163 protein-coding genes and 2 pseudogenes (2 of these 165 only partly in view) are annotated in these 230,686 nt (G+C 74.5%); 75 read left to right on the top strand and 90 right to left on the bottom strand.

Annotated elements, in window-relative coordinates; all coding sequences use genetic code 11:
- The 3 genes from ACZ34W_RS08825 to ACZ34W_RS08815 all read left to right on the top strand — a co-directional run.
- On the top strand, positions 1 to 1,208 hold the 3' end of the coding sequence (locus tag ACZ34W_RS08825; RefSeq protein ID WP_465602757.1) for a type 2 lanthipeptide synthetase LanM family protein. The gene continues 1,906 nt to the left of window position 1, outside the view; the window shows 1,208 of its 3,114 coding nt (coding positions 1,907-3,114); its start codon lies off the left edge, out of view; its stop codon occupies positions 1,206 to 1,208.
- Positions 1,209 to 1,321: 113 nt separating this feature from the next.
- Positions 1,322 to 1,513, top strand: a complete 192-nt coding sequence (locus ACZ34W_RS08820) for a hypothetical protein (RefSeq protein ID WP_465602755.1) — start codon at positions 1,322 to 1,324, stop codon at positions 1,511 to 1,513.
- Positions 1,514 to 1,809: 296 nt separating this feature from the next.
- On the top strand, positions 1,810 to 4,836 hold the full coding sequence (locus tag ACZ34W_RS08815; RefSeq protein ID WP_465602753.1) for a helix-turn-helix transcriptional regulator: 3,027 nt from the start codon (positions 1,810 to 1,812) through the stop codon (positions 4,834 to 4,836).
- 94 nt (positions 4,837 to 4,930) lie between these two features.
- Here ACZ34W_RS08815 and ACZ34W_RS08810 read toward each other — a convergent pair whose 3' ends face one another.
- Entirely contained in the window at positions 4,931 to 5,815 is an 885-nt protein-coding gene (locus ACZ34W_RS08810; RefSeq protein ID WP_465602752.1) for a Vgb family protein, read from the bottom strand.
- A gap of 90 nt (positions 5,816 to 5,905) precedes the next feature.
- Here ACZ34W_RS08810 and ACZ34W_RS08805 point away from each other — a divergent pair, with 90 nt between their 5' ends.
- Positions 5,906 to 6,478: a hypothetical protein gene (locus ACZ34W_RS08805; RefSeq protein WP_352292307.1), complete on the top strand. Its 573-nt coding sequence runs from the start codon at positions 5,906 to 5,908 to the stop codon at positions 6,476 to 6,478.
- Here ACZ34W_RS08805 and ACZ34W_RS08800 read toward each other — a convergent pair.
- From ACZ34W_RS08800 to ACZ34W_RS08775, 6 genes are all read right to left on the bottom strand, one after another.
- Positions 6,469 to 7,650 (bottom strand): AI-2E family transporter, encoded by a 1,182-nt coding sequence (locus ACZ34W_RS08800; protein ID WP_465602750.1) that lies wholly within the window; start codon positions 7,648 to 7,650, stop codon positions 6,469 to 6,471. The two genes, ACZ34W_RS08805 and ACZ34W_RS08800, sit on opposite strands and share 10 nt — an antisense overlap.
- Positions 7,651 to 7,908: 258 nt before the next feature.
- Positions 7,909 to 9,015, bottom strand: a complete 1,107-nt coding sequence (locus ACZ34W_RS08795) for a winged helix DNA-binding domain-containing protein (RefSeq protein WP_465602748.1) — start codon at positions 9,013 to 9,015, stop codon at positions 7,909 to 7,911.
- Positions 9,012 to 9,737: a glycerophosphodiester phosphodiesterase gene (locus ACZ34W_RS08790; protein WP_465602747.1), complete on the bottom strand. Its 726-nt coding sequence runs from the start codon at positions 9,735 to 9,737 to the stop codon at positions 9,012 to 9,014. The genes ACZ34W_RS08795 and ACZ34W_RS08790 overlap by 4 nt, the downstream gene beginning before the upstream one ends.
- Positions 9,738 to 9,745: 8 nt before the next feature.
- A complete protein-coding gene (locus tag ACZ34W_RS08785) occupies positions 9,746 to 10,192 on the bottom strand; it encodes a hypothetical protein (RefSeq protein ID WP_465602745.1) in 447 nt (148 codons plus the stop codon).
- Between the two features lie 66 nt (positions 10,193 to 10,258).
- Positions 10,259 to 10,675 carry a TOBE domain-containing protein gene (locus tag ACZ34W_RS08780; RefSeq protein ID WP_465602743.1) on the bottom strand — a complete coding sequence of 139 codons (417 nt, stop codon included), beginning with the start codon at positions 10,673 to 10,675 and terminating at the stop codon, positions 10,259 to 10,261.
- 194 nt (positions 10,676 to 10,869) lie between these two features.
- Entirely contained in the window at positions 10,870 to 12,063 is a 1,194-nt protein-coding gene (locus ACZ34W_RS08775; protein ID WP_465602741.1) for an ROK family transcriptional regulator, read from the bottom strand.
- 157 nt (positions 12,064 to 12,220) lie between these two features.
- Here ACZ34W_RS08775 and ACZ34W_RS08770 point away from each other — a divergent pair, with 157 nt between their 5' ends.
- From ACZ34W_RS08770 to ACZ34W_RS08725, 10 genes are all read left to right on the top strand, one after another.
- Entirely contained in the window at positions 12,221 to 13,495 is a 1,275-nt protein-coding gene (locus tag ACZ34W_RS08770; protein WP_465602739.1) for an MFS transporter, read from the top strand.
- Positions 13,496 to 13,617: 122 nt separating this feature from the next.
- Positions 13,618 to 14,403 carry a dienelactone hydrolase family protein gene (locus ACZ34W_RS08765; RefSeq protein WP_465602737.1) on the top strand — a complete coding sequence of 262 codons (786 nt, stop codon included), beginning with the start codon at positions 13,618 to 13,620 and terminating at the stop codon, positions 14,401 to 14,403.
- 40 nt (positions 14,404 to 14,443) lie between these two features.
- Positions 14,444 to 14,992 (top strand): RICIN domain-containing protein, encoded by a 549-nt coding sequence (locus ACZ34W_RS08760; protein ID WP_465602735.1) that lies wholly within the window; start codon positions 14,444 to 14,446, stop codon positions 14,990 to 14,992.
- A gap of 85 nt (positions 14,993 to 15,077) precedes the next feature.
- Entirely contained in the window at positions 15,078 to 15,620 is a 543-nt protein-coding gene (locus ACZ34W_RS08755) for an RICIN domain-containing protein (protein WP_329486135.1), read from the top strand.
- A gap of 43 nt (positions 15,621 to 15,663) precedes the next feature.
- Positions 15,664 to 16,233: an RICIN domain-containing protein gene (locus ACZ34W_RS08750; protein ID WP_465602732.1), complete on the top strand. Its 570-nt coding sequence runs from the start codon at positions 15,664 to 15,666 to the stop codon at positions 16,231 to 16,233.
- Between the two features lie 118 nt (positions 16,234 to 16,351).
- A complete protein-coding gene (locus ACZ34W_RS08745) occupies positions 16,352 to 17,086 on the top strand; it encodes a TVP38/TMEM64 family protein (protein WP_359836927.1) in 735 nt (244 codons plus the stop codon).
- Between the two features lie 83 nt (positions 17,087 to 17,169).
- Positions 17,170 to 17,700, top strand: coding sequence for a DinB family protein (locus tag ACZ34W_RS08740; protein ID WP_465602730.1), 531 nt, complete (start codon positions 17,170 to 17,172; stop codon positions 17,698 to 17,700).
- Positions 17,701 to 17,968: 268 nt separating this feature from the next.
- Positions 17,969 to 18,361: a cell division protein SepF gene (locus tag ACZ34W_RS08735; RefSeq protein WP_329486140.1), complete on the top strand. Its 393-nt coding sequence runs from the start codon at positions 17,969 to 17,971 to the stop codon at positions 18,359 to 18,361.
- A 239-nt stretch (positions 18,362 to 18,600) separates the two neighbouring features.
- Positions 18,601 to 19,155, top strand: coding sequence for a TetR/AcrR family transcriptional regulator (locus ACZ34W_RS08730; RefSeq protein ID WP_465602728.1), 555 nt, complete (start codon positions 18,601 to 18,603; stop codon positions 19,153 to 19,155).
- Positions 19,156 to 19,220: 65 nt separating this feature from the next.
- A complete protein-coding gene (locus ACZ34W_RS08725; protein WP_465602726.1) occupies positions 19,221 to 20,792 on the top strand; it encodes an MFS transporter in 1,572 nt (523 codons plus the stop codon).
- Positions 20,793 to 20,867: 75 nt separating this feature from the next.
- Here the strand turns inward: ACZ34W_RS08725 and ACZ34W_RS08720 are convergent, their stop codons facing one another.
- The 9 genes from ACZ34W_RS08720 to ACZ34W_RS08680 all read right to left on the bottom strand — a co-directional run bounded on the left by ACZ34W_RS08720 (position 20,868) and on the right by ACZ34W_RS08680 (position 36,036).
- The gene (locus tag ACZ34W_RS08720; RefSeq protein ID WP_329486143.1) at positions 20,868 to 23,333 is read right to left on the bottom strand and encodes a SpoIIE family protein phosphatase; all 2,466 of its coding nucleotides are present in this window, start codon (positions 23,331 to 23,333) and stop codon (positions 20,868 to 20,870) included.
- A gap of 150 nt (positions 23,334 to 23,483) precedes the next feature.
- Positions 23,484 to 24,104, bottom strand: a complete 621-nt coding sequence (locus ACZ34W_RS08715) for a TetR/AcrR family transcriptional regulator (RefSeq protein WP_329486144.1) — start codon at positions 24,102 to 24,104, stop codon at positions 23,484 to 23,486.
- Positions 24,105 to 24,171: 67 nt separating this feature from the next.
- Positions 24,172 to 25,758, bottom strand: a complete 1,587-nt coding sequence (locus tag ACZ34W_RS08710; RefSeq protein WP_329486145.1) for a 4-coumarate--CoA ligase family protein — start codon at positions 25,756 to 25,758, stop codon at positions 24,172 to 24,174.
- Positions 25,759 to 26,113: 355 nt separating this feature from the next.
- Entirely contained in the window at positions 26,114 to 27,301 is a 1,188-nt protein-coding gene (locus tag ACZ34W_RS08705; RefSeq protein ID WP_359836918.1) for an acyl-CoA dehydrogenase family protein, read from the bottom strand.
- Positions 27,302 to 27,412: 111 nt separating this feature from the next.
- Positions 27,413 to 29,350 (bottom strand): acetyl/propionyl/methylcrotonyl-CoA carboxylase subunit alpha, encoded by a 1,938-nt coding sequence (locus tag ACZ34W_RS08700; RefSeq protein WP_329486147.1) that lies wholly within the window; start codon positions 29,348 to 29,350, stop codon positions 27,413 to 27,415.
- A gap of 22 nt (positions 29,351 to 29,372) precedes the next feature.
- The gene (locus ACZ34W_RS08695; protein WP_465602722.1) at positions 29,373 to 30,971 is read right to left on the bottom strand and encodes an acyl-CoA carboxylase subunit beta; all 1,599 of its coding nucleotides are present in this window, start codon (positions 30,969 to 30,971) and stop codon (positions 29,373 to 29,375) included.
- Positions 30,968 to 32,689 carry an acyclic terpene utilization AtuA family protein gene (locus ACZ34W_RS08690; protein ID WP_465602720.1) on the bottom strand — a complete coding sequence of 574 codons (1,722 nt, stop codon included), beginning with the start codon at positions 32,687 to 32,689 and terminating at the stop codon, positions 30,968 to 30,970. Before ACZ34W_RS08690 ends, ACZ34W_RS08695 begins: the two co-directional genes overlap by 4 nt.
- A gap of 234 nt (positions 32,690 to 32,923) precedes the next feature.
- Entirely contained in the window at positions 32,924 to 34,216 is a 1,293-nt protein-coding gene (locus tag ACZ34W_RS08685; protein WP_465602718.1) for an MFS transporter, read from the bottom strand.
- A 140-nt stretch (positions 34,217 to 34,356) separates the two neighbouring features.
- A complete protein-coding gene (locus ACZ34W_RS08680; RefSeq protein ID WP_465602716.1) occupies positions 34,357 to 36,036 on the bottom strand; it encodes a carbohydrate binding domain-containing protein in 1,680 nt (559 codons plus the stop codon).
- 427 nt (positions 36,037 to 36,463) lie between these two features.
- Between ACZ34W_RS08680 and ACZ34W_RS08675 the strand changes: the two genes are divergently transcribed.
- The 5 genes from ACZ34W_RS08675 to ACZ34W_RS08655 all read left to right on the top strand — a co-directional run bounded on the left by ACZ34W_RS08675 (position 36,464) and on the right by ACZ34W_RS08655 (position 43,664).
- Positions 36,464 to 38,185 (top strand): sensor histidine kinase, encoded by a 1,722-nt coding sequence (locus ACZ34W_RS08675; protein ID WP_465602714.1) that lies wholly within the window; start codon positions 36,464 to 36,466, stop codon positions 38,183 to 38,185.
- Positions 38,182 to 38,880, top strand: coding sequence for a response regulator transcription factor (locus ACZ34W_RS08670; protein WP_329486154.1), 699 nt, complete (start codon positions 38,182 to 38,184; stop codon positions 38,878 to 38,880). Before ACZ34W_RS08675 ends, ACZ34W_RS08670 begins: the two co-directional genes overlap by 4 nt.
- A gap of 185 nt (positions 38,881 to 39,065) precedes the next feature.
- Entirely contained in the window at positions 39,066 to 39,845 is a 780-nt protein-coding gene (locus ACZ34W_RS08665) for an ABC transporter ATP-binding protein (protein ID WP_465602712.1), read from the top strand.
- Between the two features lie 55 nt (positions 39,846 to 39,900).
- Positions 39,901 to 42,474, top strand: coding sequence for an ABC transporter permease (locus tag ACZ34W_RS08660; protein ID WP_465602710.1), 2,574 nt, complete (start codon positions 39,901 to 39,903; stop codon positions 42,472 to 42,474).
- Between the two features lie 266 nt (positions 42,475 to 42,740).
- Positions 42,741 to 43,664 (top strand): LLM class flavin-dependent oxidoreductase, encoded by a 924-nt coding sequence (locus tag ACZ34W_RS08655; protein WP_465602708.1) that lies wholly within the window; start codon positions 42,741 to 42,743, stop codon positions 43,662 to 43,664.
- A gap of 19 nt (positions 43,665 to 43,683) precedes the next feature.
- Here ACZ34W_RS08655 and ACZ34W_RS08650 read toward each other — a convergent pair whose 3' ends face one another.
- The 3 genes from ACZ34W_RS08650 to ACZ34W_RS08640 form a co-directional block, all read right to left on the bottom strand.
- Positions 43,684 to 45,180, bottom strand: a complete 1,497-nt coding sequence (locus ACZ34W_RS08650) for an aminopeptidase P family protein (protein WP_465602706.1) — start codon at positions 45,178 to 45,180, stop codon at positions 43,684 to 43,686.
- Between the two features lie 88 nt (positions 45,181 to 45,268).
- Complete coding sequence (locus ACZ34W_RS08645; protein WP_465602704.1) at positions 45,269 to 46,882, bottom strand: MFS transporter; 1,614 nt, start codon at positions 46,880 to 46,882, stop codon at positions 45,269 to 45,271.
- Positions 46,883 to 46,981: 99 nt separating this feature from the next.
- Positions 46,982 to 47,434, bottom strand: a complete 453-nt coding sequence (locus tag ACZ34W_RS08640; protein WP_442906765.1) for a DUF7144 family membrane protein — start codon at positions 47,432 to 47,434, stop codon at positions 46,982 to 46,984.
- A 359-nt stretch (positions 47,435 to 47,793) separates the two neighbouring features.
- Here ACZ34W_RS08640 and ACZ34W_RS08635 point away from each other — a divergent pair, with 359 nt between their 5' ends.
- From ACZ34W_RS08635 to ACZ34W_RS08615, 5 genes are all read left to right on the top strand, one after another.
- On the top strand, positions 47,794 to 49,170 hold the full coding sequence (locus ACZ34W_RS08635; protein WP_465602702.1) for a hypothetical protein: 1,377 nt from the start codon (positions 47,794 to 47,796) through the stop codon (positions 49,168 to 49,170).
- Between the two features lie 163 nt (positions 49,171 to 49,333).
- Positions 49,334 to 49,801: a DUF6325 family protein gene (locus ACZ34W_RS08630; RefSeq protein ID WP_465602700.1), complete on the top strand. Its 468-nt coding sequence runs from the start codon at positions 49,334 to 49,336 to the stop codon at positions 49,799 to 49,801.
- 52 nt (positions 49,802 to 49,853) lie between these two features.
- Positions 49,854 to 50,159 (top strand): SHOCT domain-containing protein, encoded by a 306-nt coding sequence (locus tag ACZ34W_RS08625; RefSeq protein WP_465602698.1) that lies wholly within the window; start codon positions 49,854 to 49,856, stop codon positions 50,157 to 50,159.
- A gap of 115 nt (positions 50,160 to 50,274) precedes the next feature.
- Complete coding sequence (locus tag ACZ34W_RS08620; RefSeq protein ID WP_329486162.1) at positions 50,275 to 50,604, top strand: hypothetical protein; 330 nt, start codon at positions 50,275 to 50,277, stop codon at positions 50,602 to 50,604.
- Positions 50,605 to 50,721: 117 nt separating this feature from the next.
- Entirely contained in the window at positions 50,722 to 51,717 is a 996-nt protein-coding gene (locus tag ACZ34W_RS08615) for an aldo/keto reductase (protein WP_465602696.1), read from the top strand.
- 46 nt (positions 51,718 to 51,763) lie between these two features.
- Here the strand turns inward: ACZ34W_RS08615 and ACZ34W_RS08610 are convergent, their stop codons facing one another.
- Positions 51,764 to 53,035, bottom strand: a complete 1,272-nt coding sequence (locus tag ACZ34W_RS08610; protein WP_465602694.1) for a serine hydrolase domain-containing protein — start codon at positions 53,033 to 53,035, stop codon at positions 51,764 to 51,766.
- 615 nt (positions 53,036 to 53,650) lie between these two features.
- Between ACZ34W_RS08610 and ACZ34W_RS08605 the strand changes: the two genes are divergently transcribed.
- Together ACZ34W_RS08605 and ACZ34W_RS08600 are read left to right on the top strand one after the other, a co-directional pair.
- Positions 53,651 to 53,728 (top strand): tryptorubin family RiPP precursor, encoded by a 78-nt coding sequence (locus ACZ34W_RS08605; RefSeq protein WP_350540985.1) that lies wholly within the window; start codon positions 53,651 to 53,653, stop codon positions 53,726 to 53,728.
- Positions 53,729 to 53,809: 81 nt separating this feature from the next.
- Complete coding sequence (locus tag ACZ34W_RS08600) at positions 53,810 to 54,856, top strand: cytochrome P450 (protein ID WP_465602692.1); 1,047 nt, start codon at positions 53,810 to 53,812, stop codon at positions 54,854 to 54,856.
- A 55-nt stretch (positions 54,857 to 54,911) separates the two neighbouring features.
- On the opposite strand, the gene ACZ34W_RS08595 is transcribed toward ACZ34W_RS08600, so the two are convergent.
- Positions 54,912 to 55,748, bottom strand: a complete 837-nt coding sequence (locus ACZ34W_RS08595) for an ATP-grasp domain-containing protein (protein WP_465602690.1) — start codon at positions 55,746 to 55,748, stop codon at positions 54,912 to 54,914.
- A gap of 185 nt (positions 55,749 to 55,933) precedes the next feature.
- On the opposite strand from ACZ34W_RS08595, the gene ACZ34W_RS08590 reads away from it, so the two are divergent.
- Both ACZ34W_RS08590 and ACZ34W_RS08585 read left to right on the top strand, forming a co-directional pair.
- Complete coding sequence (locus ACZ34W_RS08590; RefSeq protein WP_465602688.1) at positions 55,934 to 57,283, top strand: M14 family metallopeptidase; 1,350 nt, start codon at positions 55,934 to 55,936, stop codon at positions 57,281 to 57,283.
- A gap of 243 nt (positions 57,284 to 57,526) precedes the next feature.
- The gene (locus ACZ34W_RS08585; RefSeq protein ID WP_465602686.1) at positions 57,527 to 57,982 is read left to right on the top strand and encodes a hypothetical protein; all 456 of its coding nucleotides are present in this window, start codon (positions 57,527 to 57,529) and stop codon (positions 57,980 to 57,982) included.
- 111 nt (positions 57,983 to 58,093) lie between these two features.
- Here the strand turns inward: ACZ34W_RS08585 and hypE are convergent, their stop codons facing one another.
- The 22 genes from hypE to ACZ34W_RS08475 form a co-directional block, all read right to left on the bottom strand.
- A complete protein-coding gene (hypE, locus tag ACZ34W_RS08580; protein WP_442906934.1) occupies positions 58,094 to 59,167 on the bottom strand; it encodes a hydrogenase expression/formation protein HypE in 1,074 nt (357 codons plus the stop codon).
- Positions 59,168 to 59,207: 40 nt separating this feature from the next.
- Positions 59,208 to 60,332 carry a hydrogenase formation protein HypD gene (gene hypD, locus ACZ34W_RS08575; protein WP_329486173.1) on the bottom strand — a complete coding sequence of 375 codons (1,125 nt, stop codon included), beginning with the start codon at positions 60,330 to 60,332 and terminating at the stop codon, positions 59,208 to 59,210.
- Entirely contained in the window at positions 60,329 to 60,616 is a 288-nt protein-coding gene (locus ACZ34W_RS08570; RefSeq protein WP_352292380.1) for a HypC/HybG/HupF family hydrogenase formation chaperone, read from the bottom strand. Before ACZ34W_RS08570 ends, hypD begins: the two co-directional genes overlap by 4 nt.
- 14 nt (positions 60,617 to 60,630) lie before the next feature.
- On the bottom strand, positions 60,631 to 62,952 hold the full coding sequence (hypF, locus tag ACZ34W_RS08565; protein WP_465602683.1) for a carbamoyltransferase HypF: 2,322 nt from the start codon (positions 62,950 to 62,952) through the stop codon (positions 60,631 to 60,633).
- Positions 62,949 to 63,752 (bottom strand): hydrogenase nickel incorporation protein HypB, encoded by an 804-nt coding sequence (gene hypB / locus ACZ34W_RS08560; RefSeq protein WP_329486176.1) that lies wholly within the window; start codon positions 63,750 to 63,752, stop codon positions 62,949 to 62,951. Before hypB ends, hypF begins: the two co-directional genes overlap by 4 nt.
- A gap of 5 nt (positions 63,753 to 63,757) precedes the next feature.
- Entirely contained in the window at positions 63,758 to 64,138 is a 381-nt protein-coding gene (hypA, locus tag ACZ34W_RS08555; RefSeq protein ID WP_329486177.1) for a hydrogenase maturation nickel metallochaperone HypA, read from the bottom strand.
- A 119-nt stretch (positions 64,139 to 64,257) separates the two neighbouring features.
- Positions 64,258 to 64,362, bottom strand: a complete 105-nt coding sequence (locus ACZ34W_RS08550) for a DUF6893 family small protein (RefSeq protein ID WP_396486495.1) — start codon at positions 64,360 to 64,362, stop codon at positions 64,258 to 64,260.
- Positions 64,356 to 64,862: a hydrogenase maturation protease gene (locus ACZ34W_RS08545; protein WP_329486178.1), complete on the bottom strand. Its 507-nt coding sequence runs from the start codon at positions 64,860 to 64,862 to the stop codon at positions 64,356 to 64,358. Before ACZ34W_RS08545 ends, ACZ34W_RS08550 begins: the two co-directional genes overlap by 7 nt.
- Positions 64,859 to 66,229, bottom strand: a complete 1,371-nt coding sequence (locus tag ACZ34W_RS08540; protein ID WP_465602679.1) for a hypothetical protein — start codon at positions 66,227 to 66,229, stop codon at positions 64,859 to 64,861. Before ACZ34W_RS08540 ends, ACZ34W_RS08545 begins: the two co-directional genes overlap by 4 nt.
- Positions 66,226 to 66,870 carry a DUF6084 family protein gene (locus ACZ34W_RS08535; RefSeq protein WP_465602677.1) on the bottom strand — a complete coding sequence of 215 codons (645 nt, stop codon included), beginning with the start codon at positions 66,868 to 66,870 and terminating at the stop codon, positions 66,226 to 66,228. Before ACZ34W_RS08535 ends, ACZ34W_RS08540 begins: the two co-directional genes overlap by 4 nt.
- Complete coding sequence (locus ACZ34W_RS08530) at positions 66,867 to 67,517, bottom strand: DUF5947 family protein (RefSeq protein ID WP_329486181.1); 651 nt, start codon at positions 67,515 to 67,517, stop codon at positions 66,867 to 66,869. Before ACZ34W_RS08530 ends, ACZ34W_RS08535 begins: the two co-directional genes overlap by 4 nt.
- The gene (locus ACZ34W_RS08525) at positions 67,514 to 67,981 is read right to left on the bottom strand and encodes a thioredoxin (RefSeq protein ID WP_329486182.1); all 468 of its coding nucleotides are present in this window, start codon (positions 67,979 to 67,981) and stop codon (positions 67,514 to 67,516) included. The genes ACZ34W_RS08530 and ACZ34W_RS08525 overlap by 4 nt, the downstream gene beginning before the upstream one ends.
- The gene (locus tag ACZ34W_RS08520; protein WP_465602675.1) at positions 67,978 to 69,762 is read right to left on the bottom strand and encodes a nickel-dependent hydrogenase large subunit; all 1,785 of its coding nucleotides are present in this window, start codon (positions 69,760 to 69,762) and stop codon (positions 67,978 to 67,980) included. Before ACZ34W_RS08520 ends, ACZ34W_RS08525 begins: the two co-directional genes overlap by 4 nt.
- 81 nt (positions 69,763 to 69,843) lie before the next feature.
- Positions 69,844 to 70,899: an NADH-quinone oxidoreductase subunit B family protein gene (locus tag ACZ34W_RS08515; protein ID WP_352294821.1), complete on the bottom strand. Its 1,056-nt coding sequence runs from the start codon at positions 70,897 to 70,899 to the stop codon at positions 69,844 to 69,846.
- Positions 70,900 to 71,530: 631 nt separating this feature from the next.
- Positions 71,531 to 72,442: a glutathione S-transferase C-terminal domain-containing protein gene (locus ACZ34W_RS08510; RefSeq protein WP_396486497.1), complete on the bottom strand. Its 912-nt coding sequence runs from the start codon at positions 72,440 to 72,442 to the stop codon at positions 71,531 to 71,533.
- 85 nt (positions 72,443 to 72,527) lie between these two features.
- Positions 72,528 to 73,271 carry a GNAT family N-acetyltransferase gene (locus ACZ34W_RS08505; protein ID WP_465602672.1) on the bottom strand — a complete coding sequence of 248 codons (744 nt, stop codon included), beginning with the start codon at positions 73,269 to 73,271 and terminating at the stop codon, positions 72,528 to 72,530.
- A gap of 178 nt (positions 73,272 to 73,449) precedes the next feature.
- Entirely contained in the window at positions 73,450 to 73,647 is a 198-nt protein-coding gene (locus ACZ34W_RS08500) for a hypothetical protein (RefSeq protein ID WP_329486187.1), read from the bottom strand.
- A gap of 136 nt (positions 73,648 to 73,783) precedes the next feature.
- Complete coding sequence (locus ACZ34W_RS08495; protein WP_465602670.1) at positions 73,784 to 74,482, bottom strand: hypothetical protein; 699 nt, start codon at positions 74,480 to 74,482, stop codon at positions 73,784 to 73,786.
- Between the two features lie 70 nt (positions 74,483 to 74,552).
- Positions 74,553 to 75,500: a Gfo/Idh/MocA family protein gene (locus ACZ34W_RS08490; protein ID WP_329486190.1), complete on the bottom strand. Its 948-nt coding sequence runs from the start codon at positions 75,498 to 75,500 to the stop codon at positions 74,553 to 74,555.
- Positions 75,501 to 75,656: 156 nt separating this feature from the next.
- The gene (locus tag ACZ34W_RS08485) at positions 75,657 to 75,929 is read right to left on the bottom strand and encodes a hypothetical protein (protein ID WP_465602668.1); all 273 of its coding nucleotides are present in this window, start codon (positions 75,927 to 75,929) and stop codon (positions 75,657 to 75,659) included.
- 26 nt (positions 75,930 to 75,955) lie between these two features.
- The gene (locus ACZ34W_RS08480) at positions 75,956 to 76,663 is read right to left on the bottom strand and encodes an alpha/beta fold hydrolase (RefSeq protein WP_465602666.1); all 708 of its coding nucleotides are present in this window, start codon (positions 76,661 to 76,663) and stop codon (positions 75,956 to 75,958) included.
- Between the two features lie 88 nt (positions 76,664 to 76,751).
- Positions 76,752 to 77,153 carry a hypothetical protein gene (locus ACZ34W_RS08475; protein WP_465602664.1) on the bottom strand — a complete coding sequence of 134 codons (402 nt, stop codon included), beginning with the start codon at positions 77,151 to 77,153 and terminating at the stop codon, positions 76,752 to 76,754.
- 98 nt (positions 77,154 to 77,251) lie between these two features.
- Here ACZ34W_RS08475 and ACZ34W_RS08470 point away from each other — a divergent pair, with 98 nt between their 5' ends.
- Positions 77,252 to 77,806 (top strand): GNAT family N-acetyltransferase, encoded by a 555-nt coding sequence (locus tag ACZ34W_RS08470; protein WP_329486195.1) that lies wholly within the window; start codon positions 77,252 to 77,254, stop codon positions 77,804 to 77,806.
- Between the two features lie 204 nt (positions 77,807 to 78,010).
- Here ACZ34W_RS08470 and ACZ34W_RS08465 read toward each other — a convergent pair whose 3' ends face one another.
- Positions 78,011 to 78,238 carry a hypothetical protein gene (locus ACZ34W_RS08465; RefSeq protein ID WP_329486196.1) on the bottom strand — a complete coding sequence of 76 codons (228 nt, stop codon included), beginning with the start codon at positions 78,236 to 78,238 and terminating at the stop codon, positions 78,011 to 78,013.
- 514 nt (positions 78,239 to 78,752) lie between these two features.
- Here ACZ34W_RS08465 and ACZ34W_RS08460 point away from each other — a divergent pair.
- The 3 genes from ACZ34W_RS08460 (at position 78,753) to ACZ34W_RS08450 (ending at position 81,467) form a co-directional block, all read left to right on the top strand.
- Positions 78,753 to 78,956: a cold-shock protein gene (locus tag ACZ34W_RS08460; RefSeq protein ID WP_030918248.1), complete on the top strand. Its 204-nt coding sequence runs from the start codon at positions 78,753 to 78,755 to the stop codon at positions 78,954 to 78,956.
- A gap of 359 nt (positions 78,957 to 79,315) precedes the next feature.
- Positions 79,316 to 80,926: a DEAD/DEAH box helicase gene (locus ACZ34W_RS08455; RefSeq protein WP_465602662.1), complete on the top strand. Its 1,611-nt coding sequence runs from the start codon at positions 79,316 to 79,318 to the stop codon at positions 80,924 to 80,926.
- Between the two features lie 145 nt (positions 80,927 to 81,071).
- Positions 81,072 to 81,467 (top strand): CBS domain-containing protein, encoded by a 396-nt coding sequence (locus tag ACZ34W_RS08450; RefSeq protein WP_329486198.1) that lies wholly within the window; start codon positions 81,072 to 81,074, stop codon positions 81,465 to 81,467.
- A gap of 83 nt (positions 81,468 to 81,550) precedes the next feature.
- Here the strand turns inward: ACZ34W_RS08450 and ACZ34W_RS08445 are convergent, their stop codons facing one another.
- The 3 genes from ACZ34W_RS08445 to tdh form a co-directional block, all read right to left on the bottom strand.
- On the bottom strand, positions 81,551 to 82,462 hold the full coding sequence (locus tag ACZ34W_RS08445) for a LysR family transcriptional regulator (protein ID WP_465602659.1): 912 nt from the start codon (positions 82,460 to 82,462) through the stop codon (positions 81,551 to 81,553).
- 302 nt (positions 82,463 to 82,764) lie between these two features.
- Positions 82,765 to 83,958, bottom strand: a complete 1,194-nt coding sequence (locus ACZ34W_RS08440; protein WP_329486200.1) for a glycine C-acetyltransferase — start codon at positions 83,956 to 83,958, stop codon at positions 82,765 to 82,767.
- Positions 83,959 to 83,987: 29 nt separating this feature from the next.
- A complete protein-coding gene (tdh, locus tag ACZ34W_RS08435; RefSeq protein ID WP_329486201.1) occupies positions 83,988 to 85,016 on the bottom strand; it encodes an L-threonine 3-dehydrogenase in 1,029 nt (342 codons plus the stop codon).
- A gap of 475 nt (positions 85,017 to 85,491) precedes the next feature.
- Between tdh and ACZ34W_RS08430 the strand changes: the two genes are divergently transcribed.
- Positions 85,492 to 86,877 (top strand): serine hydrolase domain-containing protein, encoded by a 1,386-nt coding sequence (locus tag ACZ34W_RS08430; RefSeq protein ID WP_465602657.1) that lies wholly within the window; start codon positions 85,492 to 85,494, stop codon positions 86,875 to 86,877.
- Positions 86,878 to 86,930: 53 nt separating this feature from the next.
- On the opposite strand, the gene ACZ34W_RS08425 is transcribed toward ACZ34W_RS08430, so the two are convergent.
- Complete coding sequence (locus tag ACZ34W_RS08425) at positions 86,931 to 87,992, bottom strand: ATP-dependent DNA ligase (RefSeq protein WP_465602655.1); 1,062 nt, start codon at positions 87,990 to 87,992, stop codon at positions 86,931 to 86,933.
- 66 nt (positions 87,993 to 88,058) lie between these two features.
- Between ACZ34W_RS08425 and ligD the strand changes: the two genes are divergently transcribed.
- The 3 genes from ligD (at position 88,059) to ACZ34W_RS08410 (ending at position 90,742) form a co-directional block, all read left to right on the top strand.
- A complete protein-coding gene (gene ligD / locus ACZ34W_RS08420) occupies positions 88,059 to 89,066 on the top strand; it encodes a non-homologous end-joining DNA ligase (RefSeq protein WP_329486204.1) in 1,008 nt (335 codons plus the stop codon).
- Positions 89,067 to 89,165: 99 nt separating this feature from the next.
- Positions 89,166 to 89,789 carry a GNAT family N-acetyltransferase gene (locus ACZ34W_RS08415; protein WP_329492027.1) on the top strand — a complete coding sequence of 208 codons (624 nt, stop codon included), beginning with the start codon at positions 89,166 to 89,168 and terminating at the stop codon, positions 89,787 to 89,789.
- 86 nt (positions 89,790 to 89,875) lie between these two features.
- A complete protein-coding gene (locus tag ACZ34W_RS08410; RefSeq protein ID WP_465602653.1) occupies positions 89,876 to 90,742 on the top strand; it encodes an aminoglycoside phosphotransferase family protein in 867 nt (288 codons plus the stop codon).
- 103 nt (positions 90,743 to 90,845) lie between these two features.
- Here the strand turns inward: ACZ34W_RS08410 and ACZ34W_RS08405 are convergent, their stop codons facing one another.
- The 3 genes from ACZ34W_RS08405 to ACZ34W_RS08395 form a co-directional block, all read right to left on the bottom strand.
- Positions 90,846 to 91,376 (bottom strand): hypothetical protein, encoded by a 531-nt coding sequence (locus ACZ34W_RS08405; protein WP_465602652.1) that lies wholly within the window; start codon positions 91,374 to 91,376, stop codon positions 90,846 to 90,848.
- A gap of 92 nt (positions 91,377 to 91,468) precedes the next feature.
- Positions 91,469 to 91,645 (bottom strand): hypothetical protein, encoded by a 177-nt coding sequence (locus ACZ34W_RS08400; RefSeq protein ID WP_465602650.1) that lies wholly within the window; start codon positions 91,643 to 91,645, stop codon positions 91,469 to 91,471.
- A gap of 439 nt (positions 91,646 to 92,084) precedes the next feature.
- Complete coding sequence (locus ACZ34W_RS08395) at positions 92,085 to 93,299, bottom strand: 8-amino-7-oxononanoate synthase (RefSeq protein ID WP_465602648.1); 1,215 nt, start codon at positions 93,297 to 93,299, stop codon at positions 92,085 to 92,087.
- A 318-nt stretch (positions 93,300 to 93,617) separates the two neighbouring features.
- On the opposite strand from ACZ34W_RS08395, the gene ACZ34W_RS08390 reads away from it, so the two are divergent.
- Positions 93,618 to 96,110 carry a DEAD/DEAH box helicase gene (locus tag ACZ34W_RS08390; protein WP_465602790.1) on the top strand — a complete coding sequence of 831 codons (2,493 nt, stop codon included), beginning with the start codon at positions 93,618 to 93,620 and terminating at the stop codon, positions 96,108 to 96,110.
- Positions 96,111 to 96,157: 47 nt separating this feature from the next.
- Here the strand turns inward: ACZ34W_RS08390 and ACZ34W_RS08385 are convergent, their stop codons facing one another.
- The gene (locus ACZ34W_RS08385) at positions 96,158 to 96,985 is read right to left on the bottom strand and encodes a hypothetical protein (protein WP_329486210.1); all 828 of its coding nucleotides are present in this window, start codon (positions 96,983 to 96,985) and stop codon (positions 96,158 to 96,160) included.
- Positions 96,986 to 97,200: 215 nt separating this feature from the next.
- Between ACZ34W_RS08385 and bioB the strand changes: the two genes are divergently transcribed.
- The 3 genes from bioB to bioD are packed head-to-tail and all read left to right on the top strand — an operon-like array spanning position 97,201 to position 100,582.
- The gene (gene bioB, locus ACZ34W_RS08380; protein WP_465602646.1) at positions 97,201 to 98,493 is read left to right on the top strand and encodes a biotin synthase BioB; all 1,293 of its coding nucleotides are present in this window, start codon (positions 97,201 to 97,203) and stop codon (positions 98,491 to 98,493) included.
- Between the two features lie 23 nt (positions 98,494 to 98,516).
- Positions 98,517 to 99,818, top strand: a complete 1,302-nt coding sequence (locus tag ACZ34W_RS08375) for an adenosylmethionine--8-amino-7-oxononanoate transaminase (protein WP_465602644.1) — start codon at positions 98,517 to 98,519, stop codon at positions 99,816 to 99,818.
- Positions 99,815 to 100,582 carry a dethiobiotin synthase gene (bioD, locus tag ACZ34W_RS08370; protein ID WP_329486214.1) on the top strand — a complete coding sequence of 256 codons (768 nt, stop codon included), beginning with the start codon at positions 99,815 to 99,817 and terminating at the stop codon, positions 100,580 to 100,582. The genes ACZ34W_RS08375 and bioD overlap by 4 nt, the downstream gene beginning before the upstream one ends.
- Before the next feature lie 74 nt (positions 100,583 to 100,656).
- Here bioD and ACZ34W_RS08365 read toward each other — a convergent pair whose 3' ends face one another.
- The 10 genes and pseudogenes from ACZ34W_RS08365 to ACZ34W_RS08320 all read right to left on the bottom strand — a co-directional run bounded on the left by ACZ34W_RS08365 (position 100,657) and on the right by ACZ34W_RS08320 (position 149,979).
- Positions 100,657 to 101,769, bottom strand: coding sequence for an NAD(P)-dependent alcohol dehydrogenase (locus tag ACZ34W_RS08365; RefSeq protein ID WP_329486215.1), 1,113 nt, complete (start codon positions 101,767 to 101,769; stop codon positions 100,657 to 100,659).
- 42 nt (positions 101,770 to 101,811) lie between these two features.
- Complete coding sequence (locus tag ACZ34W_RS08360; RefSeq protein ID WP_465602641.1) at positions 101,812 to 102,753, bottom strand: SDR family NAD(P)-dependent oxidoreductase; 942 nt, start codon at positions 102,751 to 102,753, stop codon at positions 101,812 to 101,814.
- 9 nt (positions 102,754 to 102,762) lie between these two features.
- Entirely contained in the window at positions 102,763 to 103,164 is a 402-nt protein-coding gene (locus tag ACZ34W_RS08355) for an allene oxide cyclase barrel-like domain-containing protein (protein ID WP_329486217.1), read from the bottom strand.
- A gap of 92 nt (positions 103,165 to 103,256) precedes the next feature.
- Complete coding sequence (locus ACZ34W_RS08350) at positions 103,257 to 103,643, bottom strand: nuclear transport factor 2 family protein (RefSeq protein WP_359810883.1); 387 nt, start codon at positions 103,641 to 103,643, stop codon at positions 103,257 to 103,259.
- A gap of 125 nt (positions 103,644 to 103,768) precedes the next feature.
- Positions 103,769 to 105,007, bottom strand: a complete 1,239-nt coding sequence (locus ACZ34W_RS08345; RefSeq protein ID WP_465602638.1) for a cytochrome P450 family protein — start codon at positions 105,005 to 105,007, stop codon at positions 103,769 to 103,771.
- Positions 105,004 to 113,874, bottom strand: a pseudogene (locus ACZ34W_RS08340) (type I polyketide synthase); the annotation flags it as partial. The pseudogene ACZ34W_RS08340 and the gene ACZ34W_RS08345, both read right to left, overlap by 4 nt.
- A 212-nt stretch (positions 113,875 to 114,086) precedes the next feature.
- Positions 114,087 to 124,769 carry a type I polyketide synthase gene (locus tag ACZ34W_RS08335; protein WP_465602788.1) on the bottom strand — a complete coding sequence of 3,561 codons (10,683 nt, stop codon included), beginning with the start codon at positions 124,767 to 124,769 and terminating at the stop codon, positions 114,087 to 114,089.
- 57 nt (positions 124,770 to 124,826) lie between these two features.
- Positions 124,827 to 134,399, bottom strand: coding sequence for an SDR family NAD(P)-dependent oxidoreductase (locus ACZ34W_RS08330; RefSeq protein WP_465602636.1), 9,573 nt, complete (start codon positions 134,397 to 134,399; stop codon positions 124,827 to 124,829).
- 101 nt (positions 134,400 to 134,500) lie between these two features.
- Positions 134,501 to 148,678 (bottom strand): SDR family NAD(P)-dependent oxidoreductase, encoded by a 14,178-nt coding sequence (locus ACZ34W_RS08325; protein WP_465602634.1) that lies wholly within the window; start codon positions 148,676 to 148,678, stop codon positions 134,501 to 134,503.
- A 317-nt stretch (positions 148,679 to 148,995) separates the two neighbouring features.
- Positions 148,996 to 149,979, bottom strand: coding sequence for a quinone oxidoreductase family protein (locus ACZ34W_RS08320; protein WP_329486224.1), 984 nt, complete (start codon positions 149,977 to 149,979; stop codon positions 148,996 to 148,998).
- 111 nt (positions 149,980 to 150,090) lie between these two features.
- Here ACZ34W_RS08320 and ACZ34W_RS08315 point away from each other — a divergent pair, with 111 nt between their 5' ends.
- Positions 150,091 to 150,660, top strand: coding sequence for a TetR/AcrR family transcriptional regulator (locus tag ACZ34W_RS08315; RefSeq protein WP_329486225.1), 570 nt, complete (start codon positions 150,091 to 150,093; stop codon positions 150,658 to 150,660).
- Positions 150,661 to 150,692: 32 nt separating this feature from the next.
- On the opposite strand, the gene ACZ34W_RS08310 is transcribed toward ACZ34W_RS08315, so the two are convergent.
- Positions 150,693 to 151,394, bottom strand: a complete 702-nt coding sequence (locus ACZ34W_RS08310; RefSeq protein ID WP_465602631.1) for an SDR family NAD(P)-dependent oxidoreductase — start codon at positions 151,392 to 151,394, stop codon at positions 150,693 to 150,695.
- A 243-nt stretch (positions 151,395 to 151,637) separates the two neighbouring features.
- Between ACZ34W_RS08310 and ACZ34W_RS08305 the strand changes: the two genes are divergently transcribed.
- Positions 151,638 to 152,681 carry a ketoacyl-ACP synthase III family protein gene (locus ACZ34W_RS08305; protein ID WP_329486227.1) on the top strand — a complete coding sequence of 348 codons (1,044 nt, stop codon included), beginning with the start codon at positions 151,638 to 151,640 and terminating at the stop codon, positions 152,679 to 152,681.
- A gap of 84 nt (positions 152,682 to 152,765) precedes the next feature.
- Here the strand turns inward: ACZ34W_RS08305 and ACZ34W_RS08300 are convergent, their stop codons facing one another.
- The gene (locus ACZ34W_RS08300; RefSeq protein WP_465602629.1) at positions 152,766 to 154,097 is read right to left on the bottom strand and encodes a LuxR C-terminal-related transcriptional regulator; all 1,332 of its coding nucleotides are present in this window, start codon (positions 154,095 to 154,097) and stop codon (positions 152,766 to 152,768) included.
- 899 nt (positions 154,098 to 154,996) lie between these two features.
- On the opposite strand from ACZ34W_RS08300, the gene ACZ34W_RS08295 reads away from it, so the two are divergent.
- Positions 154,997 to 158,281 carry an AfsR/SARP family transcriptional regulator gene (locus ACZ34W_RS08295; RefSeq protein WP_465602627.1) on the top strand — a complete coding sequence of 1,095 codons (3,285 nt, stop codon included), beginning with the start codon at positions 154,997 to 154,999 and terminating at the stop codon, positions 158,279 to 158,281.
- 136 nt (positions 158,282 to 158,417) lie between these two features.
- Here the strand turns inward: ACZ34W_RS08295 and ACZ34W_RS08290 are convergent, their stop codons facing one another.
- Positions 158,418 to 160,088 carry an FAD-binding oxidoreductase gene (locus tag ACZ34W_RS08290; RefSeq protein ID WP_465602625.1) on the bottom strand — a complete coding sequence of 557 codons (1,671 nt, stop codon included), beginning with the start codon at positions 160,086 to 160,088 and terminating at the stop codon, positions 158,418 to 158,420.
- Positions 160,089 to 160,309: 221 nt separating this feature from the next.
- Between ACZ34W_RS08290 and ACZ34W_RS08285 the strand changes: the two genes are divergently transcribed.
- Entirely contained in the window at positions 160,310 to 160,651 is a 342-nt protein-coding gene (locus tag ACZ34W_RS08285; RefSeq protein WP_329486231.1) for a hypothetical protein, read from the top strand.
- A 430-nt stretch (positions 160,652 to 161,081) separates the two neighbouring features.
- Complete coding sequence (locus ACZ34W_RS08280; RefSeq protein WP_465602623.1) at positions 161,082 to 161,903, top strand: AfsR/SARP family transcriptional regulator; 822 nt, start codon at positions 161,082 to 161,084, stop codon at positions 161,901 to 161,903.
- Between the two features lie 29 nt (positions 161,904 to 161,932).
- Here the strand turns inward: ACZ34W_RS08280 and ACZ34W_RS08275 are convergent, their stop codons facing one another.
- From ACZ34W_RS08275 to ACZ34W_RS08245, 7 genes are all read right to left on the bottom strand, one after another.
- Complete coding sequence (locus tag ACZ34W_RS08275; RefSeq protein ID WP_465602621.1) at positions 161,933 to 162,868, bottom strand: class I SAM-dependent methyltransferase; 936 nt, start codon at positions 162,866 to 162,868, stop codon at positions 161,933 to 161,935.
- Positions 162,869 to 162,879: 11 nt separating this feature from the next.
- Positions 162,880 to 165,099 (bottom strand): glycosyltransferase, encoded by a 2,220-nt coding sequence (locus ACZ34W_RS08270; RefSeq protein ID WP_465602619.1) that lies wholly within the window; start codon positions 165,097 to 165,099, stop codon positions 162,880 to 162,882.
- Between the two features lie 77 nt (positions 165,100 to 165,176).
- Positions 165,177 to 166,073 (bottom strand): UbiA prenyltransferase family protein, encoded by an 897-nt coding sequence (locus tag ACZ34W_RS08265; protein WP_465602617.1) that lies wholly within the window; start codon positions 166,071 to 166,073, stop codon positions 165,177 to 165,179.
- An 11-nt stretch (positions 166,074 to 166,084) separates the two neighbouring features.
- Positions 166,085 to 167,107 (bottom strand): NAD-dependent epimerase/dehydratase family protein, encoded by a 1,023-nt coding sequence (locus ACZ34W_RS08260; RefSeq protein ID WP_329486236.1) that lies wholly within the window; start codon positions 167,105 to 167,107, stop codon positions 166,085 to 166,087.
- Complete coding sequence (locus tag ACZ34W_RS08255) at positions 167,101 to 168,501, bottom strand: aspartate aminotransferase family protein (RefSeq protein ID WP_329486237.1); 1,401 nt, start codon at positions 168,499 to 168,501, stop codon at positions 167,101 to 167,103. The genes ACZ34W_RS08260 and ACZ34W_RS08255 overlap by 7 nt, the downstream gene beginning before the upstream one ends.
- The gene (locus ACZ34W_RS08250) at positions 168,488 to 169,411 is read right to left on the bottom strand and encodes a lysylphosphatidylglycerol synthase domain-containing protein (RefSeq protein ID WP_380391484.1); all 924 of its coding nucleotides are present in this window, start codon (positions 169,409 to 169,411) and stop codon (positions 168,488 to 168,490) included. Before ACZ34W_RS08250 ends, ACZ34W_RS08255 begins: the two co-directional genes overlap by 14 nt.
- Positions 169,411 to 170,466, bottom strand: coding sequence for a glycosyltransferase family 2 protein (locus ACZ34W_RS08245; RefSeq protein WP_465602614.1), 1,056 nt, complete (start codon positions 170,464 to 170,466; stop codon positions 169,411 to 169,413). The genes ACZ34W_RS08250 and ACZ34W_RS08245 overlap by 1 nt, the downstream gene beginning before the upstream one ends.
- Before the next feature lie 102 nt (positions 170,467 to 170,568).
- Here ACZ34W_RS08245 and ACZ34W_RS08240 point away from each other — a divergent pair, with 102 nt between their 5' ends.
- Complete coding sequence (locus ACZ34W_RS08240) at positions 170,569 to 171,627, top strand: endonuclease/exonuclease/phosphatase family protein (RefSeq protein WP_465602612.1); 1,059 nt, start codon at positions 170,569 to 170,571, stop codon at positions 171,625 to 171,627.
- Positions 171,628 to 171,657: 30 nt separating this feature from the next.
- Here the strand turns inward: ACZ34W_RS08240 and ACZ34W_RS08235 are convergent, their stop codons facing one another.
- Entirely contained in the window at positions 171,658 to 172,233 is a 576-nt protein-coding gene (locus ACZ34W_RS08235; protein ID WP_329486241.1) for a hypothetical protein, read from the bottom strand.
- Between the two features lie 227 nt (positions 172,234 to 172,460).
- Between ACZ34W_RS08235 and ACZ34W_RS08230 the strand changes: the two genes are divergently transcribed.
- Entirely contained in the window at positions 172,461 to 173,702 is a 1,242-nt protein-coding gene (locus ACZ34W_RS08230; RefSeq protein ID WP_465602609.1) for a GNAT family N-acetyltransferase, read from the top strand.
- A 145-nt stretch (positions 173,703 to 173,847) separates the two neighbouring features.
- On the opposite strand, the gene ACZ34W_RS08225 is transcribed toward ACZ34W_RS08230, so the two are convergent.
- From ACZ34W_RS08225 to ACZ34W_RS08215, 3 genes are all read right to left on the bottom strand, one after another.
- Positions 173,848 to 174,786 (bottom strand): aldo/keto reductase, encoded by a 939-nt coding sequence (locus ACZ34W_RS08225; protein WP_329486244.1) that lies wholly within the window; start codon positions 174,784 to 174,786, stop codon positions 173,848 to 173,850.
- A gap of 152 nt (positions 174,787 to 174,938) precedes the next feature.
- Complete coding sequence (locus ACZ34W_RS08220; protein WP_359804015.1) at positions 174,939 to 175,376, bottom strand: GNAT family N-acetyltransferase; 438 nt, start codon at positions 175,374 to 175,376, stop codon at positions 174,939 to 174,941.
- 73 nt (positions 175,377 to 175,449) lie between these two features.
- Entirely contained in the window at positions 175,450 to 176,145 is a 696-nt protein-coding gene (locus tag ACZ34W_RS08215) for a class I SAM-dependent methyltransferase (RefSeq protein ID WP_329486246.1), read from the bottom strand.
- Between the two features lie 360 nt (positions 176,146 to 176,505).
- Between ACZ34W_RS08215 and ACZ34W_RS08210 the strand changes: the two genes are divergently transcribed.
- The gene (locus ACZ34W_RS08210) at positions 176,506 to 177,684 is read left to right on the top strand and encodes an ROK family protein (protein WP_329486247.1); all 1,179 of its coding nucleotides are present in this window, start codon (positions 176,506 to 176,508) and stop codon (positions 177,682 to 177,684) included.
- A 138-nt stretch (positions 177,685 to 177,822) separates the two neighbouring features.
- Here the strand turns inward: ACZ34W_RS08210 and ACZ34W_RS08205 are convergent, their stop codons facing one another.
- The gene (locus ACZ34W_RS08205) at positions 177,823 to 178,596 is read right to left on the bottom strand and encodes a GntR family transcriptional regulator (RefSeq protein ID WP_329486249.1); all 774 of its coding nucleotides are present in this window, start codon (positions 178,594 to 178,596) and stop codon (positions 177,823 to 177,825) included.
- A gap of 293 nt (positions 178,597 to 178,889) precedes the next feature.
- On the opposite strand from ACZ34W_RS08205, the gene ACZ34W_RS08200 reads away from it, so the two are divergent.
- Complete coding sequence (locus ACZ34W_RS08200; protein WP_465602786.1) at positions 178,890 to 179,687, top strand: exodeoxyribonuclease III; 798 nt, start codon at positions 178,890 to 178,892, stop codon at positions 179,685 to 179,687.
- Between the two features lie 73 nt (positions 179,688 to 179,760).
- On the opposite strand, the gene ACZ34W_RS08195 is transcribed toward ACZ34W_RS08200, so the two are convergent.
- The 5 genes from ACZ34W_RS08195 to ACZ34W_RS08175 all read right to left on the bottom strand — a co-directional run bounded on the left by ACZ34W_RS08195 (position 179,761) and on the right by ACZ34W_RS08175 (position 184,623).
- Entirely contained in the window at positions 179,761 to 180,768 is a 1,008-nt protein-coding gene (locus ACZ34W_RS08195) for an ArsR/SmtB family transcription factor (RefSeq protein WP_465602605.1), read from the bottom strand.
- Positions 180,769 to 180,825: 57 nt separating this feature from the next.
- Complete coding sequence (locus tag ACZ34W_RS08190; protein WP_329486254.1) at positions 180,826 to 181,770, bottom strand: chlorinating enzyme; 945 nt, start codon at positions 181,768 to 181,770, stop codon at positions 180,826 to 180,828.
- A 20-nt stretch (positions 181,771 to 181,790) separates the two neighbouring features.
- Complete coding sequence (locus ACZ34W_RS08185; protein ID WP_396486531.1) at positions 181,791 to 182,060, bottom strand: hypothetical protein; 270 nt, start codon at positions 182,058 to 182,060, stop codon at positions 181,791 to 181,793.
- A 68-nt stretch (positions 182,061 to 182,128) separates the two neighbouring features.
- Positions 182,129 to 184,054, bottom strand: a complete 1,926-nt coding sequence (locus ACZ34W_RS08180) for a B12-binding domain-containing radical SAM protein (RefSeq protein WP_465602602.1) — start codon at positions 184,052 to 184,054, stop codon at positions 182,129 to 182,131.
- Positions 184,055 to 184,152: 98 nt separating this feature from the next.
- Positions 184,153 to 184,623, bottom strand: a complete 471-nt coding sequence (locus ACZ34W_RS08175; protein ID WP_465602600.1) for a phosphopantetheine-binding protein — start codon at positions 184,621 to 184,623, stop codon at positions 184,153 to 184,155.
- A gap of 481 nt (positions 184,624 to 185,104) precedes the next feature.
- Between ACZ34W_RS08175 and ACZ34W_RS08170 the strand changes: the two genes are divergently transcribed.
- Complete coding sequence (locus tag ACZ34W_RS08170; protein ID WP_465602598.1) at positions 185,105 to 186,352, top strand: MFS transporter; 1,248 nt, start codon at positions 185,105 to 185,107, stop codon at positions 186,350 to 186,352.
- A 155-nt stretch (positions 186,353 to 186,507) separates the two neighbouring features.
- Here ACZ34W_RS08170 and ACZ34W_RS08165 read toward each other — a convergent pair whose 3' ends face one another.
- Entirely contained in the window at positions 186,508 to 187,413 is a 906-nt protein-coding gene (locus ACZ34W_RS08165; RefSeq protein ID WP_329486259.1) for a phytanoyl-CoA dioxygenase family protein, read from the bottom strand.
- Between the two features lie 753 nt (positions 187,414 to 188,166).
- Here ACZ34W_RS08165 and ACZ34W_RS08160 point away from each other — a divergent pair.
- From ACZ34W_RS08160 to ACZ34W_RS08115, 10 genes and pseudogenes are all read left to right on the top strand, one after another.
- A complete protein-coding gene (locus ACZ34W_RS08160; RefSeq protein WP_465602596.1) occupies positions 188,167 to 191,343 on the top strand; it encodes a non-ribosomal peptide synthetase in 3,177 nt (1,058 codons plus the stop codon).
- 299 nt (positions 191,344 to 191,642) lie between these two features.
- Complete coding sequence (locus tag ACZ34W_RS08155; RefSeq protein WP_465602594.1) at positions 191,643 to 192,806, top strand: cytochrome P450; 1,164 nt, start codon at positions 191,643 to 191,645, stop codon at positions 192,804 to 192,806.
- Between the two features lie 148 nt (positions 192,807 to 192,954).
- Positions 192,955 to 194,175, top strand: a complete 1,221-nt coding sequence (locus tag ACZ34W_RS08150; protein ID WP_329486262.1) for an ATP-grasp domain-containing protein — start codon at positions 192,955 to 192,957, stop codon at positions 194,173 to 194,175.
- A 182-nt stretch (positions 194,176 to 194,357) separates the two neighbouring features.
- Positions 194,358 to 195,629, top strand: coding sequence for an LLM class flavin-dependent oxidoreductase (locus ACZ34W_RS08145; protein ID WP_465602589.1), 1,272 nt, complete (start codon positions 194,358 to 194,360; stop codon positions 195,627 to 195,629).
- Complete coding sequence (locus tag ACZ34W_RS08140; protein WP_465602587.1) at positions 195,622 to 197,361, top strand: alpha/beta fold hydrolase; 1,740 nt, start codon at positions 195,622 to 195,624, stop codon at positions 197,359 to 197,361. The genes ACZ34W_RS08145 and ACZ34W_RS08140 overlap by 8 nt, the downstream gene beginning before the upstream one ends.
- Positions 197,358 to 198,749, top strand: coding sequence for an amino acid adenylation domain-containing protein (locus ACZ34W_RS08135; RefSeq protein ID WP_465602585.1), 1,392 nt, complete (start codon positions 197,358 to 197,360; stop codon positions 198,747 to 198,749). The genes ACZ34W_RS08140 and ACZ34W_RS08135 overlap by 4 nt, the downstream gene beginning before the upstream one ends.
- A 295-nt stretch (positions 198,750 to 199,044) precedes the next feature.
- Positions 199,045 to 200,549 (top strand): annotated as a pseudogene (locus tag ACZ34W_RS08130) (DUF8189 domain-containing protein).
- A 212-nt stretch (positions 200,550 to 200,761) separates the two neighbouring features.
- On the top strand, positions 200,762 to 201,529 hold the full coding sequence (locus ACZ34W_RS08125) for an FHA domain-containing protein (RefSeq protein ID WP_329486267.1): 768 nt from the start codon (positions 200,762 to 200,764) through the stop codon (positions 201,527 to 201,529).
- Between the two features lie 11 nt (positions 201,530 to 201,540).
- Positions 201,541 to 202,911 carry a serine/threonine-protein kinase gene (locus ACZ34W_RS08120; RefSeq protein WP_465602583.1) on the top strand — a complete coding sequence of 457 codons (1,371 nt, stop codon included), beginning with the start codon at positions 201,541 to 201,543 and terminating at the stop codon, positions 202,909 to 202,911.
- 182 nt (positions 202,912 to 203,093) lie between these two features.
- Complete coding sequence (locus tag ACZ34W_RS08115) at positions 203,094 to 204,158, top strand: BTAD domain-containing putative transcriptional regulator (RefSeq protein ID WP_465602581.1); 1,065 nt, start codon at positions 203,094 to 203,096, stop codon at positions 204,156 to 204,158.
- A gap of 82 nt (positions 204,159 to 204,240) precedes the next feature.
- Here ACZ34W_RS08115 and ACZ34W_RS08110 read toward each other — a convergent pair whose 3' ends face one another.
- A complete protein-coding gene (locus ACZ34W_RS08110; protein ID WP_329486270.1) occupies positions 204,241 to 204,909 on the bottom strand; it encodes a cutinase family protein in 669 nt (222 codons plus the stop codon).
- Between the two features lie 548 nt (positions 204,910 to 205,457).
- On the opposite strand from ACZ34W_RS08110, the gene ACZ34W_RS08105 reads away from it, so the two are divergent.
- Positions 205,458 to 206,261 carry a maleylpyruvate isomerase N-terminal domain-containing protein gene (locus ACZ34W_RS08105; protein ID WP_465602578.1) on the top strand — a complete coding sequence of 268 codons (804 nt, stop codon included), beginning with the start codon at positions 205,458 to 205,460 and terminating at the stop codon, positions 206,259 to 206,261.
- Positions 206,262 to 206,480: 219 nt separating this feature from the next.
- On the opposite strand, the gene ACZ34W_RS08100 is transcribed toward ACZ34W_RS08105, so the two are convergent.
- From ACZ34W_RS08100 to ACZ34W_RS08085, 4 genes are all read right to left on the bottom strand, one after another.
- Positions 206,481 to 207,515, bottom strand: coding sequence for a LacI family DNA-binding transcriptional regulator (locus ACZ34W_RS08100; protein WP_465602576.1), 1,035 nt, complete (start codon positions 207,513 to 207,515; stop codon positions 206,481 to 206,483).
- A 279-nt stretch (positions 207,516 to 207,794) separates the two neighbouring features.
- The gene (locus ACZ34W_RS08095; RefSeq protein WP_465602574.1) at positions 207,795 to 209,765 is read right to left on the bottom strand and encodes a glycoside hydrolase family 5 protein; all 1,971 of its coding nucleotides are present in this window, start codon (positions 209,763 to 209,765) and stop codon (positions 207,795 to 207,797) included.
- Between the two features lie 623 nt (positions 209,766 to 210,388).
- A complete protein-coding gene (locus ACZ34W_RS08090) occupies positions 210,389 to 210,547 on the bottom strand; it encodes an acyl carrier protein (protein WP_329486275.1) in 159 nt (52 codons plus the stop codon).
- Between the two features lie 52 nt (positions 210,548 to 210,599).
- Positions 210,600 to 212,240, bottom strand: a complete 1,641-nt coding sequence (locus ACZ34W_RS08085) for an ATP-binding cassette domain-containing protein (RefSeq protein ID WP_465602572.1) — start codon at positions 212,238 to 212,240, stop codon at positions 210,600 to 210,602.
- Between the two features lie 321 nt (positions 212,241 to 212,561).
- Here ACZ34W_RS08085 and ACZ34W_RS08080 point away from each other — a divergent pair, with 321 nt between their 5' ends.
- The 11 genes from ACZ34W_RS08080 (at position 212,562) to ACZ34W_RS08030 (ending at position 226,043) form a co-directional block, all read left to right on the top strand.
- Positions 212,562 to 213,818 (top strand): hydroxymethylcytosylglucuronate/cytosylglucuronate synthase, encoded by a 1,257-nt coding sequence (locus tag ACZ34W_RS08080; RefSeq protein ID WP_465602569.1) that lies wholly within the window; start codon positions 212,562 to 212,564, stop codon positions 213,816 to 213,818.
- Between the two features lie 74 nt (positions 213,819 to 213,892).
- On the top strand, positions 213,893 to 214,882 hold the full coding sequence (gene blsE, locus ACZ34W_RS08075; protein ID WP_329486278.1) for a cytosylglucuronate decarboxylase: 990 nt from the start codon (positions 213,893 to 213,895) through the stop codon (positions 214,880 to 214,882).
- The gene (blsF, locus tag ACZ34W_RS08070; RefSeq protein ID WP_465602567.1) at positions 214,870 to 215,946 is read left to right on the top strand and encodes a CGA synthase-related protein; all 1,077 of its coding nucleotides are present in this window, start codon (positions 214,870 to 214,872) and stop codon (positions 215,944 to 215,946) included. Before blsE ends, blsF begins: the two co-directional genes overlap by 13 nt.
- A gap of 174 nt (positions 215,947 to 216,120) precedes the next feature.
- Positions 216,121 to 217,287, top strand: coding sequence for an arginine 2,3-aminomutase (gene blsG / locus ACZ34W_RS08065; RefSeq protein WP_465602565.1), 1,167 nt, complete (start codon positions 216,121 to 216,123; stop codon positions 217,285 to 217,287).
- A complete protein-coding gene (locus ACZ34W_RS08060) occupies positions 217,284 to 218,465 on the top strand; it encodes a DegT/DnrJ/EryC1/StrS family aminotransferase (protein WP_329486281.1) in 1,182 nt (393 codons plus the stop codon). Before blsG ends, ACZ34W_RS08060 begins: the two co-directional genes overlap by 4 nt.
- Positions 218,462 to 219,703, top strand: coding sequence for an ATP-grasp domain-containing protein (locus tag ACZ34W_RS08055; RefSeq protein ID WP_465602563.1), 1,242 nt, complete (start codon positions 218,462 to 218,464; stop codon positions 219,701 to 219,703). Before ACZ34W_RS08060 ends, ACZ34W_RS08055 begins: the two co-directional genes overlap by 4 nt.
- An 81-nt stretch (positions 219,704 to 219,784) precedes the next feature.
- Positions 219,785 to 221,164 carry an MFS transporter gene (locus tag ACZ34W_RS08050; protein ID WP_465602561.1) on the top strand — a complete coding sequence of 460 codons (1,380 nt, stop codon included), beginning with the start codon at positions 219,785 to 219,787 and terminating at the stop codon, positions 221,162 to 221,164.
- Between the two features lie 138 nt (positions 221,165 to 221,302).
- Entirely contained in the window at positions 221,303 to 223,195 is a 1,893-nt protein-coding gene (locus ACZ34W_RS08045) for a hypothetical protein (protein ID WP_465602559.1), read from the top strand.
- Between the two features lie 25 nt (positions 223,196 to 223,220).
- Positions 223,221 to 223,841 (top strand): class I SAM-dependent methyltransferase, encoded by a 621-nt coding sequence (locus ACZ34W_RS08040; RefSeq protein ID WP_359803989.1) that lies wholly within the window; start codon positions 223,221 to 223,223, stop codon positions 223,839 to 223,841.
- Positions 223,842 to 223,941: 100 nt separating this feature from the next.
- Complete coding sequence (locus tag ACZ34W_RS08035; protein WP_329486286.1) at positions 223,942 to 224,460, top strand: nucleoside 2-deoxyribosyltransferase; 519 nt, start codon at positions 223,942 to 223,944, stop codon at positions 224,458 to 224,460.
- A gap of 125 nt (positions 224,461 to 224,585) precedes the next feature.
- Positions 224,586 to 226,043, top strand: a complete 1,458-nt coding sequence (locus ACZ34W_RS08030; protein ID WP_465602556.1) for a M1 family metallopeptidase — start codon at positions 224,586 to 224,588, stop codon at positions 226,041 to 226,043.
- A 90-nt stretch (positions 226,044 to 226,133) separates the two neighbouring features.
- Here ACZ34W_RS08030 and ACZ34W_RS08025 read toward each other — a convergent pair whose 3' ends face one another.
- Positions 226,134 to 227,765 carry an ADP-ribosyltransferase domain-containing protein gene (locus tag ACZ34W_RS08025; RefSeq protein ID WP_465602554.1) on the bottom strand — a complete coding sequence of 544 codons (1,632 nt, stop codon included), beginning with the start codon at positions 227,763 to 227,765 and terminating at the stop codon, positions 226,134 to 226,136.
- Between the two features lie 271 nt (positions 227,766 to 228,036).
- Between ACZ34W_RS08025 and ACZ34W_RS08020 the strand changes: the two genes are divergently transcribed.
- The 3 genes from ACZ34W_RS08020 (at position 228,037) to ACZ34W_RS08010 (ending at position 230,650) form a co-directional block, all read left to right on the top strand.
- Positions 228,037 to 228,714 carry a macro domain-containing protein gene (locus tag ACZ34W_RS08020; protein WP_465602552.1) on the top strand — a complete coding sequence of 226 codons (678 nt, stop codon included), beginning with the start codon at positions 228,037 to 228,039 and terminating at the stop codon, positions 228,712 to 228,714.
- A gap of 155 nt (positions 228,715 to 228,869) precedes the next feature.
- Positions 228,870 to 229,307, top strand: a complete 438-nt coding sequence (locus ACZ34W_RS08015; protein WP_329486290.1) for a hypothetical protein — start codon at positions 228,870 to 228,872, stop codon at positions 229,305 to 229,307.
- A 257-nt stretch (positions 229,308 to 229,564) separates the two neighbouring features.
- Entirely contained in the window at positions 229,565 to 230,650 is a 1,086-nt protein-coding gene (locus tag ACZ34W_RS08010) for a restriction endonuclease (protein ID WP_465602549.1), read from the top strand.
- A 31-nt stretch (positions 230,651 to 230,681) separates the two neighbouring features.
- Here the strand turns inward: ACZ34W_RS08010 and ACZ34W_RS08005 are convergent, their stop codons facing one another.
- A protein-coding gene (locus ACZ34W_RS08005; RefSeq protein ID WP_465602547.1) for a DUF6234 family protein crosses the window boundary here: on the bottom strand, positions 230,682 to 230,686 show its 3' end. It continues 352 nt past the right edge of the window; only the last 5 of its 357 coding nucleotides appear in the window; the start codon falls outside the window, past its right edge — the gene reads right to left on this strand; its stop codon occupies positions 230,682 to 230,684.

Below are 230,686 nucleotides of genomic sequence, written 5' to 3'. Positions count from 1 at the left end.
CGATGGCCGGCGCCGCCCCGACCCCCGCGCACCGGCCCGGCCGGCCGGCGCCGGAGAACGTCTGGGCCACCGCGCCCGAGCCCGAGCAGCTCCTCGCCGCCGCCCGGGGCGTGGGCGACCAGCTGGTCGCGGCCGCCTACCAGGGGCGGTCCCGCACCAACTGGCTCGGCCTGGAGCTGCTCGCCGACCGCTACTGGCGGGTCCGCCCGCTCGGCGCCGACCTGGCCGGCGGGTACACCGGCACCGCGCTGTTCCTCGCACAACTGGCCGCCCTCACCGGCTCCGACCGCTACGCCGAGGTGGCTCGCCGGACCCTCGCACCCGTTCCCGGCCTGCTCGACACCCTCGGCGCGCACCCCGACCGGCCGGCCGCCGTCGGCTCGGGCGGCTTCGCCGGGCTCGGCGGCATCGCCTACGCACTCACCGAGATCGGCCGCACCCTGGACGACCCGCTGATCCGGCAGTGGACCGGCCCGGCGGTCGCGCTCACCGCGGCCGCCGCCGCCCGCGAGACGGACCCCGGGGTGCACAGCGGCACCGCCGGCGGCCTGGCCGCGCTGCTCGCCGTGCACACCGCCACCGGCCGGCCCGGGGCGCTGGCCGCCGCGACGGACTGCGCCGACCGGCTCGCCGCCCTGCCGGTGCCCGCCGCCGCCGGCTTCGCCCACGGTTCGGCGGGCACCGGCTGGGCGCTGCTGCGGTACGCGGACACCGTCGGCGAACCCGCCGACGGACCGCACCACCAGGCGGGCCTGGCGGCCCTGCACGCCGCCACGGCCGCGCGCGCCCGGGAGTCCTCCTGGTGCCGAGGCCGCCCCGGGATCGCCCTCGCGGTGGCCGACAGCCCGTCCGCCCGCGCGGACCGGCGGCTCGCCGAGTGGGTCCAGCGCGCCGTCCGCAACACCGCGCGGGCCGCCCCGACGGCCGATCAGAGCCTGTGCCACGGCGAGTCGGGCGTACTGGAGCTGCTCGGCCGAGGCGGCCCGGCCACCGGGCGGACGCCGTGGGTGCGCCGGGCGGCCTCGCTGCTGGCCGGCGTCGACCAGGACGGCCCGCGCTGCGGCACCCCCGGGTCCGTACCGCACCCGGGCCTGCTCACCGGCCTGGCCGGGATCGGCCACGGGCTGCTCCGGCTGGGCTTCCCCGAGCGGGTGCCGCCCGCCCTGCTGCTGCGCCCCCGCCCCCCGGCCGAAGGGCCGGCCCCCTGACCGCACGCCGTGTACCGTCCACGACGACCGAAGCGGCGCGGCGGGCGAGCACCGCTCGCCCGGGCCGAACCCGGCCCCACGCGCTCCACCGACGAACGGGAGTACCGCACCGCATGAACGACACCGACCTGGCACAGACCTGGAACCAGCCGGAGGCCCGGCCCGAGGAGGCGGTGGACCATCCCGCCGGGGACATCCGGCTGCGGGCCGGCGGCGGGCTGGGCCTGCGCTCGCAGCTCCTGTCCGCCGCCGGCGGCTCCGTCTCCCCGCCCTTCGAGTTCCCCACCATGACCGTCCCGATCTGACCGGACCGATCCGAGCGGCCAGGGGCACCGGGCAACGCCCGTGACACCCCGACAGCGATCGCCACGTCCCGGCCGTGAACGGCCCGGCGAGCGGGCCGCACCACACCGACGCCGGACCGTGCGCCCCTGAGGGCGCGGCGGCCGCCACCGGGGACCGGGCAGCGCCCCGGTGGCGGACCGGAGCGGCGTCTCGCCGATGTGGCCGTACGGTGACCGGCCCGTGCCGGACAGGTGTTCGCTTCGTGGCCGATTCACCACTCTACAGATCGGAGAGGCCGTCAAGTAGCCTGCGGGCCATGCGGACCACTTCGTCGATCACCGTCGGCCGGGCAGCCGAGCTCGGACGGCTCGGCAGCGCGCTCGCCGCCGCCCGGCAGCGGTCCGGACGGGCGGTCTTCCTGCTCGGCGAGGCCGGGATCGGCAAGTCGCGGCTGGCCGGCGAGTGCGCCTACCAGGCCTACGGGCTGGGCCTGCCGGTCCTGCGCGGGCGCGGCAGCTCCACCGGGACGGTCACCCCGTTCCGGCCGCTGATCGAGGCGCTCTCCTCCCGCTTCCGGGCCGCCGGCCCGCCCACCGACCCCGAACTCGACCCGTACCGGCCCGCCCTGGCCCGGCTGGTGCCCGAATGGCGCGGGGCGGCGGCCTCGGCGGCCGGGGCCGGCGCGTACCCCGAGACGGTGGTCGAGCTCGCCGAGGCACTGCTGCGCCTGCTCGCGGTGCTCGGCCGGGACGCGGGCTGCGTGCTGCTCCTGGAGGACCTGCACGACACCGACGCGGAGACGGTCGCCGTCCTGGAGTACCTGGTCGACAACCTGGCCGGCCTGCCCGTCCTGCTGGTCGGCACCCTGCGGGCCGAGCCGGGCCCGGCGCTGGACCTGGTCCGGGCCGCCGAACGCCGCCGTGCCGCCGCCGTCACCGAACTGCGCCCGCTGCCGCCCGCCGACGTCCGGGCGATGGCCGCCGCCGTCCTGGAGAGCGACGCCGCCGACGTCCCGGCGGCCGTCCTGGAGACGCTGGCCGACCGCGCCGACGGCTCGCCCTACCTGATCGAGGAACTGCTCGCGGACATGCTGGCCGGCGGCGCGCTGCACCGGGCCGGCGGCCGCTGGGAGGTGGCCGGGGGCCTGCGCACCGGCGTGCCGAGCACCATCGTCCGCAGCTGGGGCCGGCGGATCGACCAGCTGGACCCGCCCGTGCGCGACCTGCTGCTCACCGCCGCCACCCTGGGCAGCCGGTTCTCGGTGGCCACCGTCCAACTGATCACCGGGTACGACGACCGGACGCTCTTCAGCCACCTGCGGTCGGCCTCCGAGGCCGACGTCATCGTGCCCGACGGCGCCGCCCCGGACCGCTACGCCTTCCGCCACACCCTCACCGCCGCCGCCGTCACCGCCGCCCTGGCCCCGGCCGAGCGGGCCGCCGTGGCCCGCCGGGCGGCCCGGGCGATCCTCCGCGCCGATCCTGAACTCGCGGACGAACGACGCCAGTTGGTCGCCTCCCTGCTGCTGGCCGGTGGGGACCGGACGGGCGCCGCCGTGCACTTCGCCGAGGCCGGCCGACGCGTGCTGGAGGCCGGCGCCGCCGGCTCGGCGGTGGTGCTGCTGGAGCGGGCGCACGAACTCGCCGGGGACGCCGAACGGGCCGCCGTGACCGAGCAGTTGCTGCCGGCCCTGGCCGAGGCGGGCCAGCTGGACCGGGCCTTCGAGCTGGTCCGCACGCTGCCCCCGGTCCGGCCGGAGCCGGCGGCGGCCCGCCCCGCGGCGGTCCGCGGCCCGGCCACCGACCGCCGGATCGACCTGCACACCCGGCTCGCCTGGGCGGCCGTGATGGCCGAACGGGCCGCCGAGGCCGCCGCCCAGGTCGCCGCCGCCCGCGCCCTCTCGGGTGCGCACCCGCGCCCCGAGCAGGACGCCGCACTCGTCGTGGTCGAGGGCCACCTGGCGCTCCTGCCCGACCACGCGCCCACCACGCCCACCGCGCCCGAGGGTGACGCGACCGCCGCCGGGGCCCCGGGCGACGAGCACCCCGGACGGGCCCGGCTGGCCCGCACCGAGGCCCTGGCCCGCCGGGCCGCCGAGGTGGCCGAGCGCTGCGGACTGCCGGTGGTCGCCTGCCAGGCCTGGCAGTTGCTCGCCCTGCTGGCCCGCGAACGCGGCTTCGACGACGCCGACACGTGCCTGGAGCGGATGCTCGCGGTGGCCGAGGCCCACGCCCTGCCCGTCTGGCGGGTGGAGGCGCTGCTGCGGCTGGGCGCCAACGCCTTCATGCGCACCGGCGACGGCGCCCGCCTCGAACGCGCCCGGGAGGCCGCCGCCGGCCTCGGCGCGATCGTGCTCACCCAGACCCTGGACGGCCTGCTCGCCATGAACGCCGTCCTGCGCGGCGAATGGCGGACCGCCCGCGAGATCGTCGATCGCTGCCTGGACGCCACCGCCCGGCTGAACAACGTCCCCGCGCACCGCTACCTGCTGCTCGGCTCGGCGACCCTGGCCGCCCACCGCGGCCGGGGCCGGGAGATGGAGCGCGAACTGGTCCGGTTCCGCCAGGCCGGCGGCGAGGAGTCCTTCCTGATGCCCCTGCGGCACGGCCTCTGCCGCGCCATCGGCGCGCTGCTCGCCGAGGACCGCGCCGGGGCCCGGGCCGAACTGGCGGCCGGCCTCGCCTGGGAGCAGGAGCACCCCAACGTCTTCTACCTGGCCGGCCGGCACGGGCTGCACCCGCTGCTGGAGGTCGCCGAGGGCCACTGGCAGCGCCCCGACCTGACCCGGGCCACGGCCGCGCCCGCCACCGAACTCGCCTGGAACCGCCAGTTCCTGGGCTTCGCCGAGGCCGTGCTGCTCGGCCGTGAGGGCCGGCCGCGGGACGCCGCCCGCGCGGTCGACGAGGCCCGCGCGGCGGCGGCGCCCTTCCCGCTCGCCCACCACCTGGCGCTGCGGCTGACCGCCGAAGCCGCCCTCGCCGACGGCTGGGGCGATCCGGTGGGCTGGCTGCGCACCGCCGAGGAGTACTTCCACGAGGCCGGCGTCCAGCCGGTGGCGGCCGCCTGCCGGGCCCTGCTGCGCCGGGCGGGCGCCAGCGTCGCCCAGCACCGCGGCGGCCGCGACGCCGTCCCCGCCGGGCTGCGCAGCTGCGGCGTGACGCTGCGCGAGTACGAGGTCCTCGCCCTGCTCACCGACCGCCCCGGCAACCAGCAGCTGGCCCGGACGCTCTCCATCTCCCCCCGCACGGTGGAGAAGCACGTGGCCAACCTGCTCGCCAAGACCGGCCGCCCGGACCGCGCGGCCCTCTGCGACCTCGCCGCGGAGCTCTGCGCCGGACCGTGACGGGCCGGCCGCCCCGCCGGTCCCGCCCCGCGGACCGCGCGGCTCTCCACGGCCTCGCCGCCGGACCGTGACGGCTCCGGCACCGGCCCCCGGCTCAGGAAGTGAGCCGGACGATCTCGCCGAGTTCCAGGGCCGCGTACACCGCGCCGTCCGGAGCCACCGCGATGCCGTGCGGTTCGGCGGCCGGCACCGGCAGCTCGTACCCGGCGTAGTGGCCGTCGGCGGTGAGCGAGCCGAGCCGGTTGCCGGCCCACTCGGTGAACCAGAGCCGGCCGTCGGGGGCGGCCGCGACGGCGTGCGGCCGGGCGGCCCGGTCGGGCAGCGGATGCTCCGTCACCCGGCCGTCCACCGTGATCCGGCCGACCTGGCCGGCGCCGATCTCGGCGAACCAGAGCGCACCGTCGCCACCGGCGGCGATGCCGACGGGCGCGGCCCCCTCGGTCGGCAGCGGGTGGACGGTGATCTCGCCGTCGACGGTGATCCGGCCGACGGCCCCGGCCTGGTTGAGGGTGAACCAGAGCGCGCCGTCCGCCCCGGCCGTGATCATCGACGGGAAGGCGCCGGTCACCGGCAGCGGGTACTCCGTCACCCGGCCGTCCACGGTGATCCGTCCGATCCGGTCCGCGTTCAGCTCGGTGAACCAGAGCGCGCCGTCCGGGCCGGCCGCGATCCCGTACGGCCCGGCGGCCTCGGTCGGCAGCCCGAACGACCGCTCCCGGCCGTCGGTGCCGATCCGTCCGATCCGGTGGTCCCGCATCCGCGCGTACCAGAGCGCGCCGTCCGGCCCGGTCGTGATCACCGACGGTCCGGACCCCGCGGAGCCCGTCCCGAACCGCCGCACCGACCCGTCCGCCGCCAGCCGCCCGATCTCCCCGGCGTGCACCAGCGTGAACCAGACACCGCCGTCCGGCCCCACCGTGATGCCGTACGGACCGGCCTTCCCGTCCGCCACCCGGAACCGCTCGAACTCCCCGCGCATCCCCGCTCCTCGACTGTCGCGACGTGATCGTCTCCATGCTGTCACGCCGTCACCAGCCGTTGTCGGTGGCGTCGTCTACCGTCCTGGGCCATGGGGATCTACTTGGTGAGCGTGGCCGCCGACGACTGGCGCGACGAGGAGGTGCTCGGGCCGGTGGCCGGGGCGGTCGACGCCGAGCTGGGCCGGCGCGGCCTGGCGCCGTTCGTCTGTCCGGAGCCCGTCCGGGCCGGGCGGCGCCCCGGCACCCGGTTCGAGGAGAAGCTCCACCGTCCGATCGGCAGCTTCGACCGGCTCTGCCGGGCACGGTCCGACGACACCCACGAGGCGCTGCTCGGCTGGGAGGTGCTACTGCCGGTCGACCTCGCCGACTCCGTGGTCCTGCCGGCGCGGTCGGAGGACGACGACCCGACGACGGTCGGCGGCGCCCGGCGGGCGCTCGCCGCCGCCCGGCGCCTCGCCGACCGGCTCGCGCTGCCCGCCGGGATACCCGAGCACTGCGACGGCCTCGACCTGGGCCGCTGGTTCGACGGCCCGGCGGCCGTCGCGGCCGCCACCGCCCCCGGCCCCTGGAGCGAGGACCTGGACGCCGCCTACTACGCCGCGGTCTACCTGCGGGCGGCCGAGCACGCGCTCCGGCGCGGCTGCCCGGTGGCCTACTCCTGACCCGGCTCCCCGCCGGCGTCACCGTCCTCGCGGTCGTCCCCGCCCGCGCCGGCCGGAGCCGCCCCGCGTAGGCCGCGGCCGACGGGGTCCGCGGTGCCGCGCAGGACGGAGACCACGCCCACCCCGGCGGCGCAGATCGGGACGGCCAGCAGCGCCCCCAGGATGCCCGCGATTCCGGCACCCGCCACCACGGCGACCATGATGGTGGCCGGGTGCAGCTCGACGGTGCGGCTCTGGATCACGGGCTGGAGGATGTTCCCCTCGACGACCTGGACGGCGAGGACGATGCCGAGCGCCCAGAGCGCCGTCCCCAGCCCCCCGTCGGCCAGCGCGACCAGGACGGCGACCGTCCCGGAGAGGGAGGCTCCGACGAACGGGATGTACGCGCCCATGAACACCAGCGCGCCGAGCCCGGGCGCCCCGGGGATGTCGAGCACGAGCAGGCCGACGGTGATGAAGAAGGCGTCGATCAGGGCGATCAGGGTGGTGCCCCGCATGAAGCCGGCCATCGCCTCGAACGCCCGGTCCGCGCAGGCGACGACCGTCTCGGCGCCGCCGCCCGGGAGGTGCGCGCGGAGCGCCTCCGGGGTGCGGTGACCGTCGCGGAGGAAGAAGAAGACCAGGGCGAGCGCCAGCACCGCGCCGGTGAGGATCTGGGTGGCGAGGCCGAGGCCGGAGAGCACGCCGTTGGTCACCGTGGAGATCAGCGAGCTGGTCTCGCCCGAGGCGTTGTCCAGCGCGTGGCGGATCTTCTCGCCGACCGGTCCGAGCCAGTCGGCGAGCCGGTCCCCGGCCTCCTGGAGCGACTCGGCGATCTGCGGGGCGCTGTGCACCAGCGAGTTGACCAGCAGGGCGATCACCCCGCCGACGGCGGCGACCAGGAGGGCGCAGGTCAGCCCGGCGGCGGCGCCGCGGCCGAGCCCGCGGCGGACCAGCCACGGCATCACGGGGTAGAGCAGCGAGGTGCCGAGCAGCGCCAGGATGACCGGCACGGTCGCCGCGCGCAGTTCGACCAGGGCGAAGACGACCAGCGAGGCGACGGTGATCAGGAGGATGACCGCGACCGACCAGGCGGCCGCCGCCCGGACCGGGGGCGGCAGCATCAGATAGGGCCTGCGGTGGTCCGCCCACCGCTCGCCGGGAGCCCTGTCGGGCGGAAGCTGCCCCACCATGACCACCTCCGCCTGGCTCGACCGGTCCAATTTCCCCATCTCAGCAGATGATCTGACCGATCGCCCGTTATGTCCGACCCCTGGCGTGCCCGGCGCGACCGCGCGGCGGGATCGGGCTTCCGGACGTCCACGCCCGTCGCCGACCACCGGCAGAGCCGATTCAACCGGCCCCGGCCCGGCCGGGCCCGGAGGAATCGCGGAGCCTCACCCCATCGGGAACGGCGCCTCGCACCCCTGTGGCCCGGTCGAACGCCGGACCTACCCGGCCTCCTCGAAGCGGACCGCCCCGCCCCCGCCGGCGAAGGCCAGCACCCGCCCGGCCTCCGCCTCCGCCTCCCGCCGGTCATCCCGGCCGAGCGCCGCGAACGGACGGACCGCCACCGCCCGCTCACCGGCCGGGCCCTCGGTCAGCTGCCAGCTCCCGGCGACCAGGCCGTCGACCAGCACCGTCCCGAGCACGATGCCGTTCTGCGTCATCACCCGCGGCCGGTACTCCTCGGGCAGCACCCGGGTGCGGTCGGCGTGCGAGAGCAGCAGGTTGTCGAAGGGGGCCAGCAACCGGACGGGCGCCGGGACGGCCGGGTCGGGCCGGGGCGCCCCCGGCAGGTCGTACAGCAGCCGGCCGTACTCGTCGCGGAAGGTGACCAGCTCCGGCGCGAGCCGCTTCAGCACCGCGCCCAGCCGGCTGAGCCCGCACCACTTCTGCAGGTCGGCGACGGTCGCCGGCCCGAAGGCGGCGAGGTAGCGCAGGGCCAGCGCGTCCAGCGAGGGCGCCCGGTCCAAGGGCCGGCCCAGCCAGGACTCGGCGGTGGTGTGCGCCGCCGCCCCGCTCCGGCCCCAGAGGCCGCGCGGCGGCACCTGGACGAGCGGCAGCAGGCAGCGCGCGGCCTGGGCCAGGGCGGCGGGGTCGCGGTCGGGCCGGCCGGCGGCGAGCACCCCGCCGAGCTGCTGGAAGGTCAGCGGCCGCTCCTCCAGCAGCACCCGCGCCTCGTCGGCGAGCGCGGTGAGGTCCAGCCCGGCGAGCCGCTTGCCGTAGGCGGAGCGCAGGCCCTGGTCGAGCACCGGCTGGACGAGCGGGCGCAGCGTCCGGCAGTCGTCCGCCGTCACCAGGTGGATGGTGCCGCGGTGGAGGGCGATCCTGACCACCTCGCGCCGCTGGAACAGGTCGTCGAGCAGGTCGGGCGTGAAGCCCTCCAGCCGGCTGAGCAGCCCCAGGTAGGGCGGCTGCGGCACGGCCTGGGCCTGCAGCCCGCCGAGGTGGCCGACCATCGCGGCCGGCGTCATGGCGCTGCGGGCGAGCAGGTGCTGACGGGCCAGCAGGGCGCGGCCGAGCGCGCGGGTCCCGAGGACGGGCGGTCCGGTCACCGGCGGCCGTCCAGCACGTCGCGCAGCACGCCGATCCGGTTGCTGGTGATCGAGTCCACCCCGGCGGCACGCAGCCGGCGCATGGTGCGGCGCAGGTCCGCGGTCCAGGTGGAGACGGCGAGGCCGGCGCCGTGGGCGGCGGCGGTGAACTCGGCGGTGGCCAGGCCGAACGGCGGGTTGAGGTAGCGCGGGCGCAGGTCGTCCAGCAGGGCGCGGGCGGGCAGTCGCGGCTGCTTCCAGGTCAGCGCGATCTCGGCGTCGGGGGCGAGCGAGCGGACGGCGAGCATCGCGGTGGCGGGGCCGCAGAAGCCGACCCGGTGCTCGGCGCCGAGTCCGGTGACGGCCTCCCAGGCGGCGGCGACGGGGTGCGGGTCGTCCAGGTCGATCAGCAGCCGGGCGGCCGGGGAGGCGGCCGCGGCCTTGAGCGCCTCGGCGAGCGTGGGCACGGCGAGGTCTCCGTCGCGCAGCTCGTCGAGCTGGTCGAGGGTGACCCGGCGGAGGGAGCGGGGATCGCCCCAGAGCCGTTCGAGGGTCGCGTCGTGCAGCAGGACGGGCACGCCGTCGCGGGTGAGCCGGACGTCGACCTCCACCGCGTCGGCGCCGGCGGCCAGCGCGGACTCGACGGAGGGCAGGGTGTTCTCGCGGTACCGGTACGGGTCGCCCCGGTGGGCGACGGCGAGCACCGGGCGACGGGTGGCGTTGGAGGCGGCGGTGGGGTTCATCGGGGCCCTCATCGGATCAGCCCCGCGAGCCACGGGGACAGGTACTGGTGGGTGACGGACTCGCGGTAGCTCGGCTCGCCCGGCACGGTGACGATCAGCGTGCAGGAGGGCGGGAAGGTCCGCTGCTTCACGTGGACCAGCCCGCTCCAGACCGCGTGGAGGAAGGCGGGCACGCTGTCGCGCGGTACGTCGAAGGCGATGTCCTCGACGGTGACGACCGCCTCGTCGTGGACGAAGAGCCGGACGGTGAGCCCGGGGCGGCCGGTGATCTCCAGCAGGGCCTCGTGCGGGATCGCGTCGAGTCCTTCGGCGCGGTCGTGGCCGCCGACCAGTCCGGCGAAGGTCTGGTCGCGCCCGATGTCGTGGGAGGCGCGCACCTCGCGGCCGTGCCGGGCGGCCATCGCCTCGACCGCGAACACGGCGCTCTGGGTGGACGGCAGCGGCGGGTGGGGCATCGAGTGGCGGTCCTCTCGTCGGCGGGGGTTCGGCTGTGCGCTCGCCCGGCTCTCCCGGGCGGGTGGTCAGCGCAGTTCGACCATCACATTGGTCGACTTGATGACCGCCGTCGCGGGCGCTCCGGGCACCAGCCGGAGCTCCTCCGCCGACTCCCGGCTGATCAGCGAGACCACCCGGAACGGCCCGGCCTGGATCTCGACCTGCGCGGCCACGTCACCGAGCACCACGTCGGTGACGATGCCGGGGAACCGGTTGCGGGCCGAGGACGGCCGCCCCTCGGCCTCGGCGTTCTCGGGCCGGGCGAGCTCCCGGGCGAAGGCGGCCAACTGGGCGCCGGGGATGATCCGGTGGCCGTGCTCGTCCCGCTCGGCGGCGACCCGGCCGGCGTCCACCCAGCGCCGCATGGTGTCCGAGCTCACGCCGAGCATCGCCGCGGCCTCGCCGATCCGGTACGGGTTGACCGGCGCGTCGGGCTGGCCCATGTGCGACTCCTGACGGTGGTTCGGTAGCACGTCCGGTGGCGCGTGCGGTGTCACGTGTGACACCCCGTCCGGCTTCCCGGCGGGGCGGCGGCGCGGTCCGGCCGCCCCCGCCATCCTGCCGTACCGTCCGCCCGCCCGGCCAAGCGGAGCACCGTACGCCCGCCGGGGCCGCCCCCGCGCCCGGTCCGGTGCGCCTAGGGCTCGCCGAAGAGGTCGCGCCGGACGGCGTCGCCGGCGGTGAGGACGGCGCCGGCGAGCACCGCGCCGCCGCCCGCCGTACCGGCCCGGACCTCGGTGCGCAGCGGGGAGAGCCCGGCCAGGCGGCGTTCGACCCGGCCGGCGAGTTCGGCCCCGCCGGCCCGGCCGACCTCGCCGCCGAGGACGACACAGCCCGGGTCGAGGACGACGCAGACCGCCGAGGCGCCGACCGCGATCCGCTCGGCCAGCTCGTCCAGGAACGGCCCGCCCGGCTCGCCCTCGCCGCACGCGCCGAGCGCCGTCCGGACGGCGGCCTCGGCGGCCGCGGCGTCGTCGGCCGGGCCGGCGGGCAGGCCGTGGGCGCGGGCGAGGCCGCAGACCGCCGCGCTGCCGACCAGGCCGTGGAACCCGCCCTCGCACCCGGCGGCGCTGGGCAGGCCCGCGGTGCCGGGGACGGGCAGGAAGCAGATCTCGCCGGTGCCGCCGGAGGCGCCGCGGCGCAGCCTCCCGTCGAGGATCACCGCGGCACCGACGCTGTGGCCGAGCCAGATCAGGACGAAGGTCTGCTGCCCCCGGGCGACGCCGATCCGGTACTCGGCGCGGCCGGCCAGGTTGACCTCGTTCTCCAGGATCACCTCGGTGCCGGGCAGTGCCTCCAGGGCGGTGAGCAGTTCGGCGTGCCAGCTCGGCAGCGCACCGGTGCTGTAGAGCCGGCCGGTGGCGGGGGCGACCAGTCCGGGGGCGCCGACGGCGACGGTGTGCAGCCGGTCCACCCCGGCCCGGCCCGCGGTCTCGCGCAGGGTGCGGACGATCCGTTCCGCCGTACCGGCGTCGCCCCGGCCCTCGACCGGCAGCTCGGCGGAGGCCAGGGTGTGCCCGGTCAGGTCGGCGACGACCAGGCTGACCCCGCCCGCCCGGACGTCGATCGCGGCGAGGTGGGCGCGCGAGGCGACCAGCGCGTACAGCCGGGCGTTGGGGCCGCGCCGCTGCTCGCCGCGCTCGCCGACCACGGCGACCAGGCCGGTCCGCTGCAGTCGTTCCAGCAGGTCGGCGACGGTGGGGCGGGAGAGCCCGGTGAGGTCGCGGAGCTCGGTGGCGGTCAGTGGCCCCTGGTCGAGCAGCAGGTTGAGCGCCAGCCGGTCGTTGATCGCCCGGGCGGTGCTCGGCGTGGCCGTACGCACGGTGGTCATGGGCGTCATCCTTCCAGAGTGTTTCTATCAGGGTCCCTTCCTGATAATTTATCGGACGACGCCACCCGCGCACGGACCACGCGATGGCGGGCATCACTCAACAGGAACCACCCACAGGGCACCGTCGCGCCACGGCGCGGCCGGGAGGGAACACCGGATGACCGACAGCCTGACCACAGGACCACCCCACGGCCGGCCGGCCGCCGGGCCCCTGGCGCACCCGCGCCGCGCCAGGGCGAGCATCGCGCTGGTCTTCGCCGTGCACGGCGCGGTCGGCGGCACCTTCGTCACCCGCATCCCCTGGCTCCAGGACCGGCTGGACCTCTCCCCCGGCCAGCTCGGGCTCGCCCTGGTCATGCCGGCCATCGGCTCCTCCCTCGCGATGCCGCTGGCCGGCCGGTTCGTCCACCGCTACGGGGGCCGGGCCGCGGTGCGCGGGCTGCTGTCGATCTGGTGCCTGGCGCTCATCCTCCCCGCCCTCGCCCCCTCGCTGCCGCTGCTCTGCCTGTTCCTGCTCGCCTACGGTGCGACGGCGGGCATGGCGGACGTGGCGATGAACGCCCAGGGCGTGGAGGTCGAACAGCGGCTGGGCCGCTCGATCATGTCCGGACTGCACGGGATGTGGAGCGCGGGCGGGCTGGTGGCCTCGGCCTTCGGCATCCTCGCCGCCCACCAGGACCTCGACGCCCGGCTCCAGCTGGCCGTCACCGCCGTGGTGCTCCTCTGCCTGGCCCAGCCCGTCTGCCGGGGCCTGCCCGACCTGCGGGCGGCCGAGGAGGACGAGGCCCCGCCGCGCTTCGCCCTGCCGCCGCGCAGCTCGCTCGTGATCGGCCTGGTGGGCTTCTGCGCGGTGTTCGCCGAGGGCGCCTCGATGGACTGGAGCGGCGTCTACCTCAAGGACGTCACCGGCGCCTCGGCCACCGTCGCGGCCGCCTCGTACACCGCGTTCGCGCTCACCATGGCCGCCAGCCGGCTGGCGGGCGACGCGGCGATCCGCCGCCTGGGCGCCGTGCGGGCGACCAGGATCAGCGGCGCGGTCGCCACCACGGGCGGCGTCCTGGTGGTCCTCGCCGACAGCCCGGCCCCGGCCATCGCGGGGTTCGCGCTGATCGGCATCGGCATCGCCGTCGTCGTCCCGCTCGCCTTCGCGGCCGCCGGCCGGATCGGCACCAACCCGAGCCAGGCCATCGCCGGCGTCGCGACGGTCACCTACACCTCGGGCCTGGTGGCGCCGGCCATCATCGGGGCGCTCGCCCAGGCCACCTCGCTCACCGTCTCCTTCGGCGTGGTCGCGGCGCTCGCCTTCGCCCTGCTGCTGGGCGCCGGCGCCCTGCGCCGGGCCCAGCCGGGCGCCGGGGCGGCGGCCACCGACGACCCGCCGACCGCCGGGAAGCGGGCCACCGAAAATGTGATCGCACCGTTCTCGAAATAGCCTTACCAAGGTAATTCTCGGGCGATACAGTGGCCCCGCACAATTGAATTCTTCGCTAATATCGCCGACTGTCGGATGCATAGAGCATCCGGCAGTTCCGCGACCAGTGGAGGAATTCTCCCGTGTGCTACGACGCCGACTCCGCGCCCCCCGCCTTCACCCCCGCCGGCAGCGCCCTGGCCGAATCCGCCGATCTCACCCTCGTCTCGGGCGACGGCACGGAATTCGCCGCCTTCCTGGCCCGGCCGGTCCGGCCGACCGGCCGCGGCGTACTCGTCCTGCCGGACAACCGTGGCCTTTCCGATTTCTACCGAGGGACCGCCGTCCGGCTCGCCGAACAGGGCCACCCGGCACTCGCCGTCGATTACTACGGGCGCACCGCCGGCGCCGGGCCGCGGGAGCGCGGGCCGGAATTCGGCGAGCTCCCGCACCTGCTGCCGCACCTGCTCGCCCTCACCCCGGACGGCCTCGACGCCGACCTCACCGCGGGCATCGGCCGGCTGCGCGCGACCGGCGTCACCGAGGTCGTCGCCCTGGGCTTCTGCTTCGGCGGCCGCCAGGCGTTCCGGGCCGCCGCCCCCCGGTTCGGCCTCGCCGGCGTGATCGGCTACTACGGCTACCCCGACGCCATCAACGGCGCCCCCGGCCCCATCCAGCTCGCCCCCGGGCTGACCGCCCCCGTGCTCGCCTTCTGGGGCGGCGCCGACGAGCACATCCCCGCCGAGACGGTCGCCGCCTTCGACGCGGCCCTCACGGCAGCCGGCTGTTCACACGAGTTCATGACTTTTCCTCAGGCGCCGCACAACTTTTTCGAACTGGGCGCCGTCGAACACACCGACGCGGCCAGGGAGTCCTGGCTGCGCCTGCTGGCCTTCGCCGCCGCCCCGGGCCCGTCCGGAGCGGCCTGACCCGGCCGGCGACCGTCACGTCCACAGCACAGGGGGACTCATGACCGGCCGAACCAGCAGCACGCGACGCGTCGGCTCCGCCGCCGCCGTCGTCACCCTCGCCCTCGGCGGCGCCCTGGCGGCCGCCGCGCCCGCCTCGGCGGCGGGCATGAACTACAAGCCGATCAGCACCGCCACCGACGTCGAGGTCCGGGTGCAGTCGAGCGGCAAGTGCCTGGAGGTCGCCGACTGGCGCACCGACGACGGCGCCCCGGTCCGCCAGTGGACCTGCACCGGCGGCGACAACCAGAAGTGGCGGTTCACCGACGGCTACGCCGTCAACGTCCACAGCGGCAAGTGCCTGGAGATCCCCGGCTACTCCACCGCCCCGGCCGCCCGGGCCGACCAGTGGACCTGCGACAAGGGCGCCAACCAGCGCTGGGGGGTCGTCAACGACAGCCAGGGCTCGCTGGCCGTCGTCAACTTCCACAGCGACCTCGTGCTCGACGTCAACAGCGGGACCGCCGCCGACGGTGCCCCGGTGATCCAGTGGTACCCGACCGGCGTGTCCAACCAGCGCTGGTACTTCAACCCGTCCGTGGTGCTGTAGAGCCGGCCCCGCCCCGGCGGGGAGCACCGCCACGCCGCCGGGCACCCCGGCAGACCCGAGCACCGCACCGACCCAGGGGGACCAGATGACCGACCGCTCCACCACGGGGCGACGCCTCGTCCCGACCGTCACCGCCCTCGCCCTCGCCACCGGCCTGGCCGTCGCCGCACCGGCCGGCCCGGCCCGGGCGGCGACCTCCGCCCCCTTCCAGATCGGGAACCTCGCCACCTACAAGTGCCTGGAGGCGGCCGACTGGCGCACCGACGACGGCGCCCCGGTCCGCCAGTGGACCTGCACCGGCGGCGACAACCAGAAGTGGGTCTGGACCGACGCCGACCAGCTCGTCAACGTCCACAGCGGCAAGTGCCTGGAGATCCCGGGGTACAGCGGCGACCCCGGCACCGCGGTCGGCCAGTGGACCTGCAACGGCGGCGCGAACCAGGTCTGGAGCGACGCGAGCCGGCTGCACAGCGGGCTCCGCCACCTCGTCAACGCCCACAGCGGCCGCTACCTCGACGTGGCCGGTGGCAGCACCGCCGACGGCGCGCCGGTGATCCAGTGGGGCCTCAACGGGGCGGACAACCAGGTCTGGTACTACTCCCCGTTCCCGCCCGGACCGCACCACTGACCATGCCGAAGCCCGCCCGACCACCCGACACCAGGGGGATCCGATGACCGCGCTCCGCACCGCTCAGCTCCGCACCTCTCCGTTCCACCGCCTCGGCGCGGCCACCGCGGCGCTCGCCGCGGCCGGCGTGCTCACCGCCGCCGTCCCGACCACGGCGCAGGCCTCCGTCCCTGTCGTCGTGACCAGCCCGACCGAGGTCCGCAACGCCATCACCAACAAGTGCCTGGAGGTCACCGACTGGCGCACCGACGACGGCGCCCCGATCCGCCAGTGGACCTGCACCGGCGGCGACAACCAGAAGTGGGCCTGGACCGACGCGAACCAGCTCGTCAACGTCCACAGCGGCAAGTGCCTGGAGATCCCCGGCTTCAGCACCGCCTGGGGCGTCCAGGCCGACCAGTGGGACTGCAACGGCGGGCTCAACCAGATCTGGTCGGAGACCGTCGTCCACCACAGCGGCATCCGCTCGCTGACCAACCGCAGCAGCGGCCTCGTGCTGGACCTCCCCGGGACCAACCCCGCCGACGGCACACCGATCATCCAGTGGGAGCGCAACTACGGCTTCAACCAGGCCTGGATCTACTCCCCCGCCCAGCACGGCACGCACAGCTGACCGGCGGCCGCGTCAGAAGCCGCCGCCTCAGGGCCGCCCGGTGACCGGCCGGTCGCCGGGGGGTCACGGGGGTGAACCCACCGCCCGGAGCACCGGGCCGCCCGGTTAGGCTCGGGCGGTGCCCGCACCCGCACCCGCACCCGCATCGCCCGCGCCCCCGCCGACGCCCGACCCGACGCCGCCCCGGCCCGCGTCGCGGCTGCGCGCGCCCTGGCCGCGGTTCGCCCTGCTGGTGGTGATCCTCGCCGCGGCGGCCGGCTCGCTGCTGCTCTGGAGCCCGTCGACGCTGCTCTCCGACGGGCTCCCGGCCGGGGTGCCGGGGTACTGGCTGGCACCCGCCTTCACCGCGGTCTACGCGGTCGGCACGCTGGCCTTCGTACCCCGCCCGGCGCTCAACGCGGCGGCGGGGCTGCTGCTCGGCATCCAGCAGGGCATCCTGCTGGCCGTGCTCGGCACCACCCTGGGCGCGGCGGCGGCCTTCGCCCTGGGCCGGCTGCTCGGCCGCGACGCCCTCCGCCCCTATCTGCGCGGGCGCCTGCTGACCGCGCTGGACCGCCGGTTCACCGAGCAGGGGTTCCGCAGCGTGCTGCTGCTGCGCCTGCTGCCCGGCCTGCCGTTCCAGGCCGGCAACTACGGCGCCGCGTTCTCCGGCGTGCGGTTCCTGCCGTTCCTGACCGCCACCGCGATCGGCGTGGTACCGACCACGGCGGTGTACGTCACGGCCGCGGCCAGCGCCGGGGAGCCGGGTTCGGCCGCCTTCCTGCTGTCGGCCGGCGCGATCGCCGTCCTGGCCGTCGGCAGCCTGGTGTCGGTGTGGCGGGCCGCCGCCCGCCGCCGCGTCCCGCAGGCCTGAGCCGGACAGCCCGGCCGGCGGCCCGGCGCGCCCGGCGACTATTCGGTCGCCCCGGCCCCACCGGGTGCGCCAGGATGGCCGCCATGACCAACGACCCGATCCCCGCCGTCGACCGGCCCGAGCCCCCGTTCGCGGCGGACGAGACGGCGATGCTCACCGCGTGGCTGGAGTTCCACCGCGCCACCCTCGCCCGCAAGTGCGAGGGGCTGGGCGCCGACCAACTGCGGCTGCGCGCCGTCCCGCCGTCCTCGCTCTCGCTGCTCGGCCTGGTCCGGCACATGGCGGAGGTCGAGCGCTACTGGTTCCGGATCATCCTGCTCGGCGAGGAGCCCGGCACCGAGGGCCTCTACTGGACCGAGCAGCACCCGGACGGCGACTTCGACTTCGTCGACTCCGCCGACGCCGCGGAGGACTTCGCCACCTGGCAGGGGCAGATCACGGCCGCCCGGGCCGCCTGCGAGGGCCTGCCGCCGGAGACGGTCGGCAAGCGACCGCGCCAGGGACGGGAGGTGACGCTCCGCTGGATCCTGGTCCACATGATCGAGGAGTACGCCCGGCACAACGGTCACGCGGATCTGCTGCGCGAATTGGTCGACGGCGTCACCGGCGAGTGAAATCGTTCCCACATCGTTGACAGAAGGTCAATTCGGCGGTGACCACGACCGATATGGTCTACGCGCGCAACCGTCCGCCGTTCCGCTGCGTCGCAACTGTTGCCCGGGTTCGCCCGGGTTTCCGGCGCGGCACGACTCGTACGGGGGTCGCGAGCGGGCACGGGACCGGTGATCAGTGCGATACTCGGACAGTTCCGACGAGTGGATGACGTGTCAAAAGGACACGCGCACCGGGGGACCTGTACGGAACGAGGCAGGGAGGCGCGGCATGGGAGCACTTCGCGACGAGCACCACAACGGGTGGCTGATGCCCTCCGGGAACTACCCGGCCGCGGTGTACGACGACGAGTGGATCGAGCAGGAGACGGTACCGTCCTCCCCGGCTCCCACGAAGATCGTCTCCCTGCGGCCGACGGGCTTCGAGGCCGCGCGAACGGTCGGCGAGCACATCCGGGCGAGCATCCCGGTGGTCATGGACCTCACCGAGATGGACGAGGCCGAGGCCAAGCGCATGGTCGACTTCGCCTCCGGGCTGATCTTCGGCACCTGCGGCGGGATCGAGCGGATCGCCCGCCGGGTCTTCCTGCTCACGCCGGCGGACGTCGAGGTGATGGTCATCGACCGACCGCTGGACGAGACCGGGTTCTACAACCAGAGCTGACCGGCAACGGTCGCCGACACCAGACCCGCGACCGGGGACGGCCACCGCCGTCCCCGGTTTTGCATGCCCGGACGCCCACCGGGCCCGGCCCCACTGGCTCCGCGCCCCACCAGCCCCACCGGCCCACCGGCCCACCAGCCCCACCGGCCCCACGGACCCCGCCACGACACCGGGGCCTCGAATGAGGCATTCAAGAAAAGATTGAGACATGGACGTCTCACTTGGCGTAGACTCGCCCCATGGCCACCGACCGCGACTCCGTCCTCGAAGCCGCCGTGGGCGTGCTCTCCCGCCGCCCGACCGCCCATCTGGACGAGATCGCCCGGGCCGCGGGCATCAGCCGCGCCACGCTGCACCGGCTCTTCCCCGGCCGCGAGGCGCTGATCCGCGAGGTCGGCCTGCTCGGCCTGCGCACCTTCGGCGCCGCCCTGGACGCGGCCGCCGTCGAGGACGGCGACGCGCACGCCGCGCTGCGCCGCCTGGTCGACCTGATCGTGCCGGATGCCGCGCTCTGCGCCTTCCTGGCCGGCGAGAACCAGCTGTACGACGACGAGGACATCAACGAGCTCTGGGACGCCCAGATCAGCCGGCTGCAGGCGCTCTTCCTGCGCGGCCAGCAGCAGGGCGTGTTCCGCGTCGAGCTCTCCGCCGGCTGGCTCAGCGAGGCCTTCTTCGACCTGGCGGCCGGCGTCGGCTGGGCCGTCCAGGACGGCCGGCTCGCCCCCCGGGACGGCGCCTTCTCGCTCGCCGAGCTCTTCCTCGGCGGCGCGCTGCGACCGCCGCGGCCGCACTGAGCCCTCCACCCCACCCACAGCACCTCGGACCACAGGCCCGCACCAGCGGCCGGAAACCGATACCCATGAGCAGCACCGTCCTCACCCGCCCCCGCCAGCGCTGGATCGGCCTCGCCGTCCTCGTCCTGGCCGTGACCCTGGTCGCCGTCGACGCGACCGTCCTGTCCCTCGCGATACCGTCGATCAGCGAAACGCTGCGCCCCAGCGGCACGCAGCTGCTCTGGATCGGCGACGCCTACTCCTTCGTGCTGGCCGGCCTGCTGGTCAGCATGGGTTCGCTGAGCGACCGGATCGGCCGCAAGAAGCTGCTGCTGGCCGGCTCCACCGCGTTCGGCGCCGCCTCGCTGCTGGCCGCCTACGCGCCCGGCGCCGGCTGGCTGATCCTGGCCCGCGCGCTGCTCGGCGTGGCCGGGGCGACCATCATGCCGTCCACCCTGTCGCTGATCCGCAGCCTCTTCCCGGACGACCGCGAGCGGGCCACCGCGATCGGCATCTGGGGCGCGGCCGCCACCGCCGGCGCCGCGCTCGGACCGGTGGTCGGCGGGGTGCTGCTGGAGCACTTCTGGTGGGGCTCGGTGTTCCTGCTGAACATCCCCGTCCTGGTGCTGCTGCTGGTCTTCGGGGCCTGGCTGCTGCCGGAGTCCAAGGACCCGAAGCCGGGCCGCTGGGACGTGCTGTCCGTGGTGCTCTCGCTGACCGGGGTGATCGCCGCCGTCTACGCGATCAAGGAGGCCGCCGCCCACGGCGTGGCGCGCTGGGACGTCCCGGTCGCGGCCGTGCTGGGCGCCGCCGCACTGACCGTCTTCGTCCGCCGCCAGCTGCGCCTGGCCACCCCGCTGCTGGACGTCCGGCTCTTCTCGGACCGGCGCTTCACCGCGGCGGTGCTGGCCTCGCTCACCGCGCTGGTCGGGCTCTCCGGCGTGGTCTTCGTGACCTCGCAGTACCTGCAGCTGGTGCGCGGCTACGAGCCGCTCAAGGCCGGTCTGGCCGAGCTGCCGGCCTTCGCCGGAGCCGTGGTCGGCGGTCTGCTGACCGCTCGGCTGGCGCGGCGGGCGGGAGCCCGGGCCACCCTGACGCTGGGCCTGCTGGCCATGGGCACCGGCATCGGCCTGCTCGGCTGGGTGCAGCAGGACTCCACCTACCTGGTGCTCGCCGCTGCCTTCCTGATCGTCGGCACCGCCGAGGGCGTGGTCTACACGCTCGGCGCCGACCTGGTGCTGGGCGCCGCGCCGGCCGACAAGTCCGGCGCCGCCTCGGCGGTCTCCGAGACGGCCTACGAGCTGGGGACGGCGCTCGGCATCGCCCTGGTGGGCTCGGTGGTCGGCTCGCTCTACGCGAGCGGGCTGACCGTGCCGGCCGGGGCGGGCCAGGCCGCCGCCACCCAGGCCGGCGAGTCGCTCGGCGGCGCGGTCGAGGTGGCGCACGGTCTGCCGCAGACGCTGGCCGGTCCGCTGCTGGACAGCGCCCGCGACTCCTTCGTGCACGGCATGAACATCGCCGCGATCCTGGCCGGCGGGCTGCTGCTGGCCGCCTCGGCGCTCGCCTGGCGCCTGCTGCGGGGCCTGCCGAAGGCCGCCGACCAGGACCGGGCCGAGGCGGCGGCGCGGCAGCCCGACCGTGAGAAGGCGGCGCTCTGACCCCGGCCTGCCCCCGGGCCGCGCGCGGGACCTCGCATCCCTCCCCGGGGTGCGAGGTCCCGCGCGTCGGTGCGCTCAGCCGGTGCCGAACGGCAGCTCCAGCTCCGCCCAGACCACCTTGCCGTCCCTGGTCAGGCGGCTGCCCCAGCGCTGGGCCAGCTCGTTGACCAGGAACATCCCGCGGCCGCCCTCGTCCTGCTCGGCGAAGGGGCGCAGCTGCGGCGTCTGGCCGCCGGAGTCGGCGACCTCCAGGGTGAGCACCCGGTCGCGGAAGAGCCGGAGCCGGCGCGGGGTGTCGGAGTACAGCAGGGCGTTCGTGACCAGCTCGCTGACCAGCAGCTCGGCGTAGTCGGAGAGCGCGGACAGGCCCCAGCCGTCCAGGGTCGCGCGGGTGAAGCGGCGGGCCGTGCCGGGCAGCCGGCCGCCGCCGGTGAGCGAGAGGGTGGCGATCCGGTCCGAGGGCAGCGGCAGCACCCGGGCCATGATCATCGCGATGTCGTCGTCGGTGCCGTCGGTGACCAGCGCGCCGAGGACGGCGTCGCAGTTCTCCTCCAGGGTGCGGCCGGGGCCGGAGAGCGTGCGGGCGAGCAGGTCGATGCCGTCGTCGAGGTCCTGGCCGCGCCGCTCGACCAGGCCGTCGGTGTAGAGGGCCAGCAGGCCGCCCTCGGGGAGGGTGAAGCCGATCGACTCGAAGGCCACGCCGCCGACCCCGAGCGGGGCGCCGGGCGGCACGTCGATCCGGCGGGCGGTGCCGTCCGGCGCGACCGAGACAGGGGGCAGATGGCCCGCCGAGGCCACCTGCACCGTCCGCTCCAGCGGGTCGTAGACGGCGCAGATGCAGGTGGCGAACTGGCCCTCGCCGATCCCCGAGGCGGTCTCGTCCAGCCGGGTCAGCACCTGCTCGGGCGGCATGTCCAGGGTGGCCAGGGTCCGGGCGACGGTGCGCAGCTGGCCCATCGTGGCGGCGGCCCGGATGCCGTGGCCCATCACGTCGCCGACCACCAGCGCGACCCGGCCGCAGGAGAGCGGGACGACGTCGAACCAGTCGCCGCCGACCTCGCTGGTCATGCTGCTGGGCAGGTACCGGTAGGCGATCTCCAGGCCGAGCGTGCGGTGGATCTCCTGCGGCAGCAGGCTGCGCTGGAGGGTCAGCGCGGTCTCGCGCTCGCGCCGGTAGAGCCGGGCGTTGTCGATCGCGATCGCGGTGCGGGCGACCAGTTCCTCGGCGAGCGCGACATCGGCGTCGGTGAACGGCTCGGGGTTGCGCATCCGGATGAACTCGGAGCCGCCGAGCACCATGCCCCGGGCGGTCAGCGGCACCATCAGGTACGAGTGGATGCCGGCGCCGATGCCCGGTGCGACCCGCTCCTCGGTGGCGACCAGGCCGCGCAGCACGTCCTCGTCCACCTGGGCGCGCAGCAGTGGGCGGCCGCTGCGCAGGCACTGGGTGTAGCTGCGGTCGGGGGCGTACTCGGAGACGTCGCCGACGGTGTCGACGGCGTGGGCCAGGCCGGACTCGTAGGACTCGCCGACGGCCACGGCGCGCAGCTGGACGGAGCGGTCCTCGGGGATCGCGGCGGGCTCGGCGCCGCGCAGCACCGGCTCCAGCAGGTCGACGGTGGCGAAGTCGGCGAACCGGGGGACGACGGCCTCGATCAGCTCCTCCGCGGTGCGCTGGAGGTCGAGCGTGGTGCCGATCCGGGCGGTGGCCTCGGCGATGGTGGTGAGGCGTTCCTGCGCGCGGGCGGCGCGGGCCTCGGCCTGGAACCGCTCGGTGACGTCGATGATGGACGAACAGACGCCGAAGACCCGGCCGGTGGAGTCCTCCAGCCGGAAGTAGGAGGCGGACCAGGCCCGGTCGCGGCGCGGGTCGCCGGGGACGCGGCCGTGCGAGCGGGCGTCGACCACGGGACGGCCGGTGGTGAGCACCTGTCTCATGGTCTGTTCGATCTCGGCGCTGTTGATGCCGGGCAGGACGCCGCTGATCCGGCGTCCGAGGTGGTCCTCGACGGGGACGCCGTTCATCCGGGCCAGCGCCAGGTTGAGCCGGACGTAGCGCAGGTCGGTGTCGTAGACGGCCATGCCTATCGGGGACTGGCCGAAGATCCCGTCGAGGACGGCGAGGTCGGCCTCGACCCGGTGCAGGGCCTGGGTGTCCGAGGCGGTGGCGAGCAGCAGCAGGGTGCCGCCGGGGCCGGCTATCGGGTAGGTGCGGAACTCCAGCTCGACCACGTGGCCGTCGCGGTGGCGGACCGGGAAGACGCCGGACCAGCCCTTGCCGCTCATGATGCGCTCGAACAGGGCGAGCACCTCGGGGCGGTCGGTGCGGCCGGTGAGCAGCTGGGCGGCGTAGCTGCCGACGGCCTCCTCCGAGGAGAAGCCGAGCAGCGCCTCGGCGTCCTCGCTCCAGTGGAGGATGAGGCCGTCCTCCTGGAGCAGCGCGGTGGCGAGCGGGACGAGGCGATGGCCGTCCAGGCGTACGGAGGCTCCGCCCGGTGCGGGGCCGGCGGCGTCGGTCTCGTCCCATTCGTGTCCGTGCATGATCAGCCAGCACCCCGCGTTCGGCTCGTGTCCGGCCGGGCGGGGCCTCGTGGTCCGTGCCGGCCGGGGTTCTTCTCCAGACTGCACGGACATCGGCCGCCCGGCGACCCCTTGGTCAGAGGTTCCTCGGACGGACCTGTCGTACGGGCGTCATGGGCGTACCGGCCGCAGCGTACCCTCCAGAAGGCCCGCCCACTGCCGGATCACTCCGGATCGCCTGGCGCTGTCGTCGGAGAGCAGGTCGGCCAGTCCGAGACCGCGTGCCATGTCGAGGGTCGCCTGCACCGTCTCGCGCACTCCGGGGCGGCTTTCGTCGGCGTCCAGGAACTCGACGGCGGCCCGGTGGGCCTCGCGGCCGACCCTGCCCTCAAGTGCGACGATCCGCGCACGCAGCGGTTCGTCGGTGGCGGCGGCGACCCACAGGTGCAGGGCCGCGCGGAACAGCGGACCGGTGTAGAGGCGCACGATCATGTCGACCACGGCCACGGTGCGGTCCGGTCCGGCGGCCGGCAGCTCGTCCGCGTGGGCGCGGACGGCTGCCAGCCGCTCGGCGGTGACGTGCTCGACGGCCGCGGTGAAGAGGTCCTCGCGGGTCGGGAAGTGGTGCTGGGCGGCGCCGCGGGAGACTCCGGCCCGTTCGGCGACCACGGAGACGGTGGCGCCGTTCCAGCCGACCTCGGCCAGACAGTCGACGGCCGCCGCCAGCAGCCGCTGCCGGGTGGCGCGGCTGCGGTCCTGCTGGGGGGTACGGGCGGCGGGGTGGGCGGTCATCGGCGGCGACTGGTCCTGTCCGTGGGGGGTCCGGGCGGGGTCGATCCTCGCAGATCCGCCGCCCGCCTCAGCGGGCGGCCTCGCGGGCCCGCAGCTCCCGGCGCAGGATCTTGCCGGCGGCCGACTTGGGGACGGCGTCCAGGAACTCCACCGCCCGCACCTTCTTGTAGGGGGCGACCTCGGCCGCCACGAAGGAGGTGACGTCCTGCTCGGTGAGCGCGCTGCCGGGGGCGCGGACCACGAAGGCCTTGGGGTACTCGGTGCCGTCCGCGTCCACGACGCCGATCACCGCGGCGTCGGCGATCTGCGGGTGGCTGAGCAGCAGGGCCTCCAGCTCGGCGGGGGCGACCTGGTACCCCTTGTACTTGATCAGTTCCTTGACCCGGTCGACGACGTACAGGTAGCCGCGCCCGTCGACGTGGCCGACGTCGCCGGTGTGCAGCCAGCCGTCGGCGTCGATGGTGGCGGCGGTGTCGGAGGGCCGGCCGAAGTACCCCTTCATCACCTGCGGGCCGCGGAGCAGCAGCTCGCCCGGCTCGCCGGGGCCGAGGTCGGCTCCGCTGCCGTCCAGGGCGACCACCCGCAGTTCGGTCGAGGGCACCATCCGGCCGACCGAGCCCGGCGGGGGGTCGGTCTCGGTCGGGGAGACGACGTGCGAGACCGGGGACAGCTCGGTCATGCCGTAGCCCTGGAGGATGTGCGGCAGGCCGAGCCGCCGGGCGCAGGCGGCGGCCAGGTCCGGGTCCAGCGGGGCGGCCGCGCAGAGCAGGTACTCCACCGAGGAGAGGTCGAAGCGGTCGACCACCGGGTGCCTGGCCAGGGCGAGCGCGATCGGCGGTGCCACGATCAGGGCCTGGACGCGCTGCTCCTCGATGGTGCGGCAGAACTGCTCCAGCTCGAAGCGCGGCAGGACGACCACCGTGGCGCCGCACCGCAGCGGCTGGTTGAGCAGGGCGGCCAGGCCGTAGATGTGGAAGAAGGGGAGGACGGCGAGGATCCGCTCCCCCTCCCGCGGCCTGTACAGGGCGTCCGTCTGGGCGAGGTTGGTGGCGATCGAGCGGTGGGTGAGCATCACGCCCTTGGGCAGGCCGGTGGTGCCGCTGGAGTAGGGGAGGACGGCGAGGTCGCTGCCGGGGTCGATCGCCGGCTCGGGGTCGGGGCCGCCGGAGGCGAGCAGGTCGGCCAGCGAGCGGTGGCCCTCGGCGCCGTCCAGCACGATGATCTCGGCGAGCGCCCGGCCCTCGGCGGCGAGCTTCCCGGCGGCCTGCCGGGCGGTGTCCAGGAACGGCGAGACGGTGATCAGCCAGCGCGCGCCACTGTCGGCCAGCTGGCCGGCCAGCTCGCCCGGGGTGGCGAGGGAGGACACCGTGGTGACGGTGGCCCCGGCCCGGGTGGCGCCGTAGAAGGCCATCGGGTACGCGATCGTGTTGGGACTGAACAGTGCCACCACGTCGCCCCGGCGCACGCCGGCCTCGGCCAGCCCGGCGGCCGCCCGGCGGACGGCCGTGGCGAGCCGCGCGTGGCTGACCGACTCCCCCGTGATCCCGTCGATCAGGGCCGGCCGGTCGCCGTAGCGGGCGGCGGAGCCGAGCACCGCCTCGTGGATCGGCAGATCGACGATGCCGACGTCCGGGAACTCGCTGTGGAACACCAAGGCGTGCCTCCAAAGGGGTAGTTGACGCCCGGTCGAGGGGATCGGCGAGTGGTCCGGCCCGCCGGTCGGCCGAGCGCGCGCACAGGAGCATACGGACAGTGGCGGAGCGTTGCTCCATTGTGACGAAGGGCGGTGGGATCCCGTGCCGACCGGTCGCCGTGCCCGGCGCACCCGGTCCGCTCCGCTCGCCCGCTCCCGACCAGGGCACACGTCGCCGGGCGGCCCGCCGGGCCGGGGTGCCGGGCGGCGGGCGGCGGCGGGCCGCCGCCTCGCACAGACGGTGGCCCGCGCCGCCGGCGTCGCGCTGGAGTTCGGCGCCGGAGCGCCCCAGCCGGGCGCCCGTCCGGGCCCCGGGTCAGTACGACTTGGGCAGCCCGAGGGTGTGCTGGGCCACGAAGTTGAGCACCATCTCCCGGCTGACCGGGGCGACCCGGCCGACCCGGGTGGCGGCGAGCAGCGCGCCGAGCCCGTACTCCTGGGTCAGGCCGTTGCCGCCCAGGGTCTGGACGGCCTGGTCGACGGTGCGGGCGGCGGCCTCGCCGGCCGCGTACTTGGCCATGTTGGCGGCCTCGCCCGCCGCGAGGTCGTCGCCCCCGTCGTAGAGCAGCGCGGCCTTCTGCGTCATCAGCCGGGCGAGTTCGATCTCCACCGCGCACTGGGCGAGCGGGTGGGCCAGGCCCTGGTGGGCGCCGATCGGGGTCGACCAGACCGTCCGGGCCTTCGCGTACTCGACGGCCCGGCCGAGGGCCTGGCGGGCCAGGCCGAGCGAGAAGGCGGCGGTCATGATCCGCTCGGGGTTGAGGCCGGCGAAGAGTTGCAGCAGCCCGGCGCTCTCGTCGCCGACCAGGGCGTCGGCGGGCAGCCGGACGTCGTCCAGGAAGACCTGGAACTGCTTCTCCGGGGAGACGAGTTCCATCGGTATCGGGCGGTACTCGAACCCGGCCGTCTCGCGCGGGACGACGAAGAGCGCGGGCCGGAGCTTGCCGGTCCGGGCGTCCTCGGTGCGGGCGACGAACAGCACGGCGTCGCTGTGGTCGATGCCGGAGACGAACACCTTGCGGCCGGTGAGCAGCCAGTCCGCACCGTCGCGACGGGCGACGGTGGAGATCCGGTGGGAGTTGGAGCCGGCGTCCGGCTCGGTGATGCCGAAGGCCATCCGCCGGGTGCCGTCGGCGAGGCCGGGCAGCCACTGCCGCTTCTGCTGCTCGGTGCCGTAGCGGGCGATCACCGTGCCGCAGATCGCCGGGGACACGATCAGCATCAGCAACGGGCAGCCGGCGGTGCCGAGTTCCTCCAGGACGATGGAGAGGTCGGCGATGCCGCCGCCTCCGCCGCCGTACTCGGCGGGCAGGTTGACCCCGAGGTAGCCGGCCTTGCCGGCCTCGGCCCAGAGCTCGTCGGCGGGCAGGCCGGCCCGGGCCTTGCCCAGGTAGTACGCGGAGCCGTAGCGGCTGCCGAGGTCGGCCACGGCGCGGCGCAGGGCCTGGCGTTCGGGGCTCTCGATCAGCGGGCTGCCGGGGGTGGTGGTGCGCGGTGCGGACATGCGGTCGTCCTTCCGGGCGGATCGGGGCTGGCACGGGAATCGGGTGGGAGTCGGTGCTCTCCCGAGGGGGTCGGGGGTGCCTTCGCGGGGAGTCGGGCTCGGGAGGCTCCCTCAGGGCGCCGGCTGCACGACGGCGAGCAGGGCGCCGAGTTCGACCTGCTGGCCGGGGACGGCCCGGAGTTCGGTGAGCACGCCGTCGGCGGGGGCGGTGACCCGGTGCTCCATCTTCATCGCCTCCAGCCAGAGCAGCGGCTGGCCCGCGGTGACGGTGTCGCCGACCGCGACGGCGGTGCGCGCCACGGTGCCGGGCATCGGGGCGAGCAGGGCCCCCGGATCGACGTGGGCCGCCGGGTCGGGGAAGCGCTCCAGCGCGGTCAGCACGGTGGCGCCGGCCGGGGTGTCCAGGTGGACCCGGTCGCCGTGGCGCGCGATGTCGTAGCCGCTGCGGACGCCGTCGGTCTCCAGGACCACCCGGGTGGGCGTCGCCGAGACGAGCGTGGTGCCCGGGTGGTCCTCGGCGACCAGCCCGGCCCGGCCGAACCGGTAGCGGACCTCGTACACGGTGGCGTCGGCGGCGGCGTACCGCTTGCTCTGCGGCTGCGAGGGCAGGTTGCGCCAGCCGGAGGGCAGCGCCGAGCCGACGCGGCGTTCGGCGGCGTCGGCCAGCGCGGCGGCGAGGGCCGCCGCCGCGTCCCCGCCGGGGGCGGGGGCGAGACCGGCGGCGTGCTCGGCCAGGAAGGCGGTGTGCACCCGGCCGGCCAGGAAGGCGGGGTGGCGCAGCGCCGCGACGAGCAGGTCCCGGTTGGTGACCGGCCCGTGGATCCGGGCCCGGGTGAGCGCGTCGGCGAGCCGGCGGGCGGCGGCGGCCCTGGTCGGCGCCCAGGCGACGACCTTGGCGAGCATCGGGTCGTAGTGCGCGCCGATCACGCTGCCGGCCGCCACCCCGGAGTCCAGGCGCAGCCCGGTGTCACCGTCGGCGGTAGCGAACTCGACGGTGGTGCCGGGGAGTTCGAGACGGTGCAGGGTACCGGTCTGCGGCTGCCAGTCGCGCGCCGGGTCCTCGGCGTACAGGCGGGCCTCGATGGCGTGGCCGCGCGGGGCGGGCGGCGCCGGGGCGGGCAGCGGTTCGCCCTCGGCGACGCGCAGTTGGAGCGCGACCAGGTCGAGCCCGGTGACGCACTCGGTGACGGGGTGCTCGACCTGGAGGCGGGTGTTCATCTCCAGGAAGTGGAACCGGCCGTCGGGGGCGAGCAGGAACTCCGCCGTGCCGGCGCCGGTGTAGCCGATCGCCCGGGCGGCGGCGACGGCGGCCGCGTGCAGCGCGGTGCGCACCTCCTCGTCGAGGCCGGGGGCCGGGGCCTCCTCGATGACCTTCTGGTGGCGGCGCTGCAGCGAGCAGTCGCGTTCGCCGACCGCCCACACCGTGCCGTGCGTGTCGGCGAGCAGCTGGACCTCGACGTGCCGCCCGGTGGGCAGGTAGCGCTCGCAGAACACCTCGTCCGAGCCGAAGCTCCTGGCCGCCTCGGCGCGGGCCTCGGCCAGCCGGGGCGCGAGTTCGTCCAGCCGGTGGACCACCCGCATGCCGCGCCCGCCGCCGCCCGCGGCCGCCTTCACCAGCAGCGGCAGGTCGGCCTCGACGGGGTCGGTGAGGGCCTCCAGCACGGGCACGCCGGCGGCGGCCATCAGGCGCTTCGCGGCGGTCTTGGAGCCCATCGCGGCGATCGCGGCCGGGGGCGGGCCGATCCAGGTCAGGCCCGCGTCGAGCACCGCCTGCGCGAACTCCTCGTTCTCGGAGAGGAATCCGTAGCCGGGGTGGACGGCGTCGGCCCCGGCGGCCAGCGCGGCCTTGACGATCAGGTCGCCGCGCAGATACGTGTCGGCGGGTGCCGCGCCGGGGAGCCGGACGGCGGCGTCGGCCTCCCGGGTGTGCGGGGCGTCGGCGTCCGGGTCGGCGTAGACGGCGGTGGTGGCGATGCCGAGGCTCCGGCAGGTGCGGAACACCCGGCGGGCGATCTCGCCCCGGTTGGCGACCAGCAGGTTGGCGATCACGTCGGTCCCTCTCAGAGTCGGATCACATGCGGAAGACGCCGTAGCCGCGCGCGCCCTCGACGGGCGCGTTGTGGATCGCGGAGAGGCACAGGCCGAGGACGGTCCGGGTGTCGCGGGGATCGATCACCCCGTCGTCGTAGAGCCGGCCGGAGAGGAAGGCGGGTAGCGACTCCGCCTCGATCTGCTGCTCGACCATCGCCCGGATCGCGGCGTCCGCGTCCTCGTCGTAGGGCTGCCCCTTGGCCGCCGCGGACTGCCGGGCCACGATCGACAGCACCCCGGCGAGCTGCTGCGGTCCCATCACGGCCGACTTGGCGCTCGGCCAGGCGAACAGGAACCGCGGCTCGTAGGCCCGCCCGCACATGCCGTAGTGGCCGGCCCCGTAGGAGGCGCCCATCAGCACCGACAGGTGCGGCACCGTGGAGTTGGCGACGGCGTTGATCATCATCGCGCCGTGCTTGATGATGCCGCCCTGCTCGTAGTCCTTGCCGACCATGTAGCCGGTGGTGTTGTGCAGGAACACCAGCGGGATGTCGCGCTGGTTGGCCAACTGGATGAACTGGGCGGCCTTCTGCGACTCCGGGCTGAACAGCACGCCCTGGGCGTTGGCGAGGATGCCGACCGGGTAACCGTGCAGCCTGGCCCAGCCGGTGGCGAGACTGGTGCCGTAGAGCGGCTTGAACTCGTCGAAGTCCGATCCGTCGACGATCCGGGCGATCACCTCGCGCGGGTCGAACGGGATCTTGAGGTCGCCCGGGACGATGCCGAGCAGTTCCTCCTCGGCGTACTTAGGCGGCTCGGCGAGCGGGTCGGCGCCGGGGCCGTGCCGGCGGTGGTTCAGCCGGGCGACGATCCGCCGCGCCAGCCGCAGCGCGTCCGGTTCGTCCACCGCGAAGTGGTCGGCCAGGCCGGAGGTGCGGGCGTGCATCTCGGCGCCGCCGAGCGACTCGTCGTCGGACTCCTCGCCGGTGGCCATCCTGACCAGTGGCGGGCCGCCCAGGAAGACCTTGGCCCGCTCCTTCACCATCACGGTGTGGTCGGACATCCCCGGCACGTAGGCGCCGCCGGCCGTGGAGTTGCCGAACACCACGGCCACGGTGGGGATGCCCGCCGCGGAGAGCCGGGTGAGGTCGCGGAAGAGCGCGCCCCCGGGGATGAAGATCTCCTTCTGGCTGGGCAGGTCGGCGCCGCCGGACTCGACCAGGTTGACCACCGGGAGCCGGTTCCGCAGCGCGATCTCGTTGGCGCGCAGGGCCTTGCGCAGCGTCCAGGGGTTGCTGGCCCCGCCGCGTACGGTGGGGTCGTTGGCCGTGATGAGGCACTCGACGCCCTCGATCACGCCGATCCCGGTGACGAGCGCCGCGCCGACCGGGTAGTCGCTGCCCCAGGCGGCGAGCGGGGAGAGCTCCAGGAACGGCGAGTCCTGGTCGATCAGCAGCTCGATCCGCTCGCGCGGCAGCAACTTGCCCCGGCCGCGGTGGCGTTCGACGTACTTGGGGCCGCCGCCGGCCAGTGCCCTGGCGTGTTCGGCGTCCAGTTCGGTGAGCTTGGCGAGCATCGCGGCCCGGTGCTCGGCGTAGTCGGCGCCGGCCGGGTCGAGGCGGGTGGGCAGGACGGTCACAGCAGCGCCTCCGGGATGTCGAGGTGGCGGGAGCGCAGCCACTCCCCCAGCGCCTTGGCCTGCGGGTCGAAGCGGTGCTGGGCGGCGACGCCCTCGCCGAGCAGGCCGGTGATGGTGAAGTTGACCGCGCGAAGATGTGGGAGGAGCTGTCGGCTGATCGGCAACCCGGCCGTCTCCGGCAGGAGTTCGCGCAGCAGATCGACGGTGAGGGTGTGCGCGAGCCAGCGCCAGCCGTCCGCGCCGCGGGCCCAGACCCCGAGGTTGGCGTCACCGCCCTTGTCGCCGCTGCGGGCGCCGGCCACCCGGCCGAGCGGTGCCCGCACGGTCGGGCCGGGCGGCAGCGGCTCCGGCAGGTCCGGGCCCGGCTCCGACGGCCGGGTCGACGGCGCCGCCGGGGCGGTGACCGGCGCGGGCGGTACGGCGACCCGCCGCCCGTCCGGCAGGACCGCGGTGTGCTCCACCGCCTTGGCGTCGACGTACGCGGCGGTGAAGACCCCGTACGGCGATCCCGCCCCGGGCGGCGCGGTGAGATGGAAGCCGGGGTAACCGGACAGCCCCAACTCCACGGCCGCCTTGCCGAGTTCGCGCCCGACCTTGGCCGGATCGCGGTCCCGGGCGGTGAGCCGCAGCAGCGCCGAGGCGCTCTCCTCGGTGGCGGCGTCGGGGTGGTCGGTGCGGGCGAGCGTCCACCGGAGTTCGGCGGGGCGGGCGTCCGGCGGCAGGGCCTCGGCCAACTGCCGTTGGACCAGGGCGGCCTTGGCCTCGATGTCCAGGCCGGTCAGGACGAACACCACCTCGTTGCGGTGGCCGCCGAGCCGGTTCAGCCCGACCTTGAGGGTCGGCGGCGGCGCCTCGCCCCGCACGCCGTGGATCCGGACCCGGTCCGGCCCCTCCTCGGCGAGCCGCACGGTGTCCAGCCGGGCCGTGACGTCGGGGCCCAGGTAGCGCGCTCCGCCCGTCTCGTAGAGGAGTTGGGCGGTGACGGTACCGGTGGTGACGGCGCCGCCGGTGTCCGGATGCTTGGTGATGACGCTGGAGCCGTCCGCCGCCAGCTCGGCGATCGGGAAGCCGGGCCGGGTGACGTCGTGCTCGCGGAAGAACGCGTAGTTGCCGCCGGTCGCCTGCGCCCCGCACTCCAGCACGTGCCCGGCCACCACTGCGCCGGCCAGCTCGTCCAAGTCCCCGGGCCCCCAGCCGAACCGGGCGATCGCCGGGCCGACGACCAGCGCCGCGTCGGTGACCCGGCCGGTGACCACCAGGTCGGCCCCGGCGGTCAGGCACTCGGCGATCCCGAAGGCGCCGAGATAGGCGTTGGCGGCCAGCAGTCCTTCGGGAAGGCCGAGTTCGGCCCGCCGGGGCAGCAGGTCGTCCCCCTCGACATGGGCGACGGCGGGATCAAGCCCCTGACGCCGCGCCAGTTCACGGATCGCGTCCGCGAGTCGGGCCGGGTTGAGGCCACCGGCGTTGACCACGATCCGCACCCCGCGCTCCAGCGCCAGGCCGAGGCATTCCTCCAACTGCCGCAGGAACGTCCTCGCGTAGCCGAGCGAGGGGTCCTTCAGCCGGTCCCGGGCCAGGATGAGCATGGTGAGCTCGGCCAGGTAGTCCCCGGTCAGGACGTCCAGCGGCCCGCCCGTGAGCATCTCGCGCACCGCCGAGAAGCGGTCCCCGTAGAAGCCCGAGGCATTGCCGATCCGCAGTACCGCACGCGACCCCACAGGTGCGCCTCCCCTACCGGTGGCCCCGCACTCGCCACGCTTGCCGTCGGGCAGCAGCGTGGCACCGGCACGGAGAAAAAGCAATCATGCCTGCTTGTTTTTCGCCGACACCGCCGCCCGATGGCGCGGTGACTGCCGGCGGTAGCGGCCTCGTTCTCCCGGGTGCGTCCGGAGGGCCACGAGATGCCCGCCGGGGCACGCGCTCCCGGTCTGCGGCACGGTCTCGGCAGGGCGTCAGGCGGAGTCCGGGAGCGCGGCCTCCTCGGGCCGGTCCCGCGTCGCGTGGGCCGGGTCGGGAGCCGGGCGGCGGGTGCGTCCGGCCCAGGCCGCCACCGGCGGGCCTGCCGCGCCCAGGGCCGCGAAGAACACGCCGAGCAGCAGCCAGCCCGCGTGCCCGAGGCCGAGGACCGCGGTCGTCAGGACCAGCGGAGCCAGCGCCTGCCCGGCGGCGAAGCCGATGCCGAGGAAGCCCTGGTACTGCCCCTGGGCGTGGTCGGGGGCCAGGCCGAAGCCGAGCGCGAAGCCGCCCGAGGACTCCCACACCTCGCCGAGGCTGTGCACCGCGACGGCGAGGAGGGCGAGCACCGGCGCGACCCAGACCGGAACGTCCGCGGTCAGGGCCATCAAGGGGCAGCTGACCAGGAAGAGCAGCCCCGCCAGCCGGAACGCCCGGCCGCCCTGGCGCGGCGTCTCCACCCGGGAGCCGATCCTGCTCTGGAGCAGCACGCACACCCCGCTGTTGGCCGCGTAGACCGCCGCCACCGTCCAGCGCGGCGCGTCGGTGTGGGCGGAGAGCCAGATCGGCAGCAGCAGGGAGACGGTCTGGTACTGCAGGCCCATCGCACCGTAGAGCGCGACGAAGGACACGTACGGGCGGTCGGCCAGGACGGCCCAGCGGTGGTGCTCCTCGGGCCGGGGCAGCGGCCGGTAGTTCGGGACGCCGACCAGGGCGACGAGGCCGGCGCCGGCGAAGCTGGCGGCGTTGGCGAGGATGAGCGCGGTGTACGCCGCGCGGGTGTCGACCGAGACGGCGAAGGCCGCGCCCAGGGTGCCCAGGACCACGCCGAGGTTGACGAAGGTGCGGAGCCTCGCCCGGAAGGCGGCCGGGCGTTCGCCGCCGGTCCGGGCGATGAGCGCGCCGCCCGCGGCGCCGCCCGCGGTTGCCGCCAGCCGGTCCAGGGTGGCGATGAGCGTGAAGGTGGCCCAGTCCTGGATGAACACGAAGGCGGCCATCGTCACGGCCTGCAGCGCGAGGGCCGTCAGCCAGACCGTGCGCGGGCCGTACCGGTCGGCCAGGTTCCCGGCCGGGATCCCGGCCAGCAGCCCGACCAGACCGGCGACCGTGAGGCCGGCGCCGACCTGGGCGGCGGGCAGGTGCACCACCAGCGTGAAGTAGAGCACCGCGGCGGTGTTGAACAGCCCGTTGCCCACCCGGCTGACGAAGCTCGCGAGGATGAGGGCGCGCTGCGGGCGGCTCGACTCCGGCGCGGTGGGCGTCCGTGGGCCGACACGTTTCCCGATGATCATGCGAACCAGGCTAACAGCGCCCCCACAAGCGCCTTTCGGACCGGTCGGACCGGTCGGACCGGTCGGACCCGGGAGCAGGGGGCGCTCCCGGGTCCGTCCCGCGTGCGGTCAGCGGGCTGTCAGCAGCGGATCGGCGGAGATCAACGCCCCTGGAGGGACTTGACGTTGTCGCCGAAGCTCCAGCCCTTCGAGCCGTCCCAGTTGACCGACCACGTCATGAGCCCCTTCAGCGAGCCGCCGAAGGCGTTCCACGACTGGCTGACCAGGCCCGGCGCCATGTAGCCGCCGCCCGCACCGGGCTGGGCCGGCAGACCGGGCACCTGCTTGTCGTAGGGCACCTTGATGGTGGTCCCCTGGATGGTCAGGCCGTTGTTCAGGCAGGTGGTCTGCGCGGTGAAGCCCTGGACGGTGCCCGCCTGGTAGGAGTCGCCGGAGCAGCCGTACATGCTGCCGTTGTAGTACTGCATGTTCAGCCACCAGAGGCGGCCGTTGTCGACGTACTTCTTGATGATCGGCAGGTAGGAGCCCCAGATCGACCCGTAGGTGACGCTTCCGCCGGTCACGTAGGCGGTCTCGGGGGCCATCGTCAGGCCGAAGCCCGCGGGCATCTGCGCCAGCACACCGTCGATGATGCGGATCAGGTTGGACTGGGAGGCGGACAGCGTGGTGATGCTGCCGCTGCCGGACAGGCCGGTCTCGATGTCGATGTCGATGCCGTCGAAGTTGTACTTCTTGAGGATCGGCACGACGGTCGCCACGAACTTGTCGGCGACGGTGCTGGAGCTCAGGTCGATGCCCGCGGCGGCGCCGCCGATCGACATCAGGAGCGTCGCGCCGGCGGCCTTGGCCTGGCACATCTCGGCGGGGGTCGAGACCTTCACGCCGGCGTCCATGCCGTCCTGCCACAGGACGGTGCCGTCCGAGAGGATCACCGGGAACGCGGCGTTGATGACGTTGTAGCCGTGTGCGGCGATCCGGCTGTCCGTGATGGGCACCCAGCCCATGCCCGGGTGGACGCCGTTCGCGGCACCGTCCCAGTTCTCCCAGTAGCCCTGGAGGACCTTGCCCGAGGGCTTCGGCTTCGTCGGGCAGGTGTCACCCGGCGGCGTCGTGGTCGGCGGGGTGGTGGTCGGCGGCGTCGTGGTCGGCGGAGCGGTGGTCGGCGGGGTGGTGGTCGGCGGCGTCGTGGTCGGCGGGGTGGTGGTCGGCGGCGTCGTGGTCGGCGGGGTGGTGGTCGGCGGCGTCGTGGTCGGCGGGGTGGTGGTCGGCGGCGTCGTCGTCGGCGGCGCGGTCGTCGGGGTCGCGGTCGGCGTGGGGCTGCTGCCGCCGGGGCCGGCGAGCGACACGTCGTCCGCGTAGAACGCCGGCTGCCCGTACCACCCGTGCAGGTAGACGGTCACCGAGGTGGTGGTCGCCCCGGTGGTGAAGCCGACGCTGAGCTGGCTGTACGTCGCGCTGTTCGGCGTCCAGGTGGACGGCGCCGTGGTGATGCCGGAGCCGGTGGCGCCCAGGTAGACGTAGCTGCCCTGGACGTAGGCGCTCAGCGTGTACTGGGAGTTGGGCTGCACGCTGACGGTCTGGGTGCACTGGGCGTTGTCCAGGCCGGTCGGCGTGGCCTTGAGCGCGGAGGTGCCGGAGTGGACCGGACTGCCGACGGCCGCGCCGGAGCCGCCGGTGCAGGTCCAGTCGGCGAGTCCGTTCTCGAACCCGGGGTTGGCCACCAGGTTGGTGGTGGCCGCCCCGGCCGTGACGGAGCCGGTCAGGGCGAGGCCGGCCCCGAGGACGGCGGCGACGCTCACCCCGGCGAGGGAACGCATCATGACGGTCTGTCCGCGCCCGGGCCGCCCGGCCCGCGACGCGCGTGCCGCGGTCGCCCGCTGGAGGCCGGGAGCCCCGAGCGGCTCGCTCCCGGTCCGGTCGCCTCCGAGGCGGCCGTGGTCCTGGCTGGGTCGGGGCTCGCCCGACGGACGTGGCGTACGCGACCTTCGACGGAACATGCTGTGCTCCCTTTCCCGCCGAGCGTCATGGACATGACCGACGCGTGGGGGCGTGACGCCCGGCTCTGGGTGAGGTGGGGACATGTGGGGCTGTGCCGAACCGGATCGTAGGAGGGGCGACAAGGCCCGTCAATAGGTCTGGACCAATTGCCCGGTGACGGCGGAACACCGGCTCTCCGACTTTCGACAGAGCCGCAGCTCATCCCCAGGTCGCACAAGGACCCGCGGCACCGCCCCCGACAATGGGCCGATGGCCCCCCTCTCCCGAAATCCGTTCACGGCCCCCGGCGAACCGGGCCGGGGGCTGTGGCGCGCCCTCGCGGAGACGACCGGCGGCGCGGCGCTGATGCTCCTCACCCAGCTGATCCTGGGCGGCCGCGGCCCGGCCGGCGAGATCCAGCTCCTCCTCGGTACCGTCGTCCTCGTCCTGCTCGCCGTCCGCCGCCGCTTCCCCGTTCTGAGCCTGCTGGGCACCTCCGTCGTCGTCGGGCTGCTGCCCCCCGCCGGGCTGCCGGCCGCCGTGACCGCGTACACCTCGGCCAAGCACCTGACCGCCCCCCGGCGCCGGAGCACCGTGCTGCTCGCCTCCGCCGTGCTGGCGGCGCTGGTCTGCGCCCTCCTCGCCCCGGCCATCGGGCTCGGCGGCCACGCGTTCGGGCTCGCGCTCGGCGCCGTACTCGCGGCGACCACCCTGGTGGTGCCGGGGCTCCTCGGCGGCTCGGGCGGGCAGGAGGACCGGCTGCTGCGGGCGCTCCGGGAGCGGGCCGCCGCCGCGGAGGCGGCCCGCCGGCTCGCGGAGAGCGAGTCCCGGATCCACGAGCGCTCCCGGATCGCCGCCGAGATGCACGACCTGGTCGGCCACCGGCTCAGCCTGATCTCGCTGCACGCGGGCGGCCTGGAGATGGCCCTGCGGAAGGAGGCGCCGGACCTGCGGGACGAGGCGGCCCTGGTCCGCCGGGCCACCGGGGACGCGATGCGGGAGCTGCGCGAAGTACTCGGCGTCCTGGGCCCGTTGGGCCGGGACACCGGGACGGACGCGCTGACCGACAGCACCGGGACCAGATCCGACGTCGAGGCGCTGGCCGCGGAGTCCCGCACCGGCGGCATACCCGTCGAGCTCACCTGGGACGGCCCCGACCTGCACGAGCGCGCCGCCCAGGTGCGGCGGGCGGTGCACCGCGTGGTACGCGAGTCGCTGACCAATGTGCACCGCTACGCCGCCGGGGCCCGCGTCACCGTGGCGGTCACGCACACCGAGGACCGGGTGGAGGTGCTCGTGCGCAACGGCCTTCCGCCAGTGGCCCCCGAGGCGGCGACCGGCCTGGGCACCGGGCGCGGACTGGTCGGGCTGCGGGAACGGGTGGCGCTGCTCGGCGGCACCCTGGAGGCGGGCCCGACGCCGGCCGGGGGCTTCGCGGTCGCCGCGCGGATCCCGGCCCGCCCCGACCCGGGAGCGAGTCTCACCGCCGCGGGCGCCCCGCCGCGCGAGGCGCCCTCCGAGCCGCACGCCGACCACCCGCCCGCCGGTCTCCGACGCCGCGTCGTAAAGGCTCTCAGCGGGTTCCTCGGCCTCGCGGGCGTCGGCGTGCTGATGATGTGCGGTCTCCTGCTGGTCTCCCAGGCGTCCCCGGATCCCGCCCCCCGCGATCCCGAGCCGCCCAGGATCGGGATGTCCCGCGCGATGGTGGAGCGGGCCGTCTACGGGGACGACCCGGCGGTGCGCGCGGCGGCGACGGGCCGGGAGCCGGCCCGCGCGGAGTCCGTGACGAGCTGCATCTACCCGACGTTCCGCTACGCCGACCCGACACCGCCGGCCCCGGCTGCCGAGGGCACCCCCACGGACGAGGCCGCCCCGCAGGGCGGCGACCGGCTCACCATCACCCGGCTCTGCTTCCGTGGCGATACGTTGGCCACGATCGACCGCTTCACCGTGCCCATGGTGTCGCGCACACCACCGTGGGAGTCCCCGTGACCGAGTTCCCCCCTGCCGTCCACCACCCGATCCGGGTCCTGCTCGCCGACGACGAGGAACTGATCCGGCACGGAGTCCGGCTGATCCTGCGCCACGCCGAGGGCATCGAGGTGGTCGGCGAGGCGGCGAACGGCGAGGAGGCCGTCCGGGTCGCCGCCGAGACCCGCCCGGACGTGGCCCTGATCGACATCCGGATGCCCGTGCTCGACGGGCTCGCCACCATCGAGCGGCTCCTCGCCCTGGACCCCGGGCCGCAGGTCGTCATGCTCACCACCTTCGGCGACGAGCAGAACGTGACGCGCGCGCTGCGCTCCGGTGCCACCGGCTTCCTCCTCAAGGACGAGGGCCCGCAGGAGCTGATCAGCGCGGTCCGGGCCGCCGCCGGCGGCGACGCCGTCCTCTCGCCCAAGGTCACCCGGAGCGTCATCGACCGCATGCTCGACACCGGTGCCGGTACGCCGGCCGCCCCGGCCCCTGGCGCCGTCCCCGACCAGCGACTGGCGGCGCTCACCGGCCGCGAGCGCGACGTCCTCGCGCTGCTCGGCCTGGGTCTCGCCAACGCGGAGATCGGCCGCCGACTGGGCATCGGCGTGGGCACGGTGAAGACCCACGTCAGCGCCGTCCTGGTGAAGACCGGCACGGACAGCCGCGTCCAGGCGGCGGTCCTCGCCCATCGGGCGGGGCTGCTGTCCTGAGCACCGGCCGGTACGCCGTCTCTGCCGGACGACAGAGACGGCCGTCCGCCGCGGGGAGGAGGCACCACCCCGGGCCCGACCTTCGGCAGACGCCCCGGTCACACCCTGAGGCCGACGGTCGGGCGCCGCGGCGCGCCGAGGATGAGAGTCAGTCACCGACCCTCTCCCCGTAGCCCGGAGCCGACATGTCACCGCAGGAAGCCGTTACCGCCCCCGTCTCCCCCGGCCCCGCCGCCGCCCGGGCCACCGGACTGAGCAAGGTCTACGGCCGGGGCGAGGCCCGGGTGGTCGCGCTGGACTCGGTCTCGGTCGAGTTCGGACGCGGCCGGTTCACGGCGATCATGGGGCCCTCCGGCTCCGGCAAGTCGACGCTGATGCACTGCATGGCCGGTCTCGACGCGGTCAGCGCGGGCTCCACGCGGATCGGTGACACCGAACTGTCCGGCCTGAGCGACCGGCAGCTCACCCGGCTCCGCCGGGACAGCGTCGGTTTCGTCTTCCAGGCGTTCAACCTGCTCCCCACCCTGACCGCGCTGGAGAACATCACGCTGCCGATGGCCATCGCGGGCCGCCGGCCGGACCGGAAGTGGCTGGAGACCGTCGTGGCGACCGTCGGCCTCGCCGGGCGGCTGGGCCACCGCCCCGCCCAGCTGTCCGGCGGCCAGCAGCAGCGGGTCGCCGTGGCCCGCGCCCTCGCCGCCCGTCCGGAGATCGTCTTCGCCGACGAACCGACCGGCAACCTGGACTCCCGCGCCGGCTCCGAGATCCTCGGCTTCCTGCGGGAGTCCGTACGGGAGTTGGGCCAGACCGTGGTGATGGTCACCCACGACCCGGCGGCCGCCGCGCACGCCGACCGCGTGGTCTTCCTCGCCGACGGCCGGCTCACCGACGAGCTGCTCGCCCCGACCGCCGAGACCGTCCTGGACCGGATGCGGCGCTTCGACACCGGCGCCCGCACGAGCTGACCCGGCTCCCCGCGCCCCACCCGCCCCCTCGCACCTCCGAACTGGGACCACCGCCATGCTGCGAACAGCCCTGCGCAACGTCTTCGCGCACCGAGCCCGCCTGATCATGACCGCCCTCGCGATCACCCTCGGCGTCGCCTTCGTCTCCGGCACCCTCGTCTTCGGCGACACCGTCGCGGAGGCCCTGCGCGGCGCCTCAGCCAGGAGCCTCAAGGACGTCGCCGTCTCCGTCCAGGCCGAGGCCCGGCGCGGCTCCGACACCGGGGCGGACGACACCGTGTCCACCGCGCTCACCGGCGAACTCGCCGACAAGGTCCGCACCGTGCCCGGCGTCACCTCCGTGCGCCCCACCGTCAACGGCACCGCCACCCTGGCCGCCAAGGACGGCCGGCCGCTCGACGCCGACACCAGCTGGCAGAACCTGGCGACCAACTACGCACCGGACGCGGCCCACGGCGACCGGGACGCCCGGTTCCCGCTCAGCGCCGGCCGCGGCCCCGTCGACAGCGGTGAACTGGCCCTGGACCGCGGGACCGCCGAGCGGGCCGGCTACCGCGTCGGCGACACCGTCCGCTTCGCCACCCGGGGCCCCGCGCTGACCAAGAAGCTGGTCGGCACCGTCGACACCGACGACCCCCGGGTGCGGGCCGGCGGCAGCCTCGCGCTCTTCGACACCAGGACCGCCCAGCAGCTCTTCCTCCAGGACGGCCGCTTCGACGAGCTGGCCGTCGGCTCCGCGCCCGGCACCGACGCCGAGGAACTCACCGGCAGGATCCGCGAGCTGCTGCCCGCCGAGGGCATCACGGTCACCAGCGGAGCCCGGCTCGCGCGCGAGCAGGCCGCGCAGATCGCCGAGAGCACCAAGGAACTCACCCGGATGCTCCTCGCCTTCGCCGGGATCGCCCTGTTCGTCGGCGCCTTCATCATCGCCAACACCTTCACCATGCTGATCGCCCAGCGCACCCGGGAGACCGCGCTGCTGCGCGCCGTCGGGGCCTCGCGCCGCCAGGTCGTCCGCGCCGTCCTCGCCGAGGCCGCGCTCCTCGGCCTCGGCGCCTCGGCGGCCGGCATCGCGCTCGGGACCGGTATCGCGACCGCCGTGCGGCCGATCCTCGACGCGGCCGGCGCGGGCCTGCCGGACGGCCCCCTGGTGATCTCCGCGGACACCCTCCTGCGCTCCCTCCTGACCGGCGTCGGCGTCACCGTGCTCGCCGCCTGGCTGCCGTCCCGCAGGGCCGCGAAGACCGCCCCGGTGGAGGCGCTGAGCACCGTCGACCAGGCACCGCCCCGGCGCGGCATGCTCCTGCGCAACAGCCTCGGCGGACTGCTCACCGGCCTCGGCCTGCTCACCCTGCTGTACGTCTCCACCCGGAGGGACGGCGCCGACGCCAACCTCCAGGCCGCCGCCCTGGGTTCGCTGCTCACCCTGACCGGCCTGATCGTGATCGCCCCGCTGCTGTCCCGCCCGCTGATCCGGCTCGCGGGCACGGTCACCACCCGGTTCTTCGGCGTCAGCGGCAGGCTCGCCGAGGAGAACGCGCTGCGCGATCCGCGCCGCACCGCCGCCACCGCCTCGGCCCTGATGATCGGGCTGGCCCTGATCACCGGCCTGAGCGTGACCGGCGGTTCCACCGACGCCGCCCTCCAGGACGCGGCCGTGCGCGGCCTGACCGCCGACTACAAGGTGTCCAACGCCGGGTACGGCGGCATCGACCCCGCGCTCGCCGGCAAGGTCGCCGACGTCCCCGGCGTCGCGCGGGCGGTGCCCGTCGCCTCCTCGACCCTGGGCGTGCGGGGCCGGACCGCCACGTTCACCGGCGCGGACCCGCGGCAGCTCGCCGCGGTCTCCGACCTGGAGTTCAGCAGCGGCTCGCTCGCGGACCTCGGCCCCGGCAGGGTCGCGCTCTCGGACCAGCTGGCCGAGGAGACCGGCCTGTCGAAGGGCGACACCTTCCCGGGCACGCTGGGCTTCGGCCGCGAGACCAGGGAGCTGACCGTCGCCGGTGTCTACCGCCGGACCCGCACCGTGGGCGGCGCCGTGGGCACCCTGGGCGACGTCCTGCCGTACGCCGTCGGCGGCCGGCTCGACAGCGTCCTGGTCGAGGCCGCGGCCGACGGGCGCACCCGCGACCTCGACCAGCGGATCCGCGAGGCCCTCGGCAACAGCCCGCTCCTCCAGGTGCAGGACCGGGCGCAGTTGACGAAGGCGCAGTCCGGCGAGATCGACACGATGCTCACCATGATGTACGGCCTGCTCGGCATGACGGTCGTGATCGCCGTCTTCGGCGTCGTCAACACCCTGGCCATGTCCGTCTTCGAGCGGACCAGGGAGATCGGGCTGCTGCGCGCGATCGGCTTGGACGACCGGGGCGTCAGGCGGATGGTGCGGCTGGAGTCGGTGGTGATCTCGCTGTTCGGCGCCGTACTCGGCATCGGCACCGGGATCTTCCTGGCCTGGGCCTGCGGCAGCCTGGCCCGGGCCTCGCTCCCGCAGTACCGGATCGTGCTGCCGTGGGCGCGGCTCGGCCTGTTCCTGCTGCTCGGCCCGGCGATCGGGGTGCTGGCGGCGGTCTGGCCGGCCCGGCGGGCGGCCCGCCTGAACACCCTGCGGGCGATCAACGCCCAGTAGCGCCCGGCCGGCGCGGGTACGCGCCGCCCGCCGTCCTGTCAGCCCCGCCGGTTCGGCCGCGCCCCGGTCGCCGCACCCGGCCGGGGCGCGAGATCATCGAGGAGGCCCCGGGCGCGGGCACCGTCGAACCGGGGCGGTGCCGCGGATCGTTCCTCCTGCCGTACGCCCCCGCGGACCGCGACCGGTCGGGCGGCGACGGCGCCCGGCCGGGTACCGCCCCGCCACGCGGCGGCAGAACCGAACCGAACCGACAGGCTGGAGTCCCCGTGCGCGTCAGCGTCTGCATCCTGCCCGACCGGCCGTTCCCCGAGGCGGCCCCGCTCTGGCGGCGCGCCGAGGAGCTGGGCTTCCACGCCGCCTACTCCTACGACCACCTCACCTGGGGCGGCCTGCCGGACGGCGCCTGGTACGGCGCCGTGCCCACCCTGGCGGCCGCCGCCGGGGCCACCTCCCGGATCCGCCTCGGCACGCTGGTCTCCTCGGCGAACTTCCGCCACCCCGTGCCGCTCGCGCAGGACGTCATGACGCTGGACACCATCAGCGGCGGCCGGTTCGTCCTCGGCTACGGCGCCGGCGCGCCCGACGCCGACGGCATCGTGCTCGGCCAGGGCGCGCCCGACACGGGCTGGTCGGTGACGGAACGCGGCGGCCGGTTCCGCGAATCGGTGGAACTGCTGGACCGGCTGCTCACCGGGGCGCCCGAGGGCCGGCCGCGGACCACCTTCCGCGGCCGCTACTTCGACGCGATCGACGCCCGGCTGGAGCCCGGGTGCGTCCAGCGGCCCCGGGTGCCGTTCCTGCTGGCGGCGACCGGACCGCTCGGCATGCGCACCGTGGCGCGGTACGGCGCGTCCTGGGCCGTCACCGACGACGCGGAGCTGCCGAAGGACACCCTCACCGAGGCCTCGACCTGGGCCGGCCTCGCCCAGCGGCTGGAGAGTCTCGACGCGGCCTGCGAGCAGGAGGGCCGCGACCCGAAGTCACTCGGCCGCACCCTGCTGACCGGGTTCTCGCCGCTGCCCACCATGCGCTCGGCGGCGGCCTTCGAGGAGGTCGCGGGGCGCTGCGCGGAGCTCGGCTTCACGGAGCTGGTGGTCCACTACCCGCGCGAGTCCGGGCCGTTCGCCACGCCCGCGCACGTCCTGGAGGAGATCGCGCCCGCCCACCGCGGCGCCGCCCCGCTGCCCTGACCGCGGACCCGCTCCACGGCTACCGCAACGACGCCATCCAGGCCTCGACCTCGTCCGCCTGGCGCGGCAGGCCCGAGGACAGCCACTGCGCGCCGTCGGTAGTGATCAGGAAGTCGTCCTCGATCCGGACGCCGATCCCGCGCAGTTCCTCGGGGACGGTCAGATCGTCGGGCTGGAAGTACAGTCCGGGCTCGACGGTCAGCACCTGGCCGGCCTCCAGGACGCCGTCCAGGTAGGCCTGGCCGCGGGCACCGGCGCAGTCGTGGCAGTCCAGGCCCAGCATGTGCCCCGAGCCGCAGACGGTGAAGCGGCGGTACCGGCCGGACTCGGCGAGGGACGGCCCGCCGTCCGGTGCCAGGCCCCAGGCGTCGAGCCCGTCCGCGATCACGCGCATCGCCGCGTCGTGGAAGGCCCCGTAGCGGGCGCCGGGCCGCAGGGCCGCGATCCCCGCCGACTGAGCGGCGAAGACCAGGTCGTACACCCGGCGCTGGACGTCGGTGTAGCGGCCGGAGACCGGCAGCGTCCGGGTGACGTCGCCGGTGTAGAAGGAGTCGGCCTCGACCCCGGCGTCCAGCAGGAGGAGGTCGCCGTCCCGCACCGGGCCGTCGTTGTGCATCCAGTGCAGGACGCAGGCGTGCGCGCCGGCCGCCGCGATGGTCTCGAAGCCCAGGCCGTAGCCGTCCAGCCGGGCGCGGCGGTTGAAGGTGCCCTCGATCCAGCGCTCGCCCCGCGCGAGGCCCGTGGCATGGCGCAGCTCGCCGACCACGTCGTGGAACCCGGCCACCGTGGACCGGACGGCCGTGCGCAGCTGCTCGACCTCCCAGGCGTCCTTGACCAGCCGTGACTCCGCGAGGAAGGTCAGCAGTTCGGCCTCCGCCCGGTGGGCCGGCCGGACCAGTGCGTCGACGAGCGCGTCCTCGCCGCGCACCACCCGGGTCGGGACGTGTCCGGCGAGCGCCCGCTCCAGGTCGTCCCGGGCGGCGGCCCGGACACCGATCGCGTCGGCGGTCTCCGACAGCGTCCGGCGCCGACCGACCCAGAACTCGCCGTGCCGGCGGCTGCTGTGGAACTCGGCGCCGTTCGGCCCGCCGTCGCGCGGCGACCGCGGCCGGGTGAACAGGGTGACCTCGTGCCCGGTCCCGGTGGGCTCGAAGAGGAGGACGCTGTCGGGGACGGCACTCGTGCCCTGCTCCGCGGTGAGGTGGACGAACGCGGAGTGCGGCCGGAAGGTGTGGTCGAAGTCGTTGCTGCGGACCTTGAGCCCGCCCGAGGGGACGACGATCCGCTCTCCGGGGAACCGCTCGGAGAGCGCCGCGCGCCGCGCGGCGGCGAAGGCCGCACCGGGCAGGAGCGGCAGTGTCGTCCCGGTGTCGGCCCAGCCGTGGTGGAACCACTCGGCCTGCGCGGCCGGCGCCGCACGGTCCTGCGCCCCGGCTCCGCGTGCCCCGCCCTGCTGCTCCACCCGTCGTCTCCGTTCACCGTAGTCCGCCGCACGCCCGCTGCACGTCGGCCGCATGTCGGCCGCACGGGGAAACTACCATTTCACATGTCACACATCTACACCCCGCACAGAAACCCCCGGTACCCCGAGGAGGCGCCCGGGACTACGCGGGCGTCTCGCGGCCGGACTGGACGGTCGGAATCCGCTGGGTGAAGAACAGCGCCACGACGGCGGTGAGGGCGAGGATCGCGAGGGCCGCCCGCAGACCGTCCAGCCGAGCGGCCGCGTTGGCGTCGAGCGCCGCCCGCGCGACCTCCGGGCTCGTGCCCGCCTCGTCCAGCGCCGCCGTGAGCTGGACGTCCGACAGGAAGGGCGCGCCGCTCTCCAGTTGGACGGCCGCCCGGTCCGCGACCTCGGCCGGGACCGCCGGGTTCTGCTCCACGGCGGTCAGGAACGAGGCCGTCAGGGCGGCGATCATGATCGACCCGGCGAGCGCGGTGCCGATCGAGGACCCGAGGTTGGTCACGGCGTTCTGGATGCCGCCGACCTCCGCGCTCTGCTCGTCCGGGACGGCCGACACGGTGACCGCGCCGAGCTGCGAGGCCATCGCGCCCATCCCGAGGCCGATCAGCAACAGGGGCAGGGTGACGATCTCCGCACCCGCGTCCGCGTCGAGCGCGGCGAGCAGGGTGACGGCGCCCGCGAGCAGGGCCAGCGTCCCCAGCCGCACCACCCGGCGCGGTGAGACGTCCGGGAACAGGCGCGGGATCAGGACCGCGGCGGCCAGCAGCGTCAGCGAGAGCGGCAGCAGCCAGACGCCGGTCCGCAGGGCGGACAGGCCGAGGGCGACGGACAGGTAGAGCGGGACGACGAAGAACACGCCCATCTGGATGAAGTACTGGAAGAAGAACATCGTCAGACCGCCGGTGAGCCGGCGGTTGCCGAGCAGGTCCGGGTCGATGAGCGGCTCCCCGCCGCGCTCCACGACGCGCGTCTCCCAGTACAGGAAGAGCCGGATCAGCAGCACACCGGCCAGCAGCAGCCACACGGTGAGCGAGATGCCGAGCCAGCCGGGCGCACCCGGCTTGGGCACGAACCACCCCCAGGAGCTGGAGCGCAGCACCCCGAACACGAAGACCCCGAGCCCGAGCGCGGACAGCAGGGCGCCGACCAGGTCGAGCCCGGCCCGGTCGGCGAGCGGGGCGTCGGCGAGCCGGCGGGCGAACACCAGGATGGCGAGGACGATGACGACCTCGCCGGCGAAGACCCAGCGCCAGGAGAAGTACGTCGTCGCGACACCGCCGATGAGCGGCCCCAGCGCGATCGCCACCGCCCCCGCCGCGGCGACGAACCCGTAGGCGGCCGGTCGGCGCCCGGCGGCGAAGTTGCCGGCCACCAGCGCCACGATCGCCGGGAGGATGAGGGCCGCCCCGACCCCCTCCAGGAAGGACCAGCCGAACAGCAGAACAGCCAGGTTGGGGGCGAGCGAGGTGGTCAGGGAACCGCAGCCGTAGATGACGCAGCCGATCATGAACGCCCGTCGCCGGCCGATGAGCTTCCCGACCTTGCCGCCCGGGATCATGAACATCGCCATCACGAGCGTGTACGCCGTGATGGCGCCCTGGATCCCGGCCACCGTCGTCCCGACGTCGTCGGCCACCGTCGCGATGGAGACGTTCATGACGGAGCTGTCGAGCGCCATCAGGAACTGGCCGGCCGCGAGGGTCGGCAGGACGAACCCGCCGACCGCGGAGGAAGTGCCTGCGCTGGGTGTCATGGGCCGCATCGTCGCAGCGGCGGCGGGACACGGCCACCCGGGAGTCGGCCGGTCGGAGCGGGTCTGCGGTGCGGCGCGCCGGGCGCGCCGCACCCGGGGTCAGACCACGTCCCGCCCGCGCAACGTCCCGGCGCACAGGGCCCAGATGATGAAGATGTTCACGGCGATCAGCACGATGGCCCAGAAGGGGTAGTACGGCAGCCAGAGGAAGTTGGCGATCAGGCTGAACCCCGCCAGGACGACGCCGACGGCTCTCGCCCACACGGCTCCGGTGAACACCATGACCCCGGCCAGCACGACGAGGAGGCCGAGGATGAGGTGGATCCAGCCCCAGCCGGTCAGGTTGAAGCGGAACACGTAGTCGTTCGTCCGGACGAACAGATCGTCCTTGGCGATGGCCGCGATCCCCTCGAAGATCGCCATCGTCCCGCCGAAGACCATCAGGATCCCCGCGAGCACGATCCACCCGGATCGCAGCAGGTGCCCCGAGGAGCCCGCGGGCGGTGCCGGATCGGCGCCGGTGGGCGGGGGCGGATTGAGATTGCCGGCCATGAGGGCCTCCGAACTCTCGGGGAGCCGGCAGGCCCATGGGTCCGGACCCGGCGGCGGCTCCACGTTCCAGCGTTCCACACCCCCGCCGCGGGCGCGCCCCGTGCCGGAGCCCCGGCCGCCACCCGTACGGCCGTTCCCGCTGGTGGGCCGGGGCGTGTGCGGCTCTGCTGGGGAGGAGCTGTCACCACGTGCGCTCCCCGGCGGGGCAAGCGTCCGACCCCAGGGAGAGTGCGATGGCCCCGACGGATTCCGGAGCGGATCCCACAGGAGCGAACGGCGCCGAACCGCCCGGCGACCGGCCTCCGCACCCTGCTCCGCCGCCGGCTGCCTCCGCCCCGGAGCCACCGACGCGGCCCGCGGTGGAACCACCACCGAGGCCCGCGCCGCAACCGCCGGACGAGGTCGAGCACCTGAAGGCCCGGATCGCCGCGCTGGAGCGCACCACCCCGCCCCGCCACCGGGAACACCACCGGCTGCGGACCTCCGGATCCGTGGTGGTCATCGTCATCGCGTCGCTGCTCTCGCTGATCTCCGTCCTCGCGGTCTGGACGAGCGACATCGTCGGCAACACCGACCGCTACGTCTCCACGGTCGCGCCACTGGCCACCGATCCGGCGGTGCAGGACGCCGTCACCACCCGGGTCACCCAGGTCGTCCTGGACCAGATCGACGTGAACGGGCTGGTCAAGCAGCTCTCCGACGCGGCCGCCGAACAGGGCGTGCCGGCCCCGCTCGCGAACCTGATCGGCGGTCTGAGCGGGCCCATCACCAGCGGCCTCAACGACCTGGTGCACACCACCGTCGACCGGGTGGTGACCAGCAGTGCCTTCGAGTCGATCTGGGTCGACGCCAACCGGCTGATCCACACCGCCCTCGACAAGGCCCTCACCGGCAAGGGCGGCGGCGCGGTGACGCTGACCAACAATCAGGTCGGCATCGACATCGCGCCGATCGTGGCGAAGGTGAAGACCGAGCTGGTGGACGCCGGCCTCGGGATCGCTTCCAAGATCCCGGAGGTCCACACCGACTTCGTGGTCTTCCAGTCCGAGGACATCGGCAAGGTCAAGACGTACTTCCGGCTGCTGGAGATCATGGGATCGTGGCTCCCGGTGGTGACCGTCCTGGTGGCCGCCGGCGGCGTCTTCCTCGCCTCCAACCGGCGCCGCGGCCTGGTCGGCGCGGCCGTCGGCGTGGCACTCGCCATGCTGCTGCTCGGCATCGTCCTGACCGTCTTCCGCGCGTACTACCTCGACCGCCTGCCACCGGGTGCGAACCAGGCCGCCGCTGGCGCCGTCTACGACACCCTGATCCGGTTCATGCGCGCGAGCATCCGGGTGGTCTTCGCGGTGGCCGTCGTCACCGCCCTGGGCGCGCTCCTGATCGGGCCGTCCCGCGCCGCCGTCGCGATCCGCACCGCCTGCCGCCGGATGGTCGACGCCCTGCGCGAGGTGCTGTTCGGCATCGGGATGCGGCTGGGCCCGGTCGGCCCGTTCGTCCACCGTTTCAAGCGGTGGATCGGCGCCCTGATCCTCGCCGTGGCGGCGGTCGTCCTGGCCACCTGGAACTACCCGACCACGGCGGTGGTCCTGTGGATCACCCTGGTGGTCCTGCTCGCCTTCCTGATCCGGGAGTTCCTCGACACCGGCCCGGGCCCGGGCACCGTCACCGGCCCGGACGGAGCCCCGGGCCCCGGGCCCGGCACCGTCTCCGGTACCGGGCCGCCGACCCACGCCTGAGCGCCCGCCGCCCGGCTCCCGGGCCGCCCCGCCGGGCCGGGATGCGCGGTGCGGCGGGCACTGCTGGAATGGCAGGAGCGGGCACCGCGCGCCGCCCTCCCGGGCGCGTACCGCCACGGCATCGGCCGACAGCCTCCGCCCGGCCGACCGGAGAGGACCCGACATGAGCGACGAGCTGAACGAGCTGAACGAGCTGAACGAGACCGGACCGATCGACTACATCGTCGTCGAGTTCCCCGGCAGCCGGATGACCGGGGAAGGACTGCCACTGCTGGTCGACCTGGTCGACCGGGGCATCATCCGGATCCTCGACCTGACCTTCGTCCGCAAGGAGACGGACGGCTCGGTCACCGGCCTCGAACTCGCCGACCTCACCGGTGACGGCCTGCTCGACCTCGCCGTCTTCGACGGCGTCTCCTCCGGCCTGCTCGACGAGGAGGACCTCGCCGACGCCGCCGCCGTCCTGGAGCCGGGCAGCTCCGCCGCCGTCCTCGTCTACGAGAACGTCTGGGCCGGCCCGCTGGCCGCCGCCCTCCGGCGCAGCGGGGCGCGGCTGGTCGCGGACGGCCGCATCCCCGTCCAGGCGATCCTCGCCTCCCTCGAAGCGGCCGAGGGCAAGGACGGACGCTGAACCCGCCCTGCCCGTCCGCTCGCCCCACCCCGAAGGTCAAGGAGGTTTCGCCATGCCAGGACTCCTTCGCGGCGTCGCCCGAACCGCCGTCGTCGCCGGAACGGCGACCGCCGTCTCCAACCGGGTCTCCCGGCGGCAGGCCGGCCGCTGGGCCCAGCAGGAGGCACCGCAGGCCCAGGCCCAGGCCCAGCCCGCCGCACCGCAGGCGGCACCCGCCGCGCCCGCCGCGCCCGCCGCCGAGCCCGACGACATGGCCACCCGGCTCGACCAGCTCAAGCAGCTGGCCGAACTCAAGAACCAGGGCGTGCTCACCGACGCCGAGTTCGCGGCACAGAAGTCCCGTCTGCTCGGCTCCTGACCGGCGGCGCCCGCCCGCACCCCGGGCCGGCGGCCACGGCGAGGGCGCCTTCGCCCCGGCCGGTGCCCCGACGCAGCCGGTGAACACCGGTCTGCCGCGACAGGGAGGCGGTCCCATGAGCCGCGAGTACCACTTCCACTGCGAGTACGCCGGCTGCTCGGTCACCGTCGGCATCCACCTGGGCGGCACCCGGGCGGTGGAGCTGCTGGTCGACGGCAAGGAGGTCGCCGCCGAGCGGATCCCCGGCCACCACGCCCAGGTGTGCCCGCTCAGCACCACGCTGCCCACCACCCCGCCGCGCCCGGTCACCGTCGAGGCCGAACTGCCCGGCGCGGTCCGCGGCGCCCCGTCCGCCACCCTGGTCGACGGCGACACCCGGCTGCCGATGCCCGAACGCGAGGTGCCGCGCCGGGCCGGACCGACCGAGGTCTCCTGGTACGGCTGACGGCGTCGACGGCCGGCGTCGGGCCAGGTCGGAGGCGCTCCCCCGGCGGAAGTTAGGGTTCGGATGCGGGTGGCGGACCACCGCCGCCGCGCCCGGACCGCCGAAGGGACCCCGCCCATGCCGACCGCACCCGCCACCGGACCAGCCGCCGCACCGTCACTCGCGCGGTTCGGCCTGGGCACCGCCGCCGTCGGGCGGCCCGGCTACATCACGCTCGGGCGCGAGCTCGACCTGCCGGCCGGGCGCACCGTCGAGGCGATGCGGGAGCGGACGCACGACCTGCTCGACGCCGCCTACGCGGCGGGGGTGCGCTATTTCGACACCGCCCGCTCCTACGGCCGCGCCGAGGAGTTCGTCGGCGGGTGGCTCGCCGCCCGGCCGCGGCTCGCGCCCGAGGTCGTGATCGGCAGCAAGTGGGGTTACACCTACACCGCCGACTGGCGGGCCTCCGGGGTGCCGGTGCACGAGGTCAAGGAGCACTCGACGGCGGTGTTCGACCGTCAGATCGAGGAGACCAGGCAGCTGTTGGGTGGCCTGCCGCAGGTGTACCTGGTGCACTCGGTCACCCCCGACAGCCCGGCGCTCGGCGACCGGGCGCTGCACGAGCGGCTGGCGGCGCTGGCCGCCGAGGGCGTCCGGATCGGCCTGTCCACCAGCGGACCGGCGCAGGCCGCCACCGTCCGGGCGGCCCTGGAGGTGACCGTGGCGGGGCGGCCACTGTTCGCCGCCGTCCAGTCCACCTGGAACCTGCTGGAGCCGTCCGCCGGGCCCGCCCTGGCCGAGGCGCACGCTGCGGGCTGGCTGGTGGTGGTCAAGGAGGGCATGGCCAACGGCCGGCTCGCCGACCGCAACGCGACCGGGCCCGGGACAGCCGCGCTGCGCGAGCTGGCCGCCCGCACCGGCGCCTCCTGCGACGCGCTCGCCCTCGCCGCGGCCGCCGCCCGGCCCTGGGCCGACATCGTGCTCTCCGGCGCGGCCACCCCGGAGCAGCTGGCCTCCAACCTCACCCCGGCCGGGCTCGACCTCGCCGCCGCGGACCTCGCCGCGCTCACCGTGCTCGCCGAGCCCGCGGAGGCGTACTGGCGCGGCCGCGCCGCGCTGCCCTGGGAGTGAGCCCGGGCCGGACGGCCCGCCGCAGCCGGCTCGGGCCCGCGGCCGGTCAGACGCGGGTGTCCTCCACCACCGGGACGACGCGGTCCGACGCGCCGCCGCCGGCCGCGGCCGGCGCGGTCCGGGCCGCCGGGGCGGCGGGCCGCTCTCCGCAGAAGGCCGGCTCCAGCACGCTCATCAGCCCCGTCGTGACGGCCCCGTTGTTGGAGGCGTTGGCGAACACCACCACGCTGCGCCGACCGTCGGGGGTGACGAAGCTCTGGGTCTGGAAGCCCTGGACGATGCCTCCGTGGCCGAGGACGGTCCCGCAGGAGAGCGCGATCTGGCGGATCCCGAGTCCGTAGCCGACCTTCGCCGTGGGCGTGGGGAGGACGGCGGTCAGCTGCCGCAGCGAGTCGTCCGAGACGAGCCCGCCGGCGCGGCCCGCGACCAGCGCGGTGAGGAAGCGGTCCATGTCGGCGGCGGAGGAGATGACGCCGCCGGCGCTCCACAGCCAGGACGCGGTCTGCTCGGTGGAGTCCAGCAGCGGCTTGGCGCGGTCGTCGTTGGTCAGGTAGCCGGTGATGTGCGGGCCCGCGATGCGCTTCTCGGGCACCACGAAGGAGGTCTGCCGCAGCTTCAGCGGCTCGATGATCTGCTCGCGCAGCACGTCGGCGTAGGCCCGGCCGGTGAGGTGCTCGACCGCCATTCCCATCAGTACGTAGTCCGTGTTGGAGTACGCGTACGCCGCCCCCGGGGCGCTCCGCACCCCGTGCTTGACGGAGAGCGCCACCAAGTCCCGCGGTGTGTAGACGGTGTTGCGGATGCGTGCCTCGAAGGCGCTCGTGGTCTCCTCGCCGTTCTGTTCGAGCAGGTCGTCGGTGTGGTCGTAGATGCCCGCGCGGTGCTGCATCACCTGGCGGCCGGTCATCGTCCAGCCCTCGGGCAGAGTGCCCTGCGGCAGGTAGTCGCGCAGCGGCCTGTCCAGGTCGACGAGCCCCTGTTCGGCCAGGCGCATCACGAGCACGGCGGCGAACATCTTGCTGTTGCTGCCCACCCGGAACTGCCGGTCCACCCTCATCGAGGCGCCGCCGAGGTCGGCCTTGCCCATCGTCAGCGACCATTCGCGCTCGCCCGGGCCGTGGTCCCTGATCACCGCGAAGGCGCCGGGGGCGCCCGCGTCCAGGGTGTTCCGCAGTGCGGTCCGCACGGCAGTGGTGTCCGGGAGGGGCGGTGCGGCGGCCCGCGGCGCCGCGGCGGCCGCCCCCGTCCCGAAGGCGGTCGTCATCAGCGCGGCGGCGGCCGCCAGTGCTCCGGCACGCGTGAGCCCGATCGTCACCATCGACAAGTCCCCTGTCTCGTTGGCATCCCGCGCGGCGGGTCCGCGCAGACCAAGATCATATCTCCTCTGCGTGACAGATGTTGACTGTCCGTCACCGCTCGGGTCGCGAGCCGGACCATGCGGACCGACCCTCGGTCGACGGTCAGTGACGATGCCATGACAGCGCGCCGCCCACCCTGCGGGCACACTCCGGAGCGCTGGGGCACCCGCCTTGCCCGAACGGGCAAACCTAACGTTCGGTCGGCCCTCCGTACGCGGCGGACCGCCCTCGCCCCGCCGTGCGCCGGACGCCCCCCGTTCACCCGGCCGCCACCCGGAACAGCGCCGCGACCTGCGCGGAAGCCCGGCCGCCCCGGCCGCGCAACTTCTCCGATGGGCACGATCCGCCCAAGTCGGACCATTCCGCCCCTTCCGTCGGCAATCGGCAGCAGTCGACGGTGAAACCCACCGGCCCGCCGGAGCGGCGAGTGAGCTGCGTCACTTGACGCTCTATTGGCCCCGGGCTTGACTTCGGAGCGACGAGAAAGCGGATCGCGGAATTCAGCGAGTAATCACCGCACACCCGTCGAGCCTTTGCATGATTCGTCCTGTTCACCGCCAGACGGAGGTACTGCCATGAAGCTCGTCCACTTCGTGAAGAAGGTCATGCCGGAGAAGAGCCTGAAGGCCTACGCGTGGTACGGCTGGATCTAGTCGGGTAGTTCGTCTACCGGGCGCGGGCCCGGTGAGCAGTCGTCTCACCGGGCCCGCGCCTTTCACCCTTGGAGTTCACCGATGCCCATGTCCAGTACCGGCAGGAGCGCCCGGGCCACCGTCTTCGCACCGCGGATCGAGGAACTTCTCCGCAGGTACCGCGGGGCGGACCTCTTCCGTCTGGAGCACGACACCATCGGGGTCGCCGGCGCCGACCTGATGGACAGCCTGCTCCGCAGCCGGCCCGCGAACGACTCCGAGCGCCCGACCTTCAAGCCCGTCCAGGGCCGGTCCGTCACCCGGACGGACGCGTCGGCGCTCATGCAGGCCGTCTCCGCCGACGTCCGCGCGGCGCTGAAGAAGCCCCTCGGCGACGAGGTCGACCTCACCGGGAAATGGCCGCACGTCGCGCACGTCTATCTCCGGGATCTCGTCTTCGGCCGGGAGAGTTTCCGTTTCCGCGTCCTGGTGGACCGCCGCCTGGAACTCACGCCGAAATTGACCTGGGCGGCCGTCGCGGCCGGCACCGCCATGCTCGGAAAGCCCGGCACGGAAATCCCGCTGTCCAATCTGGCGGCCCGCGTGCTGGACGCCGAGAGCTATGACGACCGCCGGTATGCGATGTACCTCTACCGGAGGGTCGCCGCCCCGATCTGTTTCACCGTGTCCGCCCTCGTGACGAATGCGCTCTGGCTCGGTTCGCCTTTCGAGGACGGCGTGTCGAACCGGGACGTCCTGCTGGAGTCCCTCCGGCTGCTGCCGCCGTCCTGGAACATCCTGCGGATGGCCTCCCCCGAGTTCACCGCGGTGGACGACCGGATCGGGGCCAGGGACGACCTGCTGATCCTCCCGCTGGTGAGCCACCGCGACCCGCGGCTCTGGGAGGACCCGGACAGCTACCGCCCTGAGCGCTGGGCCGACCTCGACCCCGACGACCACCCCGGGTACCTCCCGTTCGGCCATGTGAACGAGCGCTGCTGGGGTCGGCACATGGTGATGCCGCTGGCCGAACGGCTCCTCGACATCGTGCGCCGGGACGGTCTCGTGGTGAACCCGGAGCAGACCGTCGGCAAGGTCGAACTCGACGGCCTGCTCGAAGTCTCCGACGTCCGGCTGGTCCGGCGCTGAGCCGTGCCGTCCGGGCCCGGCCCCTCCCGGTCCCGGACGGCACGGGCCGCCCGCCTCAGCCCAGGGGCGCGCCGGCCAGGAACCGGTGCAGCGAGGCCGTCAGGGCGGTGGCGAAGGCCTCCCGGACCGGTTCGGCCACGCGGTCCAGCGACAGGTAGGGGTTGAGGTCCTCCAGCTCGACCAGCAGCAGTTCCCCCTCCGGGGCACGGCAGGCGTCCACCCGCTGGATCCCGTGGTCGAGCGTGTTCCAGTCGATGAACCCCCGGGCGAAGGCGAGGTCCGCGTCGGTGGGGTGGTACGGCTCCAGGATCCAGCGCCGCTCGGCATCCGGCGCGTACAGCGCGTACTGGAAGGCGTCGTCGACGAAGTAGAACGACACCTCGTAGCGGAAGTCGACGCGCGGCTGGACGAGGATGTCGCCGTACGCGAGGCCGGCCAGCCCGTCCGGGTCGACGAAGGCCAGGCCGATGGAGTCAGCACCGGCCTTCGGCTTGACGGCGTACTGGGCGCAGCCGGGCAGGCGGTCCAGGTCCTCGGGCCGGTCGACGGTGGGGATCACCGGGTGCCCGGCCTCGGTGAGGTCCAGCAGGTACTGCTTGCCGGCCATGTCACCGCGCCCGGTGAGCGGGTTGTAGACCCGGGTGCCGCGTGCTTCCGCCGCGGCCCGGAAGGCCTCGTACCGCTCCTGGTAGTGCAGGACGGGGCCGCTGTTGCGGACCAGCACGGCGTCGAAGCCGTCCATCAGCGCGGCCGCGTCCAAGGGGTGGCAGAGCGCGATGTCGAAGTCGGCCCGGAGCCGGGCGGAGAGCCGGATGTCCTCGTCGCAGTACCGCCGGCCCCGGGCCTGGTAGGCGAGGTCGGTCACGAACAGAACGCTGGGGCGGGCGGGCACGTGGCGGCTCCTCGGTCGGTGGCGGCCCAACATACCCACCGGCCGGTCCGGGCCCGGCCGGGGCCCCGGGCACCGGCGGCAGCCCGACTCCTTGACGAATCCATGACAGCGGCGCACCATCGTGCTGGCGCGCGCCGCACCTCCTCCCCGTTCCGTCCCTACGGACCCCCCACAGGAGGACAGTCATGCGACTGCCCCGCCGAGGGAAGCCCGCCGCGGTCGCCGCCGCCGTGCTGGCTCTCGCGCTCGCCTCCCCGCTCACCGCCCAGGTCGCCGCCCAGCCGGTCACCGCCGGCCCGGCCGCGGCCCCCGACTCCGCCCGGCAGTACGTCCTCGACGGCCCCCGCACCGTCGCCGAACGCACCGCCGTCGCCGCCACCGGCGCGTCCGTCGACGCCGTGCGCTCCGATTCCGTGGTGGTCACCGCGACCGCCGCCGAGGCGGACCGGCTGCGGGCGCTCGGCTGGTCCCCCAGCCCGCTGCCGGAGCCGGTGTACGGCGACGGGGCCGGCACACCGGGCGTCGTCGCCGCGGTGTACGACTTCCCGTCCGCCGACTCCGGGTACCACAACTACGCGGAGGCCACCGCCGACATCGACGCCGTCGTGGCGGCGCACCCCGACATCATGAGCAAGCGGGTCATCGGCACCTCGTACGAGGGCCGGCCGATCGTCGCCGTCAAGATCAGCGACAACGTCGGCACCGACGAGAACGAACCCGAAGTGCTGTTCACCGCCCACCAGCACGCCCGCGAGCACCTCACCGTCGAGATGTCGCTGTACCTGCTCCACGAGTTCGGCGACAAGTACGCCACCGACGGCCGGATCGCCAACGCCGTCAACAGCCGGGAGATCTGGGTGATCCCCGACCTCAACCCGGACGGCGGCGAGTACGACATCGCCACCGGCCGCTACCGCAGCTGGCGCAAGGACCGCCAGCCCAACGCGGGCAGCAGCAGCGTGGGCACCGACCTGAACCGCAACTGGGACTACAAGTGGGGCTGCTGCGGCGGCTCCTCCGGCTCCACCTCCAACGAGACCTACCGGGGCGCCGCCCCGGAGTCCGCCAAGGAGACCAAGGTGGTCGCCGACTTCGTCCGCACCCGCGTGGTCGGCGGCAAGCAGCAGATCACCGCCGCCATCGACTTCCACACCTACAGCCAGCTGGTGCTCTGGCCGTTCGGCTGGACCACGGCCAACACCGCCACCGGGATGACGGCCGACGAGTACAACACCTTCGCGACCTTCGGCCGGGCCATGGCCGGCACCAACGGCTACACCCCCGAGCAGTCGAGCGACCTGTACATCACCGACGGCTCGATCGACGACTGGCTGTGGGGCACCCAGCGGGTCTTCGCCTACACCTTCGAGATGTACCCCGGCCCGAACGGCAGCAGCGGCTTCTACCCGCCCGACGAGGTGATCGGGCGCGAGACCAGCCGCAACCGCGAGGCGGTGCTGCGCCTGGTGGAGACCGCCGACTGCATGTACCGCGCGATCGGAAAGCAGCAGCAGTACTGCGGCATCGCCTCCTGAACCGCGGACGCCGCACCGGCCGGGGCCTCACGGACCCGGCCGGTGCGGCGTCCCCGCGTCGGCGGGAGCGGTTCCGGGACCCCCGCGCTGACGGTGCGCGTTCCGGACGAACGTCCTCCATGCCAACTCGTCTTTTCCCGTTCAATTTGACGATGCCTCAGCTCAAGGAGCATAGTGCAATATCACATTGCAACGAGCTCCTGGACCGCCCAGGAGCCCCCTTCACACAGGAGAAGGCTTCCCATGACTCGCAAGATCCTGACGACGGCCGCCGCAGCGGTCGCCCTGGGTACGGTTCCGGTCGTCGCGGCTCCGGCCGGTGCGGCAGCCGTCGCCGACGCCCCCACGGTGATCTGCGACAACTACGGTCTGCAGGCCGGTCTGGCGACCAAGGTGTGCGCCACCGTGAGCGGCGACAGCATCGAGTTCACCGGCCACATCGGCCTGGCCGGCCCGCCGAGCCCCGGCAGCCCGCTCCCCCGGCCGACGGAGGTCGAGGCGGTCCTGACCGGCAGCGTCGCCGGCGGGATCACCCTCGGGACGACGCGGCAGACGCTGACCTTCCAGAGCCGGTCGGTGCTGGTCGAGGGCGTGCGCGGCACGGTGCCGTGCGGCTCCACCGTGCGCGCCTCGTTCGCGGTCTCGTCCGCCGGGTGGCCCGCCAGGCCCGTCACCACCGAGGTCCCGGTCACCTGCTGACGGTCCGGCCCTTCGCCGGTGCGCCCGGCGGACATGACCGGGCCCGGCCGGGCGCACACCCGGCCGGGCCCGCCGAGCCTGGCCGGAGCGAGCCAGGCCAGCCCTCAGGACCTAACAGATGCGCGGCAGTTGCTCACCCATCGGCAGGTCGACCACCCGGGTGCCGCCGAGCGCCGTGCGGGCGACGACCATGCCGGGGTGCTCCGCCACGCACTCGCCGATCACGGTCGCTCCCGCGCCCAGCGGGTGCGCCCGCATCGCGGCGAGCACCGCGTCCGCCTGCTCGCGCGGCACGAAGGCCACCAGCTTGCCCTCGTTGGCGACGTACATCGGGTCGAGGCCCAGCACCGCACAGGCGTTGGCGACCTGCGGCGGCACCGGCACGGCACGTTCGCCGATCCTGACGCCCACCCCGGCCGCCGCCGCGATCTCGTTGAGCGCCGCGGCCAGGCCGCCCCGGGTGGGGTCGCGCAGCACGTGCAGGTCCGGGGTGACCGCCAGCATCGCGTCCACCAGGCCGCCGAGCGCGGCGCAGTCGCTCTCGATCTCCACGCCGAACTCCAGGCCCTCGCGCACGCTCATGATCGCGACCCCGTGCAGCCCGATCTCCCCGCTGACGATCACCACGTCCCCGGGGGCGGCCCGCTGCGGCCTGATGTCCACCCCGGCCGGGACGAGGCCGATGCCGGCGGTGTTGAGGTAGACGCCGTCGCCGTGACCGGCCTCGACGACCTTGGTGTCACCGGTGGCGACCTCCACCCCGGCCAGTCGCGCGGCAGCCCCGAGCGCCCGGGCGACCCGGTCCACCACGGCCATCTCCACGCCCTCCTCCAGGATGAACCCGCAGGACAGGTAGGCCGCGCGGGCCCCGCTCATCGCGAGGTCGTTGACCGTCCCGTTGACGGCGAGGTCCCCGATGCTGCCGCCGGGGAAGAACAGCGGCCGCACGACGTAGGAGTCGGTGGAGAAGGCGAGCCTCGCTCCGCCGAGTTCCAGCACGGCGGAGTCCCCGAGGGCGGCGAGCGCGGCGCCGCCGAAGGCCGGGGCGAAGATGTTCTCCACCAGCTCGGCCGACATCGCGCCGCCGCCGCCGTGCCCCATCACCACCCGGGGGTGGTCGCGCAGGGGCAGCGGGCAGCTCCACCCGGAGAAGTCCGGCGCCTCGGACGGCGCCTCGGAGGGCACGGCCACCGGCACGGCGCCCGACCCGGTCAGAACCTCGGCCTCAGCCAACGGGGCTCGCCTCCCGGGGAACGGCCGGCGTGCTCAGCCGGCGGTAGAGGTAGTACGCGGCGCAGGCCCCTTCGCTGGACACCATGGTGGCGCCGAGCGGGGTGCGCGGAGTGCAGGTGGTGCCGAAGGCCTCGCACTGGTCGGGCTTCAGCAGCCCCTGGAGGACCTCCCCGCTGCGGCACTGCGCCGGCTCGCGGGTGGTGATGCCGGTGACGTCGAAGCGGTACTCGGCGTCGTGGTCGCGGTAGCGCGGGGAGAGCCGCCAGCCGCTCCGCGGGATCACCCCGATCCCGCGCCAGGCCCGGTCGGCCACCTCGAAGACGTCCTCCAGCATGGCCCGGGCCGCCGGGTTGCCCTCCGGGCGCACAGCCCGGGCGTAGGCGTTCTCCACGGTGTGCTCGCCGCGCTCCAACTGCCGCACGGTGCGCCGGATCCCCTCCAGGATGTCGAGCGGCTCGAAGCCGGTGACCACGATCGGCACCCGGTGGCGCTCGGCCAGTTCGGGGTACTCGCCGGTGCCCATCACGCTGCAGACGTGCCCGGCGGCCAGGAAGCCCTGCACCCGGCAGTCCGGCGAGGTCATGATGGCCTCGATGGCCGGGGGCACCCGGACGTGCGAGACGAGCATGCTGAAGTTGCGCAGCCCCTGCTTCCGGGCCTGGTGGACGGCCATCGCGTTGGGCGGAGCGGTGGTCTCGAAGCCGATGCCGAAGAAGACGACCTCGCGGTGCGGGTTCTCCCGGGCGACCTTCAGCGCGTCGAGTGGCGAGTAGACCACCCGGACGTCACCGCCCTCGCTCCGGACCCGGAAGAGGTCGCGGTCGCTACCCGGCACCCGGAGCATGTCGCCGAACGAGCAGAAGATCACCTCGGGCCGGGCCGCGATCGCCAGCGCCCGGTCGATCACCTCCAGCGGGGTGACACAGACCGGGCAGCCCGGCCCGTGGATCAACTCGACCTCTTCCGGCAGGAGTTGGTCGATCCCCTGCCGGATGATGGTGTGCGTCTGCCCGCCGCACACCTCCATCAGCGCCCACGGCCTGGTGACCGTCGCCCTGATGTCCGCGAGCAGGCCGGCCGCCAGCTCCGGGTTCTGGAAGTCCTCCAGGTACTTCACTGCTGCTCCTCCCGTACGGCCGCGGCCGCCGCTTCCCACGGATCGCCGAACTCCTCCTGCAGCAGGCCGATCTCGGCGAAGAGCTCCAGCGTCCGGCGGGCCGACTCCTCGTCCAGGCGCTGCAGCGCGAACCCGACGTGCACGATGGCGTACTCACCCACCCGCAGGTCCGGCAGGTACTCCAGGCACACGTCCTTGACGACTCCGCCGAAGTCGACCACCGCCATCCTGGCTCCGTCGCGTTCCGCGATCTCCACCACTCTTCCGGGCACCGCCAGACACATCCGGGTCTCTCCTCTCAGATGGCGGCCGGGCCGGCGGCCCGGGCGGCCACCATCAGCTGCCCGAGCGCCAGTCCTCCGTCGTTGGGCGGCACCCGGCGGTGCCGCAACACGGTGAATCCGTCCGCCCGCAGGCCCTCCGCGCAGGCCGAGGACAGCAGCGCGTTGGCGAAGACCCCGCCGGTCAGCGCGACCGTCCCGGTCCCGTGCTCCTCCCGGGCCACCGCGCAGACCCGGCGGACCAGCCCCGCGACCGCGTCGTGGAAGCGCGCCGCGATCAGGCCGGCCGGGGCGCCGGCGGCCAGGTCGGCCACCACCGCGGCCAGCACCGGCGCCGGGTCTGCGACCAGCGTCCCGTCCACCGGCCGCAGCCCGAAGGCGTAGGCCCCCTCCGCCGGGCCGTGCGCCAGCGCCGCGCCCTCCAGCTCGATCGCCGCCTGCGCCTCGTACTCGACCCGCTGGCAGATCCCGGCGAGGGCGGACACCGCATCGAACAGCCGCCCCATGCTGGAGGTCGGCGCACAGTTCAGCGAGCGCTCCAACTGCCGCTTCAGTACCAGCCGTTCGTTCTCCGGGCAGGCCAGGACGGGTGGCAGCTCGGGCGCCCACGGGAGCCCGGCCGCGAACAGCTGGGCGAGCGCCGTCCGGTAGGGCCGCGCCACCGCCGCGTCCCCGCCCGGCAGCGGGACGTAGGCGAGGTGGGCGAGGCGGCGGTAGCCGTCGTAGTCGGCCAGCAGGACCTCGCCGCCCCACACCGCACCGTCGTCACCGAAGCCGGTGCCGTCGAAGGCGACCCCCAGAACGGGCCGGCCGCCGTCGAGGCCGTGTTCGGCCATCACCGAGGCGACGTGCGCGTGGTGGTGCTGCACCGTCCGCACCTCCCGCCCGCCGGCGGTGCTCCGGGCGTGCCGCACGGACCGGTAGCCGGGGTGGCGGTCCACCGCCAGCAGCTCGGGCCGGACGCCGGTGACCGCGCCGAGATGGGCCACCGCACGGTCGAAGGCCTCCAGGGTGGCGAGGTCGTCCATGTCCCCGATGTGGCCGGACAGCCAGGCGTAGCCGTCCTGGGCCAGCGCGAAGGTGGTCTTGAGGTCGCCGCCGACGGCCAGCACGGGCCGGACGGGGGCCGGGAGCGGCAGCGGCAGCGGTGCGTGGCCGCGCGAGCGCCGGATCGGCAGTTGCTCGCCGTCCACCACCCGCACCACCGAGTCCTCGCACGGGACGTGGATCGGCCGGTCGTGCGTCAGCCAGGCGTCGACCAGCGGTGCCAGCCGGGCGAACGCGTCCCGGTCCTCCGTCACGACCGGTTCGCCGGAGAGGTTGGCGCTGGTCATCACGAGCAGCCCGGGGCCGGGCGGGGCGATCAGCAGCTGGTGCAGGGGGGTGTAGGGGAGCATCACCCCGAGGTCGGGGCTGCGCGGCGCCACCGCCTCCAGCGCCGCCGGCAGCGGCCCCCGGCGGCGCAGCAGGACGATCGGCCGGACGGCGCCGGTGAGCAGTTCCTCCTCGACCGGGTCGGGGCGGAGCAGCGGCGCGATCTCGGCGAGGTCGCGCGCCATCAGGGCGAAGGGCTTGGCGCCGCGCCGCTTGCGCCGGCGCAGCCGGGCCACGCTCCGCTCGTTCAGCGCGTCGCAGGCCAGGTGGTAGCCGCCGATGCCCTTGACAGCCAGGATCGCGCCGTCGGCGAGCAGCCGCCGGGCCTCGGTGAGCGCCGCCTCGCCTTCGAGCGACGGCAGCCCGGGCACGACCAGCGCGAGCCTCGGTCCGCACGCGTGGCAGCAGAGCGGCTGGGCGTGGAAGCGCCGGTCGGCCGGGTCGGTGTACTCCCGCTCGCAGTCCGGGCAGAGCGGGAAGCCGGCCATCGTGGTGTTGGCCCGGTCGTACGGCAGACCGGTCACGATGGTGTGCCGGGGACCGCAGTTGGTGCAGCTGATGAACGGGTGCCGGTAGCGGCGGTCGCCGGGGTCGGCTAGCTCGGCGAGGCAGTCCGCGCAGGTCGCGGTGTCGGGCGGGATCAGTGTGCGGCGGGTGCCGTCGGTCCTGGAGGGGGTGATGGCGAACCCGGCCGCGCCGGTGAGGGCCAGCGCCTCGTGCTCGACCGAGGCGACCCGCGCCAGCGGCGGCGCGTCGGTGGCGACCCGGCGGCAGAACGCGTCCACCGACTCCGGCGGCCCCTCGACCTCGGCCAGCACGCCGTCCCCGGTGTTGGTGACGGTGCCGGCCAGGCCGAGCTCGGCGGCGAGCGTGAAGACGAACGGCCGGAACCCGACGCCCTGGACGAGGCCGCGGACGGCGACCCGGCGCCGCTGCGGCCCGGCCGCCGGCCGACCGGCCGTCACGACCGTTCCGCCACCGGGGCGTGCGGATGCGCGTGCGCGCCGTCGTCCCCGTGGTGGTGCCCCTCACCCGGCCCGTGCGCGTGCGGGTGTCCGGGGGAGTGCCCGTGCCCCGGGGCGCCGGCCATCACCGGCCGGTGGGCCTCGGCGCCGTCCAGCACCGCGAGCGCCCGGTCCAGCAGCACCCCTGCCCCCTGCCCGGTCCGGACGGAGGTGAACAGCACCTCCACCCCCGGGTTGACCCGCGCGACGCTCGCCAGGAACGCGGCCTCGTCGAACTCCGCCGCCACCGCGAGGTCGGCCTTGGTCACCAGCACCAGGTTCGCCAGCCCGAAGGCCGTCGGGTACTTGAGCGGCTTGTCCTCCCCCTCCGTGACGGAGGCGAGCACCACCCGCAGGGATTCGCCGAGGTCGTAGGAGGCCGGGCAGACCAGGTTGCCGACGTTCTCGACGAAGAGCAGCCGGGTGTCCGGCGGCAGCCAGCCCGCCAGGTGCTCGCGGAGCATCGCCGTCTCCAGGTGGCACAGCCCGTCGGTGAGCACCTGCTTCACCGGCGCGCCCGAACGGGCCAGCCGCCGGGCGTCGTTCTCGGTGGCGAGGTCCGCGGTGAGCGCGGCCACCGGCACGCCGCGGGCCCGGGCCAGCCCGAGTTCGGCCTCCAGCAGCGCCGTCTTCCCGCTGCCGGGGCTGGACAGCAGGTTCACCACGACGGTTCCGCGCGCGGCGAGTTCGGCGCGCAGCTCGCGGGCGCCGTCGTCGTTGCGGGCGAGGACCGCCTGCCGGAGTTCCACCGTGCGACACATCGGTTTCAGCCTTCCTGGTCGGCCGACGCGCCCACCGGGCGCTCGGCCCACTGGACGCCGAGGATCTGCAACTCCCGGCCCGCGAGCAGCTCGACCCGGGCGCCGCCACAGCGCGGACACCCGAGGTCGGGCGGCATGCCCACGGCCCACTCGACGCCGCACGGGGTGCACCTGGCACGCGCCGCGACGGCCTCGGTCTCCAGCTTCGCGCCCTCCACCAGCGTTCCGGCGCAGGCCAGTTCGAAGCAGAAGTCCAGCGCGGAGGGCACCACCCCGGCGAGTTCGCCGACCTGGAGGCGCACCTTCTCCACCGCGACCGCCCCGTGGTCCCGGGCTGCCGCGTCCACCTGCTCGACGACGGCCGTCGCGATCGACATCTCGTGCATCGGGCCCACTCCCTCCCCTCGCCGGAGGCGACAGGCTTCATTACAAGGGCACGGTGGCGGCCTCGGCCGCAGCCGCGCCGCCACCGCGCCCGGAGTACACCGTTCGCCGCAATCCGGCCTCACATCCGCAGGATCCGCAGGTAGCGCTTCAGGTCGGGCAGGCTCTGCCAGACCAGGGTCACGACCGCGGCCGCGACGGCCGCGCACAGCAGGTTCTTCAGCATGGTGACGCCTCTCTCTGCGCCTGCGCGTCCGATCCGACGATCCGCAGGACCACTTCGACCGCCTCCTCGACGGCTGCGGCCACCGGGGCACTGAGCCCGATGCCCTCCTCCAGCGACTCCGGCTCGCACCCCACCACGAGCACCCGTTCGGGCGCCGATCCGCCCGTCCCGGCGGCCAGCGTGGCGAGCAGCGCGAGCACGGCGTCCGGCCCCATCCGGTGCCCGTCCATGACGGGCGCCTCCACCGGGCCGGCGTCCGCCTCGATCAGGTACACCGTGCCCGGCTCGCCTCCGCGCGCGGTGGCGTCGACCAGCACGAGCGTCCGGTAGCCGTCCAGCAGCTGGTAGGCCAGGTGCACTCCGCGCACCCCGATGTCCACCAGCTCGACGTCGGCCGGCAGCGGGTGCCCGGCCAGCCGCCGGACCGTCTCCACCCCGAACCCGTCGTCACCGAGGAAGATGTTGCCCACCCCGGCCACCAGCACCCGGCCCGTGCTCACGAGTCCTCCAGCGGGGTGACCTCGTCCGGCTGGAAGTACCGGAACCGGCCCTGGGCGCGCCACAGGTCCGCGCCCGGGTCGTCCTCGACCGTGACGGCGAGGTGCACCGAGCCGTCGACGTCGTGCAGCACGGCCTCGACCACGGCGGTCCGCCCGTGCAGGAAGAGGTCCTGGGCGTCGGTGCGCCGCCGGCCGGGCCGGAGCAGGACGCGGCTGCCGGCCCCGACCTCGCGGCCGTCGACCACCACCCGGTCCCGGTCCGGGTCCACCTCCGGGTCGTTGCCAGGGTCCCACCAGGGCTGCTCGGCGGTGGACCCGGTGATCTCGCGCAGGCCCCGGACGGCGCCGTGCAGGCGCTCCAGGACCTCCGGGGGCATCGACTCGGCGAGGTCGATCACGGCGCCCGCCCGCTCGTCCGTGCCCCGGGCCTCGCGCTTCTCGCGCTCGGTCAGCGCCGCCGTCCGCAGGGCGAGGATCTCGTCGATCTCGGTCGCGTCGTAGAGCGCGCCGAGGCTCTCCGGGGCGACCAGCGGATGGTCCTCCAGGATGATCGGCGAGGAGAGCAGCACCTGGTCGCGCCCGGGCGGGCCGGCCAGCACGGGCCAGGTGTGCTCGTTGCGGCACTCGGCCACGGCCGCCTTCGCCCATTCGGGCGGGTCGGTCACCGACAGGAAGGTGCCCCGGTCGAGGCCGAGCAGCAGGTGTGCCGAGACCAGTGCGCGGGGCAGCGCCGCCTCCCGCCGGTCGCCCGGCCCCGGCTGCCACGGCGCGGTGTTCTCCACCACGACCGCGAGCCTGCGCACCTCGTACGGTCCGGGGACGTCCCGGGCGGTCAGCCGCATGAGGCCGTCGGCCTGTTCGCGCCGGCGCAGCAGCCGGCCGACCGTCACGCCGTCCTCGCGGAGCAGTTCCATCTCCTCGCAGGCCGGCAGCCGGAACGGCCGGACGATCCCGTCGCCGGCCAGCTCGTCGACGGGGAGGACGAGTTCCACGCGCTCCTCGACGCCCTCGTCCCACGGGACGAGCACCCGGTCGGCCAGCTCCAGCTCGTCGACCGGCTCGAAGCCGCCGCCCGGGGTGGCGCGCTGGACGGTCCGCCGCTGCGCGCGGAGGAACCGCAGCTCCACCGCCAGCCGGTCGCCGGGGCGCGGCTCGATCAGGCACTCGGTGCGCTGGTGGGAGTGCTCACCGCTGTCCTCGCCGTAGCCGGGCGGGACGAGGACGCCGAACTGCCAGCGCAGCCGGTTCTTGGCCGCCGAGGCCCGGTAGGGATAGAGCACGTAGCCCTCGAAGAGGACGGCGTCGGCGATCTGCCGGGCCTGCGCGAACCGGCTCTCGGTCTCGGCCGTGAAGGCGTTCGCGTTCACCGGGCGACCTCCTCGGTCCCGACCGCGTCGAGCAGCTCGCGCACGGTCGCGTCCCAGGACGGCAGGGCCCGCCGGGAACGGTAGGCGAGCAGTTCCGCCATCAGTTCGGCCGGCAGCCGCAGCCACCCGCAACCCGGGAAGTGCTGCTCGATCATCTCCCGCCACACCCGCACGGGCATCCGCACCGTCGCCTCCCGGTCCCAGGGCACCGGGGCCACCTGGAAGCCGCCCGGGCCGGTGAACGCGGTGCCGGAGAAGAGCAGCAGCAGCGGGACGTCACCGCCGTCCAGCGCCGCGAGGTAGCGGGCGGAGGCCACGTCCATGTCGTAGGTGCACGGGACGGGCAGGTCCACCTCGGTCTCCCCGGTGAAGCCGGGCACCATCAGCGGCACCTGGGCGAACTGCACCGGGTGCAGCGTGCCGCCCCAGCGGGAGCGCTCGCCGAACAGGTCGGCCAGCCGCTCGCCCTCGGCCTCGCCGTAGGAGCGCCGCGCGGGTTCGATCCGCAGCTGGCAGCGGAGCGCCAAGGCGTGCACCCTGGTCCCTTCGGGGGCGGTGATCCGCAGCCGCAGGACCAGCGTCGGCCCGGCCGCGTGGGGGTCGGGCCGCACGCCGGTGCAGGCGAAGGACAGCGCGGTCACGAGGCCCCCTCCGGTTGGAGCGCGCGGGCCCGGGCGGCCACCCGGGCGAAGAAGGCGTCGAGTTCGGCCCGGGCCTCGGCCCCGCCGTCGAAGCCCTTCCAGCACCGCCGCAGCCGGCCGACCAGCTCGTAGCAGACGTCGATCGGCACCAGGAAGCACTGGACCGGGCTCGCCGCCGGGTGCCGCAGCAGCAACGCCTCGACGTCGGGCTCCAGTTCGGCGGCGAGCCGGCTCGCGCCGAGCGCGGCCCGCCAGTCGGCCTCGTCCGGTTCGCTCTCGGTCGCACCGCCCGGGCCGGGGTAGAGCAGCACCAGCCGGTCCTGCCGGGCGTTGCGGAACAGGAACGCCGTCTCGACCGGGATGCCGAGCGCCGCCCACTGCTCCTCGCCGAACCGGTGGTCCGGCTCGGCGAGGTAGCGGTCGGGCACGCCGCGGTAGCGGCCGCCGGCCGCGCCGGGCTGCTGGAACAGCAGCCCGCAGGCCGTGCAGACACAGGTGAGGGACTGCTCCTCGGTGTCCACCAGGTGCCGGTGCTCCCGCGGGAGCTGCTGGCCGCAGAAGGTGCAGCGCTCCGGCTGCGGGGGCGCGGGCTCGCGCAGCCGGCGCAGCAGGGCGGCGCCGGGGCGGGAGAGCTGACGGGCGCTCACCGCACCTCCGCCGAGGCCGGCGGCCGGGTGCCGATCTGCAGCAGCTGCGGCGCGCGTTCCAGCTCCACGGCCGTCACCTCGGGGGCGTGGCAGGCCAGCACGGCCTCGACGTCCTGCTCCCCGCAGCCGCAGCCGCTCCTGCTCCGGCGCAGCCGCAGCGTGCCGGTCGCGGGGTCGAAGCCGAGCAGTTCGACCGGCTCGGGCAGCGCGGCGAGTGCGCGGGCGATCCGGGCGGTGACGTCCTCGGGGTGCAGGTCGTGCAGGACGAGCAGCCCGGCCACCGCCTGGTCGTCCAGCAGCTGCCGCAGCGTCTGCGGCGGCAGGGCCCGGACGAGCCGGGTGAGGCCGTCCCCGTAGAAGGCCATCAGCTCGCGGACCAGCTGCTCGCCGGCCCCCTGCCCGTCGCCGCCGGCCAGCTGGTCCAGCGCCTCCTGGATCCGCAGCCCGGTCTCCTCCGCCGTCATGCGGTGAGCCCGCTCAGGCCGGTGGGGACGTGCATCTTCTGCACGGTCCGGCCGCCGCCGACGTACATGTGGACGCCGCAGGGCAGACAGGGGTCGAAGCTGCGCACGGCCCGCATGATGTCGATGCCCTTGAAGTTCTCCGGCGAGTTCTCCTCGAAGATCGGCGTGTTCTGCACCGCGTCCTCGTACGGGCCGGGCGTGCCGTAGCTGTCGCGGACGCTGGCGTTCCACGGCGTCGGCGGGTACGGGTGGTAGTTGGCGATCTTGCCGTCGCGGATCACCATGTGGTGCGACAGCACGCCGCGCACGGCCTCGGTGAAGCCGCAGCCGATCGACTCGTCCGGCACCTCGAAGCGCTCCCAGGTCTGGCTGCGCCCGGCCCGGACCTCGGCGAGGGCCTTCTCCGCGAAGTGCAGGGCCGCCGCGGCCGCGTAGGCCTGGAAGTACGTCCGGGCGCGGTTGCGCTCGATGGCGTTGCTCCAGCGCGGGATCTTCCACTCGAAGGTGGTCTCCGGCTTGGTCATCGAGCGCGGCAGGTTGATCTGCACGCTGTGGCCGGTGGCCTTGATGTAGCCGATGTCGACCAGCCCGGAGAGCGCGGTGGACCAGAGGCGGGCGATCGGGCCGCCGCCGGTGTCGAGCGCGAGGTGGTCCTTGCCGTCGAACCAGCGGGGGGACATCACCCAGCTGTACTTGTCGTCGAAGTCGCGCTTCTGCGGCGCGGGGACGGTGTGCTGGTTCCAGGGGTGCCTGGGGTCGACCGGGTTGCCCAGCGGGTCGTGGGTGACGAAGAGCTCCTTGCCCTCCCAGTCCTCGTAGTAGGAGCTGCCGAGCAGGATGCGGATGCCGAGGTTGATCTCGGTCAGGTCGTTGGTGACCAGCTTGCCGTCGACGACCACGCCCGGGGTGACGAACATCTTCCGGCCCCAGTCGGTCATGTTCCGGTACGTGAAGTCGCAGTGGTCCGGGTCGTTGAGGCTCCCCCAGCAGCCGAGCAGGATGCGACGCCGGCCGACCTCCTCGTAGCCGGGCAGCGCCTCGTAGAAGAAGTCGAAGAGGTCGTCGTGGAGCGGCACGACCTTCTTCATGAACTCCACGTACCGCATCAGCCGGGTCAGGTAGTCGGTGAAGAGCTGGACCGTCGCCACCGTGCCGACGCCGCCCGGGTAGAGCGTGGAGGGGTGCACGTGGCGGCCCTCCATGAGGCAGAACATCTCCCGGGTGTAGCGGCTGACCTGCAGCGCCTCGCGGTAGAACTCGCCCTCGATCGGGTTGAGCGAGTGCATGATGTCGGCGATCGTCCGGTACCCGTGGTCGCCGGCGTGCGGGGCCGCGGTGCGCTCGGCCAGCTCCAGGACGCCGGGGTTGGTCTCGCGGACCATCTTCTCGCAGTAGTCGACCCCGACCAGGTTCTCCTGGAAGATGTTGTGGTCGAACATGTACTCGGCGGCCTCGCCGAGGTTGATGATCCACTCACCGAGGTGCGGCGGCTTCACCCCGTACGCCATGTTCTGCGCGTAGACGGAGCAGGTGGCGTGGTTGTCGCCGCAGATGCCGCAGATGCGGCTGGTGATGAAGTGCGCGTCGCGCGGATCCTTGCCCCGCATGAAGACGCTGTAGCCGCGGAAGACGGACGAGGTGCTGTAGCACTCCGCCACCTTCTTCTGCTTGAAGTCGATCTTCGTGTGGATGCCGAGGCTGCCCACGATCCGGGTGATCGGGTCCCAGGACATCTCCACCAGGCCGCTGCCGTCGCCGGCTGCCTTCGTCGTCGGTGCCATCGTGTCTGTCGTGCCCTTCTGGAAGCGGGGAGGGTCAGCGGCGGAGCGGGCCGCCGCACGGGGGTGCGGCGGCCCGCCTGGTCACCGCGGTGTGCGGTAACCGGTCGTCAGCGTGCGCCCCGGGTGGCGCCACTTCGGTTCCTTGTCGAGGGTCTTCATGGTGATCGAGCGCAGTCGCCGGATCACCGCGCCGTACGCGGAGCTGGCGTTGGCCGAGATGTGCGAGCCCGGCGGCGGGTCCATGAAGGGCATGAACTTGTCCGGGAAGCCGGGCATCGTGCAGGCGATGCAGATGCCGCCCACGTTGGGACAGCCGCCGATGCCGTTGATCCAGCCGCGCTTGGTCACGTTGCACTTGACGACCGGGCCCCAACAGCCCAGCCGTACCAGGCACTCCGGGGTGCCGTACTCGGTGGCGAACTGGCCCTGCTCGTAGTAGCCGCCGCGGTCGCAGCCCTCGTGCACGGTGGCGCCGAACAGCCAGGTCGGGCGCAGCTTGTCGTCCAGCGGGATCATCGGCGCGGAGCCGGCCAGCTGGTAGAGCAGGTAGGTCAGGGTCTCGGAGAAGTTGTCGGGCTGGATGGGGCAGCCCGGCACGCAGACGATGGGCAGGCCGGCCTTGGACTTCCAGTCCCAGCCCAGGTAGTCGGGAACGCCCATGGCACCGGTCGGGTTGCCGGCCATGGCGTGGATGCCGCCGTAGGTGGCGCAGGTGCCGATCGCGACGACCGCCGTGGCCTTGGGCGCGAGCCGGTCCAGCCACTCACTGGTGGTGATCGGCTGACCGGTCCGCGGATCGTCGCCGAAACCGCACCAGTAGCCCTCCTCCTTGATGCTCTCGTTCGGGATGGATCCCTCGACGACCAGGACGAACGGGTCGAGTTCCCCGCGGTCCGCCTTGAAGAACCACTCCACGAAGTTGTCCGCGCCCTGGACCGGCCCGCACTCGAAGTCGATCAGCGGCCAGTGGACGGCGATCTTCGGCAGGCCCGGCAGCGCGCCGGTGACGATCTCCTCGATGCTCGGCTGCATGGCCGCGGTCAGGGAGACCGAGTCACCGTCGCAGCTCAGGCCCGCGTTGATCCAGAGAATGTGCACCACGTCAGCGTCGGTGGCGCTCGTTGCTGCAGCACCCATGAGGATGCCTCCTCGGAACTGGGAGCCGGACAAAAAGGCTCAAACCAGTCATAGCAGCGGTTGCGGCGGCCCGCCGGTCCGCAGGGCCGGGCGAGCACCCGGACGGAGCGCAAGCCGGGAGGGCCGTTCGGAGCAGCCGGGCGGTCACCCTGCGGGCGGCATGGAGGGCGGCGCGGGAGGCGGCGCGGGAGGCGGTGCGGAGCGGGCCGGAGTCCGTCCGGGCGGCCGCGCCCCGGCCTCGGGGCGGCGCCGGCGAATTTGACATGACTGAACCAGGCCGCGAGCGGGCATACCGTCAGTAGCCCGCCGAAGGGCCCCGGTTGAAGCTCCCCCACGAGCGCAACCGAGGCCCCGGCCGGCGACCGGGCCTGGACGTGACTCCCCCCACGGAGCGGCGGCCAGGCCCGCATGCTGTACAACCAGCGATACGCAGCGTACATGTCATATCCACGTACCGCTACCGGGCGGACGTCCGGAGGTCGACCGACGGCCCGTCAGGGCGCCGCCGCCGCGCCTCCGCGACCGGTCGGCGCCCTGGTCAGCGGCGCCCACCACAGACGGAACGGCCGGTGCACCGAAGATGGTTCCCGGTGCACCGGCCGTTCGGGTCCGCGGCCCCGGGCCGCCGGACTCAGGCGGGAAGCGGACGCTCCACCGGGGCGTGCCAGTCCGGGACGCTCGCGCCCGGCTCGGTGAAGGCGGCGAAGTCCGTGGTGCCGGTGAACGGCTTCCGCTGGTAGAGATCGCGGGCGTAGGCCCACAGGTGCGGGTACGCGGCCAGACCGGGGTTCACCGCGCGCGCGTGGTTGGGCCCGACGTCGTAGCGCACCAGCGTCACCCAGAGCCGCACATCGGCCTCGGTCAGCCGGTCGCCCAGCAGGTAGCGGCTGGTGGCCAGCCGGGCGTCCAGCTCCGCGAAGGTCTCCAGCAGCAGGGCGCGGGCCGCGAGCGCGGCGTCCCCGGTGCCGGCCGCCGCGCCCGCGCCGTGGTTCACGGCCGGGCCCAGCCGGGCGTCCAGCGCGTCGATCTCGGCCCGGAGGTCCTCCGGGTAGGTGTCGGCGCCGTTGCTCCACCGGCCGAACTGGGTCGCCAGGTCGATGCCTATGGTCCGGAAGTCGTTGCTGACCACCCGACCGGTCCGGCGGTCCCAGAGCGTCGGCACCGAGATGTGCCCGTCGAAACCGGGCTCGGTCCGCTCGTACGCGTCGCGCAGCAGGGTGAACCCGTTCACCGGGTCCGGCCCGTAGGTCTCCCGGAAGGCCCAGCCGCGGCCGTCACGGCGGCCGTCGACGTAGGAGACCGAGACGACGTCCTCCAGCCCGTTGAGAGCGCGCTGGATGGTGGTGCGCTGCGCCCAGGGGCAGAACCAGCCGGCGTAGATGTGGTAGCGGCCGGGCTCGGCGGCGAAGCCGCTGCTCCCGTCGGCGGTGATCCGCCCGGTGAAGCGGTACAGCGGGCGCTCGTCGCCGGGAGCCCTGGTGATCCGGTACTCGCCGTGGACGGCGGTGTCGGCGGGGCTGGCGTAGGGCACGTTCTGACTCACATCGAACTCCTCGGACTCCTCGGAAAGGTGGAACGGTGCGGCTCGGCGGGTGGTCTCGGTGCGGAGGCGGGGCGCCGGGGCTTCGTCACGCGCCCGGGCCCGCGCCGGGCGTCCGCAGGCCCAGGAAGGTGACGTGCCGGCGCAGCCGGAACCCCAGCGACTCGTAGAGCCGGATCGCGGTGGTGTTCTCGGCGGAGGTGTGCAGGAACGGCGTGTCGCCCCGCTCACGGATCCCGGCCGCGACCGCCCGGACCAGCCGGGAGCCGAGCCCCCGGCCCCGGTGGGACTCGGCCGTGCAGACGGCGCTGATCTCGGTCCAGCCCGGCGGGCGCAGGCGCTCCCCCGCCATCGCGACCAGCGCGCCGCCGCGGCGGATGCCCAGGTAGCCGCCGAGTTCGATGGTCCGGGGCAGGAACGGGCCGGGCCGGGCGTGCTCCACCAGCGCCAGCATCTCCGGTACGTCGGCGGGGCCCAGCCGGACGGCCTCCTCGTCGGGCCGGGCCCGGACGCCGTCGTCCACCAGCTGGACTCCCCGGCCCCGCAGCAGGATCTCCCAGTCGGCCGGGACGGCGTCCGGGGAGCCGGTGGCGGCGACGACGGCGCCCGGGCCGTACAGCGCCGCGACGTCCCGCCAGGTCTCCCGGTCGGGCCGGTCGGGGAGGGCGACGAACGGCGACACGTCGGCCGGGTAGCGCAGCACCTCGCCGCTTCGCTCGGCCAGGTGGGCGTGCGGGCCGAGCAGGGCGGCGCGGGCCGGGTTGTCCAGGGGGTGGCGCCGCTCGGCGGTGTCCGGGGCGTCGTCGGGGATGAGCACGGGGTACTGGGGCATGCGGGAGCCGTTCCTCGATCTCGGTCTTCTCGGTCGCTTCGGCCCGGGGCGTCGCCGGCCGGGGGCAGGACCTCGGGCGGCTGCCGGGGGCCGGGCAGCCGGGACGGGCCACGGCGGAGCGGGGCTGCCGGGCGTAACGGGGCGCCGGGCACCCGTGACGACGGGCGGTTACGGGCGGTTACGGGCGACAGAGGCCGGTCGGGGAGCCGACCCCGTCGATCCAGCGGCGCCGCACCAGCCGGGCACCACCGGTCCGGGTGCCGGGGGTCCGGGTGCCGGCGGCCGCGTGGGCTCCGGCCTGCGGGCGGAACGCCGCGCGCGGCCGCAGCGGGTGTCCGAAGACCACCCGCCCGCCCCGCAGTTGGCGTGCGTGCATCGCCCGTCCGTTTCGCGTCCGGCAACCGTGAAGGTCCACAGTACCGCTCGACCGGCCCGGGACCAGGGGCAATCCCGAATCGCCGGACGCCGACGCCGGGCCGAAACAGTGCCGTCGCACCGTGCTCACAGCGCGTTCACTGCAGGATGTTGATCGCCCGGGCGACGACCAGGGCGCCCAGCGCGAGGGAGGTCGCCGCCTGCGCCATCATCAGCAGCTTGGCCCACCGTCTGACCGCCGAGACGTCGGTGGGGCTGAAGGCCGTGGCGGTCCAGAACGAGAGCGTCAGGTAGTCGGCGAACCGCGGCACCCAGGCGGCCGGCGCGTGGTCCGGGTACTGCATCTCGGGGAACACGAACGCCGGGTTCGCGAAGGGCCGGTGGGCGCGGGCGGCGGCGCCGCCGCGGTCCAGGCTCCAGTACCAGAGCGCGAAGGCCACCACGTTCGTCACCCAGACCACGCCGCCGGTCGCCAGCAGCCCGACGGCGTTGTTCGCGAACAGCTTGTTGTCGGTCAGGATGTCCACCACCAGATGGACGCCCGCGAACACGTTGGCCACCGTGATGGCGCCGATCAGCAGCTGGGTGACGACCCGGAGCCAGGCCTTCTGCCGGTCGATCCGGCCCGGGTCGCCGATGATCAGCACCGCCAGCAACGAGCCCACGGCGACCGGCAGCACCCAGGCGGGGTCGACCCGGTAGCGGGCCGGCAGCGTCACGTGGAGCATCGCGACGACCGCGACCGCCAGCACCACCGGCCACCAGTGCTCGCCGTTCACCGCGGCCCGGTCCGGCGTCATCCGCCGCGGATCCGTCGGGTGGGGGCTGGAGGGCATGCCCCATTGTCACCTCGCGGCCCGGATCGCGGCCGCAGGCTCACCAGCCGGGGCCGGGGCGGGGCGGCTCCTACCGGGTGGCGGCCGTCGCCGTTCCCTCCAGGCGCCCGACGATCAGCTCGCAGAGCTCATGGGTGCGCAGGGCGTCGTGGGCGTCGATCGTCTTTCCGGTCCGGACGGCGTCGAGGAAGGCGAGGACGACCTGCTCGATGCCGCGCTGGCGGGCCACCGGGACCCAGTCGCCGCGACGGCGGATCGTGGGCTGGCCGCGGTGGTCGATCACGTCGGCGAGGTTGTGGACCTCGCGCTTGGAGTCCCCGCCGGAGACCTGGAGGATCTCCTCGGTGGAGCCGGAGACGCGGTTCATGATGCCCAGGGCGGTGAAGCCCTCACCGGAGAGGGTGAGGACGACGTGCTCGACGAGGCCGTCGCGCACCCGGGAGCGGACGTCGACCTGCTCGATCTCACCGGGCGCCAGGAAGCGCAGCAGGTCCACCACGTGGATGAAGTCGTCGAAGACCATCGAGCGCGGCGCCTCGGGCAGGCCCTCGCGGTTCTTCTGCAGGACGATCAGGTCGCGCGGCCGCTCCTTCGCCTGCACGTAGCCGGGCGCGTAGCGGCGGTTGAAACCGACCATCAGCGAGCGGCCCGTGCGGTCGGCGAGGTCGACCAGCCGGCGGGACCCGTCCAGGGTCTGGTCGAGCGGCTTGTCCACGTAGACGTCGACCCCGGCCGTCAGCAACTGCTCGACGATCGGGACGTGCTGGTCGGTGGCGGCGTGCACGAAGGCGGCCCGGATGCCGCTGCCGATCAGCGCGCCGAGGTCGGTGAACCGGTGCTCGGGCGCGATCCGGTGGGCCTCGCCGATCCGGTCCAGCTTGGCCCGGTCCCGGGTCATCAGGCGCAGGTCGAGGCCGGGCAGCGTGCCGAGGACCGGGAGGTAGGCCTTCTGGGCGATGTCGCCGAGCCCGATCACCCCGACGGGGAGGAGAGCGTCGGGGGCGGAGGTCAGGCTCATCGGTGCTCCAGTGGTCCGGACGATCATCGGCCCGGCCCACCCTACTCGCCGCTCCCCCGGCGGCCGGCGGGGTGGCCCGGCGCACCCGGCGGACGGGTGCGGCGGTGCCGGCGCGGTGGGGACCCGGCCACCGGTCGGGGCCCCACCGTCCCCCGCTCAGTCGACGTCGAGCGCCCGCGTCAGCGGGCGCTCCGCCATGTGGCGGCCGGCCGAGACGGTGGACCCGCCGGGGCGGGCCGCCCAGGCGCGCGCGGCGGTGTCCCGGGTCCGCACCGCCCGCGGCGGGGTGCTCACCCGGGCGGTCAGCCGGCCGAGGCCGACCGCCTCGCCGGCGGGCAGCGACCACAGGTCGGCCCCGCTCCGCAGGGCGGCCTCGGCGGTGAGGTCCAGTCGCGCGAGGGCGGCCTCCCGCCTGGCGCCGGCGGTCACGGCGAACTCCTCGTCCTCGTCATGGTTCAGATCCAGCCGTCGAGCCCGGCCAGGAAACCGTCGTGATCGTCCCGGTGGACGGTGTGGCCGGCGCCGGGCACGGTGCGCACCTCGAAGCCCCGGGCGCGCAGCAGTTCGGCGTCCTCGGTGCTCACCAGGAAGCTCCGGTCGGCCAGGAGCACCAGCGAGGGCACGGCCGGTGCGGCCGGCAGGCCGCACTCCTGGCCGGACAGGGCGAGCGCGGACTCCTCGTCCCAGGCCGCGAGGGTGGCGAGTTCGACGTCCACGTCGGCGGCCTCCCAGCGGGGGTTGAACTCGGCGATCTGCTCCCGGGTGGCGTGCCGGAACTCCACGAACATCCGCGGGTCGGCGCCCTCGATCCGGCCGAACTGCCAGGCCGGGTCGACATACACGGCGCGGGCCGGCTTCAGCCGCTCGACCGCGCCCAGCAGGCTGATGCCGCCGAGCGAGTGGCCGACGGCCAGCTCCGCGCCGGCCGGCAGCGTCTCGACGAGGTCCTTGGCGTAGGCCTCCAGGGCGTACCGCTCCTGCGGGCTCCCGCCGGTACCGCGCGGGCTCCGGCCGTGGCCGCGCTGGTCGACGGCGATGACGCGGTACCCGCGCGCGGCCAGGGCCGGGCCGACCCGCCGCCAGGTGCGGTGGTCGGACATGATGCCGTGCACCAGCAGGGCGACGCGGTCGCCGGAACCCCACTCCTGGGTGTGCAACTTCACGAGATGGAAACCTTTCTGGGAACGCTCGGGTGGGCGGACGTACTCGGTCGGGTGAACGTCGTGGGTGTGCCGGGAGGTGCCGGCGTACTCAGCGAACACCGCGGACCGGCTTCAGCGCGAGGGCGCCGACCCCGGCGAGGGCCGCGCCGAGCAGGAACAGCGGGGTGCGGCCGCCGAGGCCGGGCACGACGGAGGCGACGAAGGGCACCAGGGTCCGCGGACAGGGATTGGCGATGTCGAGCCCGCCCATGTCCCGGGCGGCGTCCTCCGCCTCGGGCAGCACCATGGTGACCGGCGCGGTGTCGACGGCCGTGAAGCAGCCGAAGGCCAGTCCGTTGACCACGGAGAAGACGATCATGCCGGGCCGCCCGAGGCCGACCACCGGCCATCCGGCCCGGCCGGGCGGGGAGGAACTCGCCGCCCTGGTCGCCCGGTCGGTGAACGAGCCCGGCCAGGTGCCCGCCACCCGGAACGTGCTGGGCTTGCGCACGGTCGTCCGCGAGTCGGCCTCACTCCGCCCCCGCTCCGGGCCTTCCCGACGGGAGAATCCGGTTGTGACCGGGACGGCTCGTGGGCGAGGCTCTCGGCATGACCACTCCGCCCGAGTCGATCACGCTGGACGACCTCACGCTGCGCCGCTTCGACGGCGAGGCGGACCTTCCCGAGCTCTTCCGGGTGATCGAGGAGTCCCTGGAGCACCTCCGCCCGTGGATGCCCTGGGTCGCCACGCACAGCCCCGACGCCACCCGTGCCTTCCTGGCCGGCCGCGCCGAGCAGTGGGAGAGCGGCGCCGCGTTCACCTACGCGATGGTGACGGAGCGGGGCATCGTCGGCGCCTGCCAGCTGTTCCGCCGCGAGGGCCTGCCGGGCGACGGCCTGGAGATCGGCTACTGGCTGCACCCCGCCGCCACCGGCCGCGGTCTGGCCACCAGAGCCGTCCGGGCCCTGGTCGACGAGGCGTTTCTGCTGCCCGGCGTCGACCACGTCGAGATCGTCCACGACCCGGCGAACCGGGCGAGCGGCGCCGTACCGGCGCGCCTCGGCTTCGCCGAGCACCTCTGCCGGCCCGCCGAGCGCCTGGCGCCCGCGCAGACCGGGGTGGACAAGGTCTGGCGGCTGACCCGGGCGCGGACAGGGCTGTGACCGGCCGCACCGGACGGGCGACCGGGGCGGCAGAGACAGCGCGGCCGGAGCACGGGGGGAGTGCCCGGCGCCGCTAGGGCAGACGGACGGGCCGGCCGCCGGAACTCCACGGCGGCACGGGTGCCGGGCCGGTGCGGCGGGACAGCACCGCGCCGCCGGGGCCGCACGGCCCCGGGGCGCCCCGGGTGGAGGTCGAACCGCGGATCAGAGCTTGAACATGGCGGTGTACGGCTGTGTGATCCGTTCCTGCCGTGAACCGAAGTCGACCAGTACCGCGATGTCACCGCCACCCTCGACGGCGATGGCCCGGCCGAGGCCGTACGTGTCGTGGGTGACCCTGTCGCCGACGGCGAACCGTTTGAGAGGAGCTTCGACCCGGGCCTTGAAGGGGCTGGTGGGCAGAGTACGCCGGACTGCTGCTGATTTCGTCATCTCCCCCAGTATGCGCCGGAACTCGCCCCAGTGGGCCCTCCGGAAGGTCTCGAATTCGCACATAACCGGAATCCGTATGGTGCGGTTCACCACCGCGCCGACGGAATTTCGCGGCCGCGGACGGTCTGCCACCGGCGCGAACCGCGTCGGCGGGGGCGGGCAGCACACCTGTGCCCGCCGCTCTTTCGAGCGATTCGCAGGCCCGGCCGGCCCCGCGCACCGGGACGCCAACTCCGCCGGGCGGCCGACCGGTTGGCGATGCTTCCGCCGCCGCGACAGTCGGCCCCGGGCGGGGACGCGGAGCCGCCGGGGGTGAATCCCTCCACCACGGAGACCCCCGGCCTGCTAGAGTCGAATGAGTTGCAGTAGTGGTTCCCATGAACTTTGTGTGGGCCTGCTGAGGTCTCGCAGGCGCATTTCTGTTTCCCGGCTCTTCCCCGGGTGGGTCATCATCGCGGCATCTCGGAGCACGCACCGTGCGAGCTCCGGACAGCCCCTTGAAGGAGATTTCTTTATGGCTAATGGCACTGTGAAGTGGTTCAACGCGGAAAAGGGCTTCGGCTTCATCGAGCAGGAGGGTGGCGGCCCCGACGTCTTCGCCCACTACTCGAACATCAACGCCAACGGCTTCCGTGAGCTGCTCGAGGGCCAGAAGGTCGAGTTCGACGTCACGCAGGGCCAGAAGGGCCCGCAGGCCGAGAACATTCGTCCGCTGTAGTTTCTGCCACGGCACCCGCCCGGCAGCGAGGGGCCCGCACCGCGTTCATGCCTGGTGCGGGCCCCTCGGCTTTTCGCAGGACCCACCGCTGCCCGGGCTTCATTCCCGGCTCCGCCACCGGCGGCCTTCCCCACGCGAGCTGCTCCGCGCCGCGTCCGGGTCGGCGCCCCGCCGTGATGACTCACGGTTCGAGGTTCTTCGCTCCCGCCCGCGCGGTGAGCGCCGACCGTAGGTGACGTGCCGCACGGTTTCACCGTCCACGCTCCGCCAGTTCCGGCCCGTTCCTTGCAGCCTCCGCCCGGATTACCCGTGGGCGCGGAGCCTTCCTCGTGACGTGCCACCTTGAGGAAGGTCTCCAGATGAATCGCTCCAGTCGCTCCTCGTACCAGAATTCCGAGTCCCGCTCCGGCGGCGGCTCGTACGGCTCCCGTTCCGGCGGGGGCGGTTCCTCGTACGGCTCCCGCTCGGGTGGTGGCAGCGGCTCCTACGGCTCGCGTTCCGGCGGTGGTGGCTCCTCGTACGGCTCCCGTTCGGGCGGCGGTCCGAGGCGGCGCCAGAGCTCCTCCGTGCAGGGCGAGTTCGCGATGCCGGTCAGCACCACCCCGGCCCTGCCGGCCGTCGAGACCTTCGACCAGCTCGACATGCCGAAGGCCCTGCTCTCGACGCTCACCCGCCAGGGCGTCACCTCGCCGTTCCCGATCCAGGCCGCGACGCTGCCGAACTCGCTGGCGGGCCGGGACGTCCTCGGCCGCGGCCGGACCGGCTCCGGCAAGACCATCGCCTTCGGCCTCGCGCTGCTGGCCCGCATCGCCGGCCGGCAGGCCGAGCCGGGCCGGCCGCTGGCTCTCGTCCTGGTGCCCACCCGTGAGCTCGCGCAGCAGGTCACCGAGGCGCTCACCCCCTACGCCCACTCGGTGCGGCTGCGGCTCGCCACCGTGGTCGGCGGGGTCTCGATCGGCCGCCAGGCCCAGATCCTGGGCCGGGGGGCGGAGGTCGTCGTGGCCACTCCCGGCCGCCTCAAGGACCTGATCCAGCGCGGCGCCTGCCGGCTCGACAGCGTCGGGATCACCGTCCTCGACGAGGCCGACCAGATGGCCGACATGGGCTTCCTGCCGCAGGTCATCGAGCTGCTCGACCAGGTCGAGGCCGACAGCCAGACGATGCTGTTCTCCGCCACCCTGGACCGCAACGTCGACCGCCTGGTGCGCCGGTTCCTCAAGGACCCGGTCACCCACTCGGTGGACCCGTCCGCCGGGGCGGTCAGCACCATGGAGCACCACGTCCTGCACGTGCAGAACGGCGACAAGAACGCCACGATCGCCCACATCGCCTCGCGCGAGGGCGGCGTGATCATGTTCACCGACACCAAGCACGGCGCCGACCGGCTGGTGGACGAGCTGCTCGCCAGCGGGGTGAAGGCGGCCGCGCTGCACGGCGGGAAGTCCCAGCCCCAGCGCACCCGCACCCTCCAGCAGTTCCGCAACGGCCAGGTCACCGCGCTGATCGCGACCAACGTCGCGGCTCGCGGCATCCACGTCGACGGCCTCGACCTGGTCGTCAACCTGGACCCGCCGACCGACCACAAGGACTACCTGCACCGCGGCGGCCGCACCGCCCGGGCGGGCGAGTCCGGCACCGTCGTGACGCTCGTCCTGCCCAACCAGCGCCGCGAGACGGCCCGGATGATGGCCACCGCCGGCATCACCCCTGAGTCCACCCGGGTCCACTCCACCGACGACGAGCTGGCCCGCATCACCGGCGCCCGCGTGCCCACCGGCGTGCCCGTGGTGATCGCCGACCCCGTGGTCGAGCGGCCCCGGCGCAGCGCCTCGGGCGGTCGCAACCGCCGCAGCCGCCCCACCTCGGCCGGCCGCGGCCAGCAGGGCGGCGGCACCGGCGGCCGCGGCCAAGGCGGCGGCACCGGCGGCGCCCGCCGTGGCGGGCCGCGGCGCGTCGACCTGGCCGCGTAGGCCCCGCGTCCGGTCGGTCCCGCCGCGCGTCGGCGGGACCGGCCGGATCCGGCCGGACACCCGCGGGCCGGGCCCAACCGCGGCAGCACCGTCGAGCACCTCCCTGATCGCCGCCGTCACCGGTGGACCGACCCGAAGGAGCCCCATGACCATGGCCCTCGAACACCCCGCCGACTTCGCCGCCGACGCCCTGACCACGGTCGGGGACGTGATGACCCGACCCGAGCTGCAGATCAGTGACGACGTCATGGTCGACACCGCGCTGGACATCCTGCTCAGCTCCGGCGCCCCGCACGCCCTGGTCCGCGACGAGGAGGGCCGCTGCGCCGGGCTGCTGACCCGTCTGCACCTCGCGCCGTTCCGGGCCCGCTCCTGGTACACCGAGCGCACCCCGGTGCGGGCGGTGAAGCACGACCGCGCGCCGTTCGCCACCGCCGGGATGCCGGCCGCCACCGCGACGGCCACCATGCGCGCCCGCGGTCTGGACACCTGGCCGGTCGTGGACGACGACGGGCACGTCATCGGTCTGCTCAGCATCTGAGTCCCACCCGGGACCCCGCCTCCCCCGGCCCACCGGGGGAGGCGGGGTCCCGGTGGTTTCCGGGGCCGCCGCCCCGGGCACGGTCAGCCGGTGGCGGCGGCCACCTCGGTGAGGGCCTCCAGCACCGGGCGGATCAACGGGTGGCCGTCGGCGCCGGCCCGGACGGCGGCGAAGACCCGGCGGGTGGCGAGCGCGCTGTCCACCGGCCGCACCGCGACCCGTCCGAGATCCACCCCGAGCAGGGCGGACCGGGGCACCAGCGCCACCCCCGCACCGGCCGAGGCCAGCGCCACGACGGCGCGGAAGTCGTCCGAGGAGTGCACCAGACGCGGCTGGAACCCGGCGTGCTCGCAGGCCAGCAGCACCACGTCGTGGCAGGGATTGCCCGGGTAGGGCCCGATCCACGGCTCGGCGGCCAGGTCCGCGACGGCGATCGGCCCCTCCCCGGCGGCCAGCGGATGGCCGAGCGGCAGCACCGCCTCGAACGGTTCGGCGTACAGCGGCACCCGGGTGAGCCGGGCGTCGTCGGCCCGCGGCGCCCCCCGGTACTCGACGGCCACGGCCAGGTCGGCCCGCCCCTCCAGGACCATCGGCAGGCTGGCGTCGCCCTCCGCGTCCAGCACCTTGAGGCGGACGCCGGGCGCCCGGGAGGCGAGGGTCCCGATGGCGGGCGCCAGCACCAGGGAGATCCCGGTGGCGAACGAGGCCACGGTGACCTCACCGGCCACACCGGCGCTGTAGGCGGCGAGATCGGCCTCGGCCCGTTCCAGCTGGGCGAGGACGGCGTCGGCGTGGCCGAGCAGGATCTCCCCGGCGGCGGTGAGCCGCACCCCCCGGCCCTCGCGGGCGAGCAGGTGGTGGCCGGTCTCCTGCTCCAGCGCGGCCAGCTGCTGGGACACCGCCGAGGGGGTGAGGTAGAGGGCGGCCGCCGCGGCGGTCACCGTGCGGTGGTCCGCCACGGCCCGCAGGGTCCGCAGCCGTCGTGCGTCGATCACACGCCAATTCTGCCAGCGTGCCGCGGGGTGCCGGAGCCACCGGGGGGGGGACGTCCGGCGGCGCCGTGGGCGGGCGGGTCCGCCGAAACCGCGAACGGGAGTGGGACGTCGGCCGGGCCGACGTCCCACTCCCGGGCGGGAGGGTGGGGCAGTTGGTCTCTGGTGGTGCGCCGCGGCGCACCGTGCGGCGGCGGGGTGCCGAGCGGACGTGGTGCGCCGCACGGCGGCCCGGGGGTGCCCGTGGCGCGTCCGGTTCCGGGCGGACGGGCCACGGGCGGTCCCGGGAGGTGCCCCGGCCGGGGCTACTCCCCCAGGGCGGCGCGGGCGTCGACGAAGGCCGCCACCACGCGCTCGACGTCCTCGGTGGAGTGCGCGGCGGACAGCTGCACCCGGATCCGGGCCGCGCCGTGCGGCACGACCGGGAAGGAGAAGCCGATCACGTACACGCCGCGCTCCAGCAGCAGCTCGGCGAGCCGGCCGGCCTCGGCCGCGTCGCCGATCATGACCGGGGCGATCGGGTGGTCGCCGGGCAGGATCTCGAAGCCGGCCTCGGTCATCCGCGAGCGGAACAGCGCCGTGTTGGCGGCCAGCTTCTCGCGCAGCTCGGTCGAGCGCTCGACCAGGTCGAGCACCTTCAGCGAGGCGGCGGCGATCACCGGGGCGAGCGAGTTGGAGAACAGGTACGGCCGCGAGCGCTGGCGCAGCAGGGCGACGATCTCGCGGCGCGCCGCGACGTAGCCGCCGGAGGCGCCGCCGAGGGCCTTGCCGAGGGTGCCGGTGATGATGTCGACGCGGTCCGTCACGCCGTGCAGCTCGGGGGTGCCGCGCCCGTTCGGGCCGACGAAGCCGACCGCGTGCGAGTCGTCGACCATGACCATGGCGTCGTAGCGCTCGGCCAGGTCGCAGATCTCGCGCAGCGGGGCGACGTAGCCGTCCATCGAGAAGACGCCGTCGGTGACGACCAGCCGGCGGCGGGCGCCCTGGGCCTCCTTGAGCTGCTGCTCCAGGTCGGCCAGGTCGCGGTTGGCGTAGCGCAGCCGGCGGGCCTTGCAGAGGCGGATGCCGTCGATGATGCTCGCGTGGTTCAGCGCGTCGGAGATGACGGCGTCGCGCTCGTCGAGCAGGGTCTCGAAGACGCCGCCGTTGGCGTCGAAGCAGGAGGAGTAGAGGATCGTGTCCTCCTGGCCGAGGAACCCGGAGAGGCGGTCCTCCAGCTCCTTGTGGACGTCCTGGGTGCCGCAGATGAACCGGACCGAGGCCATCCCGTAGCCCCAGCGGTCCAGGGCGTCCTTGGCGGCGGTGAGCACCTCGGGGTGGTCGGCGAGGCCGAGGTAGTTGTTGGCGCAGAAGTTCAGTACCTCGCCGGGCTGCCCGCCGGCGGTGACGGTGACGGCGGCGCTCTGCGGGGTGCCGATCACCCGCTCCGGCTTGAACAGGCCGGCCTCGCGGATCTCGTCGAGGGTGGCGGCCAGGTCGTCGCGCACGTTGTCGAACACGGTGTCTCCCTAGAGGGGGTCAGACGGTCTCAGACGGTCCAGTCGAGGATGATCTTGCCGCAGCGGCCGCTCGCGGCCTCGTCGAAGGCGGCCTCGAAGTCGGCGGCGGCGTAGCGGCCGGTGATCACGGGGCTGAGGTCGAGCCCGCCCTCCAGCAGGACGGACATCGCGTACCAGGTCTCGAACATCTCGCGGCCGTAGATGCCCTTGATGGTGATCATCGAGGTGACGACCGAGGCCCAGTCGACCGGGAACTGCTCGGCGGGCAGGCCGAGCATGGCGATCTTCCCGCCGTGGGTCATGTTGGCGATCATCGACTGCATCGCCTCGGGGCGGCCGGACATCTCCAGGCCGACGTCGAAGCCCTCGCGCAGGCCGAGCTTCTGCTGGCCCTCCTCGATGGTGTGCTCGGCCACGTTCAGGGCCAGCGTGACACCGACCTCGCGGGCCAGGTCGAGGCGGTACGGCGAGACGTCGGTGATCATCACGTTGCGCGCGCCGGCGTGCTTGGCGACGGCGGCGGCCATGATGCCGATCGGACCGGCACCGGTGATCAGCACGTCCTCGCCGACCAGCGGGAAGGAGAGCGCGGTGTGCACGGCGTTGCCGAAGGGGTCGAAGATCGCCGCGACGTCGAGGTCCACCGGGACCCGGTGCACCCAGACGTTGGAGGCGGGCAGCGCGACGAACTCGGCGAAGGCACCGTCCCGGCCGACCCCGAGGCCGACGGTGTTGCGGCAGAGGTGGCGTCGGCCGGCCAGGCAGTTACGGCACTTGCCGCAGACCAGGTGGCCCTCGCCGCTGACCAGGTCGCCGACCGAGATGTCCGCGACGGCCGCGCCGATCTCGGCCACCTCGCCGACGAACTCGTGGCCGAGGACGAGCGGCGTCCGGATGGTCTGCTGGGCCCAGCCGTCCCACTTGCGGATGTGCAGGTCGGTGCCGCAGATCCCGGTGCGCAGCACCTTGATCAGCACCTCGCCGGGGCCGATGGCAGGCTTCGGGACGTCCATCAGCCAGAGTCCGGGCTCTGCCTTCTGCTTGACGAGTGCCTTCACTGCGGCGGCTCCTGACGCATGGTGGGGCGGCCTGGTGTGGGCAGGCCGACGGGGCCCGGCGGGGTGGCTGCTCCTGCCCCCTCGCACCGAACATGGAGCAATCTGCCTGGTGGGAGGGGGTGCGGTCCATCGAGGAATTCTTAAGGGGCGCCACAGCTGGGCTAAACGATCGTGCCCGAGCCGGGCCCGGCCACCGGCGCGGCGTGCCGGTGGCCACCCGTTCGGCGGAGCGCCGGGGGCGCTCGGCACGGGCGCGGCGGCCCGGCCGGGCGTGAACCGGGCCGGGGTGACTGGGGGTTTCGGCTGGTTCGGCGCGCCGGCGGTTCCGGGGTGACCGGGCGTGGGGCCGTTCGGGCCAGTGCGGCGGCGGCCCGCGCGCGGGCCGGTCGTGGCGCGCATACGGTGGCGATCGCTCCCCCCATGGCCCCGTGGAGCGCCGCTCCGGGGCCGTTCGGCCCAGAGAGGCGCTCCGATCATGACGAAGACACGACGGCCGCTCGCCCCGCTCCCCCGCCGCTCCGTGCGGGCGGCCACCGCGGTACTGGCCCTGACCGGTCTGCTGGCCGCCGCGGGTTGTTCCGGCCGGACGGCGTCCGACCCCCCGCCCGCCGGCGCGGTCACGGCCGTCCCCGCCGCGCTCAGCCCCTCGGCGAGCCCGTCCGGCCCGTCGTCGGGTCCGTCGTCCGGCCCGTCCTCCGCCTCCTCCTCCGCCTCGGGCTCCGCTTCGGGCTCGCCGAGCGCGTCCGGCTCCTCGCCGACGTCCGGCGGCACCGTGGCCGCGCTCACCCCGGACGTCACCGCCCGGCTGGACTCGGCGGTGCAGAAGGTGCTGAGCGAGGCCTCCGTCCCCGGGGTGATGGTCGCTCTGACCACGCCCGACGGCAGCTACCTCAAGGCCTTCGGCGTCTCCGACAAGGTCGCCGGTACGCCGATGGTCACCGGGCTGAACATGCGGATCGGCAGCGAGACCAAGACCTTCACCGTCACCGGGCTGCTCCGGCTGGTCGACCAGGGCAAGGCCGGTCTGGACGACCCGGTCGGCAAGTACATCGCGGGCGTGCCCGGCGGGGACACGATCACCCTGCGCCAGCTCGCCGACATGCGCAGCGGCCTCTTCAACTACAGCGCGGACCCGGACTTCCAGCAGGCCGTGGTCAACGACCCGAACCGCGTCTTCACCCCGCAGCAGCTGCTCTCCTACGCCTTCGACCACCCCGCGGACTTCGCCCCGGGCAGCGCCTTCGAGTACAGCAACACCAACACCGTGCTGATCGGCCTGGTGGTGGAGAAGCTGAGCGGGCAGCCGCTCGACGTCTTCCTGAAGCAGCAGGTGTTCGACCCGGCCGGGCTGGGCCGGACGGTCTTCCCGACCGACGCGGCGTTCCCCCAGCCGCACGCCCGCGGGTACACCGACCAGACGCCGGACGGCTCGATCGCGGACGCCACCGACTGGAACCCGTCCTGGGCCTGGGCGGCGGGCGCGGTCATCTCCGACCTGGCCGACATGCAGAAGTGGGCGAAGGTGCTGGCCACCGGCACCCTGCTCAAGCCGGCCACCCAGGCGGAGCGGCTGGTGACGCCGCCCACCCCGCTGCCGGACGTCGGCTACGGGCTCGGGCTGTTCGTCAACCACGGCTGGGTCGGGCACAACGGCTCGCTGCCCGGCTACCAGAGCGCCGTGGTCTACCTGCCGTCGGCGCAGGCCACCCTGGCGGTGCTGCTGAACACGGACATCTCGTCCCAGGGCGAGGAGCCGTCGACGCTCTTCGCCAAGGCGATCACCGAGATCGTCTCGCCGGGGAACGTCTACTCGTTCCCGCCCGCGACGGCGAGCTCGTCGCCGTCCGCCTCGGTGACCTGAGCGGTCCCCCCGGTGGCCCGGGGAGCCGACCGGCCGGCGGGGCCGTCGGCCGGTCAGCTCCCCAGGACCCGGGCCAGGTCGTAGGAGACCGGCTCCTCCAGCTGCGCGTAGGTGCAGCTCTCCGGGGTGCGGTCCGGGCGCCAGCGGCGGAACTGGGCGGTGTGCCGGAACCGGGTGCCCTCCATGTGGTCGTAGGCCACCTCGACCACCCGCTCGGGGCGCAGCGCCACCCAGGAGAGGTCCTTGCCGCCGGTCCAGCGGCTGACCGCGCCGGGCAGCCGGGCATCGGCGTGGGCGGCCTCGTCCGCCCAGCCGCCCCACGGGTGGGCGGAGACGTCCGTCATCCGCAACGGCGCCAGTTCCTCGACGAGTTCACGTCGGCGCGCCATCGAGAAGGCGGCGCAGACGCCGACGTGCTGCAGGCGGCCCTCGGCGTCGTTGATGCCGAGCAGCAGCGAGCCGACCACCGGTCCGCTCTTGTGCTCGCGGTAGCCAGCCACCACGCAGTCGGCGGTGCGCTCGTGCTTGATCTTGAACATGGTCCGCTCCCCCGGCCGGTAGGGCTGGTCCAGCGGCTTGGCCACCACGCCGTCCAGTCCGGCCCCCTCGAACTCGGCGAACCAGCTCTGCGCCAGCTCGCGGTCGGTGGAGGCGGGAGCGGTGAAGACCGGGTCGGCGGCCCGGCCGAGCGCCGCCTCCAGGGCCGGGCGGCGCACCGAGAGCGGCTCGTCGAGCAGCGAGACGTCGCCGAGCGCGAGCAGGTCGAAGGCGACGAAGGAGGCGGGGGTGCGCTCGGCCAGCAGCCGCACCCGGCTGGCCGCCGGATGGATCCGCTCCAGCAGCTCCTCGAACCGCAGCCGGCCGTCCCGGGCGATCACCACCTCGCCGTCCAGCACGCAGCGCGGCGGCAGCTCCCGCTTCAGGGCCTCCACCAGTTCGGGGAAGTACCTGGTGAGCGTCTTTCCGGTGCGGCTGCCGAGCTCGACCTCGTCGCCGTCGCGGAAGACGACGGTGCGGAAGCCGTCCCACTTGGCCTCGTACTGCATTCCCGGCGGGATCTTGGCGACCGACTTGGCGAGCATCGGCGCCACCGGCGGCATCACGGGCAGGTCCATGGCTCCGATCCTCGCGCCAACCGTTCCGGGGCGCGCGCCGGGCGGAGCGCGTCTAGCGTGAGAGGCATGGGCGCAGCCGTGGAACTGGATGTCGCCGGGCGCAGCGTACGGCTGTCGAATCCGGACAAGGTGTACTACCCCGAGCGCGGCTTCACCAAGCTGGACGTCGCGCAGTACTACCTGGCCGTCGCGGACGGGGTGCTGCGCGGGCTGCGGGACCGGCCCACCACGCTGCAGCGGTTCCCGGACGGCGTCACGGGCGAGTTCTTCTACCAGAAGCGGGCGCCGAAGGGCCTGCCGGAGTGGCTGCCGACGGCCCGGATCAGCTTCCCGAGCGGGCGGTCCGCCGACGAGATCTGCCCCACCGAGCCGGCCGCCGTGCTCTGGGCCGCCAACCTGGGCTGTCTGACCTTCCACCCGTGGCCGGTGCGGCGGACCGACACCGACCACATCGACGAGCTGCGGATCGACCTCGACCCGCAGCCGGGCACCGACTTCCACGACGCCGCCCTGGCCGCCCACGAACTCCGCGCCGTGCTGGAGGAGCACGGACTGCGCGGCTGGCCCAAGACCTCCGGCGGACGCGGGGTGCACGTGTACGTGCCGCTGGAGCCGCGGTGGACGTTCACCGACGGCCGGCACGCGGTGATCGCGCTCGGCCGGGTGCTGGAGCAGCGGATGCCGGGCCGGGTGACCACCGCGTGGTGGAAGGAGGAGCGCGGCGAGCGGATCTTCGTGGACTACAACCAGATGGCCCGGGACCGGACCATCGCCTCCGCCTACTCGCTGCGCGCCCGCCCCCGGGCGACCGCCTCGACGCCGCTGCGCTGGGAGGAGCTGGACGACGCCGCACCGGAGGACTTCGACCTGCGGACGGTGCCACCGCGGTTCGCCGAACTCGGCGACCTCCAGGCGGAGATGGACGACAAGGCGTACCGGTTGGACGGGCTGCTGGAGCTGTACGAGCGCCAGCTGCGGGACGAGGGGCTGGGCGAACTGCCGTACCCGCCCGACCATCCGAAGGCCCCCGGCGAGCCGAGCCGGGTGCAGCCGAGCCGGGCCCGGAAGACCTGACGGGGCGGCGGGCACCGCGCGGTGGTCGCATAGGCTGACGCTCTTCGAACGGGTGGAACGGGGGGCGTCGGGGTGGGCGGGCGCGGACTGCGGGAGATCATGGCCGACGCGGCGGGCGGACTGTTCCCGCCGCCGGACGGCTCGGTGACGGTGGTGCCGCAGCCGTCGGCGCGCGAGGCCGGCGTGCTGGCGTTCTCCGCGCACGCCGTGGTGTTCACCGACGAGGACCCGGCCTGGGTGCGGACCGCGCTGGCCGCCGTGCCGAGCGACCCGCTGGCCGCACCGCTCTGCCCGCCCTTCCTGACCGCGCTCGCCGAGCGGACCGGCCGGGTGGCCGGCACCATCGACCTGCTGACCGTGGCCGGCCGGCTGCCCGGTGCTCCCCCGCTGGCGCTGGCCGAGGTCCGGGACCGGGCGCACCCCCGGGTGGTGCGCGCGCTGCGCTACCGCGAGGACGTCCGGGTCTTCACGGTCGACGGCGGGGTCCTGGTGCTCGGGCGCGGGGTGGCCGGACGGTGGGAGTGCGCGATCGAGGTGGACCCACAGGCGCGCGGCCGGGGCCTGGGGCGCGCGCTGGCGGCGAGCGCCCGGCATCTGCTCCCGGAGGGCGAGTGGATCTGGTCGCAGCAGGCGCCGGGCAACGCCACCAGCGTGCGGGCGTTCCAGGCGGCCGGCTACCGCCCGGTGGGCGCGGAGGCGCTGCTGGTGGTGGGGCGGCCGTGAACGGGGGCGGGGCGGTTCCGGGCGGGGCGGTTCCGGGCGAGGTGGTTCCGGGCGGGGCGGTTCCGGGCGAGGTGGTTCCGGGCGAGGTGGTTCCGGGTGGCCTGGTGACGGTGCCGGCCGAGGTCCGGGACCGGCTGACGGTCCGCTTCGGCCCGGCGGCCGAGGCGTGGTGCGCGGCCCTCCCGGCGGTGGTCGAGGAGCTGGCCCGGCGCTGGGGACTGGAGCTGCGCGCGGCCGGCGGCGGCGGGACGTCCCGGGTGTTCCGCTGCGAGCGCGGTGACGGCGCCGCGGTCTGGCTGAAGCTGACGCCCGATCCCGAGGTGGCCGCGCAGGAGGCGGTGGCCCTGCGGGCCTGGTCGGGGCTGCCGTCCGTGGTGCGGCTCCTGGCGACGGACACGGCGGCGAACGCCCTGCTGCTGGCGGACGTGGAGCCCGGGGCGCCGCTGCGGCAGCGGGCCTGGCGGCCGGCGGAGGTGGCGCCGCTGCTCGGCGCCCTGCGCTCGGTGCCGGTGGACGGGCTGGCCCTGCGGCCGCTGGGCGACCGGGTGGAGTTCCTCTTCGACCTCACCGAACGGCGCGCGCCCGGCGCGGTGCCGCCCGGGGCGCGTGCCTTCGCCCGGGAGCTGGCAGCCGGCGGGCCGCTCGCGCTCGTCCACGGGGACCTGCACCCGGCCAACGTCCTGGACGGCCCGGCCGGACCGGTCGCGATCGACCCGCGCCCGTCCCTCGGGGACCCGGACTTCGACCTGGTGGACTGGGTGCTCGACGGCGTCACCGACCGGCCCGCCCTCGACCGGGCGATCGCCGACCTGAGCGCCCGCGTCCCCGGGGCCGATCCGGCCCGCGTCCTGGCCTGGTGCCGCGCCCTCGCGGTGACCGTCGCCGCCCCCCGCGCGGCAGCGGGCCGGCACGACGCGGAGACGGCGTTCCTGCTGGAGCTGGCGGGGTTCTGAGGCCGCGGCGCGGCACCGGACGGCGGGCGGGGTCCTGAGGCCGCCGTGTCCGCACAGGAGGTCGACGGGTCCGACTTCCTGTGCGAGCGCCGAGGGCGGGGCTTCAGCCTGCGGCGAGGCCGCCCAGGAGGAAGGCGAAGGCGCCGGTGAGGAGGGCGCCGGTGGTGATCGCCAGGGCGGTGACCAGCCACTTCCAGGGGATCAGCGACCTCAGCAGCCGGGCGGCCAGGCAGGCGCCGAGGGTGATCGCCGCGAGGGCGAACAGGAAGAGGCTCAGCCACTTGAACAGCCCGGCCGTGCCCGCCAGGCGGCACTCGCCGTCCTCGCAGGAGACCCGGACCCGGTTGTGGGTGTCGACCTTCCAGTCGATCCGGGCGTACTCGTTCGGCAGGCCGCCGCCGTCGGGGTAGAAGGTGCCCCGGCAGTCGCCGGTCTCGGTCGGGACGGCCTCGGCGGAGTCGGTCCGCAGGCACCGGTCCGCCACCAGCACCCCGGGGGTGCCGGAGAGGCCGGTCGCGTACCCGAGCCCCTCCCCCGCCGTCACCGCGCCCCAGCCGCCCACCCCGAGCAGCGCCAGCACGGCGGCGGCGATCGTCAGCGCCTTCACCAGTGCCCGCCGAATGTCCGGATCCATCGCCACCCCTGTTCCGTCGCCCCCGGTTGCAGGGACGCACCGACCGGCCGCCCGGTTCGGCTCCGTAGGCCGGCGGTCGGGAAGGGCGGCGGTCAGGAGTGCTCCGCGGCCTCGCCGGAGACGAGGAGGCAGCGGAAGGCGGGCACGAGCACGCCGCCGGTGCCCCGGGGCAGCCCGACGAACAGCCGCTCCCAGGAGTTCGGGCCGCTGAAGCCGACGACGAGCAGGAAGGCCGCCAACGGCACGGCGGCCAGTCCGAACAGGCTCATCGCCGACCAGTGCGCCACCGGCTTCACCCCGCTCGCGCGGCAGACGCCGTCCTCGCACCGGACGGGCCTGACGGCCAGGTGGCCGACGTCCTCCTGGAACGTGCAGGAGGAGACGGGTGCGCCGTGCGCGGGGTTGAACGTCCCCGAGCAGTCCTCGGGCGGGCCCTCGTGCCATGGTGCGCAGAGTCCGCGAATGCACCGGCCGGGCTCGCCGGACCACCCGGCGGCCGGGCGACATGCGGTGCGGTGCGGCTCGGCACCAGCGGGCCCACGCCGCACAGCGCGGCGGCCGCCGTCAGGACGAACACCCTGCCGAGGAACGGTCGCATCCGCCGCCCCCGCCGTCGCTCCCCCGCAATTCGCTCCGCCCCCCGGCGGAGCGCACTGCCCCCGGGAGGGGACGCGGACCGACCGGTGCGTGGTTGCGGGGGGGGTGCGGTCAGGCGGAGTGCGCGCCGGCCGGGGCGAGGGAGGCGATGATCCGGACCGCGTCGGCGATCTGGCCGTCCGTGAGGTCCCCCCGGGCGGTGAGGCGCAGCCGGGAGACGCCGTCCGGGACGGACGGCGGACGGAAGCAGCCGACCGCGAGACCGGCCCGGCGGCAGTCGGCGGCCCAGGCCACTGCGGCCTCCGGGCCGGGGGCGCGGACCGAGACGACCGCCGCGTCCGGGGTGGAGGCCCGCAGGCCGGCGGCGGTGAGCCGGGCGGCGAGGGTGCGGGCGACCTCGCGGGCCCGCTCGGCGCGGTGCGGCTCGGCCCGCAGCAGGCGCAGCGCGCCGAGGGCGGCGCCGGCGGCCGCCGGGGCCAGGCCGGTGTCGAAGATGAAGGTGCGCGCCGTCTCGGTGAGGTGGCGGATCACCCGGCGCGGGCCGAGCACCGCGCCGCCCTGCGAGCCGAGCGACTTGGACAGCGTGACGGTGGCGACGGTGTCGGGCTCGCCGGCCAGGCCCGCGGCGGCCAGCGCACCGGCGCCGCCGGGGCCGAGCACGCCCAGGCCGTGCGCGTCGTCCACCAGCAGGGCGGCGCCGTGGGCGCGGGCGGCGGCGGAGAGTCCGGGCAGCGGGGCGGCGTTGCCGTCGACGGAGAAGACCGAGTCGGTGACCACCAGCGCCCGCCGGTGGGTGCGTTCGGCGAGCGCGGCACGGACGGCGTCCGGGTCGCTGTGCGGGGCGCGGTGGACGTCGCCGCGGGCGAGCCGGCAGCCGTCGATCAGCGAGGCGTGGTTGTAGGCGTCGGAGACGATCAGGGTGTCCGGGTCGGTGAGCGCGGTCAGCGCGGCCAGGTTCGCGGTGTAGCCGGAGGAGAACACCAGGGCCGCCTCCACCCCGTAGAACTCGGCCAGCTCGCCCTCCAGTTCGGTGTGCAGGGCGGTGGTTCCGGTGACCAGCCGGGAGCCGGTGGCGCCGCCGCCCCAGCGCAGCGCCGCGTCGGCGGCGGCCCGGGTGACGGCGGGGTGCCGGGTCAGCCCGAGGTAGTCGTTGCCCGCGAGGTCGAGCACCGGGTCCTCGGCCGGGCGGCTGCGCAGCGTCCGGGTGAGGCCCGCCCGGGCCCGCAGCTCGGCCGTCTCGTCGAGCCAGTCGAAGACGGCGGCGGGGGCGGGAACGGCGTCCGCCGGAGTGCGGACGGGCGGTTCGGACGCGGTGCGGTGGGCCATGCCCGGCACTCTGGCACGGCGGGCGCGACCCGGGCAATGTGCGAAGCGGCACACGCCCGGGCGGCCGTTCCGACGCCGTCCGCCGGCGGATCGGGGTCGGTGGGGGCCTCGGGCTGCCGGCGCTCTCGGACCGGGAGCGGGCCCGGGCGTTCGTCGACCTCGCGCACCGGGCCGCCGGGGAGGCCGTCCGGCAGGAGGGGTGCGCCGGGGCGCGCCCCGCCGAGCGGGCGCCCGCGACTCCGGGGAGGAGCCGAGCCCCGGGCTTTGCCCGGGGTGTGCGCGAGCAGGCAAGATAGCCGGGTGACCCTCCTTGATCTGATGCCGAAGCCCGCTACCCCCGACGCGCTGTACGAGACGTTCGCCGCCTGGGCGGAGGAGCGCGGGATCACGCTGTACCCGGCGCAGGAGGAGGCCCTGATCGAGCTGGTGTCGGGGAACAACGTCATCCTCGCGACGCCGACCGGGTCGGGGAAGAGCCTGGTGGCGGCCGGTGCGCACTTCGCCGCGCTGGCGGAGGGCAAGCGGACCTTCTACACCGCGCCGATCAAGGCACTGGTCTCGGAGAAGTTCTTCGACCTCTGCAAGGTGTTCGGCACCGAGCAGGTCGGCATGATGACCGGCGACGCGAGCGTCAACCCGACCGCGCCGATCATCTGCTGCACCGCCGAGGTGCTGGCGCAGATCGCGCTGCGGGACGGCGCCCGGGCCGACGTCGGCCAGGTCGTCATGGACGAGTTCCACTTCTACGCGGAGCCGGACCGCGGCTGGGCCTGGCAGATCCCGATCCTGGAACTCCCGCAGGTGCAGTTCCTGCTGATGTCCGCGACGCTCGGCGACGTCCGTCGCTTCGAGGAGGACCTGACCCGCCGCACCGGCCGGCCGACCACCGTGGTCCGCTCGGCGACCCGGCCCGTCCCGCTGTTCTACGAGTACCGCCGCACCACCATGCACGACACCCTGGAGGAGCTGCTGAAGACCGGTCAGGCCCCGGTCTACGTCGTGCACTTCACCCAGAAGGAAGCCGTCGAGCGGGCGCAGTCGCTGATGAGCATCAACATGTGCTCGAAGGCGGAGAAGGACGCCATCGCCGCCCTCATCGGCAACTTCCGCTTCACCACCAAGTTCGGCCGCAACCTGTCCCGCTTCGTGCGGCACGGGATCGGCGTGCACCACGCGGGCATGCTGCCCAAGTACCGCCGGCTGGTCGAACGGCTCGCCCAGGCGGGGCTGTTGAAGGTGATCTGCGGTACCGACACGCTCGGCGTGGGTGTCAACGTGCCGATCCGCACGGTGCTGTTCACCGCGCTGTCCAAGTACGACGGCGTGCGCGTGCGGGTGCTGCGGGCCCGGGAGTTCCACCAGATCGCCGGACGGGCCGGGCGGGCCGGGTTCGACACCGTCGGGCAGGTCGTCGCGCAGGCGCCCGAGCACGTGATCGAGAACGACAAGGCCGTCGCCAAGGCGGGCGACGACCCGAAGAAGAAGCGCAAGATCGTCCGCAAGAAGGCGCCGGAGGGCTTCGTCGGGTGGTCCGAGGAGACCTTCGAGCGGCTGATCGGGGCCGACCCGGAGCAGCTGGTCTCCCGGTTCAAGGTGAGCCACGCGATGCTGCTGTCGGTGATCGGCCGGCCCGGCAACGCCTTCGAGGCGATGCGCAAGCTCCTCACCGACAACCACGAGGAGCGCGGCGCGCAGCGCCGGCACATCCGCACCACGATCGCCATCTACCGCTCGCTGCTGGAGGGCGGCGTGGTCGAGCGGCTCCCGGAGCCGGACGCGGAGGGCCGGATCGTCCGGCTGACCCTCGACCTCCAGGAGAACTTCGCCCTCAACCAGCCGCTCTCCACCTTCGCGCTGGCCGCCTTCGAGCTGCTCGACCCGGCCTCGCCCTCGTACGCGATGGACGTCGTCTCGGTGGTCGAGGCCACCCTCGACGACCCGCGCCAGATCCTCGCCTCGCAGCAGAACAAGGCCCGCGGCGAGGCCATCGGCGAGATGAAGCGCGACGGCATCGAGTACGAGGAGCGGATGGAGCGGCTCCAGGAGATCACCTACCCGAAGCCGCTGGAGGAGCTGCTCACCCACGCCTACGAGGTGTACCGGCGGGCGCACCCGTGGATCGGCGACCACGAGCTGCGGCCGAAGTCCGTGGTCCGCGACCTGTACGAGCGGGCGATGACCTTCTCGGACTACGTCGGCCACTACGACCTGGCGCGCACCGAGGGCATCGTGCTGCGCTACCTGGCCGGCGCCTTCAAGGCGCTGGAGCAGACCGTGCCCGACGACCTCAAGACCGACGACCTCAAGGACGTCATCGCCTGGCTCGGCGAGCTGGTCCGCCAGGTCGACTCCAGCCTGCTGGACGAGTGGGAGCAGCTGGCCAACCCGACCGATCCGCAGGCCCCCGAGGTCGCGCTGGACGACAAGCCGGCGCCGGTGACGGCCAACGCGCGGGCGTTCCGGGTGCTGGTGCGCAACGAGCTGTTCCGCCGCGTCGAGCTGGCCGCGCTGGAGAACTACCACGCCCTCGGCGAGCTGGACGGCGAGTACGGCTGGAACGCGGACCGCTGGGCGGAGGCGATGGACGGGTACTGGGACGAGCACGACGACCTCGGGACCGGACCGAACGCGCGTGGCCCGAAGATGCTGCTGATCGAGGAGGAGGACTCCTCCTGGAAGGTCCGGCAGATCTTCGACGACCCGGCCGGTGACCACGACTGGGGCATCAGCGCCGAGGTCGACCTGTACGGCTCCGACGAGGAGGGCCGGGCGGTCCTGCGGGTCACCTCGGTGGACCGGCTCGACGGCTGACCACCCGACGGCGGCGGGGTCCACCACGGGTGGGCCCCGCCGCCGCGTCACATCCAGACGAAGGGCGCGCCCGCCGAGTAGGAGACCGCCCGGGTGGCCTCGTCGAGCGCCTGCTCGCCGCCGGCCGGGGCGGTGGACGGGGCGCCGACCGGGGTGGGCGGGCCGGAGGGGGCGGGCGCGGTGCCGTGCGGCTCGACGGGCCGCGAGCTGGTGACCGTCACGTACTGGCCGACCGCCGCGACGCGCTGCTCCGAGCCGGGCTTGGCGCTGCCGGCGGGCTGGGCCGGGGCGGTGGACGCGTCCGGGAGGATGAAGGTGAGCGCGCCCGGCTTGGCCCGCAGGGTCTCGGCGGCCCTGGCGGCGGCGGCGTGGTCGGCGAAGCGCAGCAGGGTGACGCTGCTGAGCACCGGCTGGGCCTGGCCGGCGAAGCTGACGGCGAGGTAGGCCTGGCAGCCGCTGTCGCGCAGCAGGTCCTCGGCGCGGTCCTGGAGGGTCTCGGCGCAGCTCTCGCCCTGCCGGACACCGGAGCGCTTGCCCCGGTAGGCGCCGACCTCGATCACCCGCTGGGCGGGGAAGAGGGTGTCGACGTTGAGGCCCTCGGGGTCGGTCGCGGCGCGCGGTGGCGGACTGCCGACCACCCGCGGGGTGCTGGAGGCGTCCTTGCTGGCCGGGCCCAGGCCGGGTATCCAGTCGCCGGGCGCCGGGCGGGTGATGATCCAGCCGCCGGCCGCCACCACGCCGACCACCACGACCCAGCCCACGACCCGGCGGGCGCCGAATCTCCCGGGCGGCTGTCGATGGGCCTCGGCCGGCCGGGCGGCTCCGTGCTGTTCCTGGTCACCCGATGGCGGGGTCCGCTCCCCCTGCGTGGTCATGGCGCAGATTCTAAGCAGTGCGCGGGTGGTGGAGATCACGGGGGCGGGCCGTTGACGATCACCCGTACTACCGGTCGGTAACCCCCACCCCCGGGGGACGTGACCTGCACCACTACCGTGAGCTGTGACACTGTGACAACTCGCACATCCTCCCGGAGATCTTCTGGTGGGTTCCCTCTGGCGTCGCCCGACGGCCAGCAGGCAGGATCAGCCTCATGGATCTGCTCGATACCCTCACCGCCAAGGGCCTGCGCGGGGAAATCCCCACCCGCGAGGAGGCCCTGGCCGTCCTCGCCACCACCGACGACGAGCTGCTGGACGTGGTCGCGGCCGCCGGGCGGGTGCGCCGGCAGTGGTTCGGCCGCCGGGTCAAGCTCAACTACCTGGTGAACCTCAAGAGCGGGCTCTGCCCGGAGGACTGCTCGTACTGTTCGCAGCGGCTGGGCTCCAAGGCCGAGATCCTCAAGTACACCTGGCTGAAGCCGGACCAGGCCGCCGAGGCGGCGAAGGCGGGCGTCGCCGGCGGCGCCAAGCGGGTCTGCCTGGTGGCCAGCGGCCGCGGCCCGACGGACCGTGACATCGACCGGGTGGCCGACACCATCTCGGCCATCAAGGACGCCGACCCGGCCGTCGAGATCTGCGCCTGCCTCGGCCTGCTCTCCGACAACCAGGCCGAGCGGCTGCGGGCGGCGGGCGCCGACGCGTACAACCACAACCTCAACACCTCCGAGGGCACCTACGGGGACATCACCACCACCCACACCTACGCGGACCGGGTGGACACCGTGCAGAAGGCGCACGGCGCGGGCCTGTCCGCCTGCTCCGGCCTGATCGCGGGCATGGGTGAGAGCGACGGCGACCTGGTCGACGTGGTCTTCGCGCTGCGCGAGCTGGGCTCGGACTCGGTACCGGTCAACTTCCTCATCCCGTTCGAGGGCACCCCGCTGGCCAAGGAGTGGAACCTCACCCCGCAGCGCTGCCTGCGGATCCTGGCGATGGTCCGCTTCGTCTGCCCCGACGTCGAGGTGCGGATCGCGGGCGGACGCGAGGTCCACCTGCGCTCGCTGCAGCCGCTGGGCCTGCACATCGCCAACTCGATCTTCCTGGGCGACTACCTGACCAGTGAGGGCCAGGCCGGCCAGGCCGACCTCGACATGATCAAGGACGCGGGCTTCGAGGTGGAGGGCGCCGGCGAGGCCACCCTGCCCCGGCACCGGGCCGACATCGCGGCCGCCGCCGAGGGCGGCGCGTGCGGGACGGGCGGCGGCTGCGGGCCGTGCGGCGGGCAGGCCGCGCCGGCCGAACAGCCGACCGCGGAGCAGACCGGGGGCTGCGGGCCCTGCGGCGGGCACACCGCGCCGGCCGTCGAGGCGGACACCGCCGAGGCCACCGAGACCGCCGGGGCCGGGACGGCCGTCGCCGGGGCGAACACCGGCGACGGGCTGCGCAGCGACCTCGTCCGGGTCCGCCGGCGCGGTGCCGGTACCGAGCTGGCCCCCAACGCCTGACCGTCCGCAGGGAAAGACTCACCATGGCTCAGCTGACCACCGACACCCTCCTCGCCCTCGACCGCGCGCACGTCTGGCACCCGTACGGTCCGATGCCCGGCACCGCCACCCCTTACGTCGTCGAATCGGCGTCCGGGGTGCGGCTGCGGCTCGCCGAGCCCGTCGCGGGCCGCCGCGAGCTGGTCGACGGCATGTCGTCCTGGTGGGCGGCGATCCACGGCTACGGGCACCCGGTGCTGGACGAGGCGGTGCGCGACCAGCTGGGCCGGATGAGCCACGTGATGTTCGGCGGGCTCACCCACGAGCCCGCCGTACGGCTCGCCGCCCGGCTGGTCGAGATCACCCCGGAACCACTGCGGCACGTCTTCCTGGGCGACTCCGGCTCGGTGGCGGTCGAGGTGGCGATGAAGATGTGCCTGCAGTACTGGCAGTCCGTCGGGCGGCCGGAGAAGCGGCGGCTGCTCACCTGGCGCGGCGGCTACCACGGGGACACCTTCCACCCGATGTCGGTCTGCGACCCGCAGGGCGGCATGCACCACCTCTGGGGCGGGGTGCTGCCCGACCAGCTCTTCGCACCCCAGCCGCCGGCCGGCTTCGACGCCCCGCCGGACGCCGGGTACGCGGCGGAGTTCGAGTCGCTGATGGAGCGGCACGCGGGCGAACTGGCCGCCGTGATCGTCGAGCCGGTGGTGCAGGGCGCGGGCGGGATGCGGTTCCACTCCCCGGCCTACCTGCGGATGCTGCGCGAACTCTGCGACCGGCACGGGGTGCTGCTCGTCTTCGACGAGATCGCCACCGGGTTCGGCCGCAGCGGCGCGCTGTTCGCGGCCGACCACGCCGGCGTCTCGCCGGACGTGATGTGCCTGGGCAAGGCGATGACCGGCGGCTACCTGACCATGGCGGCCACGCTCTGCACCGCCGAGGTCGCGGACGGGATCAGCCGGGGCGAGATGCCGGTGCTGGCGCACGGGCCGACGTTCATGGGCAACCCGCTGGCCGCGGCGGTCGCCAACGCCTCGATCGACCTGCTGCTGGGCCAGGACTGGCAGGTCGAGGTGAAGCGGATCGAGGGCGGTCTGCGGGACGGCCTGGCGGACGCCGCCGAGCTGCCCGGGGTCCGGGACGTACGGGTGCAGGGAGCCATCGGGGTGGTGCAGCTCGACCACCCGGTGGACGTGGCGGCGGCGACCGAGGCAGCCACCCGGGAGGGCGTCTGGCTGCGGCCGTTCCGCGACCTCCTCTACACGATGCCGCCGTACGTGACGCAGGACGAGGACGTGGCGCGGATCGCCGCGGCCGTGACGGCGGCGGCGGTGGCCGGATGAGCGCGCGGATCCTGTTCGTCACGGGGACCAACACCGAGGTCGGAAAGACCGTCGCCACCGCCGCGGTCGCCTCGGCGGCGCTGCGGGGCGGCGCGCGGGTCGCGGTGCTGAAGCCCGGCCAGACCGGTCTGGCCGCCGGCGAGCCGGGAGACGTGGACGACGTCCGCCGCCTCGCCGCCGACCCGGCCTCGGGTGCGCCGGCCGGCCGGCTGACCACGCGCGAGCTGGCCCGGTACCCGGAGCCGCTGGCCCCGAACACGGCGGCGCGGCGCGCCGGACTGCCCCCGGTGTCGCCCGACGAGGTGGCGGCGGAGGTCGCGGCGCTGGCCGCGTCGCACGAGCTGGTACTGGTCGAGGGCGCCGGCGGACTGCTGGTGCACTACGACGACGAGGGCCGGACGCTGGCCGACCAGGCGCGCGCGGTGCGGCGGGCCGGTCTCGCGGCCGAGGTGCTGCTGGTGGCCTCGGCGGGGCTGGGCACGCTCAACATCGTCGCGCTCACGGCGGAGGCCCTGCGGGCGCGCGAGCTGCCGCTGGCCGGCGTCGTCGTCGGCTCCTGGCCGCAGCGCCCCGGGCTCGCCGAGCGCTGCAACCTCGCCGACCTGCCCCGGTCGGCGGACGCTCCGCTGCTCGGCGCCCTCCCGGCGCACGCGGGCGGCGCGCCGGACTTCGCCGCGCTGGCCGCCGCCTCCCTGGCGCCCGAGCTGGGCGGCGACTGGGACGCCGCGGCCTTCGCCCGGACGCACCGGCCGTACGCGCTGTAGGACGCGCGGGAGGCGCGGGTGCCCGCCCGGGCCCGTAGGGGCGGGCGGGCACCGGGCTCAGGCGGGCGCCGGGCTCAGGCGGGCGCCGGGCCGTGCAGCAGTACCGGTTTGACGGCCGCTCCGGCGACCGAGTCCGCGACCGCGCGGTTGATGTCGGCCAGTGGGTACGACCGGACGAGCCGGTCCAGCGGGAAGCGGCCCGCCAGGAAGAAGTCCAGCAGCTGCGGGATCAGCAGCTGCGGGACGCTGTCGCCCTGGAGGATGCCCTTCACCGTGCGGCCGAGCAGCTGGACCAGTCCGACCGAGAGGTCCTGCCCGGTGCCCGCCGACCCGACGATGCCGGCCGTTCCGCCGACCGCCAGCGACTCCACGGCGGCCCGGGCGGTCCGCGGCAGGCCCACCGCGTCGAGCGCGAAGTCGACACCGCCCCGGCTGAGCCGGACCACGGCGGCCGCCACGCCGTCCTGGGCGCCGTCGAGCACGTCGGTGGCACCGAGTTCGAGCGCGAGGTCCAGCCGGGCGCGGTTCAGGTCGACGGCGATGATCCGGGAGCAGCCGGCGATCCTGGCCGCCATCACCGCCGCCAGCCCCACCGGCCCGGCGCCGAACACCACGAGACTGCTCCCGGGCGGTGCCGCGAACACCCCGAGCACCGCGCCCGCGCCGGTCTGCAGCCCGCAGCCCAGCGGGCCGAGCAGTTCGAGCGGGGCGTCCTCACGGACCTTCACGACACTGCGCCGGTGGGCGACGACGTGGTCCCCGAAGGAGGACTGGCCGAAGAAGTGCCCGTTGATCTCGGTGCCGTCCGCGTCCCGGTAGGCGGTCGAGCCGTCCGCCCGCCGGCCGCGCAGGTTGAGCGGCAGGAACGACGCGCAGTGCATCGGGTGGCCGGTGAGGCAGGGACGGCAGGAGCCGCAGCTCATCGGGGCCAGCACCACCGGGTCGCCGGGGGCGACCGAGGTCACCCCCGCGCCGACGGCCGCGACCACACCGCTGCCCTCGTGCCCGAGGACGGCGGGCAGGCCCGGCGGGAGGATCTGGTCCAGCGCCAGCAGGTCGGTGTGGCACAGGCCGGTGGCGACGAGCCGGACCAGCACCTCGTCGGCCCGGGGCGGCTCCAGCAGGACGTCCTCGACCGTGAACGGCCCGCCCTTGCCTCGGGCGACGGCGGCCTTGATGGACAGCATTCGGGTCCTCTCTCATGACGGTGGGCAGGGGCCGGCCCCGGGTCACCGACCCGGGGCCGGCGGGGCGGCGGGGGCCGCCGCCGGGTCGCCGGGGCGGGCTCCGGGCGCGTCGCCCGGAGCGTCGTGGCCGCCGTCGTCGTGCGGACCGGCGGTGGTGCTGGTCACCCGGCCGTCGGCGAAGCGCAGCCGGCCCTCCCCGGCGACGACCAGGTCGGCGAACTCGAAGCGGGTGATGCCGGTGTCCGCCGCGACGACCCACGCCTGTCCGGTGCGCCCGTCCCGCACGGCGACGGCCATCGCGTCCACCACGAGGTCCGGGGCGGCCACCGCCACCCCGGCAGCCCGCCAGGCGGCGAGGCGCCCGGCGATCAGCGGCGTCTCGACCGCGCCCGGGCAGAGCACGTTGAGGGTGACGCCGTCGCCCGCGAGCGCCGGCGCCAGCGACCGGACCAGCCCCACCACGGCGTGCTTGGAGGCGGCGTAGAACACGTCGGGCGAGGGACGCAGCCCGGTGGTACTGGCGGTGACCGTGATCGAGCCCCCGCCACGGGCCCGCAGCGCCGGGAGCGCGGCCTGCACCCCGTAGACCACCGAGTCGACGTTGACCGCGAGCAGCCGCCGGTAGGCCTCGGGGTCGAACCCGTCGCCGATCGCGCTCCCGGCCAGGACACCGGAGTTGAGCCAGACGGCGTCCAGGCCGCCGAACCGGTCGACCGCGGCCCGCACCAGCCGCTCGTTGTCGGCCAGTTCGGCGGTGTCGGCCCGGACGAACAGGGCGCCGGTCTCCCGGGCGACCGCCTCGCCGCGGGCCCGGTCGATGTCGGCCAGCACGACGTGACCGCCCTGGGCGGTGAACCGCCGGGCGGCGGCGGAACCGATTCCGCCGCCCCCGCCGGTGATCAGTACGACCTTGCCCGCGAAGCCCGCGAGGTCCGCGGACCTCGCGGGGCCCGCGGGGCCGGCCGTGTCCGGAGTCGTGTCCATGCGTCCGGGCTAGGAGAGCAGGGTCGAGAAGAAGACCAGCTTGGCCTCGGCGACCTTGCCGGGGTCGACCGGGCGCCACTGGCGGACCCCGGTGCGCCCGGCGTAGCTGCCGCTCACGCCGACCACCGGGCAGTAGAGCCACTCGCCGGAGACCAGGTTGCTGAACCGCGCCCAGGCCTCGACGTGCACGTCGCCGTCGGCGAGCGCGATCTTCTCGGTGATGCAGGTCATCAGCTCGTCGTCGCTCTCGCGGCGCGTGACGATCTTGTAGAAGCCGTCGACCGTACCGATCGCGGCACCCGACGGGTCGCGCAGCTCCGCCACGTAGGTGCCGCTCTGTCCGACCTTCGGGTCCTCGAAGTCGATGTCGTTGGCGAAGGTGACCAGGTGCTCACTGAGGTTCTCGAACATTGTCCATCGTTCCTTCGGTAGGGGTGCCGGGTGCTCCCGGCGGTCATGACGGGTGGGGTCGGGTGCCCTGGGACGGTCGGGTACCGGGGATGTCAGGCCTTGCGGAACACGTCCTTGACGAGGATCAGGCCGTCCTTGAGCGTGAAGAGGTCCACGCCCCGGTCCAGCACCCGGCCGGTGGCGTCGCGCAGGGTGAACTCGATGATCTGCCGGTCCCCCACCACCACGGCCGGCTCGAAGACCAGGGCGATCCCCTGGTCGCCGAACTCCTCGCGCTTCTTGACCAGGTCCACCAGGTAGGCCCGGATCTCGTCGCGCCGGTAGGTGGTGCCGGGCTCGGGCCCCTCGGCCACGCTCCAGACGCCGTCCTCGGCGAAGCAGGCGACCGCCTCGTCGAAGGCGTCCCGGGCGCACGCGTCGAAGAAGGCCGCGACCTTGCCCTCGCCCACCGCCGTGCCGGCTACCGCGTTGTCGGTCATCGTGATCTCGTCTCTCTCGGGTCGGAATCTGTCGGTCGGAATCTGTCGGTCGGGGTGTGTCGGTCGGGATGTGTCGGGCACGCTCGGTCGTACGGAACGGGCCGGGCGGGCCGGGCGGGTGCCGGTCAGGACAGCAGGACTGGCAGGCTCTCCAGCCCGCGGAACTGGAGGCTGTGCCGCCAGACCAGCCGGTCGGCCGGCACCGCGAGCTCCCAGCGGGGGAAGCGGCTCAGCAGGCGGCCGAACAGCACCTCGCCCTCCAGCCGGGCCAGCGGGGCGCCGATGCAGTGGTGGATGCCGTGGCCGAAGGACAGGTGCTGGTTCCTGGTGCGGCCCACGTCCAGCCGGTGGGGGTCCGCGAAGACCGCCGGGTCCCGGTTGGCGGCGCAGAGCGAGACGAAGACGATCTCGTCCGCCGGGATGGTCACCTCGCCCACCTGGACCGGCTTGGTGGTCCAGCGGATGGTGGCGAGGTTCAACGGGCTCTCGTAGCGCAGGAATTCCTCGACCGCACCGGCCAGCAGGGTGGGGTCGGCCCGGAGCCGGCCCAGCTGGTCGGGGTGCTGGATCAGCGCTAGCACGCCACTGCTGATCATGTTCGCGGTCGTCTCGTAGCCGGCGTTCATCAGCAGGAACAGGCTGGAGATCAGTTCGCCGCCGTCCAGCCGGTTGCCGTCGTCCTCGGCGTCGATGAGCGCGCTCACCAGGTCGTCGGCGGGCTCCTCGCGCTTGGCCTCGACCACCGCCGCCAGGTGGCCGTACGCCAGCCCGACCGCCTCCCGCTTCTCGGCGGCGGTGGACCGGACGCTGGTGAGCACGCCGTTCCAGCGGCGCAGATCGGCGAAGTCGGACACCGGCACGCCCAGCAGGGCGCCGATCACGTAGATCGGGAAGGCCAGGGCGATCTGCTCGACCAGGTCGAACTCCGCGCCCGGCACGATGTCCTCGACCAGGTCGTCGGCCAACTCCTCGATCCACGGCCGCATCTGCTCGACCCGGCGCATGGTGAAGGCCTTGGAGACGATCCGCCGCAGCCGGGTGTGGTCCGGGGGGTCGCTGAAGAGCATGCTGCGCGGGTTGCTGCCCGCCGAACCGTCGGGGTGCAGGGCGTGCCGCTCGATGATCCGGGGCAGGCCGAGCGCGTCCTTGGACAGCGACTGGTCGGCCAGCAGCGCCCGGACGTCCTCGTGCCGGGTCACCACCCAGGCGTTGACCTCCGAGGCGAGCGTCTTCACCACGTGCCGGCCGACCGGCGCCTCGGTGCGCAGGACGTCGTAGGAGGGATAGGGGTTCTGCATGAACGTCGGACCGAACACGGTGTCGGCCTCCGGGGCCGGTGCGGGCGGGGTGGATTCGGTGGTCATCGCGGTGCTTCTTCCTCCGGTACCGATCCGGACAGCCACGACTCGACGGCACGGCCGGTCGAGGGTCCGGAGTCTCCGATGATGGTCAGGTGATCTGCCGGCACGTCGACCGTCGTGTGCCGGGTGGGCCAGGACGCCGCGGGGACCGGTCGGTCGGCCGCGGTGCCGGGGAGGGACTCGGTCGCCCGGACGAGCAGGATCGGGCTCGCCACCGGCGCCGGCCGCCAGTCGCGGAACAGGTCGAAGTGACGGCCCATCGCGCTCAGTCCGGCGTCCGTGGTCGCCTCCACCAGCTCGGCGCGGTCCGCCAGGGCGGTGAACAGCGTCGACTCCAGGGCGGTGAGACCCGGGCTGCCCGGCAGGTGACTGTCGAGCAGGACCACGGCGGCCGGGGCCGCTCCCTCCTGCGCCAGCGCTCCGGCCACGGCGTGCGCGACCCAGCCGCCCGACGAGTAGCCCACCAGGACGACGGGCCGGTCGCCGTGCTCCGCGCGGACGGCGGCCGCCTGGCGGCCGACGAACTCCGCCAGGGTGCGGGGCAGTGCCTCACCGGCCGCGTACCCGGACGGCGCGAGCACGGTCAGGCCCCGGCGGCCCCGGAACGCGGTCGCGAACCGGGCGTACTGGTAGGCGTGCGCGGGTGCCACCAGCGAGGGGAAGCAGACCAGGGGCGGTCCGGCCGGTCCCTCGGCGAAGCGGGCGCTCCGTGGTGCGGGCGGCGCCGACGCCGGGGCGTCCGGTCCGTCCGGGCGGTCCGGGCCGTCCGGTTCGTCGCGCAGGTGGGCGGCGGCGGCGAGCAGGCGCAGCCCCTGGCCGGCCCGGCCGGCCAGGCTGGCCTGCCGGAACAGCGCCACCAGCGGGGTCTCGGGCCCGTTCGGGGCCGGAGCCTGAGCCTGAGTCGGAGCCTGAGTGGGAGTCGGAGTCGGAGTCGGATCCACCGGGGGCGCGGCGACGATCCGCTCGGTCAGCAGGGCGGCCAGCGCCGCGCCCGTCGGGCACTCGACGATCGCCGACGGGGCCAGCCGGACCCCGGTCGCCTCGTGCAGCCGGGTGCGCAGCTCCGCCGCGCCCAGGGAGTTGAGCCCGAGCTCGGTGAAGGTGTCGGCCGGCCCGGCGGGCGCGTCCGGATCGCCGAGCACGGCGGCGACCTGATCCAGCACCACCTCGGTCAGCAGCGCGGTCCGGGACGCGGGCGGCGCTTCGCGGAGCCGTCGGCGCAGCGTCTCGCTCCCGGTCTCGGCCTCGTCCGGCTTCGACCCCGGCTGCACATACCTGTGCGGACTCGTGTGCGGGCTGCCGGCCGGCTCCTGTCCGGCGAAGGCCTCCCGGCCGGTGCCGTTCCCGGCCCCGGGCCGGCCGGTCATGGCGGTGGAGCGGGTCGCGGACAGCCAGTGGCCGCGGCCCTGGAACGGGTAGACCGGCAGGTCCACCCGGCGGCCGCCGCCCGGGGCGGTCAGGTCCACCGGCAGTCCCCGTACGTGGAGGCGGGCGAACGCGGCCGTCAGCGCGGCGCGGTCCGGGCGGTCGGCCCGCAGCAGCGGGACGGCCGCGGCGGCCCCGGGATCGGTGAGGCAGTCCTGGACCATCGCGGTGAGCACGGCGTCCGGCCCGAGTTCGACGAAGGTGCGCACCCCGCGCCCTTCCAGCGTCCGGACGCCGTCGGCGAACCGGACCGGCTCCCGCACGTGCCGCACCCAGTAGTCGGCACCGGCCACCTCGGCCGGACCGACCACCGCACCGGTCAGGTTGGAGACCAGCGGGATCACCGGCGGGTGGTAGGCGATCCGCTCGGCCTCGGCGCGGAACGCGGCCAGCATGCCCGCCATGTGCGGGGAGTGGAAGGCGTGGCTGACCCGCAGCCGCTTGGTCCGCCGGCCCCCGGCGGCCAGCACGGCGGCGACCTCCCGGACGGCGTCCTCGTCGCCGGAGAGCACGGTGGCGGAGGGGCCGTTGACCGCGGCCACCGAGAGCCGGTCGGCACGCTCGGCGACGAGCTCCGCCACCTCGTCCGGCCCGGCCTCGACGGCCGTCATCGCGCCGCCGGGCGGCAGCTCCTCCATCAGCCGCGCCCGGGCCGCGACCAGTGCGGTGGCGTCCGCGAGGTCGAACACACCGGCCACATGGGCGGCGGCGAGCTCCCCGATCGAGTGCCCGGCCACCACGTCCGGCACCAGGCCCCGGCTCTCCACGAGCCGGAAGAGGGCGACCTCCAGCGCGAACAGCGCCGCCTGGGCGTGCCCGGTCCGGTCCAGCAGGGCGGCCTCGGTGGAGCCGGGGCCGGCCTGCAGCACGCCCCGGACGGAGTGGCCGAGCCGCTCTTCGAGCCCGTCGCAGGCCTCGTCGAACGCCGCCCGGAAGACCGGGAACGCCTCGTACAACTCCCATCCCATTCCCGGGCGCTGGCTGCCCTGCCCGGTGAAGAGGAAGGCCACCGCGCCGTCCGCGGCCACCCGGCCGGTGACCACCCCGGGCACCTGGCGGTCCGCCGCGAGTGCGGCGAGGCCGGCGTCGAAGCCGGCCCGGTCCTCGGCGAGGACGACCGCCCGGTGGGTCAGCGCGGCCCGGCCGGTGGCGAGGGACCAGCCGAGGTCGGCGAGCGTCTGGTCGGGGTGGGTGCCGAGGTGGGCGCGGAGCGAGCGGGCCTGGGCGCGCAGCGCGTCCGCGCCCCGGGCGGACACCGGCAGCGCGAGGACGCCGGCGGCCGCGGGGGAGGTCCCGGTGGTGGCGACGGAGCCGGTCGCGAGGTCCGCCGCGGGGGCGGGGGCCGGCCCGGGCTCCGGCTCGGGGGCCTCTTCGATGATCGCGTGCGCGTTGGTGCCGCTGACACCGAAGGAGGACACGCCGGCGCGGCGCGGCCGGCCGGTCCGCGGCCACGCCACCGGCTCGGTCACCAGTGACACCGCGCCGGACGACCAGTCCACGTGCGGGGACGGCGCGTCCACGTGCAGCGTCCGGGGCAGCACCCCGTGCCGCATCGCCAGCACCATCTTGATCAGCCCGGCGAGGCCGGCGGCGGCCTGGGTGTGCCCGATGTTCGACTTCACCGAGCCCAGGTACAGCGGCCGGTCGGCCGGGCGGTCCGGCCCGTAGGCGGCCAGCAGGGCCTGCGCCTCGATCGGGTCGCCCAGCCGGGTGCCGGTGCCGTGCGCCTCCACGGCGTCCACCTCGGCCGGCGTCAGACCGGCGTCGGCCAGCGCCTCGCCGATCACCCGCTGCTGGGCGGGCCCGTTCGGCGCGGTCAGCCCGTTGCTGGCGCCGTCCTGGTTCACCGCGCTGCCGCGCAGCACCGCGAGCACCGGGTGCCCGTTGCGGCGCGCGTCGGAGAGCCGCTCCAGCACCAGGACGCCCGCGCCCTCACCCCACCCGGTGCCGTCGGCCCCCGCGGCGAACGCCTTGCAGCGGCCGTCCTCGGCGAGTCCGCGCTGGCGGCTGAAGTCGACGAACACTCCGGGGCCGGACATCACCGTCGCCCCGCCGACGAGCGCCAGCGAGCACTCGCCCTGGCGCAGCGACCGGGCGGCGAGGTGCAGCGCCACCAGCGAGGACGAGCACGCGGTGTCCACGGTGAGCGCCGGACCGCGCAGGCCCAGGGTGTAGGCGAGCCGGCCGGAGAGCACGCTGGCCGCGTTGCCGGTGCCCAGGTAGCCGTCCAGGCCGTCCGGGATCTCCCGGACGAACGACAGGTAGTCCTGCCCGTTGGTGCCGATGAACACCCCGGTGCGGCTCTCCCGCAGACCGAGCGGGTCCAGGCCGGCGCGTTCCACCGCCCGCCAGGCGATCTCCAGCAGCAGCCGCTGCTGCGGGTCCATCGCCGCCGCCTCGCGCTCGCCGATCCCGAAGAACGCCGCGTCGAAGCGGTCGGGCCGGTCCAGGAAGGCGCCGTGGCGGGTGTAGCTGGTGCCGGACCGCTCCGGGTCCGGGTCGTACAGGGTGGCGAGGTCCCACCCGCGGTCGGTCGGGAACTCGGACACCGCGTCGCGCCCGGTGCGCAGCAGCTCCCAGAAGTCCTCCGGACCGGCGACGCCGCCGGGGAACCGGCAGTCCATCGAGACGATCGCGACGAGGTCCTCCGCGGGATCGGCGCCGGTCGCGGACCGGTCGGCCCGCTGCTCGGTGTCGTCCCGCAGCCGGGTGCGCAGATGGGCGGCGAGCGCCTGCGGGTTCGGGTGGTCGAACGCGAGGGTCGGGGGCAGGGTGACGCCGAGGGCGGTGCCCAGCGCGTTGCGCAGTTCGACCGCGGTGAGCGAGTCCAGGCCGAGTTCCCGGAACGGCTTGTCGGCGACGACCGCCGTGGCGTCCCGGTGGCCCAGCACCCGGGCCGTGGTGGCCGCCACCAAGTCGCGCAGGGCCCGGTCGAGTTGGGCGGGCGGCAGGGCGGCGAGCCCGGTCGTGGCGCTGCCCGCGCCGGCCGTCGCGCCGCTCGGGGCGGGCTCCGGCCGGGCTTCGGGCAGGTCGGCGAGCATCGGCGGCAGCGGCGCTCCCCCGGCGGCCAGCCGCGCCCAGCGGACGTCGGCGACCACGGTGGTGGCGGCGCCGGCGTCCACCGCCGTGCGCAGCGCCGCGAGGGCGGGCCCGGCCGCCATCGGCTCGACCGCGAGCCGGGCCAGCTTCTGCCGGGCGCCGTCGCCCGCCGCCATCCCCGCGCCGGCCCACGGCCCCCACGCGATCGAGGTGGCCGGCAGGCCGTCCCGCACCCGGCGCTCGGCCAGCGCGTCGAGGAACGCGTTGGCCGCCGCGTAGTTGCCCTGGCCGGCGCTGCCCAGCGTGCCGGCCACGGAGGAGAAGAGGACGAACGCCGACAGCTCGGTACCGAGGGTCAGTTCGTGCAGGTTCAGCGCGGCGGCGGCCTTCGCCCGGGCCACTTCGGCGAGCCGCCCGGGCGTCAGCGCGGTCAGCACGCCGTCGTCGAGCGCACCGGCGGCGTGCACCACGGCCGTGACCGGGGCCGGGAGCCCGGCCAGCAGGGCGGCGAGCGCGGCGCGGTCCGCCACGTCGCACGCCTCGATGCTCACCTCGGGGCCCAGCGCGGCCAGTTCGGCGGCCAGCTCCTCGGTGCCCGGTGCGTCGGCGCCCCGGCGGCCGGTGAGCACCAGGTGCCCGGCGCCCTCCCGGGCGAGCCAGCGGGCCACTTCGGCGCCCAGCGCGCCCGTGCCGCCGGTCACCAGGACGGTGCCGGACGGCCGCCAGCGCGGCGGCGTCGGGCCGGGCCGGGCGCGCACCAGCCGGCGGGCGAACACCGCGTCGCCGCGGATCGCGGCCTGGTCCTCGCCCGTCGCCCCGGTGAGGAGGCCGGCGAGCCGGGCGCCGGTCCGCCCGTCCGGCGCGGCCGGGAGGTCCACCAGGCCGCCCCAGGTCAGCGGCTGTTCCAGCCGGGCGACCTGGCCGAGCCCCCAGAGCGGGGCCTGGGCGTAGCCGCCGAGGCCGTCCTGCGGGGTCGCCGGGACGGCGTCCCTGGTCGCCGTCCAGAGCGGGACGTCGAGGCCGAGGTCGGTGACGGCCTGCTGGACCGCGAGGGCGCCGGCGAGGCCGCGGGTGATCTCGGGGTGGTCCGGCTCGGGCCGCTCGTCGACGCCCGCCAGGCAGAGCACGCCGCGCAGGGCGGGGGCGTCGGCGGGGGCGGCGTCGGCGGCGCGGGCCGAGGTGTCGGCGAGGGCGGCGCGGATCCGGTCGGCGAGTTCCGCGCGAGCGGCCACCGGCACGATCACCGGTTCGACGCGCCCGCGCAGGCTCGCGACCACCTCCGCCGCCCACGACCGGTCGCCCTCCCCCTCCGGGACGACGACCAGCCAGCGGCCGGGCGCGCCGGCGGGGGCGGTCGGGTCGGTCAGGGCAGCCAGGTCGGCCAGGTCGGCCAGATCGGCCTCGGGCAGCCGCTGCCAGCGTGTGCGGTACTGCCAGTCGGCCGCCTGCTCGCCGGCCTGCCGCGAGCGGTGCCAGGCCGACAGTGCGGGCAGCGCCCGGCTCAGTGGCACGTCGCCCGTCAACTCCAGGGCAGCGGTGAGCCCTTCGAGGTCGCCCTGGTCCACCAGCCGCCAGAACTCCGGGTCGGTCCGCCCGGCCGGGTCGGCCGGGTCGGCGCCCTCCTCGTGGGACAGCCAGTACCGGTCGGACCGGAACGTGTACGTCGGCAGGTCCACCCGCCGGGGGCTGCCGTCGGCCCCGGCCGAGACCACCCCGGCCCAGTCGACCGGGACGCCGGCCGTGAACAGGGCCGCGGCGGCGGTCAGCGCGGCGCCGCGCTCCGGGCGGTCCCGGCGCAGCATCGGGACGGCCAGCGGGGCGCCCGGCCGGTCGGCCGGTACCTCGCCCGCCGAGGCGGACTCCGCGACCAGCGCCGACAGCACCCCGTCCGGGCCGGCCTCCAGGCAGGTGTCGAACCCGTCCGCGAGCAGGGTGGCCGTCACGTCCGCGAAGCGCACCGGCGCGCAGATCTGGTCCACCCAGTAGGCGGCCGAGCCCCAGGACGCCCCGTCACTCCACCGGCCGGTCACCGCGGCGACCCCGGGCAGCTCGGGCGACCGGGTGGTCACCCCCGCCAGCACCTCGCCGAACGCGTCGAGCATCGGCCGCATCAGCGGCGAGTGGAAGGCATGGCTCACCGTGAGCGCCTTGACCCGGCAGCCCGCCGCGCGGGCCACCCGGCCGACCCCCTCGACCGCGTCCGCCCGGCCGGAGACCACCACCGACGTCGGGCCGTTGACCGCGGCGACCGCCAGCTGCCCCGGGGTCCGGGCCTCCTGCTCGGCCACCCAGCCGAGCACCCGGTCCGGCTCGGCCTGCACCGCGAGCATCGCGCCGCCCGTGGGCAGCGCCTGCATCAGCCGGCCGCGGGCCGCCACCACCGCGCAGGCGTCGGGGAGCGACCAGACGCCCGCGACGTACGCGGCCGTCAGCTCGCCGATCGAGTGGCCGGCCACGGCCGCCGGCCGGATGCCCCACGACCGCGCGAGCCGGACCAGCGCGACCTGGAGGGCGAACAGCGCGGGCTGGGCCAGATCGGTCCGGTCCAGCGACCGGCCGTCGGCGGCGGCCCCGGTGGCCATCGCCTCCCGCAGCGGGACGCCCAGCAGCGGGTCGAACGCGGCGCACACCTCGTCGAGCGCCGCCGCGAACACCGGGAACGCCTCGGCCGCCCCGGTGCCCATCCCGGCCCGCTGGGTGCCCTGGCCGGTGAACAGGAACGCCACGCCGCGGCCCGTCCCGGTCGCGCCCTCGGCCCGCACGACGGCGGGGTGGGCCGTGCCGGCCGCGACGGCCCGCAGGCCGTCGAGCAACTCCTGCGGGCTGTCGCCCAGCACCACGGCCCGGTCCTCCAGCGCCGGGCGGGTGGTGGCCAGCGACCACGCGACGTCGACCGGTCCGGGCGCGGATCCGGCGGCGGACCCGGCGGTCAGGAAGTCGGCGAGCCGGGCCGCCTGGGTGCGCAGCGCCTCGGGACCGCGCCCGGACACCACCCACGGCAGCGTGCCGCGCGCCACCGCCCCGTCGGCCGGTTCTCCGGTCGGCTCCCCGGCCGGCTCCTCGACCGCCGGGGCCTGCTCCAGCACCAGGTGCGCGTTGGTGCCGCTGATCCCGAACGCCGACACCGCCGCCCGGCGCGGCCGCCCGGTCTCCGGCCACGCCATCGGCGCGGCCAGCAGCGACACCGCGCCGGAGGCCCAGTCCACGTGCGGGGACGGCGCGTCCACGTGCAGCGTCCGGGGCAGCACCCCGTGCCGCATCGCCATGACCGCCTTGATCACCCCGGCGACCCCGGCGGCGGCCTGGGTGTGCCCGATGTTCGACTTCACCGAGCCCAGGTACAGCGGCGGGCCGTCCGGGCGGTCCCGGCCGTAGGTGTCCAGCAGCGCCTCCGCCTCGATCGGGTCGCCGAGCCGGGTGCCGGTGCCGTGCGCCTCCACCACGTCCACGTCCTGCGTGGTCAGCCGCGCGTCGGCCAGGGCCCGGCGGATCACCCGGCGCTGGGACGGCCCGTTCGGCGCGGTCAGCCCGTTGCTGGCGCCGTCCTGGTTCACCGCGCTGCCGCGCAGCACCGCGAGCACCCGGTGGCCGTTGCGCCGTGCCTCGGACAGCCGCTCCAGCAGCACCAGGCCGACGCCCTCGGACCAGCCCGTCCCGTCGGCCGCCGCCGCGAACGACTTGCAGCGGCCGTCGGCGGACAGCCCGCGCTGGCGGGAGAACTCCATGAACAGCGTCGGCGTCGACATCACCGTCACGCCGCCCGCCATGGCCAGCGAGCACTCACCGGCCCGCAGGGCCCGGGCGGCCAGGTGGATCGCCACCAGCGACGAGGAGCAGGCCGTGTCGACGGTGACCGCCGGGCCCACCAGCCCCATCGCGTAGGAGATCCGGCCGGAGACGACGCTGTCGGCGCTGCCGCTGATCAGGTAACCCGCCACCTCCTCGGGCACCGTGCTCTGCCGCAGCGCGTAGTTCTGGTACATCGCCCCGACGAACACCCCGGTGTCGCTGCCGCGCAGGGTCAGCGGGTCGATCCCGGCGCCCTCCGCGACGGTCCACGCGGTCTCCAGCAGCTGCCGCTGCTGGGGGTCCATGGCGAGCGCCTCGCGCGGCGAGATGTCGAAGAACCCGGCGTCGAACTCCGGTGCGCCGTAGAGGAATCCGCCCGCCCGGGCATAGGTGGTGCCCGGGTGGTCCGGGTCCGGGTGGTAGAGGTCGGCCGGCCAGCCCCGGTCGGTCGGGAACTCCGACATCGCGTCGCGCCCGTCCTCCACCAGCCGCCAGAGGTCCTCCGGCGACCGGACCCCGCCGGGGTAGCGGCAGGCCATGCCGACGATCGCGATCGGCTCGTGCTCGCGGTCCTCCAGCTCGCGCACCCGCTGGCGCGACCGCTTGAGGTCGGCGGTCACCCGTCGCAGATACTCGACGACCTTGTCCTGCTCCGACACCTGTCGTTCCCTTCCGTGCTGCGTCGTGTGCGGGTCGTTCCCCGGGCCGGCGACCGGCCCGGCGCCCGGGACGGTCACTGGTCCGGTCACCGCTTCGGCCGTTGGTCCGATCACCGGAGCGGTCACCGGTCCCGTCACCGGTCCCGCCACTTGTCCGGTCACTGGTCCGGTCACTGGGGGTCGAGTTCGGCGTCGATGATGTCGAAGAGCTCGTCCACCGAGACGCTGGCGATCCGCTCCGAATCCGCCGCCTCCTCGGGGCGGGCCATCGCGTCCCGCCACCGGGCGAGCAGCGTCTCCAGCCTGGTCGCGACCGCCCGGCCGTCCAGGTCCGTCACCGAGGTGGCGGCCAGCGCCGCCTCCAGCCGGTCCAGCTCCTCGCCGACGCTCGCCACCGGGTGGTCCTCCCGCGTACCGGGCAGCACCAGGCGCTCGGCCAGGTGGGCGGCGATCGCCGCGGCCGTCGGGTGGTCGAAGACCAGCGCCGTGGGCAGCCGCAGCCCGGTCAGCAGGCCGAGCCGGTTGCGCAGTTCGACCGCGGTCAGCGAGTCGAACCCCAGCTCCGAGAGGACCCGGTCCGGCTGGACGCGCTGGGTGCCGTCGTGACCGAGCACGGTCGCGATCGCCTCCCGCACGGCGTCCAGCAGGATCCGGTCGCGCTCCGCCCCGCCGGCCGCGGCGAGCCGGTCCAGCAGCGCCCCGGAGCGGCCGGCCGAGGCCTGCCGACGGCCGGACGGGCCCCGGACCAGACCGTGCAGCACCGACGGCAGGGCCGACCCCTGCGCACGCAGCGCGCCCACGTCCCAGCGGACCGCCGCCAGCAGCGGCTCACCGGTGCCGACGGCCTCGTCGAACAGCGCCATGCCGTCCCGCGCGGTCAGCGGCACCAGCCCGCCCCGGGCCAGCCTGCGCAGGTCCAGCTCCGAGAGGTGCCCGGTCATCGCGCTGGCGTCGGCCCACAGGCCCCACGCAAGCGAGGTCGCGGGCAGGCCGAGCCCGGCCCGGTGGGCGGCGAGCGCGTCCAGGAAGGCGTTGGCCGCCGCGTAGTTGGCCTGGCCGACACCGCCCAGCACACCGCTGGCCGAGGAGTACAGCACGAAGGCCGAGAGGTCCAGCCCGCGGGTCAGCTCGTGCAGGTGCCAGGCCGCGTCCACCTTCGGGCGCAGCACCCCGGCCGCCTGCTCGGCGGTCATCGACGTGATCAGGCTGTCGTCCAGCACACCCGCCGTGTGGACGACGGCGGTGAGCGGGTGCGCCGCCGGGATCGCGGCCAGCAGCGCGGCCAGCGCGTCACGGTCGGCGGCGTCGCAGGCCGCCAGGACGACCTCCGCCCCCAGCCCGGTCAGCTCGGCCCGCAGCTCCTCGGCGCCCTCGGCCCGCGGACCGCTCCGGCTGATCAGCAGCAGCCGGCGGGCCCCGTGGGCCGTCACCAGATGACGGGCCACCAGGCGGCCCAGCACGCCGGTGGCGCCGGTGACCAGCACCGTGCCCGTCGGGTCCAGGGCCGGGAACGCCCCGTCCGGGGCCTGTTCGGCCGGGACCGCCCGGACCACCGGGGCCAGCCGGGGCACCAGCGGCGCGCCGTCCCGGACGGCCACCTCCGTCTCCGCCCCGAGCGGGACCGCGGCCAGTGCGGCCGTGTCCGCCGCCCGGTCCAGGTCCGCGTCCAGCAGCCCGAACCGGCCCGGGTGCTCCGACCGCGCGGAGCGGACCAGCCCCCAGACGGCGGCGGCCACCGGATCGCCGCCGTCGGTCGCCCCGGCGCAGACGAACACCAGCCGGGACTCGGCGAACCGCTCGTCGGCCAGCCACTCCTGGACGAGCGCCAGCGCCTCCCCGACCGCCGTGTGGGCGGCGGCCGGGACGTCCCCGGCGGGCGCCGTCACCCGGACCAGCACCACCGGCGGCACTGCCGTGCCGGTGTCGACCGCGGCGGCCAGCGCACCGAGACCGGGGAACGCGCGGATGCCCTCCGGGCCGCCGGGCCGGTCGCCGAGGACCGCCCAGTCGGCACGGTCCACCGGCGCCGCGGTGGCGGCCGGCTGCCACTCCAGCCGGAACAGGGCGTCCGGCTCGCCGCGCCGCCCGGCGGACGGCGCCGGCGCGAGCCGCACCGAACCGGCCGAGGCGACCACCATGCCGTCGTGGTCCGTCAGGACCACGGAGACGGTGTCCGCGTCCGTGTCCTGGTCCGACTCCGTCGCCCCCGTCGCCTCCGCGCGGCCGATCACGGCCCGGACGGCGGTGGCCCCGGCGGCGTGCACCTGCACCTCCGTCCAGGACACCGGCACCAGCGGCCCCGACGCGTCCCGGGCGGCGGTCCACGCCCGGACCGCCGCGTCGAACAGCGCCGGGTGCAGGACGAACGCCCCCGGTTCGGCCAGTTCGACCTCGGCCCACACCCGGGCCCCCTCCTGCCAGACCCGCCGCGGCCCCGGGAACGCCGGTCCGTACGCGATGCCCTGGTCGGCGATCCGCTCCGCCACCGTGTCGGCGGCTAGCTCCGTGCCCGGCCGCCAGACCACCGGACCGACCGGTTCCCGCTCGGCACCGACGGCGGCCGTCAGATGGACGGTCCATTCCTCTCCGTCGCCCGCCTCGGGGCACGACCGCACGACGACCGACCGCAGGCCGGCGCCGTCCGCCGCCCCGACGACCACCTGGACCCGGATCGCGCCCTGCTCCGGCAGGGCGAGCGGCACCGTCGCCGTCGCCTCCGCCACCCGGGGCGCGCCCGCCCGGTCACCGGCGGCGATCACCAGGTCGAGCAGCAGCGAACCGGGGAGCACGACCACCCCGTCGATCGCGTGGTCGGCCAGCCAGGGGTGCGTGGCGAGGGAGATCCGCCCGGTCAGCAGCGCTCCGCCGTCCGGGAGTTCGGCCGAGGCGGCGAGCAGCGGGTGCCCGGTGTCGGACAGCCCCGCCGAGGACACATCGCCCCCGGCCGCCGGCTCCAGCCAGTAGCGCTCGCGCTGGAAGGCGTACGTCGGCAGCTCGACCGGACGCGGGTCATGGCCCGCGAACAGCGCCGGCCAGTCGACGTCCGTACCGTGGACGAAGGCGTGCGCGAGGGCCGTCACCGCCTGGCGGGCCTCCGGCCGGTCCCCGCGCAGCGCGGGCGCGGCAGCGTCGACGAGGGCCGAGAGCACACCGTCCGGGCCGAGTTCGACCCAGGCGCCCACACCCGCCGCCTCGACCGCGTCCGCGAAGCGGACCGTGCGGGACACGTGCTCCACCCAGTAGGCCGGGTCGCACCACTCACCGTCGACCGGCAGACCGGTGACGGTCGAGACCGCCGCAAGACGCGGCGGGTGGAAGGCCAGACCCGCCACCACCGCACGGAAGTCCTCCAGCATCGGGGCCATCAGCGGGGAGTGGAACGCGTGGCTCACCTCCAGCCGCTTGGTCCGGCGGCCCGGCAGCGCCTCGACGACCGCACGAACCGCGTCCTCCGCGCCCGAAAGCACCACCGAAGTCGGCGAGTTGACCGCCGCGACACCCACCTCCGCAAGCCCGGCGAGCAGCGGGAGGACCTCCTCCTCGGCCGCCTCCACCGCGACCATCGCCCCACCGGCGGGCAGCGCGTCCATCAACCGGGCCCGCGCCGACACCAGCGCACCCGCGTCCGCCAGGTCCAGAACCCCGGCCACGTGCGCGGCCGCGATCTCACCCACCGAATGCCCCACCAGCACACGCGGAGCCACACCCCAGGAGGCGAGCAGCCGGAACAGCGCCACCTCCAGCGCGAACAGCGCCGGCTGCGCCAGCCCGGTGCGGCCCAGCCCCTCACCCGAGGCGACGACCTCGGCCACCGGCGCGTCGAGCACCGCGCACACCTCGTCGAACGCCTCCCGGAACACCGGGAACGCCTCGTACAACTCCCGCCCCATGCCCACCCGCTGACCACCCTGGCCCGCGAACAGGAACCCCACACCGGTCCGAACCGCACCCGGCGAGGACAACACCGGCTCGGCCGCGACGAGTTCGGAGCCGTCGGCGCCCAGCAGCACCGCACGGTGCTCGAACACCGCCCGCGACGTCGCCAACGACCACCCGACATCCACCGGGTCGACATCGCCCGAGGAGACCAGCTCCGCCACCCGGGCCAACTGCCCGCCCAGCGCCTCCGCCGACCGCGCCGACACCACCCACGGCACCACCGGCATCGCCGGCATGGCCGCCCGGTCACCGTCCACCGCGACCGCCGCCGGATCCCCCTCTTCGAGGATCACATGCGCGTTCGTGCCACTGATCCCGAACGAGGAGACCCCGGCGCGACGCGGACGGTCACCCGCGGACCACTCCCGGGCCTCATCCAGCAACTCCACCGCCCCGGCCGACCAGTCGACGTAAGGGCTGGGCTCGTCCAGGTGGAGCGTCCGGGGCAGGACGCCGTGCTGCATCGCCAGCGCCATCTTGATCACGCCGGCCATCCCCGCCGCGTGCTGGGTGTGGCCGATGTTGGACTTCACCGACCCGAGGTAGAGCGGCCGGTCCGCGTCGCGGTCGCGCCCGTACGTCGCCAGCAGGGCCTGCGCCTCGATCGGGTCACCCAGCCGGGTGCCCGTCCCGTGCGCCTCCACCGCGTCCACATCCGCCGCCGACAACCCCGCACTCGCCAACGCCTGCCGGATCACCCGCTCCTGCGAGGGACCGTTCGGCGCCGTCAGACCGTTCGACGCACCGTCCTGGTTCACCGCACTGCCCCGCAGCACCGCCCAGACCCGGTGGCCGAGCCGCCGGGCGTCCGAGAGCCGCTCCAGCAGCAGCACGCCGGCGCCCTCGGACCAGCCCGCGCCGTCGGCGGCCGCCGAGAACGACTTGCAGCGGCCGTCCGGCGCGCCGACCCGCTGCCGTGAGAACTCCACGAACAGGGTCGGGGTGGACATCACGATCACACCGCTCGCCAGCGCCATCGAGCACTCGCCGTTGCGCAGCGCCTGCGCCGCCAGGTGGATGGCCACCAGCGAGGAGGAGCAGGCGGTGTCGACGGTCAGCGTCGGACCGGTGAAGCCGAAGGTGTAGGCGATCCGGCCGGAGGCGATCGCGCCGGCGCTGCCGGTCAGCAGGTAGCCCTCGAACTCGGGGGCCTTGGCGAGGATCCCCGCGTGGTCCTGGCCGCTGATGCCGGCGAAGACGCCGGTCTGGCTGCCGCGCAGCGACTGCGGGTCGATGCCCGCGTGCTCGAACACCTCCCAGGTGGTCTCCAGCAGCAGGCGCTGCTGCGGGTCCATGCTGAGTGCCTCCCGCGGGGAGATCCCGAAGAACCCGGCGTCGAACCGGTCCACGTCGTCCAGGAAGCCGCCCTCGACCGTGTAGGTCTTGCCGGGCGCGTCCGGGTCGGCGTCGTACAGGTCCTCGATGCTCCAGCCGCGTTCGGCGGGGAACGGCCGGATGGCGTCCACGCCGTCGGTGACCAGCTGCCACAGGTCCTCGGGCGAGTCGACCCCGCCGGGGTAGCGGCAGGCCATGCCGACGATGACGATCGGGTCGTCGTCGGGCGAGGCCGCGGACGGGGCCGGGAGGGTCTCCGGGCCGGCCGCCGCCGCGCCGCCGAGTTCGGCGTCGAGGTGGGCGGTGAGCGCGGCCACGCTCGGGTAGTCGAAGACGAGGGTGGCGGAGGGCTTCAGGCCGGTCGCGTTCCTGAGCCGGTTGCGCAGTTCGACGGCGGTCAGCGAGTCGAAGCCCAGCTCGGTGAACGGCCGGTCCGCCTCGATGGCCGACCCGTCGCGGTGCCCGAGCACCTCGGCGACCTGGGTGCGGACGAGGTCGGCCAGGGCCCGGGTGCGGTCGGCGGGAGCGAGCCCGGCCAGCCGGCCGGCCAGGGCGGAGGCGCTCTCGCCCGTTCCGGCGGTACCGCGACGCGCGGTGGGCCGAACCAGTCCGCTGAGCAGGGGCGGGAGTTGGCTGCCGAGGCCGCGCAGGGCGGCCAGGTCGAGCCGGGTGGGCAGCGCCCAGCCGCGGCGCTCCCGCAGCACCGTGTCGAACAGGGCGAGGCCGTCCGCGTCGCCGAGCGGGCGCATACCGGCCCGGGCGATCCGCTCGCGGTCGGTGCCGGTCAGTTCGCCGGTCATCGCGCCGCCGGACTCCCAGAGCCCCCACGCGAGCGTCGTCGCCGGCAGGCCGAGTCGGCCCCGGTGGGCGGGCAGGGCGTCGAGGAAGGCGTTGGCCGCCGCGTAGTTGGCCTGGCCCGCGCCGCCGAAGGTGGCGGCGGCCGAGGAGTAGAGGACGAAGGCGGTGAGGTCGAGCTCCCGGGTGAGCTCGTGCAGGTGCCAGGCCGCGTCGGCCTTCGGGCGCAGCACGGTGGCGAACCGCTCCGGCGTGAGCGAGGTGACGAGCCCGTCGTCGAGGACGCCGGCGGTGTGCACGACCGCGCGCAGCGGCCGGTCGGCGGGGACGGCGGCGAGCAGGGCGGCGAGCGCGGCCCGGTCGCCGACGTCGCAGGCCGCCACGGTGGCCTCGGCGCCGAGCGCGGCCAGCTCGTCCCGCAGGGCGGCGGCGCCGGGCGCGGCCGGACCGGAGCGGCTGACCAGCAGGAGGTGCCGCACCCCGTGCTCGCGGACCAGGTGGTGGGCGAGCCGGGTGCCGAGGGCACCGGTGGCGCCGGTGACCAGCACGGTGCCGTCGGGGTCGAACGGGCCGGCCCCGGCGGTGTCGGTAACGGAGTCGGTGCCGGTAGCGGAGTCGGCGGCGGTGTCGGCGGCGGGCAGGCGGGCCAGGCGGGGCACCAGGACGGCGCCGTCGCGGAGCAGGACCTCCGGCTCGTCGACGGCCAGGGCCGCCGCCCAGGCGTCGGAGGACGCCTGGGCCGTTTCGCCGCCCGACGCGGAGCCGTCGGCCGAGTCGACGAGCAGGAAGCGCCCGGGGTGCTCGGTGGCGGCGGCCCGCACCAGGCCGCGGACGCTCGCGGACGCCAGGTCGGTGCCGTCGACGGCCCCCCGGGTGACCACGGCGAGCCGGGTACCGGCCAGCCGCTCGTCGGACAGCCAGTCGGTGAGCAGGGCGGCCGTCCCGGTGACGGCGGTGTGGGTGTCCGCGAGCGGGTCGCCGGTACCCGGCGCGAGGCCGGTCAGGACCAGCTCGGGCACGGGTGCGCCGTCGTCCAGTGCCCGGCGCAGCGCGGCCAGGTCCGGGTGCCCGGGGGCGGTGGGGAAGGCCCCGGCGAGGTCCGCGGCGGCCAGCAGGACCGGCCGCTCGGGCGCCGGCCGGGTGGCGGTGGCCGGACGCCAGTCGATCCGGAACAGCGCGTCGTGGTCGCGGGCCGCGCCGCGCAGCGCCGCCGGGTCGACCTCGCGCCAGGTCAGCGTGGCGACGGAGGCGACGGGCGCGCCGTCGGCGTCGGCGAGGGCCAGCGCGACGGAGTCGGGCCCCGTCGGGGTGAGCCGGACCCTGAGCCGGGTGGCGCCGGAGGCGTGCACCTCGACGCCGCTCCACGCGAACGGCAGGCCGCCGTGCCGGCCGTCGTCGACGACACCGCGCAGCAGCGGGTGCAGGGCGGCGTCGAACAGGGCGGGGTGGAGCACGAACCGGCCCGCCTCGGCGGTCTGTTCCGGGCTGAGCGCGGTCTCGGCGAACAGCTCGCCGTCGCGCCGCCACACCCGGCGCAGGCCCTGGAACTGCGGTCCGTAGCCGTGGCCGAGCCCGGCCAGCCGGGCGTAGACGCCGTCGAGGTCCACCTCGACCGCGCCGGGCGGCGGCCAGGCGCCCACCTCGGCGGGTGCCCCGGCGCCGGGGGCGACCACACCGGTGGCGTGGCCGGTCCAGACCGGCTCCGCCCCGTCGGCCGGTTCGGGGCGCGAGTGCACGGACGCCTCGCGCTGGCCGTGCTCGTCGGCCGGGCCGATGACGACCTGGATCTGGACGGCGCCCTGGGCGGGCAGCAGCAGCGGTGCGGTCAGCGTGAGGTCCTCGATCCGGCCGCAGCCGACCCGGTCGCCGGCCGTGGTGACGAGCTCGACCAGCCCGGTACCGGGCAGCAGCACGGTGTCCAGCACGGCGTGGTCGGCGAGCCACGGGTGGCTGCTCAGCGAGAGCCGACCGGTCAGGACGACGCCGCCGCCGGCCAGTTCGACCGAGGCGCCGAGCAGCGGGTGGCCCGCGAGCCCGAGGCCGGCGGCCGTGACGTCGCCCACCGAGCCGTCGGAGCGGAGCCAGTAGTCGGTGTGCTGGAACGCGTAGGTGGGCAGCTCGACCGGTCGGCGCGGGCCGCCGAGCAGGGCCGTCCAGTCGACCGGCACGCCCCGCACGTGGAGTGCGGCCGCGTTGGTCAGCAACTGGTGCAGGCCGCCGTGGTGGCGGCGCAGCGAGCCGACCACGACGGCGTGCTCGGCGCCGCGCTCCTCGGCCGTCTCCCCGATGCCCATGGTGAGCACCGGGTGCGGGCTGAGCTCCACGAACGCGTGGTGCCCGGAGTCCAGCAGGGCCGCCGTGCCGTCGGCGAAGCGCACCGTGCGGCGCAGGTTCTCGTACCAGTAGTGGGCGTCCATCTCCGCGGTGTCCAGCCACTCGCCGGTCACCGTGGACCAGAGCGGGGTGTCGGCGGAACGCGGTGCGAGGTCCCGGAGTTCGGCCAGCAGCCGGTCCTGGATGCCCTCGACGTGCGCGGAGTGCGAGGCGTAGTCCACCGGGATGCGGCGGGCCCGGACGTCCTCGGCGGCCAGTACGGCGAGCAGGTCGTCGAGTTCGGCGGCGGAGCCGGAGACGACCACCGTCCGGGGGCCGTTGACGGCCGCCACCGAGAGCGCCCCGCCGTACCCGGCGATCCGCTCCTCGACCTCGGCGAGGGGCAGCGGGACGGACGCCATGCCGCCGAGGCCGGCCAGTTCGGTCAGCGCGCGGCTGCGCAGCACCACCACGCGGGCCGCGTCGCGCAGCGACAGCGCGCCGGCGACGCAGGCGGCCGCGATCTCGCCCTGCGAGTGCCCGATCACCGCGGCCGGGGCCACCCCGATCGCCCGCCAGGCCGCCGCCAGCGACACCATGACCGCGAACAGGGCGGGCTGGACCACGTCGACGCGCGCCAGGGCGGACTCGTCCTCGGTCTCGGCCAGCAGGTCGAGCACGGACCAGCCGGTCAGCTCGCCGAGCACCTCGTCGCACTCGGCCATCGCGGCGGCGAACGCCGGTGAGCCGTCGAGCAGTTCGGCGGCCATGCCGAGCCACTGCGAGCCCTGGCCGGGGAAGACGAAGACGGTGCCGCCGGGCACGCCGGCGGTACCCACGACCGCTCCGGCGGAGTCCTCGGCCACCGCGGTGAGCCCGGCCACCAGCTCCGCGTGGTCGGCCCCGAGCACGACCGCCCGGTGCTCGAACGCGGCGCGCGTGGCGAGCAGCGACCGGCCCGCGTCGGCGAGGTCGGGCGCGGGCCAGGCGGCCAGCCGGGCCGCCTGCGCCCGCAGGGCGGCGGCGCTGCGGGCGGAGAGGACCCAGGGCAGCACGGCCGGCGTCCGGTCCGGCCCGGCGGCCGGCTCCTCGGCCGCCTCCGGCGCGTCCTCGGGTGCCTCCTCCAGCACGACGTGCGCGTTGGTGCCGCTGATGCCGAACGAGGACACGGCGCCCCGCCGGAGCCGGTCCCCCGGCGCCCAGGCCTGCTCGCGGTCGAGCAGCCGGACGGCCCCGGTCTCCCACTCGATGTGCGGGGAGGGGGCGTCCACGTGCAGGGTGCGGGGCAGGACGCCGTTGCGCAGGGCCATGACCAGCTTGATGATGCCGGCGACGCCGGCGGCGGCCTGGGTGTGCCCGATGTTGGACTTCACCGACCCGAGGTAGAGCGGCCGGTCCCCGGCCCGCTCGCGCCCGTAGGTGGCCAGCAGGGCCTCCGCCTCGATCGGGTCGCCGAGCCGGGTGCCGGTGCCGTGCGCCTCGACCACGTCCACGTCGGCCGGGGTCAGCCCGGCGTTCGCCAGCGCCTGCCGGATCACCCGCTGCTGGGCGGGGCCGTTCGGCGCGGTGAGACCGTTGGACGCGCCGTCCTGGTTCACGGCCGAGCCGCGCACCACCGCGAGCACCTGGTGCCCGTTGCGCCGGGCGTCCGACAGCCGCTCGACCAGCAGCAGGCCGACGCCCTCGGACCAGCCGACGCCGTCCGCGGCGGCCGAGAAGGACTTGCAGCGGCCGTCGGAGGAGAGCCCGCGCTGGCGGGAGAACTCGACGAAGACCGCCGGGGAGGACATCACGGTGACGCCGCCGGCCAGGGCCATCGAGCACTCGCCCGCCCGCAGCGCCCGGATCGCCAGGTGCAGCGCCACCAGCGACGACGAGCAGGCGGTGTCCACCGTGATCGCGGGGCCGGTCAGGCCCAGGTTGTAGGCGATCCGCCCGGAGGCGATGCTCGCCGCGCTGCCGTGCCCGAGATAACCCTCGAAGCCCTCCGGCGCGGTCAGGAAGCGGGCCCCGTAGTCCGCGTACATCACCCCGGTGAAGACCCCGAGCGGCTGGTCCCGGACGGAGGTCGGGTCGATCCCGGCCCGTTCGAGCGTCTCCCAGGCGGTCTCCAGCAGCAGCCGCTGCTGGGCGTCGACGCCCATCGCCTCCCGCGGGCTCATCCCGAAGAACTCGGCGTCGAACTCCCCCGCGCCGTGCAGGAATCCGCCGTCCGTGCTGTACGTCTTGCCGGTGCGGTCCGGGTCCGGGTCGAACAGGTCGGTCGGCCAGCCCCGGTTGGTGGGGAACGGGGTGATCGCGTCACCGCCGTCGGCCAGCAGCCGCCAGAGGTCCTCCGGCGAGGCCACCCCACCGGGGAACCGGCACCCCATCCCGACGATCGCGATGGGCTCCTGGTCCCGCTCCTCGAACTCCCGCAGCTGGTGCCGGGCCTGGTAGAGGTCCGCGGAGACCTGCTTCAGGTAGTTCAGCAACTTCTCGTCGTTCGCCATCTCTTCCGCCCCGATCGGTGTCGCGTACAGACGTGCTCAGCTGAGGGAGATCCCGAGTTCCCTGGTGACAAAGTCGTAGACCTCGTCGGCGGAGGCGTCGGCCAGCCTTTCGGTGACCTGGGCCGCCTCGGTGTCGGCCGTCCAATGGGAGAGCAGCGCGCGCAGCCGCTCCACCGCCCGCTCCCGGGTGGCCGGGTCGAGCCCGGTCGTGCCCGTGGTGGCCTCCAGCGCCTCCAGCCGGTCCAGCACCGGGTGGCCGGCCTCCGGCACCCGCGCCCGCAGTTCGGTGCGCAGATAGCCCACCAGCGCGGTCGGCGTCGGGTAGTCGAAGGCCAGCGTGGCCGGCAGGCGCCGCCCCGCCAGGGCGGTCAGCCGGTTGCGCAGGTCCACCGCGGTCAGCGAGTCGAAACCCAGCTCCGCGAAGGTCCGGTCGCGGTCGATCCCGTCGGCCCCGGCGTGGCCGAGGACGACCGCGATCTCGCGGCACACCACCTCGTCGATCAGCCCGTCCCGGTCCTCCGGCGCGGTGCGCGCCAGCCGGTCCACCAGGGTCTCCTCGGGCGCCCCGGCCGCCGCGCCGGCCCGCCGGGGCCGGCCGACCAGGCCGCGCAGCACCGCGGGCATCGCCTCGCCCTGGGCCCGCAGGGCCTTGGTGTCCAGCCGCATCGGCAGCAGCCACGGCCGCCCCGCCGCGAGCGCCGCGTCGAACAGGTCGAGGCCGGTGGCGTCGTCCAGCGCGATGATCCCGGCCCGGGCGAGCCGGCGCAGGTCCGCCGCGCCGAGACGGCCGGTGATGCCGCTCTCCCGTGCCCACAGGCCCCAGGACAGGGCCAGCGCCGGGAGGCCCCGGGCCCGGCGGTGCAGCGCCAGGGCGTCCAGATAGCCGTTGGCGGCCGCGTAGTTGCCCTGTCCGGGCGCCCCGAAGGTGGCGGCGACCGAGGAGAACACGACGAACGCCGACAGGTCCAGGCCGAGGGTCAGCTCGTGCAGGTGCCAGGCGGTGTCCGCCTTGGGCGCGAGCACGTCGGCGACCCGGCGGCGGGTCAGCGAGTCGATGACGCCGTCGTCGGCCACCCCGGCCAGGTGCAGGACGGCGGTCAGCGGGTGCTCGGCGGGGACGGCGGCCAGCAGCGCGGCCAGCGCCGCCCGGTCGGTCACGTCACAGGCCGCCACCTCGACCTCGGCGCCCGACTCCTCCAGCTCCCGGACGAGTTCGGCGACGCCCGGTCCGTCCGGGCCCCGGCGGCCGGCCAGCAGCAGCCGGCGGACGCCGTGGGCACGCACCAGGTGGCGGGCGAACATCCCGCCCAGCACACCGGTACCACCGGTGATCAGCGTCGTCCCCGTGGCCGGGAACGCCACCGGGACGTCGCCCCCGGCCGACGGCCGGGCCACCCTGGGGACCAGTACGGTGCCTGCCCGCAGGGCCAGTTGCGGCTCGCCGGAGGCCACCGCGCCCGGCAGCAGCGGCCAGGCCGCGTCCAGGTCGTCGACGTCGACCAGCACCAGCCGGTCGGGGTGCTCGGTCTGCGCCGACTTCAGCAGGCCCCAGGCCGCGGCTCCGGCCAGGTCGACGGCGGTGGGGCCGGTGGCGCCGGTGGCGTCCGGGCGGGCGGGAGCGGTGGGACCGGTGGCGCCGGTGGTGACGACCACCAGCCGGGCCCCGGTCAGCCGCGCGTCCGCCAACCAGGCCTGGACCAGCTCCAGCGCGTCACCGACCGTGGTGACCGGGTCGGCCGGGTCACCGGCGGCCAGCCGGGCCAGCACGACCGACGGCAGCGGCGCCCCCGCGTCGAGCGCGACACCGAGCGCGGCCACATCGGCGTAGTGGAGCGGGAGTTCGTCACTCGGCGCGCCGAGCAGCGCCCACGTCGCGGTCGACTCCGCCGGGCCTGCCGCCGACACCGGCTCGACCTGCTGCCACACCACCTCGAACAGCGCGTCGTGACCGGCGGCCCGAACGGCATCCGCGGTCACTTCCCGCCACGCCAGGGAGTCGATCCTGGCGACCGTCCGACCGCCGTCGTCCGCCATGTGCAGCGACACCGTGTCCGGACCGATCGGCACGATCCGCACCCGCAGCCGCGACGTCCCCGGCGCGAACACGCTCACTCCGCTCCAGGCGAACGGCAGCCCGGCCGCCCGCTCGTCGTCCACCACCCCCGGCAGCAACGGGTGCACCACCGCGTCCAGCAGGGCGGGGTGGAGGACGTAGTCGCCGGTCGCACCGGGCGCGCCCGAGGGCAGCTCGATCTCCGCGACGACCTCGTCACCCGCCTTCCAGAGCCGTCGCAGGCCCTGGAACACCGGGCCGTAGGCATAGCCCCGATCGGTCAACTCCTCGTACAGGCCGGTCAGATCACGCTCGACGGCATCGCCGGCCGGCTGGTCGGCCCCCGCGCCGGGCTCGGCCTCGGCCGCACCCACCGAACCCGTCACGTGCTGGGTCCACTCGGGATCGGCGTCGTCGGCGGCCGGCCGCGAGTACACCGCCACGACCCGGCTGCCCGAACCGTCCGGAGCCTCCACCACGACCTGGAGCTGGACGGCCCCCGAACGCGGCAGCACCAGCGGAGCGGACAGCACCAGCTCCTCCAGCCTCGGGCACCCGACGCGCCGCCCGGCCGTCAGCACCAGCTCGACGAAGGCCGAGCCCGGCAGCAGGACTGAACCCAGGACCGCATGGCCGGTGAGCCAGGGGTGGGTGGCGAGGGAGATCCGCCCGGTCAGCACCGTCCCGCCGTCCGGGAGTTCGACCACGGCGGCGAGCAGCGGGTGGGCGGCGTCGGTGAGTCCGGCGGAGGCGACGTCACCCGTGACGGGCTCCAGCCAGTAGCGCTCGCGCTGGAAGGCATACGTCGGCAGCTCGACCAGACGCGGGTCATGACCCGCGAACAGCGCCGCCCAGTCGACGTCCGTACCGTGGACGAAGGCGTGCGCGAGGGCCGTCACCGCCTGGCGGGCCTCCGGCCGGTCCCCGCGCAGCGCGGGCGCGGCAGCGTCGAGGAGGGCGGAGAGCACACCGTCCGGGCCGAGTTCGACCCAGGCGCCCACACCCGCCGCCTCGACCGCGTCCGCGAAGCGGACCGTGCGGGACACGTGCTCCACCCAGTAGGCCGGGTCACACCACTCGTTCTCGACGGGCAGGCCGGTGACGGTCGAGACCGCCGCAACGCGCGGCGGGTGGAAGGCCAGACCCGCCACCACCGCACGGAAGTCCTCCAGCATCGGGGCCATCAGCGGGGAGTGGAACGCGTGGCTGACATCGAGTCGCTTGGTGCGGCGGCCCGGCAGCGCCTCGACAACCGCGCGAACCGCGCCCTCCGCACCCGAAACCACCACCGAAGTAGGCGAGTTGACCGCCGCGACACCCACCTCCGCGAGCCCGGTGAGCAGCGGGAGGACCTCCTCCTCGGCCGCCTCCACCGCGACCATCGCCCCACCGGCGGGCAGCGCGTCCATCAACCGGGCCCGCGCCGACACCAGCGCACACGCGTCCACCAGGTCCAGAACCCCGGCCACATGCGCCGCCGCGATCTCACCCACCGAATGCCCCACCAGCACACGCGGAGCCACACCCCAGGAGGCGAGCAGCCGGAACAGCGCCACCTCCAGCGCGAACAGCGCCGGCTGCGCCGACCCCGTACGACCCAGCCCCTCACCCGAGGCGACGACCTCGGCCACCGGCGCGTCGAGCACCGCGCACACCTCGTCGAACGCCGCCCGGAACACCGGGAACGCCTCGTACAACTCCCGCCCCATCCCCACCCGCTGACCACCCTGACCCGCGAACAGGAACCCCACACCGGTCCGAACCGCACCCGGCGAGGACAACACCGGCTCGGCCGCGACGAGTTCGGAGCCATCGGCGCCCAGCACCACCGCCCGGTGCTCCAGCACCGCCCGCGACGTCGCCAACGAGAAGCCCACGTCCACCGGATCGACATCGCCCGAGGACGCCAGCTCCGCCACCCGGGCCAGCTGCCCGCTCAGTGCCTCCGCCGAGCGCGCCGACACCACCCACGGCACCACCGGCATCGCCGCCCGGTCACCGCCCACCGCGACCGCCGCCGGATCCCCCTCCTCCACGATCACATGCGCGTTCGTGCCGCTCGCACCGAAGGAGGAGATGCCGGCGCGACGCGGACGCTCGCCAGAAGCCCACTCCCGGGCTTCGCTCAACAGCTCGACGGCACCCTTGGACCAGTCGACGTGGGGTGTCGGGGTGTCGAGGTGCAGGGAACGCGGCAGCAGACCGCTGCGCAGCGCCATCACCATCTTGATCACGCCGGCCACACCCGCGGCCGCCTGCGTATGCCCGATGTTCGACTTCACCGACCCCAGATACAGCGGCCGGTCCGCGTCCCGCCCGCGCCCGTACGTCGCCAGCAACGCCTCCGCCTCGATCGGGTCACCCAGCCGGGTGCCCGTCCCGTGCGCCTCCACCGCGTCCACATCCGCAGCCGACAACCCCGCACTCGCCAACGCCTGCCGGATCACCCGCTCCTGCGAGGGACCGTTCGGCGCCGTCAGACCGTTCGACGCACCGTCCTGGTTCACCGCACTGCCCCGCACCACCGCCAACACCCGGTGACCCAACCGACGGGCATCCGAGAGCCGCTCCAGCAGCAGCACCCCCACACCCTCCGACCAACCCGTCCCGTCCGCGTCCGCCGAGAACGACTTGCACCGACCGTCCGCCGCCAACCCCCGCTGCCGCGAGAACTCCACGAACGTCCCCGGCGACGACATCACCGTCACCCCGCCCACCACACCCAACGCACACTCACCACCGCGCAACGCCTGCGCCGCCAGGTGCAACGCCACCAGCGACGAGGAACAGGCGGTGTCCACGGTCAGCGCCGGACCGGTGAAGCCGAAGGCGTACGCGATCCGGCCGGCCAGCACACTGGCCGCGTTGCCGGTCATCAGATACCCGTCGACGCCGGCCGGGACGCGGGTCATGGACGTCGCGTAGTCCTGACCGTTGCCGCCGACGAACACCCCGGTCGGGCTGTTGCGCAGCGCCGCGGGGTCGATGCCGGCCTGCTCGAAGGCCTCCCACGCCGTCTCCAGCAGTTGGCGCTGCTGCGGGTCCATGCCAAGCGCCTCCCGCGGCGAGATCCCGAAGAACCCGGCATCGAACTCGGTCGCCCCCCGGAGGAAGCCGCCCTCTGCGGTGTAGGTCTTTCCCGGGGCGCCGGCGTCCGGGTCGTAGAGGTCCTCGATGTTCCAGCCGCGGTCGGTGGGGAACGGCTCGATCATGTCGGCGCCGTCGGCGACGACCCGCCACAGGTCCTCCGGCGAGCCGATCCCGCCGGGGAAGCGGCACGCCATGCCGACGATCGCCATCGGTTCGTCGGTGACCGCGGCCGGTGCGACGGGCAGTTGGTCGTCGTCCGCACCGAGCAGTTCCGCCGCCAGGTGGTCCGCGACCGCCTCGACCGTGGGGCGGTCGAAGGCGAGCGAGACGGCCAGGCGGAGGCCGGTCCGCGCGTTCAGGCGATTGCGCAGGTCGACGGCGGTCAGCGAGGTCAGCCCGAGCTCGGTGAAGGCGCGGGCGGTCTCCAGGGGCCCGGACTCCGCGTAGCCGAGCACCTCGGCGACCTCGGTCCGGACCAGGGCGACGAGCGCCTGGCGGCGGTCCGCGTCCGCCAGACCGGCGAGCCGGTCGCGCAGTGCCCGGGCGTCCGCCCCGAGCAGGGCCCTGACCTCGGGCAGCTCGGCGACGAAGCGGTGGGCGCGCGCCACGGTCGGCGCCGAGACCACCTGCTCCCAGTCGACGTCGGCGACGACGGTGTTTTCCCGGCCGGTGCTCACCAGCCCCAGCGCCTCGCGCAGACCGACCGGGCGGAACCCGAGGGCGCCCGGCCCGTCCTCGTCCGGGCCGACGGCCACCGACAGCCCGGGAAGACCCAGGGACCGGCGGTGCCGGACCACGGCCTCCGCCGCGGTCTGGGTCACGGTGGGCGACGCGGCGCCGCCGATGACGCCGACGGCGGAGCAGAGCACCAGCAGCATCCCGGCCCCGGCCCACTCGTGCAGGTCCTTCAGCTGTTCCGTCCGGGCGGTGACCAGCCGGTGCCACTGCTCGGCCGTCAGGGTCGTGGTGTCGCCGTGTGCTTCTTCGAGCAGGACGACGGCGCTCCCGGCGAGCTCCGCCCGGGTGGCGGCGTTCCACTCCGCGCGCTCGACCCGGTCCGGGAGTCCGGGCTTGCCGACTCCCTCGTCCGCCCGGCCCGTGCCGCCCGGTGCGCCGACCAGGACGACCCGGTCGGCGCCGACGCCCAGCAGCCAGTCCGCGAGCACACCGGCCCGGGGCCCGAGGTCACCGACGACCGCGACCGTTCCGCTCAGGCCGACCGCGCTGCCCCCGGCGCGCGCGGGCCGCAGCCGCCGGGTGAGGACCCGCCCGGCCCGCACGGCAAGCTGGTCGTCCGCGTCCTGGCCGGCGGCCAGCACGTCGCGCAGCCGGTTCCAGTCCTCCTCGGTCGGCGCGGCGGGCAGGTCGACGACTCCGCCCCAGCTCTCGGCCAGCTCCCAGCCGAGCACACGCGCGACCGCCCACGGGCCGGCGCCGTCCGGATCCACCGCCGGATCCTCGGCGGTGGCCGCCACGGCGTTGCGCGTGAGGCACCACAGCGGGATCGTGTCCAGCGCACGGGCGACCGCCACCAGCGCCCCCGCGCGCGGACCGAGCAGCGACACCGCGCCCGCGAGGGGCGCCTCGCCCGCGATCCGGCGCAGCAGCCCGGCGACCGCCTGCTCGTCGAGCTCGACGGCGGGGTCGAGCTCGACCCGGACGACGTTCTCGACCAGGGTCCCCAGGCGCCGGGCGGCCTCCGCCAGGAGCTCGTCCCGATCCGGTCCGGGCGATGTGACGACCAGCCAGGTGCCGGGCACGGCATCCCGGCGCGGCAGGTCGAGTGGTTGCCAACCCACGTGGTAGAGCAGGGAATCGCGGGAGACCGGGCTGCCCGCCCCGGTGCGTGTCGCCGGCTTCAGCCAGTAGCGCTCGCGCTGGAAGGCATACGTCGGCAGCTCGACCAGACGCGGGTCATGGCCCGCGAACAGCGCCGGCCAGTCGACGTCCGTACCGTGGACGAAGGCGTGCGCGAGGGCCGTCACCGCCTGGCGGCACTCCGGCCGGTCCCCGCGCAGCGCGGGCGCGGCGGCGTCGACGAGGGCCGAGAGCACACCGTCCGGGCCGAGTTCGACCCAGGCGCCCACACCCGCCGCCTCGACCGCGTCCGCGAAACGGACCGTGCGGGACACGTGCTCCACCCAGTAGGCCGGGTCACACCACTCACCGTCGACCGGCAGACCGGTGACCGTCGAGACCGCCGCAAGACGCGGCGGGTGGAAGGCCAGACCCGCCACCACCGCACGGAAGTCCTCCAACATCGGGGCCATCAGCGGGGAATGGAACGCATGGCTCACCTCCAGCCGCTTGGTCCGGCGGCCCGGCAGCGCCTCGACAACCGCGCGAACCGCGCCCTCCGCCCCCGAAACCACCACCGACGTCCGCGAGTTGACCGCCGCGACACCCACCTCCGCGAGCCCGGTGAGCAGCGGGAGGACCTCCTCCTCGGCCGCCTCCACCGCGACCATCGCCCCACCGGCGGGCAGCGCGTCCATCAACCGGGCCCGCGCCGACACCAGCGCACACGCGTCCACCAGATCCAGAACCCCGGCCACATGCGCCGCCGCGATCTCACCCACCGAATGCCCCACCAGCACACGCGGAGCCACACCCCAGGAGGCGAGCAGCCGGAACAGCGCCACCTCCAGCGCGAACAGCGCCGGCTGCGCCAGCCCGGTGCGGCCGAGCCCCTCACCCGAGGCGACGACCTCGGCCACCGGCGCGTCGAGCACCGCGCACACCTCGTCGAACGCCTCCCGGAACACCGGGAACGCCTCGTACAACTCCCGCCCCATCCCCACCCGCTGACCACCCTGGCCCGCGAACAGGAACCCCACACCCGCCCGAACCGCACCCGCCCCGGCGGTGACCACATCCGGGCCCAGCACCACCGCCCGGTGCTCCAGCACCGCCCGCGACGACACCAACGACCACCCGACATCCACCGGGTCGACGTCACCCGAGGACGCCAGCTCCGCCACCCGGGCCAGCTGCCCGCCCAGCGCCTCCGCCGACCGCGCCGACACCACCCACGGCACCACCGGCATCGCCGCCCGGTCACCACCCACCGCGACCGCCGCCGGATCCCCCTCTTCGAGGATCACATGCGCGTTCGTGCCACTGATCCCGAACGAGGAGACACCGGCGCGACGCGGACGGTCACCCGCGGACCACTCCCGGGCCTCGCCCAGCAACTCCACCGCCCCGGCCGACCAGTCGATGAACGGCGACGGTTCCTTCGCGTACAGGCTCCGGGGCAGTTCCCCGTGCTGCATCGCCAGCACCATCTTGATCACGCCGGCCATCCCCGCCGCGTGCTGGGTGTGGCCGATGTTCGACTTCACCGAGCCCAACCAGAGCGGCTCGCCCTCGGCACGGTCCTGGCCGTACGTCGCCAGCAGCGCGTGCGCCTCGATCGGGTCACCCAGCCGGGTGCCCGTCCCGTGCGCCTCCACCGCGTCCACATCCGCCGCCGACAACCCCGCACTCGCCAACGCCTGCCGGATCACCCGCTCCTGCGAAGGACCGTTCGGCGCCGTCAGACCGTTCGACGCACCGTCCTGGTTCACCGCACTGCCCCGCACCACCGCCAACACCCGGTGACCCAACCGACGGGCGTCCGAGAGCCGCTCCAGCAGCAGCACCCCCACACCCTCCGACCAGCCCGCGCCGTCGGCCTCGGCCGAGAACGACTTGCAGCGGCCGTCCGGCGCGCCGACCCGCTGCCGCGAGAACTCCACGAAGGTCCGGGGGGTGGACATGACCGTGACCCCGGCGGCCACCGCGAGCGGGCACTCCTCGTTGCGCAGGGCCTGCGCCGCCAGGTGCAGCGCCACCAGGGAGGAGGAGCAGGCGGTGTCGACGGTCAGGGTCGGACCGGTGAAGCCGAAGGTGTAGGCGACCCGGCCGGACATGATGCTGGGTGCGCCGCCGGTGAGGACGAGCCCCTCCACCTCGGCCGGGGTCTCGTCGACGCGGGGGCCGTACTCGTGGCCGCTCGCCCCGACGAACACCCCGGTCCGGCTGCCGTGCAGCGCCACCGGGTCGATGCCCCCGTGCTCGAAGGCCTCCCACGCCGTCTCCAGCAGCAGCCGCTGCTGCGGGTCCATGGCCAGCGCCTCCCGCGGCGAGATGCCGAAGAAGCCCGCGTCGAACAGGCCCGCGTCGTAGAGGAATCCGCCGTCCCGGGCGTAGCTGTGACCGGCGGCCTCCGGGTCGGGGTCGTAGAGCCGGTCGAGCTCCCAGTCCCGGTCGGTCGGCAGCCCGCCGATGGCGTCGACGCCGTCGGCGACCAGCTGCCACAGGTCCTCGGGCGAGCCGACCCCGCCGGGGAACCGGCAGGCCATGCCGACGATGGCGATGGGCTCGTTCGCCTTCTCCTGGACCTCTTCGAGCTGCCTCCGCACGTCACGCGCGTCGGCGATCGAACGCTTGAGGTATTCGCGGAGCTTGGATTCGTCGGACACGCGCGGTCACTCCCTGGTCGGTCGCATACGGCAGGCGGTGTGGAACATCGGGCGGTGGAACAGTGGGCGGCGGAAGCACACCCCTCCTTGTCCGAGAAGCCCTAGGGCCGGTCCTGGTCGACCAGGGCGAACAGCTCGTCGTCGGTGGCCGCGTCGAGGTCGTCGTCGTCCCCCACGCCGTCCGCGGCGGGCGCCGCGCAGGCGTCCAGCAGTTCCCGCAGACGGGCGGTGACGCGGCGGCGCGACTCCTCGTCGGTGAGGGCGCCCGCCAGGGAGTCGCCGACCGCCCGGAGGCCGGCCATCACCGGGTCCTCGTCGTCCTCGGGGAGCGCGAGCGCGCCGAGGATGTGGTCGGTGACCCGGGTCGGGCTGGGGTGGTCGAAGACCAGGGTCACCGGCATCCGCAGGCCGCTCAGGGCGGCCAGCCGGTTGCGCAGTTCGACCGCGGTGAGCGAGTCCACGCCGAGTTCCTTGAAGGCGCGGGCGTCCCGCACCTGGGCCGGGTCGGAGTGCCCGAGGACGGCGGCGACCTGCGCGGTGACCAGGTCGAGCAGCGTGCTGCGCCGGTCCGCCCCGGACAGCCGGGCCAGGCGCTCGGCGAGGGACTGCGATCCGTCGCCGCCCGCCGCGGCGGTGCGCCGGACCACCGCGGTCCGCACCAGGTCGCGCAGCGGCGCGGGCACGCCGTCGGGGTCGGCGCGCAGGGCGCGGGTGTCGAGCCTGGCCGGGACGACCACGGGCTCGCCGGCGGCGAGCGCGGCGTCGAAGAGGGCCAGCCCCTCCTCCGCCGTCATCGGCACCAGCCCGCCGCGGGCCATCCGGGCGCGGTCGGCCTCGGCGAGGTGCCCGGTCATGCCGCTGGCCTGTTCCCACAGACCCCAGGCGAGCGAGAGCCCGGCCCGCCCGCTCGCGGCGCGGTGCGCGGCGAGGGTGTCGAGGAAGGTGTTGGCGGCGGCGTAGTTGGCCTGGCCGGCGGCGCCGTTGACGCCGGCGATGGAGGAGTAGAGGACGAACGCGGCCAGGTCGAGGTCGCGGGTGAGGTCGTGCAGGTGCCAGGCGGCGTCCAGCTTCGGCCGCAGGACGCGGTCGACCTGGGCCGCGTCGAGCGAGGTGAGCACCCCGTCGTCGAGGACGCCGGCCGCGTGGACGACGCCGGTCAGCGGGTGCTTCTCCGGGATGTCGGCCAGCAGGCCGGCCAGTGCCGCGCGGTCGGCGGTGTCGCAGGCGGCGAGGGTCACCCGGGCACCGGCCGCGCGGAGTTCGGCGGCCAGCGGGCCGGCCCCCTCGGCGGCCGCGCCGCTGCGGCTCGCCAGCAGCAGGTGCCGGACACCATGGGCGTGCACCAGGTGGCGGGCGATCATCCCGCCGAGCAGCCCGGTGGCGCCGGTGATCAGGACGGTGCCGTCGGGGTCGAGCGCGGGCGCCACGGTCAGGACGTTCTTGCCCACGTGCCGGGCCTCGCGCAGGTGCCGGAAGGCGTCCCGGGCCCGGCGCACGTCCCAGGCCCGGACCGGTGAGAGGGTCAGCGCGCCGGCCCGGAAGAGGTCCAGGATCTCGCGCAGCATCACCCCGATCCGCTCCGGTCCGGCGTCGACGAGGTCGTAGGCGCGGTAGGTGACGCCCTCGTGGTCGCGCGCGACGTCGGCCGCGGCCCGGATGTCGGTCTTGCCCATCTCCACGAACCGGCCGCCCGGCACCGTCAGCCGCAGCGACGCGTCGACGTACTCGCGGGCCAGCGAGTTGAGCACCACGTGGACGCCCCGGCCGCCGGTCGCGGTGCGGACGCGCTCCTCGAAGTCGAGGGACCGCGAGGAGGCGCGGTGCGCCTCGTCGACGCCGAGGTCACGGAGCACCCCCTGCTTGGCGGGGCTCGTGGTGCCGTAGACCTCCGCCCCGAGGTGGCGGGCCAGTTGGACGGCGGCCATGCCGACGCCGCCGGTGGCCGCGTGGATCAGCACCCGCTCCCCGGCCCGCAGCCCGGCGAGGTCCACCAGGCCGTAGTAGGCGGTGAGGTGGACGACCGGGACGGACGCGGCCTCCGCGAAGGACCAGCCCTCCGGCATCGGGGCGATCATGCGCCGGTCGGCGACGGCCACCGGGCCGAAGGCGTGGAAGAACATCCCGACCACCCGGTCCCCGAGCGCGAACTCGGTCACGTCCGGGGCCACTTCGGTGACGATGCCGGCCCCTTCGCTGCCGAGGACGACCTCGCCCGGGTACATCCCGAGGGCCATCAGGACGTCCCGGAAGTTCAGCCCGGCCGCCCGGACGGCGACCCGGACCTGGCCCGGCTCCAGCGGCCGGTCGGCGGTGTCGGCGGGCACCAGCGCCAGGCTGTCCAGCGTGCCGACCTCGGGGATCTCCAGCCGCCAGGCGGCGGAGTCCGGCACCGGGAGGGCCGGCCGGCTCGCCGCCGGGACGAGCCGGGGGACGAAGCACTCGGCGCCGCGCAGCACCAGCTGGGGCTCACCCGTGGCCAGCGCGGCGGGCAGCGACCGGGCGGCGGCCTCGCCGTCGAGGTCGACCAGCCGGAAGCGCCCGGGGTTCTCGGTCTGGGCGGTCGCCAGCAGGCCGCGGACACCGGCCTGGACCGGGTCGCCGGCGAGGGAGTCGACCGTCAGCACGACGAGTTCGGTGCCCTCCAGCCGCTCGTCCACCAGCCAGGACCGGACCAGGTCGAGCGTCCGATGCACGGCCCGGCGGGCGGCGTCGGCGACACCCGCTCCGGTGTCCGCCCGGTCCGCCGGCCGGTCCGCGGGCGCCAGGACGACGGCCGGGCGGGGGCCGGCCGACGCGGCCAGGGCCGCCGGGTCGGGGAAGGAGGCCGGCCGGCCCAGCTCGGCGGGCCACCAGTCGGGCAGCTCACCGAGCACGGCCCAGCCGGTGGTGTCGGGGTCCGCCGGCGCGGGCCGCAGCGGCACCAGGTCGACCAGGTGCAGCGCGTCGGGCGTCCCCGCCCCGGCGGCGAGCGCCGCGCGGGCGGCGGGCCGCAGGACCAGCGAGTCGACGGTCAGCACCGGCGCGCCGGTGCCGTCGGCGAGCGCCACCGACACCGCGTCGGCGCCGACCGGGCTGATCCGGGCACGGACCCGGGTGGCGCCGGAGGCGTGCACCCGCACGCCCTGCCAGGCGAACGGCAGTCCGCCCTCCCGGTCGTCGACGAGCAGCAGGGGGTGCAGCGCGCTGTCGAACAGGCCCGGGTGCACGAGGTGCCCGTCGGGCTGCTCGCCCTCCAGCACGGCCTCGGCGTAGAGGTCCTCGCCCAGCCGCCAGAGCCGGCGCAGCCCGCGGAAGCCCGGTCCGTACCGGTAGCCGTCGGCGGCGAGCCGCTCGTACGCCCCGTCGAGGTCCACCTCGGCGGCACCGGCGGGCGGCCAGGCGCGCAGCTCGACCGGGGAGCCGCCGGTCGAGCCGAGTACGGCCTCGACGTGGTCGGTCCACGGCGGCGCGGCCTCGTCCGTCCCGGTGCGGGAGTGGACGCTCACCCGGCGGCGGCCCTCCTCGTCGGCCGGTGACACCACGGCCCGGACCAGGACGCCGCCGCGCTCCGGCACGACCAGCGGGGCGGTGATGGTCACCTCCTCCAGGCAGGGTGCGCCGACCCGGTCGCCGATCGCGGTCAGCAGGTCGGCGAAGGCCGTCCCGGGTACCAGGACGCGGTCGAACACGGTGTGGTCGGCCAGCCACGGCCGGGTGTCCAGGGCGAGCCGCCCGGTCAGGACCAGCCCGCCGTCCGGCAGGTCGACGGCCGTCCCGACCAGCGGGTGGCCGGTGCCGGCCAGCCCGGCGGCGGTGACGTCGGTGGCGGCGGTGACGGGGCCGAGCCAGAACCGCTCGCGCTGGAAGGGGTAGGTGGGCAGGTCGACCGGCCGGCCGGGGACGGCGCCGAGCGGGCGCGTCCAGTCCACCGGGACCCCGCGCACGTACAGTTCGGCGGCGCTGCCCAGGAACTGGTCGAGGCCGCCCCGGTCGCGCCGGAGCGATCCGGTGACCGCGACCGCGGGCCGGTCGCCGCTCTCGGCCCGGTCGCGGATCCCGACGGTGAGCACCGGGTGCGGGCTGCACTCCACGAACACGCCGTGCCCGGTGGCCAGCAGCTCGCCGACCACCTCGTCGAGGCGGACGGTGCGGCGGAGGTTCTCGTACCAGTAGGCGGCGCCCATCTCCGCCGTGTCGAGCCGGCCGCCGGTGACGGTGGACCACATCGGCACGGTGCCGGAGACCGGGGCGACCGGGCCGAGTTCGGCGAGCAGCCGCTCCCGGAGCGGCTCGACCTGGACGGAGTGCGACCCGTAGTCGACGGGGATCCGCCGCACCTGGACGTCCGCCGCGAGCAGCTCGGCCTCGAAGGCGTCCAGCGCGTCGACCCAGCCGGACACCACGGTCGCGCGCGGTCCGTTCACCGCGGCGACCGAGAGCCGGCCGTCCCGGCCGGCCAGGGCGGCCGTCACCTCGGCCTCGGGCAGCGGGACGGACAGCATGCCGCCCGAGCCGGCCAGTTCGGTCAGGGCCCGGCTGCGCAGCACCACGATCCGGGCGGCGTCCGCGAGCGAGAGGCCGCCCGCCACGTGGGCGGCCGCGATCTCGCCCTGGGAGTGCCCGACGACGGCGGCGGGATGGACGCCCAGCGAGCGCCAGAGCTCCGCCAGCGACACCATCACCGCGAACAGTGCGGGCTGCACCACGTCGACCCGGTCCAGCGAGGGAGCGTCCTCGGCGCCCGTCACGACCGCCAGCACCGACCAGCCGGTGAGCTCGCCGATCGCCCGGTCGCACGCCCGCAGGGCCTGCTCGAACACCGGGGCGGTGGCGACCAGTTCGCGGGCCATCCCGATCCACTGGGAGCCCTGGCCGGGGAAGACGAACACCACCTCGCCGGGTTCCTCGGTCCGTTCGCCGAGCACCGCCCGGGCGTGCGGCTCCCCGGCGGCCACGGCCCGCAGGGCCGTCCGCAGGTCCTCGGCGCCGTCGCCGAGCACCACGGCACGGTGCTCGAACTCCGACCGGGTGGCGAGCAGGGCCGCGGCGACCTGCGCCGGGTCGTCCACCGGCCGGTCGGCGAGCTGGCCTGCCTGGGCCCGCAGGGCCGGCAGGCTCCGGGCCGAGAGCACCCACGGCACGACGCCCGGGGCCCGGACGGCGGCCGGGGCGACGGGCACCGCGGCGGGCGGCTGCTCGATGATCACGTGGGCGTTGGTGCCGCTGATGCCGAAGGACGAGACCGCGCCGCGCCGGGCCGCGCCGCCGGCCGGCCAGGGCCGGCTGCCCGCGAGCAGCTCCACCCCGCCCGCCGTCCAGTCCACGTGCGGGGACGGCTCGTCGGCGTACAGGCTCCGGGGCAGCACCTCGTGCCGCAGCGCCATGACCAGCTTGATGATGCCCGCGACGCCGGCGGCGGCCTGGGTGTGCCCGAGGTTGGACTTCACCGAGCCGAGGTAGAGCGGCCGGTCCGCGTCCCGGTCCCGGCCGTAGGTGGCCAGCAGGGCCTCCGCCTCGATCGGGTCGCCGAGCCGGGTGCCGGTCCCGTGCGCCTCGACCACGTCCACGTCGGCCGGGGTCAGCCCGGCGTTCGCCAGCGCCTGCCGGATCACCCGCTGCTGCGACGGGCCGTTCGGCGCGGTCAGGCCGTTGGACGCGCCGTCCTGGTTGACCGCCGAGCCGCGCACCACCGCGAGCACCTGGTGCCCGTTGCGCCGGGCGTCCGACAGCCGCTCCAGGACGAGCACACCGACGCCCTCGGACCAGCCGACGCCGTCGGCCGCGGCCGAGAACGGCTTGGACCGGCCGTCGGGGGCCAGGCCGCGCTGGCGGGCGAACTCGACGAAGGTGCCGGGCGTCGACATCACGGTGACGCCGCCGGCCAGGGCCATCGTGCACTCCCCCGCCCGCAGCGCCTGCGCGGCGAGGTGCACCGCCACCAGGGACGAGGAGCAGGCGGTGTCCACCGTGATCGCCGGACCGGTCAGACCGAAGGCGTAGGAGAGCCGGCCGGACAGCACGCTGCCGGTGTTGCCGGTCAGCAGGATGCCTTCGAGGTCCTCCGGCATCCGGTCCACGCTGGGCGCGTAGTCGTGGTACATCTGCCCGGCGAACACGCCGGTCCGGCTGCCGCGCAGGGTGGCCGGGTCGATCCCGGCACGCTCCAGCGACTCCCAGGCCGTCTCCAGCAGCAGGCGCTGCTGCGGGTCCATGCCCAGGGCCTCGCGCGGCGAGATGTCGAAGAACGCGGCGTCGAAGTCGGCGGCGCCGTGCAGGAAGCCGCCGCCGGTCGCGTAGGTGTGGCCGGGCCGCTCGGGGTCCGGGTCGTACAGGTCCGCCGGCCAGCCCCGGTCCTGCGGGAAGCCGGACACCACGTCATGCTCCTCGGCGACGACCCGCCACAGGGCCTCCGGGGAGTCCACCTCACCGGGGTAGCGGCAGGCCATCGCGACGATGGCGATCGGCTCGTCGGCCGTGGCCCGGTCCGGCTGGCCCGGCGCCTCCTCGGCCGCGGACCCGCCGGTCAGCTCGGCCAACAGGTGGGCGACCACCGCCCGGGGCGTCGGGTAGTCGAAGACCAGCGTGGTCGGCACCCGCGAGCCGAGCGCCGCGGCCAGGCCGTTGCGGAGCTCGACGGCGGTCAGCGAGTCCAGCCCGAGGCTCTGGAAGGTCCGGTCCAGGTCGAGGGCGTCGGCGTCGGCGTGGCCGAGCACGGCGGCCGTGGTGTCCCGCACCAGCCCGGTCACGGCGGCCGCCCGGTCGGCGACCGGCAGCGCCGCCGCCCCGGCGAGCGGGCCGGCGGCGGCGCCGCGCCGCGCGGGGGTCCCGGCGCGGAGCAGGCCGCGCAGCAGTGGCGGCACCGGGCCGCCCGGGACGGCGGCGGTGTCGAAGCGCATCGGCACCACCAGCGCGCGGCTCTGCCGCACCGCCAGGTCGAACAGCCGCACCCCCGTGTCGTGCGGCAGCGGGAGCACGCCCGTCCGGGCCATCCGCGCCATGTCGGTGTCCGTCAGGCTCTCGGCCATGCCGCCCGCCTGGGCCCACAGGCCCCAGGCCAGGGAGGTGGCCGGCAGGCCGTGCCGGACGCGGTGCTCGGCCAGCGCGTCGAGGAAGGCGTTGGCGGCCGAGTAGTTGGCCTGGCCGGCCGCGCCGATCTGGGCCGAGACCGAGGAGTAGAGCACGAAGGCGGTGAGGTCCAGCTCCCGGGTCGCCTCGTGCAGCGCCCACGCGGCGTCGACCTTGGGCCGGAGGACGGCGTCCACCCGCTCCGCGGTCAGGGCGGTGACGATGCCGTCGTCCAGCACACCGGCGGCGTGCACCACCGCCCGCACCGGATGCGCGGCCGGGACGTCGCGCAGCACGGCGTCCAGGGCCGCCCGGTCGGCGGCGTCGCAGGCGGCGACGGTCACCTCGGCCCCCAGCTCGGCGAGTTCGTCCCGCAGCAGGGCCGCCGACGGGGCCGCCGGGCCGCTGCGGCTCAGGACCAGCAGCCGCCGGACGTCGTGGACGCGGACCAGGTGCCGGGCCAGCGAAGCGCCCAGCTCGCCGGTGCCGCCGGTGAGCAGCAGCGTCCCCTCCGGGTCGAACCGGAGCTCCGGCGCGTCCGCCGCGGGCGCCAGCCGGGCCAGCCGCGGCGCCAGGACGACGCCGTCGCGCAGCGCCAGTTCCGGCTCGGCCACGTCGGGCAGCGGCAGCGCCGCCGGGCCGGGCCGGCCGGTCACCGCGACGATCCTGAACCGCCCCGGGTGCTCGGTGCTCGCCGACCGGAGCAGCCCGCGCACGCCCGCCGCGGCCACAACGGTCTCGTCGAGCACGAACGCCAGGCAGGCGTCGGCGAACCGCTCCTGCGCCAGCCAGCCCTGGACCAGTCGGAGCGCCCCCCGGGTCAGCTCGTGGGCCGAGGCGACGACGTCCGCGCCACCGGCGGGCACCGACACCGTGACGAGCGCCGGCACCGGACCGGACAGCGCGGCCGGATCGGCGTCCCAGGCCAGCTCGACCTGGTCGGCGGCCTCGGCCCCGGCCGTCCCGACCGGGGTCCAGTCCACCTGGAAGAGGTGCCTGGCGGCGGCGTCGGCGGGGCCGCGTGCCTCGCGCCAGGTGAGCGAGTCGACGGTCAGCACCGGCCGGCCGGCCGCGTCGGCGAGGTGCAGGCCCACCGCGTCGGGCCCCACCGGGGTGATCCGGACCCGCAGCCGGCCGGTCCCGGTCGCGTGGACCTCCACGCCCTGCCAGGCGAACGGCAGCAGGCGCGGGCCGTCCCCGGTGGTGGCGCCCGGCAGCCACGGGTGCAGGGCGGCGTCGAGCAGCGCGGGGTGGACGACGAAGGCGTCCTCGGCGGGCGCGGCCCGCTCGACCTCGGCGCAGAGCTCCGCACCGGCCCGCCAGAGCCGCCGCAGCCCTCGGAAGGCCGGTCCGTAGGCGTAGCCGTGCTCGGCCAGCCGCCGGTAGACGTCCGTCGCGTCGACCTCGACCGCCTCCGGCGGCGGCCACGCCCCGGTCACCGACGGCTCGGCGACGGCCCGGCCGAGCAGACCGCTCGCGTTGCGCGTCCACTCGTCCTCGGCGTCGGCCCGCGAGTCGACGGCGATGTCCCGGCGCCCGGCGGCGTCCTCGGCCGACACGGTCACCCGGATCAGGGCGACGCCGTGCTCGGCGAGGGGCAGCGGCGCGGTCACCGTCAGGTCCTCGATCCGGGGCGCGCCGACGCGGTCACCGGCCGCGACGGCCAGCTCGACGAAGGCCGCGCCGGGGAGCAGCAGTCCTCCGGGCACCACGTGGTCGGCCAGCCAGGGGTGGGTGGCGAGGGAGATCCGCCCGGTCAGCACCGTCCCGCCGTCGGGGAGTTCGACCACGGCGGCGAGCAGCGGGTGGGCGGCGTCGGTGAGTCCGGCGGAGGCGACGTCACCCGTGACGGGCTCCAGCCAGTAGCGCTCGCGCTGGAAGGCGTACGTCGGCAGCTCGACCAGACGCGGGTCATGACCCGCGAACAGCGCCGGCCAGTCGACGTCCGTACCGTGGACGAAGGCGTGCGCGAGGGCCGTCACCGCCTGGCGGCACTCCGGCCGGTCCCCGCGCAGCGCGGGCGCGGCGGCGTCGACGAGGGCGGAGAGCACACCGTCCGGGCCGAGTTCGACCCAGGCGCCCACACCCGCCGCCTCGACCGCGTCCGCGAAACGGACCGTGCGGGACACGTGCTCCACCCAGTAGGCCGGGTCGCACCACTCACCGTCGACCGGCAGACCGGTGACGGTCGAGACCGCCGCAAGACGCGGCGGGTGGAAGGCCAGACCCGCCACCACCGCACGGAAGTCCTCCAACATCGGGGCCATCAGCGGGGAGTGGAACGCATGGCTCACCTCCAGCCGCTTGGTCCGGCGGCCCGGCAGCGCCTCGACAACCGCGCGAACCGCGCCCTCCGCACCCGAAACCACCACCGAAGTCGGCGAGTTGACCGCCGCGACACCCACCTCCGCAAGCCCGGCGAGCAGCGGGAGGACCTCCTCCTCGGCCGCCTCCACCGCGACCATCGCCCCACCGGCGGGCAGCGCGTCCATCAACCGGGCCCGCGCCGACACCAGCGCACACGCGTCCACCAGATCCAGAACCCCGGCCACGTGCGCGGCCGCGATCTCACCCACCGAATGCCCCACCAGCACACGCGGAGCCACACCCCAGGAGGCGAGCAGCCGGAACAGCGCCACCTCCAGCGCGAACAGCGCCGGCTGCGCCAACCCCGTACGACCCAGCCCCTCACCCGAGGCGACGACCTCGGCCACCGGCGCGTCGAGCACCGCGCACACCTCGTCGAACGCCGCCCGGAACACCGGGAACGCCTCGTACAACTCCCGCCCCATCCCCACCCGCTGACCACCCTGGCCCGCGAACAGGAACCCCACACCGGTCCGAACCGCACCCGCCCCGGCGGTGACCACGTCCGAGCCCAGCACCACCGCCCGGTGCTCGAACACCGCCCGCGACGTCGCCAACGACCACCCGACATCCACCGGGTCGACATCGCCCGAGGAGACCAGCTCCGCCACCCGGGCCAGCTGCCCGCCCAGCGCCTCCGCCGAGCGCGCCGACACCACCCACGGCACCACCGGCACCACCGGCATCGCCGCCCGGTCACCGCCCACCGCGACCGCCGCCGGATCCCCCTCTTCGAGGATCACATGCGCGTTCGTGCCACTGATCCCGAACGAGGAGACCCCGGCGCGACGCGGACGGTCACCCGCGGACCACTCCCGGGCCTCGCCCAGCAACTCCACCGCCCCGGCCGTCCAGTCGACGTGGGGTGTCGGGGTGTCGAGGTGCAGGGAACGCGGCAGCACACCGCTGCGCAGCGCCATCACCATCTTGATCACGCCGGCCACACCCGCGGCCGCCTGCGTATGCCCGATGTTCGACTTCACCGACCCCAGATACAGCGGCCGGTCCGCGTCCCGCCCGCGCCCGTACGTCGCCAGCAACGCCTCCGCCTCGATCGGGTCACCCAGCCGGGTGCCCGTCCCGTGCGCCTCCACCGCGTCCACATCCGCCGCCGACAACCCCGCACTCGCCAACGCCTGCCGGATCACCCGCTCCTGCGAAGGACCGTTCGGCGCCGTCAGACCGTTCGACGCACCGTCCTGATTCACCGCACTGCCCCGCACCACCGCCAACACCCGGTGACCCAACCGACGGGCATCCGAGAGCCGCTCCACGAGCAGCACCCCCACACCCTCCGACCAACCCGTCCCGTCCGCGTCCGCCGAGAACGACTTGCACCGACCGTCCGCCGCCAACCCCCGCTGCCGCGAGAACTCCACGAACGTCCCCGGCGACGACATCACCGTCACCCCGCCCACCACACCCAACGCACACTCACCACCGCGCAACGCCTGCGCCGCCAGGTGCAACGCCACCAGCGACGAGGAACAGGCGGTGTCCACGGTCAGCGCCGGACCGGTGAAGCCGAAGGCGTACGCGATCCGGCCGGACATGACGCTCGGCGAACCACCGGTCAGCAGGAAGCCGTTCAGGTGCTCGGGGGCCGCGTGCCGCCGGGGTCCGTACTCCTCGGCACTGGCTCCGACGTAGACGGCGGTCGCGCTGCCGCGCAGGGTGTGCGGGTCGATGCCGGCGTGCTCGAAGGCCTCCCACGCCGTCTCCAGCAGCAGCCGCTGCTGCGGGTCCATGCCCAACGCCTCCCGCGGCGAGATCCCGAAGAAGTCCGCGTCGAAGTCGGCGGCGCCGTCCAGGAATCCGCCGTGCCGGACCGGTCCGGGCGCCCAGCCCCGGTCGGCCGGGAAGCCGCTGATGACGTCGCGCTCGCCGGCGACCACGTCCCACAGGTCGGCCGGGGAGGAGACTCCGCCGGGGAAGCGGCAGCCGATGCCGACGATCACCACCGGGTCGTCCGCCGCCACCGGCCGGACGGTGACCGGGGCCACCGGGTCGGGGGCGGCGTCGAACAGCGAGCGGTGCACGTGCGCGGCCAGCCGGCGCGGGGTGGGGTGGTCGAACACCAGGCCCGTGCGCAGCGGGAGTCCGGTCTCGGCGACCAGGGCGTCGCGCAGTTCGACCGAGGTCACCGAGGTGAGGCCGAGGTCGCGGAAGGCGCTGTCGACGTCGACACCGGACGCGTCGGTGCCGAGGACCCGGGCGAGGGCGCGGGTGACCAGGTCGGTGGTGGCGGCGTCGGGGTCGGGCGCGTCGGCCAGCCGCTGCCGCAGCGCTTCGGCGCGGGAGGGCTCGTGCACCGGGTCGTCGCCGCGCGGGATGCCGAGCCAGTGCCGGTCCCGCTGGAAGGCGTAGCCGGGCAGGGTGATCCGGCGGGCGCCGGTGCCCTCGAACAGGCGCGGCCAGTCGACGCCGACGCCGTGCTCGAAGAGCCGGCCGAGGGAGTTCAGCAGCCGCGGCGGTTCGGCCTGGCCGCTCCGGAGCGCGGGCAGGGCGAGGGCCTCGGGCCGGGTGTCGCCGATCGCGCCGGTGAGCGCGGCGTCGGGGCCGATCTCCAGGAAGGCGGTGGCGGCGCAGCCGCGGACCGCGTCCGCGAACCGCACCGGCTGCCGCACGTTGCGGACCCAGTGGTCCGGCGAGGCCGCCTCGGCCGCCGTGAGCGGGGCGCCGGTGACGGTGGAGACCATCGGGACGCGCGGCGGGCGGAAGGTGAGCCCGGCCACCACCTGGCGGAAGTCCGGGAGCATCGGGTCCATCAGGGGTGAGTGGAAGGCGTGGCTGACGGCGAGCCGCCTGACCCGCCGCCCCCGGGCGCGCAGTTGCTCCGCCACCTCGGCCACCACGGTGTCGACGCCGGACAGCACGACCGATTCCGGGCCGTTGACGGCGGCGATGTCGGCGGCACCGGTCCGGTCGCCGAGCAGGGCACGGACCTCGTCCTCGGCGGCCTCGACGGCGACCATGGCCGCGCCCTCGGCGGGCAGCGCCTGCATCAGCGTGGCGCGGGCCGCCACCAGGGCGCAGGCGTCGGACAGGTCGAGCACCCCGGCCACGTGGGCGGCCGCGATCTCACCGACGGAGTGGCCGACGACGACGTCCGGCCGGACGCCCCAGGAGTCCAGCAGCGCGGCCAGCGCGACCTCGACGGCGAACAGCGCGGGCTGGGTCCGGCCGGTGCGGTCGAGGCCCTCGCCGGTGTCGATCGTCTCCGCCAGCGAGCCGCCGAGCAGGGCGTCCAGCCGGGCGCAGACCTCGTCGAAGGACCGGGCGAACTCCGGGTAGGCGGAGCGGAGTTCGCGCCCCATGCCGATGCGCTGGGCGCCCTGACCGGTGAAGACCAGGGCGAGCCTCGGCTCGTCCGCCACCGCGCCGGTCCCGGCGAGGCCGTCCAGACCGGCGAGCAGGTCGGCCGGGCCGGCGCCGACCACCACGGCGCGGTGGGAGAACACCGAGCGGGTGGTGGCCAGCGAGTGGCCGACGTCCACCGGGTCCGCGGCGGCCAGTGCGGTGAGCTTCCCCGCCTGGGCGCGCAGCGCCGCCGGGGTGTGGCCGCTCACCACCCACGGCACGGCCGGCATCGGGGTGGCGGCGGGGCGCTCGGGCCGGGCCGGGGCCTCGGTCAGGACCAGGTGGCAGTTGGTGCCGCCCATCCCGAACGAGCTGACCCCGGCCACCAGCGGCCGGTCGGGGCGGGGCCACGGACGCAGCTCGCGCGCGACCTCCAGGTGGAGTTCGGTGAGCGGGATGCCGGGGTGCGGGGTCTCGTGGTGCAGGGTGGCCGGGATGGCGCGGTGGTGGACCGCGAGCACCGCCTTGACCAGGCCGGCGATCCCGGCGGCGCCTTCGAGGTGCCCGATGTTGGTCTTGACGGAGCCGACCAGCAGCGGAGCCTCGGCGGCACGCGGGGCGGCGAGTTCGGCGCCGAGCGCGGCCGCCTCGACCGGGTCGCCCACCGGGGTCCCGGTGCCGTGCAGTTCGACGTACTGGAGGTCGGCGGGGGTGACCCCGGCGGCCCGGTGCGCCGCGGCGAGCACGGCGCGCTGGGCGTCGACGCTCGGGGTGGCGAGACTCTCCTCGCCGCCGTGGTTGACGGCACTGCCGAGGATGGTGGCCAGCACGGTGTCGCCGTCGGCGATCGCCGCGGCCAGCGGCTTGAGCAGGACGGCGGCGGCGCCCTCGCCGCGCACGAACCCGTTGGCGCGGGCGTCGAAGGTGCGGCAGACGCCGTCGGGCGACAGACCGCCCCAGGCGGCGAGCAGCGCCTCGTTGTCGGGACCGAGCAGCAGGTTGACGCCGGCGGCGACGGCCAGTTCGGACTCGCCGCGGCGCAGGCTCTCGCAGGCCAGGTGCACGGCGACCAGGGAGGAGGACTGTCCGGTGTCGACGACCAGGCTGGGGCCGGCCGCGCCGAGGACGTGGGAGAGCCGGTTGGCGATGACGCTGCGGTGCACCCCGGTGGCGGTGTGCCGGCCGAAGGTGTCGGGGCCGGCCCGGCGGCTCAACTCGCCGTACTCGTCCCAGATCGCACCGACGAAGACACCGAGGCGGCCGGCGTCGGCGGGGCGGATCCCGGCGTTCTCCAGGGCCTCCCAGCCGACTTCGAGCACCAGCCGCTGCTGCGGGTCGGTGGCGTCGGCCTCCGACGGGGTCATGCCGAAGAACGCGGCGTCGAAGCGGTCGACGCCGTCGAGGTAGCTGCCCCGGGCCCGGCCGGGGCGCCCGGCGGGGGCGGCGGCGACCGCGTCGGTGCCGGTGCTCAGCAGCTGCCAGAACTCCTCGCCGCCCTGCGCACCGCGGAAGCGGCAGGACATGCCGATGACGGCTATCGCGCCGTCCGTCGCTTCGATCTCACCCACGGAGCCACTCATGCTTCCGGTTCTCCCACCGTCGATATGTTCGGGACAATGGCCGCACAGACGATCAGATACCGATGCTAGGCGTGAGAACCGTTCGGGCACTCCCCTGTCAAACCCCTACCGGAGGGGTCCCCCTTACCCCTTTCCGAATATCTCCGGGGTGCGCCGGGAGTTCCGCTCCGACCTGCGGAAAGGACGCCGGCGAAGGGCCGGGAACGACGAATGCGCCCGGTCCGTGGAACGGACCGGGCGCATTCGTCGTAGGGGTGACCGGCGCGGTGGTCACGGCCGCCGCCGTGACCACCGCGCCGGGGGGACTACGGGACCAGGACGGCCTTGCCGAGGGTGGTGCGCTCCTCGAACGCGCGGTGCGCGGCGGCGGCCTCGGCCAGCGGGAACACCTGGCCGACGACCGGCTTCAGCGAGCCGGCCGCGGCGAGGTCGAAGGCCGTCTGGCGCAGCCGGGCCCCGTACTCGGGCTGCAGGAAGACCCGCGGGCCGAAGCCGGAGACCGAGACGCCGCGGACGTACAGCATCTCGGGGTCGAACTGCGGGGCGGTGCCGCCGGCGGTGCCGTAGACGACCAGCCGGCCGAAGCCCATCGCCAGCAGGTCGAACGAGGCCTTGGAGATCTCGCCGCCGACCCCGTCGAAGGCGACCTGGACGCCGCCGGGGGCGAGGTCGCGGACGCGCTGCTCCCAGCCCTCCTCGGTGTAGTCGAGGACGTGGTCCGCCCCGAGCTCCCGGGCCAGGGTGAGCTTCTTCTCGCCGCGGGCCAGCGCGATCACCTCGGCGCCGGCGTTCTTGGCCAGCTGGACCAGCAGGCTGCCGACACCGCCGGCGGCGGACTGGACCAGCACGACGTCCTTGGGCTGGATCGCGGCGACCTCGGCCACGCCGACGGCGACCACGCCCTGGCCGAAGAGCGCCAGCGCCTCGTGCTCCCCCAGCCCGTCGGGGATCGCCTGGACGGCGCCGGCGGGCAGGACGGCCAGCTCGGAGTAGCCACCGGCGGTCGGGGCGGCGCCGACGACCTTCCGGCCGACCCACTCGTCACCGACACCGGCGCCGACCCGCACGACCGTGCCCGCGACCTCGAAGCCGGGGGCGTACGGCAGCGGCGGGTCCGGGAACCAGGCGAACTGCTGCATCAGGCCGGACCGGATCTGGGTCTCGGCGTAGCTGATCCCGGCCGCGCTCACCCGGACCAGCAGCTGGCCCTCGCCCGGCTCCGGGTCCGGGACCTCGTCGACCTTGAGGACCTCGGGCGAACCGTACTCGTGGAACCGAACAGAACGCATGGGTGCGTCTCCTTGACTCAGCTGCCGTGAACTTCACCATAAGCGGACCGGCGGTCCGCTTGGTTGCGATAGCGTAGCCCCGGATCACCGCTGGATGTCAAGGGAGCTCATGTGGCCGTCAGGGAGCGCGCGGACGCCGCGCACAACCGGCGCAAGATCCTGGCCACGGCCCAGCAGCTGTTCCGGGACGGCGGCGTCGAGCACGTCTCGATGGAGGAGATCGCCGAGGCGGCCGGGGTCGGCAAGGGCACCCTGTTCCGGCGCTTCGGGAACCGCGAGGGCCTCATCGGCGCCCTGTTCGACCAGCTCACGGAGGACTGGCAGGACGGCGCGCTCGACCGGCTGGCCGACCCGGAGGTGCCCGCCCGGGAGCGCGTGCTGCGCTTCGTCGGCGAGCTCTTCGACGAGGTCGTGGTGCCCGGCGGCCCACTGCTGCGCGCCCTGGAGAACGCCTCCCGCTCGCACGCCAACGTGGGCCGGTACCTGCTCTGGCACGACGCCCTCGCCCGGGCGATCGCCGAGGCGCGGCCGGGCGTGGACGCCGGCTTCATGGCCCACGCCGTCCTGGGCGTGCCGCGCGCGGAGTTCGTCGACCTGCTGGTCGGCACCGGGATGACCATGGACGCCGTCCGCGCCGGGGTGCTGGCGCTCACCGACTCGGTGCTCACCGCCCCCGGCTGAGCCCACCGGCCGGGCCGCCGGGCCCGCCCGCGTCACCAGGCCGGCGGGAACGCGTCCACCACCTGGCCGGAGACGTGCGAGGACTCGGCGGAGAGCAGGAAACGGGCGAGCGGCAGGTTGTCCCGCACCGCCGGCAGCGTGGGGTACGGGGTCTCGCGCCCCAGGGCGTCCGCCTTGCGGGTGAGGAAGTCGCGGGAGAGCGCCGTCTCCGCGACGATGCCCAGCGCGTTGGCCCGCACGCCCGACCCGGTGAGCTCCTTGGCGAGCGTGCGCACGTAGTGCTCCAGCGCCGCCTTGGCCGACGCGTACGCGCCGAGCATGTCGACCGGCACCCGGGCGCTGTGCGAGCCGAGGGCCAGCACGCTGCCCCGCCCGGCCGCGCGCATCGGCGGCACCGCGTAGCGCAGACAGCGGACGAACCCGAAGAACGTGGCGTCGAAGACCCGGTTCAGCTCGTCGGCGCCGACCTCCCAGCCGTACCCGACCGCCGAGGCGTCGCCCGCGCTGTAGACCAGGCCGTACGGGGCCGGCGAGACCTCCGCCACCTGGGCGAAGAACGCCGCGACGCTCTCCTCGTCGGTCACGTCGACCTGCCGGTACAGCACGCCGCCACCGGACGGGCGGGCGCTGCGGGCGCCCGCGATCACCGTCCGGCCGGCGCCGGCGAGGTCCTCGGCCAGCGCGGCGCCGAAGCCGCTGCTCGCCCCGACTATGACGACTGCGGACTCTTCCACGTCAGACTCCCGGGCTGCGGTGGTGGTACCCCTGCGGCCATTTCCGTCGAACACGGCCGATCGCTATTCTGCACACCGCTCCCGTTCCTTTCCGCGGGAAATAGGCCCGGTAGGGGTTGTTTAGGGGCTGCCAGTACCGCGACACCCCGGTTATGCTACTGTCCGCCGCCTTCCGAGCAGGATTTCCGGAAGTCCCGGCATTTCCTCGAATCACCCGTCCGAGCCCGCCGGGAGCAGGTTTCCGTGATATTCGACGACCTTTATCTGGACGGCATCGCCGCCGTCGTCCCGGACTTCGTCACCGTCGCCGACGCGGCCGCCCGGGGGCTCTGCGACGAGGAGCTGGCGACCGGGACGGACTGGCTCTCGGTGGCCGTCGCCGGTGACGTCTCCGCACCCGACATGGCCGCCCGGGCCGGGCGGGACGCGCTGGCGATGTCCCACCACGACGCGGCGGACATCGCCGTGCTGATGCACGCCAGCGCCGGGCACCAGGGCCCCGACATCTGGTCCCCGGCGCACTACGTCCAGCGGCACACCGTCGGCGGGTACGGCCCCGCGCTGGAGGTCCGGCAGGGCTGCAGCGGCATGGTCGCCGCCCTGGAACTGGCCGGCTGCTACCTCACCGCCGCCCCGGACCGCGGCGCCGCCCTCGTCACCGCCGCCGACAACTGGGCGCATCCGCTCATGGACCGCTGGCGCGGCACCAAGTGGGCGCTGTTCGGGGACGCCGCCTCGGCCCTCGTCCTCTCCCGCCGGCAGGGCTTCGCCCGGGTGGTGAACGTCTGCGCCTCCTCGCTGCCGGACCTGGAGGAACTGAACCGCGGCGGGGAGGCGCTCTTTCCGCCCGGGGCCACCATCGGACACCGGGTCAGGCTGCGCGAGCGGGTCGAGGCGTTCCAGGGCGACCAGGCCGAGATGGCGAGGCTCATCGGGCAGGCCGAGGCCGGGCTGATCCGCCGCACGCTCGACGAGGCCGGTCTGAAGCCCGGCGACATCAGCCGGGTGACCCACCAGAGCGCCGGGCGCAGGAGCATCGTCGAGCACATCCTGGAGCCCTTCGACGGCGATCTGCGGCTCGGCATGTGGGAGTTCGGCCGCCGGCTCGGCCACACCGGCGCCAGCGACCAGGTCTGCGGCCTCTACCAGCTGCTCGCCGGGCGGGAGGTCCACCCGGGCGACCACGTCATGCTGCTGGGCACGGGTGTCGGCATGGCGTTCGCCTGCGCGATCGTGCAGGTCCTGGACGAACTGCCCGCCACGGCGGCCCCGATCCCGCTGCCCTGACGCCACCCGCCGGGAACGCCCGGGGGCCCGGCGTTCGACCGCCGCAGGCAGTGGTCGAACGCCGGGCCCCCGCCGCGATCCGGCTCACCCCAGCTTCCTGCGCAGCTCGCTCCGGCCGGCCACCCTCAGCTTGCGGTAGGTACGGGTCAGGTGCTGTTCCACCGTGCTGACCGTGATCGACAGGGAGCGCGCGATCCGCTGGTTGGTCTCGCCCTGGGCGGCCAGCAGGGCCACCCGCTGCTCCGACGGGCTGAGCTGGTCCAGGAACCCCGCGTAGCGGTCCGTCACCTTGTAGCGGGCGACCCGGTGCGGGGCGGCGCCGGGCAGCTCGCCCCACTGCAGGGCCCGCAGCGAGGAGAGGAACCCGGGCCGCCCCGAGGTGTCCTGAAGGGTGGCGAACAGCTCCTCGCGCAGCTCCTGCCGGCGCCGGCCGCGGGCCGTCGCCCGGCCGAACACCCGGGACCGGTCGCCGGCCGGCACCGCCCGGTCCAGCTGGGAGTCGACCATGGTGAGCGCGTTGTCGTGGTCGCCGACGCCCAGGTAGGCCGCGGCGGCCGCGAGCCGCCAGGCGTAGAGGTCCGGGTCCAGCCCCCAGGACGCCAGCAGCCGGCCGCAGCTCATGAAGTCGGCCAGCGCGGACCGGTGCTCGCCGGCGGCGAGGTGGAAGTGCCCGCGGGCGTACAGGTAGCCGAGGCAGTGCCGGGTCTCGTACATCGGCGCGGGCACCGGGCGGCGCACCCACTCCTTCGCGGCGCCGGGCTCCGCGAGGTCGGTGTACCCGGCGACCAGGCAGGCCAGCGGCCCGCCGATCCAGGCGCCCCGGCGCTGCGGCGGGACCATGTCCAGCACCGCCTCCGCCCGGGCCAGCCCGACCAGGACGTCGCCCCGGTGCAGCGAGGCCTCCGCGCGGGCCGCCAGCAGCCGGGGCGCCCAGGTGTCGGCGGCGAGCCGGACCGCGTCCGGCAGCACCGCGTCGCACCAGGAGATCGCCGCCTCCGGCCGGTTGCTGTGCACCAGAGCCGTGACCGCCGCGAGCACCGCCGAGGCGGTGTCCTCGCGGAAGGCGCAGGCGGAGAGCGCGGAGGCCGCGCCGTCCGCCGGGTCCGGCAGGCCCGGGTCGCCGAGCAGCCGGCTCGCCAGGGCCCAGGCCGCCCGGTGCCGGACCGGGCCGCTGTCCTCCTCCCCGCCCGCACCGGCCGCCGGGCCGCCGGGCGGGACGCGCTCCGCGTCCGCGGCCACCGCGCGCAGCAGGCTCGGGAACTCACAGGCGACGAGCAGCCGGTCGGCCGCCGCGTCCAGGTGACGCTGGTCGTCCCGGGCGCCGCCCGCGTCGCGCCGCCGCTCCAGCACCGCCAGCAGGTCCTTCGCCTGCCAGAGCAACTCGGGGGCCGTCTCGGGTCGTTCGACAAGATTCATCGGTGGTTCGCATCCCTCCGGGACCACGGGCCGCATGGTCCGGTCATGGCGCGGGCACGGCCGGAGCACAGGCTCGGCCCGGCGCGCAGGGGCAGGCATGGGTGACGTACGGGCGGGGGCGGGGTGCGGCACGGAGCCCGTCGTCCGGCGCGAAGGCGTCCGGAAGCGGCGGTCGTCCGGCGGTCGGCCCGCCGATCGGGGTGAAGGGACGAGGGAGGACGCTCCCAGGACGCCCCGGGACGGCGCCTCGGGTGCCGCGACGCGGACGTCGGGCCGCCGGGCCGGGCCACGGGTGGCCGGGAGCGGAAGGAAGGACGGCCGCGGACGGACCGGGCGGGAGCGGCCGACGGACGCCGGGCGCACGGGCACCGGGCCGAACGTGCCGGGCGGGCCTGCCGTGCGGTACCGGGCCGGTCAGGCCGGGCGGCGGCGCGCGGTCACGAGGCCTGCGGCCACGGCGGCGGGTTCGCGCCCGGGCGGCCGAACGGCCGGCCTTCCGCGGTGTCGGGCGGTCGTGAAGTCTCGGTCATGTGGCGGCCCCCGTCGTCACTGGTACCTGTCTACCTCTACGGACGCTCATCATGGCCGATGCCGTCCTCCGGCCGTCCTCCGGCCGTCCCCGCGCGGTCCTCCCCCGGAGCCGGTGCGATCCGATCGTTCGGACGGAAACTCCGGGACCGTCCGGCGCGTTGGTCCGAGGGCCCGGCAGCCCGGCCGCACGCCCGCGCCGGCAGGCCCGAAGCGGGCCGGTGGTGTCCGAACCGGCCCCGCGCCCGTGCCGGAGCCGCGACTGTCGACCGTGGAATATGGCATTCGAAGATCCGTTTGAATCCAAGTAGCATCGTGGCGAACAGCCCGCGACGGACTTGGTGACGGCGCGTCAGAACGGGGGAGGCTGAGTGAAATTCCGCATTCTCGGACCGCTGGAGGTCGGGGCGAACCACCGCAAGGTGCCCCTGGCGGGCCCCCGGCAACACCTGGTGCTCGCCCTCCTCCTGCTGAAGGCCAATCAGAGCGTGCCGCTCGGCGAGCTCGTCGACGCGCTCTGGGACGATCCGCCCCGCACGGCCGAGAAGCAGGTCCGCAACGCGGTCTCCATGCTGCGCGGTCTGCTCAAGTCCGCCGGGGTCACCACCCTGCCGACCGCCGTCGGCGCCACCGGCTACCGCCTCGACGTCCCCGACGACCAGCTCGACGCGGCCGCGTTCGCCCACGCGCTCGCGGCGGCCCGGCACCACGCCGCCGCCGGGCAGTTCGCCGCGGCGGTCGAGGAGTTCCGGGCCGGGCTCGCCCTGTGGCGCGGACCGGCCCTGGCCGGCCTGGACAACTCGGCCCTGCAGCCGCACACCTCGCGGCTGGAGGAGCAGCGGCTCACCGCGATCGAGGAGTGCGTCGACCTCGAACTCGCGCAGGGCCACCACCAGGCCGTCGTCCCCGAGCTGACCGACTGGCTCAGCGCCCACCCGCTGCGCGAGCGGCTGGCCGGCCAGCTCATGCTCGCCCTCTACCTCTCCGGCCGCCAGTCGCACGCGCTCACCGTGTACGAGTCCACCCGGCGGCGGCTCGCGGACGCGCTCGGCCTGGAACCAGTCCCGGAGCTGCGCGAGTTACGCCAGCGCATCCTCACCAACGACGCGGCCCTCGGCCGCCCCCGGACCTTCACGTTCGCGCCGCCCGCCCCGCACAGCCTGCCCAAGGACATCAGCCACTTCACCGGGCGGGAGCAGGAGCTGCACACCCTCGCCGACCGGGTGACCGGCCACCACGACCAGGCGGCGCCCAGCAACGTCCTGCTCGCCGCCGTGGACGGCATGGCCGGGGTCGGCAAGACCTCGCTCGCCGTCCACCTGGCCCACCGGATGACCGGGCGCTACCCCGACGCCCAGCTCTACCTCGACCTGCACGCGCACTCCCCCGGCCTGGCCCCCCTCGATCCGGGGGCGGCACTGGAGAAGCTGCTGCGCTCGGTGGACGTCACGGGAGCCGCCGTCCCCGAGGACCTGGAGGAGCGGGCCGCGCTGTGGCGCACCAGGCTGGCCGGCCTGCGGGCGGTCCTCGTCCTGGACGACGCGGCCAGCTCCGCCCAGATCCGGCCGCTGCTGCCGGGGACGGCCGACTGCCTGATCCTGGTCACCAGCCGAAGCCGGCTCACCGACCTGGACGCCGCCGCGGTGCTCTCGCTGGACCCGCTCCCGCCGGCCGACGCGGAGCGCCTGCTCGACCGGATCGTGGGCGACCGGCGGGTGGCCGCCGAGCCCAAGGGCGTCGCCGAGCTGCTCCGGCTCTGCGGGTACCTGCCGCTGGCCATCCACGTCACGGCGGCCCGGCTGCGCCACCGGCCCGCCTGGACCGTCGCCTACCTCACCTCCCGGCTGCGCAGCCACCGGCGCCGGCTCGGCGAGCTGCAGACCGCCGAGAGCGGCATCGCCGCCGCCTTCGACCTCTCCTACCGCCGGCTCGGCCCCGAACCGCGGCACCTCTTCCGCCTGCTGGGCGTGCTCCCGGGGACGGACTTCGACGCCGACGCGGCGGCGGCCGCCGCCGGGATCGACCGCCGGGCCGCGGACCGCGTGCTGGAGGAACTGCTCGACGTGCACCTGGTCCAGCAGCCGCGCGAGGAGCAGTACCGGCTGCACCCGCTGCTGCACGCCTACACGGTGCACCTGGCCGCCACCGAGGCCGGCGAGGCCGAGCGGCAGGCGGCGCTGACCCGGTTGTTCGACCACTACCGCCGCACCGCGGCGGTGGCCATGGACATCGTCTCCCCGCCGTGGCGGTGCGACCGCCCGCCGCTGCTCCTCCCCGGCGGGCCCGCGGCCTCGCCGGCCGGACTCGACCAGGCCACCGAGTGGTTGGAGGCGCAGTGGCCGAACCTGCTGTCGGCGGCGGAGACGGCCCGGCGCGGCTGGCCGGACCAGAGCGCCGACCTGTTCCGCGTGCTGCGCCACTACCTGCACCTGCGCGGCCAGCACGCCGAGGCGCTCTCGTTGCACAGCCGCACCGTCGCCCTGGCCCGCGACACCGACGACCGGGAGCTGGAGAACCTCGCCCGGTACGGCCTGGGCCTGGCCAACCAGCGGCTCGGCCGCTACGACACCGCCCTCACGCACTTCCGCCAGGCCCTCGACGTCGCCCGCGAGCTCGGCGACCACGTGACGCACGCCCGCACGCTCAGCAACATGGGCCTGGTGCTCCACCGGCTCGGCCGCTACGAGAGCGCCCTCACGCACTTCGCCCAGGCCCTCGACCTGGCCCGCGACACCGGCACCCCGAGCGCGGAGTGCTACGCGCTGTGCGGTCTGGGCCTCGTCCACGAGCGCCTGGGCCGCTCCACCACCGCCGTCATCCACCTGCGCCAGGCCCTGGTGATCGCCCAGCGGATCGACGACCGCGACATCCAGGGCTACGCGCTGAGCAACCTCGGCCGGGTGCAGTGCGGCCCCGGCCACTACGAGCAGGCCTGCGACGACCTGCGCAGGGCCCTGGCCCTGGCCCGCGAGACCGGCGCCCGCGACCTCGAAGGCCACACCCTCTGCGGGCTCGGACTCGTGCACCAGCGCCTCGGCGACTTCGACACCGCCCTGACCCACCTCCACCAGGCGCTCGCGCTCGCCCGCGAGACCGGCACCCGCGACCTCGAAGGCCACGCGCTCTGCGGCCTCGGACTCGTCCACGAACGCCTCGGCCACCACGCCCTCGCACTGGCCCACCTGCACGAGGCCCTCGGCCTCGCCCGCGACACCAGCACCCGCGACCTCGAAGGCCACGCGCTCTGCGGCCTCGGACTCGTCCACGAACGCCTCGGCGACCACGACACCGCCCTGACCCACCTCCACCAGGCGCTCGCGCTCGCCCGCGAGACCGGCACCCGCGACCTCGAAGGGCAGGCGCTCGGCGGGCTCGGCGAGGTCGCCTGCCGGCGGGGCGACCCGGCCGCGGCGCTGGACCTGCACGGCCGGGCCCTGGCCATCAGTCAGGAGACCGGCGACCGCCACCGCCAGGGCCGGGCGCACCGCGGCCTCGCCTCGGCCCACCGGGCGCTCGGCGCGCCGGACGCCGCCCATGAGCACGACCGGCTGGCCGACCAGCTCCGGCGGCACTCCGGCGGGTGGCGCCCGGCCGGGCCGGACCGACGGCGCGGCCCGGCCGAGCGCCCGGCCCCGAGGGACCTGGGGCGGGTCTGAGCGGGCCCGGGGCCGGTCCGACCGTTCGCGTCGCGTCGTCGCGTGGCGGGAACGGCCGGACCGGCAGGCCCGGGGAGTGTGTGCAAAGTCCCGCCCGGGCCGCGACGCTACGTTGCGAACACCTGCGAACATCCCCCTACTGCGGGCGGACCGACAGCGCGTGGTGGAAGATGTCGCGCGGGTCCCGGGCGGCCTTGATCTGCTGCAGCCGCGCGTAGTTGTCCTTGTAGTAGATCGTCGACCAGGGGGCGGACGAGGTGTTCCAGGCCGGGTCGGCGAGGTCGACGTCGGGCCAGTTGACGTAGTTCCCGTCGGTGACGCCGTTGGGCACCGGCACGCCGCCGGTGGTCGCGTAGACGTCCCGGTAGAGCTCCCGGACCCACTGCAGCTGGCGCGTCTCGTCCGCGGCGTCGGACCAGTAGTTGGAGAAGGAGGCGAGCATCACCGAATCGCGGTGCGGCACCGCGGTCGCGGTCGGGGAGAAGGAGTTGACCTTCCCGCCGAAGGAGAAGAGGCCCATCAGACCGGAGGCGTACGTGTAGGAGGGGCTGGTCAGGTAGCGGTAGACGGTGCGCAGCTGGTCGGGGGTGTACCCCTTCTTGTGGTAGGCGCCCTTGGTCTTCGAGCGCAGCAGCAGGCTCGGGATGCCGAACACGCCGGCCACCTCGGAGGCGCTGGTGGTCGTGGTGTAGAGCCACGGCAGGTTGCCCGTGGTGCTCGCCGCCGGGGCCGCGGCGACGTTCCTCGTCATCGCGGCGGCGAAGTCGGTCAGCATCTGCTGGGTGCCGGTGACGGTCGGGTCGACCTGGGCCCGGACGATGACGCCGCCCTTGCCCTGGCGGATCGCGATGAGCGAGCCCCAGAGCTGGTTGGCGGCGGCGCCCGGTGCGCTGTTCTGCTCGTGCCAGGTGCCGAAGTTGGTGACGAGCGTGGTGAACGCCGCCTCGTCCAGCTGGGACCAGTCCCAGAACAGCGTGGTGATCATGATGCCGCCCGGGGTCGGGGGCAGCAGCTTGGTCGGATCGGTGCCGGTCGCGCCGGGCGAGCGCAGCCAGAACCGGGTGACGATGCCGAAGTTCCCGCCGCCGCCGCCCGCGTGGGCCCACCAGAGGTCCCGGTTGGGGTCGTTCGCCGAGGAGGTGGCGATCACCGAGCGGGCCATGCCGAAGGCGTCCACCACGACGACCTCGACGGCGTAGAGGTTGTCCGCGACCAGGCCGTAGAGGCGGGACAGCACGCCGTAGCCGCCCCCGGTGATGTGGCCGCCGACGCCGACGCTCGGGCAGGAGCCGCCGGGTATCGTCACGCCCCAGCCAAGATCGAGGGTGCGGTAGACCTGCGAGAGGATCGCGCCGCCCTCGACCGCGAAGGCGTTCATCGTGGCGTCGAAGTACACCGCGCGCATCTCGGACAGGTCGATGACCACCCGGACGTCCGGGTCGTCGACGAAGTTCTCCAGGCAGTGGCCGCCGCCCCGCACGGTGACCCGCTTGCCCGCCGCCACGGCCTCGTTGACGGCCTGCACGACCTGGCTCGTGGAGCCGACCAGCTTCACCGCGTCGGGGTTGCCGGTGAAGCGGCGGTTGTACCCGCGCAGCAGCAGGTCCGGGTAGCGCCGGTCGCCGGGCGCGACACTGACCGGGCCGAAGCCCTGGGTCAGGAACGGCCACGACTGGTCGGCGCCGGCGTCCGGCACCGGCGCGGCCGCCGCGACCCCGCCGCCCACGACGAGATCCGTCGCGGCGATCCCGAGTCCGGCCGCCCCGAGTCCGGCCAATGTAAAGCGTCGACGAGACAACTCCGCCATGAAATCCCCCTGCTGGCAACAGCACGCATCCGAATGTCACGAGAAGGCCCGAAGTCGAATTCCGGCCACCTCGTTCGGCCAAATGATGCTACGTCCGGCGGACCCGTCAACCGGCCCCCTAAGAACCCCCTATCCCGCCCCCGCGAAGGCGTCCGGAACACCACCCTTCTGGGAGGCTGACCTCACGGTATGTCCGCGCGTGGCAAGAGAGTTGGATTGACATGACCACTTACCTCATCACCGTGCTGAGCAACGTGCACGAGGGCCGGGAGAAGGACTTCCACGACTGGTACGAGAACACCCACATTCCGGAGATTCTCGAAGTTCCGGGAGTTCTTTCGATCCGCCGGCTGGTGCTCAACGACGAACAGATCGGCGCCGACAAAGGACACTCGCAGGCCCACTACCGCCATCTGACGCTGATCGAGATCGAGACCGACGACTTCGACGCCTCGCTCGCCGCCATCAGCACCCTGGACGGCAGCCGGGCCGAGGAGCTCCTGATCCCGGGCCAGGTGCTGGCCTCGCTGTACCGGGACCCGAAGGTGTACACCCGGTCCTGACCCGGCGCGGGGCCTCGGCGGGGGCGGGCGGACCCGGCCGGGCGGGTCCGCCCGCACCGCCGTGACCACCGCCCCGCCCCGCCGTGCCACTCCGCCCCGCCCCGCCCCACCGTGACACCCCACCGCGCCGTGACGCCTCCGGCGCGACGCCCTCGACGTGACGCTCCCGTCCAGCGGCCCGCCGACGCCCCGCACGCGCCCTCCCCCACCCGCCGACCACCCGCCGGCCGGAGGCCGTCCGACGCCCGTGGGGCCCGCCTCCCCCGGGCTCCGCAGCGGCCGCGGACTCCGCCGGGGAGCGGGCTTGAGATGCCCTTGACACGTTTATAGGTCTATACCATGCTGCGAGCGGCGCCCCGGCGGCGGGGCGAACTCCGCTTCCGCAGCGGGACTTCGGCACAGGTGACAGCTTCATACGGGGGAGATCGTTGTGCTCGTGCATGTCCTGGGACCGCTTCGTGTCGACGTCGACGGAACCGCCGTGGCCCTCGGTGGCAGGCGGTCGCAGATCGTCCTGGCGACCCTCGCCCTGACCCCGAACTGGGTCGTGCCGCTCGACCGGCTGGTGGACACCGTCTGGGGCCCCGCGCCACCCGCCAGCGCCCGGACGCAGATCCGGATCTGCGTCTCCCAGCTGCGCCGGGCCTTCGCCGAGGCGGGTGCGCCGACCGTGATCGAGACCCATCCGAACGGGTACCGACTCCGGGTCGGCCCGGGCGAGTTGGACGCCTCGGCGTTCAACGAGGAGGTCGCCCGGGCCCGGCTGCTGGCCGCCCAGGGCGCGCCGGAGGAGGCCGTCGCCGGCCTGCGCCGGGCCCTCGCCCGGTGGACCGGCCCGGCGATGGCCGGGCTCGCCTGCCCGCCCGTGGAGGCCTGGGCCCGCCAACTGGAGGAGAGCCGGCTGCGCGCCGTCGAGGAGCGGATCCGGCTGGAGCTCGGGCTGGGCCGGCACCAGGACCTGGTCGGCGAGCTGGAGCAGCTGGTCTGCGCGCACCCGTTCCGCGAGCACCTGCACGGCCGGCTGATGCTCGCCCTGCACCGGTCGGGCCGCACGGCCGAGGCGCTGGCGGTGTACCGCAGGCTCCGGACCGCCCTGATCGAGGAGCTGGGCATCGAGCCGGGGCCCGAACTGCGTTCGCTGGAACGGGAGATCCTGCTCGGCGTGGCCGCGGCGCCGCCCCCCGGGGAGCCGGCGGTGCGGCGCCGGACCAGGGCGGGCGACGCCGTCCACTCCTCCTGGTGCCCGGTGTAGCCGCACCGCCGCGCGGGCCGGACGGGGGCTCAGCCCCGGTGGCGCCACCAGAACGAGCCCGGCTCGTAGTGGTCCCGGACGCCGAGGGCGCGCCAGAGCGGCTCGGCGATCCTCCGCAGCTCCGGGTCGGCGTGCACGAAGGCGTCGGGCAGCTCCAGGTCGAAGCGGTCCGGGGCGGCCGTCAGCAGGGCGGCGAGCAGGTACTGCTCGGAGTAGTGCCGCCAGCGCCAGGAGTACGGGTAGTCCGCGGGCAGCATGATGTCGTGGACGTGCACGATCACCCCGGGCTTGAGCCTGGGCAGCACCTCGAAGAAGAACACCGCCACGTCCGACCCCATGTGCAGCCGGTGCGAACCGTCGAAGAAGACGATGTCACCGGGCTCCAGAGCGGCGAAGACCCCGAGGTCCGCGTGTTGCAGCGGGGTGCGGACGACCTCGTCGCAGAGCCGGTCCACGGTGGCGCGCGGCGCCGGGTCGATCGAGGTGATCCGGGTCGCCAGCCCGAGGTCCTCGATCGCCCGGCGGGCGAACTTGGTGGAGTTGCCGGAGCCGATCTCCAGGTACCGGGCCGGGCGCTCCTCGGCCAGGAAGCCGTAGAGCGAGAGCGCGTCCAGCGGAGGCAGCCATCCGTTGTTCCAGTACGGGGTCGAGCCCGCCGCGGTGCCGCTCAGCGGGATCCCCCGCAGCAGCTCGGTCAGCTCCAGGAAGCCGGTCAGCCGCTGCGCGTAGCGCTCCCGGTTCTTCTCCAACAGGGCCCGCACCTCGGTGAGTTCGGCGCGCGGCTCGGGGGTGACGACGTGGTCCCAGAAGAGCGGCTTGCGCAGCCCGAACGCCCAGAGCGTCAGGCCGTGCAGGACGGGTCGCTCCGCCAGCCAGTCGACCGGCCGGCGCAGCACGGGCAGCCGCTCCAGCAGTTCGACGCCGGAGGCGGTCCGGACGGCGGTCCGCAGATCCTTGAGCACCATCGTTGTTCCTTTCAGAGGGAGAGCCACAGGTCCTGCAGCCGGTGTTCGGAGATGCCGTCGGTCGGCCGGAAGTCGTAGCGGTGCACCCGGACCGGGCCGGCGGTGAAGCTCCAGTCCAGCCGCCAGAACGGGAAGGAGCGGTTGACCGCGCTGTCCCAGTCGAAGCCGGCCGGCGCGGAGAACTTCCAACTCAGCGGCAGGAAGTCGTTGTTGGCCCGGATCGCGTCGTCCGCCCGGTCGCGCAGGCCGTCCAGGTCGCGCATCGACGCGCTGGCGTTGAAGTCGCCCGAGACGAGCACCTGGTGGGGGTTGCCGGCGAGGTCCCGCTCCAGGCCGCGGATCTCCGCCCGGCGCCAGTCGAACTTGCGCCGGAAGTAGGAGTCGAAGTCGAAGTCCGAGAACGGGTCGAGGTCGGGCGCGAGCGGCACGGTGACGTGCACGTTGTAGACGCTGAACACCTTCGACCCGACCTGGAGGTCGGTGCGCAGCACCTTGTCCCGGGCGAAGACCGTGCCGAACGGGGCGTCCGGCGCCAGCTCGGCGCCGGTCCCGACGGCCGGCTGGGCGACGATCGGGTACCGGGAGACGGTGAGCAGCTCGCCCCGCCGGGCGATGTGGTAGCCGGGGAACTCGGCGGCCAGCCGCGCGTCGTCGTCCAGCCGCAGATAGCCGTCCTCGCCGCGGCCGGCCTGCCAGACCACGTGCTCCTGGAACAGGTACACGTCCGCGTTCTGGCGGTGGATCAGGTCGTACAGCCGGTTCACGTCGGTGGCGGCGGCCCAGTACTGGGTGTTGAAGGAGACCACGTGCAGGGCGCCGGGCGGCACCGGGCGCCCGCCGTGCCAGAGGGCGGGCCAGTTCAGCCCGGAGCCGGTGAGGAGGGCGAGCAGCAGCGGGGGCAGCGCGAGGGCGGCGGCCCAGCGGCGGCGCGGGCCGCAGGCGGCGGCACTGGCGGCCAGGAGCACCAGCGGGACCGCCACCAGGAACACCGGCGGGGTGGCGTCCAGCAGGATGGCCCAGTGCCAGCGGCCGCTGACCGACCGGCGCAGCACGGCGTAGCAGAGCCAGAGCCCGGCCAGGGCGATCAGGGCCCACCCGTACCAGGTGCGCAGCCGCCGGGCGATCCGGCGGGCCCGGCTCGGCGGGTCCGGGTCCGTCGCCCCCCGGTCGCCGTCGGCGCTCCCGCCGGCTCCGTCGTCGCGGGCCGGCGCGGCGGCCACGGCGTCCGCGGCGGCCACGGCGTACATCCGGCGGAACCGGCGGCTGACGGCGAACTGGGCCAGCCCGGCGACCAGACCGGCCAGCACGACGGCGTTCACCAGCAGGTGCGCCAGGGTGAAGAAGGCCAGGAAGCCGAGCCCGCGCTCCTGCCGGACGAACCGGTACTGGCCGAGGTCGGTCAGCACGAAGCCGGCCACCGCCAGGGCCGTGACCAGCGCCGTCAGCGGCTGCCAGGCGATCAGCGGCAGGCTCGCCACCGCCAGCCCGGCCAGCGCCGAGGCGACCGCCCGGCCGGGGGTCTCCATCCCCTGCATCGCCCGGCCCCGGCCCAGGTAGAACGGCACCCGCAGCCGGCTGCGGACGAAGGCCTTCCGGAGCAGCGGCCGCATCCGGCTCTCGTCGGAGAGCCGGCCCCGGACCCGGGAGGTGAGCACCATCGGGTGGAGCGCGGCGAGCCGCTCGGCGTGGTCGATCTCCTCGGTCTGCCGGAGCGCGCCGTTGAACCAGCCGGCCTCCAGGAAGGCCGACCGGCGGACCGCCCCGAGCGCGTAGAAGCCGCCGCTGACCAGGCCCTCGGCGCTCTTGCGCCAGTAGTGGTACTGGAGGATCCGGTACTGCCCGACGGCGCCCTCGGGGAACAGCGGCTCCTTGTCGGGAACGCCGAACACCGCGCCGTACTCGGGGTGTTCGGTGAAGATCCGCACCGCCTCGGCGACGGCGTCCGGGTGCATGGTCAGATCGGCGTCCAGGAAGAAGAGGATCTCGCCGGCGGCGTGCCGGACCCCGAGGTTGCGCGAGCCGCCCGGGCCGCCGTTGCGCTCGGCCCGGACCAGGGTGACGGGGTGGGCGGCGGCCAGGTCGGCGGAGTCGTCGGTGCTGGCGTCGTCCACGACGATCACTTCGACGGCCGGGTAGCTCTGCTCCAGGATCGAGCGCAGACAGAGGTCGACGGTGCGGCGGTCGTTGTACATCGGGACGACCACCGACACGAGAGGTGGGGGTGTGGGCATGGGACCTCGTTCGGAGTTCGGAGTTCGGGGCTCGGGGTTCGCACTTCGGGATCCGGCGGCCGCTGCCCGATGGCGCGTCAGAGCAGCTGGAAGGCCAGCAGCAGGCCGGCCCAGAGCGAGGAGTTGGTGAGCATCACGCCGTCCCTCAGCAGGGTCCGGACGGGGTTGCCGCCCTCGCTCTGCACCACCACGATCTGCAGGTAGCGGAAGAGCGCGAGCAGGGCGCAGGGCGCGGTGAGCAGCGCCCCGGCCGCGTAGCCGGACTCGGTGCGCAGGAAGAGCAGGTAGCCGACCACGGTCAGCCCGGAGCAGAGCACCAGGACGAGGTCCAGGAAGTGCGCCGAGTAGCCGACCAGGGAGGGCCGGTGGCCGCTGCCGGAGACGCCCAGTTCGTGCCGCCGCTTGCCCACGATCAGGACCAGGCAGAGCGTCAGCACGGTGAACACCAGCCAGGCGGCGACCGGGCGGCCGCCGGCGCCGTAGCCGCCGAACAGCCGCAGGACGAACCCGGTGGCGACGATGAACACGTCCAGCAGCGGCAGGTGCTTGAGCTTCCAGCTGTAGGCGGCGTTCACCACCAGGTAGAGCAGGACCGGCCAGACCGCGGCGGGCCGGGAGAGCAGCAGGACGGGGGCGAGCAGCCCGGCCAGCAGCAGGATCAGCGCCACGGCCGTGCGCCGACCCACCCGGCCGGCGGCCAGGGGGCGGTGGCGCTTGACCGGGTGGCGCCGGTCCCGTTCGATGTCGGCGATGTCGTTGACCACGTACACCAGCGACGAGGCGAGCACGAAGGCGCAGGTGGTGACGGCGACCCGGGCCACCATGCCCCAGTCCACGTCGGCGCCGAGCAGGGAGAGCGGCACCACCAGGAGGTTCTTCGGCCACTGGCCCGGGCGGAGCAGCTCCAGCGGTGCCGGCAGCCGGGAGGTGGGGCCGCGCCGGAGGGGCTCCGTCTGTTCGCTCAGGAAGGTCATCGCGCACTCCCTCAGAAGAAGATCTTCACGGCGGACAACAGGCCCTGGCTCCACGGGTCCCGGCTGGTCCGGCCGGTCGGGCTGCCCGCCGGACGGTCGTGGCGGGCGGTGCGCCACCAGTCGTAGGTGCGCAGGATCGCGTCCCGGTTGGACAGCCTGGGTGCGAAGCCGAGCCGCTCCCCGGCCTTGTCGATGCTGACGTAGGAGTCCTCCATCAGCTTGTGCAGCAGCCGCCCGTAGACCGGCGAGAGCCTGGCCTTCTGCAGGGTGCTCAGCACGGTCAGCGCGGGCCGGGCGGGCAGTGCGACGACCCGCTTGCCGTGGCCGGCCGCGTCCAGGACGGCCTGGAAGTCCTGGCGCAGGGTGCCGAACTCGGCGGCCGCCAGGTTGTAGGTGTCGTTGGCGACGTCCTCGGGCGCCGTGAGCACGGTGACCACGGCGTCCACCAGGTCGTCGATGCCGAACATCTGGATCCGTACGTCGCCGCGGCCGAGCACGGGGAAGTTCCGGCCCTCCTCCGCCCACTCGAACAGCATCGAGAACAGGCCCATCCGGCCCGGGCCGACGAAGGTCTTGGGCCGCAGGATCGGCACGCACATCCCGGCGGCGCGGTGGCGCTCGGCGATCTCCTCGGCGGCGGCCTTGGCCCGGCTGTAGGTGTCGACCGGCTCGCGCGGATAGGTCTCCGGCGTCGGGACGACCTTGGGCAGGCCGTACACGGCCGTCGAGGAGATGTGCACCACCCGGGGGGTGCCGGCGGCGCGCGCGGCGGCGAACACGTTCTCGGTGCCGCCGACGATGATCGAGCGGATCTGCTCGTCCGGGTAGCTGGGCAGCGCGGCCGCCGCGTGGACCAGCACCTCGGCGCCGTCCAGCGCCCGGGCCATCACGGCCGGGTCGCGGATGTCGCCGACCACCGCCACGCCGGGGCCGGGCCGCAGGTCGACCCCGCGGACGTCCTTGCCGTCCGCGAGCAGCCGTTCGGCGAGCCGCGAGCCGAGCATGCCCGCGGCGCCGGTGATCGCGATCACCACTGGGACCCCACCTTCTGCTTGAGGAACCGCGTCACCAGGTGCCCCAGCCCCTTGCCGAGCACCTCGCCGAGCGCCTCGACCGTGCGCTCCACGTCGGCCGGGTCGGTGACCAGCGAGGGGCCGATGACCAGCGGGTTGAGCCCGTTGAGGGTGTAGTAGGCGAAGATGTCGTGGTCCTGGTACAGGGCGTTGATCACCGCGCAGGTGACCAGCTTGGTCTTGAACCTCGGGTCACGGGCCATCCCGCCCGGCGCCAGCCTCGCGACCAGGTCGAGGATCTTCGGCCCGCCCTCGATGAAGACTCCCCAGAGCGCCCCGGCGCCCGTCACCCGGCCGACCGCCTCCGGGTGCTCCTTGGCCAGCCGGGCCAGCCCGGGCTCCAGGACGGCGCCGATCGCCCGGGCCCGCGCCGGGTAGTCGTCCTCGATGGCGATGTTGACGGCCTCCAGCGCGGTGGCGCACTCCTCGCCGAAGCCGTAGTACGTCGTCGAGGTGGACTGCAGCAGCGCGTCGCCGAGGTTGTCGTAGGCCTTGCGGAAGACCGGTTCGCGGGCGACGAACGCCGAGATCGAGGACTTGCCGCCGCCGAAGGACTTGGAGGTGGTGAGGACGTCCGGGATCAGGCCCGGGTAGCGCATGAAGTGGAACAGGGTGCCGGTCTTGCCCCAGCCGGTGTAGATCTCGTCGAAGATCAGCACGATCTTCTTCCGGGTGCACAGCTCGCGCAGCCCGCGCAGGAACTCCTCGGAGCAGGCCTGCACGGTGGAGGCGCTGAACGGCTCGATCAGGATCGCGTAGACGTCGTCCGGGTGGGCGTCGACGGCGCGGCGGACCGAGTCGAGGTCGTTGTAGGCGAAGGTGTCGATGCCCGGGATGGTGGGGAAGGCGAACTGGCTCTGGCCGGTCAGGCCGCCGGAGCCGAGCAGCTTGCCGTGGAAGGCGCAGTCGGCGCGCAGCACCGTCCCGCGCCTGCCGCCGTGGTACTTGTACGCCAGCTTGACGGCCCCTTCCACCGCCTCGGCGCCGGAGTTGGGCAGGAAGGACATCGAGAGGTCGCCGGGCAGCACCTCGGCCAGGTTGTGGCCGAGCGCGGCGAGGTAGGGCGAGAAGTACGTCTTGTGGACCTCCATCCGGCCGGCCCGGGCGAACCGCTCGCGGGCGGCCAGGATCCGCGGGTGGTTGTGGCCGTGGTTGAGCACGCCGACCCCGCCGGTGACGTCCAGGATCCGGCGGCCGTCGGTGAGGGTCAGATGGGCGCCCCGGGCCTCCGCGACCAGCTCCCGGCCGAAGCCGAAGGAGGTCATCAGCGAGACCTGGCTCTTGTTCACGTACCGCCGGTACAGGTCGTGCACCTCACGGACCTGGAACCGTTCGGCGTCGTCAAGGGTGTACACGGGCTTCCTCTCGCATCGGGGTGGACCTGAGCCGGGCCCAGGTCAGGACGACGGCCGAGCTACCGAGCTCGGCCAGCACGCAGACGACCCGGCTGGCGATCGCCGCGGTGGCCGCGACGCCCCCGGGCAGCACGGTGGCGAGCGCGGCCGTGATGGTCAGCTCGCGCACCCCCCAGCCGTCCGGCACGATCACGGCCAGGCTGCTGACCACGGTGGCGAGCGCGAAGGCGCCGACCGCCGGGCCGAGGGAGGCCCCGGCCGACCCGCCCAACGCCAGGGCCAGGAACCAGAGATGCAGTCCGGAGACCAGCCAGGAGGCGATCGCCAGCAGGACGGCGCGGCGGACGGCGGCGTCCGGCGGCGCCTCGACCGGCCGCCGCAGCAGCCGGGCCGCGGCCGCGACCGGCCGGGTGGCCAGGGCCGGGCGGACGACGCAGGCCAGGAAGCCCGCGGCCGGCAGGCAGAGCCAGACCCACTGCCCCGGCAGCGCGGCCGGCGCCGCCAGCAGCCCGACGCCCGCGCCGGTGAGGAGGGTCAGCGCCAGGCTGAGCAGGTACGCGGAGGTCATCTGGGCGGCCGGCACCCCGGCCGCCCGGCCGTGCGTGACATGGGTGAGCACGCCCCAGACCCGGCCCGGCAGGTACTTGCTGAGCTGCCCGAGGAAGTAGATCCGGGCGGCGTGGACCCCCCGGACCGCGTGGTCGCCGGGGATCAGTACCCGCCAGGCGTGCACCGCGAGCACCAGGCCGGCCACGTTGGCGGCGAGCGAGGCGGCGAGCGGCGGCAGGGCGTCCGCCCGGGCGAACGCCCTCACGGCGACCGGGCCTTCGTGGCGGAGCAGCAGGCCGAGGCCGACCAGGGCGGCGAGCACGATCAGCGGGGTGAGCACCTTGCGCAGCCGGTCCAGCATCACCGGGCCGCCCCGGTGCCGGGTGCGGTGCCGGGTGCAGCGCCGGGTGCGGCGCCGGGTGCGGCCGCCGTCGCCGAGGCCGCCCCGGCGCCGTCGGCACGGTCCGGGAGCAGCATCCGGACCGTGCCGACGGCGGCGCCGCTCACCAGGGCGGTGATGACCAGGAAGTGGACGCCGGTGAAGAACGGCACGAAACCCGGGCCCCGGTGGCCCGCGACGAACCGCAGCAACCGGCCGTTGGCGGCGCAGAACCCGAGCGCCCCGAGGGCCGGCAGCACCGGGTACCAGGGCGCCAGCGGCAGGGTGGCCAGGGTGAGGGCGGCGGCGGCGACCGACGCCGGACTGTTGGCGGTCAGGTTGCGCCGCCCGCCCCGGCGCGCCGAGGCCAGCGCGGGCACCAGCACCAGCGCCCGCCGGAAGGTCTCGGCCAGCAGCGGCCGGAGCCGGTGCTCCTCGTCGTGCAGCGCGACCACCCGGTCGGTGAGGACGATCCGGTGGTGCGGCGCCAGCCGGTCGCTGAACTCCAGGTCCTCGGAGTCCCGCAGCCGCTCGTCGAAGCCGCCGAGGCGCTCGAAGACCTCGCGGCGCACGGCCGCCTGGGCGAAGAAGGCGGTCTCCACGACGCCCGCGCCGCGCATCCGCCACCAGTGCGCGTGCAGCACCCGGTAGCGCTCCACCGGACCGTCGTCGAACAGCGGATCCGGTGCGATCACTCCGTGTACGCAGCCGCACTCCGGGTCGGCCGCCAGGATTTCCAGCGAGTTGGCCACCGAATCGGGCGTCAGCGCCTCGTCGGAATCGAGGAAGAACAGAATGTCACCGGTCGCCGCGGCGATTCCGGCATTTCGCGCGGCGGACACTCCGCGGTTCGGAGTGCGCCGGATCAGGGTGCACGGATAGCCCTCGGCCACCTCGGCGGTCCGGTCGGTGGAGCCGTCGTCCACCACGATGACCTCGTGGACGGGGGCGGTCTGGGCGTACACCGAGTCGAGACAGGCACCCAGGGTACGAGCGGAGTTGTGGGCCGGTATGACGACCGATACGGAAAACGTCATGCCGCCATTTCAGGCGGGCCGCGTATCGGCCGGGTATCGTCTCGGTATTGGAATGCGGCCGGGTGAAATCCGGGGCGCCGCCGCCCTGCTACTCTCCGCGCCATGGATTCCGCTCGCCCGCGTTCGCTCGGGCCCCGGTCGCTGGTCGCCGTCACGGCCTGCTGGGGTGCTTTCCTCCTCCTCGACCGCCTGCTGAGCGGCCGCTGGTGGTTCTGGCTGATACCGGACCTCGCGCCGCCGCTGCTCTTCCTGGCGGTGCCGGTGCTGCTGCTGGCCCTGGCGGTGGTCACCCGGCCGTCGCGGCGGTGGCTCGTCCCGGTGGTGGTCGCCCTGCTGCTGGCCGGCCTGCCGCGCACCGGGCTCAACCCCGCGGCGCTGCTGCCCGGCCGGGACCGCACGCCCGGCCCGGCGTTCACGGTGTTCTCCTGGAACACCGAGTACTGGGACACCACCGACGACCCGGACGCCTTCTACCGCTACCTCCGGAGCAGGGACGCGGACGTCTACCTGCTCCAGGAGTACCTGGCCTGGGTCCAGGAGACGCCGACCCGGATCGACCGGCTCGACCGGATCCGGCAGGAGTTCCCCGGCTACCGGGTGGCGGTGCTCGGCGAGTTGGTCACGCTCTCGCGGTTCCCGGTGCTCGCCACCCCGACGGTCGGCGCGGCGCTGCCGGCCGGTACGCCGTGGGAGGTGACCTTCGCCAGGAAGAAGGTCCTCCGCACCGATGTGGACGTCCACGGCCGGGCGGTGTCCCTCTACAACGTGCACATCCCGGTCCAGGTGGACACCCGGCAGTCGGTGTTCGGCGGCGACTTCTACCGCACCGTCCGCGCGGCCGACGCCGCACGCCGGGAGCAGTACACGGCACTGGAGTCGGACGCCGCCGCCAACCACCACCCGCTGCTGATCGCCGGGGACTTCAACACCACCCCGGCGATGGGCGACCTGAGCGGCCTGCGCGCCCGCTTCCGCGACGCCCGCTCGGCCTCCGGCGACCTCTACCCGGGCAGTTGGGGCGGCCTGCTGGGCAGCGACCTGTGGCGGCTGGACTGGGCGTTCACCGACCGCCGGGTCGCGGTGGAGCGGTACTCCTTCGCGGACCAGCGGGGGATGTCGGACCACCGGGGGCAGCAGCTGCGCGTGGCGCTGCGGCCGTGACACCGGCCGGGCGGGACGGCCGCCCGGCCGTCAGTCCTTCGGCGCCGGGCCGGAACGGCTCAGGGTGAAGGTGAGGTTGGGCCGCTCGGCCTTCGGTGCGGAGATCCGCATCGTCGTGTAGTCGCCGCCGGTCAGACCGCCCAGGGTCACCGTCGCGGGGACGGCGGCCACGCCGCCGGCCGCGTTCTTCTCCCAGAGCCGGCCCGTGGCGGTCGGGCTCAGCCCGCCCCACGCCGTCCAGACCAGCCCGTCCAGCATCGACGCGCCCTTGTCGCAGGCCAGTTCCAGGGACTTCGGCGAGATGAGCGGCTGCCCGTCGCACCCGTAGACGGAGCCGGGTGCCTCGGACGGCTCCGGCGGCGCCCCGGGGGCCGAGGCGGACGGCACGGCGGCGGGCGGGGACGGGACCGCGGACGTGGCCGTCGGCGTGGGCGTGGGCGTGGCGGGCTCCGTGGGCCGGACCGACGGCGCGGCGGCGGACGGCGCGGCGGCCGTCCCGCTGCTCGAACAGCCGGCGACCGCGAGCAGCAGCGCGAGCGCTCCGACGGCGAGGCCCGCCGTACCGCGCCGCCGCCCCGCGGCCGTTCGTCTGGCCTGACCTGCCATGGTCCCCCCATTTGCCCGGTGCCGGTCGATCCGCACGTCCGGAAGTCCGCCCAGGCTACCGCTCCCTGAAGCCCTGTCAGTACCCCGGGGGCGGAACGGCCGTCGCGGCCGTCGCGGCCGTCGCGGGGCCCGTGCCGAAATTCGCTTGCCCCGGCCGCGGGTCGGCGTTCCAATGTGGCCGGGCACCACGAGCCGTGGTGCCGGTACGCGAGGAGGCGGCGGCGACCATGGAGATCCGTTCCACGACCGACGAGGACCACGACGTCTTCGTCGACACCCTGCTCGCCCCGTTCGGGCTCTTCCGGGAGACCACGGCCGAGGACGGCGGCGGGGCCTGGTGGTCGGCGCTCGAAATGGACCGCGGCCTGCTCGCCGTGTCGGACGACGGGAGGCCCGTCGGCACCGCCGGTGCGTACTCCTTCGAGCTCACCCTGCCCGGCGGGGCCCTCGTCCCGGTCCCCGGGGTGACGGCCGTCGGCGTCCTGCCCTCCCACCGGCGCCGGGGCGTGCTGACCGCGCTGATGCGTCATCAGCTCGCCGGGTTCCGGGCCCGCGGGGAGTTCCTCGCCGTCCTGCTCGCCTCCGAGGCCACGATCTACGGCAGGTTCGGCTACGGACCGGCGACGTACACGGCGCGGCTGACGGTGCCGCACCACCGGGCCGCCCTCGCCGCCCCCCGGGCCCGCCGGGCCGACGCCGCCGCGACCGACCCGGCCGCCCCGGACAGCGGCACGGTCGAGGTGCTGCGGCACGCCGACTGCGGCGAGCTCCTGGATCAGGTCTACGACCGGTACCGCCGCACCCAGCCCGGCGCGCTGTCCCGGCCGCACCGCTGGTGGGCCCTGCGCGCCGGACAGCCCCCGATCGCGCCGACACCGCGCTACATCGCCCTGCACCGGGACGCCGACGGCGTCCCGGACGGGTACGCCTGCTACGCCAAGGACAAGCCCGACAGCCTGACGGTCGACGAGGTCATCGCCGCCGACGACGCCGTCTTCACCGCCCTGGCCCGCTTCGTCCTCGAACACGACCTGGTCGACCGGGTCGTCTTCAAGCACGTCCCGCCCGACCACCCGCTGCGCTGGCGGCTCACCGACTTCCGCGCCGGTGAGGTGCACCAGGACACCGACTGGCTCTGGGTGCGGCTGCTGGACGTGCCGCGGGCGCTGACCGCACGCGGCTGGTGCGCGGACGGCGAGCTCGTCCTCGACGTCGAGGACCCGTTCCTCGGCGAGCACGACCGCTATCTGCTGACCGTGCGGAACGGCAGGGCCGACTGCGTCCCGACGGACCGGGAGCCCGACCTGTCCCTGGACGTCCGCGACCTGGGCTCGCTCTACCTCGGCGGCACCGCCCCGAGCACGCTCGTCCGGGCCGGCCACGTCCTCGCCCACCATCCGGGGGCGGCCGCCCGCGCCGACGCCCTCTTCCGGGGCGAGCGCTCCCCGCACTGCCTGCACTGGTTCTGACCGCGCGCCCGCCGGGGGGCCGTACCGCGAACGGCACGGCCCCCCGGCGGCCCCCGGCGGCCCTACCGGCGCCGCCGGGTCCGGCCAGTGGTAGGCGCACGGCCGTTGGTCAGCGCACGGCCGGTGGCCAGAGCATCGCCGGTGGTCAGAGCGCGGCCTCGTCGAGGCGCCGGCGCTGCTCGGCGGAGAGGGTCACCGCCAGGGCGCCCAGCGCCTCGTCCAGTTGGGCGATCCTGCTGACGCCGACCAGCGGCACGATCCGCGGGTCGTGGTCGAGCAGCCAGCTGAGCGCGACCTGGTTCTTGGTCACCCCCAGCTCCTCGGCCACCGCGCCGAGCGCCGCCAGCCGCCTGGGCGTGCCCGGGTGGTCGTAGGCGGCCGGGATCTCCACGTCCTCGCGGGTGTAGCCGCCGGAGAGGATCGGGCTGTAGACCCAGAGCCGGATGTCCCCCTCGGAGCGTACGTAGTCCAGCAGTTCACCGGTCACGTGGACATGGGCCGAGGAGGGCAGCGGGATGTCGAAGCGGGGCTGAAGGTAGGAGTAGCGGTACTGCATGTGGGTGTACCGGGCCCGGTCCCCCGCGAGCGCCCGGGCCCGCTCGACCCGCCAGACGGCGTGGTTGCTGGCCCCGACCTCGCCGGCCTTCCCGGCGGCCACCAGGTCGGCCAGGGTGTCGACCGTCTCGGCGAGCGGCACCGACCGGTCCTCGATGTGCGTCCAGTAGACCTCGACCCGGTCGGTGCCGAGCCGGCGCAGGCTGCCCTCCAGCGCCGTTCGGACGGCCTTGTCCGAGAGGCCCTCGGCGGTCTCCAGGCCGGTCCCCGGGACGGTCGGCCGGGCCCCGACCTTGGTGCTGATCACCACGCGGTCGCGGGCACCCCGGCTGGCCAGCCAGCGTCCGATCACCTCCTCGCTCTCGTCGCCGGTGGCGCCGTCCAGCCAGAACGCGTAGTTGTTCGCGGTGTCGAGCACGGTGCCGCCCGACTCCACGAAGTGGTCCAGGATCTCGAACGAAGTCCGCTCGTCGACGATCGTGCCGAAGCCCAAGGTGCCGAGGGCGATGGTGCGTTGTGGAATGGCCATAGGTCTTCCCCTCCCATGTGGTCTGGACCATTCAAGTCGCATCCCGCCCCGCACGCAACAGAGCGCCACCGGATCACCACCCGCCGTCGGCGCGACCGTGGCCCACCCGCGCGACCGGACCGGCGGACGACCAGCTGCGCGGGCGACCGGCCTCAGGCGGTCAACGGCTTGGCCCACCGGGTCCACTGCGGCTGCGGCCCGTAACCGGCCGTCCGCCAGGTGCGCTGCCCCTCGGCGTTGTCGTCGAGCACCATCGCGTCGGCCCGGCGGCCGCCGAGGGCGGTGAAGCGGGCCTCCGCCGCCGCCAGCAGGGCCGCGCCGATCCCCCGGCGGCGGTACCGCGGGTCGACGGCGAGGCGGTAGAGGTGACAGCGCCACCCGTCCCAGCCGGCGATCACGGTGCCGACGAGGGCCGCCGGATCGCCGGCCGGGGTGGCGACGATCAGGCACTCCGGGTCGCGCGCGAGCAGGGCCGCCACCCCGTCGGCGTCGTCCGTGATGCTCGTCCCCTTGGCGGCGCGCGCCCAGAGCGCGAGCAGGGCGGGGATCTCGTCGGGGGTGGCGGTGCGCAGCGCGATGTCGGCGGTCATGCCGGTCTGTCTACCAGGACCTCCGGCCGGGCCGCCGGGAATTCCGCACCGCGGGACCGGCCCCGGCCCCGCCTCAGCGGGCCGGTGCGGCGAGCTCCCAGACGGTGGTGGTCTTGAGCGCGGCGTCCTCCAGGTCCGCCACGACCGGCACCCGGTACGCCGCCAGCTCCGTGAAGTGCCCGCGCGGCAGGTACGCCCGCCCCGGGTCGCCGACGATCACCACCGCGCCGCGCGCCCGGGCCCGCTCCAGGAACGGCAGGAACCGCGCGGCCATCGCCCGCTCGTAGAACACGTCCCCGGCCAGCACCACGTCGGCCGGAGCGCCGTCCCCGTCCAGCAGGTCCTCCACCGCGGCCGCCACCCGGACGCCGTTGGCCTCCGCGTTGAGGCCGATGGCCGCCACCGCGTACGCGTCGATCTCGGCGGCGCGCACCGACTCCGCCCCGCGCATCGCCGCCGCGATCGCCACCAGCCCGGACCCGGCCGCCAGGTCCAGCACCGTCCGCCCGGCCACCACCTCGGGGTGGTCGAGCACATAGCGCGCCACCCCGACCCCGCCCGCCCAGGCGAACGCCCAGAACGGCGGCGCCAGCCCCACCTCGCCGCGCGCCGACTCGGTCGTCTCCCAGAGTTCGATGGCGTCGTCGGCCATCCGCAGGCTGATCTCGGGGACGAAGGGCACGGGCGCCGGGCTGGTCGCGTTCCGCACGAACTCCCGGTCGGACAGTGCCGTCGCAGCCGGGCGAGCGGCGTGCGTCTCGTTCAACATGCCCGCAGCATAGAGGCTCCCCGCCCGCCCGGAGCGCCACCGGAGCACGCTCCCCGACCGCCCGGCCGGCCCCCGGGAGCGGGCCCGCGCGAGCACCCCGGGACGCGAGGCGACCCCGGGTCACGCACCGCCACCCGATGCGTACCATTTCGATACCGAAGCCGGGATGAGCTGCGGAGATGCTCGCCCGCCGGCCCCGGGCCCGGGTAGCATCCGGCACGTGCCCTCCGGGCCCGGCGCAGGCTGCCCAGCGCTGCCGCGCCGCGTTCCGGGTGGCGGACTCTCGCGGGACATTCGGTGGTCTCCGCGCACTCGGCACCGCGCGCCAGAGCTGTCGCGCGAACGGCGAAGGGCAGCATCTTGGCGGATCGGCTCACCGGAGGAGACTCCTCGCTGCTGCGGCGCATCAATGCGGCGGTCACGCTTCGGGCGCTGCGGGCCGGCCACTCGGTGACCCTCACTCAGCTGGTCGGGGACACCGGGCTGTCCCGGCCCACGGTGGAGGGCGTGATCGAGGGCCTCGTCGAGACCGGCCTGGTCGCCGAGGTGGACCAGCCCCAGAACGGCGGCCAGCCGGGCGGCGGGCGGCGCGGGCGACCGGCCCGCTGGTTCCGGTTCCGCGCCGAGGCCGGACACATCCTCGGCGTCGAGATCGGCGTGCACGACCTGCGAGTCGTGCTGGCCGACCTCACCGGCCAGGTGGTGGGCAGTCACTTCCGCCCGATCGAGGAGACCCTGGACGCGGAGGAGCGGCTGAGCGCCGTCCGCACCGCGGTCGCGGAGGTGCTGCGCAAGGCCGGCGTCTCCCGCGACAACCTGTGGGCGGTCGGCGTCGGCACCCCCGGCATCGTCGACCGCGACGGCACCATCCAGCTCGGCACCGCCATGCCCGGCTGGACCGGCCTGGACCTGGGCGCCCGGCTGCGCCGGTCCTTCCGCTGCCCGGTCATGATCGAGAACGATGCCAACCTGGCCGCCATCGCCGAGCACTGGCAGGGCGCGGCGGTCGGCGCGGACGACGTCGTCTTCGTGATGGCCGGTCTGAGCCCGGGCGCCGGCTCGCTCATCAACGGCCGGCTGCACCGCGGGTACGGCGGCGCGGCCGGCGAGATCGGCGCGCTGCACCTGCTCGGCCAGGAGGTCACCCCCGAGCGGCTGCTCTCCACCACTGGCAAGCCGCTCAATCCGCTGGACGAGGCGGCCGTCGCCCGGGTGCTGAGGCTCGCCCGCGAGGGCGACGAGGTGGCGAAGGTCGCCATGGACCGCTTCCTGACCCGCCTGGTGCAGAGCGTGGCCGCCCTGGTGCTGGCGATCGACCCCCAGCTGGTGGTCGTCGGCGGCTGGGCCGCCGGCCTCGACGGTGTGCTGGAGCCGCTGCGCGAGCGCCTCGCCCAGTTCACCCTGCGCGCGCCCGAGGTGGCGCTGGCGGCGCTCGGCTCGGAGGTCGTCGCGATGGGCGCCCTGCGGGTGGCGCTGGACCAGGTGGAGGAGCAGCTCTTCGCCGTCGACCCGCCGACCGGCGGCGCCGCCCGGGCCTGACACCCGGTCCGGGTGCGGAACCGGCGGCTCCGCACCCGGTGCCAGGGTCCGACCGGGGCCGGCGCCGCCGGGAACGACTCAGGCCCGGCTGCCTGCGGGGGCGTCCGGGCCTGGGCCTGAGGGTGTGCGACAGATGGTTCAGGAGGCGGTGCGCACCTCGGTGCCGGCGCTGACGGGGGTGACCTCCACCAGACCGGTCTCGCCGAAGGTGAGCTTGCAGGTGTCCGCGCGGTAGGTGGAGACGGCCAGCGCGACCAGTCGGCCGGCGGCCGCGTACTGGGTGGTCATCACCAGCACCGGCGAGCCCGGCGGACGCTCCAGCAGGGCGGCCTGCTCGGCCTCGGCGACGCCCAGCTCGACCGAGCGGGACTCGCCGTCGACCTCCAGGCGCTCCAGCTGGCGCAGCACCGAGCGGGCCCGGTCGCTCTCGGCGCGGAAGCCGGGCAGGTGCGGCAGGGCGGAGGCCGGTACGTGCAGCGACTCGGTGGCGACGTTCTTGCCCTGGACCATCCGGACCCGGCGCACGGTGTGCACGGTGGCTCCCTCGGCGATGCCGAGGCCCTGGGCGAGCTGCGCGGTGGCGGGGGCGGTGGTGCAGTCGACGGTGCGCCAGGCCTGGCTGCGGGCGGTGCCCGGCCAGCCCTCCTCGTGGCGGTTGACCGGAACGCCGACCCGGGGGGCGGCGATCAGGGTGCCGATGCCCCGGCGGCGGACCAGCCGGCCCTCCAGCTCCAGCTGGTCGAGCGCCTGGCGCAGGGTGGCCCGGGCCACGCCGAAGCGGGCCGAGAGCTCGCGCTCGTTGGGGAGGACCTGTCCGGTGGAGAACTCCGTGTCGATCGCGCGGAGCAGCACCGTGCGCAGGTGCCAGTACTTCGGTTCCGGTACCGCCGTGAGCTGCCCTGTCGTTCCCACCGTGGCCTCCACCCTGCTCTGTCCGCCCTGCCGAAAGGAGGGCGGACCCGGCCCGCTGTCCGCTGTTGCGGCAGGTGGGAGAGCGGGCTTTATCCGTCCTTCTTTATTAAAGGTCTTTGCAGTAAGTGACCCTAGGGGCTGTGTCGGGAGATGGTCAAGACCAATGACGGCGGTTGGTGCCGATGTCGCGCGGATTCATGCCGCGTTCACGACAGGCCGACAAACGGACGGCGCCCCACCGCGTCGGGCGCCGGACCGGGCACCGGGCTCGGTAGGCTGCCCGGGTGATCGTGGTGACGAGTGTGAACGTGAACGGAATCCGGGCGGCGGCCAAGAAGGGCTTCATCGAGTGGCTGGCGGCCACCGAGGCGGACGTGATCTGCCTGCAGGAGGTGCGCTCCGAGCCCGGGCAGCTGCCCGTGGAACTGCGCGACCTGGAGGGGTGGCACGCGGTCTGGGCACCGTCCTCCGCCAAGGGCCGCGCGGGAGTGGCCGTGCTGTCGCGGCAGCAGCCGGAGCGTACGGTGGTCGGATTCGAGTCGGCGGAATTCGACAATTCGGGCAGGTATGTAGAAATCGACCTGCCGGGGCTCACCCTGGCCAGTCTCTATCTCCCCTCCGGTGAAGTCGGCACCGAACGCCAGGAGGAGAAGGAACGCTTCATGGCGGAGTTCCTGGTGCACCTCGGCAAACTCCGCACCCGCGCCGCCGCCGAGGGCCGCGAGGTCGTGGTGTGCGGCGACTGGAACATCGCCCACCGCCCCGAGGACCTCAAGAACTGGAAGGCCAACCAGAAGTCGGCCGGATTCCTCCCCGAGGAGCGCGCCTGGCTCACCCGGGTCTACGAGGAGGCCGGCTACGTCGACGTCGTCCGCCGCCTCCACCCCGACCGCACCGGCCCCTACTCCTGGTGGTCCTACCGCGGCCGCGCCTTCGACAACGACTCGGGCTGGCGGATCGACCTCATCGTGACGACCCCGGGCCTGGCGGAGAAGTGCGTCGAGGCCCGCGTCGAACGAGCGGCCACCCACGCCGAGCGGTGGAGCGACCACGCACCCGTCACCGCGGCATTCGACTTCGGCGACGACTGACCCGCGGAGACGGACGGCCGGCGGGTCCGCGTACCCGCCGGCCCGGCGCCGGCGCCGTGACCGCGCGGCCTCCTCAGCGGCCCGCCTCCGCGGCCGCCGGGCCGACCGGTCCGGCCCCGCCGTCGGCCGTGACGAGACGGGCGAGCTCGTCGCCGACCGGCGTGAGCTCGTAGTACACCGCGCGGCCGCTCCGCCGGGTGGTCACGACCCCGGCCTCGCGCAGCGCCGCCAGGTGGGCGGAGACCGTACCGAGCGAGACACCGAGCACGACCGCCAGTTGGGACGGGGTCGCCGACATCCGCAACTCGGCGACGACACTGGCCCGGCCCCGACCGAGCAGCCGGGCCACCCCGCCGTCTCCCCGCGAGTCCGCGGCCAGGGCGCCCTTGGCCGGGTACACGAACGCGATCCGCGAGGGCGACTCACAGGTCCACTGGCCGGACAGCCCGGTGTGCGGGACGAAGACGAGGCCGTCGCTCCCGATGTGGCGGTCGGCGTAGTTCTGCGTGGAGAACTGGATCGCGTCGTGACCGACCCACTGGACGCCGGGCGCCATGCCCTCCAGCGCGTGCCGCCACCCGCTGACCGCGATCACGCCCGCCCGGTGGCGGATGTCGCGTTCCATGACGGCCCGGCGCCGCTGCCAGTCCGGCTCCACGAACTGCGCCCAGAGGTCGGTGAAGACGTCGGCGGTGCGGCGGGTGATCCCGTCGACCTCGGCCCAGGCGATCCCGTCGCTGGTCCAGGCGAACCGCTGCGCCTCGGCGAGCATGGCGCGTGCCGCCGGGTCGTCGATCGCGCGCATGGCCGCCAGTTCGTCGGCCAGGCTGCCGGTGAGCCCCCCGGGCGGTGGAATGGCCACGAAGTCGGGCAGGTACTTGGTGGCCGTCACCAGCCGCAGCAGACCGCCGACGAACGGGCCCGCGGTCAGCCAGCGGCCGAACGCCTCGACGCGGGGGCCCGTGACCCTGCGGTCCCACGCCTGCCGCAGCAGGGTGATCTCGCTGAGCGTCTCGGCGAGCGGGGACACGGCGAACCGGCTCGCCTGCAACGCGTCCGGTCCGAAGCGCAAGAGGGTCACGGCGTGACAGCCTACGACGGCCGCCGCGATCAAGGGAATCACCCGGCCCCGGGCCGCCTACCCGACGCGCCGCCCGCCGTACCGGCCGTCCTTGGCGATCCTGTTGTGGGCGAAGGTGTCCTCGCCGCTCACCAGCACGGCCGCCCACTTCTCCAGGGAGATGGCACCGCCGTACTCCTCGATGTGATCCGTGTCCGGGTAGATCCGCACCTTCGTCGGAACGTACCGACAGGCGAACCCCATCCGGTAGCTGTCCTCGGTGCTGTTCGGCAGCGAGGCGTGCATCAGCGTCGACCAGAAGATGACGCTCTGGCCCTTCTTCATCACCAGGGGGACGGCGTCCTCCTCGCTCGGCCGCCAGTCGGGATCGACCTGGAGCTGGCGGTAGTCGTACCCGAAGAACCCCCGCCTGACGCCGTTCTTGACCTCGGTGTTGATGCGCTGCGCGTCGTACTCCATGCGCCGCGTCTCGTCGTAGTTCCGCTCGTGCTGGGTGCCGGGAATGATCTGCAGGCAGCCGTTCTCACGGGTCGAGTCCGTGAAGGCGGTCCACACCGTGAGCGTGCCCGCCCCGAACTCGGTCTCGGACTCTCCGGGCCACAGCAGTTGGGGCTTGCCGCTGGCGTTCGCGAAGGTGTCCGCCTGGTGCCAGTCGGTGCCCTCGTCCCCGGGGTACTTGGGGAAGAACTCGGTGCGCCAGCAGAGCACGTCCGGGCCGAGGATGGACGCCACCCGGTCCACGATCTTCCGGTTCAGCACGTGCCGGGCCAGCACGTCGATGTCGAGGTGGCGGTCGTAGTTGACGATGTTCCCGGCCCCGCTGCCCGCGGCCTCGGGGTACGCGGCCCGCGACCGGTCCAGGGACTCGCGCTGGACCGTCCTCCAGATCCGGTCCATCTCGTCCTCGCCGTAGACGGTCACCGGTCCGAGGAAGCCGCTCCGGTGGAACGACGCCAACTCGTCGGGTGTGAGCGAGAAATCCGTGCGTTCGGAGCTGCTCATGTCCTTCCCCTCCATCGTCTCTACCGCTTCTCCGCCGGCTGCATCTTCGTCACGGCCACGTCGAGCGGCTCGGTGTAGGTCGTCCGGATGTCGAGGGCCACGCCGTATGTCGCGCCGAGGAACCTGTTCAGCTTCGAGAACAACAGCGAGTAGCCGCCGACGTCGAGGAAGTTGTCCGAAGCCGAGATGGTCCCGTCGTTGAGTTCGCCGCGCAGCCAGTCGACGAGCGCCTCCGCGACGTCCGCGGGGTCCGCCGCGCCGGCCTTGCCGTTGTCCGCTGGGGTTTCCATGGACGCTCCGTCCTGTCGCTGCACTCCGTCACCTGCCGGGGATCGACGTCACCTGCCGGGAATCGACATCACCTGCTGGAGATCGACTCGGTCCTGACGCGGCTCAGGGTCGGAAGCACCTCACGGAACCGCAGGACGATGCCCTGGCAGTAGTTCGCGTTGTGCTCCAGACTGCGGCGCGCCATGTAGGGCACCTTCTGCCGGCCCCGGTGGTCGATCCGCACGGTCGTCCCGCCGGTGCCCTCGTCGTTCCCCACCGCCGGTGTCCCGCCGTCCTCGAACACCGCGACCAGCTCGGCCAGGCCCTGCGGCAGGCGCACCTGCACCGCGTAGTCGTCCACGGCCTCCGGCTCGACCTCCCGGAATCCGACGGAAGGCAGCCGGAACGGCTCCCGGTAGACGTAGGGCCGGACCAGCAGATCCATCTCGAATGCCGTGCGTGCCACCGGATCGGCCCACCACTCCTGGCCGCTCACGAAATCGAAGAGCAACCGGTCGAACTCGTCGCGGTGCGAACTCAGGATCATGTGGGCGGTGATACCGGTGTTCATGAGGTCATAGTTCGCGAGGTTCTCGATCGACCGGGAGATGAAGTCGCATATCTCGCCGTCGCCCTTCTTGAGGTATTCGGCGAACGAGGCGAAGAGGTCCCCGAAGGACACCACGCCCTGCCGGTCGAGGTACCTGGAGACCAGCAGCAGGCCCCGCATGTTGTACAGGCAGTGAATCGCGTAGTAGAGCCAGAACCCGTCCTCGCACTCACGACGGGAAACCCATTTGGTGGCGACCACCACGTCCGCCTCGGCGATCTCGCTGGGCGCGGACTCCACCTGGAGCCCGAACTCCTCCTGCCGGCCGAACATGGGGGTGTTGTTGAGGAGCAGCTGCGGATAGATGATGAGGGTGTCCGCATCGGACCGGCACAGTTTCGTGACGCCCTCCTTGAACGAGCCGTACGATTCCCCCGGGAGCGGCCAGATCAGCTCGACGTACGAGCTGATTCCCTTCTCGCGCAGCGTCCGCTGCAGACTGGTGTACGTCTCCTGCCGGATGTTCTGGCGCTCGACCATCTTGAGGGCTTCGGGGCTCAGGCTCTGCAGGGAGATCGGCTGGGCGGCCATCAGCCCGCCGCGCACGAAGATCTCCGTGATCTCGGCCATGCGGTCCGGCTTGTTCTTGGCCGCCGCCATGTTCACCATCAACGGGAATCCGGTCAGGTTCTTGCGTTCCACCAGGTACTCGCTCAGTTCGACGTCCCGCGGGGCGAGGCCCCAGTTGGCGTCGGCGATGAAGAGCCCGGCGAACCCGTGGTCGGTGATCCAGTCGAGCTCGGCCTTGATGCGGTCCACCTCGAACTTGTGCACCTTGTCGTTGGTGGCGGCCCCCCAGTAGCAGAAGCTGCAACGGAACGGGCACCCCCGGTTCGTCTCCATGATCGCGAAGCTGAATTCGTGCCCGTCGAAGACGCCGGTGAGGAACGGTGACGGGATCTCGGTCAGGCTCTTGACGCGCGGAGCCGCCTCCGTCGTCACCAGCTCGCCGGCCTCCCAGTACGACAGGCCGGGGACGAGGCTCAGGTCGGCCCGGTCGGCCGCGAGTTGGGTGAGCAGCCCGTGGACCGTCAGCTCTCCCTCGCCGTTGCAGACGTAGACCCGGTCGACGGGTTCGGGCAGGTAACGCAGGGCGTTCTTCATCACCTGGGGACCGCCGAGCAGGAAGTGCGCGCCGGGGCGCTTCGAGATCAGTTCCCGCAGCAGCCACTGCACCAGCTTCGAGTTCCAGATGTAGCACCCGATGGCGTAGACGTCCGCTTCCCGGGAGAGGAGTTCGCCCAGGATGCGCCCACGGTCCATGGCGGCCGGGAACGAGGCGATCTCGAAGCGGTAGGAAGCCCTGAGCTTCGGGTCGTTCTGCGCGTACGCCTGCATGTATCCGGCGGCAAGCGGAAGCATGTTCTCGTAGGTCGGCAGGTCGACAAACACGACCGACTTCATCGTAGGACCTTTCGCTCGGCGTGCCTCGGGGTCGTTCCCTGTCTCCGCGCGGGCGCCCAGGCCATGGGGCCGAAGGCCCGCCTGCCGCCCGGTCCGGGTCAGTCGCGCTCGGCGTGCGACGCCGCGAGGACGTCCGCCGCCCGCTGGTCGACCCAGTGGGCGAGTTCGGAGAGCACCGGGCGCTCGATGAGGTCCCGAAGATTGATCTCGATGAGCCAGGTCCGCCGAATGTGGCCGACGGCCTTGGCCATCAGCAGGGAGTCACCGCCGATGGCGAAGAAGTCGTCCTCGCGACCCACTTCGGATATTCCCAGTACGGTACGCCAGATCTCTGCCAGCCTGGCTTCGGTCGGATTCAAGGTATCCCTTTTCGCCGGAAGTCTCGCTGTCCACGGGCGGTCCGAGGGAACGCCTTGCCATGACCCTGTGTGGCACCAGGGGAAACCGCCCTGAGCGGTGCGACCTGCCGGAGTGCGGCGGATATGTCCATACCGGACATGAGCCGTGAACCCCCGCAACGCGCGCGTTCTCCTGAGCGGCAGTCGGCCGTGCGACAGCTGGAAACGCACCAATATGTTGCTCCGGTGATCAGAGTCCCCGGTCTTCACTTCGGTGTCAAGAGACGCCCACGGAGCAGAAATTGCCAGTTCTGTACTGGCGTACAAGTCCGGCGGCCGCCGAGATCGATACGGATTCGCCGCGATTCGGTGGTCCGCCGGGATCCGGGGCGGCGGCGGCAGTTCCGCTCACGATTCGTCGCGGACGTGGTTTCGTGGCTGGTGACGGGCCTTTCCGGTGGAGCGCCGGCGCCGCCGCCGACCGGTCCGGAGCAGAACGCGTCCGCGCTCGCGGACGGGCGCCGGCCGGACGACGGCGCATCGGGGGTCATGAGTTCCGGACAGGTCGGCGCCATGGGCCGGGCGGGTCCGGCCGCGACGCCGGCGCGGCCTTCCCGTCGTCGGCTTCCCCCACCGCGGGGACGCCGGGCGGTTGTTGCGACTGTTGTCGCAAGGATTCACCCGGCCCCCCACCGGGCTCGATATTGTCCGCGTGACAGATACCGTGACATCAGTTCCAACCCCGACGAAACGCCTCCTGAAGGGCCGGTTCGGCTGGTTCTTCGTGGGCCGGACCGTCGACCTGGCCGGCTCGTCCATGACCACCGTCGCGCTCGCCCTCTCCGTGCTCCAGGCATCCGGCAGGGCGGCCGATCTGGGCATCGTCCTGGCCGCCAACATGATCCCCACTCTCGTGCTCCTGCTCCTGGGCGGCGCGGTCGCCGACCGGGTGAGCCGGCGGACCGTGCTCCTCCTGTCCAACCTCTGCACCGCGGCCGTGATGACCACGATGGCCGTCCTGCTGATCACGGATCGCTACCACCTCGTCGCGTTCGTCGGCCTCGCCCTCGTCGGCGGCGTCGTGAACGCGTTCTCGCAGCCCGCGCTCCGCGGCATCGTGCCCGAACTCGTCGAGCGGCAGGACCTCCAGCGCGCCAACGCGCTCCTGGCCAGCAGCCAGAACACCGTGCGCATCATCGGTCCCATGATCGCCAGCGTCCTGGTGGCCACGGTCGGCGGCGGGTGGGCCCTCGCGGCCGACGCGGCCTCCTACCTCCTCGCCGCCGCGGCCTTCACGCGCATCCCGGCAGAGAGCCGGCCGCCCGCGGCGCGCGAGCCGCTCTGGCACGACCTCCTCGACGGCTGGGCCACCTTCCGGTCGATGCGCTGGGTGGTGATCATGACCATCTCGTTCGCCCTGGTCAACGCCGCCAACGTCGGGCCGTGGAACGTGCTGGGGGCGCAGGTGGTGTCGGGGAACGACGGCGCCATGGGCTGGGGCACCGTGCAGACCGTACGCGCGACCGGGCTCCTCGTGATGAGTGTCGTGGCCGTCAAGGTGGTCCTGCGCCGGCCGCTGCGTGACGGCGCGGTCTGGGGGACCCTGGCGGGCTTACCGCTGCTGGCGGTCGGTCTGACCGGGAACGCGTGGATCGTGTCGGCGGCCGCCTTCGTCGGGGGGCTCGGCCTCACCGTGGCGTCCATCGGCTGGGAGACGACGCTCCAGGCCGCCGTCCCCGCGGAGTCGTTGTCGCGGGTCGCGGCCTACGACGAGCTGCTGTCCTTCGTGGCGATCCCGCTCTCGCAGCTCGCCGTGGGGCCGCTCGCCGCGGCGTACGGGGCGCGCGAGGTCGTACTCGCCTGCGGAGTCGCCTACATCGCCCTGTGCCTGCTGCCGCTGCTGAGCCGGGAAGTCCGCGCCATTCGGGCGGAGGGACAGCCTGCGACGCCGGCCTCGTAGCGCCCCGGACCCACGGGGGCGAGCGGCCCGACCACCCGTCAACCGCCCTCCTGCGCGCGGACATCGACCCGCAGGAGGGCGCCCGGGCGGTCCGGGGAGGATCCGGCGCCGCGCCGGACACCGCCTCGACCGACTCCTGTGCCACAGAGGCGGGTTCACCGCTTGACGGTGCCTTCGTGGAGCCGTTCGATCATCCGGTGGGTGGCGTCGAGCGGCGTCTCCGGATCGGCGGCCTCGTCGGAGTTCCTGGCGTTGCGGGCCGCGATCTCCTCGCCCCAGCTCTCCATGCCCGCGAACGGGATCGTCTCCTCCGGAACATAGGAGGGATACCGCCGGTAGCTGTTGATTCCGGCGACGGGCTCGCCCCGCACCAGGAGCGGATTCAGATAGAGGCCGTCGCTGGTGATCCTGGTGGTCGCCGGAATGTATCCGATGTCCAGCCCGCAGCGGCGGCGCGGCGAGGTGTTCGGCCCCGAGCAGTGCAGGATGTTCGGGTGGTGGATCTCGACGTCGCCCGGGTCGAGTTCGATGTCGACGACACCGTTGCGCTCCGACCACTCCCGCACCAGCTCCTCCTCGGAGACCGAGAACAGCATGTTCGGCGAGTCGACCGAGCGGACCGGCGCGTGGAGCGGCATGCGATGGCTGCCGGGGATGACCCGCAGACAGCCGTTCTCGGTGGTGCACCGGTCGACGGCCAGCCAGACGGTGAGTGCGCGCATCGGGTCGAGGTTCCAGTAGGAACCGTCCTGGTGCCAGAGCACCGGCTGGCCGTCCTGGGGGGGCTTGCAGATGTAGTGCGCCGTGAAGCACGCGACGTCCGGGCCGAGGAAGAATTCGGCGATATCCACCAGCCGGGGGTCGGAGACGAGTCTCACCCAGAATGCGTCATTGCGTATCAGCGGATGGTGGAGATGTTCCGGGCGGAGGTCCGGATAGCGATCGGTGAGCCAGCCGACATGGGCCCTGATCTCCTCCAGTAAATCCTTCGGAATGACGTCGCGGATAATGCTGAAGCCCTGCTCCTCGTACTCCGCGCGGACGCTCTCTGGGACGTTCAATGCGACCCCCTAATCGCGACTTCCGTGGCCGCGCCAGTCTCGCACCAAGCCAGGGCGTGTACAAGCTCCCGACGGGTCCGGGCTGCCGGCAGAGCGCTTCCGGGCTTTCGCTTCGGGGTGACGCCACGGCACGGCCGGGGCATTCGCCGGGCCCGGCGATGAGGTTGTCGATCAACGTCGGGCCGATTATGGATCTTCTTGGGCCGGGGGGCCGGTGACTACGGCGGGAGTTCGGGCGGTCCCGCCGGCGGGGTCACCCGGCCCGTTCGCCGGGTTATCCACGCGCGCTCCGTCAATTTGTCATGGTGCGAGGCCAGTTGGGCGGGAGTGTGACCGCGGCCGCGGGACGGTCATCGCGGCGGGATCGTGCCTGGTGACCGTAGCAGTGGGGGGCCGTATCACCATGTGTTGGCGGGTCCGAGGGGGGGATGTGAGAACGGATGCCGGTCGACAACGAATCTCGGCCAGTATGAGGCCGGACAAGTCCCGTTCGCCTTCGCCCTTTCGTGTTCCTGACCGGCCAGCACGGCGGGGAGCGCGTGGCGGGCGTGACTGCGGTGACAGCCCGGAACTCGAGCAAAGCCGCTGGCACCAGGCTGGTGGAGTGTTCCGTGTGTTCTCCTGACCGGAATCATTCGTCGACCACTCGAACCGATCGTCGTCGTGTGCGACTCTCCAACGGCGGGCGATCCGCCCGGTGGGGACACGGGGAACCGCTGACGGTGTCCGAGAACGCACCGAAGAGGAGCAGTATTGAACGACATCGCGCCGTTGGCCGAGCCGGAGCAGTCAGGACCCCTGCGACGGCCGGATCCGCTGCCGGTCTCCTCCGGCCAGTTCCGCCTCTGGTTCCTCGACCGGGTGCACGGCACCACGTCGACCCACCAGATCCCGCTCGTCCTGCGGCTCCACGGCGCACTGGACCGGGCCGCGCTCGAAGCGGCACTGACCGACGTCGTCCTGCGTCACGAGAGCCTGCGCACCGTGATCGTGCCCGTGGCGGGGGTGCCGGTCCAACGCGTGCTTCCGGACGCCCGCCCGGTTCTCGACACCCGCACCGTCGCACCCTCCGCCCTGGAGCGGGAGGTCGCCGCCGCCGCGGCGCACACCTTCGACCTCGCGACGGAGATACCCGTCCGCGCCGGCCTGTTCCGGATCGCCGCGGACGACCACGTCCTGGTGCTGTCACTGCACCGCACGGCCTGCGACGGCGGGTCGATGGCCCCGCTCGGCCGCGATCTCACCCTGGCGTACGAGGCACGGTGCCGGGGCACCGCCCCCGACTGGGCGAAGCCGCCCGTGCAGTACGCCGACCACGTGCTGCGGCAACTGCGGCGCCTCGGTGACGCGTCGGATCCGCACAGCCTCGCGGCGCGGCAACTGGCCTTCTGGCGGGAGACGTTGTCAGGGCTGGGCGGCGAGATCGGGCTGCCGTTCGACCGCCCGCGTCCGGCGACGCCGAGTCGCGGCGAGGACTCGGTGCGCTTCGAGGTCTCCCCCGAGGAGCACGCACGGCTGGTCGAGCTGTCGCACCGTACCGGGACGACGATGTTCATGATCGTCCAGGCCGCGCTGGCCGTGCTCCTCAGCCGGCTCACCGGCGACGTGGACGTGCCGATCGGCACGCTCACCCCGGGGCGCCCCGACGAGGCGTCGGAAGACGTCGTCGGACTCGTGGCGAACACGGTCGTGCTGCGCACCGGTCTCGCGGGAAACCCCACCTTCGCGGAGCTGCTCGACCGGGTTCGCGAGGTCGACCTGGCCGCCTTCGCGCACCAGGACGTGCCGTTCGAGCACGTCGTGCGGGCCGTCGATCCGGCACGGGTCCCGGGCCGGAACCCGCTGTGCCAGGTCCTCGTGACCGCCGGAGCCCGCGCGGTCGAGTGGCGGCCGGCCGGGCTGCGCACGACCGCGGACGTGCCCGACCTCGGAGCGCCCGGGTTCGGAGCGTCCGGGTTCGACCTGCACCTGAACGTCGACGCGCGCCACGGGCCGGACGGGACGGCGGCAGGCCTCGTCTGCGACCTGCGGTTCGACACCGACCTGTTCGACCGCGCGAGCGCCCGGACGATCGCGGCCCGGCTGGTCCGCGTGCTCACGGCCATGGCGGCCGACGCCGACCGGACCATCGGCGCCGTCACCATCCTCTCCGCGACCGAGCTCTCGAACGTCCTCACCGCCTGGAACGACACGGCGAGGGACGTGGCGCAGAGCGCGCTGCCCGAACTGCTGGAGGCGCGGGCCGCCGCGACCCCGGACGCGGTGGCGGTGCGGTGCGGGGATTCGGCACTGACCTACGGCGAGCTGAACGCGCGGGCGAACCGGGTCGCCCGTCACCTGGCCGGCCGCGGCATCGGGCCGGAGTCGGTCGTCGCGTTGTCGATGGCCCGGTCCGTGGACCTGATCGTCGCGGTGTGGGGCACGCTGAAGGCCGGCGCGGCCTACTGTCCCGTCGATCCGGAGTACCCGCCGGAGCGGGTGGCGTTCATGCTCAAGGACAGCGATCCCCAACTCGTGCTGACCGGACCGGTCGACGAGCAGGGCATGGCGGACGGCAACCTGACGGACGCGGACCGGGTCACGCCGTTGCTGCCGGCCCACCCCTGCTACATGATCTACACCTCGGGGTCGACCGGGCTGCCGAAGGCGGTGGTGATGCCCGGCTCCGCCCTGGTGAACCTCATCAGGTGGTACGAGCGGGTGTCCGCGACGTCGGACGGCGCGGCCACCCACCGGGTCGCCAACTTCTCGTCGATCAGCTTCGACGTGGCGCTGGTGGAGATCCTGATCGCCACGGTGCGCGGCGGCTGCGTCGAGCTCCCGGACGAGGAGACCCGCCGGGACCTCGACAAGCTGGTGACGTGGCTGGAGAAGAGCGAGGTCGACGAGGTCTTCGTGCCCAACCTCGTCCTCGCCGCGATCGTCGACATCAGTCAGGCCGCCGGGACCGAACTGCCCCGGTTGCGGCACGTGATCCAGGGCGGTGAGAGCCTGGCGCTGACCCCCGAACTGGCGGCGTTCCACCGCGCCGTGCCGGACCGCCGGCTGGCCAACTACTACGGCCCCACCGAAACCCATGTGGCCACCTCGTTCGCCCTGCCCGCCGATCCCGGCGACTGGCCGGAGGAGGCGCCGATCGGCCGACCGATCGACAACATGCGGACCTACGTCCTCGACCGGTGGCTCCAGCCGGTACCGCCGGGCGTCGCCGGCGAGTTGTACATCGCGGGGGTGCAGCTGGCCCGCGGGTACCTCAACCGGCCCGGCCTCACCGCCGACCGGTACGTCGCCGATCCCTTCGGCCCGCCGGGCAGCCGGATGTACCGGACCGGAGACGTGGTGCGCTGGCGCGCCGACGGGCAGCTCGTGTTCATGGGCCGGGTGGACGACCAGCTGAAGGTCCGGGGCTTCCGCATCGAGCTCGGCGAGATCGAGGCCGTGCTGCGCGGTCACGACGAGGTGGTCCAGGTCGCCGTGCTCGCGGTCAACAAGCACACCCCGGCCACCCGCCTGGTCGCCTACGTCGTGCCCGCGACCGAGGCGCTGACGCCGACCGCCCTGCGCCGACACGCGGCCGAGTCGCTGCCGCTCCACATGGTGCCCACCGGATTCCGGATGGTCGAGGCCCTGCCGTTGACTCCCAACGGGAAGCTCGACCGGAAGGCGCTGCCGGCGCTGACCGAGGAGTCCGCCGGCCGGCCGCCGGCCGAAGGGGCGGAGCAGACCGTCTGCGACGTGTTCGCCGAGGTGCTGGGAGTGCCGGTGGCCGACGTCCACCAGAACTTCTTCGCACGGGGCGGCCATTCACTCGGCATGCTACGGGTCGCGCACGACATTCACGGGCGGCTCGGTGTCGACCTGCCGCTCCGTGACGTGTTCGAGCACCCGACGCCTGCCGGACTTGTGCAACTGCTCGCCGAACGGGGGTGACGTCCATGTCCTACAACCACTGAGACACCGCGGCGCTCGGCGCGGACCTGCCACGCGGGGCCGCGTCCGAGCACCCGACACCTGCCCGGCTCGTGCCACTGCTCGCGGAACGGGGGTGACGTCCATGTCCTACAACCACTGAGACACGGCGGAGGACCGGTGAGCTACGCCCGGTCCCCGGGTCGAGTGATCCCGCAGTGAGAACAAGGAATTCGTGAAAGACACCGGACGCACGCCGCCCCGCGTCGAACGCGCGGCGGCGTGCGTTCTCCACCCCGATGACACGAAGGCGGAGCCTGGTGACCCCCACCCCGACCTACGATCCGCTGTCCCCGGCCATGCTCAGGGATCCCTATCCGACCTACACCAGGATGCTTGAGGAGCAGCCCGTCCACTGGCATGCCGGCATGCGCGCGTGGGTGGTCGTCCGGCACGCGGACTGCGTGCGCGTGCTCCGCGAGCACGCGACCTTCGCGCGGGACCCCAGCCGGGTCGGGGAGAAGATCCCGGACTTCCGCCAGAACGTGCAGATGATGGACCCGCCGGAGCAGAACCCGCTGCGCCAGCTCCTGGTGAGCGCGATGCGCTCGCAGGACAAGGACCGGCTGTTCCGCGAGGCGGTCGACTTCGTGCGCGGGCGACTGGCCGCCCAGCGGCCGGGCGAGCCGTTCGACCTGATGGCGGACGTGTCCGCGCCCTTCGCCCTGCACATCTCCGCGGCCCTGCTCGGCGTCCCCGAACCCGACGACGCGGACTACGCGGAGATCTCGCACGGCATCGCGCTCCGGATGGATTCGGGCCTCGCGCCGGAGAACATCCCGCAGGGAGATGCCGCGCGCAAGCGCCTGAACGACCTCGGCGAGAGCTGGTTCCCGCGCCCCGAGGGCGACAACGGCCTGATCGCGAACCTCATCCGGCGGGCGGACAAGGAGTTCTCCGGCAGCCACTACATCCGGAACTCGGCCGCCATGATGTTCAACGCGAGCTACGGGACGATCTTCGCCATGGTCGGCAACGCGGCACACCTGCTGGCGACCGTGCCCGACCTGCTGCCGGAGCTGTCCCGCCCGTCCCGCTCGGCGACCGGCGTCGACGAGCTGATCCGGTACGACGGGCCGGCGCAGGGAACCAGCAGGATCGCGGTCGCGGACACCCTGATCGAGGGCACCCGCATCGCGGCGGGCGACAACGTGGTGACGCTGCTCGCCGCCGCGAACCGCGACCCCCGGGTCTTCGCCGACCCGCAGGACATCAACCTGGACCGCCGGCCGAACCCGCACCTGGGCTTCGGCTCGGGGCCGCACGCCTGCTTCGGCTCCGAGTTCGGCAAGCTGAGCGTCACCGCGGTGATCAACGCGCTGAGCGACGAGGGCGTACGGCTGCGCCTCGCGGCGGAGCCCACCCGCCGCACCACCGCCACCGTGCGGAGCCTGGACACCCTTCCGGTGTATCTCGACCGCTGAGCGGGGCAGCGCAGCGCGGCGCCCCACAGAGCAGAGCAGAGCAGCGCGGCGCGGCGCGACGCCGAACAGCGCAGAGCAGTCCCGGGCAAGAGCAGCGCGGACCAGAGCTGAGCAGACACATCCGTCGAACCGAGGGATCTGGTACAAGGTGAACGTCGTTCTTCTAGGTGCGGAACAAGAAGCGATCGAGGAGCTGGCCCGCCTCGGCCACACCGTCACGGTGTTGTACGTGGCGCACGACCGCGTGGTGATGGAGGCCTGCCAGGGCCTGATCACGCACCGCGCGTTCCTCCCCTCCTTCGACCGGCCGGAACTCGCCTGGGCCGCCCTGATCCACCTCGGTGTCGCCGACCAGGTCGACGTCGTCGTCTCGGGCCACGAGTTCGCGGTGACCACCGCCGCCATCCTGAACGACATCCTCGGGTGCCGGAAGCCGATGGACGCCCGGGTGGCGCTCGCCGGTCGCGACAAGCCGCTGCAGAAGACCCTCTGGCAGCGGCACGGCGTACCGACGGCGCGGTTCGTGGTGTTCCCCGAGCGGCCGACCTCGGTCGCCGGGTTCCGCGACGCGCTCGGGGACCTCGCTCCCCCCTACATCGTCAAGCCGACGGCCGACGGCGGCGCCCATCTCGTCTTCCGGGCGGAAACCGCCGAGGAGTTGTTCGACCGGCTGACCGCCACGCCGGAACTCGACGCCTTCATGGTGGAGGAGTGGCAGTCGGGGGACGAGTGGCACTTCGACGGCGTCGTCGTCGACGGCCGGATCGAGACCTTCATGGTGTCGCGCGACGTGAACCCGTGCATCGAGGCGAAGAACGGGAACCCGTTCCGTTCGATCGCGCTCCCGCCCAAGGCGTACCCGGAACTCTACGAGGAGGCCCGTGCCTTCGCCGAACGCTGCCGGTCGGCGCTCGGCGGCCGCAACACCGTCTTCCACCTCGAAGTGTTCGGTGGCCCGGGCCGGTTCGTCGCCGGTGAGCTCGCCTGGCGCCCGGCCGGCGGCCTGGTCAGCATCAGCGCACAGCACACCGTCGGGGTCAGCCTCTGGGCGGCACACGCCCTCGTCCACATCGACGCGCCCGTGCCGGCGCCCGCGTTCGAACCCACCGGCGTCATGGGCTTCGTGTGCCTGCCGGTCAAGTCCGGTTTCCGCAACGGTGTGACGCAGGAGGACCTGGAGAGCCTGCCCGGGGTGCGTCACGTCCGGATGAAGGCGCCCGTGGGCGAGGTCATGAAGGAGCTCAAGACCACTTCGATCGCCGTCGCCTGGGCCCTCGTCGAGGGGGACGACGTCGATCACTGCGCGAAGCGCATGGACGAGGCCATCCGACTGGTCACCGAGCTGCACGAGGCGAAGAGCCTGCCGTAGGCCGGCGCCATGACGACCGATCCGCCGACCACCACTGCCCCGACCACCGCTGCCCCGACCACCACTGCCCCGACCACCGCTCGGCCGACCACCGCTCCCACGGCGACCGCTCCGACGACCACCGCTCCCACGGTGACCGCTCCGACGACCACCGCTCCGACCAGCCGAAAGTGTCAGGCGCCTTGAGTATTCACCTCAACCTGTTCATGCTGCTGCCCGGGCACCATGACTCCGCGTGGCTGCATCCCGGGTGCGACTCGGCCCGTGTCACCGACATCCACTACTACCTCGAACTCGCCCGGCTCGCGGAACGAGGGCTGCTGGACTCCGTGTTCATCGCCGACGCGCTCTGGCACAAGCCGCGCAGCAACTACTGCGGCGGGCTCGAACCGCTCACCGTGTTGAGCGGCCTCGCCCTGGGCACCGAGCACATCGGACTGATCGCGACCGCGTCGACCTCGTACTACGAGCCGTTCCACCTCGCCCGGATGTTCTCCTCGCTCGACCACATCTCGGGCGGCCGCGTCGGCTGGAACATCGTCGTGTCCAACAGCGTCAACGAGGCCAGGAACTTCAACCGGCCGGCGATGCTCCCGCACCAGCAACGGTACGACCGCGCCGACGAGTTCCTGGCCGTCGCCCACCGGCTCTGGGAGTCGTGGGACGAGGACGCCGTGGTCCGCGACCGCGCCAGCGGGCACTACACCGACCCGGACCGGATCCACCGGATCGACCACCAGGGGGAGTACTTCGCCGTCCGCGGGCCGCTCAACATCCAGCGCAGCCCCCAGTCCCGCCCGTTCCTGGTCCAGGCCGGCGCGTCGGAGGCGGGCAGGTCGTTCGCCGCCCGGCACGCCGACGCGGTGTTCACCGTGCAGGAGAACGTCCCCGACGGCGCGCGGTTCCGCACCGAGATGCGCCGCCGCGCCGCCGCGAACGGGCGAACGGTGAAGGTGCTGCCGGGGCTGATCCCGATCGTCGGTGCCACGCAGACCGAGGCGGACGAGAAGAAGCGCGAACTCACCGGCCTGCAGGCCGTCGACTACGCCCTGGAACACATCTCGATGATGCTGAACGTGGACATCACCGACTGCGCCGTCGACGCGCCCTTCCCCGTGGAGCGCCTCCCCCCGGCCGACAGCATCCAGGGCAACCGCACCACCTACGAGCTGATCACCGGGATGGCCCGGCGGCCGGGCACCACCGTCGGCGACATCATCGCGCACCAGGGTTTCGGGCGAGGCCACCTGGTGGTCGCGGGCACCCCGGAGCGGATCGCGGACGTCATCGGGACCTGGGTCGGGGAGGGCGCGGCGGACGGGTTCAACCTCATGCCCGCGGTGTTCCCGGCCGGCCTCGCCGACTTCGTGGACGAGGTGGTGCCGTTGCTGCAGGAACGCGGGCTGTTCCGCACAAAGTACGACGAGACCCTGCTGCGGCGCCGCTATGAGTGAGCGGACCGGGCGGGACACCACGGCGGACGTGACCGCACGGTTGCGGGCACACCTCGGGGCCGCCCTGCCGCCCGAGGCGGTCCCGACGCGGTTCGTGTTCGTCGACACGCTTCCGGTGCTGCCCAACGGGAAGACGGACCGGGCCGCGCTCGAACGGCTGGCCGCCGAGACGGCATCCGCGCCGTCGTCCCCGGAGACCGGGGCGGCGCCCGGCGGCGGACCGGCCGGCGACGAACCGCCCGGCGGCGAACCGGTCGGCGACCTCGACTTCCTGCTGCGGCTGTTCACGGCGGAGCTGGCCCGGGCCGACCTCGATCCCGACGAGGACCTCACCCACCTGGGGGTGACGTCGCTGCTCCTGACGACGGCCTGCGCGGCGTGGACGGACCGCACGGGCAGGCGTGTCGACGGCCACCGGCTGCGCCGGAACCCCACGGTCCGCAACATCCTGGCCTTCTCCGCGCCGACCGGTGCGGAGCGGGAGCACGACGAGGTCGTGGTCGAGGACCACCGCTTCGAGGTCCCGGTCGACCACGACGACCCGGCCGGCCCGTCGATCGAGCTGTTCGCCAGGACGGTGGTGCGCCGCGCCGCGGTGGACCGTGACCTGCCGTACCTGCTCTTCCTCCAGGGCGGCCCCGGCGGACAGTGCCCCGATCCGCGCACCAGGATCCCCGCCTGGCTGGACGCCGCCCTGGACCGGTACCGGGTGGTGCTGCTGGACCAGCGCGGCGGCGGCCGCAGCTCGCCGGTGACCGCCGCCACCATCGCGGGCATGACGCCGGCCGAGGCGCTGGAGCGGCTCCGGTGCTACCGCGCGGACGCCGTCGTCCGGGACGCGGAGTTCCTGCGCGAGCGGGTGCTGCGGGTCCCGGCCTGGACGCTGTTCGGGGAGAGCTACGGCGGCTCCATCGCCCTGACCTACCTCTCCCACTCCCCGGAGTGCGTCGACCGGGTGTTCATCTCCAGTGGGCTCCTGGGCCCGGTCAGCACGGCCGAGGACCTGCTGCGAGACACCTTGGTGATGAGCAGGAGGAAGAACGCCGAGTACTACCGGCGGTATCCCGGGGACGCGGGGCTCGTCGACCGGATCGTCGACCACCTCGGCGACCACGAGGTGCTGCTGCCGACGGGAGAGCGGCTGTCGCCCGAGCGGTTCCGGTTCCTCGGTCTGAAGTTCGGCTTCGCCGGCGGGATGACCGCGGTCCACGACCTCCTCCAGGGCGCCTGGGACGGCGACCACCTCACCGAGGACTTCCTGGCCGCGGTGGCGGCGGCGACGTACCTGGTCGGCTCCCCGCTCTTCTACCTGCAGGAGTACACCTACGGGCACCCCGGACGCGCCACCGGGTGGGCCGCCGACCGGCTCTACGCGGACGAGCCGGCGTTCGCCGCCGGGGCCCGCCCGTTCCACTTCTACGGCGAAGTGTTCTTCCCGTGGATGTTCCGTCAGTTCGCGGCGCTGGCGCCGTTCGCCGAGGTGGCCGACGAACTCGCCCGGTACACCGGATGGACCAGTCTCTACGACCTCGACCAGTTGGGGAGGAACACCGTGCCCGTCTACGCCGTGGCAGCCGCGGACGACCTGTACTTCCCGGGGACGCAACAGGTCCGCACCGCGCGGCGGATCGGCTCCTGCTGGCTGATGCTCTCCTCGGACTACAGCCACGAGGGACTGATGAACGACCGCGAAGGCGTGTCCCGGCTGCTCGCGTTCGGATCGGCACGGTGACGCCCGCCCTGTTCGGCCAGGTCAGGGCGGTGGCGCTGGACCATCCGACGAGGCCCGCCGTGTCCGACCGGACGACCACGCTCACCTTCGCGGAACTGGCGCTGGCGGCCGAGGCCCTGGGACGGCGGCTCGTCGCCCGGGGGGCCGGGCCGGGCGACCGGGTCGGCGTCATGGTCGAGCGGGGCGTCGACCTGGTGGTGGCCCTGCTCGGCGTGTCCGCCGCCGGGGCCGCCTACGTCCCCCTCGATCCGGGCTATCCGGTCGAGCGCCGGCGGACCGTGGTCGAGGACGCCGACCTCGCGCTCCTCGTCACGGACGGCGGGGGGCGGGAGTTCGACGTCCGCGCGGTCGAGGTCACGCCGCGCCGGGCCGAACCGGGCCTCGCCGAGATCGTGCTGCCCTCGCCCTCCCCCCAGGACCCCGCCTACGTCATCCACACGTCCGGGTCCACCGGTCGGCCCAAGGGCGTCGTGGTCACCCACGCCAACGTGGCCGCGCTGTTCGACGCGCTCGACACGGCCTACGGCAGCCCTTTCGACGACACGTTCCTCGCCGTGACGAGTGTCGCGTTCGACATCGCGGTCATGGAGCTGCTCTGGCCGCTCACCCGCGGCGGAGCCGCCGTCGTGAGCCCGGCCAGGATGGTGGACCGGCTCGACTCGCCCGGTGACGACGGTCTGCCGAGCCTGGTGCGGCGCTTTCGGCCGACGCTGTTCCAGGCGACCCCCTCGCTCCTTTCGGCGATCGCGTCGTCCGAGGAGGCCCTGCTGTCCCTGCGGCACCTGCGCGCGCTCCACGTCGGCGGTGAGGTGCTCCCGGTGGGACTCGCCCGGCGCCTGGTGACCGCCCTCCCGGGCGTCCGGGTCCACAACATGTACGGCCCGACGGAGGCGACGGTCTGGGCCACCACGCACGAGGTGACACCGGAGGAGGCCCGGTCCACAGCCATCCCGATCGGGCGGCCCCTGCGCCACGCGTCCGTCCGGGTCGTCGGCGACGACGGCTCCGCGGTGGCACCGGGCGAGGTCGGCGAACTGTGGGTCGGCGGTCCCTGCGTCGCCGCGGGCTACTTCCGCCTGCCGGAGCAGACCGGGGAGCGGTTCGTCGAGGAGGCCGGTGCCGTGCCGCGGCGGTGGTACCGGACCGGCGACAGGGCGCGGACCCGACCGGACGGCGCGCTCGAATTCGTCGGCCGGTTCGACCGGCAGGTCAAGATCTCGGGCGTCCGGATCGAACTCGACGAGATCGAGTCGGTGCTGTCCGCCGCACCGGACGTACGGGCGGCCGCCGTCGTCGCGAAGCGGGGAGCGGACGGGAGGCACCGGCTCGTCGCCTACGTCCTGACCCACGCCGAGCCGGTCACGCCGGGCGGGTCCGCCGACGGGTAGCGGTCCGTCCCGCGGCGACCGCGGAGCGGCCACGCCCGGCGGTGCTTCGGGCGGCGCCGTCCCGAAGGGCGCCGGTCACGGCGGCCGGTCCGCTCCTGTCAGTCCGGGTGGTTCCGGGTACTGCGACGCGCGGCGCGCGGCTACCGTCCCAACCGCTCCACACCCGGCGGTCCGGACCGGCCGCCGTCACGCGCCCTCAGGAGGTCACCTTGACCGCGCACCACCTCACCCGCAGGAACACCCTCGCCTCCGGCGGCGTCCTCGGCCGCCGGCGCACGGCGTGAGGGGTGTTCCGGTGCTCCCCTCCCTCTCCCGCCGCACCGCGCGCCTGGCCCTGGCCGCGGTCGCCCTGCTGCTGCCGGTCGCGGTACCGGCCGGCCCCGCCGAGGCCGCCGGGTTCACGGCGTCCTGCCCGGCCTCCGGGTACATCTCCCAGGCTTCACCGAGGAGCACAACGGCATCGACATCGCCAACGACTACGGCACCCCGATCTACGCGGTCGGCGACGGCCGGGTGCTGGTCTCCGGCCCGGCGCAGGGCTACGGCCAGTGGATCCGCGTCCTGCACCCGGACGGGACGATCACCGAGTACGGCCACATGCGGGAGCGGGAGGTGGCCACCGGTGACCAGGTGACGGCCGGGCAACTGATCGCGCGGATGGGCAGCGAGGGCACCTCCAGCGGCCCGCACCTGCACCTGCGGGTCTGGGCCGACGCGAACGCGACCGTGCGCACCGACCCGGTCCCCTACCTCGCGGATCGCGGCATCGCCATGCCCTGCACCCCGGGCACCGGCCCCGGTCCGGCGCCGTTGGTGTACCCGGCGCAGTCCGGCCGGGTGGTGTCCGCGCGTTCGGCGGACGGCCGGCTGGAGGTCTTCGCCGCCGGCGCGAACGGGGTCTCGCACGCCTGGCAGACCGCGGTCAGCGGCGCCTGGTCGGAATGGGAGACCCTCGGCGGACCGGGCGGCGCCGAACTGGCCATCGCCCCCAACGCGGACGGCCGCCTGGAGATGTTCGCCATCAACGGCACCACCTTCCAACACCGCTACCAACTCCAGCCCTCCGGCAACTGGTCGAACTGGGAGGAGTTCGGCGGCGGCGGCCACGACATCGCCGTCGGACCCAACCAGGACGGCCGACTCGAAGTCTTCGCCTCCGGCCCCGTCGGCGTCTTCCACCGCTACCAGAACGCACCCAACAGCGGCTGGTCCGGCTGGGAACCCACCGGCGGCGGCCCCGCCGACAGCCAACTCGCCCTCGGCAAAGCCCCCGACGGCCGCCTCGAAGCCTTCGCCCTCAACGGCACCACCTTCCAACACCAATGGCAGACCGCCGTCAACGGCACCTGGTCCAGCTGGGACACCTTCGGCGACGGCGGCCACGACCTCACCGTCGACCACAACCAGGACGGCCGACTCGAAGTCTTCGCCTCCGGCCCCGTCGGCGTCTTCCACCGCTACCAGACCGACCCCACCACCTGGTCCGGCTGGGAACCCACCGGCGGACCCGCCGACGCACAGCTCACCAGCCAGCCCACCGCGGACGGCCGCGTCGAGGTGTTCGCCATCAACGGCACCACCGCGCAGCACACCTGGCAGTCCGGCCTGAACGCCCGGTACACCGCGTGGGACAGCTTCGGCGGCGCCGGCACCGAGATCGTCGCGACCGCCAACGCCGACGGCCGCATCGAGGTCTTCGGCACCAGCGCCGCCGGCGTCCACCACCGCTGGCAGACCGGCTTCGCCACCTGGTCCGAATGGACCTGGCTGAACACCACCCCCGGCCCCGCCGTCACCTGAGGGGACAGGTGCCGCGGGCGGGAGCGCGAGCGCTCCCGCCCGCGAGCCGTCCGCCCCCTCGACGACCACCCACCGACCCCGGCCCACCGATCCCGCCCCGCCGCTTCCCGATCCTCCGTCACGTGGCCTGCGCCACCATACGGTTTATTGTCATGCGCAAGGAGGTAACGTTCGTCCGTCTGGCAATGGTCGGCATGCGAAACGGGGGAACGGTGAGCGGGATTCTCGTCCACCTGCCGGCGGGGAACGGCGACGACGCGGTGACCCTGCGGCTCGGTCCGGGAGAGCGGGCGCGCTTCGGCCGCGGCTCCGCCGGCACGCCGGTGGAGCTCCGGCTCGGCGACGAGACGGTCTCCCGGCTCGCCGGTGAGATCCACGCGACCGACGACCACTGGCAGTTGAGCAACCTCAGCAGCACCCACGCCTACCTGGTGGAGAACCCGGAGGGCGCCGGCGAGTACCTGCGGGTGCCGCCGCGGCGGATCGGCGCACCGATCCCGTTCGAGTTCGCCCGGGTGGTGCTGCCCTCGCGGCGTGAGACCCCGCTGTCCTTCCAGGTGTTCGCGCCCGACCACGTCTACCTGGACCCGCACGCCCGCGGCGGCGGCTCCTGGGAGAGCCGCACCATGACGGCGTACTCGCTGGACGAGACCGCCACCTACTTCCTGGTGCTGGTCGCGCTCTGCGAACCGTGGCTTCGCGACCGCTCCCCCGCGGCCGTGCCCACCACCCCCCAGGTGGTCGCCCGGCTGCGCGGCCACCCGGCCTGCGCCCGGCTCACCGCCCGCGCGGTCAGCTCGCACCTGGACTACCTCGCCGACGAGAAGCTCCGCGTCGACCTGCCCGACGACACCGCCCGCTCGGACCGCCGCAGCGGCAAGCGCGAGGCCGTCGTCGGCGTCGCCCTGAAGTTCGGCATCGTTCGCGAGGAGCACCTCGGGCTCCTGCCGCGCCCCGAGACCGCCGAGCCGGCACGCTAGGGAGGGGCGCCGTGGTGCGCGACCGGGCCTTCGGCGGAGACGACGGGGAACTGCTGCCGCCCGGCCACCGGGTCGGCGACTGGACCGTCACCGGAGTCATCGGCGAGGGCGGCTGGGCGACCGTCTACGCCGCCCGCCGCGCCGGGGACCCGGTCGGCCCGCCCGGCTCCGACGACATCGACACCGACGCTGACACCGACGACACGGTCGCCCTCAAGGTGCTGCCGGTCGCCGGGCTCGCCCCCCGCCAGGCCCGCCAGGTCGCCGAAGCCGCCCGCCGGGAGGCCGAGTTGGCCCGGACCGCCCCGCACCCCCGGCTGATCCGGCTGCTCGACACCCTCACCCTGGCCGCCCCCGGCCACCCGGCGCTCGACGGCGCGATCGTCCTGGTCATGGAACGCGCCCGGGGCACCCTGCGCGACCTGCTCGCCACCGGCGTCGACGAGACCCGGGGCGCCGGGATCGTCGCCGGCGTCTGCGAGGGCCTGGCCCATCTGCACCGCTCCGGCTGGGTCCACATGGACCTCAAGCCCGAGAACGTCCTGATCGGCCGGGACGGCGAGGTCCGCCTCTCCGACTTCGGCCTCGCCATCGAACTCACCGGCACCCACGGCCACTCGGCCCCCATGGGCACCCCCGACTACCTCCCGCCGGAACGCTGGAAGGAACCGCTCGGCGAACACGGCGTCAAGATCCGCACCACGGCGGACATCTGGGCGCTCGGCGTGGTGATCCACGAGGTGTTCGCCGCCGGGGTGCCGCCCTTCCCCGGCGCGACGCCGACCACCCGCAGTGCCGCCGCCCAGCAGTACGCCGAGGGCCGCGCCCCGCTGCGCCTGTCCCCCGCCGTCCCGCCGTTCTGGCGCGCCCTCGCTACCGACTGCCTCGCGCCCACCCACGCCGCCCGTGCCCCGCACACCGCCGAGAGCCTGCTCGCCCGCGTCCGCGCCCACCGGTCCGGCCGCCGTCCGCGCCGCCCGCGACCGCGCACCGCCCTGCTCGCCCTCGCCACCTGCGCCACGGCCGCCGTCACCGCCGCCGCCCTCTGGCCGCACCCGCGGCCGGCCGCGCACCCGTCCCAGATCCGGGTCTTCAACGCCGAACGCGGCTGCCAGGACCGCACCGACCGCGACCCCCAGTGCAGCCTGGGCCTGGCCGTCGACCCCCGGCACCCCTACACCGCCGAGAACGTCGTCCCCACCCGTGTCTGGCACGACGACGTCCTCGACGTCGACTGCCAGCTCTCCACCGGGCTCCCCGTCATCGACGAGGAGGACCGCACCTCCACGCTCTGGTACCGCATCCGCCTCCCCGGACCCACCACCGGCTGGCTCCCGGCCGTCCGCACCAGGGACCGCCCCGTGCTCCTCCCCTGCCCCTGACCCGCCGGTCCGCCGGTCCGCCGATCCGCCGGTCCGCCGATCCGCCGATCCGCCGATCCGCCGATCCGCCGATCCGCCGGGGGCAGCACCCCGGATCGTTCCGGATTCCCGGCCGACGCCGCTCCTTCTACCGTTTCGACGGCGTCCGCCAGTCCGGCCGGCCCAGCGTCCAGGGAGCAGCGATGCCGACCACCGCCACCACCCGCCGGCCGAGCGCCGCCGTCCTCGGGCACGAGGAGCGCGAGGTACTCCACGCGGTCGGCTGCGGCCTGCGGGACGACGAGATCGCCGCCGCTCTGGCCGTCTCCGAGGCAGCCGTGGCCGGGCGCATCGCGCGGATCCTCGGAAAGCTCGGGCTGCGCGACCGGGCCGCCGCCATCGTCCACGCCTTCGACTGCGGACTGGTCGCCCCGGGCCGCGGCCCCCGCCCGCCGGTGGCGGGCCCGGTGCCGCGGAGCTCCACCGGCCGGACGGCCGGAGCGAAGGTGCAGATCTCCGTGCTCGGGCCGCTGCGGGCCCGGTACGACGGGCGGTCCCTGGACCTGGGGCACCTGCGCCAGCAGGCCGTCCTGGCGGCGCTGGCGCTGCGCGGCGGGCGGACGGTCAGTCAGCAGGAGCTGCTCGACGGCGTGTGGGGGTCGGAGCCGCCGTTCTCGAACGTGGTGCCGGTCCACGTCTACCGGTTGCGCAAGACCCTGCGCGGCGGGGGCGGCCCGGACGCGGTGATCGAGCACGACCGGTGCGGCTACCGCCTCGCCCCCGGCGCCGCCGAGGTGGACCTGGCGCGGATGGAGGGCCTGGTCACCGAGGCCGGGACGGCCCAGCGGGCGGGTGACCCGGCCGAGGCGGTCCGGCTCTGCTCCCAGGCGCTGGACCTGTTCCGCGGGGAGCTGCTGGCCGGCCTGCCGGGCCCGCTCGCCGAACTGGAGCGGCTGCGCCTCACCGAGCGCAGGATCGCCGTCGCGCAGCGGAAGTTGGAGTGGCAGCTGCGGCTGGGCCGGCACTGCGAGGCGATCGCCGAGCTGTTCGCGCTGTCCGCGGAGCACCCCCTCAACGAGCTGGTGGCCGCGATGCTGATGCGCGCGCTGTACGGGAGCGGCCGGCAGGCCGACGCCCTGGCCGTGTTCGACCGCGCCCGCCGCCGGCTGGCCGGCGACCTGGGGGTGCCGCCGAGCCGGATGCTGCGCCGGACGTTCCAGATGGTCCTGCGCGGGGACGAGGCCGGTCTCGGCCTCACCGGGCGCTGAGCCCGGTGGGCCGTCGGCCCCCGGTGGCCGGGGAGTCCCGGCCACCGGGGGCCGACGGAGGGCCCGCGCGAGCGCCCCTCGGCTACCAGGGGTACCAGGCGCCGTTGTACCACTGCTCGCTGGCGCTGTCGTTGTGGTGGTCCATGTTGAAGTCTTCGGGGTAGTTCTTGACGTGGTTGTTCGGGTAGGTCCAGATGCCGGCGGACTCGTCGCAGACGTAGTCCCAGTGGCAGATCGTCTTGACGGGCACGTTGCCGAAGTTCCGGTCGGCACCGGCGAGCGGCGGGCCGATCAGGCCGCCGAAGGGCACGGCGCCGCCGTTGGCACCGGGCGGGCCCTGGCGCTTGGGGTCGGCGACGAGGATGGCGTTGACGTTGTCGAACGTGTTCCAGTTCTCGCTCACCCAGGTGTGCACCACGCCGGCTCCCAGCGAGTACCCGGCCATCTTGACGTGCTGGCCCGGACACGCGGCGCGCTGGTCGCGGACCAGCCGGTTCAGCTCGTTGACGCCCGCCCGGGCGCTCGCACCGTTGGGGATCTGGGTGGGATACCCGACGTGCTGCTGGATGTTGCCGTAGAACCCGTCGTTGTTCCACGAGCTGCCGGTGCCCCCGACAACGATCGTGTAGGTGCCCTCGCACGGGGCGGTCACCCGCGTGGTGGCCGCCTGTGCCGTGGCGCCCTGTGCCGCCGTGAGCCCGACGGTCAGCAGGATTCCGGCCGACGCGGCCGCGATCCTTCGTGCTCGCATTCGATCCTCCTACGCAGTTGGCGCCGACGCGTCCGCACTCCGGCGCGGTCCGCGGTCGGCCCAGGTCACCGGACCACCGTGGCAGCGACCGATGACATCCCGATGACGCCCCCGGTCACCGGGCGGCCACGGCCCGCGACGCGGCGGCACGGACCGGTGCCGCGGTGTCCGAAGCGGGATTCCTCACCCGCTTCCGCTCCGCCGCCCGGGGTGAAGTCCTACGTTGTCGAGCGTTCCCTCCCGCAGGCGGGGCGAGCGGAGGTACGCATCGTGTCGGACCGGGGTCGGCTGGTCGGCGGGCGGTAGCGGCCGGCCGAACACATCGGGCCGGCGGCATGGGGACGGCCCGGCGGACCGAGGACGAGATGCTCGGCCGGGACGTGGCACTGGAGCCTGCTGATGGGCGATCTGCGGCCCGCCCCCGGTTGACCTGCCGTCTCCCGTCCGCGACGTCCGCCGTCGGTTCGCCGCGGTGGCGCAGGTCCGCCCGTGATGGCGCTGTGAATAATCACTGTCTGATCATCGGAGCGCGGTGATAGAGATTCGGGGTGACCATGACACTCGAGTTCCCTGCTCTGCTGCGACTGATCGACGAACGGTCGACCGCCTTCCGCGCCGCGATCGCCTCCGCGCCCAGTCTCGACGCACAGGTACCGACCTGCCCCGAGTGGACGCTGTTCGATCTGGCACAGCACATCGGCGAGGGGCGCCGTGACTGGGCCGCCACCGTCGCCGCAGGACCCGCTCCGGCCAAGTCCGCGGCGGAGGGCGCGTCGGCCGCGCCTCGGGAGCGCGAGGCCCTGCTGGCCTGGCTGTCGGAGTCCACGGAGCAGCTGGTGGACGCGTTGCGGAAGGCCGGCCCGGATCGCGGTTGCTGGTCGTGGTGGGAGACGCTGCAGTCGCCGCACACCACCGGTGCCGTAGCCCGGCACCAGCTCCAGCAGATGGCGGTGCACACGTACGACGCCCAGATCACCGTCGGTACCCCGCAGCCGCTGCCGGTCGAGGTGGCGCTCGACGGCGTCGAGGAGTTCCTGTCCACCTGCGTCGCCACGACAAGTGCCTGGCCCCACAAGCCCGCTGCCATCGACTTCCATGCCTCCGAGGGTCGCTCCTGGCGCCTCTCGCTCTCTGCCGACGGCGCACGGACCGTCCGCCTCCCCGAGCCCGGCACCCTGCCGGCCACCGCTGCCGGCCAGGAACCGGACGCGGCTCCCGCCTCCCTCTCGGCTCGGGGCACGGCCAACGAGCTGGTCCTCATCCTGCACAACCGCATCCCGATCGACCCCCTGGAGCTCGACGGCGACCGACGCGTCTTCGAGCAGCTCAGCGCCTGGGACCCGGGCGAGTAGGACGTGACGGCGCGCCACCCCGCACGCCCCGGAGGCTCAGTTGACATCGTCCTCCTCGAAGAGCACAGCCGTGAACAGGGGCACCGTTCACCCTGCGTACCCTTCCGGGCAACTGATGACAACGGTGTCAGCCGAGGGCGGAACCGATAGGGGAGGAGACCGTCCCACACCACGCCGGCTGCGGGTCCGGCCGCCGGAACCGGGCACCGCGTCAGGGCGTCAGCGGGGAAGCTCTCCGGAGCCGCGCTGGATCAGACGGGTCGGGATCTGGAGCCGCTGGGGCTGCGCCTGCTCGCCGTCCATCCGCCGGAAGAGCAGGTCGGCCGCCATCCGCCCCATCGCGGTCGGGTCCTGCGCGACCACCGTCACCGGCACGGGGAGCATGTCGGCGAGTTCGAAGTCGTCGAAGCCGACCAGCGCCGGGTGCTTCCCGCGGGTGGCCAGGTCGCGCAGGACGGCGACGGTCGCCCGGTTGTTGCCGCACATCAGCGCGGTCACCGGCTCGGGGCCGGCCAGCATCCGGTCGAGGGCGAAGCGGATGCCCAGCGGGTCGGGCCGGCCCATCGCCACCCAGTGCTCCCCCGTCCCGCACCCCGCGTCCGCCATCGCCTCGCGGTAGCCGGCCAGCCGCTCGGCGGCGGTGTAGATGCCGGGGGCGTCACCGAGGTAGCCGATCCGGCGGTGCCCCTGGCGGATCAGGTGACCGACCCCGTCCGCCACACCACCCCGGTTGTCGGCCAGGACGGTGTCCACCGACAGTCCCGCGGCGGGGCGGTCGACGCAGACCACCGCCGTACCCGCGGCGAGCTCGCCGGCCAGGTAGCCGTGGTCGGCCGAGGTCGGCACGATGATCAGCCCGTCGACCCGGCGCTCGCAGAACTCCAGGGCCAGCTCCTCCTCCCGAACCGGGTCCCCGACGGAGGAGGCGGTCAGCAGCAGCGAGTCGTGCGCGCGGGCGATCTCCTCGACCGCCCGGCCGAGCTGTGCGTAGAACGGGTCGGCGAGGTCCTCCAGGATCAGGCCGATGCACCGCGTCCGGCTGCCCTGTCGCAGCATCCGGGCACCGTCGTGACGGCGGAAGCGGAGCTGCTCGATCGCCGCGCGGACCTTGGCCTCGGTCTCCTTGCTCACGCCCGGCTCACCGTTCACCACGCGTGACACCGTCTTCAGCGCCACGCCCGCGACGGCCGCCACGTCCTTCATGGTCGGTCGCCCGGAGGGTTCCGGCCTGACGCGCTCCGCTCCGACTGGCATGACGAGACCGCCTCTTCCTGGACCTGGGTGCTACCAGCTGGACAGTAAGTCCACCAGGGTAGATAACCTTGCCGAAGGGTGGGCAACCGGGTCCGTCCCGCACCTCCGGATCCGGCCACGGCCGGGGGCGCGGGCCCTCGGCGACGGCGGAGAGGACGGAGAACGGCAGGACCTCCGCGCCGTCGGAAGTCTCCGGGCCGGGGGCACGGAGGTTCCGGGGGACGGAGGTCCCGAGCGTCGATGAAGCCGATCGGCCCCGATTCGGGGCCGACGGGCGGGTCACTTCAGCGGGCGGCAGAGCAGCGCGTCGGGGACGCCGTGCTCGTTCCAGCGCCAGGTCATCGCGACGCCGGCGATGTACTCGTCGTCCTTGCACTGGCCCTTGTAGTAGCCGGCCGCCCAGTCGCTCTGCACCGACCCGCCGGTGGTGGGCCGGTTGTCGCCGTGGTCGAACCAGATGGTGCGGCCACCGGTCGGCAGCGGCGCGGCGGAGGGCCGGCAGACCAGGGCGACGATCGAGCCGTTGGCGCTGTAGCCGGCGGCGAAGGTGTCGTCCGGGCACTGGATCTTGTTGTAGCCCCAGGCCCAGTCACTGGTCACGTACTTCTCGCTGTTGACGACGGTCCGGTCGCCGCTGCCGGCGGCGGGCTCGTCGGCGTCGGTGCACAGACCGCTGCTGTTGCCGCGCCCGAGGGCGATCAGGCGCTCGCTGTCCGGGCAGGCGGCCTTGTAGTTTCCGTACGACCAGTCGCCCTTGGCGCGCATGGTGATCGAGAGGTTCTGGTCGCCGCCCGAGATGCTGAGCATGTTCCAGTGGTCGACCTTGTCGACCTGGCCGGTCCTGCCCTGCGCGTTGACGAGCTGGTTCCAGCCGTCGACCCGCCAGTCGCCGCCGTCCTGGAGGCCGTAGCGCTTGCCCTTGGCGTCGTAGGAGATCAGGGCCCAGTTGTCGTTCGGCTTGCCGTTGGCGTCGGTCCAGCCGACCAGCGGCCACATGGCGAAGTCGGTGTCGTGGCTCGCCAGGATGTCGGTGAACCGGTCGAACCAGTCCTTCTCCTTGCCGTTGTCGGACCCGCGGCCGGCGGCGCCGAACTCGCTGATCCACACCGGGGCGGTGAAGTGCTGACCGGCCTCGGTGACGAACAGCGCCTGATCGCCGACGACCTTGACGAGCTCCTCGGGGCTGAGGTCCTGGTACCGGGGGTCGTTGGTCTCCCCGTTCTGCCAACCACCGCTCGCACCGGTGTGGTTGGGCCCGGTGTAGCCGTAGAAGTGCGCGGCGTAGACCAGCTTGCCCGACCGGATCAGGGTGTTCGACAGATGGCCGACCGGGGTGAGCGTCGGACGGCCGTGGCTGAACATGCCCTGGGGGATGCCCTGCCAGTTGATGCCCTCCATGACGATCAGCACGTCCGGGTCGGCCTCGAGGATCGCGTTACCGGCCTCCTCGAACGCCTTGTAGAGGTCGTGGCTGTCACCCGTGCCCCAGTTGGGGTCGTCCCAGGTGTCGCGACGGACCTCGTTGCGCAGGTCGGCGCCGACCACCCGCTTGTTCGCCTTGTAGCGGTTCACCAGGAACACCCAGTCGTCGACCCACTGCTGGGTGGACTGACCGCTGTTCCACCGCTCGTTGCCGTCCAGGGAGCAGCAGAAGCGGTAGCTGGTGGTGTGGTTGTTGAGGACGACCGCGAAGCCGTCGGCCGTGAGCGCGGCGACCACGGCGTCGTAGACCTGCAGCGGGGTCTTGCCCCTGAGCTGCGGGTTGGCGGTGACCGCCGCGTCGGGCACCGTCGTGGTGTCGTGGATCATCGCGTTGGCGAACGGCAGCCGGACGCTGTTGATGCCCAGGCCGTGGAAGTCTGACATCAGCTGGGCCATCGGCACCCGGTCCAGACCGAGCGGGATGTTGTGCGACACCTGCCCCGCCTGGTTGTTCGCCGGGTCGTCGACGTCCCCGCTGCCCTCCCAGGTGCCCTGGGCGCCGGCCCAGTTGGCCGACTTCAGCTTGAAGCGGTCTCCCTTGGCGTCGACGATGTACCGGCCTCGGGTGCTCAGCGGGCCCGTCCAGGACGCGGTGAGCTGTCCGCCCGTCAGCACCGGGGCGGTGACCGCGGAGTCGGCCGCGGCGGCGACCGGCACGGCGGTGACGCCGGGCACGCCCGCGAGGACGAGTGCCGCCGCGGCGACCGCGGCGGACAGGATGCGGTTGACCGATCGCCGGACAACAGGAGCCGTACTGCTGGATCTCATGGTGCTTTCCCTCCAGGGGTTGGGGACGGTGGCGTCCCGGAGTGGTGCGACCGTGGATTGCTGCGGCCGGACCGTAGGGCGGTCCGGTGTCGGGGCGCGGCTGGTGGTGGCGATGGGGAGCACGGCTCGTCGTCCGACGTGGCCGGTTTCCGCCGTGCACGGCCGGCGGTGACGGGCACCGGCGGCTCGGTGCGGGTGTTCGGGGCCGGTGGCCCGGGAGCGGGGTGGTGGCGTCCTCAGGGAAGAGCGCCTGGATGCCCACGACGGCGCCACCGCGGGCCCATTCGTCCCAGGGGAGGGGACGCAGGGTCAGCGGGCATGTCGCGGCCGCCTTGAGCAGCGCGAGGTGCAGGCCTCCTTGATGTGCGCGCCGAAGAGGTCGCAGGTGTCGAGCCCTTCACCGGTGACGACGACGCGCTCGGGCCCGACGAGGTTCACCAGGGTGGCGATGCCGACCCCGATGGCCCGACCGGCCCGGACGAAGGCTCCCCGCGCGGCCCGGTCCCCGTCCCGGGCGAACTGCGCCGTCCTCGGCCAGCAGCATGGCGAGGACGGCGGTCTCGGCAGGCGCGGAGACCAGCGGCTGCGAGTGATTCGGAAACACGGCGGCAACGTACTCGCAATTAAATAACGTTGTCCAGTATTAGGTCGAAGCCCGGTTCGCGGAACGCGCGCCCGCCGTCGGCCTCCGCCTCCTCGCCGTGCCCGAGGGTGGCGGCCGTCTGGACCCGGACGAGGTCGAGGACGGCGCGCGCCCGGCGGTCGTCGGGCAGGTCGGCCATCCGGTGGGACCGCGAGGCGTCGTCGGCGCCGGCCGCCGCGGGCCGGCCGGGGTCAGCTCCGGACGCGGCTGACCCGCCCCTCGTCCCAGACCGGTTCGTCGGCCTCGACCACCCGGCCGTCCGCCCGGAAGACCAGGAAGCGGCTGAACACCCGGGCGAACCAGCGGTCGTGGGTGACCGCCACCACCGTCCCGGTGAACGCCGCCAGGGCCTCCTCCAGTGCCTCGGCCGAGATGAGGTCGAGGTTGTCGGTCGGCTCGTCCAGCAGCAGCAGCGTCGCCCCGGCCAGCTCCAGCAGCAGGATCTGGAACCGCGCCTGCTGGCCGCCCGACAGGGTCTCGAAGTTCTGCCGACCCGCGCCCGCCAGCCCGTACCGGCTCAGGGCCGACATCGCGCGCTCCAGGTCCAGCCCGGGGCGGTCGCCCTCGCCGGCGCCCAGGATCTCGGCCGGCGTCCGGCCGGCCCACTCCGGGTGCCGGTGCGTCTGGGCGAACAGCCCGGGCCGCACCCGTGCGCCCAGCCGACACTCGCCGGTGTGCGCCACCGTACCGGCCGCCTCCCCGTCGGCCTCGTCCAGCAGGCGCAGGAAGTGGCTCTTCCCGGACCCGTTCGACCCGAGCACGCAGACCCGGTCCCCGAAGAACACCTCCAGGTCGAACGGCCGCATCAGGCCGCTGAGTTCGAGTCCCTGACAGGTGATCGCCCGGATGCCCGTCCGGCCGCCGCGCAGGTCCGGCGCGACCCGCTGGCGGCGCGGCGGCGCGGGCGGCGGCCCGGCCTCCTCGAACTTCGCCAGCCTGGTTTGCGCGGCGTGGTAGCGCGAGGCCATCTCGTCGCTGATCGACGACTGCTGACGCAGCGTCCGGACCAGCTCCTTGAGCTGCTCGTGCTTCTCGCTCCAGCGCTGCCGCACCTCCGCCGCGCGCTGCCAGCGGGCCTCGCGGGCCTCGGCCCAGGTGGCGAACCCGCCACCGTGCGTCCAGGCCGTGCCGCCCTCCAGGGTGACCACCTGGCCGGCCGTGCGGCTCAGCACCTCCCGGTCGTGGGTGATCAGCAGCACGCCCTGCCGGGTCTGGGCGAGCTGCTCCTCCAGCCAGCGCTTGCCGGGCACGTCGAGGTAGTTGTCCGGCTCGTCCAGCAGCAGCAGTTCGGCCGGGCCCCGGAGCAGCGCCTCCAGGACGAGCCGCTTCTGCTCGCCGCCGGACAGCGTCGCCACCTCGCGGTACTGGGCCACCTGGAAGGGCGTGCCGAGCGCGGCGACCGTCACGGTGTCCCAGAGCACCTCGTAGTCGTAGCCCCCGGCCTCGCCCCAGTCCACCAGCGCCTGCGCGTAGCGGAGCTGGGTGGGCTCGTCGTCGGCCTCCATCATCGCGAGCTCGGCCGCGTCGAGGGCGGCGGCCGAGGCCCGCAGCGGCGGTGGCGCGACGGTGAGCAGGAGGTCCCGGACCGTCCGGTCGTCGCGCAGGCTGCCGATGAACTGCGGCATCACCGCGACCGCGCCCTGGCTGCGGAACGACCCCCGCTGCGCGGGGAGTTCTCCCGCGAGGATGCGCAGCAGGGTGGTCTTGCCCGCGCCGTTGTCGCCGATGAGCGCGACGGTTTCGCCTGCCGGCACACGGAACGAGACGTCGTGGAAGAGCTCGCGACCGTCGGCGAGAACATGCCCGAGACTGGCGGCTTCGAGGTAGCCCATGCGCGGATTGTAGCGGCCGGACACTCGGTGGGCGATCCACTTTCGGCGATGCCTCCGGAGCGGGCCCGGCCGAACCGATGGATCACCAACTCTCGTTCATCAGATCATCGTTAGTCGCTCGATCGCGCAATTCACTCGCAAGTCGGAATGCCGGATAAAGGCCTTGTGCCATTCCTTGATCTGCGGAACGGTTGTACCCGAAGGAAGCGGAACCGCAGGGCGGGCGTGATCTCCCTCCGGCTTTCCCCGTGTTCGTCCGCGCCGCCGCGCTCCTTCCGATTCCGACCCTGCCGGCCCTGCCAGGAAGGCGAGAGATATCCCATGCCGTCCGATCTCGCTTCGCACTCCGACCACCACAGCTCGCGGTCCGGTCCGGCCACCGTCGCACTCGTCGGCGCGGAATTCGGCTGGGGCAGCTCGGGGAAGCTCAGTGCCGTGCTCTCCGCCCTGCGGGACCGGCCCACCCCTCCCCTGCGGTTCGTCGGGCTGGCCTCGGGGCTGGGCCGCCCGCTGCTCGCCGAGCACGCGGTGGCCGCCTGGCACGACCTGCCCGCCGATCCCGGGCGACTGGCCCCGGCCGTCGAGGAGTTCGTGCGGTCCCAGGGGGTGCGGGCCGCCGTGGTCGTACTGGACGGCGCCGCCGCGACGGCCCTGCTGGCGGCCGGCGTGCCCACGGTGTTCGTCGACAGCCTGCCCTTCCTCTGGTCCGAGGGCGACCGGGCCGCGCTGCCGCTCGACGCCACGGTGTACTGCGCGCAGAAGAGCGTCGAGCTGCCGCCCGAGTGCCTGGACGTGCTGGCCGACGCCCGGGCGCTGCGCTGGGTCGAGGCGGTCATCGCCGGGCCCCGCGGCCCGGATCCGGCGACCGGCCACCGCCGCCCCGGCCCCCGCCGCCCGTACCGGAGGGCGCTGGTCAGCCTGGGCGGGCTGCGCGCGCCGACGCTCGGCGATCCGGAGCACTACCCGCGCCTGGTCGTCCCCGCCGCCCTGGAGGCCCTCGCCGCCCACGGGGTCGAGGAGGTGCACATCGCCGGCAACCTGCCCGCTGAGCTGGCGGGCCGGCTGGTCGACGAGTCGGTCGCCCCGCCCCGGACGACCACCGGCCCGCTCGGCCACGGCGCCTTCCTGGAACGGCTGGCCGACAGTGACGTCCTGCTGACCTCCCCCGGGCTGACCACCCTGCTGGAGGCGGGCGGCCTGCGCGTCCCCACCGTCTGCCTGCCGCCGCAGAACCTCAGCCAGATCTTCAACGGCCGCTACCACGGCCAGGCGCTCGGGGCCCCGTTGCGGGTGCTCTGGCCCAAGGACGTGCTCGTCGAGGAGGAGGCGCTGGCGCTGCGCTCCGAGGGGGAGGACCACGCGCTGGAGCTGATCTACGACTCGATCGGGAGGGCCGCGCTCGGCGACGACCGCCCGGCCGTCCGCCACGCCCTGCGCGACGGCGTCCTGGAGGCGCTGCGCCGGTCCACCGCGGTCGACGACTGGGGCGCGCTCACCACCGCGGTCGGCACCGGCGGAGCGGTCCAGGTGGCCGACGCCCTGCTCGGCGTCCTGGCCGCACCGGACCGGCCCGTCTGACCGCCCCTCCCGGGCGCGCACCGCCCGTCACCCGCCCCGCCCGTCCCGTGAGTCGTCTGGAAGGTCCCCCCTCCGTGCGTGCACGTGATCGCTACCTCTTCATCCGGATCCTGGAAGCCTGCAACGCCGACTGCTTCATGTGCGAGTTCGCACTCTCCCGCGACACCTTCCGCTTCTCCCGCGAGGACTTCGACGACCTGCTGCCCAAGGCCCGGGCGGCCGGCGTGGGCTACGTCCGGTTCACCGGCGGCGAGCCGCTGATGCACCCGCACGTGGTGGAGCTGGTCCGCTCGGGCGCCGCCGCCGGGATGAGGATGTCCCTCATCACCAACGGGTCGCTGCTGCCGCGGATGGCCGCCCCGCTGGCCGCGGCCGGCCTGGCGCAGGTGATCGTCAGCCTGGACGGCTCCTCGGGCGCCACCCACGACGTCTACCGGCGCTCGCCCGGGATGTTCGACAGCGGGCTCGCCGGTCTGCGCGCCGCCGCAGAGCTCGGCGTGCTGCCCCGGGTCAACACCGTCGTCGGACCGCACAACTACACCGAGATGCCCGCACTGCAGGAGGTCCTGACCGGGGCGGGGGTGCGCCAGTGGGAGCTGTCCGCGCTCAAGCTCGACCGCAGCATCACCTACCCCGACGCCGACCACGTCCGCAGCGTCTGCGATCCGATCTACGACGCCGATCCGGCCGCGCTGCTCGTCCCGATGGGCAAGCGCTTCTACGGCGACACCCCGCAGGAGCAGGAGCGGTACTTCGCCGACTCCGTCACCCCGCGCGCGGCCGAACCGCTCTGCCACGTCGCGGACGACGTCATCTACGTCGACGGCAAGTACGGGCGGATGTACGCGTGCAGCTGCATCCCGCACCGGGAGGGCGACGACGGGCCGGGTGGCGCCCCGCTGCGGGAGCAGGGGGTGATCCAGCTGGACACCCCGGTCTTCCGGGCCCACGCCGAGTGGTTCCGCGAACGCGGTCCCGCGGTGTGCAACGGGTGTTCCACCACCGCCGCCGGATACAGCGACGACGTGGCGCGACTGGGGGCGGTGGGCCCGTGGCACTACTGAGCTCCGGTCGGCAGGCTCCGGCCGCACCCGACCGACCGGCACCCCTGGACCCCGGCACCGACTCGGCCATGCCCGCCCGGCGCGCGCCCGCCGGCTCGGGGTCGGCGGCGGCCCACGGCCCCCGCGTGCTGCTGAGCGCCCGGCCGGACCAACTGGACTCGACGCTCGCCCTGCGGCGGGTGGCCGCCCACCTCGGCGACCTCCGTCCGGTCGGCGCCGAGGACGTCGATCCGCCGCCGGTCGCCGCACTCGTCTGCGACGACGTGGCGAGGACGGAGCACCTGCTGGGCCTGGGCGTGCCGGTGGTGCACCTGATCTCGGGCCACCCGGTCGGCGGCCCGGCGACCGAGCACCTGCCGGCCGGCACTCCCGAGGCCGACAACCCGGAGACCGACGCGCCGCCGGAGCGCGCCCTGGGGCGGGTCCACCGGCCCGGGTGGCTGCCGGCGGCCGGGCCCGCCGGCCGGGGCGTCCGGCCCACCGGAGTGCTCGCGCCGCAGCGCACCGGCCGGAGCCGGTCCCGCTCGGGCACCCTGCTGCTGCTCTCGCTCTGGCGCGTACCCGCCGCCGAGGCGGAGGCCTTCGCCGAGGCGGCGCTGCCCGCCCTGGTGGCGGCCGCGCTGCACCGCACCGGGAGCTGCACCGTGGTCGCCGACACCGGGCTCGACCTGCTGCGATCCGCACTGGGCGGCCTCACCGGGCGTCCGGGCCTGCGGCTGGGCCTGGCCGCGGAGACCGACCCGGACGCGCTGCACGCCGAGGCCGGCGTGTTCCTGGCCTCCCCGGTGCTCGGGGCGCTCGCCCTCGCCCAGGCGCGGCGGGCACCGCTGGCCCTGCTGCCGGCGCTCGGGCCCGCCCAGCGCGCTCTGGCCGAGCAGCTCGCCGGCGTCCTGCCCCTGCCCTCGGCCGAGGATCCCGCAGATCCGGGCCTGTGGGCGCAGTCCGGCGCCGGCGGCGCACCCGCCGCGGGCCCGTGGCACCTGCTCGACCCGGCCCTGGACGACCTGCGCGGCGCCCAGCGGGTCGCCCGCACGCTGCGCCAACTCGCGCTGGCTCCGCTGTGAGCCGCCGCGCGCCCCGATCCGCGCCCCGGACCCCACCCAGGGCCCGGCCTCGCCCTGATCCCCCACCCCGTCCGCCCGCCGGTCCGGCCCCACCCGTACCGGTCACCTCAGCAGCCCCAACCTCAGCACCCTCAGCACCCTCACACCCGTCGACCGCGTCGTACTGGAGCCGCCATGTCCGACACCCTTCGCGAACCCACGGCTGTCACCCGCCCCGAACTGATCCGTCCCAGGGTCCCGGAGAGCGACTGGGACGACTGGCGCTGGCACATGCGTCGGCGCATCACCACCCTGGACAAGGCCCGTCAGTGGATCAACCCGAGCCCCGACGAGGAGAAGGCCATCGCCGGGGTGGCGGGCAAGTACCGCTGGAGCGTCACCCCGTACTACGCCTCGCTGATGGACCCGGACGATCCCAGCTGCCCGGTCCGGCAGCAGGCGGTGCCCGCCCTCGGCGAGCTGATGGAGTTCCCCGGCGCCGAGGTGGACCCGGTCGGTGACACCTTCTTCCGCAAGACCAACAGGGTGGTGCACAAGTACCCGGACCGGGTGATCATGCTGATCACCGAGGCGTGCCCGGTCTACTGCCGCCACTGCACCCGCAAGTTCCACACGACCGACGTCGACGGCACCTACTTCCGCGACGACGAGGGCGGTTCCTACGACGAGGACCTCCGCTACATCGCCGACCACCCCGAGATCCGGGACGTCCTGCTGACCGGCGGCGACCCGCTCTCCTACCAGGACGGCAAGCTGGAGGAGATCATCGCCGGTCTGCGGGCGATCCCCAGCGTGGAGATCATCCGGATCGGCAGCCGGTTCCCCGTGCTGCTGCCCCAGCGGATCACCGACGACCTCTGCGCGATGCTCGCCAAGTACCACCCGGTCTGGCTGAACACCCACTTCAACCACCCGAAGGAGATCACCCCGGAGGCCGCGGCGGCCGTCGACCGCCTGCTGCGGCACGGGATCCCGGTCGGGAACCAGACGGTGCTGCTGCGCGGGATCAACGACGACGTCGCCACCATGCGCACACTGATGACCGAGCTGCTGCGGATCCGGGTCCGGCCGTACTACCTGTACCACTGCGACAACGTCACCGGGGTCTCGCACTTCATGACGTCCGTCGAGAAGGGCTGGGAGATCATGGCCGGCCTGCAGGGCCACATCACCGGGTTCGGCGTCCCCCAGTACGTCCTCACCACGAAGATCGGCAAGATCCCCATCCCGCCGCCCTCCTACACCCAGATCCCCGAAGGCCTGCTGCTCCGCAACCACCGAGGCCAGGAGATGGTCGTCGACGGTTCCGCGCAGCCGATCACGGAGTCGGACACCGCATGAGCTCACTCGACAAGCGGCTCGGGCAGCGCTTCCTGCCCTACGGCGCGAACTACCTCGACTGGTCCGACATGTCGGAGCTGCGGAAGGTGATCGAGCACCAGGTCCTCTTCCGCTACCAGACCGAGACCGAGAGCATGGCCTCCCGGCTGGAGCGGACGGTGGCCGAGCGGCTGGGCGCGGGCCACGCGCTGGCCGTCCACAACTGCACGGAGGCGCTGCGGCTCGCGCTGATCTCCACCCGCCCCGCCGTGGGGGACCTCGTGTACATCCCCGCGGTCACCTTCGTCGCGGTGGCCGGCGCGGTGCTGTCCTGCGGCCTGATCCCGGTGCTCGTCGACGCCGACGACTCGCTCTCGATGGACCCGACGCTGGTGCCGCCCGACGCGCAGCGGGTGATCGTCGCCCACATGGAGGGCACCGTCGCCCCACTGCCGGCCGGGGTGCCGTACCTCGTCGAGGACTGCGCGCAGTCGCTCGGCGCCCGCTTCCCCGACGGCCGGCAGGTCGGCACGGCGGGATACGCCGGGACGTTCAGCTTCCACCACAACAAGGTCCTCACCTCGGGCGAGGGCGGCCTGCTCGTCACCAACGACGAGGACGCCTGGTCGACCATGCGCTGCTACCACGACCACGGCTCGGCCCGGGTGCCGGGCCACTACCCGACGTGGAACCAGGACGCCCACTTCGGCGAGAACTTCGTGACCAGCGAGCAGGTCGCGGCCGTCCAGTGCCAGCAGTTCCGGCACCTCGACGAGTTGCTCGCGGGGCTGGAGCGGATGTACGCCATCGCGATGGGCGAGCTGCCCGACCGGCCCGACCTGGAGGTCCGGCCGCGGGCCGCCGGCGACGTCAAGGTCAGTCTGCGGTTCCGCTGCGAGAGCCGGGAGTTGCGGGACGCCGCGGTGGCGGCGCTCAGCGCCGCCGGCATCGCCAACTGGACGCTCGGGAAGTACCTGCTGCCCGACCACCCGGTGCTCACCGGCCGCCGTTCGCTCTACCGCGACGGCTTCCCGTGGAACCACGCCCCCGACGTCCCCCTGGCCCTCAGCCACGACGGCTTCGCCCGGACCAGGGACGTCCTGGACCGCACGCTGTGCGTACCGCTCTCCCCGGAACTGCCCGAGGAGGAGCAGGCCCTCGCGGCCAAGGCCGTCCGCCAGGTGCTGGAGTCGGTGTGAACGACACCGAGGTGCTGCTGATGGTGGACGACCGGCCGTCCTCCTTCACCCGCTACGCCGCCCGGGAACTGGCCGACCGGCTGGTCCTGCTGCGGTTCGCCGAGGCGCGCCAGGACCTCTCGGAGGACTACCTCCTCGAAACCGCGCACCTGCCGGCCTTCTGGGTGCGCGAGGGCGCGGTGCCGGCCCAGGAGGCGCAGCGGTACCGGCAGTGGGCGGCGGGGCTGCCGGTACCGCCCACCCGGTTCTGCAACCCGTCGGAGCCCCGGCAGGCGGCGGCCCAGCGGTTCGCGGCGCTGGCCGGCCTCCCGCACCTGACGGAGCAGCAGGTGACCCTGGTCCGGGACAAGGCCGTCATGAAGGAGCGCTTCCGGCAACTCGGGCTGCGGACGGCGGAGTTCGCCAGGGTACGGTCGGGCGCCGAGATCGGGCGGTTCGCCGACCGGCACGGCTGGCCGGTGGTGCTCAAGCCGGTGGACTCGTTCGCCTGCGTGGACACCTACCGGCTGGCCGGGCCGGGGGACCTCGCCGGGATCGACCTCGGCGCCCGGCGCTGGATGGTGGAGGAGCACCTCGGCGGCACCGAGTGGGAGGTGTGCGCGATCGTGCTCGGCGGCGAGGTGCTGGACGCCTGGCCGAGCGCGATGCCCTGCCGCCCGCTGGACATCGTCGACGGCGCGATGAACGCCAACATCAGCGTCGGCACCGGCGACGGGCCGGCGGTCGACGTGCGGGCGCTGGTCCAGCGCGTCATCACCGGGATGGGCATCGACCACGGGTACGCCCACATGGAGTTCTTCCTGATCGACGGCGAGGTGTACGCGGGCGAGATCGGTGTCCGGCTGGCGGGCTGCGAGATCCCCGCCAACCACGGGCACGCGTACGGCTTCGACGTGTTCGGCGCGACGCTGGCGGTCTACCTCGGCCGCCGGCCGGAGCTCGACTACCGCGAGCGCCGCTGCGCGGGCGACCTGCTGCTGCCGCTGCCCGGGTCGGGGACGATCCGGCGGATCACCTCCCGGGAGGAGCTCCTGGGCCTGCCCGGGGTGGTCGACGCCGTCCTCAAGGTCGGTGCCGGTGACCGGGTGGCGGCCCGCCGGGCCTCGCACAACGCCTCGGGGTACGCCCATGTCGTGGGAGGGTCGGTCGCGGAGGTGGAGACCCGGATGCGCGAGGTGCTCGACCGGTTCACCATCGAGGTGGTACCGGCCCGGGAGGCCGATGCCGTCCCCACCTGACCCCGCCGGGCCGGCCGCCCGCGCAGCGGCCCGGCGCCCGACTCCGCCGCCCCCTACGGCTGTTGAACGGAGACCGACCGCGTGACCCTCCCCTCCGGCGGCCTGCCCCGTCGCTTCCTCGACCTGCTCACCCGACCCCTGGTGGCCGGGCCGGCCTGGTGGAGCGTGGTCTCCAGGCTGCCGGTCTACCTGATGTCGCTGGCCCTTGTCCTGACGGTCCGTGAGCAGGGCGGCGGCTACGCCCAGGCCGGCCTGGTGGCCGCGCTGTACACGCTGGGGATGGCGCTCGGCAGTCCGCTGATCGCCCGCCACCTCGACCGGCGCGGGCGGGCGGCGGTGCTGACGGCGACCGCCCTCGCCTACCCGGCGGCGCTCACCGTGCTGGTGTGGTTCACCCACCCCGGTGGCTGGGCCCAGCCCGCCGCGGCGGTCGTCGCCGGGGCGGTGCTGCCGCCGGCGAACGCCTGCATGCGCTCGCTCTGGGCGCGGCTGCCGCTGCGGGAGGAGGAACGCGAGACGGCCTACCTCTGGGAGGCCCTGCTGACCGAGGTACTGGTGATCAGCGCACCACTGATGCTGGCGGCGCTGATGCTGGTCGGCTCGGCGGGCCTGGCGCTCACCACGGTCGCGGTGATCGGCGGCCTCGGTACGCTGGGGCTCGCGCACACCCGGCTGCCGGTCGGTACCGAAGCCGCCGGTACCGAAGCCGCGGTCACCGGAGGCCGCGGCCCCGAAGCGGTCGGTACCGAAGGCCCCGGCGCCGCCGGCACCCGTGCCGACAGCGGCGCCGGCACGGCCCACCATGACACCGGCCCGTCCCGGTCCCCGGCCGCCGACGGACCCGCCGACCGGAGTGACCCGCGCCGGCTGCTGGGCCCCCTGCGGGAGCCGGCGCTGCTGGCGCTGACCGCCGTGATGGCCCTCTCCGCGGTGCCCATCGGCCTGCTGACCCTGGCCATCCCGGCCTTCGTCGACCGGCACGGGGCTCCCGGCGGCGCCGGCGTGGTCTACGCGTGCTGGGGGGTCGGCAGCGCCGTGGGTGCCCTCTGGCTCGGCCGCTCGCAGTCCGAGGTGGCGCCGCAGACGCGCTTCCCCCGGCTGCTGCTGGCCTACGCCCTCGGGACGGGTCTGACCCTGCTAGCCGGTTCCCAGCTCGGCCTCGCGCTGGCGCTGGCCGTGGGCAGCGCACCCATCGCGCTGGTCTCCGCCACCGAGATGACCCTGGTGAGCACAATCGCCGACGGCCGGTCCCTGGCCGAGGCGTTCACCTGGGCCTCGCTCGCCACCGTCCTCGGTGACGCGCTGGGCCAGCAGGCCGGCGGGCTGCTGATGGACCCGCTCGGGCCGCGCGCGGTGTTCGCCGTGGCGACCGGCACCGCCCTGGCGGCCGCCGCCCTGGCCTTCGCCTGCCGGGGGTTGCTGACCCGGCGGGCGGCGCCGATGGTGGAGTGCGCGGTATGACCGCCGGACCCGCCGGCCGCGGCCCCCCTCCTCCTCCCCCCCCGGCTGCCCGGCCGCCCGCGCAGCGGCCCGCCGGCCCACCGGCCCGTCGCACCCGCCGTCCCATCCGTCCTTCCCACGCCCCAGAGGTGGTCCACCATGAACGCCGCCCCCGCCGACCAACGGCCCGACCGACGGCCCGACACTCCCGGTCCGGCCGCCCTGTTCCGCACCGTCACCCGGCACCAGTTACCGCGGGCCGTGCGGGAGTTCCTGGACTCCCCGCAGCTCCTGCCGGTGCCGGTGCCCACCGACGACCGCGCCGACCTGGCGCAGAGCGTCGAGCTCGCCGGCCGGCTGTACGGCGGCCGGCGGCAACCGCACCCGCTCGACTTCGGGATCGTCCTCGGCGCGGCCGAGCTGCCCGAGGGGCTCGCCGAGCTGGCCCGACCGCTCGCCCGGACATGGGTGGCCGAGGAGGAGTTGGCGGACGTCGCGTCGTTCCGGGCGCGGCACAGTGGTTCGCTGCTGCTCGTCGGCCGCTACGACCGGCTCACCCTCGACCCCGTCCGGGACCTGCTGCTGGACACCTACCGCGGCCGGCGCCACGGGCTGACGCTGCTGAGCGGCCGGGACGACGCCTCGGTCGGCTGGAACATCGCCAAGCAGTACGCCGAACCGGCCCTCGACGTCGACGCGCTGGGCCTGTTCACCGACACCGACCGGCCGCCCCGGCTGCCCGGGGTCCAGGTCTTCGACGACCGTGACTTCGAGCGCGAGGACATCCAGGCCCGGATCCTCGGCACCCGGTGGCGGCGGGTGGCCTTCCAGGGGCACGGCAAGGACGACAGCGTCAACCTCGGCGAGTTCACCATCTGCGGCCTCAACGGCACGGCCACGGCCGTGCCCGGGCTGCTCGGCCCGCGCTGCGCCTACGGACTGCCCTGCTACAAGCCCGAGGACAAGCTCGTCCCGCTCAACCGGGTGGAGGCCGTGGAGCTGGTGCTCAGCGCGTGCAACAGCGGCCCGCTCGCGGACCTCGCGCTGTACGACCCCAAGTACCAGCTGCTGCTGAACGCGCTCGACGGCCCGGCCCGCACGGTGGTCTCGGCCGTGTCGGTGCACGACTCCGACCGGCCGGAGAACGTCGCCTGGATGCACGGCGCCCTGGTCGGCGCGGACTCCGTCGACACCCTCAACGCCAGCCTGGCCGGCTCGCACCCGTACCCGGCGTTCATGCGCTTCGGGCTGCCGTCGGCGCCGGAGGACACCCCGCCGCCGCCCGCCCCGGCGGACCACCGCCCCGACCCGCTGCTGCTCACCGTGGGCGCCCGGCTCACCGCCTACCTCGGCTCGGAGCTGCTGCCGCACAACCACCCGCTACGGCCCCGGCTGACCAGGCTCGCCCGGAAGGTCGACCTCTGGGTCGCGCGGCCGACCCATCTCGCCGACCAGTCGCCCGAGCAGATCCACGGCTCGCTGACGGCCGACCTGCAGTCCCTCGACCACGTGATCACCGAACAGGTCGCGGCCAACCCCGAGCACGAACTGATGAACTACCCCGCGCACTTCGGTGACCGCAGCAGCCTGGACCCGCAGGTGCGCGAGGTCACCTGCCACTGCGGCCGCCCCGCCCAGGAGTTCACCCGGCGCGGCCTGCTCCCGCACATCCTGGACACCACCTGCGCCGTCTGCATGCGCTGCGGCGACGTCACCTTCCGGCTCCCGGACTCCCCCGCACTGCTCGCCCACGCCCCCGACGAGGTCGAGCAGGGCGGGGTGCTGGAGATCCGGGCCGTGGTCACCGCGGCCCGGAGCGGCCCCGTCCGCCTCGGCCTCTTCGTCCCGAGCTACCTGCGCGAGGACACCACGGTCGAGCCGGTCACCACCCGGCTCCGGCTGACCGGGGGCCGGCCCGAGGAGGTGGGGTTCCGTGTGCGGTTCGCCGCCGACACCGCCCCGCAGGCCTACTACTTCACGGTGTTCGCCGTGCAGGACCTCGCCGTCTCGACGGCCCGGCGCCACTTCGGGGTCGTCCCCCGCAGCGCCTGACCCACCGCACAACCCAAGGAGAACCATGGAGAGCCAGACCAAGCCGGCGATCGAACTGATCGAGCAGAACGGCGAGGTGACCCTCAGCATCGGCGGCGAGCAGGCCATGCAGGCCTGGGAGCGGGACCTGATGTGGGCCAGCGCGGACATGCTCTGCGAGTACGGCCAGGACTTCTACGAGGTGGGGCTGGGCCTCGGCCTGTCCGCGCTGCGGATCGCGGGCAACCCGGCGACCCGCCGGCACACCGTGCTGGAGCTCTTCGACGAGGTCGAGGACCTCTTCCGGGCCCGCCACCCCGAGCTGCCCGGCAACCTCGCCATCGAGCGCGGCAACTTCTTCCAGCGGATCTTCGAGCTGCCGTCCGAGAGCATCGACGGGATGTTCTTCGACCCCGCCCTCGACATGGACGTCTGGACCGACGCCGAGCTGTGGGCCAGGACCATGCCCGAGGTCGTCCGGGTGCTGCGCCCCGGCGGAGTGTTCATCCCCTTCTTCAGCACCAAGCCGGAGCTGCGCTGGCAGTACCTGCCGCACTTCCGCTCGATCCGGGTCGAGCGGCACCCCTTCGTCGCCTACGACACCACCGAGTACACCCACGGCGGCACCAGCGGTGACGCCTTCATCCAGTGCTTCCTCAAGGACTGACCGGTCCACCGCTCCCCCTCGGCCGGTCCGGCCCGTGACCGCCGCCGGCCGACCCTCACCCACCCCGCGCACCGGCGCTGTTCCGGAGGTACCTCCCCCCATGAGCATCACCCTGACCAACGGCTCCCGCCCCGACCTGGGCATCCGGTCGGTGTTCCTCGCCGGCCCGTTCATCCAGCTCCTGGACCCGGAGACCGGAGAGATGTCCGCCGAGTCGCGGGCCCCGTTCGACATCCTGATCAAGCACTTCGAGTCGCAGGGACTCGCCGTGCACAACGCCCACCGGCGCGAGGCCTGGGGGGCGGAGCTGATGCGGCCGGAGCAGTGCACGAAGCTCGACCAGGACGAGATCCGCAAGGCCGACGTGTTCGTCGCCCTGCCCGGCCACCCGGCCTCGCCGGGCACCCACATCGAGATCGGCTGGGCCAGCGCCTTCGACAAGCCGATCGTGCTGCTGCTGGAGCGCGACCGGGAGTACACCTTCCTGGTCCAGGGCCTGCACACGGTGGCCTCGGTGGAGTACGTGGTTCACACGGACCTCGCCGCCGGCCTGGCGGCCGTCGACCGGGCGGTCGACCTGGCGGTACTGCGGCAGCGGGAGGGCAGCGGCGCCCGGTGACCGTCCTCCGACCGAACCCCGGTCCCGTCCCGTCCCGCACTCCGGGCCGGGACGGGACCCGTCCGGCCGTGCCGCCGCACCGCCCGGCCGGACGGCCGCCGTCCGCCGGCGCCCCGGGCCCGTCCGTGGGGCCGTCCCCAGGCCCGTCCCCAGATCCGTCCCTGGGCCACGGCTCCCGGGCGGCCCCCGCGGACTGCCCACCGGGCCGTCCGCCGGGCCGTCCGCCGGCCCGGCTGCTGGCCGCGCTGCTCGCCTGCCTGGCGCTGGTCGCCACCGCGACGGGCTTCGCCCCGCCCGGCCGGGAGCGGTCCGCCGAACAGGCCGGCACACCGGCGGCGGCCGCCTACACCGTCGCGCTGACCGGGGACTCCTCGGGCGCCCGCTGGACCGGCCACGAGCGGGTGAGCTTCACCAATGTCTCGGCGCAGCCCCTCCCCGAGGTCTACCTGCGGCTGTGGGGCAACGCCCACGGGGGCTGCCCGGCGCCGGCCGTCACCGTGACGCGCCTGGTCGGGGGCGCCGCGGCCACCCTGTCGGCCGACTGCACGGTGCTGCGGGTCGCCCTGCCGGCCCCGTTGCGCCCCGGGGGCCGCCACAGCATCGGCTTCGACCTCGACCTCAGGGCACCGGAACTCGCGGACAAGGCCGGGCGGTTCGGGCGGCACGGGGCGTACAGCCACTTCGGCAACGCCCTGCCGGTGCTCGCCGTGCGGGACGTCGACGGCTGGCACCTCGACCCGTTCACCGACACCGGGGAGTCCTTCTACGCGCTGGCCGCCGACTTCACCGTGGTGCTCGACCACCCGGCGGCCCTAGGGGTCCCGGCCTCCGGAAGCTCGTCCGACGGCCCGGGCGCCGCCGGACGGACCGTGACCACGGCGACGGCCCGGCAGGTGCGTGACTTCGCCTGGTCCGCGGGCCCGTTCGAGAGGAGTTCCGCGGTCTCGGCCGGCGGGGTCAGGGTCACCGTGCACGCGGTGGCCGGAGTCGGTGCGGCGGACGCCCGGACCATGCTCGACCTCGCCGTGTCCGCGCTGGACACGCACGCCCGCGCCTTCGGCGGCTACCCGTACGCGGAGCTGGACGTCGTGCTGGACGACGACCTCTGGTTCAGCGGCATGGAGTACCCGGGCTTCGTCCTGGACCGGGTGAAGACGACCGCCCTCGTTCACGAGATCGCGCACCAGTGGTGGTACGGCATCGTGGGCGACGACCAGTACCACCAGCCCTGGCTGGACGAGTCCTTCGCCGAGTACGCCACCGACCTCGCCCTCGGCCGGGACGGCGCGGACTGCTGGAGCCGCGTCGCCTGGTCCGGCCCCGAGGAGCGGATCACCAACGGCATGGCCTACTGGGACGAGCACCCCGACCGGTACGGGGTGGTGGTCTACGACTACGGCGCCTGCGTGCTGCACGACCTGCGGCGGCTGATCGGCGCGGACGCGATGGCCCGCCTGCTCCGCGGCTACACCCGCGCGCACTGGTACGGCGTGAGCGGCACCCCCGCGTTCCTGGCCGCCGCCGGGGCCGCCACCGCGGAGGACCTGGCCCCGTTCTGGGCGGCGCACCGGATCGGCGCCTGAGCGGCCCCGGCGCTCCGGAGCCGCTCGGCAAAAGCCCGGAGCCGCTCGGCAGAAGCCCGGGTTCGCGCCCGGGCTCCTGCCCGGCCCCGGTCAGGAGACCAGGCTCTGCTCCTCCAGCTCCGTCAGCGTCACGGTGCACAGGCCGCCGCGCTCGGCCTTCACGTTCGTCACCTTGAGCTGGGTGCCCGGCAGCAGGATGAACTCCTCCTCGCCGGTGAACGCGGAGTAGCGCTGGATGCCCGCGGCCCGGACGGGGAGCACCTCGAACAGCGTCCGCCTGCCCCGGCTGCCGAGGAACCCCTTCGCCACGCCGAGCTCCGAGGTGCAGGAGGAGACGCCCCACCAGGTCACGGTCCGTCCGAGCGGGTACTGGGCGCGCAGGTCCAGCGAGACCCCGCGCCAGAGCGGCTCGGTGCGGGCCGGGAGCTGCGACACCGCCGAGAACAGCAGCCGCAGGTACGGGAGGTACGGCACGACCCGGCTCCGGTCCGGTGCGCGCAGGATCGCGTTGATCTCCCGGTAGAACGCGGACTCGCAGGTGTAGAGGTGGAGCGCCGAGATGGCCTCGGCGGAGAGCCCGCCGGCCGGCGCCTCCTCCGCCCGCCTGCGGCCGAAGGCGTGCGACCGCTCGACGTGCCGGTCCAGACCGGACAGCAGCGCGGCCACCGGGGCGACGGCCTCGCGGAAGTCCATCAGCGGGGTGTCGAACACCCCGGTGATCGCGGGAAGGACGAGCCCCTCGTCCTTGACGCTCGCGAGCCGCTCCAGGTAGAGCTGGTGCAGCTCCATGGTGGAGGTGATGAACGCGCCCATGCGTTCGGCGAGATCGCCGCCCTCCCCGCCGCCCTGCGCCGCGCCCTCGTTCCACCCCTTGGCCGGCAGCCAGTCGATCCCCTCGGCGCCCAGCGAGGCGAGCGCCGCGTTCACCACGGCGAAGTGGTCGCCGTCGCAGAAGATGTCGCCCTGCGCGGCCGGGTTGGCGTGGTCGATGTGCCGGACCTCGACCCCGGGGTACTTCTGCTGGAGCCGGAGCACGACCTTCTTCAGGCTGCGGGCGTGCGCGCCCCACCACGCGAAGACGACGCCCCGGTCCTCCTCGTCCTCGGCGTCCTGCTTGGCCCGGAGGATCTCCTCCACGATCCGCTCGGCGACCGGGCGCCAGAACGCGGTGTGCCGGTCGGTCGCCGTCGACCCGTCGCTGCTCGCGGTGAGCGCCGCGTTCAGCAGCAGCACGCCCTGGGTGAGCATCGCCTGGAACCACTCCGGCGGCTGCACGGTGTCCTGTTCCTTCAGCAGCCCGCGTATGTCGGCGATCGGCGTCTTCTTGGGGATGCCGTGCTTCCACATCGCCGCCGCCTTGATGATGCAGCGGATGCTGACCACCCGGCCGAACTGGCTGTCCTTCCAGTCGTGGAAGGTGTTGTCGAACATGGCGATGCCGGTGGCGCTCTCCGGCCGCGGGTAGGGGTTCTGGCCGAAGACGACGACCTTCCACTTGTGCGGCGCGTTGGGCTTGAGCGCCTGGAAGGTCAGCTCGCGGACGGGGACGACCTCCGGGCCGCGCCCCGGGCCGATGAACGCGGCCGCGTCCGGCTGGGCCTCGATGACCGGCCTCAGCAGCGGAAGCCACGGTTCGCCGCCGCCCTTGAAGAGCTCCGCGAGCGCCAGCGGGTCGCTCGGGTCGGTCGGGGCGGACGGCGCGGGGGCGTGGGCATCGCTCATGGTGGTGTGACTCCGTACAGCCGTGGTTCGGCGGACGTGACGGGGCGGCCGGACGGACCACCGCCGGGTGCCGGCGGTCGTTCGGTGAGGGCCCGTCACCTCCGCGGCGGACTCCACTGTTGTACCGGCCCGGTCCGACAGTCGGCCGTCCGGCCCCGTCGGCCCGCTTCCGCGCACCGCCGGTGCGGCACGCTCCCGTTGTCGCCCTGTCAGTGGTCGGCGATAGCGTCGTCACCAGTTCGAGGAACCGTGTCCCGAAGGGGAGTGGAGCATGACCACCGATCGCCCGCAGACGCCGCTCAGGGTCGTGTTGACCGACCTCAACGCGCCGGTCGTGGAGGCCTGGCGAGCCGCGTTCGCCGACACTCCGGAGATCGAGATCCGCCAGGGGTCGATCCTCGACGAGGTCGTCGACGCCTGGGTCAGCCCGACCAACTCCCGCGGCCGGATGGACGGCGGGGTCGACGCGGCCGTCAAGCGGCACCTGGGCGCCGGCATCCAGTTGCGCGTGCAGCGGGCGATCCGGGACCGCTTCGCCGGGGCGCTGCCGGTCGGGAGCGCGGTGTGCGTGCCCTCCGGCGCCACCAACCCGACGTTCCTGATCTCCGCTCCGACCATGCAGGAGTCCTCGCAGAACGTGAGCGAGACCCTGAACGTGGCCCTGGCCTGCGCCGCCGCGTTCCAGGCCGTCCACCGGCAGAACACGGCGGCGCCGGGCAGTATCCGCTCGGTCGCCCTGGTCGGCATGGGCGCCCGGACCGGCCGGGTACCGGCCCGGGTCTGCGCCAACCTGATGTGGACGGGTTACACCCTGTTCAACGACCACACCTTCGAGGACGACGACGACCTGCGCGCCACCATCACCGCACAGCTCCACGACCTGGAGAGCGCGCCCCCCGCGCAGCGGACACGCATCACCCCGCCCGCCCGCCGCACCGGCCGCCGCTGACCGGGGGCGCCCGGCTCCCCCGCACCCTCCGTGACGACGAGCGCCCGGACCGGCCGCCGGGCCGGGCCGGTCCGCCCCGCCGCGCTCGCGGAGTCCGGCCGACCCCGGCAGGCTGGAAGGGGGACCGAATGGCGTCGCACCGTTCAGGAGGAGCCATGGACGCGGCCGAGCTGACCGGGACCTACACCTACCGGAGCTTCCTGGAGCTGCCGGACCCGGTCCAGGACTTCAACAGACTGCGGTTCGCGCAGTTGGAGCTGAGACTGACGGCCGCGCCGGACGGCACCGTCAGCGGCCTGCTGGTCTTCCCGGCGCCGCCGGGCACCGAGGCCGAGGCCATGGTCATGACCGGCCAGGTGTCGGGCTCCTCGCCGGTGGCCTTCACCCTCACCGGCAAGGGCCGGCCCGGCACCCCGATCTCGGACTTCCACTACGACTACGACGGCATCATCCTGCACCACTGGGACACGGGGGTGAACCAGCGGACCACCCTCGCCGGCACCGTCCTGCGCGCCGAGCCCCACGGCACCGGCGAGAACCTGGCCCCGGCCGGCCAGACCGCCGGCTTCCTCGCGGTGAAGCGCAACGCCTGACCCACCCCGGGCCGGGTCCGGCAGGACCTGCTCCCACCACGGCCGGGCCGATCTGCCACCGGCCCCGCCGTTCCAGGGCTGTTCGTCCAACTCCCTCCGCCCACAAGACAACTGAATCACCGCCAGTCATGCTCATGCTCGCAGGAGCTGTCCAGGCGCAGGCCCTACTATCGGTGGCGACACACGACTGACGCCGCGTCGGCGAGTCGTCCACCGTCACGCCTGCCCCACCAGCCACCCCTGCAAGGGAGCACCGTATGCCCCGGAGCCGGAAGCTCCATCGCCTCAGCAATCCCGACACCAGCGAGCGGCACGCCCAGCGGATGCTGTTCCGCCACCTCCGCGACGACACCAACGCGAACCGCGGCCGGATGGCCAAGCGGGTGCGCGAGCTCCAGCTCCTCCTGGCGATGGACCCGGTCGAGTTCGAGCAGCTGATAGCCCGGCTGATGGAGGCCATGGGCATGAAGGTCGAGCTCACCGCCCGCTCGCGGGACGGCGGGGTGGACGTGCGCGGGATCGACACGGATCCCTTCCGCGGCGGAAACGTGATCGTGCAGGTCAAGCGGTACCGGGACACCGTCACGCCGTCGGCCGTGCGGGACCTCTACGGCACGCTCCAGCACGACCGGGCCGCGACGAAGGGCGTCCTGGTCACCACCAGCCGGTTCGGCCCGAGCTCGCACCAGTTCGTGGCGGGCAAGCCCATCACCCTGATCAACGGCGCCGAACTGGTCGGCCTGCTCAAGCACCACGGTTTCCACGAGGTGTTCGCGGCCGCGCACCACGACTGCGCCGATGACGGTGCCGGTGACCGGGGCGGCGACGGCCTGTCCGGGATCGAGCTGGCCACCGAGCCCGCCCGGCTCCTCCTGCACTGGACCGGCGAGGAGGAGTACGACATCGCCGCCCTGGTGTGCCAGGGGAACAGGGCACTGTCGGACGAGCACCTGGTCTTCTACAACAACGCCTCCACGCCGGACGGTTCGGTCCGGCTGGTGACCGGCTACGGCGACGCGAACGCCTGTCTGATGGTGGACTTCGACGCGCTCCCCGCCGACGCCGACCGGCTCGTCATCGTCGCCGCGGCCGACACCGCGAACCGTCCGAGCGCCACCATGGCCGGGTTCGCCGGACCGGCGCTGATCCTCGAAGCCGGCGCCGACCAGGCCCCGGCCGTCGTGCACCTGGCCGACGGCGCCGAGACCAACACCGCGATGCGCCTGGGCCGCTTCGACCGCGACCCCGCCGGGAACTGGGACTTCACCCCCGCCCTCGCCGGCTACCAGGGAGGACTGCACCAGGCCGTCGTCGCCTACGGCCTGGAGGTCGAGGACGCGTAGCCCCCGCCCGGGCCCGCGCCCGCCCCCGGCGTCACG

The organism is Kitasatospora sp. NPDC022856, from assembly GCF_055561235.1.
This window is presented reverse-complemented; position numbering and strand designations above follow the sequence as displayed.

What these genes read in the sequence shown, in the direction of transcription:
- ACZ34W_RS08820 (WP_465602755.1), top strand. Translation starts at nt 1,322, where the DNA reads ATGAACGACACCGACCTGGCACAGACCTGGAACCAGCCGGAGGCCCGG.
- ACZ34W_RS08815 (WP_465602753.1), top strand. Translation starts at nt 1,810, where the DNA reads ATGCGGACCACTTCGTCGATCACCGTCGGCCGGGCAGCCGAGCTCGGA.
- ACZ34W_RS08810 (WP_465602752.1), bottom strand. Translation starts at nt 5,815, where the DNA reads ATGCGCGGGGAGTTCGAGCGGTTCCGGGTGGCGGACGGGAAGGCCGGT.
- ACZ34W_RS08805 (WP_352292307.1), top strand. Translation starts at nt 5,906, where the DNA reads ATGGGGATCTACTTGGTGAGCGTGGCCGCCGACGACTGGCGCGACGAG.
- ACZ34W_RS08800 (WP_465602750.1), bottom strand. Translation starts at nt 7,650, where the DNA reads ATGGTGGGGCAGCTTCCGCCCGACAGGGCTCCCGGCGAGCGGTGGGCG.
- ACZ34W_RS08790 (WP_465602747.1), bottom strand. Translation starts at nt 9,737, where the DNA reads ATGAACCCCACCGCCGCCTCCAACGCCACCCGTCGCCCGGTGCTCGCC.
- ACZ34W_RS08785 (WP_465602745.1), bottom strand. Translation starts at nt 10,192, where the DNA reads ATGCCCCACCCGCCGCTGCCGTCCACCCAGAGCGCCGTGTTCGCGGTC.
- ACZ34W_RS08780 (WP_465602743.1), bottom strand. Translation starts at nt 10,675, where the DNA reads ATGGGCCAGCCCGACGCGCCGGTCAACCCGTACCGGATCGGCGAGGCC.
- ACZ34W_RS08775 (WP_465602741.1), bottom strand. Translation starts at nt 12,063, where the DNA reads ATGACCACCGTGCGTACGGCCACGCCGAGCACCGCCCGGGCGATCAAC.
- ACZ34W_RS08770 (WP_465602739.1), top strand. Translation starts at nt 12,221, where the DNA reads ATGACCGACAGCCTGACCACAGGACCACCCCACGGCCGGCCGGCCGCC.
- ACZ34W_RS08760 (WP_465602735.1), top strand. Translation starts at nt 14,444, where the DNA reads ATGACCGGCCGAACCAGCAGCACGCGACGCGTCGGCTCCGCCGCCGCC.
- ACZ34W_RS08755 (WP_329486135.1), top strand. Translation starts at nt 15,078, where the DNA reads ATGACCGACCGCTCCACCACGGGGCGACGCCTCGTCCCGACCGTCACC.
- ACZ34W_RS08750 (WP_465602732.1), top strand. Translation starts at nt 15,664, where the DNA reads ATGACCGCGCTCCGCACCGCTCAGCTCCGCACCTCTCCGTTCCACCGC.
- ACZ34W_RS08740 (WP_465602730.1), top strand. Translation starts at nt 17,170, where the DNA reads ATGACCAACGACCCGATCCCCGCCGTCGACCGGCCCGAGCCCCCGTTC.
- ACZ34W_RS08735 (WP_329486140.1), top strand. Translation starts at nt 17,969, where the DNA reads ATGGGAGCACTTCGCGACGAGCACCACAACGGGTGGCTGATGCCCTCC.
- ACZ34W_RS08730 (WP_465602728.1), top strand. Translation starts at nt 18,601, where the DNA reads ATGGCCACCGACCGCGACTCCGTCCTCGAAGCCGCCGTGGGCGTGCTC.
- ACZ34W_RS08725 (WP_465602726.1), top strand. Translation starts at nt 19,221, where the DNA reads ATGAGCAGCACCGTCCTCACCCGCCCCCGCCAGCGCTGGATCGGCCTC.
- ACZ34W_RS08720 (WP_329486143.1), bottom strand. Translation starts at nt 23,333, where the DNA reads ATGCACGGACACGAATGGGACGAGACCGACGCCGCCGGCCCCGCACCG.
- ACZ34W_RS08715 (WP_329486144.1), bottom strand. Translation starts at nt 24,104, where the DNA reads ATGACCGCCCACCCCGCCGCCCGTACCCCCCAGCAGGACCGCAGCCGC.
- ACZ34W_RS08705 (WP_359836918.1), bottom strand. Translation starts at nt 27,301, where the DNA reads ATGTCCGCACCGCGCACCACCACCCCCGGCAGCCCGCTGATCGAGAGC.
- ACZ34W_RS08685 (WP_465602718.1), bottom strand. Translation starts at nt 34,216, where the DNA reads ATGATCATCGGGAAACGTGTCGGCCCACGGACGCCCACCGCGCCGGAG.
- ACZ34W_RS08680 (WP_465602716.1), bottom strand. Translation starts at nt 36,036, where the DNA reads ATGATGCGTTCCCTCGCCGGGGTGAGCGTCGCCGCCGTCCTCGGGGCC.
- ACZ34W_RS08675 (WP_465602714.1), top strand. Translation starts at nt 36,464, where the DNA reads ATGGCCCCCCTCTCCCGAAATCCGTTCACGGCCCCCGGCGAACCGGGC.
- ACZ34W_RS08665 (WP_465602712.1), top strand. Translation starts at nt 39,066, where the DNA reads ATGTCACCGCAGGAAGCCGTTACCGCCCCCGTCTCCCCCGGCCCCGCC.
- ACZ34W_RS08660 (WP_465602710.1), top strand. Translation starts at nt 39,901, where the DNA reads ATGCTGCGAACAGCCCTGCGCAACGTCTTCGCGCACCGAGCCCGCCTG.
- ACZ34W_RS08650 (WP_465602706.1), bottom strand. Translation starts at nt 45,180, where the DNA reads ATGCGGCCGACGTGCAGCGGGCGTGCGGCGGACTACGGTGAACGGAGA.
- ACZ34W_RS08645 (WP_465602704.1), bottom strand. Translation starts at nt 46,882, where the DNA reads ATGACACCCAGCGCAGGCACTTCCTCCGCGGTCGGCGGGTTCGTCCTG.
- ACZ34W_RS08640 (WP_442906765.1), bottom strand. Translation starts at nt 47,434, where the DNA reads ATGGCCGGCAATCTCAATCCGCCCCCGCCCACCGGCGCCGATCCGGCA.
- ACZ34W_RS08630 (WP_465602700.1), top strand. Translation starts at nt 49,334, where the DNA reads ATGAGCGACGAGCTGAACGAGCTGAACGAGCTGAACGAGACCGGACCG.
- ACZ34W_RS08625 (WP_465602698.1), top strand. Translation starts at nt 49,854, where the DNA reads ATGCCAGGACTCCTTCGCGGCGTCGCCCGAACCGCCGTCGTCGCCGGA.
- ACZ34W_RS08620 (WP_329486162.1), top strand. Translation starts at nt 50,275, where the DNA reads ATGAGCCGCGAGTACCACTTCCACTGCGAGTACGCCGGCTGCTCGGTC.
- ACZ34W_RS08615 (WP_465602696.1), top strand. Translation starts at nt 50,722, where the DNA reads ATGCCGACCGCACCCGCCACCGGACCAGCCGCCGCACCGTCACTCGCG.
- ACZ34W_RS08610 (WP_465602694.1), bottom strand. Translation starts at nt 53,035, where the DNA reads ATGGTGACGATCGGGCTCACGCGTGCCGGAGCACTGGCGGCCGCCGCC.
- ACZ34W_RS08605 (WP_350540985.1), top strand. Translation starts at nt 53,651, where the DNA reads ATGAAGCTCGTCCACTTCGTGAAGAAGGTCATGCCGGAGAAGAGCCTG.
- ACZ34W_RS08600 (WP_465602692.1), top strand. Translation starts at nt 53,810, where the DNA reads ATGCCCATGTCCAGTACCGGCAGGAGCGCCCGGGCCACCGTCTTCGCA.
- ACZ34W_RS08590 (WP_465602688.1), top strand. Translation starts at nt 55,934, where the DNA reads ATGCGACTGCCCCGCCGAGGGAAGCCCGCCGCGGTCGCCGCCGCCGTG.
- ACZ34W_RS08585 (WP_465602686.1), top strand. Translation starts at nt 57,527, where the DNA reads ATGACTCGCAAGATCCTGACGACGGCCGCCGCAGCGGTCGCCCTGGGT.
- ACZ34W_RS08570 (WP_352292380.1), bottom strand. Translation starts at nt 60,616, where the DNA reads ATGTGTCTGGCGGTGCCCGGAAGAGTGGTGGAGATCGCGGAACGCGAC.
- hypB (WP_329486176.1), bottom strand. Translation starts at nt 63,752, where the DNA reads ATGTGTCGCACGGTGGAACTCCGGCAGGCGGTCCTCGCCCGCAACGAC.
- hypA (WP_329486177.1), bottom strand. Translation starts at nt 64,138, where the DNA reads ATGCACGAGATGTCGATCGCGACGGCCGTCGTCGAGCAGGTGGACGCG.
- ACZ34W_RS08550 (WP_396486495.1), bottom strand. Translation starts at nt 64,362, where the DNA reads ATGCTGAAGAACCTGCTGTGCGCGGCCGTCGCGGCCGCGGTCGTGACC.
- ACZ34W_RS08525 (WP_329486182.1), bottom strand. Translation starts at nt 67,981, where the DNA reads ATGACGGCGGAGGAGACCGGGCTGCGGATCCAGGAGGCGCTGGACCAG.
- ACZ34W_RS08520 (WP_465602675.1), bottom strand. Translation starts at nt 69,762, where the DNA reads ATGGCACCGACGACGAAGGCAGCCGGCGACGGCAGCGGCCTGGTGGAG.
- ACZ34W_RS08515 (WP_352294821.1), bottom strand. Translation starts at nt 70,899, where the DNA reads ATGGGTGCTGCAGCAACGAGCGCCACCGACGCTGACGTGGTGCACATT.
- ACZ34W_RS08505 (WP_465602672.1), bottom strand. Translation starts at nt 73,271, where the DNA reads ATGCCCCAGTACCCCGTGCTCATCCCCGACGACGCCCCGGACACCGCC.
- ACZ34W_RS08500 (WP_329486187.1), bottom strand. Translation starts at nt 73,647, where the DNA reads ATGCACGCACGCCAACTGCGGGGCGGGCGGGTGGTCTTCGGACACCCG.
- ACZ34W_RS08495 (WP_465602670.1), bottom strand. Translation starts at nt 74,482, where the DNA reads ATGCCCTCCAGCCCCCACCCGACGGATCCGCGGCGGATGACGCCGGAC.
- ACZ34W_RS08490 (WP_329486190.1), bottom strand. Translation starts at nt 75,500, where the DNA reads ATGAGCCTGACCTCCGCCCCCGACGCTCTCCTCCCCGTCGGGGTGATC.
- ACZ34W_RS08470 (WP_329486195.1), top strand. Translation starts at nt 77,252, where the DNA reads ATGACCACTCCGCCCGAGTCGATCACGCTGGACGACCTCACGCTGCGC.
- ACZ34W_RS08465 (WP_329486196.1), bottom strand. Translation starts at nt 78,238, where the DNA reads ATGACGAAATCAGCAGCAGTCCGGCGTACTCTGCCCACCAGCCCCTTC.
- ACZ34W_RS08460 (WP_030918248.1), top strand. Translation starts at nt 78,753, where the DNA reads ATGGCTAATGGCACTGTGAAGTGGTTCAACGCGGAAAAGGGCTTCGGC.
- ACZ34W_RS08455 (WP_465602662.1), top strand. Translation starts at nt 79,316, where the DNA reads ATGAATCGCTCCAGTCGCTCCTCGTACCAGAATTCCGAGTCCCGCTCC.
- ACZ34W_RS08450 (WP_329486198.1), top strand. Translation starts at nt 81,072, where the DNA reads ATGACCATGGCCCTCGAACACCCCGCCGACTTCGCCGCCGACGCCCTG.
- ACZ34W_RS08430 (WP_465602657.1), top strand. Translation starts at nt 85,492, where the DNA reads ATGACGAAGACACGACGGCCGCTCGCCCCGCTCCCCCGCCGCTCCGTG.
- ACZ34W_RS08425 (WP_465602655.1), bottom strand. Translation starts at nt 87,992, where the DNA reads ATGGACCTGCCCGTGATGCCGCCGGTGGCGCCGATGCTCGCCAAGTCG.
- ligD (WP_329486204.1), top strand. Translation starts at nt 88,059, where the DNA reads ATGGGCGCAGCCGTGGAACTGGATGTCGCCGGGCGCAGCGTACGGCTG.
- ACZ34W_RS08415 (WP_329492027.1), top strand. Translation starts at nt 89,166, where the DNA reads ATGGCCGACGCGGCGGGCGGACTGTTCCCGCCGCCGGACGGCTCGGTG.
- ACZ34W_RS08405 (WP_465602652.1), bottom strand. Translation starts at nt 91,376, where the DNA reads ATGGATCCGGACATTCGGCGGGCACTGGTGAAGGCGCTGACGATCGCC.
- ACZ34W_RS08400 (WP_465602650.1), bottom strand. Translation starts at nt 91,645, where the DNA reads ATGAGCCTGTTCGGACTGGCCGCCGTGCCGTTGGCGGCCTTCCTGCTC.
- ACZ34W_RS08395 (WP_465602648.1), bottom strand. Translation starts at nt 93,299, where the DNA reads ATGGCCCACCGCACCGCGTCCGAACCGCCCGTCCGCACTCCGGCGGAC.
- ACZ34W_RS08390 (WP_465602790.1), top strand. Translation starts at nt 93,618, where the DNA reads ATGCCGAAGCCCGCTACCCCCGACGCGCTGTACGAGACGTTCGCCGCC.
- ACZ34W_RS08385 (WP_329486210.1), bottom strand. Translation starts at nt 96,985, where the DNA reads ATGACCACGCAGGGGGAGCGGACCCCGCCATCGGGTGACCAGGAACAG.
- bioB (WP_465602646.1), top strand. Translation starts at nt 97,201, where the DNA reads ATGGATCTGCTCGATACCCTCACCGCCAAGGGCCTGCGCGGGGAAATC.
- ACZ34W_RS08375 (WP_465602644.1), top strand. Translation starts at nt 98,517, where the DNA reads ATGGCTCAGCTGACCACCGACACCCTCCTCGCCCTCGACCGCGCGCAC.
- bioD (WP_329486214.1), top strand. Translation starts at nt 99,815, where the DNA reads ATGAGCGCGCGGATCCTGTTCGTCACGGGGACCAACACCGAGGTCGGA.
- ACZ34W_RS08365 (WP_329486215.1), bottom strand. Translation starts at nt 101,769, where the DNA reads ATGCTGTCCATCAAGGCCGCCGTCGCCCGAGGCAAGGGCGGGCCGTTC.
- ACZ34W_RS08360 (WP_465602641.1), bottom strand. Translation starts at nt 102,753, where the DNA reads ATGGACACGACTCCGGACACGGCCGGCCCCGCGGGCCCCGCGAGGTCC.
- ACZ34W_RS08355 (WP_329486217.1), bottom strand. Translation starts at nt 103,164, where the DNA reads ATGTTCGAGAACCTCAGTGAGCACCTGGTCACCTTCGCCAACGACATC.
- ACZ34W_RS08350 (WP_359810883.1), bottom strand. Translation starts at nt 103,643, where the DNA reads ATGACCGACAACGCGGTAGCCGGCACGGCGGTGGGCGAGGGCAAGGTC.
- ACZ34W_RS08345 (WP_465602638.1), bottom strand. Translation starts at nt 105,007, where the DNA reads ATGACCACCGAATCCACCCCGCCCGCACCGGCCCCGGAGGCCGACACC.
- ACZ34W_RS08320 (WP_329486224.1), bottom strand. Translation starts at nt 149,979, where the DNA reads ATGCGTTCTGTTCGGTTCCACGAGTACGGTTCGCCCGAGGTCCTCAAG.
- ACZ34W_RS08300 (WP_465602629.1), bottom strand. Translation starts at nt 154,097, where the DNA reads ATGAATCTTGTCGAACGACCCGAGACGGCCCCCGAGTTGCTCTGGCAG.
- ACZ34W_RS08290 (WP_465602625.1), bottom strand. Translation starts at nt 160,088, where the DNA reads ATGGCGGAGTTGTCTCGTCGACGCTTTACATTGGCCGGACTCGGGGCG.
- ACZ34W_RS08285 (WP_329486231.1), top strand. Translation starts at nt 160,310, where the DNA reads ATGACCACTTACCTCATCACCGTGCTGAGCAACGTGCACGAGGGCCGG.
- ACZ34W_RS08275 (WP_465602621.1), bottom strand. Translation starts at nt 162,868, where the DNA reads ATGGTGCTCAAGGATCTGCGGACCGCCGTCCGGACCGCCTCCGGCGTC.
- ACZ34W_RS08270 (WP_465602619.1), bottom strand. Translation starts at nt 165,099, where the DNA reads ATGCCCACACCCCCACCTCTCGTGTCGGTGGTCGTCCCGATGTACAAC.
- ACZ34W_RS08265 (WP_465602617.1), bottom strand. Translation starts at nt 166,073, where the DNA reads ATGACCTTCCTGAGCGAACAGACGGAGCCCCTCCGGCGCGGCCCCACC.
- ACZ34W_RS08250 (WP_380391484.1), bottom strand. Translation starts at nt 169,411, where the DNA reads ATGCTGGACCGGCTGCGCAAGGTGCTCACCCCGCTGATCGTGCTCGCC.
- ACZ34W_RS08245 (WP_465602614.1), bottom strand. Translation starts at nt 170,466, where the DNA reads ATGACGTTTTCCGTATCGGTCGTCATACCGGCCCACAACTCCGCTCGT.
- ACZ34W_RS08240 (WP_465602612.1), top strand. Translation starts at nt 170,569, where the DNA reads ATGGATTCCGCTCGCCCGCGTTCGCTCGGGCCCCGGTCGCTGGTCGCC.
- ACZ34W_RS08235 (WP_329486241.1), bottom strand. Translation starts at nt 172,233, where the DNA reads ATGGCAGGTCAGGCCAGACGAACGGCCGCGGGGCGGCGGCGCGGTACG.
- ACZ34W_RS08230 (WP_465602609.1), top strand. Translation starts at nt 172,461, where the DNA reads ATGGAGATCCGTTCCACGACCGACGAGGACCACGACGTCTTCGTCGAC.
- ACZ34W_RS08225 (WP_329486244.1), bottom strand. Translation starts at nt 174,786, where the DNA reads ATGGCCATTCCACAACGCACCATCGCCCTCGGCACCTTGGGCTTCGGC.
- ACZ34W_RS08220 (WP_359804015.1), bottom strand. Translation starts at nt 175,376, where the DNA reads ATGACCGCCGACATCGCGCTGCGCACCGCCACCCCCGACGAGATCCCC.
- ACZ34W_RS08215 (WP_329486246.1), bottom strand. Translation starts at nt 176,145, where the DNA reads ATGTTGAACGAGACGCACGCCGCTCGCCCGGCTGCGACGGCACTGTCC.
- ACZ34W_RS08190 (WP_329486254.1), bottom strand. Translation starts at nt 181,770, where the DNA reads ATGAGCAGCTCCGAACGCACGGATTTCTCGCTCACACCCGACGAGTTG.
- ACZ34W_RS08185 (WP_396486531.1), bottom strand. Translation starts at nt 182,060, where the DNA reads ATGGAAACCCCAGCGGACAACGGCAAGGCCGGCGCGGCGGACCCCGCG.
- ACZ34W_RS08180 (WP_465602602.1), bottom strand. Translation starts at nt 184,054, where the DNA reads ATGAAGTCGGTCGTGTTTGTCGACCTGCCGACCTACGAGAACATGCTT.
- ACZ34W_RS08140 (WP_465602587.1), top strand. Translation starts at nt 195,622, where the DNA reads ATGAGTGAGCGGACCGGGCGGGACACCACGGCGGACGTGACCGCACGG.
- ACZ34W_RS08115 (WP_465602581.1), top strand. Translation starts at nt 203,094, where the DNA reads ATGCCGACCACCGCCACCACCCGCCGGCCGAGCGCCGCCGTCCTCGGG.
- ACZ34W_RS08110 (WP_329486270.1), bottom strand. Translation starts at nt 204,909, where the DNA reads ATGCGAGCACGAAGGATCGCGGCCGCGTCGGCCGGAATCCTGCTGACC.
- ACZ34W_RS08100 (WP_465602576.1), bottom strand. Translation starts at nt 207,515, where the DNA reads ATGCCAGTCGGAGCGGAGCGCGTCAGGCCGGAACCCTCCGGGCGACCG.
- ACZ34W_RS08095 (WP_465602574.1), bottom strand. Translation starts at nt 209,765, where the DNA reads ATGAGATCCAGCAGTACGGCTCCTGTTGTCCGGCGATCGGTCAACCGC.
- ACZ34W_RS08090 (WP_329486275.1), bottom strand. Translation starts at nt 210,547, where the DNA reads ATGGCCGACCTGCCCGACGACCGCCGGGCGCGCGCCGTCCTCGACCTC.
- ACZ34W_RS08085 (WP_465602572.1), bottom strand. Translation starts at nt 212,240, where the DNA reads ATGGGCTACCTCGAAGCCGCCAGTCTCGGGCATGTTCTCGCCGACGGT.
- ACZ34W_RS08080 (WP_465602569.1), top strand. Translation starts at nt 212,562, where the DNA reads ATGCCGTCCGATCTCGCTTCGCACTCCGACCACCACAGCTCGCGGTCC.
- blsG (WP_465602565.1), top strand. Translation starts at nt 216,121, where the DNA reads ATGTCCGACACCCTTCGCGAACCCACGGCTGTCACCCGCCCCGAACTG.
- ACZ34W_RS08060 (WP_329486281.1), top strand. Translation starts at nt 217,284, where the DNA reads ATGAGCTCACTCGACAAGCGGCTCGGGCAGCGCTTCCTGCCCTACGGC.
- ACZ34W_RS08045 (WP_465602559.1), top strand. Translation starts at nt 221,303, where the DNA reads ATGAACGCCGCCCCCGCCGACCAACGGCCCGACCGACGGCCCGACACT.
- ACZ34W_RS08040 (WP_359803989.1), top strand. Translation starts at nt 223,221, where the DNA reads ATGGAGAGCCAGACCAAGCCGGCGATCGAACTGATCGAGCAGAACGGC.
- ACZ34W_RS08035 (WP_329486286.1), top strand. Translation starts at nt 223,942, where the DNA reads ATGAGCATCACCCTGACCAACGGCTCCCGCCCCGACCTGGGCATCCGG.
- ACZ34W_RS08025 (WP_465602554.1), bottom strand. Translation starts at nt 227,765, where the DNA reads ATGAGCGATGCCCACGCCCCCGCGCCGTCCGCCCCGACCGACCCGAGC.
- ACZ34W_RS08020 (WP_465602552.1), top strand. Translation starts at nt 228,037, where the DNA reads ATGACCACCGATCGCCCGCAGACGCCGCTCAGGGTCGTGTTGACCGAC.
- ACZ34W_RS08015 (WP_329486290.1), top strand. Translation starts at nt 228,870, where the DNA reads ATGGACGCGGCCGAGCTGACCGGGACCTACACCTACCGGAGCTTCCTG.
- ACZ34W_RS08010 (WP_465602549.1), top strand. Translation starts at nt 229,565, where the DNA reads ATGCCCCGGAGCCGGAAGCTCCATCGCCTCAGCAATCCCGACACCAGC.